Source organism: Micromonospora sp. NBC_00860, from assembly GCF_045207375.1.
GTDB lineage: Bacteria > Actinomycetota > Actinomycetes > Mycobacteriales > Micromonosporaceae > Micromonospora > Micromonospora vinacea.
Genome location: NZ_CP108825.1, coordinates 3,999,851 through 4,229,548 on the forward strand (window position 1 = coordinate 3,999,851; position 229,698 = coordinate 4,229,548).

Sequence of the window (229,698 nt, forward strand, 5' to 3'; positions counted from 1 at the left end):
CTCGCGGCCGGGCCCGGGCTGCTCCTGGTCGACGAGCCGACCAGCCAACTCGACGCGTCCGGTCGGGACGAGGTGCTCGCGGCTCTCGCCGCCGTGAACGGGGAGCGGGGCACCACTGTGGTCGTGGTGACCCACGACGGTGAGGTGGGCGCCCGACTGGGCCGAGCGGTCACCATCCGGGACGGCCGGGTCGGCGCCGAGGGGCGCGACGGCCGTGACTTCGCCGTGGTGGCCGGCGACGGCACGATCCAGTTACCACCCGAGACGGTGGCGAGCTTCCCGGCCGGGACGTTGTTGGAGGTCGACCACACCGACGAGTCGATCACTCTGCGCGCCGTGGCCGCCCCGTCGTCCCTCGGCGGGGACGACGGGGTGGCGCGCGCCGGCGGCGAGCCGCGCCCTAGTGGGTCGTGACGCCCGCCCGCGCCTTCAGCCGGCGCAGCTCGTCCGCGGACGTCAGCCAGGTGGAGTTCGTCGTCCCCAGGCCGAGGAGCACCTGGTCGAAGGAGTTGCCGTCGTTGTCGTCGGTGTAGCAGACGCTCACCTCACCCCAGGGCGACGCGGCGACCGCGAAGTGCTCCTGGCGACCTGTCGTGGTCTGGCTCAGCGCCTGGGCCGCCAGCCGTCCGCTGGACGTGCCGTCCGGGTTGAGGCCCCGCGCCCAGACGTCCGGGTTGGCGCCGGACACCGTCCAGCCCACCACGACGTTGTCCTGGTCGTCGATGCCGACGCCGGGAGCGATGGCACCGATGGCGGTGGAGACCGGGACCTCGTCGTGCCGGGCCACGGCCGTCGCGGTGAACGATCGAGCCCAGACACCCCGGGTGCCGGTGTGGTCGGACTCCCACCCGACGGTGAAGTCACCGGCGAAGTTCGCCGCCACCGAGGCACGCTGCTGCTGCCCACCGCTCTGGGCGTTGGCCGTCCGCCGCGACAGCGTCACGGCGCCGTTGGACCGGGCCAGCCGGGTCAGCCCGATGTTGTACGAGCCGTTCGCGTCGGCGTCCTCGTCCCAGACCACCAGCGCCTCGCCGGAGGCGGACACCGCCACGTCGGGACGGTGGTGGGTGCCAGTCGTCTGTGAGGCCGTCACCTCGTACGCCTTGGTGGTGGCCGCGGTGAACCCGGCGGCCTTGACGGTGGCGGGAGCGGTGCCCTGCACGTCCTCCCAGACCACAGTGAAGCCGACGGCGGCGGCGTTGGTGGGCGCGCCGTCCGGGTCGACCGAGACCTTCGGCCAGATCTGCTGCCCGGCGTCGCTGGCGTTGGCCTGCCCGGAGCCGAGCACCGCGCCGGCGGGCGACACCACCCGGTACTGGATGTTGTAGACGCCGTTGCCGTCGCCGTCGGCGGCCCAGACCACCACGGCGTTGCCCCGGTCGTCGAGCCCCACGTCGGGGCTGACGTGCCGCCAGGCGGCCCCGCTGGTCCCCCCGGTGGAGAGCTTCAGCTCGTACGCGGACGTGCCGTCGCGGAACAGCCGCAGGTAGATCTCGCTGTGGGTGTCGTCCTGCGGGGCGGTGCTGTCCCGGTCGTCCTCCCACGCCACAGCGACGTGACCGTTGCGGTTCATGGCGATGGAGGGCAGGTCCTGGTCGCCGGTGGCGACGCTGTTCGCGGTGGTCCAGGTGACCGCCTCGGCGGTCATCGCGGTCGGGCCGAGAAGCACGTTCGGGACCAGCAGGGACGCGGTGAGCAGTGCGGTTGTCACGGTCATGGTGGCTCTCTCTCCCTTACCCGGCCTGCAGGCCGGGCTGGCCGTCGAGGATGACGAACGACCGCACGGTGGACGCCGCCGCGCCGTGCTCGGTCACCGTGTTCACCGCGCGGAAGTCGGCCCGGACCTGGGTACGGCTGATGGTGGTACGGACGTAGCCGCGCCGGTCCGAGTAGAACCTCAGGTGCGGGTTGGCCGCCGCGTTCGGGACCGTGGTGCTGCCGCTGCCGTTGCCGGTCGAGCTGATCGAGGTGCAGACCAGTTCGGTGCCGATGGTGGCCGAGGAGGGGTTGGCGTAGTCGGCCTTGAGGTCGTTTGCCCACGACCGGTGCACGTCGCCGGTGAGCACCAGTGGGTTGCGTACGCCGCGCTGCTGCCAGCCGGTCTGGATGCGGCTGCGGGAGGCCCGGTAGCCGTCCCACGCGTCCATGCTCGCCGCCCCGTTCGCGTCGAGCTGCTGGGCGAAGAAGACCTGCTGGCCGAGGATGTCCCAGGTGCCGTAGCGCTGGGCCAGCCCGTCGAGCAGCCACGCCTCCTGGGCGGCGCCGGTCAGCGACCGGGAGGCCAGGTCGGCGTCGGCGCAGACCTTCCAGCCGTCCCCGCAGGCCTGGTCGTCGCGGAACTGGCGGGTGTCGAGCATGTGGAAGGTGGCGAGTTGCCCCCACCGGATGCGCCGGTACAGCGGGATGCTGTTGCCGTTGGCGGCGGACGCCGGTCGCAGCGGCATGTTCTCGTAGTAGGCCCGGTACGCGGCGGTCCGCCGGGCGGTCCACTGGGCGGCGGTCAGCGTCGGGCTGCTGTCGTTGCGGACCATGTTGGCGTAGTTGTTCTCCACCTCGTGGTCGTCCGGCACCACCAGCCAGGGTGCCGCCGCGTGGGCCGCCTGTAGGTCCGGGTCGGACTTGTACAGCGCGTACCGGCGGCGGTAGTCGGCCAGCGACACGATCTCGGCGCCGACGTGCTGCCGCACCGCGGAGGTGCCGACGCCACCCTCGTAGATGTAGTCGCCGAGGTGCAGGATCAGGCCGGGGTTGTCCTCGGCCATCCGCCGGTAGGCGGTGTAGTAGCCGGCCTCGTAGTGGGCGCAGGAGGCGAAGGCCATCACGAGGTCGCGGCCGAAGGCGCTGGGTGCCGGGGTGGTCCGGGTCCGCCCGACCGGCGAGATCTGGCCCTGGGCCCGGAACCGGTAGTAGTAGTCGGAGTCGGCGGCGAGCCCGCCCGCGATGGCGTGCACGGAGTGCGCGTCGGCGTAGCGGGCGACCACCGAGCCGGAGGCGACCAGCGAGGTGAACCGGTCGGTGGTGGACACCTGCCACTCCACTGTCACGTCGGCGTTGGGCATGCCGCCCTGCCCGTCGGCGTTGAGCGGGGATGGTGCCAGCCGGGTCCAGAGGACCACGCTGTCGGGCGCCGGATCACCGGACGCCACACCGAGTTTGAAGGGGTACGGAACCGCGGCGCGGGCACCCTGGCGGGGTGTCACAGCAACTCCGGCGGTCACCAGTCCACTGAGGACGAAGATGCGACGGCTCAGCCTTGTCATGGTCAACAGCCTCGGGAACGTCGATGAACGGCGATGGGTACGGGGCGGAATCCGACATGGCGGAATGCTGTCCGCGCCAAGGCGTTCAGGTGTCCGAGCCGCCGGGGCCGGACCGTCAGGTGAGCGGGGATGGCGACTCGGCACCGGGGATCGCCAGCGTCGCCGCGCCGGACCCGTCCGCCGGGACTCTCCAGACGTCGGGCTGGCCGTCGTCCCGACGCAGCGTGTAGGCGAGTTTCCCGCTGTCCAGCCACGCGGCCTGGTCATCGACACTGCGGGTCTCGGCGGTCGCGGTGACCCGCATGGTCGCCAGGTCGAGGACGGACAGCCGCCAGCCCTTCGCCGGGTCGGCGTCGATCGCCTCCTTGAACGCGAGCCGGGTGCCGTCCGGTGACAGCGACGGGCACTCGACGTTGTCCTTCAGCGTCTCGACGGTACGGGCGGCGAGATCACCGCGGACGAGGTACCTCCTGCCCCCGGTCGCCATCGTCGCGTAGAAGCGGTTGTCGTCGGCGGTGAAGGTGACACCCCAGTAGTTGACGTCCGCGTTGCGGTAGCCCCGGCCGTCCCGGGTGATCGCGAACTCTTCCAGCGAGGCCACCGTGGTGCCGGTGCGGGTGTCGAGGATACCGCTGCGGGTGGAAAAGCCACTGGAGGTGTACGAGTCACCACCGACGAACGTGGTCCAGGAGACCATCCGGCCCGACGCCGAGACCCGGGCCCGGTTCGGCAGTCCCGGCACGCTGATCGCCCGGGTCTGGCGCAGCGCCGCGTCGAGCACGACCATCTGGTACGACCACGCGGTCTCCGGCTTCAGACAGACACCGGTGCCGGCGGCGGCGTACACCCGGAGGCATTCCAGGCCGGAGACCGTACGCGACCCGGCGGGATCGGCTGTCGCGACTGTGGACAGGTGCCGATCGGTGATCGCCAACAGGCGCGGGCCGGGTGCCAGGGTGAGCGCCTGGTCGCCGGTGGCGGGCGGCGGCGCCGGGGCGGGTTCCGCCGCCACGGCCACGTAGCCGGCGGCCACGCTGCCCAGCAGTACGGCCGAGGCGACCACCACGCCGAGCTTCGCTCGGTTCGACATCGCGGTCATCGGGGCACCTTCCGGGTGGTCAGACGGGACGGGGAGGCCAGCAGGAGGAGCGTGCCGACCAGGACGCCGGCGACGGCGACGGCCGCCGCGCGGATCGCGTTCTCCGGCCCCCACGCCTGCCAGGCAAGCCCGAACAGCACGGAGGAGACGAGGTACGCGAGGGCCTGCCCGGTCTGCACCAGCGCGATCCCGGTGGTCCGCAGCCGCGCCGGCAGCACCGGGCCGGCGAGCGCGATGAGCACGCCGTCGGTGGCCGCGTAGAACGCGCCGTACAGCGCCAGCGTCAGCGCGATCAGGGGCCAGCCGTCGACCGGGCCGGCCAGCAGCAGGTACGTCGCGCCGAGGGCGCTGTAGCCGCCGATCACCACGGGCAGGCGGCCGATCCGGTCGGCGAGTACGCCGAGCGGGGCGGCGAGCAGCAGGTAGGCCAGGCTGGTCCCCACGGCGAGCAGCGGGAACCAGCGCAGGCCGAGGTCCTCGCGGCGTTGCAGCAACAGGTAGACGAAGCCGTCGCCGATGGTAGCCAGCCCGAGCATGGCGGCTGCCAGCACCAGCCGGCGGGCGGGTCCGCCGCGCAGCAGACCGAACGCCTCGCGCACGGAGACAGTCGGGTCGCCCGGCCCGTCCGCCGGCCCGCCGTCCGCCGTTCCGCCGTTCGCCGCCTCGCCGGGTGGCCGCTCGCGGACGAAGAGCACGAGCACGACCACGGCGAGAGCCGCGATGCAGAAGCTGGTGACGAAGACCGCGTCGTAGGACTGCCCGACGACCAGCAGGACCGCGAACGCGGCGAGCGGCCCGAGGAACGCCCCGACGCTGTCCATCGCCCGGTGCACCCCGAACGCCCGACCCAGCGCCTCGGGTGGCGTGGAGAGCGTGATCAGCGCATCGCGCGGCGCGCTGCGTACGCCCTTGCCGATTCGGTCGACGGCGATGACGGCGCCGATCGCCGGTATCGACCGGCCGGCGAGCAGCAGGCCGAGCTTCGCGACCGCCGAGAGCGTGTAGCCGATGCCGGCGATCAACTTGCGCCGCCGGAACCGGTCGGCGGCGAAACCACCGACGACCCGCAGCAGCGCTGTGGCGCCGGTGTGGACGCCGTCGAGGACGCCGAAGGCCACCGGGCTGAGGTGCAGGCCCAGCACCAGATAGAGGGGCAGCACGGCAGCCACCATCTCGGCCGAGACGTCGGTGATCAGGCTGACCGTGCCGAGTGCGACGACGTTGCCGCTGACCAACGCGAACCGTCGGCGCCGTGGCCCGGGGTCGGGATCCTCGGCGGCCGGCCGGGAGACGGTCGACAGGTACACGCGCATCTCCTCGGATCGACGGTCGACGGGCAGCCATCGTCCGTACTCAGTGGAGGAGGCACAACGGACCGGGAGTGGCATCCGGGCGAGGGTCGGGTGAACGAGCTCCCAACACGGAGGTGTTCGCCTGGCGGGACGCACTGTTCACCCGCCCGTCGCCCGCCGGCTCATCGACCTTCCTACATTCCTTGCGCTCTTCCCACGAGGTAAGGAGTCCTGGATGGACATTCGATTCCCCCGTCCGTCGGTGACGCTGGGGGTGGTCACGGTGATCGTCGCCGCGACCGCCGCCGTCGTCGTGACCGGCGCTGGCGCGGCGTCGGCGGCGAGCGTGACGTTCACGCCGGTCGCCGACACCTACGTCCAGAGCGACACGGCCGCCACCAACTACGGCACGTCAACGCAGGTCGTGGTCGACAACTCGCCGGTGCGGCGCTCGTTCCTCCGCTTCACGGTGAGCGGTGTCAGCGGCACGGTGACCGGTGCCAAGCTGCGACTGCGCACGATCAGCGGCAACAGCGGCAGCGACGCCGGTGGCACGTTCCGCCGGATGTCCAACACGACCTGGTCGGAGACCGGCACCACCTGGAACAACCAGCCGGCCATCGACGGGGCCACCCTCGGCACGATCGGCGCGGTCAGCGGCAACACCTGGTACGAGGTCGACGTCACGGCCGCGGTCACCGGCAACGGCACGTACAGCTTCGGCGCCACCTCGGCCAGCGGTGACGGCGCCTACTACGACACGCGCGAGAGCGGCGCGGACGCTCCGCAACTGGTGGTCACCACCGGGACCACCCCGCCCCCGTCGGGCGACCCGGTGTTCGTGGGTGCCGGCGACATCGCCAACTCGGGCTCCGGCGACAGCGCCACCGCGGCGCTGCTCGACAGCATCCCGGGCACGGTCTTCACCACCGGCGACAACGTCTATGACAACGGGACGGCGTCGCAGTTCACCAGCTACTACGAGCCCACCTGGGGTCGGCACAAGTCCCGCACCCGCCCGTCGCCGGGCAACCACGACTACAACACGTCGGGCGCGACCGGCTACTACAACTACTTCGGCTCGTCCGCCGGTCCGAGCGGTCGCGGCTACTACTCGTTCGACCTCGGCAACTGGCACGTCGTGTCGCTGAACTCGAACATCAGCATGTCGGCCGGTTCGACACAGGAGCAGTGGCTGCGCGCGGACCTGGCCGCCAGCAGCAAGCCGTGCACGATCGCGTACTGGCACCACCCGCTGTTCACGTCCAGCTCCAACCACGCGCCGTCGACGTCGACGCGTCCGCTGTACCAGGCCCTCTACGACTACAACGCCGACGTCGTGGTGTGGGGGCACAACCACGTGTACGAGCGGTTCGCTCCGATGAACCCGGCCGGTGGCGCCGACTCCAGCCGGGGTCTGCGCAGCTTCGTGGCCGGGATGGGCGGCGCCAGTCACTACGGCTTCGGCACCATCCAGCCCAACAGCGAGGCGCGCAACAGCTCGGCGTACGGGGTCCTGAAGTTCACCCTGCACTCCAACAGCTACGACTGGCAGTTCCTACCGGTGGCCGGCCAGACCTACACCGACACCGGCACCACCACCTGCCACTGATCCGTCGGTCGCCTCCCCCAGGCCGGCGCCCGGGGGAGGCGACTCTCGCTCAGAGCTGCTGCACCCAGTACGGGGTGACGTCCATCCAGCCGTTGGCGGCCGCACCGTTGAGCCGGCCGGAGCTGCCGGTGCTGAGGGTGTACCAGGAGTCGACGTAATCCGGGTCGTCGGTCCACCAACTGGCCGGCATCGCGTTGATGATCGCGGTGACCAGCGGGGTGTAGGTGCCGTAGTCGACGATGGTCAGCAAGGCGGTGATCAGTGCCGTGGCCAGGTCGCGGTAGTTGGTGTCGCCGTCGTCCTCCCACATCACCACGTCGGCCAGGTTGTACTTGTAGGGGTTGAAGTGGACCAGCAGTTGGTTGGGGTAGTAGACCGTGCCGTCGTTGTCCAGGTAGGGCATCTCCACGACGTTGACCGTCGGCTGGCCGTCGAGCCCGAACCCGGCCACGACGTTGAAGATCTCCGCACTGCCCTTGATCCAGGTCTCCTGGTCGTTGCTGAGCCGGATGGCGTTGACCTTGGTGGCCCAGTAGCCGGCCTGCGTCGTCCGGGCAGCCCGCGCGCCGGTCAGCCCTCGGTCGGCCAACTCCTGCCGTACCTGCGCGAGACCCTGCTCCATCGCCCTGGCCACGTTGACCTCGACCACCAGCACCGCGCGGCCGGGCACCCGGACCGGGTCCAGCAGGATCCGTGCGCCCGCCGGGTCGTACGCGGCCACGCTGGTCATCGCATCATCGGTCGAGGCCGCCGCCACGAGCGGAAGGGCCGCAGACGCAGCCTTGGTGGCGGAGCTCGCGAGCCGGAGTTGCAGCACGGAACCGGTTGCTGCCGGGAGGCCCTTCGCCGCCAGCACCGCCTCGTTGGCGGCCTGGGCGGCACGGTCCGCCCGGGAGCCCAACCGGGCACGCAGCAGATCCACCGGACCGGCGGTCGTGCCGGCGAGCACTCGGCCCCGGGTGGCGGAATCGGCGAGCGCACCGGCCACCTCGCGGGCAAGTCGGTCGGTCGCCGAGTAGACCGGGCCGGTGTCGGACGGGGTGACGTCGGCGGCCGGGATGGTGCCGGCAGGACGGGCCTGGGCGGGGGTCGCGGCGATCAGGGTGGCTGCCGCCAGTGCCAGCGACAACGCGGCGAGCCGGATCGAACGGGGATGCATACGGGCTCCTCTCCAGTCGCGACGCCGGCTCGTGACCGGCGACGCGGGCGTGGCGAGATGATCGCATCCGCGTATCGGGGTTGGTCAATGACAAGTATTACGGTCGCGATCCATGCTCAAACGGATTGTCCCGGCGGCCTGATCCACGTCAGGCTCACCGGGACGGTCCGTACCTCCGGGTCAGCGGGCCGTGCCGGCGCGCCGCTTGTTGTAGACGTCGAAGGCGACCGCGACGAGCAGGACGAGACCCTTCACCACCGACTGGGTCGACTGGTCGATGCCCATCAGCTGCATGCCGTTGCTCATCACCGCCATGATCAGACCACCGACCATCGCGCCCACCACGGTGCCCACGCCACCGGTGACAGCCGCGCCGCCGATGAAGGCCGCAGCGATCGCGTCCAGCTCGAACATGTTGCCGGCGGCGGGCTGGGCGCCGTTCGACCGCGACGAGTAGATGACGCCAGCCACCGCCGCCAGGAAGCCCATGTTGACGAACATCCAGAAGTTGACGGTGCGGACCTTCACCCCGGACAGCGCCGCCGCCGACAGGTTGCCGCCGATCGCGTAGACCTGGCGACCGAAGACGGTACGCCGGGTGAGCAGGCCGTAGACCAGCACCAGGACCGCCAGGATGATCAGCACGATCGGCAGCCCTCGGGCGTGCGCCAACTGCCAGGCGAAGTACATGAGGACCGCGCCGACCAGCACGACCCGGGCGACGAAGAGCGGGAACGACTCGACGGGCTGCTGGTAGCGGATACGCGCCACGCGGGTGCGGAAGCCGCTCACCGCGTAGCCGGCCACGGCGATGGCGCCGATCAGCAACGTGAAGGCGTCGAAGCCCTGCCCGCCGAGCAGGCCGTTGAGGAAGCCCGCCGCGACCTGCTGGTACTCGGACGGGAACGGCGACAGCGAGATGTTGTCGAGCACCCGCAGGGTGAGACCCCGGAACAGCAGCATGCCGGCCAGGGTCACGATGAAGGCCGGAATGCCGGCGTACGCCACCCAGAACCCGTGCCAGGCGCCGACCGCGAGGCCGACGGCCAGCGCGGCCACGATGCCGATCCACCAGGGATGGCCCTGCTGGATCACCAGGACGGCGGAGACCGCCCCGGTGAGCGCGACGATCGATCCGACCGACAGGTCGATGTGCCCGCCGATGATCAGGATGACCATCCCGATCGCGAGGACCAGAATGTACGAGTACTGGAGGACGATGTTGGTGATGTTGCCGGGGCTCAGCAACACCCCGTCGGTCAGGACCGCGAAGAGCGCGACGATGACGACCAGGGCGACGTAGATCCCGCTCTGCCGCAGGTTGTTCAACACCAGCGCCCGCAGGTCGCTCGTCCCGCTGTGCAGGGCGGCGGTGGGCGTGCTGTCCGGTGGCGTGGGGCGCTCCGTCGAAGGGGTCTTGATGCTTGTCATCCGACGAGCTCCTTGTCCTTGGTCATCAGCTCCATGAGGCTCTCCTGAGTCGCCTCGGCCACCGGCATCTCGCCGGTGATCCGGCCGGCAGCGAGGGTGTAGATGCGGTCGCACATTCCGAGCAGCTCCGGCAGCTCGGAGGAGATGACGATCACCGCCTTACCGGCGGCCACCAGCCGGTTGATGATCGTGTAGATCTCGTACTTGGCGCCGACGTCGATCCCGCGGGTGGGTTCGTCGAGGATCAGCACGTCCGGGTCGGTGAACAGCCACTTCGACAGGACGACCTTCTGCTGGTTGCCGCCGGAGAGCTTGCCGACCACCGCCATGACGCTCGGCGTCCGGATGTTCATCTCCTTGCGGCTCGTCTCGGCAACCTTGATCTCCTCGTTGCCGTTCACCCAGCCCAGGCGGGACAGCCGGTCCAACGCGGCGGCGGACACGTTGCGCCGCACGTCGTCGATGAGGTTGAGGCCGTAGCGCTTGCGGTCCTCGGTGACGTAGGCGATGCCGTTGTCGATCGCCTCGGCGACGGTGCGCGCCTGCACCTCCCGCCCGTGGACGAAGAGCCGGCCCCGGATGTCACGCCCGTAGGACCGACCGAACACGCTCATGGCCAGCTCGGTCCGCCCGGCCCCCATGAGGCCGGCGATGCCGACGACCTCACCCGCGCGTACGGACAGGCCGACGCCCTCGACGACCATCCGGTCCTGGACCGGGTGCCGCACCGTCCAGTCCTCGATGCGGAGGACCTCGTCGCCGGGGGACGACTCGCGGTCGGGGTAGAAGCTGTCCAGGTCGCGCCCGACCATGCCCCGGATGATCCGCTGCTGGTTCACGTCGTCGGACTTCATGTCGAGGGTCTCCACCGCGCGCCCGTCACGGATGACAGTGGTCGAGTCGGCGATGGCGGTGATCTCGTTGAGCTTGTGCGAGATCATGATGCAGGTGATGCCCTGCTCCTTGAGTGCCCGCAACAGGTCGAGCAGGTGCGCCGAGTCGATGTCGTTGAGCGCGGCGGTCGGCTCGTCCAGGATGAGCAGGCGCACCTTCTTCGACAGCGCCTTGGCGATCTCCACCAGCTGCTGCTTGCCGACACCCAGCTGGATGACCGGGGTGACCGGGTTCTCGTGCAGCCCGACGGACGCCAGCAGCTTCGCCGCTTCGGCGTTGGCGAAGTTCCAGTCGATGAGCCCGCTGCGACCGCGCCGCTCGTTGCCGAGGAAGATGTTCTCCGCGATCGACAGGTACGGCACCAGGGCGAGCTCCTGGTGGATGATGACGATGCCGTTGGCCTCGCTGTCGCGGATGCCACGGAACTGCATCGGCTTGCCGTCGAAGAGGATCTCGCCGTCGTACGAGCCGGACGGGTAGACGCCGGACAGCACCTTCATCAGGGTGGACTTGCCGGCGCCGTTCTCACCACAGATGGCGTGGATCTCCCCGCGGCGCACTGCGAGGGTGACGTCCTCCAGCGCGGTCACGCCGGGGAAGGTCTTGGTGATGCGACGCATCTCGAGGATGGTGTCGTCCATTGTCACTGTCCTCCGTCAGGTCTGGACGCGGTACGCACCCAGGCGTCGGGCCCGGCGGGTGACCGCCGGGCCCGACGAGTGGCTTACTTCTTGGCCTGACCGGCGGCGACCTCTTCCGCCGTCCAGTAGCCGGAGTCGATCAGCGTCGCCTTGATGTCGTCCTTGTAGACGGTCGCGATCGGCAGCAGGTACGCCGGGACGACCTTGACGCCGTTGTTGTACGTCTTGGTGTCGTTGGCCTGCGGCTGCTTCTTCTGCAGGAACGCCTCGGCGGCGTTCACGGCCTGCTCGGCCAGCAGTCGGGTGTCCTTGAAGACCGTGGAGCTCTGCACGCCGTCGTTGATCAGCTTGATGGAGGCGATCTCCGCGTCCTGGCCGGTCACCACCGGGAGCTTCTTCGCGCCCTTGCCGTAGCCGGCGTTCTGCAGGGCGGTGATGATGCCGCGGGAGATGCCGTCGTACGGCGAAAGCACCCCGTCGACCTTCGAGCCGTCGTTGTAGCTGGAGGTGAGCAGGTTCTCCATCCGCTTCTGCGCGGTCTCCTGCTGCCACCGCAGGATGGCTACCTGCTCGGGGGTGGTCTGCTTGGACTTGACGACCAGCGTGCCGTCCTCGATGAACGGCTTCAGCGTGTCCATCGCGCCACCGAAGAAGTACTGGGTGTTGTTGTCGTCCAGCGACCCGGCGAAGAGCTCGACGTTCAGCGGCCCCTTGGCCGTGCCCTTCGAGCCGTCCTTGTTCAGCAGGCCGAGACCGACGAGCAGCGCGGTGCCCTGGGCGACGCCAACCTTGTAGTTGTCGAAGCTGACGTAGAAGTCGACGTCCTTGCTGCCACGGATCAGACGGTCGTAGGAGATGACCGGGATCTTCGCGGCCGCGGCGGCCTGCAGCTGGCTGCTGAGCGCGGTGCCGTCGATCGCCGCGAGGATCAGGACGTCCGCACCCTGGGTGATCATCTGGTCGACCTGCTGCGACTGCGTGGGGATGTCGTCGCCGGCGTACTGGAGGTCGACCTTGTAGCCCTTGGCCTCGAGCTTCGACTTCACCGCGTTGCCGTCGGCGATCCACCGCTCCGAGGTCTGCGTCGGCATCGAGACACCGATGGTCAGATCGCTGGGCTTCTCGTCGCCGGACTTCTCACCGCTGCCCGCACCCCCGCCGCTGCACGCCGCCAAACTCAGCGCCAGTGCGGCGCCGCCGAGAGCAACCAGGAATTTCCTGCCCACGGGCTTCTCCTCTCTGGACTCCCCCGCCGACTGCCGGGGCCAACTGTCATCTTTCGGGTAGTGTTAGCGCTCACATAGATTGCGTCAACACCAGATCCGAAATACCGGTGTCACGGTCTCGTAACGGAGCATCCAGGCGAGCGTAGCCATGCCGCCGGTCCGCCGGAAGGGCAGGACGCGGCAACTCAGCGTGGTCGTCCGCAGCACTCTACAGACCGATGCCCGCGGATGACGTCTGTCGTCCGCGGGCATCGGCACTACCGCCGGATCAGGTGGGTCGCCGCGACCTCGGCGGTCGGCGGACCCGGTCGGCTATCGCTGCGACCACCGCTGGTTCGCCGCTCCGGTGCAGGTCCAGAGGATCACCGTGGTGCCGTTGGCAGTGGCGTTGGCGTTGACGTCCAGGCAGAGCCCCGACTGCGTGTTGCTGATCGTGCCGTTGGCGTTGACCGTCCACTGCTGGTTGGTCCCGCCGTTGCAGTCCCAGATCTGCACCTTGGCGCCGGCCGCGGCGTTCAGCGGCGCGTCCAGGCACTTGCCGAGGGCCTGCAGGGTCTGACCGCTGCTGGTCCAGCGCTGGTTGGCGGCGCCGTTGCAGTCCCAGATGACCGGCTGCGTGCCGTTGGCCGTGTTGCTGTTCGGCACGTCGAGGCAGCGGCCGGAGGCGGCGCTGGCGTACGCGCTCGACGTGGTCGGCGGCGGCGTCGTCGGAGGAGTCGTTCCGCCACCGCTGACCCGGTACACCACAGTCCCGTGCGCGGGGACGCTGGCGCTGATGGTCCCGCTGCTGGAGCTGGTGCCACCGGTCCAGGCGTCCACCAGCGTGAACGACGAGCCGGACTTGCCGATGGCCGCGGCCGTGGTCGAGATCGTCGTCGTCGAGCCGCCCTGGTTGAACAGGGCCACGGCGACGTCACCGTTGGCGAGCCGCTTGGCCAGCACCCGACGCGTGCCGTCGAACGACACCTGCGTCCCCTGCAACCCGAGCGAGTCCTGGTTGATCGCGATCAGGTTGGCGTTCTTGAGGATGGTCTGCGTCGCGGCGTTCATGTTCCGCACGTCATTGCCGGCGATCAGCGGAGACGCCATGATCGCCCACATCGCGAAGTGGCTGCGCATCTCCGTGTCGTTCATACCGCCGCGACCGACCTCCATCATGTCCGGGTCGTTGAACCCACCCGGCCTCGCGTAGGACGCCAGCGGAACGGTCACGTTGATGATGTTCTGGATGCCCATCGGGTAGCCGTTGCTCTGACCGGTGTCCCACGCGTTGGTGATGTCCTCGGTGGTTCGCCACATGTTCGCCACGTCGCCCCAGTTGCGCTGCGGGCCGGTCTTGGCGTGGATGCTGTTGGAGTTGATGCTGTAGACGATCGGTCGACCGGTGGCGGCCAGCGCGTCCCGCATCTTGGCGAAGGTGGTCACCTGGTCGTTGATGCTGCCCTCCGGCGAGCACCAGTCGTACTTGAGGAAGTCGACGCCCCAGGCGGCAAACTGGCGCGCGTCCTGCACCTCGTGGCCGCGGCTGCCGGTCGCGCCGGGGTAGGCGCCGAAGTACTGGGCGCAGGTCTTGTCGACAGGCACCTGGTACAGGCCGAACTTCAGGTTCCGGGCGTGCAGGTAGTCACCGAGCGCCTTCATCCCGCTGGGGAACCGGCCGGGGTCGCCCTGGATGTTGCCGGAGCTGTCCCGGTTGGGGTTGAACCAGCAGTCGTCGACCACGACGTAGTTGTAGCCCAGGTCCCGCATACCGCTGCTGACGATCGCATCCGCCGTCTGCCGGATCAGCGCCTCGTTGATGTTGCAGCCGAACGAGTTCCATGAATTCCAACCCATGGGGGGAGTACGCGCCACGCCGTTGTCCAGTGCCTGCGCCGTGGGGGCGCGAAGGCCGACCAGGGCGCCGGCGAGCAGTATTCCGGCCGCCAGTGCGCTCCCCCAGCGACGACCTCGGGTAATGCGGTTCATCGAGCCTCCTTGTCGGTGACGCACGCCCGTAACGACGATCGCTGGTCGGTGCGCCGATAGTTGGACGCCAATTTTTGTTAGCGTTAACAGAGACGCCCATCATGTTACGGCGACATTTCACGAGGTTCAATACCTGCACGGCTTCGCATCGCCCGACATCGATTGATCACACTCCGCAACCCATCGAGTCACGTCTTATCGGCGGCGGCGGCGGGAATTGGCACACTCCGGCGGGGACCGCACGGGCGTGCACCACTCAGCGGAGAACGGCGGCGGGACAGATTCCCTGCACCGGGCGGGGCGACCGCTGGTTGGCCCGGCCGTCAGCGACGAGGTGGGGCCACGCTCTCGCGGGCGACCAGAGCCGGGGCGATGGTCTGCCGCAGCGCCCCACCGGTGCCCGACTCGATCTGGGACAGCAGCATCTGCAGGCTCGCCCGCGCCACCGCGTCGAAGTCCGGTCGGACGGTGGTCAGCGGCGGGATGAAGTACGCCGCCTCCGGCACGTCGTCGAAGCCGACCACGCTGATCTCGTGCGGCACCCGTCGACCGAACTCGTGCAGCGCCCGCAGCACGCCCAGCGCGAGATGGTCGTTGGCGGTGAAGACGGCGGTGACCTCCGGCATCCGCGCCAACATCTGCCCGCACCGGTAACCCGACGCCGCGGACCAGTCCCCCGGCATCGGCGGCGGCGGATCCAGCCCGGCGGCCAGCAACGCCTGCCGCCAACCGTCGATCCGGCCGACGCTGTCGAACCAGTCGGTCGGCCCGGAGACGTGCCAGACGGTGCGGTGCCCGGCGTCGAGCAGATGTTGCGTCGCCGCCCGGGCGCCCGCCACCTGGTCGACAGTCACCAGCGGCACCGGCCGGCTCGGATCACCATCGACAGTGACCAGCGGAACATCCTTGGGCAGGCGCTCCAGCGCCTCACCGGCGGACTCGACCGGGGCGATGACCACGATGCCGGCCACCCGGTGCGACAGGTGCCGCTCGACGGCCGCCGAGATGGAACGGTGGTCCAGGTTGCGCACGCTGCCGACGCTGACCGCGAAACCCTCTTCGGCGGCGGTCTGCTCCAAGGCGGCCAACAGCGACGCCGGACCGTAGAGCGTCGTGTTCTGCGCGACCACACCGATGACCTGTGATCGACCGGTCACCAGGGCGCGTGCCGCGCCATTGGGGCGGTAGCCGAGTTCGGCAATCGCCGCGCGTACCCGAAGTCGGGTCTGCTCACGGACGTTGGGATGCCCGTTGAGCACCCGCGACACCGTCTGATGGGAGACACCGGCGAGACGAGCAACGTCCGTCATCGCGGGACCGTGGACGGCCATTTCGCTCCCCCCGCTACATCTCCGGCCCGCGGCCCGTCGACGTCGACTGGAGCGGACCGGCCCGATCCCCCTCGCTCAGTCACCACGCCGGTGCTGAATCCCAGGTGACCAGCGCTGGATCGCCGACAGTCTACGCCAGCAACGGCCCCGAACATGGCGCAGCTGTGCGGGGACTGCGCGACGCGCCGAAGCCGTACAACGCGGTGCCCACCCGGAGTCCCCCGCCACCCGGTACGGGCACGGTCCTGATGTGGTGCGCCGGCCTGCCCTCGCTCCTGGGCAGAGCGTGGAGCAGGCCGGCGAGGACCTGACGCGGTGGCGCGGACCTCACAGGCCGTCAGGCCCGCGTCGCCAACGCCACCGGTCAGAGCGATCATCGTGTGACTGGCGTCACGGGGTGGTCAGGTCGAAACGCCGCACGGTAACCGCGCCACCGAGCGCCTGCGTCGCGTGGTTGAAGATGGCGAACCGGTAGCCCATGAAGAACTGCCAGTTGTTCGCCAGCGTCAGGGCGTTGCCGAACGAGGTGAAGTTGACCCCGTCGGTGCTGTACGAGAAGCGGGCCTGTCGGCCGGAGCCGGGTCTGATGTCGGCGTTGGCGCGCAACCAGATCCGGCCACCGGAGACGGCGGTGCTCGCCACCTCGCTGCCGGTGCTGGTGGTGTTCCAGCTGCCGTCCATCGTCAGGCCGTTCTGCATGACCAGCCGGGTGGACCCGTTGTCCCGTCGGACTCCGATCCAGGCCGACGAGTTGCGCAGCACCGCCAGGCCGGTGCGATCACCGTCGCGCATGGTGGAGTAGTCCAGCTCGATGGTCGCGGTCGAGGTGGGCCCCTGGATGCGGTGGGTCAGCGTGTTACGCGCCTTGTACAGGTCGTTGGTGACGGTGGCGGTCTGCAGGTTCAGCCCGTTGTTGACCGACCACTTGCTGTTGTCCGGGTTGTGGTTCCACTCCCACTGCGGGCCGAGCGTGGTGCCGGCGAACGTGTCGGTGCCGGTGAGCGGCTTGACCGCCCGGGGCGGCGCGGGCAGGTTGGGCTTCGGGTACGAGCTGCCCCAGGTGCCGTTCACCGTCTGCAGCACCGGCCAGCCGTCGCCGGTCCAGGTGATCGGGGCCATGGCCGGCATCCGACCACCGGGGTACGCGTCGACGAAGGACATGTAGTACCAGTCGCCGTTCTGGGTCTGCACCAGCCCACCCTGGTGCGGCACACCGCCGCCGGAGATCGGACCGGGCAGGTTGAGCAGCACCTGACGCTGCTCGTACGGGCCGAACGGGCCGTTCGTCGACTTCAGCACGTACTGACCGTTGGCCGGGCGGGTGAGCCAGATGTAGTAGGCGCCGTTGCGCTTGTAGAAGCGGGCACCCTCCAGCGTCCCGATGCTCGACGGGGTCTGGTACACCTGCTGGGCGCGGACCTGGGACTTCCCGTCCGCGGACAGCTGCGCCACGCTGATGGTGCCGTTGCCGTACGCCACGTACATGGTGTCGTTGTCGTCGATCAGCATCCCCGCGTCGTAGTAGCAGTTGGGGATGGTGGTGTGCTTGCTCCAGGCGCCGTCGACGGCGGACGCGGTGTAGATGTGGGTCTGCGCGAAGTCGATGCACCCGGCCCAGTAGTACGTCCGGTTGCTCGGCCGGTAGTTCAGCGTCGACGCCCAGATCCCGTCGACGTACGCGTTGCCGCCACTCATGTCGTACTTCGACCCGAAGTCGAGGCGGGGTACGGAGTGACCGGCGAACTCCCAGTTGACCAGGTCGTACGAGCGCAGGACCGGCGCGCCGGGCGAGTAGTGCATGGTGGACGCCGACATGTAGTAGGCGTTGTCCACCCGGATGATGTCGACGTCGGCGAAGTCCTGCCAAACCACGGGGTTCGGGTACGTGCCGTTCGACGGGGGTGGCGTCGTGGGGTCGGTCCCGCCGTCGACGCGGACGAGCTGCCACTGCTGGTTGGTGCCGTTCCAGTCGTCGTACTGCACGATGTTGCCACCGTCGGCGGTCGAGGCGCCCTGCACCTCCATCACCTTGTTGCTGTTGCGGTTGATCAACCGGACGTAGCCGCCGTCCGAGTCTGCCAGCCGGAACTGCTGGTTGGTGCCGTTGTTGTCGGTCCACTGCACGACGCTGGCGCCGTTGGCGGTCGAGCGGCCGGAGACGTCCAGTACCTTGCCCGACAACCTCGACTTGAGTCGGTAGTAGCCGCCTCCGGAGTCCACGAACTGCCACTGCTGCTGGTTGCCGTTGTTGCGCGTCCACTGGGTGATCCGCGCACCGTCGTTCGTGGCCAGGTTGTACACGTCCACGGCCTTGCCGCTGTTGCGGTTCACCAACACGTACCAGGCGCTGGTGTCGACGGTGGCCGCTGACGCGGGTGACGAGGCGACGGCCGCAGCCGCGCCACCGACCACCAGCACCATCGCGGCGACGGCGAGTCTCGACAGCCACCCGCGCCGTCGTGGCGCACCCCGGGGAACCCGACCGATGGAAAGCATGATCCTCCTCTGCTGACGCGAACCGTGCGGTCTGGGTCGGCGTCCGCGGCACCGGGCGGGGCACCGAGCTGACCATGCCCGGCCATGTGATCGCTAACACCGATCGCCCGACCGTCGCGGTGACGAGGTGCCGAAACCGCTGGGTCAGGACGCGCGCGCGGCCGGACCAGCCAACGACATCGACCATCTTGGTTATAGACTGTGAGCGATAACATGCTGTTAGTCAAGGCGTAACACAACCGCCTCGTGGCCCGGCTGGCGCACACGCGAACGGGTGGCCCACCCCCGCCCGCAGGCAGGGGTGGACCACCCGTTTCCGTACGATCCGACAGCGCGAATCAGAACCCGCGAGCCAGCCGGTGGTAGGCCTGGTTCCAGCGCAGCTCGTCGGCGAAGCGGCGGGGCTCCGTGTTCGCGTCGATGACGACCAGCTCGGTGCGGCTCATCTCCGCCAGGTCGTGCAGCTCCTCCACGCCCACCGCCTGCGACAGCACGGTGTGGTGCGGGGCGCCCGCGGTGATCCACGCCTCGGCCGAGACCGGCAGGTCGGGACGCGGACGCCAGACGGCACGGGCGACCGGCAGCCGACGCAGCGGTTGCGGCGGGGCCACCACGTCGATCTCGTTGGCCACCAGCCGGAAGCGCTCACCCATGTCGGACAGCCCGAGCACCACGGCCGGGCCGGGTGCGGCGTCGAACACCAACCGGACCGGGTCCTCCCGGCCACCGATGCTCAGCGGGTGGATCTCCACGTTGGGCACGTCGGAGGCGATGGTCGGGCAGACCTCCAGCATGTGGGCCCCGAGCACCAACTCGTTGCCCGGGGTGAGGTCGTAGGTGTAGTCCTCCATGAACGACGTACCGCCGCTCACGCCCACCGACATCGCCTTGAGGGTGCGGACCAGGACCGAGGTCTTCCAGTCGCCCTCGCCGCCGAAGCCGTAGCCGTCGGCCATCAACCGCTGCACGGCGATGCCCGGCAGCTGACGCAGCCCCCCGAGGTCCTCGAAGTTCGTCGTGAAGGCCCGGAACCCGCCCGCGTCCAGGAAGGCCCGCATGCCCAGCTCCACGCGCGCGGCGTACCGCAGCGAGTCGTGCTGCTCGCCACCGGGCAGCAACTCGCCGACGATGCGGTAGGTGTCCTCGTACTCCTTGACCAGGTCGTCCACCTGCGCGTCGGTGACCTCGCCGACCACCTCGACCAGGTCGTTGACGCCGTAGGTGTTGACCGAGACGCCGAACCGCAGCTCGGCCTCGACCTTGTCGCCCTCGGTCACCGCGACGTCGCGCATGTTGTCACCGAAGCGGGCCAGGCGCAGCGACCGCATCGCCGACCAGCCCAGCGCGGCGCGGGCCCACGCCCCGACCCGAGTGGTCACCCGCGGGTCGCTGACGTGCCCGGCCACCGTCTTGCGGGCCACACCGAGACGCGTCTGGATGTACCCGAACTCGCGGTCGCCGTGGGCGGCCTGGTTCAGGTTCATGAAGTCCATGTCGATGTCGTTCCACGGGAGCAGAACGTTGGCCTGGGTGTGCAGGTGCAGCAGTGGCGTCTGCAACGCGTCCAGACCGGAGATCCACATCTTGGCCGGCGAGAACGTGTGCATCCAGGCGATGACCCCGACGGCACCCTGAGCGGCGGCCTCCCGACAGACCTGCAGGATCTCACCGCTGTTGGTCAGGACGGGCTTCCAGACCACGCGGGCGGGAATCTGCGGCGAGTCGTCGAGCGCGGCCGCGATCTGGCGGGACTGCTCGGCCACCTGGCGGAGCGTCTCCTCGCCGTACATGCCTTGGCTGCCGGTGAGGAACCAGATCTCGGGTTCGGTGTGTGGTGCCATGGAGTTGCCTTCCGCGAGAGGGGCGGTCACTTGTAACGGATTCCGATGAGGCGCTGGAGGAGGATGAACGCGAAGAGCAGACCACCAATCACGATCTTGGTCCACCAGGAGTTGAGGCTCCCATCGAAGGTGATGAGGGTCTGGATCACGCCGAGGACCAGCACGCCGAGCACCGTGCCGAAGACGTAGCCCGCGCCGCCGGTGAGCACCGTGCCACCGATGACGACGGCGGCGATGACGTCCAGTTCCATCCCCACGGCGATCAGCGGCGCACCGGAGAGGGTGTAGAAGGACAGCAGGATCCCACCGATGGCCGAGCAGAGACCACTGATCGTGTAGACGGCGATCCGGGTCCGCCCGACGGGCAAGCCCATCAGCAGCGCCGACTGCGGGTTGCCGCCGATGGCGTACACGTTGCGTCCCAGCCGGGTGTAGGCCAGCGTGTACGCGGCGATGCAGACCACCACGAAGGCGATCAGCACGCTGATCGACACGAAGTTGCCCTGGGGGTTGCCGATCCGCTCCTGCGACATCGAGGTCCAGAACCCGTCGGTGATCGGGATCGACGCGCCGGAGATGAAGGTGCACATGCCCCGGGCGAAGAACATCCCGGCGAGCGTGACGATGAACGGCTGGATCTCGAAGAAGTGGATGACGCAGCCCATCAACAGGCCGAGCGTCGGGCCGATGAGCAGGGCGATGACCAGCACCAGCGCCGCCGGCATGCCGTCCTGGAGCAGCGCGGCCGACACCATCGCCGTCATGGCGACCACCGACCCGACCGACAGGTCGATGCCACCGGTGAGGATCACGAAGGTCATGCCCACCGCGACGACGAGCAGGAAGCCGTTGTCGATGAAGACGTTGAAGATGACCTGGACGTTGGAGAACGCCGTGTACTGCGAGACGCCGATGCCGTACATCACCAGCAGCAGGGCGAGCGTCGCCAGGACCGGTATCTGCTTCCTCGGCAGCCGGAACCGGGTACGACCGGCGGTAAGCGTTCCAGTGGTCATGCCGGCACCTGCTCCTTCGGCTTGTCGGCGATGGTGGCGGGCGGCGGGACGTTGCGCCTACGTCGGCTGAACCGGGCCCGGAAGGCCGGTGCCTGGATGAGGCAGACGGCGATGACGACGACCGCCTTGAACAGCAGCGAGGTCTGCGGCGAGATGTCCATGGCGTACACAGTGGTGGTCAGGGTCTGGATGATCAGCGCGCCGATGATCGTGCCACTCAGGAAGAACCGGCCGCCCGCGAGGGACGTACCACCGATGACGACAGCGAGGATCGCGTCCAGCTCGACCCAGAGGCCGGCGGCGTTGCCGTCGGCGCTGGAGACGTTGGCCGTCATCATGAAACCGGCGACCGCGGCACACGCGGCGCTGATGACGTACGCGAGGAAGATGACCCGGCCGGACCGGATGCCGGCGAGCCGGCTGGCCGTGGCGTTGCCGCCCACCGACTCGATGATCATGCCGAGTGCGGTGCGACGGGTGAACGCCGCCACCAGCAGCGCCGCGGCGAGCGCGATGAAGATGGCAAGCGGCAGGGTCAACGCGTGGCCCAGGCCGATCGCCCGGTACGGCTCGGAGTTGATGGTGATGATCTGACCCTCGGTGATCAGCTGGGCGAGACCCCGGCCGGCGACCATCAGGATCAGGGTGGCGATGATCGGTTGGATCCCGATCACGGCAACCAGCACCCCGTTCCAGGCGCCGAGCACGAGCGCGACCCCCATCGCCATCGCGAGGGCGGTCACCACCACGCCAAGGCTGTTCTGGTCGGGCTGCTTGCTGATGTACATGCAGGCGATCGCGCCGCTGATCGCGCAGAGCGAGCCCACCGACAGGTCGATGCCGCCGGTCGAGATGACCAGGGTCATGCCCAGCGCGACGAGGATCAGCGGCGCGCTCAGCCGCAGGATGTCGATCGGCGTGCCGTACAGGTGCCCGTCCTTGAGCTCGACGGACAGGAACCCGGGCCGGTAGATCGTGTTCGCGGCGAGCATGACGAACAGCACGGCGGCGGGCCAGAACAGCCGGTGACCGATCATCGTCCGATAGCGGCTCATGGTGTCGTTCATCGGTCTGCCTCCTCCCGGTGGGATCCGCTGGCGATGGTCTGCATGATGCGGTCGGCGTCCAGGCTCTCGTCGTTGGCGAGCTGCGCGACCATCTGCCGGTCCCGCATCACCGCCACCTTGTGGCTGAGGCGCAGCACCTCCTCCAGCTCGGCGGAGATGAACAGCACCGCCATGCCACCGTCGGACAGCTGCGTCACCAGCTTCTGGATCTCGGTCTTCGCCCCGATGTCGATGCCCCGGGTCGGCTCGTCGAGGATCAACAGTCGTGGCTCGGTGATGAGCCACCGGGCCAGCAGCACCTTCTGCTGGTTGCCGCCGGAGAGGTTGCGGACCGGCACCTCCGGGTCGGCGGGCCGGATGTTGAGCGCCTTGACGTACTTGTCGACCAGCTCGTCCTGGCGGCGACGCGGAATGGGCCGCAGCCAGCCGCGGGCCGCCTGCATGGCGAGGATCATGTTCTCGCGGACCGACAGGTCGGCGACGATCCCCTCGGCGCGGCGGTTCTCCGAGCAGAAGCCCACGCCGTGGTCGATGGCCTGCGCGGGGGTGCGCAGGCTGCTCGCCGTGCCGTCGATCGCGACCTGACCGCCGTCGGTCCGGTCGGCCCCGAACAACAACCGCGCGACCTCGGTACGCCCCGAGCCCAGCAGGCCGGCCAGGCCCACCACCTCGCCGGCGTGGATGGTGAGGCTGAACGGCTCCACCGCGCCCGACCGACCGAAGTTCGACACCGCCACCAGGGGTGTGCCCTCCTCCAGCACGGCCAGGTCTCGTCGGGAGTGCTCCTCGATGCCCTCCAGGACGTCGAGCTCCTTGCCGATCATCTTCTCCACCAGGGAGAGCTGAGGCAGCTCGGCGGTCTGGTACTCGCCGACGAGCCCGCCGTTGCGCAGCACCGTGATCCGGTCGGCGATCTCGTAGACCTGGTCGAGGAAGTGGGTCACGAACAGGATGGCGATGCCCTCGTCGCGCAGTTGCCGCATGATGCGGAACAGCTGCGCGACCTCGCTGGCGTCGAGGCTCGACGTCGGCTCGTCCAGGATCAGCACCCGGGCCTTGATGTCGATGGCGCGGGCGATGGCGACCATCTGCTGGATCGCCAGGGAGTACGAGCCGAGCGGCGCGCTGACGTCGAGGTCGAGGTCGAGGCGGGCCAGCAGGGCGCGGGCGCGGCGGCGAACCTCACCCCAGCGGACGGCGCCGAGGAGCCGTGGCTCCCGACCGATGAAGATGTTCTCCGCCACCGAGAGGTTCGTGCAGAGGTTGACTTCCTGGTAGACGGTGCTCACACCGGCGGCGTTCGCCTGCATCGGCCCGGTGAACGACACGGGTTCGCCGTCGAGGGTGATCGTGCCCTCGTCGGTGTCGTAGACACCGGTCAGCACCTTGATGAGGGTCGACTTGCCGGCGCCGTTCTCGCCCATCAGGGCGTGCACCTCGCCGGGAAAGAGCCGGAAGTTGACGTCGTGGAGTGCGCGCACCCCGGGGAAGGACTTGCTGATCCCGGTCATCGTCAGGACCGGACGGCTATCCGTCATCCCATCAGACCTCTTCTGGGTTGTCGACACGGAAGGGCCGCTGCGCTCCCGCCGCGCCCGCCCGGTCGTCCCTGGGGGTCGCTCGGGCGGGCGTGGTACGGGGTCGTCGCGGGCCAAGCCCGGTCCGTTTCGGGTAAGGAAAGCGACGCGGCGGGGCCGCCACGCGAACGCGGCGGCCCCGTCGTCGATCAGTACTTACGGTTCGGCAGAGCTTCCTTGGCCTGCTCGGTCGTGAAGGTGGTCTCCTCGGTCTCGATCCGAGCAGGCACCTCCTCGCCGGCCTTGACCTTCTTGGCCAGGTCCATCAGCTGCGGGCCGAGCAGCGGGCTGCACTCCGCGATGAAGTTGAACTTCCCGTCGGCGAGAGCCTGCATGCCGTCCTTGACAGCGTCGATCGTGATGATGGTGATGTCCTTGCCCGGCACCTTGCCGGCGGCGTTGATCGCCTCGAGCGCGCCCAGACCCATGTCGTCGTTGTGCGCGAACAGCACGTCGATCTTCGGGTTGGCCTTGAGGAACTGCTCCATGACCTGCTTACCGCCGGCCCGGGTGAAGTCGCCCGTCTGGGAGGCGATGACCTTCAGGTTCGGGTTGGCGGCGATCGCCTCGGCGAAGCCCTTCTTGCGGTCGTTCGCCGGTGCCGCGCCGGTGCTGCCCTGCAGCTCGACGATGTTCACCGGACCCGAGGCGGTCTTCTTCTGCTCGACCAGCCACTCACCCGCGAGCCGGCCCTCCTTCACGAAGTCCGAGCCGAGGAAGGTCTTGTACAGCGACTTGTCGGCCGAGTCGACCGAGCGGTCGGTCAGGATGACCGGGATGCCGGCGTCCTTGGCCTCCTTGAGCACGGTGTCCCAACCGGACTCCACCACCGGCGAGAAGGCGATCACGTCGACCTTCTGCTGGATGTAGTTGCGGATCGCCTTGATCTGGTTTTCCTGCTTCTGCTGAGCGTCGTCGAACTTCAGCTCGATCCCGGCGGCCGTGGCGGCCTCCTTGATCGAGATGGTGTTCGCGGTACGCCAGCCGCTCTCCGCACCGACCTGGGAGAAGCCCATCGTGATCTTGCCGTCGTCCTTGGTGCCGCCGCCGCCGGTGTCGCTGTTGCCGCAGGCCGCCACGCCGCCGACCAGCAACACACTGGCGAGGACCGCGACAGCGCGCCACGGAGCGGACTGCGTTCGCATCTTTCCCATCGAATCTCCTTGGCTGGATGTGGTGGGTAACCGCGCCAACCGCCGAGGTGCGAAAGAGCGGCGTACGCGGGTGGTGCGTGCTGGTACGTCGTGGTGCAGACCGACGGGCCCCGGGTTATCGGTGCAGGGTCAGGAGCCCGCCGGTGCGACTGGTTGTTGGCCGTAGACGTTCTGGTAGCGGTCGTAAAGCGAGTCGATGTCGGCCTGTGCCATCGGGACCGGCTGCCCGAGGGTGTGGGCCAGGTGCGCGGTACGGGCCACGTCCTCGCACATGACCGCCGCCTTGACCGCCGCGCGGGCATCGCGGCCGATGGTGAACACGCCGTGGTTGCGCATCAGCACCGCCGGCGAGCGGTGCCCGGAGAGCGTGGCGACGATGCCCTTGCCGATGTCGTCACCACCGATCAGCGCGAACGGCCCGATCGGGATCTCCCCACCGAACTCGTCGGCCTGCGCGGTGAGGTGGCAGGGAATCGACTCCCCACACGCGGCCCAGGCTGTCGCGTACGAGCTGTGCGTGTGCACGACCCCGCCGACCTCGGGCATGGCCCGGTAGACGTAGGCATGGGCGGCGGTGTCGCTGGACGGGGCGAAGTCGCCCTCGACGAGCACGCCGTCGAGGTCGCACACCACCATCGTGGCCGCGGTGAGGTCGTCGTAGCTCACCCCACTCGGCTTGATCACCATCAGATCCTGGCCGGGGACCCGCGCGGAGACGTTGCCGGACGTCCAGGCGACCAGGTTGTACCGGGTCAGCTCGGCGTGCAGGCGGGCGACGGTCTCGCGCAGCTCGCCGATCTGTCGGGTCACCTCGGCGTTCACGCCACCACCTCCAGCGGGGCCTCGTGCGGGGTCGCGGCGGTCTCGACCGCCGCGTTGCGGATCGCCCGCAGGCGGAGCATGACGTCGTTGCCGCCACGTCCGAAGTGGTCGTGCAGCGCCCGGTACTCGGCGTAGAGGGCGTCGTAGGCGCGCGCCCGCTCGGGGTCCGGACGGTAGACGGCCTCGTGCACCCGACCCATCGCCTGCGACGCCTCGTGGATCGAGGGGAACTCACCGGCGGCGACGGCGGCGTGGATCGCCGAGCCGAGCGCCGGCCCCTGCGCCGAGGCGATGATGTTCAGCGGTCGCCTGGTCACGTCGGCGTAGATCTGCATCAGCAGCGCGTTGTTGGTCAGACCACCGGCGATCACCAGGTCGTTCACCGGAACTCCGGCGTCGACGAACGCCTCGATGATCATCCGGGTGCCGTACGCGGTGGACTCCAGCAGGGCCCGGTAGATGTCCGCCGGCCGGGTGGCCAGGGTCATGCCGACGATCAGCCCGCTGAGGTCGTGGTTGACCAGCAGGGAACGGTTGCCGTTCCACCAGTCCAGGGCGATCAGGCCGTGCGCGCCGACGGGCTGGCTCGCGGCCAGCGCGGTGAGGCGCTCGTGCGAGTCGACGCCCGCCGGGGCGGCGTGCTCGACGAACCAGCCGAAGATGTCGCCGACGCCGCTCTGGCCGGCCTCGTAACCCCACGCGCCGGGGCTGATGCCGCCGTCCACGACACCGCACATGCCGGCCACCTCGGCGACCTCCGCGCCGTTGACGACGTGGCAGGTGGAGGTGCCCATGATGGCGACCAGCCGACCGGGCTCCACCGCCTGCGCCGACGCCGCGGTGACGTGCGCGTCGACGTTGCCGACGGCGACCGCGATGCCCTCCGGCAGGCCGGTCCAGGCGGCGGCCTGGGCGGTGAGCGCGCCGGCCCGGGCACCGAGGGGCAGCAACGGGCCGTCCAGCTTGGCCACGAAGTCGCCGAAGTTGGGGTTGAGTGCGGTCAGGAAGCCCTCGGAGGGGTAGTGACCGTCCTGCAGGATGCCCTTGTATCCGGCCGTGCAGACGTTGCGGGTCTCGGTGCCGCAGAGCTGCCAGACGATCCAGTCGGCCGCCTCGATGAAGCGCTCGGCCCGGTCGTAGACCTCCGGGTCCTCCTCCAGGATCTGCAGGCCCTTGGCGTACTGCCACTCGGCGGAGATCTTGCCGCCGTACCGGCCGATCCACGGCTCGGCCCGCTCATGGGCCAGCGCGTTGATCCGGTCGGCGTGCGGCTGCGCGGCGTGGTGCTTCCACAGCTTGACCCAGGCGTGCGGTCGGTCGCGCAGCTCGGGGGTTTCGCACAGCGGCGTGCCGTCGGCGAGCGTCGGCAGCACGGTGCAGGCGGTGAAGTCGATGCCGATGCCGACCACCGCCGCCGGGTCCACCCCCGCGGCGGACACCGCCGCCGGGACGGCGTACCGAAGCACGTCGCGGTAGTCCTGCGGGTTCTGCAGGGCCCAGTCCGGGGGTAGCGATCGACCTCCCGGAAGCGCCGTGCTGATCACGCCATCGCCGTACTCGTGCACCGCGGTCCCCAACTCGGCACCATCGCCGACACGGACCACCAGAGCTCGCCCGGACAGGGTGCCGTAGTCGACACCGACGACGTAGCGGTCGTCAGCTCCGTCCACACGGTTCATGTTCACCTCCACCGTTAACGGGGATAGTGTTAACGCTCACATCCAGGCTCGTCAAGACATCTACCCGCAACAGCTCCGTAACGGAACGCGGAAGGCGGACCGACTCGGGAGGGTAGATAGCGGACCGGTGCAAACTGTGAGGTTCCGGGCCTCAACTGCGGTAGCCATCTGACGAATGGGGCCGACGTCCGGAACGAGCGCCGCCCGGAGAGCCGTCGACAGGCCGCGCGACAGGTCCAGTGCGTCGCACACCCCGGCGGCGCCGTCCGATAGCGACCACTTCTTTCTTGCGGATGATGGCAGCGATAACATCCCCGGGGTGTCGCGGTCGCGTGCTCGGATCGGCGCGACAGCCATTGATGACCATGCAGGCTCATGGCGGAGCGCTCCGGAGGGCGGCCCGCCCAGCGCGCGGCCGGGCGGCGTGCCCGTGTTATCGATAACATTCAACGTCCTGGTGTGCACGGGTCGCGCGGTCGGCCCGCGTCGAACGGCGCGTCGGGCGCCGCCGAAGGCAAGATCCACTCGTGTTTCTTGGAGTCGCGCGGTCCGCCGCCACGTGATCGGCTGATGTCACGAAATCCGAGTCGATCACGCACTAAACGTCGGCGGTCCGCCGCCCGGTCACGCGCCGTGGCGCCGACCCGCCGGTCGATCACGCGCCCGCGTTGGCGGTCCGCCGGTCGTACGACGCCATGAGCCGGCGGCCCGGCCCCTGTGGGCCGAGCCGCCGGCTCATGTTGCGATGGCGCCACCGCGCCGGTCGGGTCAGGCCGTCCGGTTGCGGTTGTACAGGGCCTTGGCCCAGAGGAAGCAGCCCACGCTGATGACGGTGCACCAGATGACGGCGATGACCCCGTTGGCGCCGATCCCGGTGCCGAGGAGCAGGCCGCGAAGGGTCTCCATGACGGGCGTGAAGGGCTGGTAGTCAGCGAACAGCCGCACGGCGGTCGGCATGGAGTCGGTGGGGACGAACCCGCTGCCGAGGAATGGCAGGAGGATCAGCGGCATGGGCAGGTTGCTGGCCGTCTCGACGCTGTCACTGACCAGACCGAGGGCGACTGACAGCCAGGTGAGCGCAAAGGTGATCATGGCGAGGACGCCGACCGCCGCCAGCCATTCGACCGGGTTGGCCGTGGGCCGGAACCCGACAAGCAGCGCCACGACGGTGACGGCCACGAGGCTGAGCATGGTCTGCACCAGGCTGCCCAGTACGTGACCCGTCAGGACCGACGGTCGGAAGATCGACATTGTGCGGAATCGGGCGATGATCCCCTCGGTCATGTCCATCGCGACCGAGATGGCGGTGCCCTGCGCGGCGCTGACCACAGTGATGAGCAGGATGCCGGGGGTGACGTAGTTGGCGTACTGGGAACGGTCGCCGGACGGGCCGAGGCCGGCGCCCAGCGTGCCGCCGAAGACGTAGACGAAGAGCAGCAGGATGATGATCGGGATGCCGATGAGCAGGAACGTCATCGACGGGTACCGCCGCATGTGCAGCAGGTTGCGCCGCAGCATGGTGCTCGAGTCGCGGACGGCGAGGGAGAGGGTGCTCATCGCGCGGGAGCCCTTTCGTGGTCGGGTCGGCTGGCCCGCGTGTCGGGCTGACCGGTGAGGGTGAGGAAGACGTCGTCGAGGTCGGGGGTGTGTACGGAAAGCCCCGCCACGCTGATCGAGGCGCTGTCGAGCTGGTCGAGCAGGGATCGCAGCGACCCGACTCCGCCGTCACTCGGCACCTGGAGGGTGAGCGCCGCGTCGTCCCGGGTGCCGGTCTCGAACGTCCGGGCCGCCGAGTCGAGCCCCTCCTGGTCGGCGAACTGCAACACCACGTGGCCGCCCGGGATGAGCCGCTTGAGTTCGCGCGGGGTGCCTTCGGCGATCAGTCGGCCGTGGTCGAGGAACGCCACCCGGTCGGCGAGTTGGTCGGCCTCCTCCAGGTACTGCGTGGTGAGCAGGATGGTGACGCCCTCGGCAGCGAGCGCGCGGATGATGTGCCACATGGCCCGGCGGCTGCGCGGGTCGAGGCCGGTGGTCGGCTCGTCGAGGAAGATGACGCGGGGCTCGCCGACCAGTGTCATCGCGAGGTCGAGCCGCCGGCGCATGCCACCGGAGTACGTCGACACCGGCTTGCCCGCCGCCTCGGTCAGGTCGAACTGGTCGAGCAGGTCGGCGATCCGCCGCCGACCCGCGGCCCTGTCTAGGTGGCACAGGTCGGCCATCAGGGTCAGGTTCTCCCGACCGGTGAGCAGGTTGTCGACGGCGGAGAACTGGCCGGTGACACCGATCAGCGCGCGTACCGCGTCGGGCTCCCGGGTCAGGTCGTGGCCGAAGACGCGGGCGTTACCGCCGTCGGGGTTGATCAGGGTGGAGAGGATCTGCACGGTGGTGGTCTTGCCGGCGCCGTTGGGACCGAGCAACGCGAAGATCGTGCCTTCGCTGATCATCAGGTCGATGCCGTCCAGCACCACCTTGTCGCCGTAGGACTTTCGCAGGTCGGTGGCGACGATCGCGGGGTTCATGGAGCTGGTCATGGTCTCCTCATTTGTGGTCGGCGCGGTGATCGGTCAGACGCGGGGGTGGATCAGGCGCGGCGGATCATGACGTCGCCGTAGGAGGTGTTCGCCCGGACCTCGACCGTCTCGTCGGTCTGCGCCGGGCTGTCGGTCGACTCCAGCGCGTTGTGCACGCGGCCGTGCTTGGAACTGACGTCGAGCCAGGCGGCGGTCCCGCGACGGATGCCGACCTCGATCGCGCCGTAGGAGGTCTGCACGTCGATCGCGCCGCGGGTGACCTCACCGAGCCGCAGGTTGCCGTAGGCGGTGCGCGCGGTCACCGAGGCCAGCGACGCGTCCACGGTGATGTCGCCGTAGGCCGTGTTGATCCGGACGTCGCCACCGCTGCGGCCGATCCAGCAGTCGCCGGACGAATTCTTGATCTCGGCGGTGCCGTCGACAGCGCCGATGCGCACCTTGCCGGACGAGGCCTTCACCCGGGCGGAGCCCAGGACGTGCTCGACCGCCACCTCGCCGTGACTGCTGTCGATCTCCAACGGCCCGGTCTCGTCGAGTCGGATACCGCTCCCGGTCTTGATCCGGCACTCGCCGAGCCGACCCTCGCAGCGGAACGCCGCCCACGACGCCTCGGCGTGCACCCGTGACCCGGTCGGCACCTCGATCAGAACGTCGACCGACGGGCCGGGGCCGAACCCGTAGCGGCGCCAACTCTTCGGCACCCGGATCACCAGCTGCCCGGCGGCGAACTCGACTGTGGTCTGTTCCGCGGCGCTCACGTCGGCCTTGCTCGACGGGTCGCGGGGTCGCACCGTCACCGCCGTGTCGGTGCGGTCGCTCGCGGCGATCCAGGCATCGCCGATCGGCATCTCGATCTGGACGGAAATCGGTTCTGGCGTCTCGAAAACAGGCATGGTGGTCTCCCGAAATGTGGTCGGCGAAGGTCGCCGCTGGTCAGCGGCGTGGTGGAAGGGGTGCGGGAAGTTAGCGGGCCCAGCCGGTGAAGTGCTGGCCGGAGCGCGGCTCCGGCCGGCGGGGTGGACGACGCTCCGTGTCGCCGGCCCCGACGGCACCAGCGACGGCGCGCACCAGCCAGGCGTTCACCGAGAGCCCGGCGCGGCCGGCGGCGTCCTCGACGCTGGCCTTCAGGTGGTCGGGGAGCCGCAGGTTGATCCGCGAGGTGCCGCCCTCGTCCCCGTCGGGCGCGGACACCGGCACCGACAGTGGTGGCGGGCCGCTGGGCTCGCTCGCCGCCTCGACCGGCGGGCTGGCCGGTGTCACCACGAAGTCGGGCTCGCGCCCGCGCAACCGAACGTGCACCGACCCGGGTGCGAGGTCACGGGTGATCTCGTCGGCCGCGTCGGACAACGCTTCGAGCAGCGTGAGACGGGTGGCCGCCTCCAACTGCGCGAAGAGTCGTTCGGCCAGCGCCCGGGCCTCCGGGTCGACGCCCTCCGCGGCCACGGCGAACTCGTTACGCAGGTTCTCGACGTATGACCTCAGCTCCATGGCACCATCATGGCACCACTTTGGCTCAGAGCGCAACAGGCATGGCTCAGGAAGGCGTCTTGCCTGGCTCAGCTGACGGCCTTCCTGGTCTCAGAGGTCGCCGAAAACCCTCCGGACCAGGTGATTCGCGTCCTGCTGGCTCAGCCCGGAGGCGACCAGAAGGTCGCTGACGGTCGTCCGGACCTGTGCCACCACGACCGCACCGGAGAAGCCGACGCCGTCCCGGTAGGCGTGCCCGGCCGTCCGAACCGCCCGCAGCGCCTGTTCCCGCGCCCGGTTCGGCTCGGCGCCGACGGCGAACTGCCGCTTGAGCAGGCGGACGGCCTCGGCGAGATCGGCCACCGCCGTCGGCAACGGCTCCGGCACCGGCTCGCCGTCCTCGATGAGCGTCACCGACCGTCGGATCAGGGTGCCGCTGTTGCGCATCGCCCGGTCGATCGGCTCCGCCGCCTGCGCGTAGCGGCCCACCGGCCCGTGCCGTTGGTGCCAGTACACCGGTGACAGGGTGCTCGCCTCCCGGGCGCCCTGGGTCGCCTCGACGAACGCCTTCAACCGCCCCGCGCTCCGCCGCAGCTCACCCCGGGCGGCACGGGCCCGAGCGGCGTCCCGCTCGGTCAGCGCCTCGGCGGTGGCGTCGAGCTGGGTCGCGAGGAGATCAAACGCCGGCCGCGCGGCCCGGTTGAGCACCCGCAGCGGATTCAGCGGCAGCAACACGGCGGTGACCAGCAGCGCCACCCCTCCCCCGACGAGCGCGTCCACGAATCGGGGAATCTCCAGATCCCGGACGGCCGGGCTGAGCGTGGCGATCAGCACCGCCGTCGCCCCGGCCTGGATCACCACCGCCGCGCTGCCAGCGAGGAAGAGCGCGACGACGATCGCCAGCACCACGATCAGTGCGAGCTGCCACCACCCGGTGCCGATCACCACGAGCAGCAGGTCGCCGATCAACACTCCGACGGTGACGCCGATGATCAGCTCGACGGTGCGACGCAACCGCTGGCCGACGGACGCGGCGAGCGTCGAGACGGCGGAGATCGGCGCGAAGACCGGCTGCGACACCTGTAGCAGCGAGTGCGCCACCAGCCAGGACAGCGCCGCGGCCAGGCCGGCCTGTAGGGCGAGGCCGCCGATGCTCCGTACCCGACGGGCCCGGTCGCGCAACGCGGCCACCACCCGGTCCCACCACCGGGCGACGGTCGACGGGCCCGCGTCCGCTCCGCGCCGACCGGCAGCGACCATGGCGGCACCTACCCCGTTACGGCCGGATCAATCCTCGCCGGCACGGCCCGGCCGCCGTCAGCGCGAGGCGAGCGCCTTCTCGGCGTACGCCCAGAGCCGGTCGGACGCGGCCGGGTCCAGCGCGTGGGCGGCGACTCCGCCGGTAGCGTCGGGGCCACCGGGAATGACCTCTGCCTCCTGGTTGTCGTCGAAGTACCGGCCGCCAACGCCGTGGAGTAGGGGCGAGCCGGCGAGCAGCACGGTGGTCGACGCGCCCTGGGAGGGCTTCTTGTAGTACTCCGCCTCGATGAGGTTGCCCGCTTCGTCCATGGCGCCCATCGCCCGCATCGTGTCGTCGTCGATGTGACGCTGGAGGTTGGTGAAGATGTACCCGGGGTTGAGGGCGTTCGCGGTGATCCCGTCCCTCGCCCAGCGGCGAGTGATGCCGACCGCGAGCAGGACCTCCGCGGTCTTCGACTGGCCGTAGGCCGACCACGGGTCGTACGGGCGGCGCTCGAACTGCGGGTCGTCGAAGTCGAACGGCGCGGCCAGGTGCGCCCCGGAACTGACCATCACTACCCGGGCCGCATCGGCCGCCCGCAGGTTGTCGTGCAGCCCTCGGGCCAGCGCGAAGTGGCCGAGGTGGTTCGTCGCGAGCTGGAGTTCCCAGCCCACGGCGGTCAGCTGGCGGGTCGGGATCGCCATGATTCCGGCGTTGGCGATCAGCACGTCGAGCGGGCCCTGCCAGGCCGCGACGAAGGCGTCGACCGACGCCAGGTCGGCGAGATCGAGGGCGGACGACCGAACCGTGCCCCGGGTGGCATCGGTGGCGAACTCCTCGGCGAGCCGGTCGGCCGCCCGCTGATTCCGGGTCGCGACGGTGACCTCGGCGCCGGCCCCGGCCAACGCGCGCACCGTCTCCACACCGATGCCGGAGGCCCCTCCGGTGACGATCATCCGGCGTCCGGTGAGGTCGACACCGTCGAGGACCTCGGCGGCGGTGGTGCGGGCGTTGAACGGGGTGGTGAGGCGTGGGTTCGCTGTCATGAAACCCAGGCTACGAACGCCCCGATCGGACTGCCTATAGTCTGGAGTCCTTCATACTTTCGTGAGCGTCCAGAAAAGGTGGGGATGGATCCGCTGGAGGATGTGCTGGCCCTGCTTGGCGCGACGAGCCACGTCTCCGCCGGCCTGGTCGGGGGCGGGCGCTGGGCAGTCGGTTTCGACCCACCGTCCGGGGCCAAGTTCAACGCCGTCCGGCGGGGCCGGTGCTGGCTGCGGGTCGACGGCCATGCCGAGCCGATCAACCTCGGTGCGGGGGACTGCTTCCTGCTGACCCGACCGGCGGCCTACACCCTCTTCAGCGACCCCGAGGTGCCGGTCGAGCCCGCGTACCCGATCTTCGCCGCCGCCACCGACGGTGTGGCGCACGTCGGCGACGGTGACGACGTGTTCCTCATCGGCGGCGCCTTCACGCTGGGCGGACGGGCGCGCAGCCTGCTGCTGGACAACCTCCCGCCGGTCATCCACGTGCCCGCCGACACCCCGGAGGCCGGTACCGTCCAGTGGGCCCTCGCCGAGATCGACGCGGAACTGCGATCGACGCGACTCGGCTCCCACCTCGTCGCCGAACACCTGGCGCTGATCCTGCTGATCCGGGTCCTGCGACTGCACCTGACCCGCGACGAACAGCCCACCACCGGGTGGCTGGCCGGTCTCACCGACCCGGTGGTCGCTCCCGCGCTACGTGCGATGCACGCGCGACCCGCGCACCCGTGGACGGTGGACGAACTCGCCCGGGCGGCCACCGTCTCCCGGTCGACGTTGGCGGCCCGCTTCAAGAAGGTCGTCGGGGTGGGCCCGCTGGAGTACCTGACCGGGTGGCGGATCGAACTCGCGGCGGACCGCATCCGACGCAGCTCCGACACGGTCGCCACCATCGCCCAGGCCATCGGATACGGCTCGGAGAGCGCCTTCAGCGTGGCCTTCAAGCGCACCACCGGCCTCTCGCCGCGGGCCTACCGCAACGAACTGGCGAAGGCGGGCCGAGACGACGTACCCGAAGCGACAAAGACCTCCGGTCGGGCCCTGCCTGGGCGGTAGCGCCCCGGCCCGCCGCGATTGAGGTCGTCTGGTTCGGGTAGACCCGGCTCTGCCGTCGGCGGCTCCGGCGTGGGAACGGGGCCGGGTCGCGCGGACAAGGGCTGTGAGACGCCTCGGGAGGACGTCGGATGGATCAGCGCGGTTGAGCGGGCCGGACGACTCCGGTGACGTCGTGGAGCTACGGGTGCACGGAGTCTCCGGCGCGAGCGCCGCGCAGGTGCTGGACCTGCAACAGACCGGGCAGGTCGCCGGTGACCGCAGTGGCGGGTTCTACCGGCCGCGCCCCCGGTGCTCGGACACCACCGGTGTGCGCGGTGTGACGTTGGAGGCGTACCGCTGGGGTGACCTGCCCTCCGGGACCGTGGCCCGCACCCTGGCGGTGGTCTTCCTGCTCCCCTTCATGCTGGTCAACGTCGCGATCTGGATGCGCCCGGCGAACCCCGGATCCGGGGCGGCGGTCAAGTCCCTGTGCCGGGTGCTGGCGCTCACGCTCACCGTGCTGTACGTGCTCGCCATCGCCGGCGTGGCAGTGGATCTCGTCGGTTGGGGGTGCCTGGCCTCACCGGACTGCCTGGCGGGACGTAGTTGGTTGTCCTGGTTGGGTGGGCGGCCGACCGGTCAGCGACTGGCGGTGCTCGCGCTGGTCCCAGCCGCCGCGATCGGCCTGATCTGGCGGGTCAGTTGCCGTCCGGGGAGGACCTTCGAGGCGTTTCGGGCACCCGATGATGACGGCTCCGCGTCTCGGCTCGGGACGATCGGTCAGTGGGACGCCGAGCCGCTGGTGGGCCGGTTGCGGGCCATCCACGTCGCGGCGGCCTTCGCGACGCTGGACCTCGTCCTGCTCCTGGCCCGAGGCGCGAGTGACGCCTCGGCGGGCACGATCGCCCTGACGGCGATCACGGGCGTGATCCTGGCGGGCTGCGTGGGGGTGCTCTGCACACCGCCGCTGATCGACCGGGACCCCGGCGACCAACGGCTCGACCGGGTCACCCGCACCCTCCGGACCACTTCCGTCATCCTGACCGTGGCCGTCGTGGCGTACGTGTCCACCAGTTCCCAGCCGTGGACGCAGGAGCACGGGCTCCCCGGTTATGACGCGACTCTGGCCGGCCTCTTCGTGGCGCAGACGGCGCTGTTGGCCGCCCTGGGCGTGGTGCTGCTCTGGCACCGGCGCCGAGAGCGCGACGCCACCCCGCTGTTCGGGTTGGGCGCTCTCGTTGTCGCCGCCACCGGGATCAGCATGGCGGTGGCGTACTCCGCCGAACTGGTCTACCGGGTGGCGGACTTCCTGGACCGCGACGTGCCGACCGGCGACGGCATCGCCTCCGGCCCGCCCCGGGCCTACACCTGGGCGATCTACGGCTTCTTTCGGGCCCTGCTGATCACGGTGGTCGTCTCCGGCCTCGTCGTCCTGATCTCCCGCCGGAGTCGACGCCGGGCCGCGGCGGCGATAGTCGCGCGCGACTTTCCGGACCCGCCGGCCGAGGCGGGGCCCCGACTTCGGCAGGTCCGAGACGCGATAGCCCGGGCTCGCTTCACCGAGAAACTGGTGCCGCTGGCCGTGCTCTACGGCTGCCTCACCGGACTCGGGACGGCCACCACCACCATCGGTCTGCTGGGGCAGGTCCCGAGCGACGTCATCGAGCGGAACGTGAGGTTGCCGGCGGACGCGGTCACGTTCGGCATCGCGTTCGGTAGCTGGGTGATCGCGGCGATCATCCTCGGCCTGATCATCGGCGGCATCTTCGCGTACCGGACCGAGCCGTACCGCCGGCACATCGGTGTCCTCTGGGACCTCGGCACCTTCTGGCCCCGGGCCGCCCACCCGTTCGCGCCGCCCTGCTACTCGGAGCGGGCCGTGCCGGAACTGACCCGCCGGATCACCTACCTCGTCGAGCGCGGCGACGCGGTGCTGCTCACCGGGCACAGCCACGGCTCGGTCCTGCTCGCCGCCACGGTGCTCCAACTGCCGCAGCAGGTCGGCGACCGGGTCGCCCTGCTCACCCACGGGTCACCGCTGCGCCGCCTCTACGCACGGCTTTTCCCCGCCTACGTCAACGACGCGGCACTGCGCGAGATCGGTCGGCGGGTGGATTGGCGCTGGGTGAACCTGTGGCGCGACACCGACCCCATCGGTGGCTGGGTCTTCTCCCCGCGTCCCGCGCCGGCCACCAGCGGTGACCCGGCCGCCGCTGTGGATCGTCGACAGCGTGATCCCCGCGACGTGGTGACACCCCCCGGCGACAGCGTCGCCCCACCCATTCACGGGCACTGGACGGGCGAGTCCGACGAACCGTTCACCGAGGCGGTACGGGAGTTGGTGCAGCGCCTCGGCAGGCGGGGCGGCCCGACCGGGACGACGGGGTAACGGGCCGGCTCACTGTCCCCGGGTACGCCAGTCGTCCAGGCTGGTGCCGGCGACGCGGGCGCCATCGGCAGGGACGAGCGAGCGTTCGCCCAGCTTGGCACCGAAGTACCGGGCGTCGGGGTCGGCCACCACCGAACGACGGTCCTGCTGGCCGGCGAGGAGGGATCGGCCCAGCTCGTCGAGGCGGAACTGCTCCGGGCCAGCGACCTCGACCACGGAGTTCGTCGGCGCGCTGAGCACGACCTCGGCCACCGCTGCCGCGACGTCGTCCGCGGCCATCGGCTGAATGAGCACCGGCGCGAGGTGCACTGTGTCACCGTCCGTGCCGGCGTCGATGATGCCCCGGAGGAACTCGAAGAACTGGGTGGCGTGCACCACCGAGTACGGCATTCCGGAAGCGACGATGAGCTTCTCCTGGGCGACCTTCGCGCGCATGTACCCGCTGTCCGGGATCCTGTCGCACCCCACGATGGAGAGCGCCACGTAGTGGTTCACCCCGGCGTCCGACGCGGCGGCGAGGAGCGTCCGGGTGGACGTCTCGAAGAACTCCAGCACGGCGGCGTCCTCGAACGACGGCGAGTTCGACACGTCGACGACGACCTCGGCGCCGGTGAGCGCGTCGGCCACTCCCTCGCCGGTCAGGGTGTTCACGCCGGTCTTCGGCGATGCCGGCACCGCCTCGTGGTCCTGGGCGCCGAGGCGGTCCACCAGCTTGGAACCGATGAGGCCGCTGCCCCCGATGACGACGATCTTCATGGTCGAACCACTCCTGTCTGCACTGGATTGAGTCGTGCTGCCAATCAGTAAGACGGAAAGCGTGCGCGGATGCAGGACAATCGGCGCAGAGCAGTTCAACGAAAGATCAGGAGGTCGACGTGGCCACGGTGTCCCACCCCGTGTTCGCCCGGGTGTACGAGCGCCTCAGCGTTGCCATGGACCGCGCCGGCACGGCGGCGTTCCGGCGGGACCTGGTCGCCGGCCTGTCCGGCCGTGTGATCGAGATCGGTGCGGGCAACGGACGGATGTTCTCCCACTACCCACCGGGGGTGACCCAGGTCGTCGCTGTCGAACCGGAGCGGCGTCTCCGTGCCGCTGCCGAGCGCGCCGCGGCGGACGCGCCGGTTCCGGTCACTGTCGTCGACGGTCTGGCCGATGCGCTGCCCGCCGGTGACGGCGAGTTCGACGCGGCGGTGGTCGCGTTGGTGTTGTGTACCGTGCCCGATCAGCCGAGCGCGCTGGCCGAGATCAGCCGGGTGCTGCGCCCCGGAGGCGAGGTGCGGTTCTTCGAGCACGTGGCCGCGGAGGAGACCACAGGTCTGCACCGCGCCCAGCGAATCGTCGACGCCACGCTGTGGCCGAGGCTGTTCGCCGGCTGCCACACCGGCCGTGACACCGTCGCCGCCATCACGGCGGCCGGCTTCGAGGTGGAGGAGCAGCGCCGCTTCCGTTTCCCGGCCACCAGCAACAGCCCATCCTCCCCCTGCGTGCTCGGCCGTGCGATCAGGCCACTCCCCACGGGCCGCTAGGCCGAGATCCGCTCGGTGGCCCGGTCGCACGCCCGCCCGATACCCACGGGACCGGCGAACGCGAACGCGAACATCAGTCCAATTCAGATAGACAGGCGTGGGTTATTGTCCTGATTTACCCCCATTGGAACACCTGACGTGATGTGGTGGTCAGCGCGCTTATCGGCGCCGTACAGGCCGTATCACGCAGGACGCCACTCGCTGGCCGTCTCCTGCGAGTAGTACCCACGGAGGGTGTTCTGTGACAGCTAAACCCACACATTGGCTACGGCGGCGAGTTGTCCTGCCGTCGCTCGCGGCTGGCGCAGCCGCCACGGTGGCAGCCAGCCTGCTGCTCTTCAGCTCGACCGCCGCCAACGCGCAGGAAGCACCGGTCAACCTGGGGACGGCAGCCGACTTCTCCGTCCTGGCCGGGGCGGAGCCGACCAACACCGGCCCCAGCTTCCTGGCCCAGAGTCTCGGGCGGTTCCCCGGAGTCACCTCGTCCGGATTCGAAACGGCAACCATCGGCGGCGAGGTGCACCTCGGTGACGCTGTCGCGCTCCAAGCTCAGAGCGACCTGACCATCGCCTTCAACGACGCCGCCGGCCGAACCCCGTTCACCAACCTGCCGGCGGAGTTGGGTGGCAACACGCTCAACGAGGGGGTCTACCGGATCGGGGCCGCCCAACTGACCGGACCGTTGACGCTCAACGGTCAGGGCGACCCGTCGGCCGTATTCATCTTCCAGGTCGACTCCTCGTTGACGACGGCGTCGAACAGCAGCGTCGTGCTGATCAACGGAGCGTCGGCCTGCAACGTCTTCTGGAAGATCGGCAGCTCGGCGACGATCGGCACCGGCACCACCTTCGTGGGCACCATCATGGCTCAGGCCGCGATCACGATGGCCACGGGCGCGACCCTCCAGGGCCGCGCGCTGGCGCGCACCGAGGCCGTCACCCTCGACACCAACGTCATCACCGCACCGATCTGCGCCGGGCCGACAGGCCCGCCCGGACCGACAGGCCCGCCTGGGCCCACCGGCCCACCCGGCCCGTCCGGCAGCCCCGGCGCACCCGGCAGCCCTGGCGCACCGGGCAGCCCCGGAGCACCCGGAGCCCCCGGCGCACCCGGCAGCCCGGGAGCACCCGGAGCCCCCGGCGCACCCGGTAGCCCGGGAGCACCCGGAGCCCCCGGCGCACCCGGTAGCCCGGGAGCACCGGGTAGCCCCGGCGCACCTGGTCCGTCCGGACCCCCCGGAGCGCCCGGAGCGCCCGGAGCCCCCGGCAGCCCCGGTGCGCCTGGCAGCCCTGGCGCACCCGGCAAACCTGGTGGTGGCGGCAAGCAACCCATCCTGCCGGTCACCGGAGGCGGTGTGGTCCCGGCCATGACCGGCGTCGGAGGTGTGATGGTCGTCCTGGGTGCTGTCGCGTTCCTCCTCGCCCGGCGTCGACGCCTGGAGTCCTGATCGGTGGCCCGGCCGGTGTGATCCCGGCCGGGCCACGTCACGTCGTCGGCCCGCTCCCCACCGGAGCGGGCCGACGACGCATTCACCATGGACGGTCAGCCGATGCGCACCACGTAGGTCTCGCGCGCTGCCGGCCTTGCCCTGCGGCGGCGCGAAGTCCGACGTCCACTCGCCTCACCGGCGGGGCAGCCCGCTCAGCCAGACGTCCAACTCCGCCGGGGAACGCAGCAACACCACGGGCGGCGCGGACCGGTCGGCCTGCCAGGCCCGCATCCGCCGTCGGGCCCGGCCGAACGCGGTGACGTGCCACACCAGGATCGAATCCGGGGACAGCACGCTGCTCAGCGACTCGCGGTTGCCGTTGCAGATGACCTCGCCCGTGACCACACGGCGGACGGTGCGGCGGAGCAACCGTCCGAACGAGCGCCATCGTGGATAGTCTAGGCCGACGACCAGGTCGGCGCGGGCCATCGGGACGTCCCGCCAGCCGTGGTACGCCCCATCGATGATCCAGCGGTCCCGTCGGCAGATCTCCTCGATCCGGCTGCGCTGCTGGGCGACCGGCACCTCGACCCAGCCCGGCTGCCAGAGCAGGTCGTCCACCGGATACCAGGGCAGGCCGAGGTGTTCGGCCAACCGCGCGGCGAGGGTGGACTTGCCGGAGCCGTACACCCCGTAGACCAGGATGCGACGCGGTGCGCTCATCGCGGCAGCGTACGTCGTGAAGGAAAATCAGTTGTCGTGCCCGGCGCGCCTCGGCCAGAGTGACGTCCATGACGTACTGACGGACACCACACCTGCTCCGCGCCACCGGTGATGCCTCCCGGGGGCCGTGACGCCGTCCGTTTTCACGTTCGCAGCCAGAGATGAGCCTCCTTGTCCCAGCACCACCTCCCTCGGGAGCCCCTGCCCCCGTCCGCCCCGGCCACCGTCACGGTGTTCGCCTCTCCCGCGAGCTGGATCGAGTCCGATGCGCTCGCGCAGTGCCAACAGGTCGCCGCCCTGGACGGCATGCGGCACGTCGCCGCGATGCCGGACCTGCATCCCGGCAAGGGCGCGCCCATCGGCGCGGCCATGGCGTCGACAGTGCTGTACCCGTTCCTGGTGGGCTCCGACATCGGCTGCGGCATCGCCGTGTTTCCGATCAAGCTCAAGCGGGCCGTACCGGAACGGCTCGCCGCCCGGTTCCCCGACCTCGACCAGGCGCTCGACCCGGTACGGGACGCCGACGACCCCGCCTGGGCCGCCGTCGACGGTGACGTTCCGGCCGGCCACCTCGACGGTCTCGGGACGGTGGGCCGGGGCAACCACTTCGTGGAGCTGGCCCGCGTCGACACCATCCTCGACGTACGGCACGCGGGCCGGCTCGGCCTCGACGCGGGCGATCTGGTGCTCATCGTGCACAGCGGTTCGCGCGGTCTGGGCGAGCGGATCCTGCGGGCGCACACCGAGGTCCACGGCGCCGGGGCGGCTCCCGATCCCGCCGCCTACCTGGGCATGCACGACGAGGCGGTGCGGTGGGGTTCGCTCAACCGCCGGGTGCTGGCCGCCCGGGTGGCGCACGCGTTGGGGGCCGAGCCCACCGCGCCGATCGTCGACCAGTGCCACAACCTGGTCGAGGTCCGGGACGGGGTCTACCTGCACCGCAAGGGCGCGGCGCCGGGTGACGGGCGCGACGTGCTGATCGCCGGTACCCGGGGAACGCCCTCCTACCTGGTGGCCGCACACGCCGGGCCGGACGCCAACCACTCGGTGGCCCACGGAGCTGGCCGCAAGATGTCGCGCGCCGACGCCCTGCGGCGGGGCCGGGCCAAGCACACGGTCGAGGAGCTACGCCGTACCCCGGTGGGGTCGCTGGTGGTCTGCGGTGACCGGCAGCTGCTCTTCGAGGAGGCGCCCACGGCGTACAAGCGCATCGAGCAGGTGATCACCGACCTGGTCGCGCACCAGCTGGCCACGCCGGTGGTCAGCACGACGCCAGTGGTCACCTACAAGACGCCCGACCTCGGGTCCGCCGCACGACCGGACCGGCGGGGCCACCGCGGCCGGCGAGGCCGGTCGTGAACGCGTTCCTGCTGCTGTCCGCCGGGCGCGGGCCGCAGGAGTGCGCCTGGGCGGTGAGTCACCTGCTACGCCGCCTGCGGGACGAGGGCACCCGCCGAGGTCTGACGGTCCAGCAGGTCGAGGCGGTGCCCGGTGACCGCACCGGCACCTACCGGTCGGTGCTGATCCGTATCTCCGGCGCTGACGCCGAGGCGTTCGCGGCCACGTGGACCGGGACGCTGTGCTGGCAGGCCCCCAGCCCGTACCGGTCGGGCGTCGGCCGGAAGAACTGGTACGTCACCGCCCAGCCGCCCGAACGCGACGCCCGGCCCACGACGTTCCGCGAGGCGGACGTCGACATCGTCGGCTGCCGTACCGGCGGGCCGGGTGGTCAGCACCGGAACAAGGCCAGCACTGCGGTACGCGCAACCCACCGTCCGTCTGGTCTGGTGGTCGTGGTGGACGAGGAGCGGCAGTTCAGTCTCAACCGCCGGATCGCCCTGGACCTGCTGCGCCACCGCATCGAGCACGGCGACGAGGAGGCGCGGCGTGCCGTCACCGCCGCCCGGTGGCGCATCCACGACGGGCTGGTTCGCGGCGATCCGGTGCGGGTGGAACGGCCGACGCCCTGACGACTCAGACCTCCAGCACGGCGTCCGCGAAAGCCTGCGGCGCCTCCTGCGGCAGGTTGTGCCCGACACCGCCCCCGACGGTCCGGTGCTCGTACGGGCCGGCGAACTGCTTGCCGTAGACGGTGGGCTCCAGGTGCGGCGCTCCGTTGGCGTCCCCCTCCAGAGAGATGCTGGGCACCGTGATCTTCGGCTTCGCGGCCAGACGCTTCTCGATCTCGTCGTACTGCGGCTCGCCGTCGGCGAGGGCCAGCCGCCAGCGGTAGTTGTGGATGACGATGTCGACGTGGTCGGGGTTGTCGAACGCCGCCGCGCTGCGGTCGAACGTCGCGTCGTCGAACGTCCACTGGGGCGAGGCGGTGTGCCAGATCAGCTTGGCGAAGTCGCGCCGGTTCTTGTCGTACCCTTCGCGACCGCGCTTGGTGGCGAAGTAGTACTGGTACCACCACGCGAACTCCGCCTTCGGCGGCAACGGCACCGTGCCCGACTTCTGCCCGTCGATCAGGTAGCCGCTCACCGAGACCAGCCCCCGGCAGCGTTCGGGCCACAGCGCGGCGACGACATCGGCGGTGCGCGCGCCCCAGTCGAACCCGGCGAGTTTCGCGGTGTCGATCTTCAGGGCGTCCATCAGGGCGATGAGGTCGAGCCCCATGGCCGCCGGTTCGCCGTTTCGCATGGTGTCGTCGGAGAGGAACCGGGTCGTGCCGTAGCCCCGCAGGTACGGAACGACGACCCGGTGACCGGCGGCGGTGAGCAGCGGTACGACGTCGGCGAAGCTGTGGATGTCGTAGGGCCACCCGTGCAGGAGGATCACCGCGTCCCCGTCGGGTGGCCCGGCGTCCACGTATCCGACGTTCAGGACTCCGGCCTCGACCTGTCGCAGGTCGGTGAACCCGCCAGCGGCCTTTGCCATCGACTTCTCCCCGCGTCCGAACCTGCTCGGAGGTGCTGATCACGGCCGAATCTAGCGACCGGCCCGGAGCCTGAGCACCGTTCACACAAGGACCCCTCGGGGGATGCCGAACTGGGTAGGATGCCAGCTCCGACGAGCCCAGTGGCGGCGGAAGGTGATCCGGTGACACAGACCGAGGAGCGCCCCGGGGTCCCGCTCGCCCCCTTCTCGCGCTACGGCATGGCGAACTTCGCCCGGTCCAACAGTCAGGCGGGGCAACAGCTCTACCTCGCCGCGAGCATCGGAAACGATCCGACCAGCTGGACCGCTGTCAACGACGGGCAGGCGGTGCTCCGGTCCACCAGGGGCATGCACGCAGTTCGCGACCCGTCCGTCGTCCGCTCCCCGGCGGGGGACCGGTTCTACCTCGTCGCCACCGATCTGAACGTCGATGGCTGTGCGTACGGGTGGCAGGGCTGGGACTGGGCGCAGAGCGGCGCGAGCCGGCACATCGAGGTGTGGGAGTCCACCGACCTGCGGACCTGGTCCGAGCAGCGACACGTGCTGGTGGCCCCGGAAGAGGCAGGCATGGCGTTCGCCCCGGAGGCCATCTGGGACGAGTCGATCGACGCCTACGTCGTCTACTGGACCTCGTCGATGTATCCCCCCGGGACGTACTACACACCTGATCGCACCGATCCGCGTGGCCGCTTCCCGGTCACCCGGAACCAGACCCTCTACTGCACCACCCGGGACTTCGTGACCTTCACTCCGGCACGGGTCATGAGTGACCGCCCCCACCACGGGACGCTGGACGCGGTGATCATCCGGGACGACACCGACGGGTCGTACCACCGTTTTGTCAGCGACCGCACGTCCACCGGTGTCGGGGTCACACCGTACGTCCCGTCGTGCGGCTCGGAGGACATCTACCAGGAGCGGTCGTCCTCCATCCTCGCTCCTGCGGAGGAGTGGGAACTGGTGGCGAGCTGCATCACCCACCGGGCGATGAACACCACCTACGCCGAAGCGCCGATGGTGGTCAAGGCCAACCCCGGTGACGTACGCGGGCCGGGCTACTACCTCTGGGCCGACCAGATCTGGGCCGGGTCGCCCTCCGGCAACCACCTGGAGGAGCAGCTGCACCCGTACTGGAGCGCAGATCTCGCGTCGGGCGACTGGACGCCCGTCGACTGGAGCCGGAAACCCGAATACGACCTGGCGGACGGCGTGCTGCGGCACGGGAGCGTCTTCGCCCTCACCCAGGCGGAGCACGCCGCGATGCGGGGTGCGGACCCGACGAGCGTCGCGGTACGGACGCCACCGACCAGGACGACGTACGCCGTCGGCGAGCCCCTCGACCTCACGGGTCTCGTGGTGACGGCCGACTACACCGACGGGGTGCGGGACGAGGTTCTGGCGCACGGCCACGGCGGGTACACGGTCTCGGGGTACGACCTCACCACCGCGGGGGCGCAGACCGTCATCGTGTCGTACTCGGTGGTCGGGGTGACGAGGACGGCCTCGTTCCCGGTGCAGGTCGTGGGGCCGTAACCGGATGACCGTAGGGTGATGGCATGGCTGAGCGACCTCTGACCCTGATGGCGGTGCACGCCCACCCCGACGACGAGGCGACGAGCACCGGCGGCGTCCTTGCCCGCTATGCCGCCGAGGGGGTCACCACAGTGCTGGTGACCTGCACCGACGGGCGATGTGGGGACGGCCCGGGTGGGGTCAAGCCGGGCGAGGAGGGGCACGACCCGGCGGCCGTGGTGGCGATGCGCCAGGCCGAGCTGGAGGCCAGCTGTGCGACGCTGAACGTCACCCACCTGGAGACCCTCGGCTACGCCGACTCCGGAATGATGGGCTGGCCGACCAACGACCTGCCCGGCGCGTTCTGGACGACGCCGGTGGCGGACGCCGCGGCCCGGCTCGCGGAGCTGATCCGGCGGTACCAGCCGGACGTGATCGTCACGTACGACGAGAACGGTTTCTACGGCCACCCGGACCACATCCAGGCTCATCGGATCACCATGGCCGCCGTCGAGCAGACGGACGTCCCGGCGAAGGTCTACTGGACCACGGTGCCGCGTACGGCGTTCGCGGAGTTCGGCCGGATCATGAAGGAGCTCGGCGTCGAGTGGGCCGAGCCGGACGCGGCGGAGCCGCAGCTCGGCCTGCCGGACGACGAGATCACCACCTGGGTCGACACCAGCAAGTACGGCGCGCAGAAGTTCGGCGCGCTGGCCACCCACGCCAGTCAGACCGAGAACATCTTCTTTCTGCAACTGGGCCAGGAGCGGTTCACCGAGCTAATGGGCATGGAGACCTTCCTGCGGGTCCGGGACCGGACCGGCTCGCCGACCCCCGAGGACGACCTCTTCGCCGGCCTGCGCTGACCATTCTTCCGTAGCGCCACCGGGCATCGTCGACCACCGGGTCGGCGATGCCCGTTGGCGTGCGCCACGACGACCTCACCGCCCGAACCTCGCCGGTCGCCGGTCGCCCGTCGCTGGTCGTCGAAAGTTTCGGCCGCGAGCGGCGCAGCACCCCGCAGGTCATGTGATGAATTTCCGGAAGTTTTCGGCGTTGACGCCCAGACATAGATCGGCTTAACGTTTCGAACAAGTTTCCGGTTTCCGGCCGGAACTACCGGCAGCACCCGACCCCGCCCACACCCCCGTCCGTCAACACCGGACCCTCACCTCCTAGATCGACATTTGTCTATTGATCGTCTGGAAGGGAAGGCACATGAAGTTGAGACAGTGGTCGACAGTCGGCCTGGTCGCCGTCGCGACCGTCGCAACGCTGAACACGGTGCCGGCCACCGCGAGTCGGCCGTACGACCCCACGACGCAGAGCCTCGGCACCCTCGGCCTGCGCCACGGCCTGCACGTCGGCACCGCGGTGAGCATGGATGCCCTCAACGACGCCAGCGACCCGCAGTACCGCAAGCTGGCCTCCACCGAGTTCGCGTCGGTCACCGCCGAGAACGTGATGAAGTGGGAGAGCCTGGAGCCGACCCGCGGCACCTACAACTGGGCACCGGCCGACCAGTTCGTCGAGTTCGCCAAGCGCAACCGGCAGAGCGTGCGCGGCCACGTGCTGGTCTGGCACAACCAGTTGCCCGCCTGGTTGACCAGCGGCGTCGCCGACGGTTCCATCAGCAAGCAGGAGTTGCGCGAGCTGCTGCGCAAGCACATCACCACTGTCGTCAACCGCTACAAGGGCAAGATCTGGCAGTGGGACGTGGTCAACGAGGCGGTCAGTGACCCGTGGGACACCCCGTCGACCCTGCACTACAAGGGCTTCTGGGCGCAGAACCTCGGGCCCGGCTACATCGCCGACGCCTTCCGCTGGGCGCGGGCCGCCGACCCCAAGGCCCTGCTGTTCTACAACGACTACAACATCGAGGCGTTCGGCTCGGGTAACCCGGCGGACGACAAGACCCAGTTCGTGTACGACATGACCAAGAGCCTGCGCGCCCAGGGTGTGCCGATCGACGGCGTCGGCTCCCAGGGCCATCTGGGCACCCAGTACGGCAACTTCGACACCCTCCAGGTGACCGCCGCGCTGAAGAAGTTCGCCGGGCTCGGCGTCGCTACCGCGTTCACCGAGGTCGACGTCCGCAGCCAGCTGACAGAGGGCGTGCAGGCGGGCAACTCGGAGGAGATCAACCCCCGGCTACAGGCGTCGGCCGCCAACTTCAGCGTGCTGATGAAGGCGTGCCTCGCCGTGCGGAGCTGCCTGTCGTACACAGTCTGGGGTTTCAGTGACAACCATTCGTGGGTGCCGGGCTGGTTCGACGACCCGCCGGAGGGCCTGGCCACCATCTACGACGAGAACTACCAGCCCAAGCGGGCGTACCAGGAGTTGAAGTCCGATCTGATCTTCGCCGGGCCGCCGTACGTCCTGCCCCGCATCGCACCCAAACCGCGCCGCTGACGCACAGGGCCGTGTGGAGCTTCCCGAAGCTCCACACGGCCCCTGTGGCCACCACGGACGTCGACGTTCGACTCACGTTCGGCGGTTCCGTCGCGCCATCCGGACGCCATCGGAGGACTGGTGCCGGATCTGCCGGTTTATTGATGGTGTTGGTGTCACTATGGCAGGCGTGGGAACTGCGAAAACTGCCATGCCTGCGATCTCGCCGCTCACCGGCGATCCCATCAAGCGGGCCGATGCCGAACGGCTAGCGGGGGTGCTGAAGGCCTTCGCCGATCCGGCGCGACTCCGGTTGCTCAGCCTGATCCAGTCGGCGCCGGAAGGTGAGGCGTCCGTGAGTGACCTCACCTCGGCGCTCAACCTCTCCCAGCCGACGGTGAGTCATCACCTTCGGATCCTCACCGAGGCCGGCCTACTCGAACGCGACAAGCGTGGGGTCTGGGCGTACTACCGCCTGGTGCCCGCCGCCATCGCGCAGATTGCCGACCTGTTGACGCCGCCCCGGAAGCGGGCCACGAAGAGGGCCCGCTGACCGGGCCGGCAGGCGGGCTCGTCACATCCGCTCCAGCGTGCGGATGCCGAGCAGGTGCAGCCCCTGCCGCAGGGTCCGGGCGGTCAGCTCGGCCAGCAGCAGCCGGCTCTCCCGCAGCTCGTCCGGAGCACGCAACACCGGGCAGCGCTCGTAGAAGGCGTTGAATGCGGTCGCGAGCCGGTGCAGGTACCCGGCGAGCTGATGAAACTCGAGACTCCGCTCCACCTCGCCGACCACCGCGGCGAAGCCGAGCAGCTCGACCGCGAGCGCCCGCTCCGCCGGCTGCGCGACAACGATGGGCGCGTCCGGCCGCGCGGCCGTCCCGGCCCGCCGCAGCACCGACCGGATCCGGGCGTACGCGTACTGGAGGTAGGGCGCGGTGTTGCCGTCCAGCGCCAACATCCGCTCCCAGTCCAGGACGTAGTCAGTGGTCCGGTCGACGGACAGGTCGGCGTACTTGATGGCACCGATGCCCACCGCGCGGCCGATCTCGTCGGCGGTCCCGGCGTCCAGATCCGGGTTCCTGCTCCGGGCCAGGTCGGTGGCACGGGCGACCGCCTCCTCCAACAGCCCCACCAGCTTCACCGACTCACCGGCCCGGCTGCGCAGCATCCGCCCGTCGGCACCGAGGATGGAGCCGAAGCCCAGATGCTCGGCCCGGGCCGGCGGGTTGAGCCAGCCGGCCTCCTCGGCGACGGCGAACACCATCGCGAAGTGCTGCCGCTGCGGTAGGCCGACGACGTACAGCAGCCGGGTAGCGCCCAGCTCGTCGACGCGCTGCCGCAGCGCGGCGAGGTCGGTGGCCGGGTAGCCGTACCCACCGTCGCTCTTGCGCACGATCAGCGGCAACGGCTCGCCGTCCCGGCCGGTGAACCCGGGCGGGAAGACACAGTCTGCCCCACCGCTGGGCAGCAGCAGCCCCAGCCGGTCCAGGTCGTCGACGACGCCCGCGAGCCTGTCGTTGTAGGCGCTCTCGCCCCGGAAGTCGCCCTCGGACAAGGTCACGTCGAGCAGGTCGTAGACGGTCAGGAAGTACCGCTCCGACTGCGTCACCAGCAGCCGCCACAACCGCCGGGTCCGCTCGTCGCCGCCCTGCAACGCGACCACCCGCAGCCGCGACCGTTCCCGGAACGCCTCGTCAGCGTCGAACTTCGCCCGGGCCGCCCGGTAGAAGGTGTCCAGGTCGCCCATCGACAACTCGTGCGCCGCTCCGGCTTCGCCGACGTCGGCCAGGTGCTCGATCAACATGCCGAAAGGTGTCCCCCAGTCACCCAGGTGGTTGACCCGCACCACCCGGTGCCCGAGCCATTCCAGCAGCCGCACCGCCGCGTCACCGATCACGGTGCCGCGAAGATGCCCAACATGCATCTCCTTCGCCACGTTCGGTGCCGAATAGTCGACCACCACGGTCTGCGGTGCGGCAGCCGACGGCACGCCGAGCCGGGCGTCGCCAGCCAGCCCGGAGACCATGTCGGCCAGTGCCCGGTCGGCAACTGTCAGGTTGAGGAAACCCGGCCCGGAGACCTCCGCCGACACGCAGATGTCGTCGAGCACCGCGTGCTCCAGCACCGCGGCGGCGATGTCCCGCGGCGGGCGGCCGAGCCGCCGGGCCAGCGCCAGCGCCGCGTCGGACTGGAAGTCCGCACGTGGAGACCGCCGCACGAGCGGGTCGACCGGGCCGCCGGCCACCGCCGCGAACGCCGGCGCCAGCCGGTCGGACAACAACTTTTCAAGATCCATGGGTACGCCGATCTCGCTCGGACCCGCGCTGTCACGCGAGCCGTTGACGGGGAGATACGGGCGGACCGAGGACGACCAGCGAACGACCGGCGGCTCGATCCGCCGGTCGCAGGAAACAGGTCAGCGCGGGCGGGCGACGGATCGCCGGCGTCGCCCCGCACCGACCTGGACGTCAGACGCCAGTCCGGTGCACAGAGCGATCACGCTGGTCATGCGGGACAGCGTAGCGGCCCGGCCGACGCGATGACACAGCGATTCCCGGTGGTCCGGTCGATGCCCGAGGCGTGGTCGTTTCGTTGGACACCGGGCAGGGAACTGCCCAGGGACAGACGAGGGGTGACGATGAGCCGATACACACCACTGCCGGTGACCCGTACGCGACGCGCGCTCGCGCTGCTCCCCCTGCTCGGCGCCATCACGCTCGCCGCTGCCTGCACCACCAGCGAGGATCCGCCCGGCTCGGCCCCGGCGACCACCGCGCCGGCCGCCCCGTCGGCGTCAGCGCCCCCGACAGACCCACCATCTACGAGCGCGAGCACCCCGGTGACCATCCCGACCTCGGCCTTCGTCGAGTTGCCCGCCGAGCTGCGGAAGTCTCCCCGGCGGACGACGCCCGTCGAGGAGGCCCTGCCGAAGCTGTGTGGCAACGAGTTCGGCACCGGCGGCCGGCAGGTCACCGCGAGCGCCGCGATGACCGTCACCTACCAGAAGGCCGGCGAGCCATCCAGCAACGTGCCGCAGGGGATGATCCACCAGACCATCTTCACCTTCGACGGCGACGGCGCTTCGGGTTACCTGGGCCGTCTCCGCACCGCAGTGCAGACGTGCCCCTCGTACGACCAGTCCGGATACCGCGTCATCGTCAAGAGTCAGGCGCTGCCCGGGGTCGGCGACGAGGCGCTGCTGCTGACCCGGACCTGGCCCGAGACGAGCCTGAACGGCGATCGCACCGGCGGCACCGCGTCCAGCCAGATCGCCGTGGCCCGGGTCGACAGCACCGTGACGGTCTTCGACGACCAGGGGTGGGAGGGCGCCAGCGGCAACCCCGCCATCCTGGACCGGGTCGTGCGCGACGGCGTCCGCGCCATCGACGCCTGGCAGCGGTAGCCCGCCCGCCACCGAAGCTGGGCTTCCACCGATCGGTTCGATCCTCGGTCGAATCATGGACACCCGGACGCGAGTCGCGCTCCCACCGGAAGACTTGAGGATCACGGTCCACAGTGGGTGCGGGGAACTGCGGCGGCAGCCCGCCGGGCCGTCAGCCTTGGTCGGTGGAGGAGGTCGTCATGTCGGACGCTCAGGGAACGAAGGCACCGTGGCTCCCGCCGCGGTGGTTCATCCGGCTGGCCTGGTCGGTGCACCGGGGCCTGTACCGGGTCTCCGGCGGCCGAACCGGGCTGTGGCGACCCCGCGAGACCCGCTGGGGCACCCTGCGGCTGACCACGACCGGACGCCGCACCGGCCAGCAGCGCAGCGTCATCATCGCCTACTTCGAGGATGGCCCGAACCTGGTCGGCGTGGCGATGAACGGCTGGGGTGAGGGCGCCCCCGCCTGGTGGCTCAACCTCCAGGCACGACCGGACGCGTCAGTCGATCTGGTCGACGGACGGCGGCTGGTGCGCGGCCGCGTCGCCACCGACGGCGAGCGGTCACGGCTGTGGCCCCGCTGGCGCGAGGCCGACAAGAACTTCGACGCCCACGCCGCACGGCGATCGTCGGAAACCACAGTGGTGGTGCTGGAGCCCAGATCGGATGGCGACTACTCCCCAACGCCAGATCAACTGCCGAACGCGAGGTAGAGACCCAGGCCGAAGTTCACGACCAGGATGATCGCGCCGACGACGGCGAACCAGCGCTGCCACGCCGTCCACCGGACCGTCCGCTGGGACTCGACGATGCCCGCCTCCTCCAGCCGCACCGCCGCGATCCTGTCCCGCTCGCTGGCGTCACGGCGGCCCGCGGTCACGTTGGCGCTGAGCAGGGTGACGTTGCCGCGGAGTTCCTCGGCGAGAGCCCGGAGCGCCTGCGTCATCGAGTCGATCGAGCCGTTGATCCTGCGCAGGTGCTCATCATGCCCCTGTAGACGTTGCTCGATCCGCCCCGCGTCGAGCCCGCGGGCGTAGGCGGCTGCCATCTCCTCCGCGTTTTCCGGGCTTGTCATCGCGGGTCCGTCGGCCACGATGACGCTGCCCCTGTCCCGCACTCGGGCGAGACCTCCGTAGCCGTCCGGTGGTAGGGCCGCCGCCGGGGCGTGGTGCTCGTGAGACGCATCCGCCACCTCCAACTGACCCCGCACCACCCGGTCCGAGGTATCAGTCGTACCACTCCCCGGCCCCGAACACCACTGCTCGGATCCGACAAAACCGCAGGTCAAGACGTATTCGTGACCGGCCCGGGCGATAGGTGACAGGTGCCGGGCGACGGCCTGGGGAGCCCGGGGAGACAACTGCGGCGGTACGACGTGCCGAGCGCGTACATCCCGGGTGGTAGGCCCACTGGCAACTCCGGCATGACGACCCACGAGCAGTCCGGTACATACGCTGCCGCCTGTACCCGTCCTGCGACCGAGGAGATCCACAATGTCCGTCCGTCACCTGCTCGCCACCGCCGTAGCCGCCCCGTTCGCAGGGATCGAGCTGGCCGCACCGGCGGCCGCGCACGTCTCGGCCCAGCCGACCGCCGCCGCTGCTCTCTCCATGAGTTCCGGGCGTTTCGGCGCCAGCGCTGCGGTCCTGCTGGGGCTGGTCGGCATCATCATCGGCGGGCTGGCTCTGGCCCGCCCCGCCAGTCGGCTCGGTACCGGCTCGGGAAGTCTCGGAGCCGTCCTGGCCCTGGCGACGGGGCTGATCAGCATGGCGCTCGGCGGGCTGGTGGTGGTCACCTCCGACAGTGGCATCGGCACGGGCAACGGGCGAGGCGGGGCCTATGTGGCGCTGGCGGTCGGACTGGCCGGCGTGGTGCTCGGCGGGCTGGCCCTGGTTCGCGCGCGCCGCACCGGCCGCCTGGCGGGCTGACCCGACCAGTTCCGGCGAGGGATCGGCCTGGTTGGTCTCGTTCCATCCGGAGGCCGCCCCACCGGTGGTCGTCTCGGCCGACCAGCCGACGGTGGTGGTCAGGACCGAGCGAGCCAACCGGGCACGGTCAGACCGGACTCGTAGGCGAGGATCACCAACTGGGCCCGGTCCCGGGCCTGGGCCTTGGTCATGATCCGGCTGACATGTGTCTTGGCGGTCGCCGGGCTCAGCACCAACCGCGCCGCGATCTCGTCGTTGGAGAGGCCGGCGGCGACAAGCGTCAGCACCTCACGCTCCCGCTCGGTGAGCACGCTCAGTCGCGGCCCAGGGTCGGGATGCGTGGCCCGGGCCGCGAACTCGGCGATCAACCGTCGGGTGATCGACGGCGCGATCAGCGCGTCACCCCGGGCCACCACCCGCACTCCGTGGATCAGCTCGGCCGGCTCGGTGTCCTTGACCAGGAACCCGCTGGCACCGGCGCGCAGCGCGCCGTAGACGTAGTCGTCCAGGTCGAACGTGGTCAGAATGATGACGCGAGCATCGGAGTTCGCGACGATCTCACCGGTGGCGGCCAGGCCGTCGAGCCCGGGCATCCGGATGTCCATGAGCACGACGTCCGGTCGCAGTTGCCGGGCCAGCCGCACCGCCTCGAATCCGTCGGCGGCCTCGCCGACCACCTCGAGGCCGTCCTCACCGTCGAGGATGGACCGGAAACCGGCGCGTACCAGGGTCTGGTCGTCGACGATGAGCAGCCGGATCACAGCTGCTCCCCCACCGGCGCCGGGTCGGGTCGCATCGGCAGACGGGCACGGACCCGGAAGCCCCCGGCCGGCTGCGCGCCAGTGGTCAACGAACCGCCGAGTGCCCGCGCCCGCTCCCGCATACCGAGGATCCCGCTGCCCGGTGAACCCGGCTGGCCGGTGCCGTCGTCCTCGATCTCCACGAGCACGTCGTCGTGATCGGGCCGGACCCGGACCACAGCGGTGGTGGCACGCGCGTGACGCGCCACGTTGGTGAGCGCCTCCTGGACGATCCGATACACCGCCAGGTCGACCTCCGGCGGCAGCGACCGCGTCTCGGCCAGCTCGGTGCGGATCTCCAACTCCGGTCGAGCGGCCGTCCTGATCAGATCACCGAGGCGGTTCAGACCGGGTACGGGCACGACCGCCGGGGTCTGCCGCAGCGCGCCCAGCGTCGCGCGCAACTCACTCAACGTCTCCTTGCTGGTCTGTTTGATAGCGGTGAGGGCCTGCTCGGACCGGACCGGGTCGGGTCGGTGCAACGCGGCGCTGGCCTGCACGTTGATCAACGACAGGTGGTGGCCGAGCACGTCGTGCAACTCCCGGGCGATGCGCAGCCGCTCCTCGGTGGCCCGTCGCCGGGCCTCCTCCTCCATCCGCTGCTCGGCGATGACCGCTCGGGCCTGCGCCTCGGCGAGGTAGGCGCGGCGATTGCGGGTCACACCCACGATGACCGCGACGAGCCAACCGGCGTGCAGCAGCGTCGCCCCGTTCATGGTGTTCGGGGACCGGTTGTAGCTGTCCGCCACGGCGAAGGCGATCACCGAGGCGAGACCGAGCCCGATGGCGACCGCGAGATATCCCTCGTCGACGACTGTGTAGAGCGCCACGACGAACACCAACATGATCGGACCGGGCCGGTGCAGCAGCGCCCCGTACGCGCCGATGGCAGCCAGCGCCACGACGCCCACCGGCACCGGGTGACGCCGGCGGACGTACAGCGCGCCGGTGGAGAGCAGCACCGCCAGCAGCGCCGCCCATTCGGCGACGGTGTCGATGCCGCGCGACTGCACCACCAGGCCCACGACGGCGACCAGACCCACGGCGGGCACCAGGGCCACGTCCGCCGTCCGGCTCCGCCACCCTGACATGGGCCGAAGCCTAGCCTCCCGCGATCCAGCGGGAGAAGGTCCGACTGGACGGTTCAGGTGTGCCGGTGACCCTCGGCCAGGTTCGCGTCGTAGCCGGCAGCCTGGAGGGCGAACAGTTCGGCGTACCGACCGCCGGTGGCGACCAGGTCGGCGTGTGTGCCCGCCTCGACCAGCCGGCCGTGGTGCAGGACGAAGATCCGGTCGGCATGCCGGACGTTGGCGAGCCGGTGCGTGATGAGGATCGTGGTGGCACGACCTCTGCGGTCCCGAATGGTCTGGAACAGGGCGTCCTCGGCCCGGGGGTCGAGCGCCGAGGACGGCTCATCCATGATCAGCAGTTCGGCGTCGCGCAGGAACCCACGGGCCGCAGTGATGCGCTGCCACTGCCCGCCGGAGAGGTCCTGGCCGCGCGCGAAGGTCCGGTCGAGCAGCGTCTCGTACCCGTGGGGAAGCTCGTTGATCATGTCGTGGGCGACCGCGCGGCCGGCGGCGGCCTCGATGCGATCCTGCCGGGCCTCGCTGTCGACGTCGCCGATGGCGATGTTGGTGGCCGCGGTGAACGGCCACTTGTGGTACTCCTGCGTCACCACCGCGATGCGGGCCCGCAGCCCGTCGACGTCCCAGTCCGACAACGGGCGGCCGTTCCACTCGATGTTGCCCTCCGTGGGGGCGCGGAGGCCGGCGATCATCGCGGCGAGGGTCGTCTTGCCCGAGCCGTTCTCCCCGACGAACGCGACAGTCTGCCCGGCGGTGATCGTCAACGTGACGCCGTCGACGGCGGGGACCTCCCGGTCGGGGTAACTCAGGCTCACCGCGTCGACTGTCAACTCGCGCAGCCGATCGGGGTCGCCTGCGGCTACCGATCCGGTGCGGTCGGGCAGGTACGCGTCGGCGCGGGTCATGAAGCCGGTGTAGTCGCCGAAGTGCTGCCCCTCGGTGTAGACGTGATCGACCTGGAAGGTGGCGATGGCCAGCGACCGTTGCGCGGACTGCACCGCGATGACACAGGTCGCCGCCGCGGCGAGCGGGATCTGCCCGTCCAGGAGCAGCAGCCCGAGCAGGGCGTAGACGGTGCCGGTGGCGAGGCCACCGACGATCGCGCCGACAGTGGTGGTGGTGGTGACCCGCCGGGCGAGGGCGAGCTGGATGTCGGTCTCCACCTGCATCACCCGGTCGTACTGGTCGAGCAGGAAACGGCGCAGCCCGTAGGAACGCAACTCCGGGGCCGAGGCGCGTTCGGCCATCAACTTGTGCAGCAGCCACAGTCGACGTCGGCGCACCGAGCCGGTGGTGTACGTCTGGTAGCGCAGATGCCCGGCCCGCAACGACGCCCACGCGTTGGGCACCGTGGCGACCAGCAGCGCCAGCAGCAGCAGCGGATGGATGACGATGACGGCAGCCGCCACGGCGAGCAGCCCGGCCAGCCCGGCGAGCAGGTTCATCGACGCCTGCACCAGCCCGATCGTCGACTCGGTGCCTCGCGAGGCGCGTTCCATGTCATCGGCGAACGCGTCGGCGTCGAACGCCTCCAACCGGACCGCTGTGGACACCTCGAACAGGCCCCGCTCCACCTCACGGCTCACCCGGGGCGTCAACCCGTTCTGCGCGTACCCGGTGGCGATGCCCATCCCCGCGCGGAGCGCGACCGTCGCCGCCAGCACGGCCAGCGCGGGCAGCGCCGCCCGTACCTTGTCGGCGGTGGGTCCGCCGGCGAACAGTTCCACCAACACCCGCTGCGTGGCCAACAGGCCGAAGGCGGCCATCACCCCCGCGCCGACAGTCGCCGCGGCCACCACACCGGTACGGAGCCGGTCCGCGCGCCAACTGATACCGAGGGCCGTCCAGACGAGCCTGGGCAACTCCGCGAAGACGGCGAAGACGCCGGCCTCCGCGCGCGCCCGCACCCCTGTCTCCCACCACATCTCCCGCAGTTCCGGCAGCACCGACTCCGTACGCCGAGGGCCGGGGTGGCCCTGTCGAACGCGGCGGGCCTCTGCTGCGGCGGTCTCGATCATGGTCGTACCTCCCGGGGCGGCAGCCGTCGCCGTCTCAGCCAGGGCAGGCGGATTGGCGGGTTCCTGGAGGATTGGACCACCCGGGCATAGCCCTTAGCAATTGACCGATCACTATCCGTCAGGGGTCAGTCCTTGCCCAGGACGTCGAGCCGCGCTCGTAGCGCCGCGGCGATCTCGCCCGCAGCGGCGATCTGGTCCGGGGTGAGGGCGTCGACGAAGAGTTCACGGATGGCGCGCAGGTGCGGAAAGGTGGCCCCCTTGAATGCCTCGGCGCCGGCCGTCGTGAGCAGCACCTCCGCCCCACGGGGCACCGTCGCGCACTCCTGGCGGCGGATCAGGCCGCGCCGCTCCATCCGCCCGAGGTGGTGGGAGAGCCGGCTCCGCTCCCACCCGATGTGCGCGGCGAGTTCGGACGACCGCATCGCCTGACCCTCCGCCTCGGTGAGGGCGAGGAGCACGGCGTAGTCCCCCGTCGAGAGCGACGAATCGCTCTGCAGGCGGGACTCGAGTCGGGAGCCGAGCGCTGCCGTCGTCTCGATGAAGTCCCGCCAGATCCGCAGTTCGTCGGCGGTGGGGAGTTGGCGCCCGCCCCGCCGGCCGGGTGTGGCCTCCGTCATCTCACCCTCCCGGGAATTGACGTGTCAATCGCCAAGTTAGCATCATTGACACGTCAACCGGTAGGTCCTCGTCCGTGGGCCGCCGCCGGATTGCACCGAGGAGGAGACGATGGCAGCTGCAGACTTCGAGCTGGGGCTCAACTCGTTCGGGGAGGTGGCCACCGACGGCGACCGCGTCCTCAGCGACGCCGAGACCGTACGGCTGCTGGTGGACGAGGCACGGCTCGCCGAGTCGGCCGGAATCGACGTGTTCAGCGTCGGTGAGCACTACCGCGAGGGTCACAACGACTCGGCGACACCCGTGTTGCTGGCGGCGGTCGCGACGGCGACCGAGCGGATTCGCCTCGGCACCTCGGTCACAGTGCTCAGCACCAACGACCCGGTACGGCTCTACCACGAGTTCTCCACCCTCGACGCCGTCTCCGACGGCCGCGCCCAGATCGTCCTCGGGCGCGCGTCGGCGACCGAGTCGTTTCCGCTGTTCGGTTACGACCTGGCCGACTACGAGCGGTTGTTCGAGGAGAAGCTGGACCTCTTCCTGCGGCTGCAGCAGGACGAACCGGTCACCTGGTCCGGCACGGTACGAAGCCCGCTGACCGCGCAGCGCCTGCACCCACGGATGCGGCCCGGCGGCATCCCGACCTGGATCGGTGTCGGGGGAAGCCCGAACTCGGTGATCCGGGCCGCCCGGCACGGACGTCCGCTCATGCTCGCGATCATCGGCGGGCGTCCCCAGCGCTTCGCCGGCCACGTCGACCTCTACACCAGGGCGCTCGAACAATTCGGGCATACCCTGCAGCCAATCGGGCAGCACTCACTCGGCCTTGTCGCAGACACCGACGAGGAGGCGGTGGAGACGTGGTGGCGATACTGGCAGCCGGTCGTGGCGGCTCTGGCCGCCGAACGCGGCTTCTACAAACCGGACCGCGCGCGCTACGAGGCCGAAATCGACCACGGGGCGCTCTTCGTCGGTTCACCCGAGACGGTGGCGCAGAAGATCGCCACTGTCGCTCGCGACCTGCGGCTGAGCCGCTTCGACCTGAAGTACGACATCATGCACCTGCCCCGCGAGGCACGCGCGCGCACCATCCAACTGCTGGGCAGTGAGGTCGCGCCGCGGGTCCGGGAGCTGCTGGCTAAGGAGCCCAACCATGTCTGATCTGCTGTTCGGCCTGGACACGTTCGGCGACGTACCGGAGGACGACGCCGGCAAGCTCGTCTCCCACGCGGCGGCGATCCGACAGGTCGTCGACGAGGCCGTGCTCGCCGACCAACTCGGGGTCGACGTCATCGCCCTGGGCGAGCACCACCGGCCGGAGTACTCCGTCTCCACGCCGGAGACGGTGCTGGCCGGAATCGCCACCCGCACCTCGCGGATCCGGTTGGCCTCCGGCGTGACAGTGCTGAGCTCGGACGACCCGGTACGGGTGTTCCAGCGCTTCGCCACAGTGGACGCTCTGTCGAACGGCCGAGCCGAGGTCATCCTCGGTCGCGGCTCGTTCACCGAGTCGTTCCCGCTCTTCGGCTACGACCTGCGCGACTACGACACGCTGTTCGAGGAGAAGATCGAACTGTTCGTCAAGTTGCTGGACGAGAAGCCAGTCACCTGGAGCGGCACCCTGCGCGCCCCGCTGGAGAACGCCGACGTGTTCCCGAAGACCGAGTCGGGTCACCTGGACACCTGGGTCGGTGTGGGTGGCTCCCCGCAGTCGGTCGTCCGCACCGCCCAGTACGGGCTGCCACTCATGCTCGCCATCATCGGCGGCGCCCCCGAGCGCTTCGCGCCGTACATCGACCTCTACCGCCGGGCCGCCGACCAGCTCGGTACGACCGCGCACCCGGTCGGCATGCACTCGCCGGGCTTCATCGCCGACACCGACGAGCAGGCCAAGGAGATCTACTGGCCGCACTACCGGATCATGCGAGATCGGATCGGCAAACTGCGGGGCTGGCCACCGATCCGCCGTCAGGAGTTCGACTCGGAGGTGGAGAACGGCTCCCTCTACATCGGTTCACCGGAGACGGTGGCCCGCCGGATGGCCGGCGCGATCCGCAGCCTCGGCGTCGGCCGGTTCGACCTCATCTACTCGGCCGGAGCGCAACCGGCCAGCGCCCGCATGCGGGCCGTGGAACTCTACGGCTCGAAGGTGATCCCCATGGTCCGCGACCTGCTGGCCTGATCAGCACATTCCCAGCGAGAGGACGACATGAACGACAACGACCGGAGCCGGCCTGCGACCCTCGGCATCCTCGGTGCCGGCAAGGTGGGCACGGTGCTCGCCCGGCTCGCCGTCGCCGCCGGCTACCGGGTGCGGGTGGCCGGCTCCGGCAACCCGGCGAAGATCGCCCTCACCGTCGAGGTCCTCGCCCCGGGGGCCGAGGCCACCACGGCGGTCGACGCGGCGACGGACGCCGACATCGTCATCCTCGCCCTCCCCCTCGGCAAGTACCGCAGCGTTCCCGCCGAGGCGTTGCGCGGCAAGCTCGTGGTCGATGCCATGAACTACTGGTGGGAGATCGACGGCATCCGCGACGACCTCACCAACCCGCGTACCTCGTCGAGCGAGACCGTCCAGGCGTTCCTGTCCGGCTCACGCGTCGTGAAGGCGTTCAACCACATGGGCTACCACGACCTGGAGGACGAGGCCCGGCCGGCGGGGGCGACCGGCCGCAAGGCCATCGCTATCGCCGGCGACGACAGCGCCGACCTCGCCGCGGTCGCGGCCCTGGTGGACGCGCTCGGCTTCGATCCGGTCGTCGCCGGCCGCCTGGCCGAGGGGGTACGACTCGAACCGGGCAGCGAGTTGTTCGGCGCCAACGTGAGCGCCGACGAGGTACGCGCCATGCTCGACCGCTTCGGAGAGTCGGAGCGGGGGCGGACCATCACCGCCGCCCGAGCCTCGACCTCACCCGAGGCCGCTTAGCTAGGCCGAGCGTCTGCGCCGGGCCATGAGTGGGCAAGCTCAGGCTCAGTCCTCGATGACCAAGGCGCGAGCTTGCGTAAAGGTCTGGCGGAACGCGCGCAGTGGTGCGTACTCCGGCGAGTCGAAGTACGCCTGGACGGCCTGCTTGTCCGGGAACTTGATGACGACACCGATCGCGGGGCGATCGTCGCGCTCGATCGGGAGCGTGTCGGTGTCGCGGGCCAGCGGCTCGCCGCCGTACTTGATCACCAGCGGGAGGCTCTGTCGCTCGTACTCGCTGAACCGCTCGGCGTCCGACGGGGTTGCTTCGATCACCAGGTACGCGCTCATGACTTCTCCTTGGTCAATTTCGTCCTGCCAGTGCGATTGTACGTAATCTATCGTACAGTCGAAGGGTGCGAACACTCACCCATCCGGACCGCGACCAGCTACGACTGGAAGGAGTCCTGGACGCCCTGGCCAACCCGGTGCGATTGCAGATCATCCAGCGCCTCGCCGAAGGTGAGGAACTGACGTGCGGCACGGTGCTGCCGGACGTCCCCGCGTCCTCAGCTACCCATCATTGGCGCGTCCTGCGCGAGAGCGGAGTGCTGTTCGCCCGCAGACAGGGCCGAGTGATCGTGCACTCGCTGCGGCGCGACGACCTGGACGCCAGGTTTCCCGGCCTACTCGACGCCGTCCTCGCCGCCATGGCGAGCGAAGGCCACTCACCTACCGTGCACGGCGCTCGGTAGCCGCACGCTGCGCCTGCGCCGACACCCGGCATCCAGACGAGCTGCGAGCACAGTTGAGGAAGGTTGCTTGACGCATTTAGTTAACTCCATTAACTTACAGGAATCGTTGTTAACCAACTATGTGAGGGTCGTCATGACCGAGTCCTTGAGCATCGCCGGTAACAACCTGGCCTACGAGGTGTCCGGGCGGGGCCCTCTCGTCGTCCTGGCGCACGGTATCGGCGACAGTCGGCACTCCTACCGCTTCCTCGCTCCGGCCCTGGCCGGCGCCGGCTACCGGGTCGCCAACGTCGACATCCGCGGCTGCGGCGACTCCAGCCTGGGCTGGGACGGCTACAGTCGCACCGACATCGCGGGCGACCTCGTCGCCCTCGTGCGCCACCTCGGCGGTCCGGCCGTGATCATCGGCCAATCGATCAGCGGCGGCGCGGCGACCATCGCGGCAGCCACCGCGCCCGATCTGATCAACGGCGTCATCGAGCTGGCACCGTTCACCCGCGTGCAACCCTTCGATTTCGGCGGGCTGATGCGGGTGAAGCGCTTCCGGACCGGTTACAGCCAGATGGCGCAGGTCATGGTCCGAGGAAGTCTGGCGAGCTGGAAGAAGTACCTCGACGCGGCGTACCCGGTCAAGCCGGCCGACTGGGACGCCGAACTAAGGCGCATCGAGGCGAAGCTGAGCGAGCCCGGCCGGATGAAGGTCCTTCAGGCCATGTGTAAGACCAGCCCGACCGACGCCGGCGCGCAACTGGCCAATGTCACCTGCCCCGTCCTGGTCATCGAGGGCAGCCTCGACCCCGACTGGGCCGACCCCCGCGCCGAGGGCGAGAAAATCATCGCTGATCTGCCCCGCGGCATCGGTGAGCTCGTCGTCATCGAGGGTGCCGGTCACTACCCACATGTCCAGACGCCGGATCAGATCCTCGCGCTGGCTCGGCCCTTCCTCGGCAAGACGCTGGCGAATGCCTAGGGCCCGGCTCACCCCGCAGTCGGTCACCGAGGCCGGCGCCGACCTGGTCGACGAGATCGGCTTCGAGAACCTCAGCATGGGTCTGGTAGCCGAACGGCTCGGCGTCAAGACCCCCGCGCTCTACAAACATGTCACCAGCCAAGCCGATCTGGCCCACCGCATCGGCGTCCTGGCCATGAACGAGCTCGCTGATGCCATTCGCGACGCAACCCAGGGCCGGGCCGGCAGCGACGCCCTCGCCGCCGGCGCGCAAGCAATGCGGACATACGTGCAGGAACACCCGGGCCGGTACGTGGCTGGCAATGCCGCCCGCCCTATCGGACCCGACGACCCGCTCGTTCCTGGCATCGAACGGGTCCTCGCCTCCTGGGCGGCCATGCTGCGCGGCTACCACCTGGACTCCAGCCAGGAGATCCACGCCATGCGGATGCTCCGCAGCGTCCTGCACGGGTTCTCGACCCTGGAAGCAGCCGGCGGGTTCCAGATCGACGCATCCGTCGACGACAGCTTCACCTGGATGATCAGCTTTCTCGACCGCGGCCTGCACGCCACCAGCAGCAGCACACTCGCCGGCTGACGGATCGTCGACGTACCGACCCGACCACATCGTCCCGGAGGTCCGACATCAGCATCACCCAGGCACCCGTGATCACCGCGACGTCACCACTCGGCGGCCGCCGGTGGTGAAGATCGACGAAGAGTCCAAGGACACCAGGGTCGAGCGGCACGCGAGCTGGGCCGAGCTCTTCTTCGATCTGGTGGCGGTGGCCGGTGTGGCCGCCCTGGCACACGTGCTCGGGTCTGAACTGGACGCCGCGGCGCTCGCTCTCTACGCACTGCTGTTCCTGGCTCTGTGGCTGTCCTGGACGACGTTCATGCTGTACGGCAACGTCGCCGCCGGCAAGACCCGCGTACTGCGGCTGATGGTCGGCATGTTCGGCCTCGGGACCATGGCCGCGTCCGTGCCAGGCGTGGCGCACACAGTGCTGGGGCACAGCAGCGACATCCGCCCGCTCAACGTCTTCGCCATCGCATACATCGCCACGCGCGTCTACGGGTCCAAGTCGTGGCAACGCGGCGCAGTATTGCTGGACTTCCCGGTGGTGCAGTACTCCGCAGGACTGCTGCCCTGGTTCGCGTCGCTCTGGGCCGACGAACAGTGGAAACTCGTGCTCTGGGCAGCCGGAGTCGGCCTCGACCTGCTGCTGATCCTGATCCTCTCCGGCAGCAGGATCCTCCAGCGCGTCCAGTCGTACCTCACCGCACCAGAACGCACTCGGCGTCGGCCACGATCCGGAGGCCGCTACGACGGCGCGCGACCGGTCATCCACGGGGTATCGGTCGATCCGGCCCACCTCTCCGAGCGGCTGGGACTCTTCGTCATCATCGTGCTGGGCGAATCGGTGGTGCAGATCGTCGCCGCCTCAAGCGAGGCGCGGTACGACCTCGGCCTGCTGGCCACCGCGATCGCGGCCTTCGTTCTGCTGGCCGGCATGTTCGGCCTGTCCGTCGTCTTCGGATACGCCGGCCTGCCGCACCTGCGCGCCGGCCGGATCCCCACCCGCGCCGCCCTCGGCCTGCACTGCCTGGTCACCGGCGTCGTCGCCACCATCGCCGTACCGCTCTCACTGGTGGTCAGGCACGGCTCCAACCCACTGCCCGAGCAAGGTCGCTGGCTGCTGTGCGGCGCGGTTGCGGCCTACTTCACCCTCGGCGTGGTCACCGGCGTCGCCAGCCACAGTTCCGACCTGCCGAGAACGATCTCACGGGTCACCACAGGCATCGCGGCCCCACTGCTGCTTGGCCTGCTCGCCACCGCCGTCAGTGGCCGAACGCTCGTGGTCTACCTGGCCCTGATAGTCCTGGCCCACCTCTGGTTCGAACGAAGACTGGGACCACGATGACTCGCCCTCCGAACACACTGCCCCTTCGGATCTGACCGACCATTCAGCTGTTTAGACGGAATGGAACACATCATGAACAAGCTCCGCCCCCTCGCCGCTGCCACCTTCCTGCTAGGCCCGGCGATCTATATCGCCGCCGAGGCGATCACGGCCGCGGCGTGGAAATCGCCTAGCTACAGCTACGCCGACAACTGGATCAGTGACCTCGGATCCGCAACGGCCGGGGTGTTCCAAGGCCGCGAACTCGACTCGCCGCTGCACGTTGTCATGAACTCCGGATTCATCGTTCAGGGCATCCTGTTCGGGATCGCCACAGTGCTGCTATCGCGGACGATCAGCGGGCGGCGTACCTTCACCGCCGTGACGGGGGTCGTGACTATGGTTGGCTACATCCTTGTCGGAACCTTCCACGGTTCCCTGCAGGCGCAGCAGAACGGCACGCTTCCCCTGCACTTCACCGGAGCAACGCTGGCGATCGTCGGCGGGAACGTGCTTGCCCTCGTCCTGGGCATCCACTGGCGAAAGACTCCCGAGACGCGGCTGATCGGCCTCATCAGCATCGTCGTCGGAGCATTCGGCCTGGTCTCCGTAGTCGCTCTCTTCCTCACCTTCGGTGCCGGCCTGCCCTCGGGCGCGATCGAACGCGGCTCCGTCTACACCATCGTCATCTGGCAACTCGCCGTCGCCGTCGCACTCCTCCGCAGCCGGGCCAGCTCTCGCGCACCCCGCGTCGTCGCGACCAGCGCACACACAAGCACGGCATCCACCGGCAGCTGACCCGCCACATCTCGTTCTCCGGCAGGGCCATCCGTGAATAGACACCTTCAAAGCTCAGGAGACGGTCAATGACAACACTGACGCCGCCCACCTCGGCCCTCGTCCGCCCGTTCACCGTCTCGATCTCGGATTCGGAGATCGACGATCTGAAGCAGCGGCTGGCCAGGACTCGATGGCCAGATCCGGAAACGGTGGGCGACTGGTCGCAAGGGGTTCGCGTAGAGAACGCGAGATCTCTGGTCAGCTACTGGGAGCGCAGCTACGACTGGCGGCGCTTCGAGTCCGAGCTCAATCGCTTGCCACAATTCCTGACCCAGATTGATGGGCTGGACATTCACTTCATCCACGTCAGGTCCAAGAATCCCAACGCGTTGCCGCTGATACTCACACACGGATGGCCGAGCTCGATCGTCGACTTCCTGAAGCTGATCGGCCCGCTGACCGATCCGGTTTCGTTCGGAGGAGACGCCGCCGATTCATTCGACGTCGTCGTTCCGTCGCTTCCCGGGTTCGGGTTCTCCCAGAAGCCCACGGAGACCGGGTGGACCGTTCCGCGCATAGCACGCGCGTGGGTGGAGCTGATGAAGCGGCTCGGCTATACGAGATGGGCCGCGCAAGGTGGCGACTGGGGTGCTGTCGTCACCACCGCCCTCGGGGCCATGCAACCTGAGGGGCTGCTCGGAATTCATCTGAACACCCAGTTCGCCTTTCCCGCACAGATACCCGACACCTTGTCGCCCGAACAGCGCCACGCCGTGGATACCCTCGCCCTCTACGCTGGCGATCTCGGTGGATCGAACCACCTGCAGGGCACGAAGCCGGAGACTGTCGGATTCGCTCTGGCAGACTCTCCCGCTGGTCAGGCAGCCTGGATCTACGAAAAGTTCCAGTCCAAGACCGACAACCAAGGGCTTGCCGAGGACGCCCTCAGCATCGACGACATACTCGACGCGATATCTCTCTACTGGTTCACCAACAGCGCAGCGTCGTCGGGGCGCATCTACTGGGAAAACAAGTCGGGCACGTTCGCCGGCCCGAAACTGACGCTTCCGGTCGCGGTGACCGTCTTCCCAAGAGACATCCCGCTCCTGCCACGGAGCTGGATCGAAGACACTTACAGCAATCTGGTCCACTACGGCGAGGCCGCCAGGGGCGGGCACTTCGCCGCCTTGGAACAGCCCGAGATCCTGGTCAGCGAAATCCGCACCGGCCTGCGTACCCTTCGTTCCTGACGTCCATGCACGAGCTCAGGAGCGCACGCGTATCACTCGGGCTTCAACTGACTCGACCAAAGGCGCTTGGGGTCCACCCGGTCCAAATCCTGGGCATCCCAGCTGGCCGCTCGGCCTCACCGAGGCGGAGTCCAAGCGGCGATCCGGCATGGCCCTAGATGCCGAACGCCGAACGCGGTTCGAGGTGCTGGCCCACTGCGTACCTCTGGTCGAAGTCGGTCGGGCCGAGCGCCTCGACCGCGGCGGCGCGCATCCGGGCGAGGTCCGCCGCGTCGTCCGGGTCCGGTACCTGGCCGAGCGCCGCGAACGCGGCATCCGCGACGCCGATCATCCGCGCCGCGCGCGAGTGGTCTCCCTCGGCGGACGCGAGCGCGGCGCCGGCCACGCAGACGTACGGGACGAAGTCGGCCCACCCGTTGTCGAACACCCGCTCGCGGTTCTCGGCGAACAGCGTCCGCGCCACGTCGAGGTTGCCCAGCCCCAGCTCGCAGAACGCGAGGTTGTGATATTCGGAGTTGACCGTCTTGGGTTGGCCGAGCGCCTCGTTGAGCGCGATGCTCTCCCGGTAGAGGTCCCGGGCGCGGCGCAGGTCGCCGGACATTCGCGCCACGCCGGCGAGCACGTGCCTCGGTCGTTCCTCCAGGGCCCGGTCGCCGGAGCGCAGCGCCACCGCGAGAGCCTCCCGGGCCCGGGCCTCTCCGCCCGGCAGGTCGCCGCCGCGAATCGCGACCCGGGCGAGGCTGTACCGCGCCTCGACCTCGCCCGCCGGGTCGCCGGCCGCCTGGGCCCGCGCGATCTCGGCCTCGCTCATCCGCACCACGGCCTCGGTCTCGCCTCGGCGAAAAGCCGAGCGCACGTTCTCACTGAAGGTCATCGCCCACTCCCCCATCACTGGCACCGCCCGGTCGAAAATCGTCCCTCACCGCGCGTGGAACATGGTCCAGGTCTCCACGAGCGCGAAGCCCATCGACTCGTAGAGCGGCCTACCCATCGCGCTGCTCTGCAGGTACGCGGCGTCCGCGCCGGCCGCGATGCCGTCCCGCAGAACCGTCTCGGTGATCAGCCGGCCCAGGCCACGGCCCCGGGCGGATGGGAGGACGGCGATGTTGAACACGCCGACCATGCCGGAGTTTCGCATCCCGAGCCCGGTGCCGACGGGCCGGCCGGACTCCTCGGCGAGGTAGCCGGTGATGGAGTCGGCGTCGAGCACCGCACCGCCCATCAGCGACCCGAAGAGGCCGTCGGGGGCCTCGAAGCTCCGCGTGAGGATCTCGGTGTAGAGGTCGCTCTCGGCGGCGCCGACCTGGCGCACCGACGGGTGCTGCGTCGAGCCGCCACTCAACACGATGTCCTCCGTGGCGCAGGCCAGAAAGGGCAGATCACTACGTGCGAGCAGCCCGTGCCGGGCAGCGAGGTCAGCGACCTCGTCACCCGCCTCGCCCCGAACCATGATCGACCAGTGCGCGGCCTGCCTGCCGACCTCGGTCGCCATCTCGTCGAGCGACCCGAGATCCGGCTCGGTCGTCGTGTCGTAGGCCGCGTTGAGCGACGCGACGGCGGCCTGGGTCACCGCCGCGCGCGCGGTAGCCCGCTCGGCGTACCAGCCCTTCGGGTTCGTCCTGCACAGGGTCTCAATGGCGTCGGAGTATGCCGCTGCCATCCGATCGGCGGTGATGTTCATGGCGGGACTCCCTAGACCGGTCGTTCTGCTTCGGTCGACAACCTAGCCACCGATCACGCTGACCAGCAAATCATGGGCACGAGGACCGCCACCTGCGGTCCGGCTTCGGACCGGTCAGGAATCGAGAAGCCCGACAGCGTCGAGCGGCCTAGCCTTTCCCCAGGTGAACGGCAGCACGCCGACCTGGACGACGAGAGGGAGCCCGAGAATGTCCGCGAAGACCACGACGGTGTCCGACGGTTTCAGCCCCGAGGAGCGGGCCGCGATGAAGGAGCGCGCCGACGAGTTGCGCGCGGAGGGCAAGAAGGGTGCCAAGAAGGCAGACGGGCTGCAGGCGGTCCTCGACCGGATCGCGCAGATGGAGCCGGAGGACCGCGCGCTCGCCGAGCGGGTGCACGTGACGGTGACCGCCGCCGCCCCGGACCTGACGCCGAAGACCTGGTACGGGATGCCCGCCTACGCGAACGAGGACGGCAAGATCGTGGTCTTCTTCCAGGACTCCGGCAAGTTCAACTACCGGTACTCGACGGTGGGCTTCCAGGACCCGGCCAACCTCGACGACGGAGACCTCTGGCCGGTGGCGTACGCGTTGCAGCAGTGGAGCCCGGCCGTGGAGAAGACGATCACCGAGTTGGTGCAGAAGGCGGTCTCCTGACCGACGCCCGCCCCCTCGTCGGCTGGCCCTCGGTGCGATGATCGAGGGCCGGTGAGCCGACGGAGACGGGTGGTGCGGACGATGCGGTACGGGCCGCCAGCGGTACGAGGAGTCCCCCGGTGACCGGCCGGGCCGGTGAGGTGTTCGACGCCGGTCGGACGGTGTCCGACATCGAGTCGCTGCTCGTCGCGGACCTGCCCACGGGCGGCGTACCGGTCGGCGAGGGGGACCCGGCCACCGGTGAGTGGACCGGCACCCGGGGCGAGGGCTTCCGGATCGCCCCGCTCTGGGAGAGCGAGGCCCTGACGGGTGTGTACGGGGCCGAATGGAACCAGGCCGAGGAGGCCGCCGAGGCGAACCTGGCCCTCGTCGTACGGGAGTTGGACCGGAGGTGGGGCGCGCATCGCACGGTCTCCATGCGGGTGCCGCTGTTTCGGCATCAGGCTGGTGAACCCATGCCGGCGCTGTTCCAGTCGCTCTGCGGCCTTGACTGCTACGGCGATCTGACCGTCTGGGGGCCGATGGTGACCGAGGGCCGGTGGGTAGCGGTCTCGGTCAACCAGTGTGACGGTGACGCCCCCATGATCATGACGGCGGTCGTCAGTCAACTACCGATCATCGAACTGTCGGACTGACCTCTTGCCGGCGGCTCCTATGGTTCGGGCATGTCGATCACAGACCAGGCGCTGGCCGTCGAGGCGGCGGAAGTTGGAGCGGCAGTCGTCCGCTCCCGGTACGGCTCAGCCCTGACGCGCGTCATGAAGACCGCCGGCGACTTCGCGACCGCCGCCGACGTCGAGGCCGAGCGGGCCATCCTCGACGTCCTGCGCGCGGCGCGTCCGGACGACGCAGTGGTGGCCGAGGAGAGCGGGCGCACGGGCGCTGGCGACAACGGGCGAACGTGGCTGGTCGATCCGCTGTGCGGCACGTTGAACTTCGCCGCGCGGACCATGCTGGCCTCGGTCAACGTCGCCCTGCGCGTCGGGGCGGACGTCACAGTGGCGGCCTCGGTGGACCCGTTCGCCGACGAGGTGTTCTGGACCGACGGCACCGCCGCGTACGTCCGGGGCACGGGGACCGACGAGCGTCTGGTCCCGTCGGCCGAGTCGACGCTCGTGGACCTGAATCTCGATCCGCCCTTTCCCAACCGGGACGTCTTCCTGGCCGCTCGCATGCTCACCGACGAGGGCTTCCTCGAACAGTTCCGCCCCCGGGTGGTCTCCACCAGCCTGGCCGTGGCCTGGGTCGCCGCCGGCCGCCGCGCCGCCTATGTGACGGACCGCCACGACCTGCGGAACAGCGTCCACTTCGCGGCCGGGATCGCACTATGCGAGGCGGCCGGCTGCGTGGTCACCGGGCTCGACGGTCAGCCGCTGCGCACCGGTGGGGACGGTCTCGTCGTGGCCGCGGACGAGCGGACGCACGCCGCCCTGCTGACGCTCATCCGGAGTCAAGGCTCGTGATCGACCCCGTCTTGACATGAAGTGCGGTTGAGGTTCTAGCGTCCCTAGATGATCACGTCCGGGCCGCCGCGCCCAGACGTCCGTCAGCTGAGCACCACCGTCGAAGGGATTCCGATGTTCCTGTCCCGCCTTCTCCGCCCGCGCACCGTCGCGAGCGCGCACTGCGACCTCCCCTGCGGCGTCTACGACCCGGCGCAGGCCCGCATCGAGGCCGAGTCGATCAAGGCGATCTCCGAGAAGTACCAGGCCAGCGACGACCCGGAGTTTCGCACCCGCGCGCTGCTCATCAAGGAGCAGCGCGCCGAGCTGGTCAAGCACCACCTCTGGGTGCTGTGGACCGACTACTTCAAGCAGCCGCACTTCGAGAAGTACCCCCAGCTGCACGGCCTCTTCAACGAGGCGACGAAGCTGGCGGGTGCCGGCGGCGCGAAGGGCGCCGCGGACCCGGCGGTCGCCGAGCAGCTCCTCGGAAAGATCGAGGAGATCTCGAAGATCTTCTGGGAGACCAAGCAAGGCTGATCAGCCGGTGACCGGGTGGCACCTGCCACCCGGTTCGGCGTACCGCGTTCGGGAGGAACCGCATGGCGTCGCGCACCGACCTCATCGAAGACTTGATGAGCCGTTTCCCACACGTGCCACGGGAGGCGGTCCTCAAGGAGGACCTGCTGCGGGGCGGGCTCGCCTTCGACGACGCGGCACTGACCGACAACGAGCACGGCGACGTCAAGCCGAAGTCGTACTTCATCTTCTCCTTCGATCACCGGACGCTGCCCGAGTTGGGGACGGCGGCGCTGCGCCGGCCGCCGGAGGAGATCGTGCTCACCGGAGGTCCGTACGAGCTGCGTCGTACGGTCGTCTCGGTCCGCACCAATCCCAGCTCGCCGTACCGCGTCGGCACCGACAACGACGGTCGACTGCGGCTGTTCCTGGACGGACGGCCGATCGCCGATGTCGGGCTGCCTCCCATGCCGGCGTACTACCGCCACACGCTGGCCAACGGCAAGTCGGTGATGGAGGTCGCCCCGACGATCCAGTGGGGCTACCTCATCTACCTCACCGCGTTTCGGGTCTGCCAGTACTTCGGCGCCAAGGAGGAGTGCCAGTACTGCGACATCAACCACAACTGGCGGCAGCACAAGCAGGCCGGCCGGCCCTACACCGGTGTCAAGCCGGTCGACGAGGTCCTCGAGGCCCTGGAGATCATCAACCGGCACGACGTCGATCGCGCGTCGCAGGCGTACACCCTGACCGGTGGCAGCATCACCTCGCAGGTCAACGGGCTGGCCGAGGCCGACTTCTACGGCCAGTACGCGCAGGCGATCGAGGAGCGGTTTCCGGGACGGTGGATCGGCAAGGTCGTGGCCCAGGCGCTGCCCCGAGCCGATGTGCAGCGGTTCCACGACTACGGGATCCGCATCTACCACCCCAACTACGAGGTGTGGGACAAGCGGTTGTTCGAGTTGTACTGCCCGGGCAAGGAGCGGTACGTCGGTCGGGAGGAGTGGCACCGGCGCATCCTCGACTCCGCCGAGGTGTTCGGCCCGCGCAACGTGATCCCGAACTTCGTGGCGGGCGTGGAGATGGCCGCCCCGCACGGCTTCACGAGCGTCGACGAGGCGATCGACTCCACCACCGAAGGGCTCGACTACTTCATGTCCCGGGGGATCACGCCCCGGTTCACCACCTGGTGCCCGGAGCCCACCACACCGTTGGGCCGGACGAACCCGCAGGGCGCGCCGCTCGAATACCACGTCCGCCTGCTGGAGGCCTACCGGGCGACCATGGACGCCCACGGCCTGTCCAGCCCGCCCGGGTACGGCCCCGCCGGGCCCGGGCGAGCGGTCTTCTCGGTCAGCTCCTTCATGGACACCCTGCCGTCAACGGATTCGTGACGGACACGATCGGCTGGCCAGCCCATGTCGATCCGCCGAGAAGCGGTATGCCTCAGAGGCATGTTCATACCTCTGAGGCATACCGCTCAGCGACACTCGTTCAACTGGCGTACGTCTCGAACTCACCGACCCGTGGCGTACCGCCGGAGCTGTTGATCTTGAAGTTGAGCTTGCTCGTCGCGGTCGGCGAGAAGGTGATCGAACCGGCCCCGCTGCCGGCGGCCAGGACGGCCCCGTTGTCGTTGTTGATGAGCTGCCAGGACCCGATCGAGCCCTGGGTGCCGGACGGTTCCCGAATCACCACCCGGGACACCTGGGTCGCGGAGCCCCACTTGATCGAGATCGTGCCGGTCGCTCCGGCCGGCGACCAGTAGGTGCTCAGGTTTCCGTCGCGGACGTTGCCGTAGCTGGTCCCGCTGGCCTTGCTGGAGCCGTCGGCGCCGGCGCCGAGGCTGAGGTTGGTCCCGCCGGTGGGCGGAGGCGTGGTGGGTGGCGGGGTGGTCGGCGGTGGGGTGGTGGGCGGCGGGGTCTGCGGCGAGCAACTGCCGTTGGACACCCTCAGACCCGTGTTGGCACCGACCGTCTGACGGACGATGTCCGGCACACAGCTCGCCCCGTCGAGGCTGTACGAGTACGGGATGCCGACAGTGGTGTTGGAGGTCGGATTGGGGCCGGCAGGGTAGTTCTCGCTGCCGGCGCTGGACCAGGTCACGTTGTCGAAGACGTTGCCGGCGACCTGCCAGTAGCCGCGCTCATTGGTGTAGAAGGTCCCCAGGACGTCCTTGGAGTTCCGGAAGTAGTTGTTCTCCACCTTGGCCCTGGCTCCCGCCCGGGAGTTGATCCCGGACTCGTGCAGGCTCACGTAGTGGTTGTTGTAGATGTGGGCGACCCCGCCGCGCAGCAGCGGCGTGCGGGAGTCGATGTTCTCGTAGAGGTTGTGGTGGTACGTGATGAAGCCGTTCGACAGGTCGCTCTCACTGGACCCGACGAGGCCGCCGCGACCGGAGTTGCGCAGGATGCTGTAGGACAGCGTCACGTACTGCGTGTTGTCCTTCATGTCGAAGAGGCCGTCGTACCCCTCGGACTCCCCGCCCGACGCCTCCAGGGTGACGTGATCGACCCAGACGTTGCGGACCGTGCTCTCCATGCCAATGGCGTCCCCACCGTTGGAGGTGGGTGAGCCCGACTTCTTGACGTTCCGCACTGTCACGTTCTGGATGATGATGTTGCTGGAGTCGCGGATGTGGATGCCGAGCTGGTCGAAGACGGCACTACCGACCCCAATGATGGTGACGTTGCTGATCTGCTTGAGCTCGATCACGCCCGCGGCGGTGTTGCAGCTCGACCCCGACACCTTGCTGGTGTTGCCGTGGTTGATGGTTCCGCTGACCTCGATGGTGATCGGGGTGCTGCTGCTGGTCCGACCACACAGCGCCGCGTGGATCGCCGTGCCCGTGGTGGCCCGTACCGTCTGCCCGCCCGCGCCGCCGGTGGTCCCGCCGTTCTGGGTGGCGTAGCCGGTAGCGCTGCCGACCGCCGCCGCTGAGGCCTGCGGGGCCGGTAGGGCCACCCCGACCCCGATCACCACGGCCGCCGCAGCCGCCGCAGCCGCCGCGGCCAACACCGCCTGACGTCGCAGCACGACTGGTCGTCTCATGTCGCCTCACCTTCGCATTCGTCTCGTTCCAGGATTCGACTCGACGCACATCGCGACCACACCTGCCGACGAACATCATTCAGGAATTGGCGACAGTCAATCGCGATGATGTCATCGAGGTGTCTCACGCCCTGGTAGAAGCAGGGATGTGCCGCGCAAGCAAGGTGCGCCCGGTGACATCGCTCGCCCGACAGTCAAATGAAACATCGATGCAACGCAATCGTAGGAAAGCGGTTTCCCTGAAGGCAATAGCTGGCGCTTGCAGGTTTGTTGCAGCGCTCGGTATTGACACCGCCGGGCCCGCCGTCGATGCTCTGCTAAATCAGTTTAGCGACCAGCTCGCGCCGACCCGTCCCACTCCCCGTCCCGAGCGGAATCGCTGGCTGAGGGCACCACCACCGAGAAAGGACCCGCATGAGACTGCGAAAAGGACTGATCCCGCTCGCCGCCACCCTCGTCCTGGCCGGAGCCTCCGGCACGGCGTACGGCAGCGCGAGCGGCAGCCGGGGCACCACTGACGGAATCCGCAGCATCACCCCGATCACCACCGTCCACACGTACGGCCAGAAGGTCTCGGCCGTGGCGATCGAGTACGCGGCCACCGTCAACCCGCGCACCCTCGACACCGCCACGTTCTCGGTGACCGACACCATCTACAACTTCCGCTTCAACCCCATCGAGGACCTGCCGAAGCTCGCCGACCGGACCGTCACCCACACCTACACCAACGGGACACCGGGCACCCGTGCCGACCACCGATCGGCGCCAGGCCGGTACGTCATCGTCGAACTCGACCCCGCCGACACCGGCGGCTCGACGGTCATCGTCTCCAAGTGCCCGACCTTCCTCTGCACTGTGAAGGTCAATCCCGAACTGCCGACCCGGGTCGTGCAACGCAAGGACGTGCACGCCCAGCCCGGTCGCGGGGCCGGCAAGGGACCGGTGCTCGCCCGGGCCACACCGCGCGAATCTCGACCGGTCACCGAGAAGCCGGTCAACCAACTGGTCGACGAGTTCACCTACGGCTCGTTCCTGAGCGGCGGAATGGTGCTGCCGTACCACTACCACCTGCCGAAGAACTACCAGCCGGGCCGCAGATACCCACTGATGGTCGTCCTGCCCGGTCACGGGATGGGCTGGGACGGTGACAATCTCGGCGTCCAACTCGCCGCCGACATCCCGGCGACCGCGTGGCTCCAACCGCGGTGGACCGGCACCGCCGAGGACGTCATCGTCCTGGCGCCCCAGCACCAGCGGGTCGGTGGGGTCGCCGAGGCGGACCTGCTGGTCAAGCTGCTCGACCAATTCGTCGGCCAGTTCGCGGTGGACACCCGTCGGGTGTACGCGACCACCGTGTCGTACGGCTCCCAACTGCTCTGGGAGGCGTTCGCCAAGCGTCCGGACCTGTTCGCCGGCGGGCTGGTGACCGGTGGCTTCCCGGTCAACGCCACCCAGGCGACCGCCATCGCGGCGGCAGAGGTGCCGGTGTGGATCACGCACGGCGAGTACGACCACCTGCTCAACGTCTCGGGCGCGCGTAACTCCACGGCCGTGCTGCGGCAGGCGTACGCCACCCGGGGCAAGACGCCGGAGCAGGCCGCCGACCTGGTGCGCTACACCGAGTACGCCGACGCCGCCTTCTCGGTGCCGGACTACCACGCGGCGTTCGGACCGACCTACGAGGACGCCAGCATCCTGCGCTGGCTGCTCGACCAGTCCAAGCCCTGAGGCTGCGGCCGGGCGACGCCTCGCCGCGATCCGGCAGCGCGATTCCCTCGCGCCGACGGGTTACCGGCGGGCGTCGCCCGCGTCGGGCTCGCCGGGCGCGGACGCGCCGCCGACGAGCACTGACTCCTGACCCTCCTGCCGGCCCTCCTGCCTCGCGCGGGCGAGCAGCCCGGCCAACCGACGCCGTCGCTGCCGGGCCACCGCCCGTAGACCCAGGAGCAGGCCGGCGAGCAGACCCAGCAGCGCGAGCTGCGCCCACGGCACGACCCAGGTGGTGACGGTGGCGGAGGCCGGTCGGAGGTCGGCCCCGGCCTGGCCGTCGCCGAGCAGCGTCGGCGACGTGCTGACGGTCGTACGGAGGCGCCCCAGGGCCCAGACGCCGTCGGCCCGGGTCTCCACCGTCCGAGCGCCGCCGGGCAGCAACTCCTCGACGGCGCTGGTGGCGTCGTGGCTGGTCCGGCCGAGCAGGTCGGACATCTCCACCCGACTCGTTCCGCTGACCCAGACGTTGCCGTCGTTCCCGACGGTGTAGCGGACCCGCACCGTGCCACCGGCGAAGGGATTCCACGACGGGGAGTACGACGCGTCGAGACCCCGGACGGCCAGGGCCGCCCGCGCGGAGCCGTTCACCCGCAGCATGACCCGGAATCCGACGCGGCTCTCGACGTTGACAGTGCCTCCGGTGCTGGTGACCGTCGCGGCGATGCCAGCCGGGTGGTCGCCCGGTGAGGCCTCCTTGGGCACCGTGATCGTGAACGGCACCACCCGCGTCTCGTTCGGGCCGACGGTGACCTTCTCCTGCACGTCGATCCAGGTGCCGCCGTCGACCGAGGGTCGGTCGGAGGACAGCATGTTGAAGCGGCCCTTGTCGGTGAGGTAGCCGTCGGCGGCCTTCAGCGAGAAGGCGACGGCGGTGCGGCTGAGGTTTCGTACCGCCAGGTGCTCGGTCACGGTCTGCCCCGGGTCGAGGCTGGCGTTGATCCACCGGCGTTGGTCCGGCCCACTCGCGGTGGCCGGCTGGACCGTCCAGGTCAGGGCCTTCGGGTCTGGTTCCGCCGCCGCCGCGGTCGGCGCGGCCGCAACCGCGAGGAACGCGACGGCGAGGACGACGAGCGCCCGGCGCAGCGGGGTGACGGTCATGAGGCGGCCCTTCGGCACGGGGCTGGGCGGGGGCCCGATACGGGCCCCCGCCCAGGCCACTACTCGAACAGTGAGAGCGTGAGCGTGGAGCTGTACTCGCCGGCGGCGACCTCAGCGGGGGTCCGCAGGTACAGGTCGGCGTTGACCGAGTACGAGTCGCTGACGACGGCCTTGGAGTCGAAGGCCGAGACCAACAGTTCCTGGTCGACGAGGCCGACGTTGTTGCCCGGCTGGGTCGGCTCGTCCAGGCTGGTCACCACCTCCTCGCCCTCGGTGACCAGACCGGTCTCGCCGCCGTCCAGCAGGCGCGGCTTCCAGCCGAAGTGGTCGGCGGTGATCGGCGCCTGGCCGGCGGTGCCCGCGAAGTCGGTCGCGCTGCCGAGCACCGCCCAGTTGGCGCCGTCGGGCACCTCGTCGGCGACGCGGGTGTCGGTGACCGTCACCGTAGGCAGCGTGCCGACGAACTGGCGAACCAGCACTGTCGAGCCGTCCTCGGACAGCGCGACGGCGTCACCGGCGATCGACAGGGCGAGCACGCCCGGTTCCCTGATCTCGTCGATGTCGACAGTGACCCGCACGCTGGCGTCGTCGCCGGGCTCGGCCAGTGCGGGCGACGGCAGCACCGCCGCCCCGGCCAGCACGGCGCCGACGGCACCGGCCGCGAGCAGCTGCCGCCGTTTGTATGTGCTCATGTGATCTCCGTTCTCCGCCATCAGGGGTTATCCGCCGCAGGTGCCGGCGGGATGTTGCACGGTGCGGACGGTCGTCACGTCCTGTCCGCCGATCGCCCCGGTCACCCGGACCGTCGCCGAACCCGCCGGCACCGACCCGGCACGGGTGTTGAACGACTGGTAGGCGTTCGCGCCCGGCGCGACGGCCTCGAACGACCGCTCGCCGTACGGCGTCTCCAGCGTGATGCCCACCGGCGCGTCGTGGTCGTTGCGCGCCTGCACCGCCACGTACGCCTTGCCACCCACGCACCGCGTCGACGCGCTGAGCGTGACGGGCAGGTCGGGGCTGGCCGCCGCGAAGGTCCAGTTGTCGATCTCGAAGAGGTCGGTGCCGGCCGGGCCGGTGTAGGTGAAGTAGACGTCGTGCACGCCGCTGATGCCGTCAAGCTCGGCGGTCACCTCGGCCCACTGTCCGACCGGGGTGTCCACTGCGACAGTGCCCACGACCGGCCCGTTGACGTCGTCCAGCCGGACCTGGACCTGCCCGCCGGCGGCGAGCGCACGCACCCGCGCCGTCAGGCTCTGCGCGCCGCTGGCCCCGAAGTTCACCGAGGACAAGGCCGTCCAGTCCCCGTTGTCGATGTCGCGGACCACGAGGTTGGGCGCCGCGCCACCGAACTGGGCGGAGCTGCCCTCGACCTTCGCGGTCGCGACACCCTTGCTCCAACCGAAGGTCTCCGCCTCGAAGACCCGGTACGGGTCGAAGTCCCGGACCTGGTCCACGCCCGCGTAGGTGCCGACGACCTGCTGGATCGTGCCGTCCGCGTTGAAGGTCAACTCCTGGATGTGCGGGCTGCGGTACCCCTGGGTGGTGTTGCCGTTGATGCGCTTGTTCAGGGTCGGGGCGTGGTAGGTGAAGTAGTACTTCCCCCCGAACTCGAACACCGACTGGTGGTTGTTACCGCCGGTGCCGGCCCCGAAGAACTGCGACTGGTTCGGGAAGAGCACACCGGCGTAGGTCTCCTTCGGCCACGACATCGGGCCGTCGGAGATCATGTAGCCGATCTGGCCACCCCCGGGGTAACCCGGAAGCGGCTGCTGGTTGCCACCGAAGTCGTTCCCGCCGAAGTGCGAGGAGTACGAGAAGTAGTACCTGCCCTGGCGCTTGAAGACGTGACCCGCCTCGAAGGCGACCGGGGCGTCGACCACCGCGGCCGTTCCCTCGGTCGAGACCATGTCGTCGCCGAGTTCGATCGACCGGATGTTCTTCGGGTTGTTGAAGCGCTCGGCCGGCGGCATGCTCGTCGACGCGGGACCACCACCGAAGTAGAGGTACGGCTGGCCGTCGTCGTCGACGAACGGGGCCGGGTCGAACTTCCATGCGACGGCCTCGGCACCGGGGGTACGGCCGTCGATCAGCGTGCTGGTGCGCTCACTGGTCCATGGACCGAGCGGCGACGCACCCGTGATCACGTTGCTGGAGCCGCCGCCGTTGGCGTAGTAGAGGAAGAACTTCTCCACCCCGTTCACCACCTTCTTGGTGATGCCCGGAGCCCACGAGTTGGCGGTGAACGGGGCCACCCCGTTCGGGCCGGCGACCTGGATCTCACCGTGGTCCGTCCAGTTCACGAGGTCCTCCGAGGAGATCACCGTGATCTGGTTGATGTCGCCGTAGTTGATCCCCGGCGAGACGCCGGTGGTCGGGTTCGGGGCGTAGCCCTGGGTGTCGTTGGTCATGTACATGTACACCCGGCCGTCGTGCACGAGGCCGAAGCCATCAGCGCCGAACTTGTGCCCGATCAACGGGTTGTGCTCCCCGGGCAGCTTGCCGACGACCTCGATGGTCTTCGACGCGGGCGCGGGCGGCGCCGCGCCGACCACCGACACGTCGTCGAGCTTGAAGTCCATCAGGTGCAGAGCCGGGTCGGTGGACGGCGTGCTCGTCCAGGGGGTCTCGAAGAAGAGGCGCGCCGTCGACACGCTCTGCGTCGTCGGGATCGTGAACGTGCCGTTGAACTGCGCCCACTGACCCTTCGTGGCGGTCACGCTGACGAGGTTGGTGTAGGTGCCACCGCCGTAGTGCATGGTGGCGAAGAACTGCTTCGTGGCCGGCCCGCTCTCGTTCTCGTACTTGATGCGGGCCGTGAGGGTGTAGGCCTGGCCAGCCTGCACCTTGCCGCTGAGGTCCTGCATCGGGCCGGACCCGGTGGTCGTCCGGCTGGTGACGAGCGCGGCGTTCGCGCCGGCGTAGGCGTCCGACGTGGCCGACAACTGGGCGCCGTCGGAGGCGTTTCCGTTGTTGACGAACCAGTTGGCCAGGCCGTCCTCGAACCCGCCGTTGACGACGAGGTTCGTGTCGGCGGCCTGGACCGGCGCCGCCGGGACGACGAACCCGGTGGCCAGCATCAGGCCCACTGTCGCGAGCGCTGCGACCCGTCCTCGGGTCGCCCGTCGCATTCGTTGTTCCACGAGACATCCTCCTTCATCTCTGACGTGCGGTCATCGGTGTACGGGGGATCGGTGGTGTGCTTCCGTGGCTGGTCCGGACATCAGCTGTCGACTGCCACCACCGGTTGGCCGGTGGTGGCGGCGCCGGTCAACCGGTGGAGCTGGTCGGTGAGCCGAGGGCTCGTGGTGGGTTATCCGCCGCAGGTGCTGGCGGGGTGCTGCGCGGAGTGGACGCTGGTCACGGCCCGGCCGGCGACCGTGCCGGTGACCCGGACCGTCGCCGAGCCGGCCGCCACCGACGACGCGCGGGTGTTGAACGACTGGTAGACATTCGCCCCCGGCGCGACGGCCGCGAACGACCGGTTCCCGTACGGGGTCTCCACGGTGATCTCGACCGGCCCGTCCGAGTCGTTGCGCGCCTGCACCGCCAGGTACGCCCTGCCGCTCAGGCAGCGCACCTGAGCGGTGGCCGTCACGGGCAGTGCCGCCAGCACTCCGAGTCGGGCCAGTTGGTAGCTGAGCGCCCGCTCCGGTGCGTCGATCTGGTTCTGGGTGCCGAACTGGCCGGCCCGTGCCGACGTCGCCGCGGCCAGCGCGGACTGCGTGGCGGCCCAGGCGTCGGCCGGGTAGTGGCGCGGGTCGAGGGTCTGCGCGTGGGCGATTGCCGCGTCGAGGGCTGTGGTGTCCAGCGGCCGGGCCTGCGCGGTCAGCACGTCGCTGAGCAGGTAGTTGTCGAAGTCGACGTGACCACCGGTTTCCTGGGTCGCGTAGGTGAACAGGCCCACCCGGTGCCCCATGAAGTGCGCGAGGCTGCCGTCGAGCGCCTGCGGGCCAACCCGGTTGCCGAGCCGGGTCCACTGGATCCCGTCCAGGCTGTAGTAGAACGTCGTCCACAGCTGGCCGACCGGCGAGGAGAAGTCGAGGTCCGCCTTCACGTGCACCTCGGTCGCGGTGCCCAGCGACACCGTCGTGCCGGCGATGAAGTTCTCCAGTGTCGACTGGTCGAGGTCGACAGCGAACGGCTGCGACCGGTTCACGACGCCGAGGGTGTTGACGTCACCGACGCGCTTGACCGCCACGTACGAGAATCCGCGGTTGTAGGCTGCCAGGCCCGCGACGTCGCCGTTCTTCATCCCGGAGATGTCCATCCGGGTCTGGACCGACTGCCGTGGCCCGAACGTCCGCTGCGAGAGCGTGTTGCGTGCCTCCTCGAACCAGGCCAGCTCGGCCCGGTTGGACAGCTTCGTGTAGACGTACTGGCCGGTGACCACAGTGCCGGCCGTCAACCGCAGCCAGCCGTCGCGGTCGGTGAGTGACCAGTACCGGTTGTCCGGGGCGTGGTTCCACTCCCAGGCCAGGTCCAGCCGTGAGCCGTTCGGGGCGATCTCCGCCGGGTCGAGCGGCGCGGGGACCGTCCACTGCTCGTCCTGGTACGCCCTGTGCGGCGCGTCGTTGGCGAAGTCGTCCGAGGCGACGATGCTCTTCTGCCGCTCGAACAGCTCCTCGGCCGGGCTGAGCCGGATCGGCTTGTCGAACAGTCCGTTGACCGGCACGACCCCGTTGGTGCCGAAGGTCGGCCACCCGTTCTGCCAGGTGGCGGGGATGAGCGCCGGGATCCGGCCGATCGGGAACGTGTCCCGGAAGAACATGCCGTGCCAGTCGGTCCCGCCGCCCGCGCGGCTGATCGGCACCAGACTGCCCTGGGCGAAGCCGTTGGAGTTGAGCACTCCGCGCGCCTCGTAGGTGTTGACCCCACCGGCGGAGGTGTAGCGCCCGAGCAGGTCCTTGGACCGGAACATGACCACCTGGCGCCCCTGCCCGGACGGCCAGGTGATGATGACGGCGTAGTACCAGCCGTCGATGTGGTAGACCTGCGCGCCCTCGAACAGGCCGCCGATGAACGGCTGCCCGGCGTAGTTGTTGGCGGTGAAGATGTTCGGGTAGTCCTGCGCGATGCCCGTCAGGTCGCCGTTGAGGCGTACGGCGCTGGTGCCGCCGGAGCCGTAGAAGATGTACGGCGTGCCGTCGACGTCGAAGAAGAGCGACGGGTCGTGCAGGCCACGGCCGAGGGCGGTGCGCTGCCACGGCCCGTTTTCGATGTCGTCGGTGCGGTAGAGGTATGCCCCGCTGAGGTTGTTGGTGTTGAAGACGGCGTAGAAGGTGCCGTCGTGGTGGCGCAGCGACGATGCCCACTGGCCCTGGCCGTAGGAGTTCTGGCCGTTGCGCAGCGAGAAGGAGTCGCCGATGCTCGCCCGGTCGAAGACGTAGTTGACGATCTCCCAGTTGACGAGGTCGTAGGACTTCATGATCGGTGCGCCCGGGCTCAGGTGCATCGTCGTGCTGATCATGTAGTAGAGGTCCCGGCCCTCGTCGTTCTCAGCGGCCGGCACCCGCTCGACGCTGATGTCCGGCACGTCGGCGTTGAGCAGCGGCACCGAGTAGGTGCCGGCGCCGGTGTCGGTCGAGGTGTACGACGAGCGGGGCGACCATCCGTCGGCGCCGTGCGCGGCGGCGGGGGTGACCACCAGGCTCGCACCGACGAGGAGGGCGGCCGATGCGAGCGCACACAGTGGACGGAGCCGGCCCGGGCACACGGTGGACGCCAGCCGGGTCAGTGTGTTCGCGGCGTGCCAAGCGACGACGTCCAGGCTGTTCACAGCGGATGCGCGGGAGAAGTTCAGGACACGCGAGCGGATCGACACGACCAAGGCGAGCTCCAAACGCGAGAGCGGCGTGAAGGCCATGGTGTTATCGCTAACAACGCCTGTCAAGACTATCGATGAAACGAGCCCGAACTATCCCCGCAACATGGCTTACCCACCACAGTGGACAGTCACATTGCGGCTCGAGCCCCGGTGATCATGAAGTTGTTGCGCCGACACGCTGTCATCGATGGCGATAACGTCATGATCACCGGGGCTGCCGGCGGGCCCGGGCGCCTCAGTCGTCGAGGCAGGCGCGGACTGCGGCGGTCAGACGGTTGGCGCGCTCGTCGCCCATTCCGCGCATCTGGTTGACGACGTAGCCGAAGCCCACCTGATGCTCGGCGTCGGCGAAGGCCAGATTTCCGCCCGCGCCGTCGTGGCCGAAGCTGCGCTCACCCAGCAGGGGCCGGGCCGGTGGCGAGTGCAGCAGGAAGCCGGTGCCCCAGCGCTGCCCGGTGTCCGGCGGGCCGTGCCGCTGCTGACCACGCGAACGGACCACTACCGCGTCGTCCACGGACGCCGCCGTGAGCAGTGGTCCACCCTGGAGGTCCGACACACAGGCCGCGTAGAGGCGCGCGAGGCCCTCGGCGGTGCTCACCGCGCCCGCGCCCGGAACACCGGCGGCCCGGATGGCGTCGTCGTTGAAGCTCACCAGGCCGTCGGCGTCGGCGGGGAACGCGAAAGCGCCCCCCATGGTGATGCCCCGTTCGGCGACCGGGTCCACGAACGGGTCGGGGTCCGGGGGTGGTGCCAGGTCCCAGGCGACGGTGTCGCTCTCGGCGGCCGGGAGCCCCAGCCAGGTGTGCAGGCCGAGCGGGCCCGCGACGGTGTCGGCGAAGAACGCGCCGGGTAGTTGACCGGTGATGCGGTGGATCACCTCTCCGACCAGCCAGCCGTAGGTCATCGAGTGGTAGCCGTGCGCGGTGCCCGGCTCCCACAACGGTGCCTGCGCCTCGATCGCCTTGATGACCGGATCCCACGCCAGGACCTCGTCGAGCGTCAGGGACCGGTCCACAGCGGGCAGACCGGCCTGGTGCGTGAGCAGCCAGCGCACCGGGATGTCCGCCTTGCCGTGCTGACCGAACTCCGGCCAGTAACGCGTCACCGGGGCGTCCAGGTCCAGCCGGCCCTGTTGGGCCAGCAGGTAGGCGCAGATCGCCAGGACTCCCTTGGTGCAGGAGAAGACGACTGCCGGCGTGTGCGCGTCCCAGGGCCGACCGGTACGGGTGTCGGCCACCCCGCCGTACAGGTCGACGACCTTGCGGCCGCGCACGTAGACGGTGACCGCGGCGCCGACCTCCCCGCGGGAGGTGAAGTTGTCGCGGAAGACGTCGGCGACGCGCCCGAAGCGATCGTCGACGTCGCCGTGGATCTGCGGCTGTGTGACCACTGCCTACCCCTTCACTGACCCCTGGATCAGGGCCTTGATGAACTGTCGCTGGAAGATCAGGAACACGATGAGGGTCGGGGTGAGGATCAGCAGCGACCCGGCGCACAGCAGCACCAGATCGGTGCCCCACTGGCCCTGGAAGGCGCCGAGCGCCCCGGCCATCGTGCGTTTGGTGGCGTCGTCGACGAGGACGATGGCGAGTAGGAACTGGTTCCAGGTCCAGAGGAACATCAGGATCGTCAGCGAGGCGATCGCCGGCCGGGCGAGCGGCACCTGGACCCGCCAGAACAACTGCCACGTGCTGCTGCCGTCCACCCGGGCCGCCTCGGACAACTCGACCGGCACGTTGGTGAAGTGCGCCCGCATCCAGAACACCGCGAACGGCATGTACAGGCCGATCAGCGGCAGGATGATGGCCCAGCGCGTGTTGAGCAGACCGAGATCCTGCATCTGGTAGTAGAGCGGCGTGACCACTGCCTCGAACGGCAGGGTCAGACCCAGCAGGAAGAGGCCGAAGACCAGTCGGCCGCCGGGCACCCGCAACTGACCGAGCCCGAAGCCGGCCATGGTCGCGATGAGCACCGACACCGGCACGACACCGGCCACGATGAGCAGGCTGGAGCGGAGCAGGGCGCCCATGTTCGCGGCGGTGAAGGCATCCGCGAAGTTGCCCCACTGCGGGTCGGACGGCCACTCGAGCCCACTGGGCACCGTGCCCCGGGGCTGCAACGCCGCCGACAGCATGCTCACGAACGGCAGCAGGGTGACGACGATCAGGGCGATCAGGAAGACGCGGCCGGTCAGCTGTTCGCGTCGGCTCAGGTTCACGGCTTCTCCCCTCGGCTCAGGCGCTGGATCGGCAGCACGCAGGCCAGCACCAGCAGCATGAGGACGACGGCCAGCGCCGAGGCGAGCCCCACCTGCCGCTGCGAGAAGGCCAACCGGTAGATCTCCAGGCCCGGCACTGTGGTCTGCAGGCCGGGGCCGCCGCTGGTGGAGATATAGACGATGTCGAAGCTGGCCAGCGCCGCGATGATCGTCACGGTGAGGCAGACGCCGATCTCCTGGCGGAGGCTGGGCAGGGTCACGGCGAGGAACTCGCGGACCGGCCCGGCGCCGTCCAGGCGGGCGGCCTCGTACAACGCCGGATCGATCTTGCTCATGCCGGTGACCAGCAGGATCGTGCAGAGGCCGAGCAGGACCCAGGCGCCGATGACGCCGACGGCAGGCAGCGCCGTGTCGAAGTCACCGAGCCAGGCGCGGGCCACGCCACCCAGCCCGACCGCGCGCAGCGCCTGGTTGACCAGGCCGTTCGACGAGAGCAGCCAGCTCCACGCGATGCCCGCCGCCACCAGGGGGATGACCTGCGGCAGGAACAGGATGGTCCGCACGACGGTGCCGAACGCGCCGGTGGTGATCCGGCGAACCATGCTCGCCACCAACAGTCCGAGGGCGACCGGGATGAAGCTGAAGAAGACGATCAGGACTATCGCGTTGCCGATGATTTTCAGCAGGTCGCTGTCGGTGAAGACGGTGAGGTAGTTGTCCAGGCCCACCCAACGGGCCACGCCGATCCCGTTCCAGTCGTAGAGCGAGTACTGGAGCGTCAGGACGAGCGGGCGCAGGACGAACACCGCGTACATCACCAGGGCGGGCAGGACGTACAACCACCCGGTCCCGGCCGCGCGGGCCCACCGGAATCGGTGGGCCCGCGTGGGGGTGGGACGGGCGCGACTGTCGTCCCGCCCGGTTGGTGCGCTGCCGAGGGCAGACGTCATCGGGACAGTTCCTTCTGGTACTCGGCCTGGACCGCCTTCACGTACCCCTCGGGCGTCTGCTGGCCGGCGATCAGCTTCTGCATCTCCGGCGTGATCGCGGCGGCGAAGATGCCGCCGGTCGCGTTGGCGGTGAAGTCCACAGCGCCGTTCTCCGCGCCGAGCTGCTGCGACGCCTTCAGGGTCTCGGCCAGCACCGTGTTCGGGGCGGCGCTCGGCACCGGCAGGTCACTCGGGCCGCCGGGGCTGGAACCACCGACCGTCACCGAGATCTCGCGGGCCTTGGCGTTGGTGTGGACCCAGTTCAGGAAGTACGCGGCGGCGTCCGGGTTCTTGGCCTTGGCGGAGACGCCGAAGGTGTTGGGGGCGGACATCGCCACGTGCTTTCCACCGGGAGACTCGGTGGGGAAGAGGAAGAAGCCCACGTTGCCGGGCATCGACTTGTCGAGGTTGGCCGACTCCCAGTCACCGTTGAACATGAACAGGCCGTTGCCCTTCTGGAACTCCCCCACCATGCCCGCGTAGTCCAGGGCGTTGGCGTCCTTGGTGAAGTAGCCGGCCTGCGCCCACTTCTGGATGGTCTGGGTGGCCTTCAGTGCGGCCGGGGTGTCGAACGTGGCCCCCGGCTTCTGGAAGATCCAGTCGGCGACCTGGGTCGGGTCACCGAACTGGTTCTGCAGCGCCTGGTGCGGGAAGTTGATACCCGCGGTGTTCTTGTTGAACTGCATGATCGGCTGGACCCCGCCGGCCTTCGCCTTCGCCAACAGCTCCTCGAACTCGGCGACAGTGGCCGGCGGCTGGGTCATGCCGATCTGGCTGGCCAGCTTCTTGTTGTAGAAGACGCCGGTGACGCTGTAGCCGAGCCCCATCCCGTACAGCGAGCCGGTGCCCCGGGTGTTCTCGCCAACCCGCAGCTGCATGAGCTGGGAGGCGGGGAACTTGTCCCAGCCGTACGCGGTGAAGTAGGGGTCGAGGTTCTTGAGCAGGTCGTCCTTGACCAGGTCGACCATGGTCGGGAGCCGGATGATGTCGGGCGAGTTGTCCGAGGCCATCACCCGGGGCGCGTTCTCCACGATCACCGTGAACTGGTCCTCGCGGATGTTGAACGTGACGTTCGAGTGCTGCTTGGAGAACTCGTCGGCCAACGCCTTGGCCAGCGGGAAGCCGGTCTCGGCGTACATCTCCAGGGTGATCGGGTCGGTCCCCAGCTCCGTCTTGACGGCGGCATCGGACTTCTGGGTCGACGACCGGTCCTCGCCCGGCGCGCTGCAGGCCGTCGCGGTCATCCCGACCGCCAGCAGCGACGCGAGGAGCACCGTTCTCCGTCGCGGAAACTTTGTCAGCATATCTGCCATTTCATGACTCCTCGACATCTCCACGCGTCCCGCGGCCACGGCCGCGGGACGGCTCCACCGGGACCACCGCGACCGGGTGGCGGCCACGACACGTACGCCGTGACCTGTCGCCCGGGCGCAGCACCCGTACCGTCAGCAGAAAAGAACCCGGCACGGCCACCGAAGGCGCCTCTGGATGCACCAGAAGTGGTCGCTAAACTGATTTAGCAGAGCATGCGCGTGGCACGGGAAGCTGTCAAGGACAACTTGGCAACGGTGCGGAAACGTCTGGTTCACACCACGCCGACGTGACCGGCGCTCGATCCCGGACGGCGACGCATCATGATGAGCAGGAGCGGCGCCTGTGGCACCGCGCCTGATTCGGAGGACTGATGGGCCGCAACAGAGCAACACTCGCCGACGTCGCGCGGAAGGCCGGGCTGTCCAAGACCGCCGCGTCGATGGTGCTCAACGGCAGAGAGGGCACCCGGCTCTCGGCCGAGGCGCACCAGCGGGTGTTCGCGGCCGCCGAGGAACTCGGCTACCGACCCAATCTCGCCGCGCGCAGCCTGCGCACCCGCAAGACGGCCACCATCGCGTTCGTCTCCGACATCGTGGCCACCACCCGGTTCGCCGGTGACCTCATCCGCGGCGCCCTCGACGCGGCCCGGGAACGGGACCACGTCCTGCTCATCACCGAGACGCAGGGCGACGCCACCTTTGAGCAGTACGCCATCGAGGCCGTCCTGGACCGGCAGGTCGACGGGGTGATCTACGCGGCGATGGCGACCCGACGGCTGACGGTGCCCGCGGCCATCCTCGGCGGGCCGGTGGTGCTGCTCAACGCCACCAGCCCCGACGGGCTGCCCAGCGTGGTCCCGGACGACGAGGGCGCCGGTCGCTCGGTCGCCACCGCCCTGTTGGAGCTTGGCCACCGCGACGCGATCGCGCTCATCGGCCGTAACCGACTCAAGGAGGACGACCCGGAGGTCTCGCTCGCCGCCCGCGCCCGCCTGCACGGCATCCGGCAGACCCTGGACGAGGCGGAGGTCAGCCTCCTGGCCGAGTGTTTCTGCACGGAGTGGTTGCCCGAGCACGGTTACGCCGCCATGCGTGGCCTGCTGAGCAAGCCGAAGCGACCCAGCGCGATCATCTGCATGAACGACCGGCTGGCCTTCGGCGCCTATCAGGCGCTCGGCGAGGCGGGGCTGACCGTCCCGGAGGACATCTCGGTCATCTCGTTCGACGACGACCCCATCGCCGCCTGGTTGCGTCCCAGCCTGGCCACCACGGCGCTGCCGCACGAACAGATGGGGCGGCGAGCTGTCGAACTGCTTCTGGACGGGGGCGCCGCCGAGCCCTCGCTCGTTCCGATGCCCCTGCGCCGACGCCGGTCCCTCGCGCCCCCGGCCGGCTGAGCACCACCCCTCCGACCCGTACCGCCGGGTTGGCTCTGGCCGACGCTAAAACGGTTTAGTGCTAGGTTTCCGGCCATGCTTCGTCTACCCGACCACTGGGTGTGGGACAGCTGGTACGCGCGGGACGACAACGGCCTCTGGCACGTGTTCTTCCTGCGCGCGTCCCGCGCCCTGCACGACCCGCACCGCCGGCACCGCCGGGCCACCATCGGCCACGCCGTCTCGGTGGACCTGCGCTCGTGGCGCCTGGTCGCCGACGCCGTGGTCCCCGCCGACGCGCCCAGCTGGGACGACCTGGCGACCTGGACGGGCTGCACGGTCCGCGGGCCGGACGGGCGGTGGTACCTGTTCTACACCGGCGTCGGTCGCGCCGAGGACGGGCTCGTCCAACGCATCGGACTGGCCGTCTCCGACGACCTCATGACCTGGCACCGGCACGGCACCGAGCCGATCGTCCAGGCCGACCCCACCTGGTACGAGCTGCTCGACAAGGACCTCTGGTACGAGCAGGCGTGGCGCGACCCGTGGGTGTTCCCCGACCCCGACGGCGAGGGTTGGCACATGCTCATCACCGCCCGCGCCAACACCGGTCCGGCGAACACCAGAGGCGTCGTCGGCCACGCCACCTCCACCGACCTCGTCACCTGGACGGTCGCGCCGCCGCTGTCGACACCGGCCGGCTTCGGCCACCTGGAGGTGCCCCAGGTCGCGGTCCTCGACGGGCAGCCGCTGCTGCTCTTCTCCACCGAGGCCACCGGCAGCGCCCGGCGCGACGACCACCGGATCTGGGTGGCGACCGGCGAGAGCACCCTCGGGCCGTGGGACATCGCGTCCGCCCAGCCGTTCACCCACCCGCACCTGTACGCGCCCCGGCTGGTCCCCGGACCCAACGACGACTGGTCCCTCATCGGTTTCCTCGACCACGTCGACGAGACGTTCGTCGGGGAACTCACCGACCCCATCCCGGTCCGCTACAGCCTCTCGACCGGGCTGACGGTGGTCGAAGGGCAGTAACCGGACAGGTCCGGGCCGAGGCGTGTCGCCCCGACCCGGACCCGTCGGTGCCCAGCTGATGGATCAGCTGCGCAGCTGCCACTGCTGGTTGGTGCCGCCGGTGCAGGACCAGAGGATCAGCTTCGTGCCGTTCGCCGTCGCGGCGCCGTTGGCGTCCAGGCAGAGACCCGACTGCACCCCGGTGATCGTGCCGTTGGCGTTGACGTTCCACTGCTGGTTGGTACCGCCGTTGCAGTCCCAGATCACCACTGTGGTGCCGTTGGTGGTGCCCTGTCCGGAGGCGTCCAGGCACTTGGTGCCGTAGACCATGAGCTGCCGGCTGGCGGTGTGGGTCCACCGCTGGTTGGCGGCGCCACTGATGCAGTCCCAGATCTGGGCCTGCGTGCCGTTGGTGGTGCTGGAGTTGCCGATCTCGGCACAGCGGCCCGACTGGGCGCCCACGATCTGCACGTTCGTCGGGTTGGTGCTGCCGCCGCTCTGCACGCCAGCCGCGTTGATCACGTTCTGCGCGCCCGACGGCCAGCTGCCGTTGCTGACCACGACGTTGCCGTTGACCACGTTGCCGCGGTCGCCGTTGGTCACGTTCGTGGAGTTGTTCGTCGACCAGTTGTTGGTGACGGTGAAGTTGCCCATGTTCTCCGCGTACCAGTAGTTGGCGGTGGCCCAGGTGCCGGTGGAGGAGAACACGTTGTTGCGGGCGGTGTAGTAACGGGAGCCCTCGTCGAAGTAGAGCCCGAACCAGCCGTTGGTCCGCAGGCAGTAGTTCTGGTTGATCGTGCCGCCCGGGTTCGCCGACAACGTGTAGATGCAACCGCCGTCGGTCATCTGCTGCATGACGTCGTGCACGTAGTTGCCGATGACCTGGTTGTTGGCAGCGGTGGTCGCCGTGGTGTAGCGCGGCTGGTAGTTGTACAGGCCCCGGTTGGCGTAGTGCTGGCTGCCGCCGGCGTCGTTGGCGCCCCAGCCGTAGCCGACCGACAGCCCGGTGTACGGCATGTTGTAGACCTCGTTGTACGAGACCGTCGCCGTGTTCACGTAGGTGGTCAGGATCGAGACCACGCCCCGGTACTCCAGGCCGAGATCGTGCACCCGGTTGTTGCTGATGGTGATGTTGCGGTTGACCATCCGCTGGTCACTGGGGTGGTGGGCGTCGGCCCGCACGCCACCGACGACGACGCCACCGGCGGAGTTGCGGGCGATCTCGGAGCGGGTGACGGTGATGTTGCTGGCGCCCAGGCCGACACCGCTGGCGTGGGCGTTGGCGTCGTTGCCGATGCCGATCGCGGTCTGCCCGAGGTTGACGAACTGGGAGTCGCTGAAGGTGATGGTGTTGGCCGCAGAGACCTGCACGGCGGCGGGCATCTGGTTCCAGTTCGGCCGGGTGGCCTCGAACTGGGGGCAACCGGCCTGGCAGGAGGTCAGCGCGTCGGACGGCCGGGACCAGGTGCCGGTGATGTGGGCGCCGGTCTGCTGGTCGGCGAAGCCGTTGCTGCTGCTCGGGCCGAGCCAGCTGGTGCCGGTGAAGGTGATGCCGCTGAACGAGATGTGGTGCGCGGGCGTGTCCAGGGTGCCGCCGACGTTGACCAGGGACTGCAGCTGCGGCAACTCGACGCTGACGGAGCTCATGTTCTGCCCGGCGAGCGGGATGTAGTTGAGCTGGCCGTTGCCCGGGTTGAGATACCACTCCCCCGCCGAGTCCAGGAACTCGTACGCGTTGGTCAGGTAGAACGGGCCGGCGCGGTGCGGGCTGGAGAGGGTGTCGAACCCGAAGGTGTTGTTGTTCCAGGCGGGCTGCTGCATCGTCAGGAAGTTGCCGCTGATGCTCTGCACCGGCGAGTACCGGTCGGTGAACGAGCCGACGCTCTCCACCTCGATCCGGTTCTGGTTGCCGAGGTTGTTGAGGTAGTTGAGCGCGCTGTTGGTGAACCGCATGCCCGACGTGGTGAAGGTGAAGTTGGAGCGGGTCATGGCGGTGCGCGCCCGCGTGGCGACGGCCCCGTTGACGTAGAGCTGACGGGAGTCGAGCCCGGCGGGAACGTTGGCCCGCCAGATGTTCTTGCCGGAGTCGACGAGCGACCAACCGGTGACCGCCCGGGCGCCGGTGATCGTCGGACGCGCGCCGGTGGCCGCGCGCCAGATCACCTGATAGCCGTTGTTGCCCGAGTCGGCCGCGGTGAACCGCAGCGGCGACGAGAGCCGGTACGCGCCGTTGGCAAGCTCCACGACGATGTCACCGGACATCGTGCTGTTGATCGCCCGCACCGCGGTCTGGGCGGCGGTGAGCGAACACGGTTGGCTGGCGGAACAGGTGGTGCCGGTGCCGGAGGGCGACGCGTAGAGGGTGGTGGTGGCCGCGAGGGCCGGGGACGCCGAGGCGGTTACCGCGACCAGGGCGGTCACCGCTGCCGCGGCGGCGCCGGCCAGCAGTCGGCGCAGCGGCGAGAGGGACGAGGACACGGGACGGTGCTCCTGACGTGAGAACGGGGTGGGGGTGGCGGAACGGCCTCGACCGGCGCGGGGGTGGCCGGTCGGGGCGGTCATCCGAGGATCTCCCGGAGATAGCGCAGGCCGTCCGTGGCGAGACGGTCCTGCGAGGGGGCCAGCGGACGCCAGATCGCGGCGGCGGTGGCGATGGCCTCGTTCTCCGCGGTGAACGACTCGATGCAGATCGCACCCTGGTAGCCGGTGTCCCGCAGGACTGTGAAGAAGCGGGGCCAGTCGAAGTGGTCAGCGCCGGGAGCGCCCCGGTTGGTGCCGCTGACCTGGACGTGCTTGATGTGCCGGCCGGCGACGGCGAGGGCCGCGTAGGGGTCGGCCTCCTCGATGTTCATGTGGTAGGTATCGATCATGATGCCGACGTTCGGCGGTAGCCCGTCGATCAGCTCGACCGTCTGCTCGATCGTGTTGACGACGCTGGTCTCGTAGCGGTTCAACGCCTCGACACCGATACTCACGCCCACCTCGCCGGCCTGCTCGGCCACCGGCGCCAGGGCTCGCCGGAAATCCGCGTAGCAGGCCGCGCGTGCCGTCGGCGACATCCGCCAGGTGCGGCCCACCGAGGCGTACGCGGGGCCGCCGACGCACGGAGCGCCGACGGCCGCCGCGCTCGCCACGCAGCCCTTGAGGTACGCCACCGTCGACTCGACGACCGCCGGCGCGGCGTCGACCAGTTCCCGCCCCGGCGGGGTGACCGCGCAGACGCCGGCGGCGACGAGGCCGTGCGCCGCCAACAGGTCCCGGGTACGGATCGGGTCCCAGTCGCCGGGCTGCTCGATCGGCAACTCGACCGCGTCGAAGCCGAACGCGGCGATCCGCGGGATCAGCTCGGCCAGGGCCTTGTCGTCGACCGGTGAGGCCCAGACCCAGGGGTTGACGCCGATGGCGTACATCGGACCCTACTTCCAGCGCTGCGGGTAACCGGGCAGGTCGGTGCAGCCGCACATGGCGTAGTGCAGCGGCGGCATACCCGGGTCGAGGTACTGGTCGAGGTTGTCCTGGGTGACGGTCGGCTGCGGCAGCTTCCACGGGTTGGACACCTGCTGGCCGTCGAGGATCCGCAGCGCCGCGATGATCGGCGTACGCCACTGGTAGGTCGGGTAGGTCGGCGCGATCGCGGTGAGCTTCTTGTCCTTCCAGATCTTCAGGAAGTCGAGCTGGTCCTCACCGTTCATCGGCGGAACGGGCTTGCCCGCGTCCTGGAACGCCTCGACCGCCGCGACGGCCACCGCTCCGGCGTCCATCCAGACCCCGTCGATCGTGCCGTACCGCTGGATGTAGTCGTCGACGATCTTCTTGGTCTTGGCCGGATCGCCGTCGGTGAACTCGACGCCGACGACGTCGACCTTCGCCTTGTCGAACGCCACCTTCGCCGCCGACCAGCGGGTCTCCAGGACGTCGACGCCGGGCAGGATCCGCAGGGCGAGGACCTTGCCACCGGGCTTCATCTTCTGGCTGACGAACTCGGCCCCGACGTGACCGAACCCGTAACCGCCGATGGGGTTGATGAACGTCACCGGGCACTTCGTGTTGACACCACGGTCGAAGACGACGACCGGCAGCCCTGCCTTGCAGGCCGCCTCGACGGCCGGGGTGAGCGTGGCGGTGGTGTTCGGCGAGACGATGAGCGCGTCGCAGCCCTTGCCGAGCAGATCGTTGATGTCCGCGATCTGCTTCTGGTCCTTGCCCTCGGCGTCGACGTGCACGAACTCCTTGATGCGGCTCTTCTGCGCCTCGACCTCGGCCTGCATGGTCTTGAAGCCGACCTGCCGCCAGGGGTTGTTCAGGGCCGCGTTCGAGAAGCAGATCTTGTGCGGGCCGTTCTTCTTGAACTTGGCGGTGTCGACCATCGTCGGGTTGAGCACCTGCTCCCACGGCTTGTCGGCCGGGCCTGTCGGTGCCGCGTCGAGCAGCCCGAGCTCGGCGTCGTAGTCGGCCTGCACGAAGAACTTCGACTGGTCCCCGGTGCCGGACCCGGCGGCGGTGGAGGCACTCCCCGACGGGCCCGCGGCCGGCTCGTCGGTCGCACAGGCGGCGAGGGACAGCAGGGTGACAGCGGCAATGGCCGCCATGGAACGTCGCACTATGGATTCCCCTTTATCTCGAAGAAGAACGCGTTGCCGAGACCGCCACCGCGAGCAGGATGATCCCGCCCTGGACGGTCGACCTGAGGGCGCCGGAGACGCCGTAGAAATTCATGAGGGCGAAGAGCAGTTCGAGGGTCAGCGCGCCGAGCATCGCCCCGACGACCGCGCCGCGGCCCCCGCCGAGCGCCACCCCGCCGAGGACGACAGCGGTGATGGCGCCGAACTCCAGGCCCGCGCCGGCCTGGAACGACACGCCGCTGTAGCCGCCCAGAAGGATCGCCGCCACCGCCGCCGCGAGCCCGCTGAGGATGAAGGCGAAGGTCCGGGTACGCCACACACGTACGCCGCTCAGCTCGGCGGTGCGCGGGTTGTCGCCGACGGCGACCAGCGTCCGGCCGAAGTCGGACCGCATCAGCAGCACGGCCGCCACCGCCAGGACCACGAGGACCATCAGCGCGTACGGCACGCGGCCCAGCAACGGCACGTCCTCGAAGGCCCGCCGGCCGAACCGCCGGAACTCCTCGGAGAGCCCACCCTTCGGGGCGCCGTCGGACCACAGGTAGACCGCGCCGACGAGGATCAGGAACATGCCGAGGGTGGTGATGAACGACGGCACCCGCAGCCGCGTGGTGATCAGGCCGTTGACCAGCCCGACCAGCGCTCCGAAGGCGAGCAGGAGCAACACCACCGGCCAGGTACGCGCCGGGTCGCTGTCGATCAGTCGGGCGGCGACCACCACCTGCGCGGTGACCAGGGACCCGACCGAGAGATCGAACTCGCCGGACACGATCACGAAGTACTGGCCGGCGGCGAGCAGGATGATCGGCGCCGAACGACCGAGGAAGGACATCAGCGACGGCGGGGCCAGGAAGTCGGGCTGCCGGATGCCGACGAGCACCAACAGCACCGCGAGGATCGCGAGGATCGGCAGGACACCACCGGGACGCACCCGCGGCAGACGCAGCGGCAGGGAACGGGGCTGGACGGTCTGCATGGCTAGGCCGCCTTTCGCATGGCCCGGCGGGCGTAGACGGCGACCGCGGCGATGATGATGACGCCCCGGATCACCTGCTTGAAGAAGGCGTCGACCTCGAGCTGGTTGAAGATGGCGTCGATGCTGGCGAGCAGCAGCACCCCGCCGACAGTGCCGATGACGCCGCCGCGCCCACCGGCGAGGGCGGTCCCGCCGATCACCACAGCGGCGATCGACTCCAGGTCGTAGAGGCCCTCGGTGCCGACGCGCGGGGCGCCCGAGCCGAGCCGACTGGCGAGGTAGATGCCGGCGAGTCCCGCGCACATCGAGCACAGGACGTGGGCGGTGACGAGGACCCGGTCGTTGCGGACACCGGAGAGCCGGGCCACCTCCGGATCCCCGCCGACGGCGACCAGATGGTGGCCGAAGCGGGTCCGCGAGAGCGCGAACCAGGCCGCCGCGGTCACCACCAGCAAGAGCAGGAACGACACCGGCACCGGCCCGACCCGCTGGTAGCCGAGCGACTGCACCAGCGAGGGCGCGGTGGCGCCGGCCGGACCGTCGTAGCCGTTGTCCAGGTAACCCTTGAGCAGCAACCCGACGCCCAGGGTCGCGATGAACGCGTTGACCCGGAACCTGGTGACCAGGAGCCCGTTGAGCAGCCCGACGCCGGCGCTGACGACCAGCACCAGGCCGATCGCCGGCAGCACCGCGCCGTCGCTGCCGTTCATCGTCTCGGCCGCGACCAGGGTGCTGAGGCTGATCACGTACGCCACCGAGAGGTCGAGCGAGCCGCCCAGGATGACCAGGGTCTGGCCCACCGCTACCAACCCGAGGCCGGCGGCGACGTGCAGCAGACTCACGGTGGTGGACTGGTTGAAGAGCTGGCCGCCGTCGAGCAGGACGACCAGCCAGCCGATGGTGAGGGTCAGGGTCAGGGCCACGAAGACGCCCGGTACGGGGCGCCGGGCCGGCAGCAGCGACAGGGCGCTCATGGGGTGGTCTCCCGCACGGTGCCGACCGCCAACGCGACGACCTCCTCCTCGGTCGCGCCGGCGGGCAGCTCGCCCGCGACGTGGCCGTCCCGCATGACGACGATCCGGTCACTCATCCCCAGCAGCTCCGGTAGATCGGACGAGATCATCAGCACGGCCGCGCCATCCCGGGCGAGACGGCGGACGAGGTCGTGGATGGCGGACTTCGCGCCCACGTCGATGCCGCGGGTCGGCTCGTCGAAGAGCAGGATCCGCGGACTGAGCGCGAGCCACCGGGCCAGCACGACCTTCTGCTGGTTGCCCCCGGACAGAAAGCGGATCTCCTGGTCGTCGCCGGCGCCGCGGATCTCCACGGCGGCCAGCAGCTCGCGCACCCGGGCGGTCCTCGCGGCCCGGCCGGACCGCGCGGCGAAGACGGCCCGGCTGGCGAGCAGCGCGTTGTCGAGCACCGACTGCCGGGGGACGATCCCCTCGCCCTTGCGGTCCTCGGTGACGTAGGCGATGCCGGCCCGCATGGCGGTGCGGGGTGAGCGCAGTCGGACCGGCCGGTCGTCGAGCGTGACGTCGCCGGTCGTGAACGGCGACACCCCGAAGATCGCACGGGCCAGCGCTGAGCGCCCGGAGCCCTGTAGGCCGCCGATGCCGAGCACCTCGCCGGCGCGCAACTGGAGGTTGACGTCCCGCAGCTTCCGGTTTCCCGCGTCGCGGAGGTTGAGCCGCACCGGGCCCCGGTCCTCGGGGGCGGCCCGGTCCGGGTAGTAGCTGGACAACTCCCGGCCGACCATGTGGCGCACCAACTCGTCGGCGGTGGTGGCCGCCGTGTCCACTGTGGTGACGCGACGGCCGTCCTTGAGCACTGTGATCCGACCGGACAGGTCGAAGACCTCGGCGAGCCGGTGCGAGACGTACAGCAGGCCGATGCCCCGCTCCTGGAGGCGGCGCACCAGCCCGTAGAGCAGCTCGACCTCGTGGTCGGCCAGCGCGGCGGTCGGCTCGTCCATGATGAGCAACCGCGCGTCCAGGGCGAGCGCCTTGGCGATCTCGACGACCTGCTGCTGCGCGACACCCAACTGCCCCACCCGGGCGTCGGCCGGCAACGTGGTCTCACCGATCGAGGCGAGCAGCCGCGTGGTGCGGTCGACCATCCCCCGACGGTCGACGAGCCCGCGACGCACCGGCTCGTGCCCCAGGTAGACGTTCTCCGCGACGGTGCGCTCCGGGAGCAGGTTGAACTCCTGGTGGATGATGCCGATTCCGGCCCGCTGCGCGTCGCGCGGACCACGGAACGTGCGCGACTCACCGGCGAACTCGACAGTGCCCCCGTCCGGGGCGTACCCGCCCGAGACGATCTTCATGAGGGTCGACTTCCCGGCACCGTTCTCACCGACCACGGCGTGCACCTCGCCCGGCGCGACGTCGAGGTCGACACCATCGAGAACGCGTACTCCGAGGAACGACTTGCCGATGCCCCGAAGGGTGAGGAGCGGCGTCGGCGGCGGATCTGACATCCCGAAAGTCCTCACAGACAGTAGTCATTGACATGATTGAATGCCACACTACGGCGGCTTTGAGGCGCCGAACATCAAGCTTTCGTGCCAACAGCGAGGACTTACGTTCTTGCGGTGCAAACATTTCCTTGACACCGGCGAAACATCACACGTATGAAGATAGATGTTTGGATGCGGGTCCGCAATCCTCGATCAAGCCCGACTGGCAGGTCGGGCCGGGATCGACAGGCGGCACCGCAGCGAGGGAGCCAGGCACGGACGCCGTCCACCGGGCAGGACGTCGGACGTTACTTCGCGGATTGACAGTCATCGATCTCTAGCTCATCCTGACCTCGTGGACCACGGGACGAGAACCACAGCAACGATCACGCTGTGTGACGTCCCGCAGGTCTGACTGCCGTTGCGGCGAACGGCACGAGGACAGACCAGCGCGCCCGTGTCCCCTCACGTGTCCAGGGTCAACCTGACGCGTCGTAGGGCCCGTGGGTCGCAATCCCTACGCCCGCCCAACTAGGAGACGGCATGCGTCGTAACACATTGCTCATCTCAGTGATCGCCGGCCTGTTGCTGGCGCTCGGACTCGCTCCACCCGCGTCGGCCGCCCCGGCCTTCCGCGCCCTGGTGTTCAGCAAGACCACCGGCTACCGGCACGACTCGATCCCCGCCGCGATCGCCATGGTCCAGCAGCAGGCCACCGCGAACAACTTCGAGGTGGTGGCGACCGAGGACTCGAGCGTCTTCACCGCCAGCAACCTGGCGACCTTCGACGTGATCGTCATGCTCCAGACCTCCGGCATGGTCTGGACCTCGACCGCCCAACGCCAGGCGGTGGAGGGCTACCTCGCCAGCGGCAAGGGCATCGTGGCCGTCCACAACGCCACCGACATGGGCATCGAGTCCGAGTACCCGTGGTGGGACCAGACCATCAACGGTGGCGCCCACATGCCCGAGCACTCCCCTGGAGTGCTGCCCGGCACCGCGATCGTCGCCGACAAGAAGCACCCGTCGACGGCCTCCCTGCCGGACCGGTGGAACCGCAGCGAGGAGTGGTACAACTTCGACACCAACCCGCGCGGCAAGGTGCACGTCCTGGTGACCGCCGACGAGCGCACCTACAACCCGGGATCCCGGGCGATGGGCCCGGACCACCCGATCTCCTGGTGCCGCGACACCGGCGGCGGGCGGGTGTGGGCCACCGCGATGGGCCACGCGATCGCCTCCTACAGCGAGACGAACTTCCAAAACCACGTCCTCGGTGGCATCAAGTGGGCCGCCGGGAACGCTGCCGGCGACTGCGGCGGCACCGTCTGGGGCAACTTCGAGAAGCGCACCCTGGACGACAACACCGTCGACCCGATGGCGATGGCCGTGGCCCCGGACGGGCGCGTGTTCTACGCCCAGCGCGGCGGGCAGCTGAAGATCTTCAAGCCCTCCACCAACAGCACGGTGACCGCCGGCACGCTGAGCGTCTACACCGGCGGTGAGGACGGCCTCACCGGCATGGCGCTGGACCCCAACTTCGCCACCAACGGGTACGTGTACCTGTACCACTCGCCGGCGAGCAGCTCGACCGACGTCAACCGGGTCTCCCGCTTCACGATGAGCGGCGACACGCTGAACACGTCCAGCGGCGTGACGATCATCGACATCCCGGCGTACCGGGACCGGACGTTCCCGGAGCCCGGCCACACCGGCGGTTACATCGAGTTCGGCCCGGACGGCAACCTCTACATCGGCACCGGCGATGACACGCCCCCGAACCTCGACCCGAACTGGCAGGGTTACGCCCCGCTGGACTGGCGCTCGGGCAAGTCCAACCTGGACGCCGCCCGGACCGCGGGCAACACCAACGACCTGCGCGGCAAGCTGCTGCGTATCCGCCCCGGAGCCAGCGGCAGCTACACCATCCCGAGCGGCAACCTCTACCCGCAGGGCACGGCGCAGACCAAGCCGGAAATCTACGCGATGGGCTTCCGCAACCCGTTCCGCTTCTCGATCGATGCGGCCACCGGCTGGGTCTACCTGGCCGACTACGGACCGGACCGCAACCCGCCGACCACCAACCGGGGCCCGGAGGGCCTGGTCGAGCTGAACGTGATCAAGACGCCCGGCAACTACGGCTGGCCGTTCTGTCACGGCAACAACCAGCCCTACGCGCCGTTCAACCCCGACACCGGCGTGGTCGGCGCGAAGTTCAACTGCTCCGCGCCGGTCAACAACTCGCCCAACAACACCGGCCTGACCAGCCTGAAGCCGGTCGTCATGCCGAACATCTGGTACGGCTACCCCGCCTCGACGACCTTCCCGGAGCTCGGCTCCGGCGGCTCCGCTCCGATGGGCGGCCCGGTCTACCGGTACGACGCGTCGAACCCGTCCCAGACGAAGTTCCCGCCCTACTACGACGGCGTGCACTTCTTCTACGAGTGGTCGCGCAACTACATCAAGGAGGTGCACTTCGACTCCTCCACGGCGGTGACCCGCACCAACCCGTTCCTGCCCGGCGGTGGGTTCAACAAGCCGATGGACATGGAGTTCGGCAAGGACGGCTCGCTCTACCTGCTGGAGTGGGGCACCAACTTCGGCGGCGGCAACAGCGACTCCGGGCTCTACCGGGTCGACTACATCCAGGGCGGCCGGTCACCGATCGTCAAGGCCACCGGCACACCCACCAGCGGCACCGCACCGCTCACCGTCCAGTTCAGCAGCGCGGGCACGTCCGACCCGGACGGCAACACGCTGAGCTACCTGTGGACGTTCGGCGACGGCACCACCTCGACGGCGGCCAACCCGTCGAAGACGTACACCTCCAACGGCAACTACACGGCCCAGTTGAAGGTCACCGACAGCACCGGTAAGACCGGCTTCGCCAACGTCCCGATCACCGTCGGCAACAGCGCCCCGGTGGTCACCATCACGACACCGGGCAACGGAGGCATGCTGACCTTCGGCGACAAGGTGTCGTACCAGATCACCGTGACCGATCCGGACGGCGGCACTGTCGACTGTTCGAAGGTCATCCTCAACCCGGCACTGGGTCACGACGACCACGCGCACGAGACCACGGAGTACCCGGGCTGCTCGGGCACCATCTCCACCGACCTGCTCGGTGGGCACCCCGATGGCGCCAACCTGTTCTACGTGCTGAACGCGCGGTACACCGACAACGGCGGCTCGGGAGGCGGGTCCCCGCTCACCGGCACCGCGCAGGCGATCCTGCAACCGAAGCACAAGCAGTCCGAGTACTTCAGCAGCCAGTCCGGCATCCGGGTCGTCGACCAGGCTGCGGCGGAGAGCACCAAGCGCGTCGGTGACATCTCCACCAACGACTGGATCGCGTTCAGCCCGATGAACCTTTCGGGCATCTCGACGGTCAGCTACCGCGTGTCGTCGCCCTCCGGTGGCGGTTCGATCGAGCTGCGCGCGGGCTCGCCGACCGGCACCCTGCTGGCCACCACCACGGTGCCCAGTACGGGCGGCTGGGACAACTACCAGTCCACGACTCCGGTGAGCGTCGCCGCCTCCAGCGGGACGCAGACGCTCTACATGGTGTTCAAGAACAGCAGCAACTCGTTCGATCTGGACTCGCACACCTTCGGCGGAAACGGCGTCGGAACGCCCGGCAGTGGTAACGGCGGTGGTCTGGCGGGCAAGACCTACACGGTCACCGCGCAGCACAGCAACAAGCTGATGGACGTCAGCGGTGTCTCCACCGCCGACGGCGCCCAGATCACCCAGTGGGCGAACACCGGTGGCAACAACCAGAAGTGGCAGGCGGTCGACGCCGGCAACGGCGCGCTCTACCTCAAGGCGGTGCACAGCGGCAAGTGCGTCGAGGTGGTCGGTAGTTCGACCGCGGCGGGTGCCTTCCTCCAGCAGGCCACCTGCAACAACGGCAACCAGCAGAAGTTCACCGCCACCGCGACGGGAACCTCCGGCGTGTACACGGTGAAGAGTGTGCTGAGCGGTCTCTGCGTGGACGTCAACGGTGCTGCCACCACCGACGGCGCCCGGCTGTTGCAGTGGACCTGCCACAGCGCCGCCAACCAGCAGTGGCGGTTCACCGCGGTGTGACCCCGCGGCTGTCGCGGTAACAACTGACGTCCCGGTCGGGACCGGTGTCCGAGGAACGGAGCCGGTCCCGGCCGGGACGTCGTCGTTGGTCAGGCAGGCCGACCGGGCGGCGTGGCGAGCAGCCCGGACGTCGCCAGGTCGTCCCACAACTCCTCCGGTACGACGATCCCGGACCGTCGTACCGTCTCGACCGCCTGCGCCTCGTTGCGGATCCCGACCACCGTCGACACCACGGCCGGGTGCCGGCGGACGAAGGCGAGGGCCGCCTGCGGCAGCGTCACCCCGTACGTCTCGCAGACAGTGGCGATCCGCCGCGCCCGCTCGATCAGCTCCGCCGGCGCCTGCTGGTAGTTGTAGACGGCGTCGGCCGGCGGCCGGTCCCGCGACAGCAGCCCCGAGTTGTAGACGCCCGCGATGACCACGCCCACCCCCCGGTTCTCGGCGGCTGGCAGCAGGTCGGCGACCGCACCCTGTTCGAGCAGGGTGTACCGCCCGGCGCACATCATCACGTCGACGTCGGTCTCCCGCACGAACCGCGCCAGCATCGCCGACTGGTTCATGCCGGCGCCGATGGCGCCGACGACGCCCTGGTCCCGCAGGTCGATCAGGGCGGGTACGGCCTCGTCCGCGGCCTGCTGCCAGTGGTCGTCCGGGTCGTGCAGGTAGACGATGTCGAGCCGGTCCAGCCCGGTCCGGTCCAGGCTCGCCTCGATGGAGCGGAGCACGCCGTCGCGGCTGAAGTCCCACACCCGCCGGTGGGTCGCTGGCACGTCGAACCCGTCGGAGTCCCGCAGGTGCGCGTCCTGGGGAGACGGCACCAGGAGTCGCCCGACCTTCGTCGACACCACGTACTCGTCGCGCGGCCGTTGGCGCAACGCGGCGCCGAGGCGGCGCTCGGACAGCCCGAGACCGTAGTGCGGCGCGGTGTCGAAGTACCGGACGCCCGCCTCCCACGCGGCGTCGACCGCCGAGGCGAACTCCTCGTCCGTCGTCGTCCGGTACAGGTTGCCACCCTGGGCCGCACCGAACCCCAGCTCGGTGAGCCGTACCTCCGGGCGGCGCGGCAGTGCGCGCGCCATCATGACGCCGCCAGCCCGTAGACGCGGCGTGCCGTCTCGCCCCAGACCGACTCGGCCCCGTCCTTGCCCTCCAGCAGTTCCGCCAGGGTGTCGACCCAGCGCTGGTACGAACTGGCGAGCAGGCAGACCGGCCAGTCCGAGCCGAACATCAGTCGGTCCGGCCCGAACGCGTCGAGGGCTTCGTCGACGGCGGGTCGAAGGTCCTGCGGCGTCCAGTGCGGGAGCGGCACCTCCGTCACCAGCCCGGAGAGCTTCGCCGTGGTGTTCGGCGAGGCGGCCAACGACCGCAGGTCCCGGCTCCACTCCGCCATCTCCGGACGACCGACCGCGGGCTTGGCCAGGTGGTCGAGGACGAAGCTCACCTCGGGCAGGTCGCGCGTGAGACGCGCGGCCATGGGGAGTTGGTGCTGGCGTACCAGCAGGTCGAAGACGAGGCCGGCGGCGCCCACCGCCGCGATCCCCCGACGGACGTCCGGGCGGTCCAGGTACGCCGGGTCGGTCTCGGACTGCACGAGGTGGCGGATGCCGACGAGGCGTTCCCCGCCCCGAGCGGCCCGCAGACGGTCGAGGCGGTCCGGAACGTCGTCGGCGGTCAGGTCCACCCAGCCGACGACCCCACGGACCAGTGTGTCCTCGGCCGCCACGCCCAACAGGTCCACCGTCTCGCTGTCGGAGGCGATGGACTGCACCACAACTGTCGCGGTGACCCCGGCCGCCCGGGCCGGCGGTGCGAGATCGGCGGGTTCGAAGTCGGCGTCGATGGCCGCCATCGTCACCGGGTCGATCCACGGCTGTGGGTGCCGGGCACGGACCCAGAGGTGGTGGTGTGCGTCGACGATCCCGGCGCGCCCGGGCACCTGTGCGCCCGTCATCGGCCCAACCAGCCGCCGTCGACGGGCAGCACGATGCCGTTGACGTAGTCCGACGCGGTCGACGCCAGGAACACGGTGGCACCGCCGAGATCGTCGGCCCGGCCCCACCGCCCGGCCGGGATCCGGCCGAGGATCGCCTGGTTGCGGTCGGGGTCGTCGCGCAGCGCCTGGGTGTTGTCGGTGGCGATGTAGCCCGGCGCGATGGCGTTCACGTTCACCCCGTGTGCCGCCCACTCGTTCGCCAGCGCCTTGGTCAGGCCGGCCACCCCCGACTTCGACGCGGCGTATCCGGGGACGGTGATGCCGCCCTGGAAACTCAACAGCGACGCGGTGAAGATGATCTTCCCTCGGCCACGCTCGACCATCGTCCGGCCGATCTCCCGGCTCAGGATGAACTGGCTGCTGAGGTTCACCTCGATCACGTGGTCCCACATCTCGTCCGGGTGCTCCGCGGCCGGAGTGCGGGCGATCGTGCCGCCGTTGTTCACCAGGATGTCGACCGGCCCGAGAGCGGTGATGTCGCGGGCCAACCGATGCACGGCCGCCCGGTCACCGAGGTCCGCCCGCAGCGCGGTGAACCGCCGGCCGGTGGCCCGCACCCGACGTTCGACCTCGCTGCCCTCGGCTTCGAGTTGGGCGGAGACGCCCACGATGTCGGCGCCGGCCAGGGCCAGGGCCTCGGCCATGGCGAGGCCGATACCGCGCCGCGCCCCGGTCACGACGGCGGTCCGTCCGGACAGGTCGAACAGGGCCGTCACTGGTTACCCTCCCGCACATCGAGCAGCACCTTCATCACGCCGCCACCCTCCAAGGCCGCGAAGGCAGCGCCGGCCGCCTCGACCGGCTCGACCCGGGAGATCAGCCGCTGCGCCGGGATCGCACCGGAGGCGACCAGCCGGATAGCCTCCACCATGTCGTCACGCTGATACAGCCGGGCGCCGAGAAGTTCCAGTTCGCGCCAGAAGAACCGGTGCAGGTTGACCTCCCGGGGCTGGGGATGGATCGCCACCATGACCAGCCGCCCGCGAGTGGTGAGGACGTCGACCGCCGTGGTCACACCGGCCGGGGAGCCGGAGACCTCGAAGGCGATGTCCGCGCCCGCGCCATCGGTACGGTCGTTGACCAGCGCCACGACATCGGTCGCTCGCGGGTCGACGGCCTCGATCCCGATCCCCTCCGCCACCTCGCGCCGGAACGGGTCCGGCTCGACCAGGAGCACCCGCGCGCCGCGACCCCGCGCGACGGTGGCGATGAGGACGCCGACCGGCCCGCCACCGACCACGACCACCTCGTCGTCGGCGGTCACGTTCCCCCGGCGTACGTCGTGCACGGCGACCGCCACCGGCTCGACGAGCGCCGCGTGGTCGAGGGGCAACTCCTCCGGGAGCGGCAGGACCAGCTCCACCGGCACCGTCCAGGAGGACTGCATGGCACCCGGTGAGTCGATGCCGAGGAAGTTCATCGCGTGGCAGACGTGGGAGTTGCCCCGCTGGCAGGCCGCGCACCGTCCGCAGGGTCGGGTCGGCATCACGGTGACGGGCTGACCGACGTTCCAGCCGGTCACGCCCTCGCCGACGGCCGCGATCCGCCCGGACATCTCGTGCCCGATGATCGCCGAGTCACCGACCCGGGCGTCCATGTCCCCGTGGTAGATGTGCAGATCCGTACCGCAGATCCCGGTGTACGCGACCTCGATCCGTACCTGGCCGCGGCCCGGTGGCTCCGGATCGCGGTTCTCGATTCCGAGGTCTCGCGCTCCCCGGTAGACGACTGCCTTCATCGTTCCTCCGTCTCGACGGTCGGTACGTCGGTCGTGCCGACCGGGCATGGCCGTGGGTGCATCGCGTCGCGATGCACCCACGCCTTCCCTGTTCTGGTGGTCAGCTCAGTGCCGTACGGTCGGCGACACCTCGTTGCGGGAGTTCAGCGGCACGACCGGCACCTGGCGGGTGGGGATCACCCCGTCGACCCCGGCCAGCAACCGTCGTCCGGCCCGCTCCGGCCGAACGTTGGGGCTGTCGGCCGTCTGCGCCTGCGGGCGGCGGTTGGCCGCCCGGATCCGCTCCTCGTCCACCCGGACCCCCAGCCCCGGTGAGTCGCCGAGGATGAAGGCGCCATCCTCGACGTGCAGGTCGATGGAGACACCAACCGGAGAGTGCAGGTCCTGCAACTCGCTGGTCAGGTGGTTCGGCACCGAGGTCGCGGCGTGCAGCAGCCCGACCGGGCTGTTGCCGATCGGGCTGACCGGCAGGTCATGGGCGTGGGCCAGGGCGGACGCGCGCAGGAAGTGGGTGACCCCCCAGACGGCCGCCATCTGGACGATGTCGACAGCGCCGGCGGCGATCAGCGGGCGGAACTGTTCGAGCCCGGTGAGGTTCTCACCGGTGGCGACCGACGCGGACACGCCTCGGCTGACCGCGGCGAGGCCCTCGGCGTCCCAGCGCCGGACCGGCTCCTCGATCCAGATGAGATCCAGGGTGCGTTCCAGCTCGCAGACGTGCCGGACGGCCTGCTTGCGGGTCCACGCCTCGTTGACGTCGAGCATCAGGCCCGGCCGTCGACCGTGCCCGGCCTCGGTCAGGACCTCCTTGACCAGGCTCAGACGGTGCCGATCGCTCTCGATGTCGAGGCCGCCCTTGAGCTTGGCCGCTCGCAGGCCGTGGCTCGCGTAGACCTCGTACTCCGCGACGAGTTCGTCGTCGGTGAGCCCGATGTCCAGCCCGGACGCGTAGGCGGTGACCCGCCGGTCCCGTCCGCCCAGCAGCCGCCACAGGGGTTCGCCGGCGGCCTGCGCCTTGATGTCCCAGAGTGCGGTGTCCAGAGCGCCGATGGTGCCGAACACCGGCCCCGCGTGACCCGCCTTGAAGGTGTGCCGCAACATGCGGTCGTACAGGGACGTCACGGCCCGGGGGTCTTCGCCCTCGATGGCTGGGAAGATCCGCTCGATCTCGACGTGCGGCCCGAGGCCGACTCCCGAGATGCCCTCGTCGGTGTCGACGATGACGATCGAGACCGGGACCACCCCGTCGGCGAACACACCGTTGGCGTCGCCGACTGGTCGGCCCCATTCCTGGACCGTGGAGAGCGTCCGATATCCCGTGATCCGCATGTCAACCCTTCGTGGAACCGGCGGCCACGCCGTCGGCAATTTGGCGCTGGAGGAACAGGTAGACCAACAGGACGGGTATCGCGGCGATCAGCACTCCGGAGGCGAAGGTGGGGATGTTGTCGGAGTACTGACCGCGCAACGAGGTCACACCGATCATGAGCGTCCGGTGATCGGCCGACGGCATCATCACCAGCGCCATGAGGACGTCGTTCCAGCAGAACAGGGCGTTGAGGATGCCGACCGACAGCAGCGCCGGGGTGCCCAGGGGCAGCATGATCCGGCGGTACACGCCGTACACCGTGTTGCCGTCGATGCGCGCGGCGTCGACGATCTCCGGCGGAATGCCCTTGTAGTAGCTGGTCATGAGAAAGACCGTGAAGGGCAGGAACTGGGCCACGTAGACGAGGATCAGCCCGGGGTACGTGTCGATGAGCGCGGTGTCGGCCATGATCCGGGCGAGCGGCACCATGATCACCTGGAACGGGATGAAGAGCCCCGCGAGGCAACCCAGGAACAACGCCGACGAGCCGCGGAACCGCAGTTGGCTCAGGGCGAAGCCGGCCATCGACCCGAACAGCAGCAGCAGGAGCACCGACACCGTCACCACGAACAGCGAGTTGACGAAGTAACGGCCCATGCCGACGCTGTTCCACGCCGTGCTGATGTTCTCCCAGCGCAGGGCGTCGGTCAGGCCGAACCGGTCGAGGATGTAGTCACGCCGGGTCTTCATCGCGACATTGGCGGTGAACAGCAGGGGGTAGATCGTCGCCAGGGCGAGCAGCGACATGGGGATGGCGACCAACCACCGTCCCAGGTGGAGGCGAGACATCAATCCTCCTTTCCCGATCGTTCGAGCAGCTTGATCTGCAACAGCCCCACCACGAGCATGATCATGAAGAGGATCGTCGACGCGGCCGAGGCGAGAGCCGGACGGTTCATCTGGCCCTGCTGCTTCCAGATGTAGAACTCCGGCAGGTACGTCGACCCCTCCGGCCCGCCGCTCGTCATCACGTATAGCAGCCCGAACATCGAGGTCAACATGCCGATCATCGTGGTCACGAAGACGAACTGGATAGTGCGTGAGAGGCTCGGGACGATCACGTGCCAGACCACCTGGCGCAGCGACGCCCCGTCCACCCGGGCGGCGTCCAGCAGCGCGGGGTCCAACGTGGCGAACCCGGCGAGGAACACCACAAGAGCCATGCCGAAGGTGGCCCAGATGTGCACGCCGACCACCATGAACATCGCGATGCCCGGGTCACCGAGCCAGTCGATCGGCTCGACACCGACCGACCCGAGGACGGCGTTGAGCGGGCCGTCGAAGGCGAGCAGCAGGTTGAAGATCGCACCGACGATGACAGGTGAGAGCACCGCGGGGAAGAAGTAGACGCTGCGGTAGAAGCGGTGACCGGGCACCCGCAGGTAGATGAACGTCGCGAGCAGACCGGGGATCGCCACCGCCACCGGCAGCAGAAGAACCAGCAGCCCGACGTTCTTCAGCGCGGTCTGGAACAGCGGGTCGGCGAAGAGCTCGCGATAGTTGCCGAACCCGACCGCCGTCCCGTTCTGCGCACCGTCACCGGTGAAGGAGAAGTTGACCCCGAGGAGCAGCGGGTAGAGCCGCAGCAACACGATGATCAGGACGGCCGGAAGGACAAGGATGTAGGGGGCGAAGCGCTCGGCCCGCGGGCCGCCACGGGTGCGACGGGGTCGTGCTCCATGCCGCTGCGCGGCGGGGGTGACCGCCGCCCCGCCGGTCCGTCCGGCCGAAGCCGGACGGACCGTCGGTTGCGTGTTTCCGATCGGCACGAGGTCAGCCCGCCTGGTCGGAAGCGGCCAACTGCTTCACCACCTCGTCGACGGTGACCGAACCGCTGAGCAGCTGCTGGGAGAGGCGCCCCATCAGGTCCAGCGTCTTCGAGGAGAGCGCCACGTGCAGAGCGGGCTTGCCACTCTTCAACTCGCTGACGATCGTGGAGACCGCGGGCCCGCCCGCCGACACGTCGATGGTGGTGTCGGCGGCGATCGCGCCGGCGTCGGCGTAGAAGGCCTTCAACGCGTCGGCCGAGCTCAGGGAGCGCGCCAGGTCGGCGGCCACCTTCGGGTCCTTCGTCCACTTGGCGACCGCGTAGCCGATGCCACCGTCGTACGGGAGACTCGGGGTGGTGCCGGCGGTGACGACCGGGGCCTTCATGACGCCGAGCTTCTCCGCGGTCAGGAACTCGTTGAAGTCCTGCCAGTGCCCCACGTCCGACATCAGACCCATGACGTGGGCGGCCTTACCGGACTGGAAGAGCGCGAAGGAGTCGTTGAACATGGCGGTCGAGTTGGCCCCGTCGCTGTTCATCTTCTTGTCGCCGGCCTCCTTCCAGGTCTGGAAGATCCGCTTGACGTTGGGCGAGTTCCAGTCGCGCTTGCCGGCGATCCAGCCGTCGTACTCCGCGGCGGTGAGGGTGGTAGAGCCCAGGCTGGAGAGCCAGAACTGGATGCCGACGCCCTCCTTGTTGCCGAGGGCGAAGCACTTGGCGCCGGCCTTGGCGATGGCGGCGCAGTCGGCGACGAACTTGTCCCACGTGGTGGCCGGGCTCGCCGGGTCGAGGCCGGCCTTCTGGTAGATCTCCTTGTTGTAGTAGATGGGGTAACCCTGGAGCGTCACCGGGGCGGCGTAGGTCTTGCCGTCCTTGGCGAAGGCCTCCCAGCCGGCCAACCGCTGCTTGTCCTCGGCCACGTACTCGTCGAGGGGCACCAGCGCGTCCACCCGGTCGCGGATCTGACCGCCACCGTTGAACAGCATGACGTCCGGGCCCTTGCCGGACTGGATCGCCGCACCGAGCAGGGTGTAGTACTGGTCGAAGGGCTGTGCGACGAACTCGACCTCGACGTCGGCGTGCTTCTTCTTGAAGTCGGCCTTGGCCTTGTCCAGATAGGATTTGGCGAATGGCTCACCGGACTTCCAGTCCCACACCACCAACTTGCCGTCCGAGCTGGTTGACTTGCCCGAATCGCTAGCACTTCCACAACCGGCCAGGGCCAGGCCCACAACGAGGACGGCCGACCATATTGCGCGCTGTCTCATCGATTGTCACCTCTGTATGGGGGGTGGCCGGCGGGTGCCCCGCGAGCCAAATGTTGACCGGAAGGTAACTCGTATGACGTGTGACGTCAACAGTCGGCCGTACACTGGCCCAGACGTCGTGCCACGGCGAGCCATTCGGAGGGGGACATGACGCCACCGCAGGAGACAGCCCTGAACAGCCCGGGGACCCCGGCGTGGGTGCGTCGGCCGACCAACCTCGCCAGGGCGGTCACCGCCGAACTGGTGGAACGCATCGTCCGCGGCGTACACCCGTCCGGAACGTCCCTGCCCCCCGAGCCGATCCTCTGCGAGACCTTCGGCGTGAGCCGGACCGTCGTCCGAGAAGCAGTGAAGATCCTTCAGGAGAAGGGGCTGGTCCAGGTCCGCCAGGGCGCCGGCACCATGGTCACCCCACCGTCGCACTGGGACATGCTCGACGAACTGGTCCTCGCGGCGACCATCGCCGTGGACGACAGCCTCGCCATCCTCGACGACCTGGTCGTCACCCGCCGGGTGCTGGAGTCCGACATGGCGAACGTCGCCGCCCGCCTCGCCGACGCCGAGACCGTCGATCGACTACGGGCCATGGTGGACCGGATGGACGAACTCGTCGACGACCACGTCACCTACCACGACCACGACCGGGCCTTCCACGACACGATCATGCAGGCATCCGGGAACCGCATCGCCCGTGGTGTCGTACGCGCGCTGGAGAGCCAGGTCATCAACACCGCCCGGTACATGGGCCGCACCGAACGCGCGTTGTGCGTGGCGTCCAACCAGGGTCACCGACGCATCTACGAGCGCATCGCCGCCCACGACCCCAACGGTGCCGCCGACGCGATGTTCACCCACATCACCGAGGCCTGGCTGGTCCGCCGCAGTGGCTCGGGGAGCCCCGTCCGCCTCGAACGCTGACCGTCCCCGGCAACCGACGGCGCCCACCCCCGAGGTACGGGAGTGGGCGCCGCCGGTTGAGGCCGACAGGTGTCACGAGAACTGGGCGAAGAACCTCCAGATCTCACCCTTGGTCCAGGTCGTGATGCCGCTCTCGGCGTAGGTGCCGTCCACCGGGCCAGGCATGTGGCCGTTGTCGTACGCGGCCCACTGCACCGGGTAACCGGCCCGGCAGCCTGAGTACGTGGTCGTGACGTGCGTGCGGCTGCCGGCCGCCGGCTCGCGCGGGCTCTGTGCTGTGCAGCCGTTGTTCCGGACGAACGTGTCGCGCAACGCCCGGCCACCCGAGATGCCCAGCACGTTGTCCGAGATGCCGTGCAGCCCGAAGTACGCGATCGGCTGCGTACCGCCACTGCAACCGCTGATCTGCCCACCGGAGATGACCGCCACGGCGCGGAAGACGTTGGCCCGCGCACAGGCGACGGCGTAGCTCATGCCGCCACCCCAGCTGAAGCCGAGCGCGAACCGCTGCCTCGGGTTGACACAGAGGCTGCTCTCGATCCGGCTGATCATGTCGTCGACGAAGACGATGTCCTCACCGCCGGAGTTGCCCCAGCCGTTGCCGAATCCCTGGGGCGCGACCAGGATCGCGCTGTTGTTCGACTGCTCCTGCTGCCCGTAGTAGGACCACGCGGTCCCGCTGGTGCCGCCGGAGGAGATCTCCTGCATGGTGCCGCCCCGCCAGTGGAAGGCGAAGATCAGCCGGTAGGGGTTGCTGTTGTTGTAGTTGGCGGGCACCCGCAGGATGAAGGTTCGGCTCTTGCCGTTGCTCTGGATCGTGTGCGTGCCGCTGGCCAGCGCCGGCGCCTTGCCGCACCCGCTGCCACCCGTCGGGGGTGGCGTCGTGGGGTCGGTCCCGCCGTCGACGCGGACGAGTTGCCACTGCTGGTTGGTGCCGCCCCAGTCGGCGTACTGAACGACGTTTCCGCCGTCGGCGGTGGAGGCGCCCTGCACCTCGACGGCCTTGTTGCTGTTGCGGTTGATCAGCCGAACGTAGCCACCGTCCGAGTCGGCCAGCCGGAACTGCTGGTTCGTCCCGTTGAGGTCGGACCACTGCACGATCGCCCCGCCGTCGGCGGTGGAGAAGCCGCTGACGTCGAGCACCTTGCCCGAGTGCCGAGACTTGACCCGGTAGTAGCCACCCCCGGAGTCGACGAACTGCCACTGCTGGTTGGCGCCGTTGTTACGCGTCCACTGGCTGATCCGGGCGCCGTCGTTGGTGGCCGAGGCGTACAGGTCCAACGCCTTGCCGCTGTTCCGGTTCACCAGGGCGTACCAGGCGTTGGTGTCCACTGTCGCTGCCGCCGCGGGTGCCGCGTTGACCGCGACGAGTGTGCTGGCTGCCATGACCGCGGCCGCCGCCACGGCCAACCCTGACTGCCAGCGACGTCTCTGTCGAGAGGCGGGACGAGCCTCACCGAGGGCTTTCATGGTCCACTCCTTCGATCGGGGTCACCCACGAGCGGAACGCCCGCGCGTGCCCTGGCGTGCGTGCCGGCGTCGTGGTGGTGGCGTCAGCACGTCTGGGGTGTTGGGTGCGGGCATCCGCGGCCGACGGCGTACGTCGATGGCGATGCCACGATCCGGGCTTCGTGGCAGGCCCGCGCCCAAGCCGCGCGGTGCGACGTCGTGGCTCCCGGCGGCCGGGTGGCCCGCGGGGTGAAAATTAGCGGGTAATACGTCATACGTCAAACGATCGGTATCGATCCGCGCGGTCACTGACAGCGGCAACCTGACGGCCACGGCGGCCCGCCCCCGAGAGGGCGGGCCGCCACTCGTCACACCTCGCCTGGGCGGGCGCCGGCCGGATCCCGAACGGCCGGCAGCTCCCGCTTCCCCAGTCGGTGACGGCGGTCGTCAGCCGATCCGGACCAGTTGCCACTGCTGGTTGTTGCCACCCCAGTCGGCGTACTGAACGACGTTCCCACCGTCGGCGGTGGAGGCGCCCTGCACCTCGACGGCCTTGTTGCTGTTGCGGTTGATCAGGCGTACGTAGCCGTCGGCCGAGTTCGCGAGACGGAACTGCTGGTTCGTGCCGTTGAGGTCGGACCACTGCACGATCGCGCCACCGTCGGCGGTGGAGAAGCCGCTGACGTCGAGCACCTTGCTGGAGTTGCGGGACTTGACCCGGTAGTAGCCGCCCCCCGAGTCGACGAACTGCCACTGCTGGTTGACGCCGTTGTTACGCGACCACTGGCTGATCCGCGCCCCGTCGTTGGTGGCCGAGGCGTACACGTCCAGCGCCTTGCCGCTGTTCCGGTTCAGCAACACGTACCAGGCGCTGGTGTCCACCCCGGAGCCCGGCGGGGGCGTGGTGGGCGGCGTCGAACCGCCGTTGAGGGCGTCCAGAACGGCGGTGTACGCGGCCTTCTTGTTGCCGTTGCAGTCGAACAACAGAGCGTTGTCCGAACCACGCCACGAGTCGCAGTCCCGCACGCCCCAGGTGGTGATGCCTGTGCAGCGCGAGACGGCCAGGCAGGCGCGGGTGACGGCGCCGTAGATGTTTGCCTGGTTGCCGCCGGTCATCACGTCCAGCTCGGTGATCTGCACATCCACACCGAGATCAGCGAAACGCTGCAGGTTGGCCTGGTAGTCACCGGCCAGCGAGGTGCCCAGGTGCGACTGGAAACCCACGCAGTCGATCGGCACGCCACGGGACTTGAAGTCCCGCACCATGTTGTAGATCCCCGTCGACTTCGCGTTGATCCCGTCGGTGTTGTAGTCGTTGTAACACAACTTCGCACCCGGATCCGCCGCCCGCGCCGCCCGGAACGCCGCCTCGATCCAGTCGTTGCCCGTGCGCTGAAGGTTCGAGTCCCGACGTCCACCACCGCCGCCATCGGCGAACGCCTCGTTCACCACGTCCCACGAGTGGATCTTGCCCCGGTAGTGCGTCGCGACCTGCGTCACGTGGTTGATCGCCGCGTTCCGCAACGCGGTGCCGGACATGCCCTGCGCCCAACCCGGCTGCTGTGCGTGCCACAGCAGGGTATGACCCCGCACGCTCATCCCGTTGGCCTGCGCATGGCTGACCAGACGATCACCACCGGAGTGGTTGAACTGGCCCTGCGACGGCTCGTTGGATGCCCACTTCATCTCGTTCTCGGCCACGACACTGTTGAACTCACGGTTCAGAATCGTCGTGTACGCGCCGGTGGAGAGCTTGCCGGTCGCGACGGCAGCGCCGAAGTAGCGACCCTTCTCGGCGGCGGCCGCCTTCAGGGTCGTGCCGGCGCCGGATGCGGGAGTCAGCGCCACCGTCATACCGGTGGTGAGGGCGACGGCGATGGTCGCCGCCGCCAGCATCGTTCTCATGGGTTTCATGGCGTTCCTTTTCAGTGGTTGCATCGGTGGTGGTGATGTGCCACTTCACTCGGGGCGACTGATCGGGCCGGTCATCCTGGCCGCCCGGCATCAGCACGCACAGTCCGAGAGGGCTGTCGCCGGCAACTGCCGGGTCCCGAGTGACGTCCGCATGCCCTTGCGGACGTTGTGATCGGAGGTTCGACCCGTGCGGCTCGCCCGGTGAGCCACGGGAACGATCGTCCTCTATATCGAGAGTGAGCGATAACATGCCGTTCGTCAAGACGTAACGGGCCGTTCACGCCGATCTCCCGGAACGCCACGTTTCGGCCGGGTACCAAACGCCCAGGGCAACCACGCTCAGCCGCCCCGCGATCAGCGGACGAGTCGTACCACCGCGCCGCTCGGGGCACGCCGGACGGCAACCCTGTTATCGCTCACAGTCGCCGGCCGCTACTCGTCGCGGTTCACGAGCCCCCGGTAGCCGAGCTACTCGGAGACGGCCTGCGCCGGGTCGGCGTCGGCGCGTATTCCGGCGACCAGGTCGGCGGTGGTGTGCGCCTGGATGCCGGGCTGCGTGGCGTCGGCGAACCGCTCGACGACCGCCCGGACGTGTCGCTCGGCGGGTGCGGCGAGGCCGTCGTAGACGGCCTCGAACAGCTCCCGCGCCGGCTGCCTGAGCCATTCGGAGGGGAGGAGTTCCACCGGCAACTGCGGATCGAGGACGGGGAAACGCCGGAAGGTGTCCATGACCTCGGTACGGGCCCGCACCGCGGCGGCGCCGTCGACCTGCCCGGACACCACCCCGGGCAACAGGGGCGTCCAACGCCGGAGGAACGTGTCGTAGCTCCGGCTGATCGCCTCGATGTCCCAGGCCTCGATCGGCGCACGGTGAGTGGTCGAGGCGAGCGCGGTCTGCCGCCCACGAAACACCGTCACGGCACCGAGGGTGAGCCGGTCGAGTTCAGCCCGAGCCGCGGGAGTCAGCTCCTGCGGCGAGATCCACAGACCGTCGTACAGCGGCGCGTAACCGAGCCACCGCAGTTGCGCTCGCAGGGCCCGACGCTGCGTACTGCGATCCTGCGGCAGCGAGAAGGCGACGATCGTCCAGCACCCGTCCCAGCGCGCCGTGGAGGTGGTGGAGGAGAGGATCCAGTGCCCTCCGGCGGAGAGGTTGGCGGCGGCGGCGCGGCTGAGCCGGTAGGAGCTTCGCCGCCCCAGTCGACTGCCCTCCAACACGCCGCGGCGGGCCAACCGGCTGATCGCGGTACGCGCTCCGGCCGTCGTCACGCCGGTCTCCCCGAGCAACGCGACGATGGCGGCGGACGGGAGGGCGACCCGGGTCCGCAGCGTGTAGTCCGCCAACAGGGTCACCGCGACGCCCTGGGGTGAGTTGCCGACCTGCCTGCGGGGCAGCCGGAGCGGGTGGTCTCCATCGTCCGGATAGATCTCGTCGATGTCGAAGAGGCTTGCCACAGGCGCTCCGTGCTCCTCGGGGACGGTATGACGACTGTAGACGGACCTCCACGACCCGTCACAAATAGAGATTCCTCGATTGACACTTGTTGGACCGAGGGGAACACTAATTGCCACGCGACGCCATCCGAAGCCGGGCTGGGCGAGCCACAGGTAGCGGGCAGCGTGCGACCACCGCGGGAGTCGGGCAGACCCGCGACCGGATCGCACGGCCAATCCAGCCTGCACAGGCAATCGAAGGAGTCGTCAGTTGAGAATCAGAAGGAAACTGCTAATCGCCCTGGCCGCGTCACTGGTGGCGGCCGGCATGGTGGTCCCCACGGTCGGGCCCGCGTACGCGGCGTCACTGACCGAGGTGACCAGCTTCGGTGACAACCCGGGCCGAATGCGCATGCACGTCTACGTGCCGGACAACCGTCCGGCCCGGCCGGCGGTCGTGGTGGCCATGCACGGCTGCGGCGGTTCCGGCCCGGGCTTCTACTCCGGGAGCGAGTTCGCCAGCCAGGCCGACCGGTACGGATACATCGTGATCTACCCGTCCGCGACCCAGCAGGCCGGCTTCGGCAACTGCTTCGACACCTGGTCGGACGCCGCCAAGCGGCGTGGCGGAGGCAGCGACCCGGTGTCGATCATCTCGATGATCCGGTACGTGCAACAGCAGTACGCTGCCGATCCGGACCGGGTCTACGCCACCGGCAGCTCGTCCGGCGGGATGATGACCAACCACATGCTGGCGCTCTACCCCGACGTGTTCAAGGCCGGCGCCGCGTTCATGGGCGTGCCGTTCAACTGCTTCGCCAACGCGGCGGACTACCCGCCCGGGAGCAGCCAGTGCACCGGCGGGAACATGAACCGGACCCCGCAGCAGTGGGGCGACGCGGTCCGCCAGGCGTACCCCGGCTACTCCGGGCCGCGCCCGCGGGTACAGCTGTGGCACGGCACCAACGACACGCTCGTGCCGTACTCGCTGTTGCAGGAGGCGATCGAGCAGTGGACCAACGTGTTCGGGCTGAGCCAGACACCCACCTCCACCGACACGCCCCAGGCCAACTGGAACCGGCGCCGGTACGCCGACAGCGGCGGCACCGTCCAGGTCGAGGCGTACAGCATCCAGGGGGCCGGGCACAGCCTGCCCTCCGGCGGCATGGCCGCGTCCGCCATCGCGTTCTTCGGACTGACCAACCCCACGACGCCGCCGCCGACCACCCCGCCCCCCACCACGCCACCCCCGACCACCCCGCCCCCCACCACGCCGCCGCCGACCACCCCGCCGCCGACTTCCGGCGCCTGTCGGGTGACCGTCGACGTCAACGCCTGGAACACCGGGCTGACCGAGAACATCACCGTCACGAACACCGGCACCAGCGCCGTCAACGGCTGGTCCGTGGTCTTCACCCTGCCGGGTGGGCAGACCATCACCTCGGGTTGGAACGCCACCTACTCGCCCAGCTCGGGCCAGGTGACGGCCCGCAACGTCGCCTACAACGGCGGCATCCCCGCCAACGGCTCGGTGAGCTTCGGCTTCCAGGCCACCCACACCGGTAACAACGCCCGACCGTCCTCGTTCACCCTCAACGGCGCGTCCTGCACTGTCGCCTGAGACGGTATCGACGTCCACCCGCGCGTGCGCCGGTCACCACCTGGTGGTGACCGGCGCACGACTCGTTCGGGCGTCGCCAGGATCAGCGGTATCCGGCGGTCACCACGCTGGCCTGCACGGCGTTCTCGGTCGCGTCGGACGGATAGCCGGAGACCATGGCCCCCTCGTAGAAGGTGCCGGCGCTCAGGTTCGCGCCGCCGTCGGGCTTGCAGCAGTCACCGCCACTGCCCAGGATGATCGCGCCCTGCTTCTTCATCGGGCTGTATCCCGGCGGGAGCGAGCCGTCGTACAGCGTGTAGAGGCTGCCGGCCTGCGCGTCACTGCCCTTGATGGCGAACCGGGTCGTGCCGTTGTTCTTGAGCGTCGCGGTGACGAACTTGCTGGTGAACGCCCGTTGGTTCGGGTTCCAGGAGCTGCTGCCGCCTGGGAAGAGACCCCACTCGAGGTCGGCCTGCACCCAGGGGCCGCTGCCGGAGCAGCCGCCGAACCAGCACTGCTTACTGAAGTTGATGGCGTCCATCGCCCCGGCGGCGTCGGCCTTCCTGGTGGTCTCGCTGTTGCCGTAGTCGAAGCAGCAGCCACTGTTGACGTGGGTCCCGCTGGTCACCATGTACATGCCCTCGGGTGCCGCGCCGGTCGGCACGCCGGTGAGGTGCCCGTCGCGCCAGTAGCTGTTGCCGGGGTTGATGTAGAGCGAGTACGCCTTCGCGCCGCCCACGGTCAGCGACTCCGAGGTCGCGATCGCCGGCCTGCTCTGCGGGGAGCCCGGAACGACGCTCGACCCCTGGTACCAGAGGTCGTTGCCGCGCCCGGACTGGTCGAAGACGACAGTGATCACGCAGGTCGTGCCGGAGCAGAACGAGTCCTGCGTCGCCGCGTTGGCGGTGCCACCGGTCCCCGTGAGCCCGATGTTGCGGGTCGTGTTGTCCGACGAGCGTCGGACCTGGTAGAGGTTGCCGGCGTACGCCTCGTAGAGCGCCCGCGTGGTGCTGTGCGCCGCGATGCACGGGGTGCCGCCGGAGGCGTAGATGTCACAGGGCCGCGCGCCGGTCGGCGGGTTGGTCGGCGGCGGTGTGGTGGTCGGCGAGGCCCACTGCTGGTTGGCGCCGCCGTTGCAGGCCCAGAGGATGACCTTGGTGCCGTTGGCGGTGGCGGCGCCGTTGGCGTCGAGGCAGAGCCCGGACTGCACGCCGGTGATGGTGCCGTTGCTGTTGACGTTCCACTGCTGGTTGTTCTGGCCGTTGCAGTCCCAGATGATCACCTGGGTGCCGTTGGCGGTGCCGCGGCCGGAGGCGTCCAGGCACTTGTTGCCGTACACCTGGAGTTGTTTGGTCGACGTCCACGTCCAGGTCTGGCCGGCACTGCCGTTGCAGTCCCAGAGTTGCGTCTGGGTGCCGTTGGTGGTGCTGGAGTTGGGCACTTCGAGGCAGCGGCCGGACGGCGTACCGACGATCGGGGTGCTCTGCCCCGGCGCGATGGCGGCCGCCATCGGGGCGGCGGCTGCCTCGGCGATCGGCGACGGGGCACCGGGGGCGGCGCCGATGCCGACGAGCACGCCGACCAGCGCGGCCGCCAGGGCGGTCAGACGTCGGGCGCGACGACGTCTCGGGACGAGATCACGGGCTGTTCCTGGCCCGAGGGGGGACGGGGTTCGCACGAGGTGGCTCCTCGGAGTCGTGGAAGCGCGGTGGGGGTGTCGACGCGCCACGGGGGGCGGTGGCGGTGGCGAATCGATTCGGAGCGAATCGTATGACCTTTAATTAATTCATGTCAATGAATACGGTGGCGAGGTGGTGCGCTGGACGTTGGGCGGACGACCAGCGCACCACCTCTCCCCGGGACGCCTACCGACCCAGGAGCCGCCACGTCTGGTTCAACGGGCTGCCCTGGTTGGCCGCCCTGCAGGTCCACTGGTGGACAAGCGCGCCGGCCGCCGTGGAGACCGCGTTGACATCGACACACTTGCCGCTGTGCCGGGCGACGAGTTGGTAGTCGTGCGAGTCGTTGCCCGAGTAGGTCACCTTGCGCAGCGTGAACTGCTGGTTGAGGCTGTTCAGGCAGGTCCACTGGTGCACCGCCGCGCCGTCGGCGGTGGACACGCCGCTGACGTCGAGGCACTTGCCGCTCTGCTGGTTGACCACGGTGTAGGTGTTGGCCACACCGGCGACCGGGCGGAAGTTCCAGAGCTGCTGGTCACCGCCGTCGCAGTAGTTCTGCTGTTGGACGTTGCCGTCGGCGGTGCTCAGGCCGGCGTTGTTCAGGCACTGCTGCGAGTGTTGGGCCACCGCCACCGACTGGAAGCCACCGTCGGAGGGGGGCAGCAGCGTGACGGTGTAGGTGTCGGTCTGGTTGGTGTACGGCACTGTCACTGTGACGTTGTTGTTGGACACCCCGACCACGCTGTTCGAGACCGTGACCGGCCCCGCCACGGCGCCGCCACCGTTGTGCGGGATGCGTTGGGTGAGCACCCGGACCTGGCTGTTCTGCACGATGCCGCTGGTGGTGTCCAGGCGTTGCAGGTTGACGGTCAGGTTCCCGGTGGTACGACCACCGCCGATGAGCACCTTCGCCACCCCGGCCGTCTTCGTGGCGTACGCGTCGTACGACTGGCTGGGGGTCACCGCGACGTTCTCCCCGACCTGGGAGGCGTAGTAGCGGTAGTTCCACCACTCCCCCTTGGGCTGGTGCTGGCCGGCCGAGTTACGGATCAGCAGGTTGCCGAGGTCGTTGTGCAGGCTGCCGCCGCTGGCCCAGTTGGCCCGCAGACCGTCCGCCCGCGCCCGCTCCAGACGTGCGATGTACCAGGCGCCGTCGGCCGGGTTCTGCTCGTCGGGCGCGCCGTACTCGTTGATCTGGTACGGACGCGGGTGGGCGATGCCGCGCGGGTCGAGGGTGGCGTTGGCGGCGGCGACGTTCGCGACCGGGTCACCGGGCAGCGAGTGCCAGCTGATGATGTCTGGCACCGTGTTCGTCGAGCGGACGAAGTCCAGGTACTGGTTCCAGAAGGCGTGGTTGGTCGACGGTACGCAGGCACAGCTCGGCCCGACGATGAGCTGGCTGGGGAACTCCGCCCGGATGCGCTGGTAGGTCCGACGCCACAGTTCGAGGTACTGGGAGATCGGCCGGTTCCAGAAGATGGTGATGTTGGGCTCGTTCCAGATGTCCCACTGCACCGACAGCCCGGACGCGCGGACGTCGTTGATCAGGCGGGTCAGGAAGTTGTCGTAGTCGGTCCAGTTGCCGTTGTCACCGGGGAAGCGGGAGATTCCGGCGCCGTCGGCACCCCAGAGGTCGTGCGGCAGGATGATGAACTTCCCACCGAGGGCTGTGGTCCGACGTGCCTGGGCGAGTGTGGAGTTCCAGCGCCGGTCGTAGGTTCCGCCGACCCAGCCGCTCCCCGGCAGCTGCGCGCCGCCGGCGCGCATGTACTGGAACTTGACGTCCCGGTAGAAGTGGTCGGCGGGCCCGCTGGCGTTCTCGGTCATGCCGTAGATCCAGCCGGAGGCGCGGTAGGTCGGCGCGCCGTTGGTGGTGGCGAAGTTGACGCTTATCGACTCGTCGGCGGCCTGGGCGGGGGACGAGGCGACGGTGACGGCGGCAGCGGCGGCGAGCAGGCCGACGACGAGTCGGGCCACGAACACACGGGCTCGTCCTGACCTGCTGCGGGACGGGGTTTTCACGGGCGGCTCCTTGGTGGGGCGCGGGGGACGCTCTCCGGAGGGCAGCGCTTGCGAATCGATTCGCACGGATCGTAGGACCGGAGACTGAACCGTGTCAATGCAGTGACGGTGCGGTAACGCCCATGTTGCCCAGCGATCCCCCCAGCACGGTCAACTGACTCTTGACCCCTGGGCATGGCCAGACCTATCTTCGGGCGAACCGATTCGTCGAATCGATTCGCCGCATGGTTGGACTGGTCCAACCCGCGACGATCACCCCACACACGCCCCACCTGACGATCGATTTGAAGTGAGGCAACACATGACCGGACTCAGTCGTCGGCGGCGCCTGGCCGCCGTCGCCGTGATAGCTCTCGCCGCAGTGACAGGCAGTGCCTGCTCGTCGTCCGCCGACGGCCCCGCCGACGGCGGCGCCTACCTCGTCTGGGACCCGTATCCACAGTTCGCCGACGACTCCGAGTGGGTCGCGCTGCTCAAGAGGTGCGGCACCTCCGCGGGTGTCTCGGTCGAGCGAACCGGCTACGACACCACCGACCTGACAAACAAGGCGCTGCTCGCCGCCCAGCAGGGAAACTCACCGGACGTGCTGATCGTGGACAACCCGGTCATCTCGACTCTGGCCGAGGCCGGTGCGCTCACCACCACCGACGACAACAAGCTGGACGTCTCGGCCATGGAGAAGAACCTGCTCGGCGCCGGCCAGAGCGACGGCAAGACCTACGGGGTGCCGATCGGGGCGAACACCCTCGCCCTCTACTACAACAAGGATCTCCTCACCGCCGCCGGCGTCGATCCCGCCGCCGTCAAGGACTGGACGTCACTGACCGCGGCACTGACCAAGGTCAAGGCCAAGGGGAAGAAGGGCATCACCTTCTCCGCGATCGGCACCGAGGAGGGCAGTTTCCAGTTCCTGCCCTGGTTCTGGGGCTCCGGTGCCCAGCTGACCAGCCTCGACTCACCGCAGGCGGTGTCCGCGCTGACGCTCTGGACCGACTGGCTCAAGCAGGGTCACGCCCCGAACTCCGTCATCAACAACACCCAGACCACGAGTTGGCAGGAGTTCGCCACCGGCAACTACGCGTTCGCCGAGAACGGCACCTGGCAACTGGCCAACGCGGAGAAGCTCGGCTTCTCGTACGGCACGATCGCGATCCCGGCCAGCGCGGGCGGGCCCGCCCCGGCGCCCACCGGTGGTGAGTTCGTCTCCATTCCGGTGCAGAAGAACACCGGCCGGTACGAGACCTCGCAGAAGCTCGTCGCCTGCCTGACCAACGCCGACAACCTCCTCACCACTGACACCACGCTCTCCTACGTCGCACCCGTCGCCGCCGTTCAGGAGCGACAGGCCACCGCGGACCCCAAGCTCAAGGTCTGGGTGGAGGCGGTCCGGGCCGCCAAGGGCCGCACCGGCGACGACCTCGGCACGAAGTACCCGAAGATCTCCGAGGCGCTGTGGACCGCCGTGCAGTCGGCCCTCAGCGGGGGCAAGTCGCCACAGGAGGCGTTGACCGCCGCGCAGACCGCCGCCACGACCAGGTAAGCGAACCGAACCGACACCATGCCCCCCACGACAGAGACCTCCACCGCCGTACGAGACCAGGGTGGGGCGGCGACCGCCGCCCCACCCGGGCCTCCCCCGTCCCGTGCCCGCCGGCCCAGCCGATGGTGGGCGTGGGGCTTCCTGGCACCCGTGACCCTCTACCTGGCGGCCTTCTACGCCTACCCGCTCTACCGCAACGTCGAGTTGAGCCTGCGGGAGTACACAGTCCGCTCGTTCGTGCAGGGCGGTGCCCCCTTCGCTGGCCTCGACAACTACCGGGCCGTGCTGACCGACCCGGCCTTCGGGCCGACGCTGACGCACACAGTGGTCTTCACCGCGGCCTCGCTCGCCTTCCAGTTCACCATCGGCATGGCCCTGGCCCTCTTCTTCTACAAGCACTTCCCGCTGTCGCGCACGTTGCGGGCGCTGATCCTCGTACCGTGGCTGCTGCCGCTGATCGTCTCGGCGTCGACCTGGTCGTGGATGCTCAACAGCGACTCGGGGCTGGTCAACACGGCGCTCGGCGTCGTCGGGATCGGCCCGGTCAACTGGCTCACGTCGCCGGGCTGGTCGCTGACCTCGGTGATCATCGCGAACATCTGGATCGGCATCCCGTTCAACCTGGTGGTGCTCTACAGCGGCCTCCAGGCGATCCCGACGGAGATGTACGAGGCGTCCGCGCTCGACGGGGCGACGGGGTGGCAACGGTTCTGGGGGATCACCTTCCCGTTGCTGCGTCCCGTCTCCCTGATCACCCTGCTGCTGGGGCTGATCTACACGCTGAAGGTCTTCGACATCATCTGGATCATGACGAAGGGCGGTCCGACCGGTTCCTCGGCGACACTCGCCACCTGGTCGTACCGGCTCGGCTTCGGCAACCTGCTGCCCGAGTTCGGCCCCGGCGCGGCCATCGGGAACCTGCTCATCGTGCTGGCCCTGATCGCCGGCCTCCTCTACATCCGGATCGAGCGGAGGCAGCAGCTGCGATGACCACCTCGACGCCTCGGGCCTGGTGGAAGACCGGCGTCGGCCTGGTACTGACCGGGCTGATGCTCTTCCCCGTCTACTGGATGATCAACGTGTCCTTCACCCGGGACCAGGACATGCGGGCCACTCCCCCGCACCTGTTCCCCACCAACGGCACCCTCGACGGCTACCGGGCGGTGCTCGACCAGCAACTGCCGTACCTCGGCACCAGCTTCCTGGTCGGTCTCGGCACCGTGGCGCTGACAGTGGCGCTGGCCGCCCCCGCCGGCTACGCGTTGGCGAAGCTCCGGCCGCCCGGCGGCCCGGCGCTGAGTTTCGTGCTGCTGATCGCGCAGATGATCCCGGGGATCATCATGGCGATGGGCTTCTACGCCATCTACCTCACCCTCGGCGTCCTCAACACACTGCCCGGCCTGATCCTGGCCGACACCACGCTCGCGGTGCCGTTCGCTGTCCTGATCTTCACGGCCTTCATGTCCGGCATCCCCGACGAACTGCTCCAGGCCGCCGTGGTCGACGGCGCAGGTCGACTGCGGACCTTCTGGTCGGTAGTGCTGCCGGTCAGCCGCAACTCGATCGTCACGGTGTCGCTCTTCGCGTTCCTGTGGTCCTGGTCGGACTTCATCTTCGCGTCGACCCTGGCCGGCGGCGGCGACCACCAGCCGATCACCCTCGGCATCTACCACTACATCGGCAACAACAACCAGCAGTGGAACGCCATCATGGCCACCGCCGTCGTCGCCTCGATCCCCGCCGCCGTCCTACTGATCCTGGCCCAACGGTACGTCTCGATGGGCGTGACCGCTGGCGCCGTGAAGGACTGACCATCCGCGGCGGTCCAGGACCGACCACCCGCACCACAGAAAGGCACCCGCCACCCATGACCGTCGCCCCGTCCGGTCCGGAGTTCGGAATCCAGGACATCCCGTTCAGCTACCGCGGATCCTGGTTCAACATCTCCCCGGTGGTAGCCGAGAAGACGTACGCCGACGATCTGCACCTGGTCTCCCACCAGACCGGGCTGCACCCCGTCCTGCGGCTCGCCCCCACTGTCGCCGGCACCACTGTCGTCGCCACACCCGCGCTGCTGACCTGGCGCAACGGGGCCGACCGGATCGAGGCCGTCTACGACGGGGCGGACACCCTGCGGATCCGGGGCCACCGGCTCGGCCTGCGGGTGGCCGCCGCCGCGCACACCCTCACCCCGTTCAGCGGGACCTACCTGTACGCCGACCCGGTCGACGGATCACACGTGTTCACCTCGTACGAGACCGGTCGCCGCTACCGGATCACAGTGCTCTCCGGCGCTCTGTCGCGAACCGACGGAGCGCAGGCTCTCGGCACCGCCGACCGGTCCCTCGACCTTTCCGGCGACCAGCCCTGGGAGATCGCGATCGAGGAGTACGCAACGGCACGCCGCCCGTACACCCGATCCGTCAGCTTCGAGCAGTTGTGCCGCGACCGGATCGCGGAGTTCACCGCGTTCGTCGACGCGATCGCGCCCTGGCGCGGTCCGGAGACGCCGGCCGCCGAACTGGCCGCGTACGTCCTGTGGTCGGCAACCGTCGCCCCGGCGGGCTTCGTCACCCGGCCGGCCGTCCTGATGTCCAAGCACTGGATGGACAAGGTGTGGAGCTGGGACCACTGCTTCAACGCGATCGCCCTGGCGGCCGGCGAGCCGGAGCTGGCCTGGCACCAGTTCCAGTTGCCCTTCGACCACCAGGACGAGGCCGGCGCCCTCCCCGACTCGGTCACCCACTCCGAGGTCCTGCACAACTACGTCAAGCCCCCCATCCACGGCTGGGCCCTGCGTCACCTGCGCCGACGCCTTCCCCAGCCACCGGACCGGGCGGCGCTGGCGCAGACGTACGACCGGCTTGCCCGCTGGTCGGAGTTCTGGCTCGACGCGCGGCGCGCCCCCGGCCACGACCTGCCGCACTACCAGCACGGCAACGACAGCGGATGGGACAACGCCACCACCTTCGACGACAACCGGGTCCTCGAGACGGCCGACCTCGCCGCGTTCCTGGTCTCGCAGCTCCGCTGCCTCGCCGACCTCGCGACCGAGCTGGGCGAGCCCGCCGCCCGCTGGTCCGAAGAGGCCGACCGGATCCACGGGGCCATGCTGCGCGACCTGTGGGACGGCGAGCGCTTCTGCGCCCGTGACCCCCGCACCGGGCGCTCGCGCAGGAGCCGCAGCCTGCTCGACCTGATGCCCGTCGCGCTCGGGGCCGACCTGCCGGCCCCGGTCGCCGCCGCACTGGCGCGCGGCGTCGAATCCCACCTCACCACGCACGGGCTGGCCACCGAGCCGACGGACTCGGCCCACTACCTCGCCGACGGCTACTGGCGGGGCCCGATCTGGGCGCCCTCCACGGTGCTGGTCGAGGACGGCCTGCGCCGGGCCGGGCAGACCAGGATCGCCGACGACATCAGTCGGCGTTTCCTCGCGCTGTGCGAGAAGTCCGGCTTCGCGGAGAACTTCGACGCCGAGACCGGCACCGGACTCCGGGACCGCGCCTACACCTGGACCGCCAGCAGCTATCTCATCCTCGCCGCCGCTCAGGAGGAACGGCGGGTCCGGGGCGGGTAGCCGGGTCGGATCAGCGGGCCCGGACCGGGCCGGTGCTGGAACGCAACGAGATGGGTGGGCTGTAGAGGCGGTGTCGGGGGACGGCGCCGGGAGCCGCGATGATCTCCAGCAACAGCGACACCGCCTCGGCGCCCATCTCGACCATCGGCACGTCGGCGGCGGTCAGCGGCGGGCGGAAGTCCTCCGCCCAGTGCTGCGCGGCGACTCCGGTGACGGAGAAGTCGCGTGGCACCGACAGCCCGGCGCCGGTCAACGCGCGCTGCATTCCGGGCAGTGCGGCCTCGTTGATGGTGGCCACCGCCGTGACCTCCGGGTGCGTCGCGAGCAGCTGCTCCATACATGCCTCGCCGGAGGCGGTGTCGTCGCCGCTGCAGACCTCCACGCCGGTCAGCCCCCGCTCCGCCGCCGCCGCACGAAACCCGGTCAGCGCGCGATGACTGGGGCCGTAGCCGGCGGCCACCAGCTCGGCGGACCGGTTCACCAGTGCCACGTGCCGGTGCCCCAGGTCGGCCAGGTGCTGCACGCAACGGGCGATCAGCCCGGCGTAGTCGATGTCGATCCAGCTCATCCCGTGCGGCTCGGCGGTCCGGCCGATCGTGACGAACGGCAACCCGGCCTTGGTCAGGCGGGTCACCCGGTCGTCCGTCAACCGGATCTCCATGAGGACCACGCCGTCCACCCGGCGCCCGGTGACGATCCGCTCGAACGACCGGTCATGGTCGCCACCGGATGGGGACAGCAGCACGTCGAGGTCATGGCGGGCGGCGGCCTCGACGACGCTGGCGACGAAGCCCAGCTGCATGTCGGTCAACCGCTGGCTCGCCGGTGGGATGACCAGCCCGAGGGTGCGGGTGCGCCCCTCCTTGAGAGCACGGGCGCTGGCGTTCGGCCGGTAGTCCAACTCGTCGATGACCGACTGGATCCGTTGCCGGGTCGCCTCCGACACGCTGCGTTTTCCGCTGAGCACGTAGGAGACGGTGCTGCGGGACACCCCCGCCCGGCGAGCGATCTCCCCGATGTTCATCAATCGCCCTCGAATCGATTTCTGCCCCGACACGGGGACGCACCTTGCTCCGCTGACCAGCATATCCGTCCCCAGGCTCATCGATCGATGACCAACACGTGCCAACTAGCGCCAATAGATGGACGACCATTAATGTCACAGGTATGACGTGTGACGTCAATTCCTCCGCCACACCCCACCCCCACACAGCACGGGAAAGGATCCGATGAATGCGAGGAGAAAGCTGGGCCGCCTGATGGCCGCCGCCGGGACCCTGGTGGTCCTCGTCGCCGGCGCCGGCGTCTACGTGGTCTCGGACGCGCCGGGCATCGCCCACGCCGCCGGCACCGGTCCGTGTGACATCTACGCCTCCGGCGGCACGCCGTGCGTGGCCGCGCACAGCACCACCCGCGCGCTGTACGGCGCGTACAACGGCCCGCTCTACCAGGTCCGACGATCGTCGGACAACACCACCCGCGACGTCGGTGTGCTCAGCGAGGGCGGCTACGCCAACGCCGCCACCCAGGACACGTTCTGCGCCAACACCAACTGCGTCATCACGATCATCTACGACCAGTCCGGCCGCAACAACCGCCTCACCCAGGCACCCCCCGGCTACTTCGTCGGCCCCGCTCCCGGCGGATTCGACAACCTCGCCGACGCGAAGGCCGCGCCGGTCACCGTCGGCGGGCAGAAGGCGTACGGCGTCTACATCGCCCCCGGCACCGGCTACCGCAACAACAACACCAACGGCGTCGCGACCGGCGACCAGCCCGAGGGCATCTACGCGGTCGTCGACGGCACGCACTACAACCAGTGGTGCTGCTTCGACTACGGCAACGCGCAGACAAACAACCTCGCAGACGAACGCGCCATCATGGAGACGGTCTACTTCGGCGCCAACAAGCAGTGGGGCTACGGGGCGGGAGCCGGCCCCTGGATCATGGCCGACCTGGAGTGGGGGCTGTTCTCCGGAGTCAACGCGGGCTACAACAACATCGCGTCGATCAACCACCGCTTCGTCACCGCGATGGTCAAGGGCGAGCCGAACCACTGGGCGATCCGGGGCGGCAACGCCCAGTCGGGCAGCCTGACGACCTACTTCGACGGGCCACGCCCCAACGGCTACCACCCGATGAAGAAGGAGGGCGCGATCCTGCTCGGCATCGGCGGCGACAACAGCATCACCGGCCGCGGCACCTTCTTCGAAGGCGTGTTGACGTCGGGCTACCCGACGGCGGCCACCGAGAACGCCGTCCAGGCCAACATCAACGCCGCCGCCTACGCGCCGGCCGGCGGTGGCAACCCACAACAGAACGTCCAGGTCGTCGGCGCCCAGTCCAACCGCTGCATCGACGTACCCAACGGCAGCACCACAAACGGCACCCAGGTCCAACTCTGGGACTGCGTCGGCAACACCGCACAGCGCTGGACCTACACCGCCGGCAAACAACTCCAGGTGTACGGCAACAAGTGCCTCGACGCCAACGGCCAGGGCACCATCAACGGCACCCAGGCCATCATCTGGGACTGCCACGGCGGCACCAACCAACAGTGGAACCTCAACTCCAACGGCACCATCACCGGCGTCCAGTCCGGGCTCTGCCTCGACGCCAACGGCGCCGCCACCGCCAACGGCACCAAGCTCATCCTCTGGGCCTGCAACGGGGGCACCAACCAGCGGTGGTCCACCCGCAGCTGACCCACCGCCGGATCGGTCGTCGTGCCGCCCCCGCAGCGCCGCCGGGGGCGGCACGACCATGAGTTACCTGGCGGCCTGCACCGTGCGCTCGGCTGGCCCGCCCTGTCGATCTGCCGGCAACGTCGGATATCAGAACCACCGGAATAGGGTGACCTCGTCGCAGATCGGCTTGAGGGCGTCGCGAAGAGTGGCGCGCCGGGGCAGCGCCGGTCAACCAGGCTCGCCGGTCCTGTCAGCCGTCGGCCCGATGGCCTTTACTTGACGGTGGCGGTCATCTGTTCGATTTCCTTGAGCACCAGGGCGGGCTTGTCCTGGGGAACGTCGTGCGAGCTTCCGTCGGCGATGACGAGTGTGCGGTCGGGCCCCGCCTTGGTGAACGCCGCTGCCGCGTCGCGCCAGGCCTGAGCGTCCTGCGGAGATCCATCGAAGGGCGTCTTGTCCGACACGATATAGATGACGGGGACGCCGTCGGGCCAGGAGACCTTGTGGTACGCCTGGTGCGTGGGACCGAAGTTGTCGGCCGTGGCGATGAGCTGGCGGTTCGCCTTCGTCGACGGCGCCTTCTTGAGCTCTTCGATCTGCGGCGCGGTTAGCGCGACGAGGCGTTGGGTCTGGGTGTCGGTGAAGAATTGCGGCACGTTGGCATCGATGAGCACCGCCCCGGAGACAACGCCGGGGTTCGCGAGGACGAAGTAGTGGGCCACCTCTCCTGCCTGCGAGTGGCCCGCGAGGACCACGTTCTGGGTGGCGCCGAGTTCACGCAGACCGGCCTGCAGGTCGGAGGCGGCGGCCTTGGGGTCCCATGGGCCCTTCACCTCCTCGCTGGCGCCCAGACCGGCCCGGTCGTAGGTGATGATCTGCGATCCGGTGGCCTGCGACAGCTGCGGCACCAGGGCATCCCAGTACGAGGAGTCCTCGCCACCGCCGGCGTCCAGCACGATGGTGGGAGAATTTCCGGGCGTGACGTGGAAGGCAAGCTGATGCCCGTTGTTGGCGATCATATGCAAGCCCGCTGCGGGGGCCGCACCTGCCGGGCCGGCCGCGCTTGTCGAGGTCGAGGGAACCGCGGCTACCGAACTGGCCGCGGGCGCGGCCTTCGGCGCCGCCGAGTCATCACACCCGGCGACTGCCGCTATCACGGCGACGGGAAGGACGAGGGCCAGGGCAGCCCGATGGAACCGGGAGATCTTCTGCGTGGTCATGGAAATGAGCTTCCACGGTTTCTGGATCTTGCTCGATCCTGCTACCCCCCAGTCGGGTTGGTAGTTACCCCTACCCTCGCCAGGGGCACGGTCACCGGCCCAGCCGCCAGCACCGATGAACGGGGCGGCGATCAGCGCGATCGCCCCGAGCGCCCGCTCCGGTGGCCGCTCGGCGAGCGTGTGGGTGCGGTGCCACGAACGGGCGATCGCCCGCCGCCCGGGCCGGGTAGGTTTCGGGGCTGGGCGAAAAGCGGGGGTCGCATGGTCAAGGGTTGGCACGGCTGGCTCGGCACGTTCAACGGCGTCGTCCTCATCACGGCGATCGTCCTGCCGTTGGCCGCCCTTGCGATGTGGGCCCTGGCGCGCCGCCGACGTGCCGCCGGCGCCAGGTCGGCGTGGCGGACGTCGCTGGCCGACGTCGGCATCGTCTACGGCACGGTCCCCTGGGTCTGGATTATCATGTTGCCGGGTGAGCAGGCCGGCACCGTCTCCGGCCGCGTGACACTGGTGCCGCTGCGCGACCTGCTCACGATCTTCTCCGACGGGGGTCCGGTGACGGCGACGTTCCAGGTCGTCGGCAACCTGCTGGTCTTCGCGGCCCTGGGGTTCTTTGCCCCGCTGCGGTTCACGGCGCTGGCATCGGTGCCTCGGATCCTGGCGCTCGCGGCTGGCTGCTCGGTCCTGGTCGAGACCGCCCAGTACGTCCTGCGGCTGGACCGGGTGTCGTCGGTGGACGACGTCCTGCTCAACGCCGCGGGCGCCGGGCTGGCGGCACTGGCGTCCCGTCGCTGGTGGCGCGACACAGCCGACACGTCCACTGATCGTCGACCTCAGCCGGCCGGGGCAGCGGGACGCTGAGCGTCGGAGGGAAGAGCTAGCATCCGCTCGTGATCGAGGAGTTGATCAGGAGAGCGGCGGACGAGGACGACGACGCGATCGAGGAGTTGAGCGAGATCGCCGCCGCCGATCCACAGAGGCTGTCGCCGTACCACGGGGCGCTGCTCGACCTCGACCTGCTGTGGCCGGCGACGTTGTACCGAGCGGCGGGCGCCGAGGTGGTCGGCCGGGTCATCGAACAGGTCGACGACGGGCGGACGCCGGACCGACTCAACCATCTACTCCTCATCCTGGCCCACAGCGCTCACCCACTCGCCGAGGACGCCCTGCGTCGCTGGTCGACGCGCCCACCAGCCGGCGCGGACGACCTGCACGTGGGGGTGCTGACCTACGCGGCCGAGGGCGGTTGGACGATCGGCCCGGACGGCAACCGACGGGACCTGTGCGCTGACGTCGCGTACCGGTGGGTCATGCGGGACGCGCCCGCACCGGCGGACCGCACCGCCTGCCCCTGGTGCGCGTCCCCGCTCTGGGTCGCCGCCGACCTCGACACCACCGACCCCGCCGTCGGCGCCGCGCTGGCCCACGCCGGCTGGTCCGGCCGCCTGGTCATCGAGACCTGCCACTTCTGCGCCTGCTACACGACCTTGTACAGCCGGGTCACACCGTCCGGTGCCACCACCTGGTGGGCCGACAACACCCGGCCGAGCTACCTGGGCGGCGACGCCGGACCGGAGGACCCGCCGACGCTGCTCCCGGTTGCGGGGCCGGCGCTGGCGAGCCCGTACCAGGCCAGCGCCTGGAACCGGGGCGGCTCCACCCTGGGCGGCCGACCGGACTGGATCCAGGACGCCGAGCACGCCGACTGCCCCGGGTGCGGGGAGCCGATGGACTACCTGGGTCTGATCGGCGGCGCGGACCTGGACGAGGTCGGCGAGGGTGCCTACTACCTGCACCTGCACCAGCCGTGCGGGTTCGCCGCTGTGAACTACCAACAGAGCTGACAGTCGATCAGGTGGGCGACTCTGCCAGCCGCTCCAGCCGGGCCAGACCATCCCAGCCGCGCTCGCGCATCAAATCCAGCAGTCGCTCCACCCGCGGGTCCGCCTCGACGGCCAGCGCGTCCAGCAGGTCGAACGGTAGATCGTCCTTTGCCACCTCGCCGAGGTCGACCTCACCAGAGCGGTACGCCTGCTCGGCGAGGCTGGCCAGAATGTCGGCGGCCTCCACCAGACGCGCGTCGTCGCCGGTGTCGCTTTCGAAGATCTCCGACAGGATCCGATAGAGCCGGATGAGTTGCGGGTCGTCGAGCTGCGCGGTCTTACTGGGCATCCATTCGCGGACGCGACCGGGCCAGCGAGCCGACATCAGGATCCAGCCGTCCCGCTCACCCGCCACCACCCGCTCGGAGACGCCAATGTCCCGGAGCCGGTCGAGGTAGGTGATCACCTCTGGTGCGAGCGCCAGACGATCCCCGGCGGCGAGTTGCGCGATCTGCTTCCGGCTGGTCTCCAGTCGTGCGATCTCGTCGCCCAGTTGCCTGTCGATCTCCTCGACCGCGGCCGCGAAGTTCGACGCGTCGGCCTCCAGCATCTGACCGATCTGGGACAGCGGCACGCCGGCGTTGGCGAGAATCCGGATCCTGATGAGGGACACCACCGCCCCCGCGTTGTACCGCCGGTAGCCCGAGGCGTCCCGTTCGGGCTCCGGCAGCAGGCCGATCTGGTGGTAGTGCCGTACCGCCCGCACCGTGACGCCGGCGTACGCCGCGAGTTGACTGATCGTCAGCATGGTCTGATCCTGCCCTCACAGTGCGCGGCCCCGGTCGACAGCGGGTCAGGAGATCTTGCGGCGGTAGGTCAGGTTGGCGAACAGGTAGGCCACCACGAGGATGCCGACGCACCAGGCCAGGGCGGTCCAGATGCCCGACCCGATCGGTTTCTGCGCGAAGAGGTCTCGGATCGCGTTGACGATGGCGGTCACCGGCTGGTGCTCGGCGAAGGCGCGCACCGGGCCGGGCATCGACGCGGTGGGCACGAAGGCAGAGCTGACGAACGGCAGGAAGACCAACGGGTACGAGAACGCGCTCGCACCATCCACGGACTGGGCGGTGAGGCCGGGGATGATGGCGATCCAGGTGAGCGCCAGGGTGAACAGCACCAGGATGCCGGCGACGGCGAGCCAGCCCAGCACGCTCGTGCCGGTGCGGAAGCCCATGAGCAGGGCGACGAGGACGACGACGACGAGCGAGATCAGGTTGGCGACCAGCGAGGTCAGCACGTGCGCCCAGAGCATCGAGGACCGTGCGATCGGCATGGACTGGAACCGTTCGAAGATGCCGCCCTGCATGTCGAGGAAGAGCCGGAAGGCGGTGTACGAGATTCCCGAGGCGATCGTGATGAGCAGGATGCCGGGCAGCAGATAGTTCACGTACGAGTCGGCACCGGTCTCGATGGCGCCGCCGAAGACGTAGACGAACAGCAGCATGAAGGCGATCGGCATGACCGCCGTCGTGATGATCGTGTCCGGGCTGCGGGCGATGTGGCGCAGCGAGCGTCCCAGGAGGACGGTGGTGTCGCCGAGGAAGTTCCTGTTCATCGTTGTTCCTTCTCCGTCTTGGCGCCGACGAGGGTGAGGAAGACGTCCTCGAGGGTGGGCTGCTTCTCGACGTACTCGACCTCGGCGGGCGGCAGGAGCTGCTTGAGCTCACCGAGGGTGCCGTTCACGATGATGCGTCCCTCGTGGAGGATCGCGATCCGGTCGGCGAGTTGTTCGGCCTCGTCGAGGTACTGGGTGGTGAGCAGCACCGTGGTGCCACCCCGGGCGAGTTCCTTGATCGCCTGCCACACCTCGATGCGCGCCTCTGGGTCCAGCCCGGTCGTCGGCTCGTCGAGGAAGATGACCGGCGGGTTCCCGATCAGGCTCATCGCGATGTCGAGGCGGCGGCGCATTCCGCCGGAGTACGTCCGCACCCTCCGGGTGCCCGCCTCGGTCAGCGAGAAGCGCCTCAGCAGGTCGTCCGCGATCGAACCGGGCTCCCTGAGGTGCCGCAGCCGGGCGACCAGGACCAGGTTCTCCCGCCCGGTGAGGATCTCGTCGACCGCCGCGAACTGCCCGGTGAGACTGATCGACTGCCGTACGTCGGCGGCCTGGGTCGCCACGTCGAAGCCGGCGACCCGGGCCGTGCCGCCGTCGGCTTTGAGGAGCGTGGCCAGGATCCTCACCACCGTGGTCTTGCCGGCACCGTTCGAGCCGAGCAGGGCGAAGATGCTGCCCCGCGCCACGTCGATGTCGACGCCGCGCAGCACCTTCAGTTGCTTGAACGACTTCTCCAGGCCGTGCACGTGGATCGCGGGTTGCTCGGCCTGAGCCGTCGGGTGCGAATTGCTCATGCCGGCAGCATGGAGGGTTGACGCAGCGTCAAGGTCAAGCCCGCGGGCCGCCTGTCTCAGTCGGGCTTCGGTTGGGACCGCAGGCGACGCATCTGGGTGTGGCTGAGGTCGTGCGCTCGGTTCATGTGGCGGGTGATCACCTCCAGCTCCTCGTCGGTGTGCTCGTCGAGGAGTTCCTGCCAGGACTGGCCGAGGTCGTCCCAGACCGCTGTGACCCGGTCGAGGCGGTCTGGCACCGGGGTGACCAGCACCCGGCGCCGGTCCTTCTGATCGGGCGTCCGTTTGACGTAGCCGCCGCGTTCGAGCCGGTCGACCAAGCGGGTGGCCGACCCCGTGGTCAGGCCGGTCATCTCGGCGATCTCTCGGACCGTGGGCGGCGCGGAGGCCGCCGAGAGCAGGCTCAGGAACTGCACGTCGGTCGGGTGGAGCCCCAGGTGGTCGGCGATGGCCTGGTTGAACAGGACGTACGCGGCCAGATAGCGCCGGGACGCCATCGACAACTCCTCGAACAACCGGGTCCGGCGCTTCGCCGTCATCCGCATCACATCCCAACTAGTTGCGTGACGCAGCGGTTCGCCATAATCTGCTGCGTGACGCAGTTAATGCGTTACGCAGCTATATTACCTCTCGGAGGACCCATGCTCACCATCGCCGTCACCGGCGCCACCGGGGCCCAGGGCGGTGCCACGGCCCGCGCCCTGCTGACCGCCGACCACCGGGTACGCGCCATCACCCGCCATCCCACCTCGCCGGCCGCCGAAGCCCTGCGTGACCTCGGCGCCGAGGTGCGCCAGGCCGACTTCGACGACCGAACGTCCGTCGACGCCGCGCTCGCCGGAGCCGACTCGCTCTTCGCTGTCACCACACCGTTCGGCACCGACCTCGCCACCGAGGTCCGGCAGGGCAGGACCCTCGTCGACGCCGCGGCGGCCGCCGGCCTCGGCCACCTCGTGTTGACCACCGTCGCACACGCCGACCGCGACACCGGCGTCCCGCACTACGAGAGCAAACACCTGGTCGAGCAGCACCTGCGCACCTCGACGGTGCCCTGGACGGTCATCGCGCCGGCCGCCTTCATGGACAACTACGCCAGTGGCTGGACGCTCGACGGCCTGGGCAGGGGTAGCTTCGCCTGGCCGATGCCCGCGGACCGGCCGCTCGCCCTCATCCCGGCGGTCGACATCGGCGCCTTCGCCGCGCTGGTCCTCCAGCGCTCGGGCGAATTCGTCGGCCGCCGCATCGACATCGCCTCCGACGAACGCACACCCGCCCAGCTGGCCGAGATCCTCACCGATGCCATCGGCCGCCCAATCACCCACGTGCAGGTGCCGCTGGCCCAGGTTCGACGGCGGTCCACCGACCTGGCGGCCATGTTCGACTACTTCAGCACCGTGGGCCTGACCGTCGACGTCGCCGCGCTGCGCCGCGACCACCCAAAGGTCGGCTGGCACAGCTTCGCCGACTGGGCCGCCGCCCAGGACTGGCCCGCACTGCTGCCCGCGACGCCCGCGCGACCCTGACTCTTCACTCCGATGTCACCGCCCGATCCCACCGGTGACGTGTCGCTGTCCGCCCGAAGGAGTTGGCTGCCAGTCGTCGCACTACGTCTTGACCAGGAGTTGATCCGCGTGCCTTCCTCTCGCCGTACCTTCCTCGCTGGCGGCGCCGCCGCTGGCGTCGGCCTTGCCGTCGCTGGCGGCCTGCCGTCCCTGGCCCAGGCCAGCCCGGCCCGGCCGCACCCGCCGGTGAAGCCCGGCAACGTGCCCTTCCCGCCGCTCGTGGACGACCCCAAGGGAATCCTGGCCCTGCCCAAGGGCTTCAGCTACACAGTGGTCACCCGGACCGGCGTCACCCGACTCGACCGCGGCCAGGGCACCACCCCGTCCGACCACGACGGCATGGCCGTCTACGACGCCGGCCACGGCCGGTACACCCTGATCCAGAACCACGAGATCGACCCGGGCGCCGAGTTCGGCGTGCCGCACGTCAAGGGAACGGTCTACGACGCGGGCGCCGTCGACGCCGGCGGTTGCACCGTGATCAAGACCGACCTCGCGGGCCGCAACCTGGGTGAGTTCGTGGCGCTCTCCGGCACCATCTCCAACTGCGCCGGCGGGCCGACCCCCTGGGGCACCTGGCTGACCTGCGAGGAGACCGAGGACCGGGCCGGCGACACGTGGGAAGAGGGGGGCCGGTCCGGCGTCTACCAGAAGGACCACGGCTACGTCTTCGAGGTGTGGGCCGACGGCAGCGCCGACCCGAAGCCGATCAAGTGCCTGGGACGCTACTCCCACGAGGCGCTGGCCGTCGACAAGGACCGCACCCGGATCTACCTCTCCGAGGACGCCGACGAGCCCAACGGCCTCTTCTACCGCTGGACGGCGCCACACGGCGTCAAGCTGGGCCCGGGCGTGCTCACCCGCCTCGCACCGAACGCCGGTGTCCTCGCCGCGATGCAGATCATCATGGATGACGGTTCGGTGCTGCCGGACGTCGCGTACCTGACCTCCGCCCAGCTGGGCCGCCCCTTCCCGGTCCGGTGGATCGAGGTGCCGGACCGCGACGCGCGCACCAAGTCGGTACGCGAGCAGTTCGCCGACGGCCAGGTCACCCGCGGACGCAAGTTCGAGGGCGTGTGGGCCACCGACGAGGGCGTGTACGTGGTCAACTCGTACGCCTGGGACGAGGGTGACCTGCCGGCGGACGCGGCGCCGCACGACGGAATGGTCTGGTTCTACAACTACAGGAACCAGACCATCCAGCTGGTGACGTACTTCCCGCACCAGACCGCCTCCGAGGAGGGTACGCCGGTCAAGTACACCGACCTCACCTTCGACGGCCCGGACAACGTGACCGTCACCCCGTGGGGAAGCCTCGTGCTCGCCGAGGACGGCACTGGCGCCTCGCACGTGCTCAGCACGATCCCGGGTGGGCCCACCTACGCGATCGCCCGCAACCAGCTCAACGACTCGGAGTTCTGCGGGCCGACCTTCAGCGCGGACGGCAAGGTGCTCTTCGTCAACATGCAGGACCCGGGCCTCACCCTGGCCATCACCGGTCCGTGGGAGAAGTACCTGGGCTGAGCGAGCCCACACTGGGGGCCAGGCGATTTCGCCTGGCCCCCATCAGGTTCGGCCGCCCGACTGGGTCAGCGGGACGGCGATCGACGCCAGCCACGGGTACGGATAGTTGAGGTCCGGGGCCGACACCCGGTCGAGTTCGCGTAGGCCGTCCTGCGGGATGGTCACCGATTGGATCGCGGCCGATTCGGGGGCACAAACCGTGCCCCCGAATCGGCGCGACAATCGGCAGCTCGTTACCGGCGGCCGAACTTGACACTCACCTCTGCCACTGGTCAGGCGGGTACGAACTGCCATTGCTGGTTGGTCCCGCTGTTGGCGGTCCACTGGACGACCTGCGCGCCGTCGCTGGTGGAGGCGGCGTAGACGTCGGCTGCCAGTCCGCTGCTGCGGCTGACGATGGTGTAGTAGCCGTTACCGGTGGGCCGCAGGTACCACGACTGGTTGGTGCCGCCGTTGGCCGACCACTGCTGCAGTTGTAGGCCCTGCGTGGTGCTGCCGGCGTTGACGTCGAGCATTTTTCCGGAGGCGGTGTAGCGCAGGGTGTAGGCGTCCTGGGTGGTGCTGATCGTCCAGGTGGGGGTGCCGCTCTGCTGGACCGCCTTGGCGCCGTCGGCGGTGGAGTTGCCGGCGATGGCGAGGGGTTTGCCGCTGTTGCGGTTGACGATGCGGTAGGTGCCGGGCGTCGGTCCGGTTCCGCCGCTTCCACTGAGGTTGAGGTACTCGACCGCGTCGGTGAAGACGGTGCTGCCGGACTTCGTGGTCGACAGCTGCAGGTACACGCGGCTGCCGGTGGCGGGGGCGGTGAAGGACACCGGTTGGGTGACCCGTGAGCCGAGCGGGATGGTCAGGTTGCTGCCGCCGGACGCGACGACCGCGCCGGTCGGGCTGTCGAGCCGGGCGGTCCAGGCGAAGTTCACCGAGGTGTTGGTGAAGTCGTCGTTGAACACGGTGATGTTGCGGGTCACCGTGGCGTTGCGGGCGTAGCTGGGCACGGCCTGCGGCAGCGGGAAGCTGCCGTTCGAGTCCGAGTTGCCGGAGGCGGACCAGTACGGGAGGTCGACCGCGGCCACCGGGTTGAACGCCGCCTGCACGCGCTGGATCTGCGGGTTGCTCCACGGGTCGGGCAGATTGTCGACGCCGTAGATCGGGTGACCACCCTCCTCCGGGGTGAAGTCGGTGCTCCGCACGCCGGGCACGACGCTGGCCCAGGCGGACAGCAGCGTGTACGGACGCAGGTCGGTGGCGCCCTTGCCGCGCTTGGCCAGGGTTGCCGTGGCGAACCACTCGAAGCCTTGCTTGTTGTTGCAGGCCGGCCAGATGTACTCGCCCTCACCGTCGGGCCGCCCGTTCACGGTGATCAGGCCCTCCCCGTACCTGCCGAAGCCGTCGACGTAGTGCGGGATCACCGCGAAGTTGGCGTACGTCATCCCGGGATACAGGCTGACATTCCCGCCGACGCCCACCTCGACAATGATCGGCCGGGTGCCGTCGGCGCCGTTCATCGCCGCGTACAGGTCCTTTTCGAACTGTTCGGAATCCTGGCCGCTCTGGTTCGGCTCGTTGTTCTGACTCCAGCGGATGATCGCGGGGTGGTTGCGGTCGCGCAGGACCAGCGCACGGGCGTGGTTGATCATGTTGTCGCGCCCGACGGAGTTCTGCCACTCCTGCGAGGATTGGGAGCCGCGAATCGCGACCTCGTCGATGATCATCAGGCCCATCTCGTCGGCGACATCCAACATGTATGGGCTCCCGGGCTCCTGGTGGATGCGCACCACGTTGTAGTTCAGCCGCTGGTAGTTGTCCACCGCCTGCGGCCAGCCGCCGTTGCCGGACGACGGGGGCAGGAAGCCGGGCAGGGTGTGGTACGCGTCGCCCTTGCCGCCGTTGTTGATCCGGTCGTAGTCGGCACCCTGGAGGTTGTCGCCGCGGAAGTTCGCGCGCACGCCGTTGAGGTAGTAGTTGTCACCGTTCTGGGTGGCCTCCCGGAACCCGAACCGGTAATCGGCGTCGCTCGTCCGGCCGTCGTCGGTGACGGCATGCACCGTCAGCCCGTGCAGCTGCGCCCGGTACCCCGACCGGTACGGCACGTTGGGCCACCAGTACGAGGTGCTGTCGAGGTTCCACGCGACCGGCCCGACGGTCACGGTCACGGTCGAGCGGGCCGCCACGGTGACCGTACGGCTGGGCAGTGCCGGGTAGTTGAAAGCCGTTCCGTTGTTGGACGACAGCGACCCGGTCAACGTCACCGACCGGGAACTGCCCGACGTGTTCCGCACCGTCACGTCGTAGGTCAGCGTCTTGTTCGCCACCGACGTACGCACGAATGTGTCGCTGACATACACCGCCGGGTACACCCGCAGGAACGCGGACCCGAAGATCCCCTGCGGTATCGCCTCGGACCACGTGGCGGCGTCGGGCACCAGGTACCGGCCGTTGGATGCCTTCAACGCGCCGCGGCCCTTCACGTTCACTGTGATCGTGTGGGTGGTGCCGGGCGCCGCGTATGCGCTGATGTCGAAGTTCGACGGGGTGAACGCCGTCGTCTGGGTGGCGACCACGCGGCCGTCGACCGACAGTGTCGCCTGGTGGTTGACGGCGCCGAACTCGATCCAGGTCGACTGCGGCTGCCCCGAGTCCGGCACGGTGATGCTGCGCGAGTACACCGCCTCGTTCACGTCGGTGAAGCCCTGCTTGTACCAGCCGCCACCGGGTACCGCGATCGTAGTCGCCGCCCGACCCGCGGGCGTGAAGTTCCACGTCCCGGCCAGGTCGACCGAGGCGATCGCGGCGTTCCCGGCCGCCACACCGTCAACACCAGCGGCCGCGGCACTCTGCGTCGCGACCGGCGCGGCCAGGGCCGACCCGTGGATCGCCAGGGCCACGCTCGCGGCGACCACGGCTACGGCCAGCCCTCCAGCCGCTGCCGGCAACCAGCCGCGCCAGCGGGCGTTCGAACGATGCATGCCAACCTCCTGTGACTCATCCGCCAGCTCCACGACACCGGTTCAGCGCACAGCCTCTAGGCCGAGACTCGAACCGATTCGACGAATCTGCCGGCGTCGCCGACCACCCGGGAAGGGTGACTACGGCCCAATACATAGATATGTATTAATGGGTGCATCGAGCGTTAAGTCAAGGTTTCAGGACGGTTACTTCCTGCTCCTGACGCCTCGCAGGCTCCGAGCGGCCACTGATGAGTACGACCCTTCCGGAGTGCTGGGGCATCGCGCTCAGGCATTCCGTGTCGCCGGCCCACCGACACCGCGCCGATCGATAGCGAATCGATTCGCCTCTGCAGCAGCCGGCCGCGTGACTCGTCGAAGGCGTGGACAGCACTGCGGTCCTCGGCGAAGTCGGCGGGCGGCCCCGCCTGACCTGTTTCGAAGCTGCGGTTAGGGTGTTGGCGAGGAGCGCGCTTCGCCGGCGTCAGGGGCGGGTTACGGGATCTTGATGGCGAGTTTCTGACTGCGTAGACATGACTGCGCAATCATACAGGACTATGGCCGGCGATGGGAGGTGCCGTGACGCGACTGGCGAGGCCGGGTGGAAGCCCTCCGACGCCGCGCAGCGTGGACGTCGCGCGGCTGGCCGGCGTCTCCCAGAAGACGGTGTCCAGGGTCCTCAACGACGAGCCGTATGTCTCGGCCGACGTGCGCCGGCGGGTCCTGGACGCCGCCGCGGAGCTCGGCTACCGGCGCAACCAGGCGGCCCGGGCGCTGGCCTCCGGGCGGACCCGGTCGATCGGCGTGGTAACGCTCGGCAGCGCCTTGTACGGGCCGGCGTCGTGGCTCTTGGGCATCGAGCGGGCGGTCCGGAAGGTGGGCTACACGCTGCAGGTGGCCACCACGATCGAGGGCGACCCGGGCGGCATCGCGAGCGCCCTGGCGTCGCTGCTGGACCAGGGCGTGGACGGCGTCGTCATCTCCGAGCCGATCGACGAGGGCGTCGGCCTCATCAGCGTCGACGTGCCGGTCCTGGTCCTCGGCGCGCCGCCCACCTTCACCGCGCCGCAGGTGGTGACCGCCAGGGTCGGCGCGGGCCGGCTCGCGCGGGCCGCGACCGAGCACCTGCTGGAGTTGGGGCACGCGACCGTCCATCACCTGGCCGGCCCGCAGCGGTGGTATTCGGCACGGGACCGTCTCGCCGGCTGGCGCGAGGCGCTGCGAGCCCACGGCGCGGACGAGCCGCCGGTCGTCGAGGGCGACTGGTCGGCCGCGTCCGGCTACGCGGCGGGCCGGGAACTGGCCGGCGACGGCACCGTGACCGCGGTGTTCGCCGCAAACGACGACATGGCGATCGGTCTCATCCGCGCGCAGCTCGAGGCCGGGCGCCGGGTGCCCGAGGACATCAGCGTCGTCGGGTTCGACGACATCCCGGTCGCCGCCTACGTCACTCCCCCGCTCACCACCGTGCGGCAGCCGTTCGACGAGGTCGCGCGGCAGGGCCTCGCGCTGCTGGTACAGGTCATCGAGAAGCCGGACGCCGAGCTTCCACCGGCGCCCGACCAACCGGTCGAGCTCGTCGTCCGCAGCTCGACGGCGCCACCACCGCCCCGGCCGATCCCGGGACATGGCCGCCACTAGTCGAGACAGAACTCGTTGCCCTCGACGTCCTGCATGTTGAGGCACGACTCGTTCTCGCCGTCGGCGAGCAACAACTGCCCGCGTACCGCGCCGAGCGGGATCAGCCGCGCGCATTCGGCCTCAAGGACGGCCAGGCGCTCCTCGCCAACCAGCCCGGCGCCGACCCGCACGTCGAGGTGCACCCGGTTCTTGACGACCTTGCCCTCGGGCACCCGCTGGAAGTACAGGCGCGGGCCCACCCCCGACGGGTCACTGCACGCGAACCACGAACCCTGCTCGGAACTGACATCGTCCCAGGTGGCGACCCCCTCCGGGGGCGGCGGCGGGACGTACCCCAACACCTCACACCAAAAACGGCCGACGCGCACAGGCTCGGCGCAGTCGAAAGTCACTTGTACCTGCTTGACCGACATCCGCTCACCTTACGAGTCGCGCTACCGCCGCTGTCCTCGTACCCCGGGGCTAGGAGGTGACACGCTGGCCACGGCCGGCCGTGGAGATCTCACTCCACCTTGGTGAGGAGTGGTTTCCCCTTCTCGACGACGTACGTGGCCAGTTCGACAGCGATACCGTCGCCAACGTTGCGGGCCTGGTGGTGCACACCGTATGGGACCGTGAGCGCATCGCCGGGGTTGCACACCATGGGTGGCTGCCCCTCAAGCCGATATTCGAGCGTTCCCTGCAGAACGCAGATGATTTCCTCGCCCGGGTGGAAGTGCTTGAACGGCGGCGAATCCGGCGTGAACTCCACCCGAGTCTGGATGACCTCCCGCCCCGGAATGCTGAGGTCGTGCCGTTGCAGATCAATCCGCCACAACCCTGGAGCCGACTCCACCGCTGTGGGGCTGATCCCCTCGGGTCGATTCGTGCTACTCATGACGGCCTCCTGTGAGCCGTCGGGCCGACGGCCACTACTCGGATTGGTGCATCCCCGTCGAGGATAGGTAGCCGCAGACGATCAGGGGCGGGGATGCCGACACGGAGGTTCGATTCCGCGAAGCCGGCCTGTGCCGGGCGCGTAATTCGGCTTGTGCTGTTTCCTGAGGGCTGCTTCGCTGTTGCCCGTGACCGAGCTTCGTACGCCTCGACTGCGTCTGTACCCCATCGACACCGCAGAGGGTGAACGCATCGTCGGGCGACGCCCCGGGGCCGGGGATGACTGGGCCGAGGACTTCCCTTTCGACGGCGACGTCCTCGGCGTGCGGGGCTTTCTCGCCGCCACCGCCGCCTACGGCGACCGACGTCCGTTCGGGCACTACCGGATCACCCGCGCCGCCGACGGCAAGGCCATCGGAGGAATCGGCTTCAAGGGTCAGCCGGAGGACGGACGCATCGAGGTCGGTTACGGTCTCGCCCCGTCAGCCCGGGGAAACGGCTACGCGGCGGAGGCGCTCGCCTCCCTGCTCGACCTCGCGACCGTACACGGACTGTCCCGCGTCGTCGCCGAGACCACCGGCGACAACGTCGCCTCCCGGCGGACCCTCGAACGTGCCGGCTTCCGGCACACCGGCACCGACGATGAGCTCTACCAGTACGAGGTACTCCTCGGTGCCCCTTCGCGACCGACTCGGACGCGGTAGTCCGATCCCCCGGCGGCCTGCGGCAGCCGGGTTCACCGATGGGGCAGCAGCCCTCGTTCGGTCATGTGGGCGCGCAACGTCTCGGCATCCTCGGCGGACATCAGCCAGCGCGGGATCACGGTCGCGGGCATCCGGCCGACGTACACGACCCAGAAGTCTCCGGCGTCCCGCACCTGGGCAACCCCGTCCCAGGCGATGCCGCCGGACTCCGAGCCGCTGCGCATCATGATGTTGTCGTCGGTGATGTCGTAGGCGCCCTCGACGGCGTAGCTACCGGAACGGCGCCGGGCGCGAGCCAGCACCCACGGCCGGTACAGCATCGACAGCACGCCGGCCACGAGCAGCGCGGTCCACAGCGGCGAACTCCGCTCGCCCCACCCGAATCCCTGCGAGACGACGAGGCCGATGACCCCGACCGCCGTCAGGACCGCCCCGATGTAGCCGAATCTGCGGAGCCGAGCGTTGCCGAGCGCAGCGGCCACCCGGCCCGGGTAGGCGGGATCGGCGGGGACGTCAAAACGGATGTGCACGCCAGAACGATAGTGCCTCCGGTGCGGCAGTCTGATGAGGTGAACGCCGACGACGTCCGAGTGCCCCGGGCCCAGGCCGGGTCCAGCCCGCAGCACCTGCTGACGACAGTGCTCGGCGAGTACCTCGACTCCTCGGATGCCGACCTGCCGTCGGCGGCGGTCATCGCGATCCTGCGGGAGTTCGGGATCAGCGAGTCCAGTGCCCGTGCCGCGCTGTCTCGGCTGGTCAAGCGTGGTCTCATCGCGACGCGGAGAAAGGGGCGGTCGCCGGTCTACCACCTCACGCCGCAGGCGATCGCCAGGCACCGCTCCCGGATGCGACATTTCCTGAACTTCGGCTCCCGACCGACGCCGTGGACCGGCGAATGGGTGCAGGCGTCCTTCTCCGTTCCGAGCGCCGGCCAGGCGTCCCGTCATGCGCTCCGCAGGTCGTTGACCGCGCTGGGCTTCGTGGGCCTGTACGACAGTGTGTGGATCCGGCCGGGATCCGAAGCGACACCGGTGAAGGAGGCGCTGCGCGAGCTGCTGCACCACGTCGAGGGTGCTCGGTGGTCCGTCATGCGGGTCCGGTTCGACGAGGAGGCAGGGCCACACGGGCCGGCCTCCGCGTACGACCTGTCCAGTCTCGCCTCCGCGTACTCGAGCTTCATCGAGCAGTACGCGGAGCTGCGGGCAGCCGCGCGCAACGGGGAGGTGGACCCGGCCCGGGCGCTGGTGGCTCGGACCTCCGCGATGGATTCCTGGCGGAAGTTCGCGGACGTCGACCCGGACCTCCCCCCGCACCTACTGCCGGAGACCTGGCCTCGCCAGGAGGCCAGGGAGACTTTCCTGGACATCCACACCGCGCTCGGCTCGCTCGCTCAGGCGCGTCTGGTCGAGGTGGCAACTCCGCACTGGTCGGATGCCGCCTCGTGGATCACCCACTTCCAGGCTTCGCGGAACCCCGCGCGCCCGGAGCCGACCAGACATTGACACTTTTCGTTGCGGCGGTGATAGTAACTGCACACAGCTCCCATCGGAGCGCCTGTTGGGACCGCGGCCGGGCGGTCGCCGGCGCTGAATGAGCGGGCAGTGGCGACCGAGGGCACGGCCGCCACCCAGGCCGCGACGCGCCCACGTCGACCAGACCCGTGGCCAGCGCTGACCACTCTCGTCGGGGCGCGAGTGACACCACCGCCACCGCGGGGAGCGCCACCGTGACTGTTCCTGGAGGGTGCAATGAGAAGGCGAGCAAAGATCTACGCGGGGCTGACGGCCGCCATCGTCCCGGTCACCTCCGTGATCATGGCGCTCGGCGGGACACCGGCGTCCGCCGCCATCGGCGGTTCCGGCCCCTACCCCGCCGACTACGAAACCTCGGCCACCCTGGCCAATCACACGATCTTCCGCCCCCAGACCCTCCCGTCGGAACGCCTGCCCATCGTCGTGTGGGGCAACGGCGGCTGCTCGGCCAACGGCCTCTCCCAGGGCAACTTCCTCCGCGAGATCGCCTCCCACGGCTTTCTCGCCATCGCCAACGGCGCCCCGAACGGGTCCGGCTCCACCACCTCCCAGATGCTCACACAGTCCATCGACTGGGCGGTCGCGGAGAACTCCCGGCAGGGCAGCAAGTACTACAACAAGATCGACACGAGCAAGGTCGCCGTCGCCGGCTTCTCCTGCGGAGGCCTGGAGGCGTACGCCGTCTCGAACGACCCGCGCGTCACGACGACCGGCATCTTCAGCAGCGGGCTGCTCAACGACGCCGACGACTACCAGCTCAGGAGACTGACCAAGCCGATCGCCTACTTCGTCGGCGGGCCGAGCGACATCGCCTACCCGAACGCCATGGACGACTGGGGCAAGCTGCCCGCCGGCCTGCCCGCCTTCATGGGCAACCTGAACGTCGGGCACGGCGGCACCTACGACCAGGCCAACGGCGGCGAGTTCGGCCGGGTGGCGACGCTCTACCTCAAGTGGCGCCTGAAGGGCGACGCCACCGCCGGCCGCAATTTCGTCGGCGCCGACTGCGGTCTGTGCCGCAGCCAGTGGAGCGTCCAGCAGAAGAACCTGACGCTCGACGACGGCACGCCGCCGCCCACCACCCCGCCTCCCACCACACCGCCCCCGACCGGTACCCCCGGCTGTACCGCTGTCTACTCCGTCCAGGACCAGTGGAACGGCGGATTCGTCGCCAACGTCAGCGTCACCGCGGGAACCACAGCGCTGACCGGCTGGCGGGTCACCCTCACCCTGCCGAGCGGCGCGTCGGTCAGCTCGCTCTGGAACGGGGTCGGCAGCGGCACCAGCGGGACCATCACGGTCGCCAACCAGAGCTACAACGGGCGACTGGCCGCAGGTCAGGCCACCAGCTTCGGCTTCCAGGGCACCGGCAGCGGCAGCGGAACCACAGCGAGTTGCACCGGTAGCTGACGTCCCGGGGCAGATCGAGTCGTTCGGCGGGCCGGTGCCCTGGCACCGGTCCGCCGAGGCTCGGCGGATAGGGGAGACTGGCGCGCATGGCTGATCTGAGCGATGCGAAGACCGCGCTGCATGAATACCTCCGGGAGAACCGCGAAGACCTCATCTGGAAGCTCGACGGTCTCAGCGAACGCGAGGTCAGGCTGCCCCGTACGGCGACCGGCAACAACCTGCTGGGCGCACTCAAGCACTGCCTCAATGTCGAAGCCGGCTACTTCGGGCCCACCTTCGGCCGAGAGTTCCCGACACCCGACGAACTGGTCCCCATGGCCGCGTTCGACGAGGACCCGCAGGCAGACTGGTACGCCCGCGAGGACGAGACGAAGGACGGGCTGATCGACCTGTATCGCCGGGTCGGCGCGTTCGCCGACCAGACGATCGACCAGCTACCGCTGGATGCGCCGGGGCAGGTGCCGTGGTGGCGGCCGGGTCGGCAGGACGTGACCCTACAACGGATCATCATCCACGTGACCTGCGATATCGCCCGGCACGCCGGGCACGCCGACATCATGCGTGAACAGCACGACGCGGCGATCGGCCTCCGGCAGAACAACACCAACATCCCCGACGAGTACGACTGGCCGGCGTACGTCAGCAAGCTGACGAAGCTCGCCGACCAGTTCGGATGATCGGAAAAGCTGCCAGCGCGAGCGGCGACCTCGACCAGATCGAAGCGGCTTTCCTGGGTACGCCACTGGCCGGCCTGCCGATCGGGTACGGCCCGTCGGGCACCGTCCTCGTCACCGACGTCGACCCCGACCGTCTCCACGAGGTCTGGCAGGCCGCCGAGGCACTGGTTCCGGTCACCGGGCACCGGCCCGTCATGGTCAGCGACGACTTCGACGACGCGCTGACGATCCGGTCCGAGCCCGAGCAGGGTCCGTCGGAGTCGGAGCTGCGTGCGTTCGCCGAGGCGGCGGCATCGTCCGAACCCTGGTTGACCTTCCGCCACTACGGCGAGGACCAACAGGTCGACGAGGATGAGATCGAGTTCTGGGCGCGTGGCACGACCGGCGTCGACCTGACCGATCTGGCGTCGGATGTGGCACTACCGACGCCGCGGCCGGTGCTGGCGCGGGTGCTGTACGACCGGCTGCTCACCGACGCCGACCTGCACGCCCAGGTGCTTGGCAACGTGCGGCTCGTGACGCAGACCGACTACTGGTATACGCCGGACAGCGTCCTGCTCATGTTGCTGCCCACCAGCGACGTCCGCAGCTCGGCGTACTGGCTGGACTTTTTCGGTGCGCTCACCGAGGAGGATCGGCAGGGGCTCGCCGAAGTGCTGGCGCAGTGGCGTCACCGGTGGGACGCCCGCCTTGTCGCATCGTGGGGCACCATGCTGCAGTTTCAGGTGGGTCGTCGCCCGACGCCGGGTGACGAGGCGTGGGCTGCCGCCGGTCAGCTCAAGGCCCTCGCTCCGAACCTCGAACTGAGCCGGTGGGAGGTCGCCGTCGCCCTACCGGCCGGCGACGCGTGGTTCGTCCACAACCGGCCCTGACCACCCGACGACGCGGCCCTACCCGACTATTCCGCTTGCTCGACGACGGTATGAGAAACCTCGCGGATCAGGTCGAGCGGTTCCTCGGTCCAGTGGGAGACGAGGACGAGCTCCCGGGCCGGATCGACCCACAGCAGGTGTCGTCCGCCGTTGCCCCGGGCGCTGCGGCCGGTCGCCGGTGCCCCGGGCCACGGCACCTGCTCATCGTTGAGCCACCACAGATAGCCGTACTCCCGCTTGACCGGGCACGGAGCCCAGGACTGGTCAACCCACTCGGCGCTCAGCAGTCGGGTCCCGGCACGGGTCCCCCGGTCCAGGAAGAGCTGCCCGATCAGGGCCAGGTCCCGGGCGGGGACGATCAGTCCCCCGCCCCAGTGCGCGCCGCCGGAGACCACCTCGACCCGGCGGCCGTCGAGGTCGACGACGCTCGTCCGGTACCCGTGCCACGACCACCGGTCCGAGGCACCCAGCGGGTCCATGATCCGCTCCCGCAGCACCTCCGGCAGCGACCGGCGAAACAGCAGCGTCAGCGCGTACGCGAGCAGGTTCATCCGTACGTCGTTGTACGCCCACCCCTGGCCCGGGGGTGTGCCGTGCACCTCGGTCCGCTCGCGGAAGCTCTGCGCGTCGACGCTCGTCGGCTTGCCCCACAGCTCGCCGTCCCACTGACTCGACTGCTGCAGCAGATGGCGCCAGGTGATCTGCTCGTTGTGCGGCCCCCGGAACTCGGGAACGTCGACGACCTGGTGCACCGGTTGGTCCGGCACCAACAGCCCGTCGTCGAAGGCCAGGCCGGCCACCACCGACACGACCGACTTGGTGACGCTGAACGCCATCTCCGGGACGTCCGGGTCGCCCCAGGCCGCGACCTCCCGACCCCCGACCCGGACCACACCACTGGCTCCACTGGCGGCAAGCAGCGGGCCGACCACCTCGCGGTGACTCACGTCGGAGACCTGTGCCGCCCGGTAGGTCTCGATGTCGGCCGCGTCTGTCGTCCACCGGGCGCCGAACTCCCGGACGACCCGCTCCAGCCGCTGCTGATCCACCGACACGTGACCCATGCCCAGCAGTCTCCAACACCCCCGCCACCGGCAGGCCGAGCCGTGACCAGCCACATAGGATCGGGCGACCTCGTACGCCGGACCTGAGGAGCGTCAGGGATGACCCTGCTGGAGCGTCTACACCTGGCCGGTATGCGTGAGGTCGTCGCGGTGCAGCCGGTGACCGGTGGGCTCGCGGCGCTCGCGGGCATCGCCACCCGCCGGGACGCTCCGCCGGTGTTCGTCAAGGCCTTCGCCGACCCTCCGGCCGATGACGTCTTCGTCGCCGAGGCCGAAGGGCTGGCCGCCCTGCGTGAGCTCGGCGGTGTGGCGACGCCCGAGGTGATCCTGGCGGACCGGGACTTACTGGTCTTGTCGGTGTTGCGCCCGAGGCCGCGGAGCGAGGCCTTCTGGGAGCGGTTCGCGCACCTGCTCGCCCACCTGCACCTGAGTACTACCCATCCCCGCTTCGGCTGGCACCACGACAACTGGCTGGGCCGTCGCCGCCAGGTCAACACGTGGAACGACGACGGCTTCGCCTTCTTCGCAGAGCACCGGCTGTTGCGGTGGCTCGACGAGCCCCGCGTCGAGGCGGCGCTCGACGCGGAGGACCGGGCGGCGCTGGAGCGGCTCTGTGACCGGCTGCCCGACCTGCTGCCGGAGCGTCCGGCGTGTCTGACGCACGGCGACCTGTGGGCGCAGAACGTCCTGGCCACCGCCGACGGCGAGCCGGCTCTGATCGACCCGGCCGTGTCGTACCTGTGGGCCGAGGTCGACCTCGCTCACGTGTGGTCCACCTCGCCCCCGCCCGAGGCGCGACGGATGTTCGAGGTCTATGCGGAGCTGACCTCGCTCGACAGCGACTGGGAGGCCCGGATGCCGGTCATCCAGCTGCGACAACACCTCGCCGTGCTGGCCCAGTTCGACGACGACTGGGGCGCGGCCGATCAGATCCGCGCCGTCCTGGCCCCGTTCCGGACGCGATCCTGACCACAGGGCCGGTCGCCGAGCGCGGCGATCGGCCTGGCCAGTCGATCCGGTCGACGGCAGCCGAGGCCCGCGCGCGGAGCGGGGGTCGGGCCCCTCCACTACGGTGACCCCTGAATGGGGGTGGGCCATGGCACCGGAGGTGTCGCCGCGAAGGGCCAGGGCCGTGCTCGTCACGCTCTCCCTCGCCGCGTTCGCGTTCATCACGACCGAGCTGTTGCCCGTCGGCCTGCTGACCCGCATCGCACCCGATCTCGACCGGTCCCGCTCACAGGTGGGTCTGCTGGTCACCGGGTACGCAGTGGTGGTGGTGCTGGCATCGGTGCCGCTGACCCGACTGACCCAACGGATCCCCCGGCGGCAGCTGCTCGGCGTCACGATGCTCCTGTTCGCCGCCGCGAACGCCGCCGCCGCGCTCGCGCCGACGTACGCCGTGCTGGCCGGCACCCGCCTGGTGACCGCCCTCGCCCAGGCGCTGTTCTGGTCCGTGGCCACGGCGACAGTGATCGGGCCGTTCCCGGTCGCGGTGCGCGGTCGGGCGGTGGCGCTGTTCGCGACCGGGGCGACGCTGGCCCCGGTGCTCGGCGTACCCCTCGGCACCTGGCTCGGGCAGCAAGCCGGCTGGCGCGCGGCGTTCGCCGTGCTGGCCGGGATCGGTGTGGCGATCGCCGCCGCGGTGCTGCTCCTTCTCCCCTCCTATCCTCCGGCCGCCGGCGGTGCCGCCCGGGGCAGCGCGCCGGACGGCCGGCGCTTCGCCATCCTGCTGATCGCCACCGCCCTCGGCATCGGCGGCCTCATGACCCTGCAGACCTACGTGGCTCCGTTCCTGCTCGACGTCAGCGGCTTCACCGACGCGGTGCTGGCGCCGCTGCTGTTCGTCTCCGGCGCGGCCGGCGTCGTCGGCACCCTGGTCGCGGCCCGGACTCTGGACACCCGGCCGATCGCATCGCTGCTGACGCCGTTGGCCATCGGCACGGCCTCGCTGCTCGGGCTCTACGCGCTCGGCGAGCTCAAGCCGGGCGTGGTCGCGCTCCTCGCCGGGATCGGCCTCGCGTACGCGGCGTTCGGCTCCGCCGTGCAGAACCGGATGCTGCAACTGGCCCCCGGCAGCACCGACATCGCGTCGGCCGGTGTCGGCACCGCCTTCAACGCCGGCATCGCCGGCGGATCACTGCTCGGTGGCGCTCTCCTGCCCACAGCGGGGGCACGCCCGCTGGCACTCGCCGGCGGGCTGCTGACGCTGGCCGCGCTCACGCTGCTCGTCGTGGACACGCGTCGTGGCCGCGCCGTCGTGTCGGGGCCGACCGTCGCCAGTCCCCCAGCTACGCGCCGGTCCGGCTCGCCTGCCGTCGGAAAACCCTCCGGTACGCGCCGGGCGTGACGCCGGGGAGTTTTGTGAACTGAGATCGGACGTTGCTCGACTCGTTCCCGCCGTCCGCGTGGGTGAGCGGCGGGACAGCAGGTATCCGGTGCCCGCGGCGGCGAGCCCGGCGAGGCCGGCCGTCGCGAACCCACCCGCCGGCACGGAGAGGTCGATCGCCACGCCGACGAGCGGGGATCCGAGCGCGAAACCAGCGCTCTGCGCCGACGATTGCAGACCGATGACCTCGCCTCGCACACCGGGCGGCGCCAGCCGGCTCACCGCGTCGGCCACCGTGCCAAGGGTCGGCGCGGTGAGGAGCCCGCTCCCGACGACTGCCACGCACAGCCAGGGCCAGTCGCGGGCCAGCCCGGCCGGAATCGTCACGAGCCCGAGCAGGCCGAGCAGCAGCCACGTGGGCCGCGGCCGGGTCAACGCGCCGTAGATCAGTCCACCGACGACGGACGACACGCCGAACACCACGACGACCACGGCGGCCCAGGACACCTGACCGGCCGCCCGCAGCGTGGCGACGATGGCGAGGTCGACGCCGCTGAGCAGCGTCGTCGTCCCGAACGCCATCGTCAGCGCGGCGATCATCCTGGCGCCGAGCCATTGCCGGCGTGGAGGTCGTTCCGTGGCGGCGGCGTCCGCCTCGTCCCGGGCGCGCATCGGCGGGTTGAGCACGGCGATACCGACGCCGCCGGCCAGGATCGCGGCGCCGACCCCCCACGCCACCACGTCGGGGGACACCGTCGCCGCGCCCAGGATCACCACCGCCGGCCCCACGATGTACGACAGCTCGCCCTGCACCGATTCCAGCGCGAACGCGGCCCGGCGCTGCTCGGCCGTCGTCATCGCGGCGATCGCCTGTCTGCCCACCGCCTGGGCCGGCACCATCAGCAGACCCGCCACGAAGCTGGCGACCAGCAGGAACCCGTACGGCAGGACCGGCACGCCCAGCCAGAACACGACCTGCGCGGTGACGGTCACCAGCAGGACGCGCCGCGGGCCCCGCGAGTCGATCATGCGGCCGAGCAGCGGCCCGCCCAGCGCCACTCCGGCGGTCAGGGCCGCCGCGACGCCACCGGCTGCCGCGTAGCTCAGCTCCAGGTCGAGGACGACGAAGAGGGTCAGCGCCATGACATCGGCCGTTATCGCGGTGCGGGCGAGCAACGAGACGCCCAGCAGCGGTGCCATCCCTGGCACGGCGAGCACCTGCCGGTAGCTGGTCACCCGGTCGACGCTAGTTCCGCCCGCACGCCATAAGAAGACGTCATTTCGTTGAGGTCGGCATAATGATTGCTTATGGCCATGGACCTGGAGACCGCCCTGCTGCGGTCGTTCGTCGCCGCCGTGCGGGAGGGCAGCATCAGCCGTGCCGCCACAGCGCTCGGGCAGACCCAGCCCGGTCTCAGCCAGCAGTTGCGCAAGCTGGAGAGCGTCGTCGGCCGTCCACTGCTGCACCGGTCGTCGTCCGGTGTCTCGCCGACCCGGGCGGGCGAAGAACTCCTGCCGTACGCCGAACGCATCCTCTCGCTCTCCGCACAGGCACTCGCCGAAACCGGACGCGCGCTCACCGGACACTGTGGCGTCGGCCTGCTCGAAGACCTCGCCGCGTCCCACCTTCAGCAGGCCCTCGCCGATCTTGCCCGGCTGCATCCCGGCGCGACGCTGGAGGTGCTCAGCTGTTCCAACGCCGCAATGCGGGAGGCCTACGACGCGGGCCGTGTCCAACTCGTGCTCGACGCGGTGCCGGACATTCCGGGGCCGCCGCGCTGGACGGTGCGTGCCCCACTGGTCTGGGCGACCGGGCAGGGTGTGGACGTGTCCGCCGATCCGCTGCCGGTGGTGCTCTTCTCCAACCCCTGCTCCTGGCGGACGTCTGTGCTGGACGCGCTGGAGCGTGCCGACCGGCGCTGGCGGGTGGCCTTCGAGAGCAACAGCCTGGCCGGGGTGCTCGCCGCGGTACGGGCCGGGCTCGGCGTCGCGGCGCTCATGCCCGCGAACCTCGAACCGGCCATGATCTGCCGCGACACGGATGCCCTGCCCGCCCTGCCGGACGTCGAGTTCGGTCTCGCCCGGCATCCACGGACCGAGGGTGATCCGCTGATCGACGCCGTGGAGGCGGCGCTGCGTCGCATCGTCTGAGCAGGCGTCCTCGTCGTCGGGCCGGCGGTCACCCACTCCCCGCGCTGACGACCGCCATCATGATCAGGGTGCGTCGCCGCCGCTGACTCATCAGCGCGAAACAGGCGGTGAGCACCACCAGCTCCAGCTCGGCCCACTCGCCGGTGACGTCGACACGGATCGGTCCACCGCGTCGGCCGGGGAGGCGCACCGCGAGACGGTGCCCGTCGCGTACCAGCTCACCGCCGCAGCGATCGGGCGACCAGCGCGCCACCCCGCCGGGCCCCGGCACGTGCGACCGGCCCGGGTCGAGCCGCACCGGCACGCCGTGCTCGCCCCGGGCGGTGAACCCGATGCGTCGGCGGCCGGTCGGTTCGACAGTCCAGCGGCCGCTGCCGGTGCGGATCTCGCCGCACCGCCAGGTCCAGCCGGTACGCAGCGAGGCGCGCGCCCCGGATTCGAGGACGAAGACCCCGTCCTGCTTGCGGACGATCAGCGCGGTCATCGGTTCGCCCTGTCCGGGCGAGGCCGGGGCAGGCCGAGGATGAGGATGACGCCGACGCTCAGGTGCAGCAGCGCGAGGGTCGCCTTCGCTCCCCCGCCGACGCCACTCGGTGGGCCGACCACGAGCGACAGCAGCAGGACGGCGACCGCTATCGACGTCCACCAGACGCGGGGGCGGCTCGTGAGGCGTTCCAGCGCCGCGAGCAGCGCCCAGCCGGCCAGTGCCGCGACCACCGTGGCCACGATGACCGCGGCCACCGTGATCTGCCGGGTCGAGCTTCCGGACCTGACCGCCAGGTCGACGCCGGCCGCCGAGTGCAGGAGCGCGAACTCGACCACTGCCACCACGATCGCGCCGGCCGCCACCGCAGCCCGTCCGAGGAGAAGGTTGTTCGTCATGGTCTGAGTCTGTGGACCGGGCCGGGCCGAGCGCGTCGGCCCGGACGCCGCGGCGGGTACGTCCGCCGGCGGCTCTGCGTACTACCAAAGGAGGTGGTCCGGCCCGCCGCCAGCCCAGTAGCGTGCGCGATGTGGATGCGGCGACGTGCGAGGTCAAGCCGCCGCGGACGTGGCGTTCCGTCCCGGTGGCCGCGACGACAGTGGCGGTCGGCGTTCTCGTCGCGACCATGCTGTGGTCCGCCACCCGGTCCAGCTCCGCCGGCCTGGTCGGCGTCGACGTCGCGCTGGCGCTGGCCGCCCTGGCCCTCGTTCCGGTTGTCCTCCGCCGACCGCGGATCGGTGGCGTGCTGGCCGGCGTGCTCGTCGCGCTGTCTCCGGTGGCCACGCCGGTGGCCAGCTTCGCGGTGCTGTTCACCGCCCGCAACCGACCGTTTCGGCAGGCGGCGGCGGTGGCGGCGGCCGGGGTGGCGGGCGAGGCGGCGCAGGCGCTCTGGCGGCCGGTGCCCAGCCTGCCGTACGGGTGGAGGCTGGTGCTGATGACGATCGCGTACGCGGCCCTGCTTGGTTGGGGCACCTGGGCGCGGGCCCGCAACGCCCTGCTGGCTGCGCTGCGGGACCGGGCCCGGCGGGCCGAGCAGGAGCAGGAACGGCGGGTCGGCGAGGCGCGGGCGGCGGAGCGTAACCGGATCGCGCGGGAGATGCACGATGTGCTGGCCCACCGGCTGTCCCTGCTGGCGGCGGCGGCCGGCGCGATGGAGTACCGGCCGGACGCGCCGCCGGAGCGGCTCAGCGCCGCCGCCGGTGTGATCCGGGCCAGCGCACACCACGCCCTCGACGAGCTGCGCGAGGTCATCACCCTGCTGCGCAGCGACGACGCCGAGTCGCCGACCGACGCGCCACCCGGGCAGACCCTCGCCGACCTGCCGCGCCTGGTCGACGAGGCACGGGCCGCCGGGCAACAGGTCGAGGTCGACGACCCGCTCGGCCCGCCGGTCGAGATTCCCCCGCAGGTTGGCCGCACCGCGTACCGGATCGCGCAGGAGGCACTGACCAACGCCCGTAAGCACGCCGCCGGCCAGCCGGTCCGGCTGGTGCTCGGCGGGGCGCCCGGCTCCGGTCTGAGCATCGCGGTGAGCAACCCGACCACGCCCGACAGCGGCGCCAACGGCAGCGCCGGCACCGGCCTGATCGGCCTCGCCGAACGGGCTGCGCTCACCGGTGGAAGCGTCACCCACCACGTCGACGCCGCCGGTCGATTCCACCTCACCGCGTGGCTGCCGTGGCCGACGTGACGGGCCCGATCCGGGTCGTCATCGTCGACGACGACCCTCTCGTACGGGGAATGCTCACGCTGATGCTCGACGGCGCCGACGGGATCGTCGTGGTGGGCGAGGCCGCCGACGGCGCCACGGCGATCACGGCGGTGGACCGGCACCTGCCCGACGTGGTGCTGATGGACATCAGGATGCCCGGCGTCAACGGCATCACCGCCACCGAGCGCCTACGCCGCCGCCACCGGCCACCCGAGATCATCGTGCTCACCACGTTCGACACCGACGAGCACGTGGTGCGAGCCCTCCGAGCCGGCGCGAGCGGCTTCCTGCTCAAGGACACCCCGCCGGAGCAGATCAGCCAGGCGGTCCGCGCGGTGGCGGCCGGCAACCCGATGCTGTCTCCGGGCGTGACGCGCCGCCTCATGCGGCGGGTCGCGTCGGGGGCCGAGTCCTACGAGCAGGCGCACGAGCGGTTGGCGCTGCTCACGCCCCGGGAACGCGAGGTCGTGCTGGCCATCGCGCAGGGGCACTCCAACGCCGAGATCGCCGGCGAACTGCTGATGAGCGTGACGACGGTGAAGGCCCACGTCTCGCACATCCTGACCAAGCTGGATCTCGACAACCGTACCCAGATCGCCCTGCTGGCCCACGACGGTCGGCTCCTTTGAGGGGAGCCGGCGGTCAGGCCAGCACCGCCGGCAGAAGGAGGAGGGCGAAACGGATCACCCGCCCGGAAAGGCACGCGCCGGCGAACTCCCAGCGTCGAATGCCCGCAGTGCCGGCGGCGAGGCTGACGACGGCCAGCGGTGGAACCCCGACCGCGGCGGAGACCAGCACTGTCGGTACTGCGGTGCGGCGGCGGGAGAGCCAGCGCCGGATCGGCTCGGTCCACCGTGCGGCCCGGGCCGCCGGGCGACCCGACTTTCCCCGTTTCGCGACTCTCCGGGCCAGTCGCCCCGACCCGCGGCGCGCCGACTCGAACAGCAGCAGCTTGCCGGCGGTCTGCCCGAGCGCCAACGCGATCACGGCGACGAGAGCGTGGCCGGCACGCTGACCGGCGACCACTGCGTACGCCTCGGCGTTGACGACCGGGACGAGCGCCGAAGCGACACCGTAGCCGAGCGCCACCACGGCCTCGGCGAGGCTGCTCACGCCCGGCCGTCCCGTTCGAGCAGCCGGACCACCGCTGCGACCGACCAGAGCTTGACCGCGACGACGGCGACGGCGACGCCCAGCGCGAGCAGGTACTGCCCGAACGCGATGGCGCCGATGACCCCGGCGGTGTTGGCGACCTTGGCCACTGGCGACCAGTTCAACGCCCACACCCGCCGGTCGACAAGGTGGAAGTAGTTGGGGCTGAGCACCGGCCAACACAGGAACGCCAGCGACAGCATGGTGTCCAGCACCAGGAACGAGAGCAGGAAGACCACTGCCACGACCGCGACGTCCGGCACGAGGGAGACCAGGCCCACGCAGAGTACGGCGGTGCACGCGCGGTCGCTCACGATGTCGAAGACGGCCCCGGCCCGGGTCTCCTGTCCGAGCCGGCGGGCGGCCCAGCCGTCGAGCACGTCGCCAAGCCAGTAGATACCGTACGATACCGCCATCAATGCCACCGACCCGGAGACGAGGGCCGCGATACCGACGGCGACCGCGGCGACAGTGCGAATGGCGGTGATGTAGTTGGGAACCGTACGAAGCGGGCCGACGGTGATGGCGGCGCGGGAGTCGACGAGAGTCACCAGTGCAGAGTCGTCCGGTGAGCGTTCTCGCGGAACGTGCCGCGGTGCCGACCTGACCCGGAGGGCGGTACCGGGGTGCCGACCGATCCGGTACCTGGGTACTGGCCGGTCTTCCGGCTGGTCACGGAGACTGTGCGGGTGCTGACTGGAATCCGCGAACGGTTGAGCGACCCCGAGCGAGTGCGCCGGCTCGCGTACGCCGCTGTGGTTTTGATCATCGCCGCGGTGGTCACCACAGTCGAGGACGGCGTGTCCGTGCCGTCGGGCTGGGCGTGGCTGGTGCTGCCGGTCGGCCTCGGAGCCACGGCGCTGCGCCCCCGCTACCGAACCCTCATCTTCGCGGTCTGCGCGGGGTTCGTGGCGATCGTGAGCACCGGCGAGTCGGTGCAGTTGGGCCTCGCAGCCGCCGGCCTGGTGTTCGTCTCGGTCTGCGAGGACCCGGCCCGACACCCGTGGCTGGGGTGGGTGGGTGGCTTGGTCGGCGCGGCCGGCGCCCTCACCATCGCGCTGCTCAACGGGCGCGGGCTGTACGAACAACCGTTCTTCTTCGTGACCGCCGGCTACCTACTGGCGATCCTGTTGCGATCGTGGTCACGCGGCTACGCCCTCACCCAGGAGACCGACGACCTGCGCGACCAGGCCGCCTGGCTCGCACAGCGCACCAACCTGGCCCGCGAGCTGCATGACGTGGTCGGCCACCACGTCACCGCGATGGTGGTACAGGCCGAGGCGGGCCAGCTCAGTGACGACCCGGGCGCGGCGCTGCGGGCGATCGCGGACAGTGGCCGCACCGCACTGAGCGAACTCGACACGCTCGTCGTGCACCTGCGCGATCCGAACGCGTCGATCGCGGTGAGCGCCCCGCCCCGCCTGTCCGACATCGACGAGCTGCTCGCCCAGCCGCTGCGCCAGCAGGGCGTGACAGTGCGCGTCCAACTGGACCCCGAGCCGGGCCTGGACGAGATCGGCGTGTTGACCGCCTACCGCATCGCCCAGGAGGCCCTCACCAACATCGCCCGCCACGCGAAAGCCACGTCGGCCTGGGTCGAGTTGGCCCGCGTCGGCGACCACGTCCACCTGCGGGTCAGCGACGACGGCATCGGGCCGCCCCGCGCACCCACGAGCGGCTCGGGCCTGCTCGGCATCGGGGAGCGCGTCTCCGCGCGTGGCGGGAACTGGGAGCTGAGCCAGCGCCCCGGCGGCGGCACAGTGGTCCAGGTCAACCTGCCGGTGGTGAACCCGTGATCCGCGTCGCGATCGCCGACGACCAGGAGCTGGTGCGCGACGGCTTCAGCCTGATCCTGCGGTCCCAACCCGACATCCAGGTCGCGGCCGAGGCGGCCGACGGCCGGCAGTTCCTCGACGCCGTGCGTCGCGACTCCCGCATCGACGTCGCCCTCGTCGACATCCGCATGCCGGTCCTCGACGGTCTGCAAGCCACCCGCGAGCTGGCCACGATCCCGCACGCCCCGGCCGTTCTCGTCGTCACCACCTTCGACGACGACGCGTACGTCCTGGACGCCATCGCCGCCGGCGCACGGGGGTTCCTGCTCAAGCGGTCCAGCGCCCGGGACCTGATCGCCGCGGTGCGCACCGTCGCGGCCGGCGAGGCGGTCCTCTCCGCCGAGGTCACCGGTGCCGTACTCGACCGGGTCCGCACGACCGGGCCGGCCACCCGCGTGGAGTTGGCGGCCTACCAGCTGACCGCTCGGGAGACCGACGTGCTCGCCCTGATCGGCGCCGGACTCAACAACAACGAGATCGCCGAACGCCTCTACCTGTCGATGAGCACCGTCAAGACCCATGTCACCAACGTGCTGGCCAAGACCGGCAGCCGTGATCGCGTACGAGCCGCCATCCTGGCGATCCAGGCCGGCCTCGCGCCCTGACCGCAACCAGTCGGTGGCCCGGCATGGGCGTCTTCGTCACCGAACAGACTCCTCGGCTATCTTGCCGACGTGGATCAAGGGGATATCGACGACGTGATCGACCGCTGCGTCGTGCCGTTCTACCTCGACATGATGGGAACCAATGCCGTCAGGCACGGGCAACCGTTGATAACGGCACTCGCCGAAGCGGGCCGAGGAATCACCCCAGCCCAGGTGACGGCGCTCCTGCGGGACGGCTGGCGTCCACAGGTCATGGGTGCCTGGTACTCGGTGACGCTTGCCGGACCCGAGGTGGCCGCCGCCGTCCTCCACGCCCTCGCCACGTCGTGGGGCGCCCTCGACGCACCGCCGCTCGCGACAGCCGCCGTTGTTCTGGCCGGCCCCGAGTCCATCGAAGCCCTGGAGCGGTACTTCGCCGCGGACCAGGCCGCGGGTTGGGGGGCGAGTGGGATCATCGCCGCCGCAGCGGACCACGTCCGTCGTCATCACCATGCCGCCACCTCGCTCCCAGCGGCGACCAAGACGGACCAGGAGACCTTCGCGGCTCTGCTCGACGTCGCACGTCGGCTCCAGGCCGCCAGCCGTGGTGACGCTGTTGACAGTCGACCAGCCTGATCTGAGGGCTCGGGCCGATCCACGGCTCGGTGGTGCACGTCGCCTCTGGCAACCGCGTCGGGGGCGGGTGATGCGTCGTAGGGTGGCGGTATGGCACAACGACTCGTCAGCGTGTGGCAACCGTTCTTCCTTGCTAGCGAGAGTCAGGGCGCGGCCGTCGACGCCGCGACCGAGTTGGAAGACCTCGGCTATTCACGGATCTGGTTCTCCGGTGGTTTCGGCGAGAACGTCGCCCCCCGCTTCCGGGAGATCCTGGACGGGACCACGCGCATCGGGGTCGCGACCGGGATCGTCAGCATCTGGCACTCGTCGCCACCCGAGGCGGCGGCGTTCGCCCAGGACGCGGAGCAGGCGCATCCCGGCCGGTTCCTGCTCGGTCTCGGTGCCAGCCACGCGGTGGTGGTGGAAAGTGGCGGCACCGACTATCGCAAGCCGTACTCGCGGATGGTGCAGTACCTGGACGGCCTCGACGCGGCCGGGCTTTCGCCAGAGCGGCGCATCCTGGCGGCACTGGGCCCGCGGATGCTCGAACTCTCCCGCGACCGCTCCGCCGGGGCGCACCCGTACTTCGTCCCTGCCGAGCACACCGCCGAAGCCCGAGCGGCAATCGGGCCCGACCGACTGCTCGCCCCCGAGGTCGCGGTGGTCCTCGACGCGGACGCCACCACCGCACGCGCCACCGCCCGTCAGTACACGAGCGGATACCTCGCACTGCCGAACTACACCAACAACCTGCGGCGATTCGGCTGGACCGACGAGGACTTCGCCGACGGGGGCAGCGACCGCCTCATCGACGCCCTGATCCCGTGGGGCAGCGTCGAGACGGTGGTGGCCGGGCTGGAGAAGCACTACCAGGCCGGCGCGGACGAGGTGGCGATCCAGGTGCTCAACGGCGGCGACGACACGGCGTTCCCCGCCGACGCGTTCCGCGCCCTCGCCGCAGCCCTGATCTGACTTCCGAGACCCGCGGCCCCCGTAGGCTCCCGTCGCGGTGTGCCGGGACGACGGGTGCGGCTGACCGGCTGGTGGCATCATCGAGCCATGCCTGTGGTCGAAGTTGTTCGTGGCGACATCACGAGCGAGGACGTCGACGCCGTCGTGACCGCGGCGAACGAGTCGCTGTTGGGTGGCGGCGGCGTCGACGGGGCGATCCATCGTGCGGCGGGACCGCGCCTGGCACAGGCGGGGGCAGCGCTGGCGCCGTGTGAGCCCGGCGACGCGCTCGCCACGCCAGCTTTCGACCTGGACCCGCCGATACGTCACGTCATTCACACCGTTGGCCCGGTCTGGGAAGGCGGCGGCTACGGCGAGGCTGACGTCCTGGCGTCCTGCTATCGGCGCAGCCTTGAGGTCGCCGATCAGATTGGCGCTCGCAGTGTCGCCTTCCCCGCCATCGCCACCGGCGTCTACGGATTCCCCGCCGACCAGGCAGCACAGATCGCCATCTCGACCATCAGAGCGACGCCGACAACTGTTGAGCGTGTTCGGCTGGTCGCCTTCGACGACGCCACGTGCGAACTGCTGACTGCGGCGCTTCAGGGTTGAGCGTGGTGACCGCGAGACCACTCAGGATCGCCCGACGAGATCGAGGCCGGTCAGGTCCGCCGACAGCGCCCAGAGGCGGGCTGCCTCGCTGCTGTCCGTGGGGCTGCCGTCGGTGATGCGGCAGTCCGCGCAGTAGTCGCCGCCGTTCGCGTCGAGGTGGGGTGATGTGGCGGCCCAGACCTGGGTCGCCGCGCCTTGCTCGACGGTCTTGAACAGGCCCGGCGCGGGAGTGCCGTCGGCGTCGATCCAGCCGGCGGCGACCATCTCCTCGACTGCGAGGTGCCGTTGCAGGGGGGTGAGGATCCAGCCGGGGTTGACGGAGAAGGCGCGGACGCGGTGCGGCCCGCCGAGCAGGTCGAGGTGGCGGGCGAACAGGATGTTCGCGAGCTTGGACTGGGTGTACGCCTCCCACTTGTCGTACCCGCGCTCGAACTGCACGTCGTCCCACCGGATACGCCACGCCGGGTTGCGCCCGGAGGCCACCGAGACGACGCGAGCCGTGTCGGGGGCGGTGAGCGCGGGCCACAACAGGTTCGTCAGCGCGTAGTGGCCGAGGTGGTTGATCGCGAAGTGCCCTTCCCAGCCGGGTCCAACCCGTGTTTCCGGGCAGGCCATGATGCCGGCGCTCGCGATCAAAATGTCGAGGGCGGGATGGCTGCGGAGGAACCGTGCGGCGAATGCCTGGACGGAGGCGAGGTCGGCGAGATCGAGGTGGTCGACCTCGACCCCGGGTACGTCGGCGAGTGCCTGCTGCGCTGCGTCCGGCCGGAGAGCTGGGACGACGACCCGAGCCCCGGATCTGGTGAGCGCGCGGGTCGTGGCGAGACCGAGGCCGGAGTAGCCGCCCGTGACGAGGGCCGTCTTTCCGGTGAGGTCGATCCCGGCGAGGACGTCTCCGGCCGTACTGTGGGCACCGAACCTGGTGTGGGTCGTGTCGCTGGTCATGCCGCGGACGCTAGGTGCTAGACCGAGGTCTAGGTCAATGGCTACGGTCGACGCCATGGCGGACAGCGGCCTGAGCATCGGGCAGGTGGCGCAACGCACCGGGTTGAGCGTGCACACCCTGCGGCTCTACGAGCGTGAGGGCTTGTTGGCCAGCGAGGTGCGGCGCGACGGGTCAGGCAGGCGCGTCTACAGCGCCTGGGACGTCGAGTGGCTGGCGAACTGCGTGAAGTTCCGCGCCTCCGGCATGCCGCTCACCACGATCAGCCGCCTGGCCCAGCTCGTCCGCGAGGGCAGCGGCAACGAGAGCGAGCGGCTCACGTTGCTCCGCGAACACCAGCGCCACATCACCGATCAGCTGACGCAGCTGCACGACACACTCGAACTCATCAACGGCAAAGTGGCCAGCTACGAACAACACCTCGCCGCCGGTGCCTCCGGTGATCCCTGGCAACAGCATCCCCAGCCCGCCCCGACGGAGCACACACCTCAGCTGCGTTGACGAACACCGCCAGCCGGACGGGGTTCGCTGGCTCCCGTGGCCGTTCGAACGACGGGTTGCGGTGCCTGGTTGGTGGGTAGGACCTGAATGTCGGGCACGTGGGTACGCTGCACCGGCGGTGGCCTCAGCCAAGCACCTCCGCACCACTGCCACCCTCAGCGCCCGGGTGGCACCACCGGCGTTCCCGTATCCGCAGACGAGAGGCGAGACCACACCATGACCGCGGTACCCGGCCAACGGTCTACTGCTGCTGCGGGTCCGGCGGCTGCCGAGCAAGCAGCGGAGGAGGACCTGCGGGCGTTGTTCGGGCAGTCCATCGCGGTCTTCGCGTCGCTGGCGGGGCCATCACATCTGGTGGAGACGGCGAACCCGGCGTTCTTCGCCACCATCGGCGAAGAGCGGGCCCGTGTCGGGGTCGCGCTCGCCGAGTTGATGCCCGAACTGGACGGACAGGGATTCATCGCTCTCCTGGACCAGGTCTTCCGCACGGGTGAGCCGTACACCGGCCGTGACGTCCGGGTCATGCTGGGCAGCGGCCCGCAGGCGCGGGAGTCGTTCTTCGACTTCACCTACGAGCCGCGCCGGGACGCCGACGGCAACGTGACCGGGATCCGGGTGCTCGGCGTGGAGACCACGCAGGTCAAGCAGGCCCAACGGCTGATGGCCGAACACCGTGCCCTGCTGGAGCAGATCGCCCGTCAGGCACCCCTGACCGAGGTGCTCGACGGAATGGCCCGCTGTATCGAGAACCTCGCACCGCAGGAGGTGCTCGTCTCCGTCCTGCTCGCCGACCCCGACGCCCGTCACCTGCGCCACGGCGCCGCGCCGAGCCTGCCCGACTTCTACAACCAGGCCATCGACGGCATCGCGACCGGCGAAGGTGTCGGCTCGTGCGGCACCGCAGCCCACCGGCGGGAACCGGTCATCGTCACCGACATCGCCACCGACCCGTTCTGGGACGACTTCCGGGACCTGGCCGGCCGGGCCGGGTTGGCGGCCTGCTGGTCCACACCGATCCTGGCGCGTGACGGTGGCCTGTTGGGCACCTTTGCGATGTATCACCGCACCCCGCGCGTCCCGCAGGACACCGACCTCGCCCTCACCCGGCTCTTCGCCGGCACCGCGGCCCTGGCCATCGAACGCCACACCATCGAGCAGGCGAAACTCGCCGCCGAGGCACGCGCCAAGTCGGCCAATGACGAGCTGGCCAAGGTGCTACGCGTGGAGCGGGAACTGCGCGCCGAGGCCGAGCAGCGCGCCGCCGTCGCCGCGGAACTCGCCGCCCAGATGCGCGCCGCCGCGGCCGCGCAAGCCGCCACGCCGCACCCCGAGCACTGCCAGCTCGGCGGCGCCGACGGGTGCACCGCGCGAGCCGAGATCAAGATCGCCGATTCGTGGGGCGACGCGGCGTGGGGCTGCCCGGCCCACGTCGAAGAGGCCATCCTCAACGTACGGTCGGTGTTCATCGCCAGCGAAGAGCTCGGTGGCCTGACCGCTTACCTCAACCGCTGACCACTCGCGAACGCCTGCGGAGCAGTTGGGGACGCCACTCCTTGCGGTAGTTGCCGCTGCCGCCCGGCTTCAGCCGTTCCTGGGGAACGCGTACTTCTTGCCGCCGACGACAGTGGTGGCCGCGACGATCAGGAGGACGAGTGCCGCCCAGGTGATCGAGGATGTACCCAGGCTGGCGAGCAGGAGACCGCCGATGAAACCGCCGGTTGCGATAGAAGCCGAGAAGACCGTGATGGTGATCGACTGAGCGACGTTGGCGGCTTCTCCGGTGGCGTTGATCGTGGCGCCCACGAACAGGCTCGGGGAACTGCCGAACGCCAAGCCCCATGCGGCGACGGCGACGTAGACCAGCACCGGTGCGTCCGCGACGACGCCCAGGACGAGCACGCTGGCCCCGAAGAGCAGGGTGCTGCCCACGGCTAGCTTGCGCAGGTGTCGGTCGATGTGGGTTCCGACCACGAGAACGCTGAGCACGGAGGTGACTCCGAAGACGAAGAGCACCCAGCCGGTCTGGTCGGCCATCCCCAGGTGAAGCAGGAGGTCGGTGATGTAGGTGTAGAGAAGGTTGTGAGCGATCATGTACGTGGCCAACGCGAACAGAATGGGCCGCAGTCCGGGCACCACCAGGACCTGCGAGATCCTGAAACGGGCGTCGACCGGTTGGCCGGGCAGGTTCGGAACCGCCACCAGGACCCAGGCCATGGTCATGACGGTCACGGCAGCAGAGGCGTGGAAGGCGAGTTGCCAGCCCCCGAGGGTGCTCAGCCAGGTCCCCAGTGGGATGCCCAGGGCCAGCCCGATCGGGGTCCCGGCAAGGGCGATGGCGATGGCACGGCCTTGTCGTCCCTGGGGCGCGAGCCGGGCGGCGTAGCCGCCGAGAAGAGGCCAGATGAGTCCGGTTCCCAGACCTGCGACGAAGCGCAGCACCATCGTCAGCCTGTAGTCATCGGACAGCGCGGTGAGCGCGTTGGTGACGGCGACCACGGTCAGGGCAAGTTGCAGGACGTGCTTGCGCGGCCAGCTGGCCGTCGCCCACGCGAGAGGGATGGCGCCGAGCGCTGTGGCGAGCGCGTAGATCGTCACCGTCTGGCCCGTGAGCGAGACGCTCGTGTGCAGAGTGCGGCTCATTTCCGGCAGCAGGCCCGCCGGCAGGCATTCGGTGAGGATGCTGATGAAGCCGGCCAAGAAAAGGCCGAACAATGCTTTTCCCGGAAGGCGGCCCGGCCGTGCGGTCGTCGGACTCGGGCCTGTGAATGCGGTGGTGGTCATGGTGCTCTTTCAGAAATAGGGCGGTGAGCCCATCCGGGCGGACCGATGACGGAAATCCTGCGTGGCCCGGATGGGCTTGAAAACTGTTTCCTCAGGACACGTCGAGCCTGCTTCAGGCACCCGGTGCTAACCAGCCACCTGCTTGGTCTACGTCTCGTGTGACTATCACTGGCAGGGACAGGCTGGGCTGCGCACAGCGTGGAACAATTGAGATATGGCAACTGGCCACGCCGCCCACAGCGATTCCTCAGCCACGGAGCTGAGTGAGTTTCTGCGCACCCGCAGGGCCCGCCGGAAACCGGCAGATGTTGGGCTGACCGACTACAGCCGACGCCGCCGCGTCCCGGGCCTGCGCCGGGAAGAACTCGCGCAACTCGCGGGGGTCTCCGCGGCGTACTACACGCGATTCGAGCAGGGCAACGCCCGCAACGTCTCGCGTGAGGTGCTGGACGCGATCTCCCGCGTACTCGAACTCTCCGAAGTCGAGCACGCCCATCTGGTGCGACTGGCCCAGCCCAAGCGGCCTCAGCGCCGGCCCGGGCCACCGCGCCACCAGGTGCGGCCCGAGATCCGAGACCTGCTCGCCGTCCTGGAAGGTGTGCCAGCGTACGTATGGGGCCCTCGCACCGATGTGCTGGCCTGGAACCAGACCGCCTCCGCCCTCTTCGGTGACTGGGCGGCTCGCACCTCAGCGGACCGGAACTGGGCCAGGATCACTTTCCTCGACCCGGCGTCCCGGACGTTGTTCCCCGACTGGGAAGCCAAGGCGTACGACGTGGTGGGACAGCTACGGCTGGGTGCCGGCCTGCACACGGACGACCCGTCGCTGGCGTCCCTGGTCGGCGAACTGTCCTTGAAGAGCGAGGACTTCCGCAGGCTGTGGGCCACCCACGACGTCAAGAAGAAGACGCACGGCATCATGCGCCTCTCACATCCACTCGTGGGTGAGTTGACCCTTCGCTACGAGACACTCGCGCTCCCCGGTGATCCGGAGCAGTTGCTGAGCACCTACCACGCCGAGCCCGGGTCGCTCTCGGAAGAGGCGCTTCGGCTGCTGGCCAGTTGGGGAGCAGACGCCGCACAGGAGCGGGCCGCCGCAGCACAGTGACGGAATCCGCCTAGCGATTCAGGAGCGATCGAAGGATTGTTCGCCGAGGACGCGCAGGAAGTCGAAACTGTCGGCGGTGGCCGTGCCGGGTTGCGGCCGGAAGATGACCAAGCGCTGACCCGTGGTGGTGCTGAGAACGAAGTCGCACTGTACGTCGAGCCGCCCGGCTTGCGGATGGACGAGGATTTTGCGGGTGGTCTGTAGCGGGGCGACCTGCATGTCGGACCAGTACTGGGCGAATTCCGGGCTGACGGTGGTGAGATCGGCGATCAGTTGCTCGGATACGGGGTCGTGGCCGCCGCGCGCGGCGGCTGCTCGTAGGTCGGCCGCGTATCCGCGGCCGATCGCCTCGTGTTCCTCCGGCACGTTGAGCGCGCGGGATTCGGGGTGGGTGAACCAGCGCCAGGTCACGTTCGAGTGCCGGTCGTCGCCGTCGGTCCAGGAACCCAGCAGCGCGCGACTGAGGGCGTTCTGGGCGAGGATGGTGGTGCGGTCGTCGATGACGTGCGCGGGCACCGTGGTGAGTGCGTCGAGGAGGAACATCATCGCGGGATCGACGTACCCGCTGATGGTGGAGGCCGTCGGCGCCGGATGTCCGGCGAGGCGGTAGAGGTAGTCCCGTTCGTCGACGGAGAGTCGCAGCGCCCGGGCCAGGCTGCCGAGTAGAGCCTCCGAGGGGCTGGTGTTGCGCGACTGCTCGAGTCGTTCGTAGTAGTCGACGGACACATTTGCCAGGAGTGCGACTTCCTCACGGCGGAGGCCGGGGGTGCGGCGCCGCCCGCGTGAAGGGAGCCCGACGTCAGCCGGGCGAAGCGCTTGTCGGCGAGCTCGCAGGAAGTCGCCGAGTTCGGTTCGTGCCACGAACTGCCCTTTCCGGATCGCGGCGCCACCAGCACCGCTGGTGGCGCCGCGAATCCCGTCGATGTCGGAAGCTACTCCTGGATCGCGGCCATCGCCGGTCCGGTGTAGCGCTCGCCGACGGCGGCACCGACCGGAGCGGCGGCGCTCAGTTCATCGAGCAAGCCGGCGTCAATCTTGAGCTGCGCGGCGGCGACGTTCTCCTCCAGATACGTGCGGCGCTTGGTGCCCGGAATTGCGGTGACGTGGTCACCTTGCGCCAACACCCAGGCCAACGCGAGTTGGCCGGGCGTGACACCCGCCTGTTCCGCGATGGCGCGGATCCGGTCCACCAGGAGCAGGTTCTGCCGCAGGTTCTCCTCGGCGAACCGGGGCCAGGTACGACGCCAGTCGTTCTCGGGCAGGTCTTCGAGACTACGAACTGAGCCGGTGAGGAAACCACGGCCCAACGGTGCGTACGCCACGAACCCGATGCCCAGTTCACGCACCGTGTCGAGCACGCCGTTGGTCTCCACGTTGCGGGTGAACAACGAGTATTCGGTCTGCACCGCCGACAGCGGCGCGGTGGCGTGCGCGGCACGGATGTTCTCCGGCGACGCCTCGCTGATCCCGAGGTAGCGGATCTTGCCTTCGGCGACGAGTTCGCCGAGCGCGCCGAAGGTCTCCTCGACCGGCACGTTCGGGTCGACCCGATGCTGGAAGTACAGGTCGACGTAGTCGGTGCCGAGCCGGCGCAACGATCCGTCGAGCGACTTGCGGACGTAGTCAGGCTGCCCGTTGGCGCCGCCGATGATGCGCCCGGCATCGTCGAGCGTCACGCCGCCGAACTTTGTCGCGATGACGGCCTGGTGGCGACGCCCTCTCAGTGCCCGGCCGAGCAGTTCCTCCCCGGTGAGGGGGCCGTACATGTCGGCGGTGTCGAACAGGGTCACGCCCAGTTCGAGTGCGCGGTGAACGGTGGCGGCGGACTCGGCGTCGTCCGGGGTGCCGTACATCGCGGTCATGCCCATGGTGCCGAGTCCCTCGACCGAGGCCACCAGCCCTTGACCACCGATCGCGTGCTTCTGCAAGATCATGTTGATTTCTCTTCCTGGATGCCACGAGCGACTTCCGATCGCTCGTCACCAGCCTGCGACAGATCGTCGCCGTTATCGGCGTTCTGCCTATCCCCGGCCCGACAGGGCGACGATCCGACGGGGCCTGGGTCTGATCGGTCCGGGATACTTTGATCAGCGTCGTACGATGGCTGGGTTGCGATGCGCCCGTTCCAAGGAGTTGCCGTGCCCCGCCCTCGTAGTGCCGCCCGGACCGTGGAGCACCCCGACCTGTCCGAGGTCTCCCTCCAGCAGGTCATGGAGGCGTTGGCGGATCCGGTACGACGGGCGGTGGTGTCCCAGTTGGCCAGCAACGGCACGGACATGAGCTGCGGCACGTTCGAGACGCCCGTGTCGGTCTCGACGCTGACGCACCATTTCAACACGCTGCGCGAGGCCGGCGTGATCCGCCAGTACTACGTGGGAACAACCAAGATGAACGCCCTGCGCGCGGACGAGATCGAACGCCGGTTTCCCGGCCTGCTCTCGGCGGTGGTGGCTGCCGCCGGCACCGAGACGCGGGCAGGCGCGGCCTGAGCTCGTGTCATTACTACGACGGTCGTCGTAGTTTGATCGCAATCGAGATTAGCGGTAGCGTGCGGGACGGCGGCACGTTGGTTCGGCGCCGTCCCGTGACTCCTATCGCTAGGACTGATGCACCGTGGCAAAGCTCGTACAGTTCAATCGGATCGGTGGCCCCGAGGTCCTCACCCTCAACGACGTCGAGGTGGTCGCACCCGGCGCGGGCGAGGTCCGGATCCGCGTCGACGCCATCGGCCTGAACCGGGCCGAAATCATGTACCGCGACGGCGCCTACTTCGACCAGCCGGTGTTTCCCTCCACCCTCGGCTACGAGGCGGCCGGCGTGATCGAGGCGGTCGGCCAGGGTGTGGATGGCCTCACCGAGGGTGCCACGGTCAGCGTCGTGCCGGCGTTCCTGCAGAGCAGGTACGGCACGTACGGCACCCATATCATCGTTCCGGCCTCGGCTGTCGTGCCTCGCCCCGTCCACGTCGAGCCCACCCAGGCGGCGGCCGTCTGGATGGCCTACATCACCGCCTACGGACCCCTCATCGAGTCCGGAAAGGTGCGCCCTGGCGACCACGTGCTGATCGCGGCAGCCTCCAGCAGCGTCGGCCTCGCCGCCATCCAGCTCGCCAACCACATCGGCGCGATCCCGATCGCCACCACGCGCGGCTCCGGCAAGAAGCAGCGCCTGCTGGACGCCGGCGCGGCCCACGTGATCGTCACCAACGACGAGGACCTTCCTGCCCGCATCAAGGAAATCACCGGCGGCGAAGGCGTCCGCCTGGCGTTCGACCCGATCGCCGGGCCCGGCGTGGAGACCCTCGCGCTGGGCATCGCCCCGGACGGGTTCCTGGTGGTCTACGGAGCGCTCGACCCGCGCCCCACCCCGCTACCCAACGCGCAGTCCTACCCGGCGCTGAACAGCAGCACCTACACCCTCTTCGAGATCACGATGAACCCGGAACGCCTGCGCCGCGCCGTCGCCTTCGTCAACGCGGGACTCGCCTCAGGCGCCATCGCCCCGGTCGTCGATCGCATCTTCGACCTCACGGAGATCGCCGAGGCCCACCGCTACATGGCCGCCAACGGCCAGGTCGGCAAGATCGTCATCACTGTCACCCACGACGACGTCACGGCCTGAGCCGGTGCCGATGGAGTGATCGGACGATTGCGCAGGCCGTCGCACCCTGTTGCTTGACCCTTCAAATTTCCACCGGTAGCCTTTTGGCATTCATCCATGAATGTCTATTCAATGAGGTGAACCGTGCTGTTGAAATCCATCGCCCTCGCCGCGTCCGTCGCCGGCGTGCTGGCCACCGCCCCCGCCGCTTCGGCGGCAAGCTCCCAAGCATCAAACGAAGCCTGGCCACCCGGGAACTGTCCGCAGGGCACGTTCTGCATCTGGCCCAACTGGGATCACCCGGCAGAGGGTCCGACCGCGACTCCGTCTCTGGTGACCACTACCGAATGGTCCGGTAACGTCCCGGCCTTCAACTTCTACAACCGCACCTCCCGCAACGCCGAGATCACCTGGTCGTACAACTACCTCGGGACGCAGCTTTCCGGCGCGATCTGTGCTCGCCCCGGCGGCGGGGACCTGTACGTGCCAATGTTCGCGACGAAGGTGAGTTGGCAGCCGCGCACCTGCTGATCCTCGCCCGCCGCCTGATCGTGGCGCCGATCGCCCTCCACGACGCCCGTTGAGCCTGCGAAACGCTTCTCGCCGACCTCGACGTCCACCCGAGTGCCAGTGAACAAATGCCCTCCCAGACCGTGGTTCAACTCCCGCGATTCGGGTCGGAAAGAGCGTTCCAGTCCTCGGCGCTCATCGGAAACGGGCCCCAGTGCGGCAGGTAGAAGGGCCGCCGCGGTGGGTCGGCCACAGTGAACGGCTTGAACGCCGGATCCGCGATCACCCGGTAGACGAACTCGGCCGTCGACATGTCGAATTGGTGCCACGACTCGATGCCGTCCCGCCGCGCGACCACAGGCCACCGATCGGGCTCCACTGAGCGGTCCGCCAGCCAGTAGTACTCCCCTTCGGTCTGGTCACTGCCCCACTGGATCAGCCCAGGCCCCTTGTCAGGCTCGTACAGCTCGTAGGGGCCCCACAGCTGCGCCGACTCATGGCCAGCTGCCCACTGCCGACAGGAGGCCCAGGTCCGCAGCAACGGCTGCGCGTGGTCGTCGGTCGGCCGCAGAAGGTCGAGGTACGCGTAGAACGCCCCCGGCACGAACCGCCGGCACAGCTCTTTGAAGTCCGACGGCAGCACGACCCCCAGTTCGGCTTCCGCCTGCTCCCAGCCGGCATCACCCTCAGGATCGTGGCACCATCCGGTCGCTTCGACGATCCGGTCGATCCACGTCTGCTGATCATCCACGGCCGGCAAGGTAACAGCACACGCGGACATCTCCTCGCCTGGACGGCACCCGCCGGCTGCCCGATGCCGGCTCAGCTGCTGCAGTCAGGGCGTCCAGCGCACGCCCGGGTTCACCCGCCCGGACCAGTCGAAGACAGCCATGTTGTCCCACTGGTTTCCGGTGCCGGTGATGTTGGCCGGGTCCCAGCCGTTGCCGCGCACCGCGTACCAGGTCGGTTCCCAGTAGAAGACACCGATGGCACCCGCGTTGCGGGCGGTGTTCTGGACCCAGTCGAACTCCTGGGCCTGCCCGGACCAGGTCGCGCTGATGCCGTCACAGGTAGCGTCGCCGATGGCGTTCGGCTCGCTGTCCGCGTTGTTCCGGGTGAACGGGTACGCGGTCTCCACGATCACCACCGGCTTGCCGTAGCGACCGCGCAGGTCGACGATGTTGTTGTAGAGGTTCGCCAGGCTGCCGTGCCACATGCAGTAGTACGACTGCGCGGTGATGTCCCACTGCACACCCTGGGCGCGGATGCCGTCGTAGAACCATCGGGCGTTGGCGTTGCTGTCGGCGTTGGCGGTATGGATCATCACCGGGATGCCGCCGCCGCACGCCTTGGTCGCGTTGTAGCCCTGCTTCAGCAGCCCTGCCAGCGGGGCGAAGTCGTTGTTGACGACCTTGCCCTCGTTCCACAGCATCCCAACGTTGATCTCGTTGCCGATCTGCACACTGTCCGGTGGGGTGCCCTGCCCCTTGAGGCTGGCGCAGACGTCGTAGGTGAAGGTGTAGACGTCGGTACGCAGTTGGCTCAGGCTGTGGCCGGCCCAGGCGGCCGGCTTGTACTGCTTACCGGGGTCGGCCCAGGTGTCGGAGTAGTGGAAGTCGATGAGCACCTTGAGGCCCTTCGCCCTGGCCGCCCTCGCCTGGCCCAACACCGCGTTCTTGTTGTTGTAGCCGCTGATCGGGTTGTTCCAGACGCGCAGCCGGACGTAGTTGACGCCAACGGACTTCAGGATGTCCAGCGGGTCGCGGGCTATCCCGCCGGCGTCGTAGTACTTGGCGCCGAGATCCAGGCTGCGCTGCAACGAGGAGACGTCGGCGCCCCGCATGGTGAGCGTGTTAGCGGCCGAGACAGGCGCGGGCGCGCCGCCGAGCGTGGTGGCGACGGCGAGGATGCCGACCGTGGCAGCCCCGATCAGGGCCCTGGCGCGGCGGCGGTGGGAGGTGACCGAATGTGTGCTCAAGAGACTCCTTCAGCCCACAGTGCAGGGGGCGCCGTTCAGCGAGAAGCCGGTCGGTGGCGCGTCGCTGACGTCCCACCGCCCCTGGACGCCGAACGTCGCGGAGCTGTTCGGCGCGAGGACGCGGTTCCAGTCGACGTTACGAGCGGTCACTGTGGTCCCGGTCTGGCCGATCGCGGCGTTCCACCCCGAGGTGACCTGCTGGTCTCCCGGGAAGTTGAAGGTGACGGCCCAGCCGTCGATCGGTGCCGCCCCGGCGTTGTGGACCGTCGCCGTGGCCACGAAACCGCCCTGCCACTCGGACTGGTTGCGGTAGGTCACCCGGCAGGTCGAGGGCGGCGGGGGCGTCGGAGTGGTCGTCGTCGTGGGCAGAGTGACAGTGTTCGACGCGATCGACACGTTGCCCACCGCGTCCCGTGCCCGCACGTAGTACAGGTTGCGCAGCGGCGTCGACGCAGGTAGCGGCGTCGTGTACGTCGTACCCGGCACGGTGGCGACCAGTTGCGAGGTGAACCAGCCGTCGAACCGGTAGACGTTGTACCCGAGCACGCCGACGTTGTCCGTCGACGGCGACCAGGACAACGTGCCGGTCGAGGCGGTCACCTCGCCGACGGTCAGGTTCTGCGGCGCGCTCGGCGGGGTGGTGTCCGGGCCGGTGTCCGTCACCGGTGTGACCACTGTCAGGGCGTTTGACCAGTTCGATCGTTGTCCAAGGCTGTCCCGGGCGATCAATCGGAACGTGTACTGCTGGCCCGCCCCAAGGTGGCCGGTGATCGTGGTGCTGGTGACCGCCCCGGCGCTGGCGCTGAAGACGATGTCGCCGAACTCCTGGTAGTACGTGATGTCGTACCCGGTGATGGCGCAGCAGCCGGACGTGGCGGCCGTCCAGGTGAGGGTGACCGACGCGCTCCGGACCTCGCTGGCGGTCAGGTTCGTGGGCGCACTCGGGGGGACAGGCGACGTACTCGGCGTACTGGACGGCGTAGTCGGCGCTGCGACGGACACCACGGCCCCAGCGGGCGCCGGGGCGACCCCCGGATGCGCGGCGGGCGCAGCCGTGCCGGCGTCGGCCGCCGGTGCGGCGCTCAGAGCGGTGCCGAGCACCGCCGCGGAGAGGACGACGGCGGCCAGCAGGACCGACCGCAGACGGCGGAACAGCGAGGACGAGCGAACGCCTGTCATACGTCGACGATGGCGCAATAGATCGATGATCGCCAACGTGTCTCACGCCTCGGCCGGTGACCGGCCCGGCTCATTCCCGACTTCTTACCGAACCATGACGTGCCCGGTAACCGTTGACCGTTGGCCGTGCGCCGGCCCGTACCGAGGGGAGACAGCCCATCACCGGAGCCGCTTTCCGGCTTTGAGGAGATTCCGATGAACCGCAGAAAGAACGGGACCGCACTGGTCCAGACCCGGCCGGCCAGGCTCGCCATGGCCGCGCTCGTGCTGGCGGCCACCGGTGCGCTCACCGCCACCTTCGTCTCCAGCGGCGGCAAGGGCACCGCGGATGCCGCCACCAGCCTGGACCAGTTCGTGTCGATCGAGAACGTGCCGCCGAACGTGCGGGACCGGCGCCCGGCCGCCGGTGCGTCGACCGGCCGGTTCACCGTCGACTGTGGCACGAACGGCAACGGCAAGTTCAGCCCGGACAATCCGGTGGCCCAGCCCGGCATCCGCAACGGCGCAGAACACGTCCACGACTTCGTCGGCAACCTGGCCATCACCGCGAACTCCTCCAACGCCGATCTGGACGCCTCCGGCACCACCTGCCGCAACGGTGACAAGTCGTCCTACTTCTGGCCGGTCGTGCGCATCGACAAGACCGTCCGCAGCGGTAAGCACGTCCAACAGGCCCTCGCCCAGACCCAGCCGATGGTCGTCTGCCCCTCGGTCGGCAAACGGCTGCGGGCAGTCCCCACCGGGGCCCGCAGCACCGTCGACCGCCTGCTGGCCGAGCTGGATCGCCAGCAGGCCGCCGCGAACCAGCGGATGACCGCCAGCCGGGGCCGCATCGACCCCTCCTTCAACCGGGAGGTCATCGACTCGCTGCGGGCCCGCCGTGCCGCGATGATCAAGCAGATCAGCACCACGATCACCGCCGCCGGCGGCAACCAGCCCGGCCTGGTCTCGCTTGTCGACTGTGACGTCAGCTACGACGACATGCATGCCCGGATGCCCGGCAGCGCCCACCGGTCGAGCGTCGAGGCGGCCCAGGCCGCGAATCCGCGAATCCAGTGCCCGGCCGTGCGGGACAGGCTGCCGGGCGTACCCGATCGGGCGCTCGCCGAGGTGAACCGCAACCTCGACGACCTCGACCGGCAGATTTCCGAGGCCAACGAACGCCTGGTCACCAGCCGTGGCCAGGGCGGCCCGGCCTTCGTCGACAACGCCATCCTCGGACCGCTGCGCGCCAAGCGGGTCGCCGTGCTCGACCGGATCGCCACCGCGATCGGGCGGCAGGCCGCCCGCCCGCAGGGTCTCGAAGCGCTCGCCGGCTGCACGCTGGACCAGGCCCCCAGCACCCCGGCGGCACCGAGCAGCGCACCCACCAGCGCCGCCGCGCTCCCCGACCCGCAGGGACCCAACTTCGAACTGCCCGGCAACACCGGCGGCATCGTCCGCCCGGCGCAGGTGCTGATCGAGTACCGCGGCAACCCCGTCAGCAAGGTCGTACCGATGCCGAAGTTCCTGCGGGCCCTCACCGGCGACGCCAAGCCCACCAGCCGTGGTCCGGCCAACGCCCGCGCCACCTGGACCTGCTCGGGCTTCACCGACCGGCTTTCCGACAAGTACCCGATCTGCCCCGCCGGCAGCCGGGTACAGCGCGTACACGACTTCCCCGGCTGCTGGGACGGCAGGAACATCGACAGCGACAACCACCGCAACCACGTCGCGTTCGCCGACAAGGCCACCGGCGCCTGCCCGCAGGGCTTCCGGGCGATCCCGCAACTGCGGATCACCGTGGCCTACGACATCGCCCGCGACGTGCAGGTCAGAGGCCAGTACGCCCTCGACTCCTTCCCTGAGGAGAACCACAACCCCTTCTCCGACCACAACGACTTCGTCAACGTCAACTCCGCCCAGACGATGCAACGCATCGCCACCTGCATCAACAAGGGCAAGAACTGTTCCTGACGCCCGGGCCGCGTCGCTGGGAGCGATACCAGTGGGGCAAAATTCGATGCCCCCGATCGTTACACTCGCCGAAACGCCGGCACCGCCGCAGACCTCAGCCTGCGCCATCCCCCTTCGATAGGAGACGCCTGTGACCCGCGACAAGGCGGCACCCCCCGGCATCGACCCCAACATTCCCAGCGTGGCCCGGGTCTATGACTTCTTCCTGGGCGGCAAGGACAACTTCGAGGTCGACCGGAAGGTCGCCGAGCACGCCCTGCGGATCACACCGGACGGGCCGGCAGCCGGCCAGGCGAACCGGGCCTTCCTGCGTCGAGTGATTCGCTTCCTCGTCAGCGAGGCGGGCATCGACCAGTTCCTCGACATCGGGTCGGGGCTGCCCACCCAGGGCAACGTGCACGAGGTCGCCACCGAGCAGAACCCGAAGGCTCAGGTGGTCTATGTGGACAACGACCCCATCGTCCTGACACACGGGCGGGCCCTGCTCGCCGCTGAGGGCACCGCGACGGTGATCCAAGCGGACATCAGGGAGCCGGAGGCGATCCTCAACCACGCGGACGTACGTCGGTTCCTCGACTTCGACCGGCCGATCGGGTTGCTGCTCTTCGCGATCCTGCACCACCTCGGCGACGACGAGGACCCGCGAGCGGTGGCGGCTGCGTTGATCGACGCACTGCCCTCCGGCAGCTACGTGGCGATCTCGCACTTCCGTGACCCGGGCGAGCGAGACCCCGAGGGCTCCCGCAAGGCCCGCGAGGTCGAGCGGATCTTCAACGAATCGTTGGGCACCGGCCGTTGGCGTACCGACGAGGAGATCCTCTCGTTCGCCGACGGGCTGACGGTGCTGGAGCCGGGACTGGTGCCGCTGGCCGAGTGGCGTCCAGAGCCGGACGCACCGGCCGGGGTGCAGACCGACACCTATCACACTTTTGTCGGGCTCCTCGCCCGCAAACCGTAGGCGCCGTCTTCTGGTGAGGTCCGTCGGCGGGGGCGCCCCCGCCGACGGGCTCGCGCGTCAGATCTGAACTCGGTTGTACCGTCCCTGCCTAGGGCGCGGGTTCCAACACGACGACCGGGATCTGGCGGCTGGTCTTCCGCTCGTAGTCGGCGAAGCCTGGATACGCGGCCTTCTGCGCGCTCCAGATCCGTTCCCGTTCGTCCCCGGCGGCAACTCTGGCGACCAACTCGACCTTGTCCGTACCGATCTCCGCTTGGGCTTTCGGGTGGGCGAGCAGGTTGTAATACCAGTCAGGATTGCTGGGCGCACCGCCCTTGGAGGCGAACACGGCATATCCGCCGTCGACCTTCTGGTACATCATCGGGCTCACGCGAGGCTGGCCGCTCTTGGCACCGACCGTGTGCAACAGCAACAGCGGGGCGCCAGCGAACTGACCGCCGACCTGCCCACCGTTGGCGCGAAACTCCGCGATGATCTTGTCGTTAAAGTCGCTCATGCTTCTCCCCGCGTCCGCACACCGGCTCCATCGACACATTCTGACAGTCCCATCGATGCACGGCACCGCGACCACGCGCCAACAAGCCCGGCGGCGACGACGCGTACCGCCCTGCCGCGCGGCTGCGGCCGGCGCCCGCTGCTGCTCACGGAGGCTGCAGTCGCCACGTGCGCCCACGTAGAGTCTCAGCCGTGAGTGCGGGCCGCTTCGAGCGTTATGACCGCTACGAACGCGCCCTTCGTGACGTACTCAAAATTCTCAACCTCGCGGCGCCGCCGGCACCTTCCGGCGACGCGCGCAACGACCCGCGGGCCCGGCGGCACTGGCACCCAAGCCACACCCAGTGGCACATCAGACCAGCGCTCGCCGCCTTCGGCCGCCGACGCGTCCAGACCAGGCTGCTCGAACATCTCCGAACGGGGACGGACTACGAGATCATCGGCGCGGCCGACGCCTGGTACTGCACGTACCTGCGCGTCGCGGGCAGTGATCCCGAGGACGATCCGTGCACCGACCTGCGGCATGCCTTCCAAGAAACCGGCCTGCACATTTTCCTGGCAAACGACAACCCGAGAGTCCGCCGCCGCCTCCTCACCCTGCTGAACCTTCGCGCCAACGAAAGCCCACCGGAGCTGCGCCCACTGGTCTCCGAGGTGCTTCGCATCGTTCGCGCTCACGCCGGATAGCCTTCCACCGTGCGGTACCTCAGCCGGTCGCTTCTCCTTGGCGCGTTGCGTCGCAGGAAGGAGGTCGAGCAGTTCCTCGGACCCGTGACGCGGGAGGGCGCTGGCGGCATCCGCTGGGTTGCCATCTGGCCCTGGCAAGACGGCTACAACGTGTCCGTCCATGATGTCGAGGACCTGAACGACGAGAGCTGCCGGGACCTTTCGGTGTTTCCGTCGCTCGATCGGGACCGCGAGGACGACCCTGGGCCTGGTCGCGTGATCGGTCACGTTCAGGACCCGGCCGAAGCGCTGGATCTGGCAGAGCGGACGACCGGGGCGTTGCCGCATCGCTGGGTCAACCATGGCGTCGCCGGGGAGGACTATGCGGACTTCGTCCGCGCCAAGAACTCCTGACGCCACTCCCGCACCGACACTCCGAAACCCGAGCCCATCGATCCAGATCACGCCGCCATGCCGACTGGCACCAACCTTTCACCCTCTGCCGGCCGGGCCGGCTGGGGGCACCGCCAGCGACCGACTCGCCTAGACTTCGCCGGGTGATCGTGCGGAGGGCCATCGCGGCAGACGTGGCGGCGCTGGCGGAACTACGTGGCATCGGCAGGGACAATTTCAGCGCGTACGCCGACTGGGTGGCCTCCCACACGGACACGCATCTGCCGTTCGTCGCCGAAGTCGACGGGCACGTCGTCGGCGCCGCCTGGCTCCTCGTCGCAGAACGAGTGCCCAGTAACGATTCGCTAGACCGCCGGTACGGCGATATCCAGTCGGTCGAAGTCCGCGAGGAGTACCGCAACCGCGGCATCGGTGGCGCCCTCGTGGCCGCGATCCTGACCGAGGCCCGTGCGCGAAGGCTGCTGCACGTAACCGTCCACTCCGGCCGCCGCGCTGTCGACTTCTACCTGCGTAACGGCTTCAGCCACCACCGCGAGATCCTGCTCTGGAAGCCGGACGTTTCCTGACCAGACCCGTCGACCGGTACCGCCACGACCGCCGGACCAGAGGGCCATTCGGCCCGCAGCAGCCCAACTGCTATGCACAGCAGCGCAAATCAATCCGACCTCACCGCTGTACCACCAAGCGCCCGAAACTAACGATAGGAAGATGGCCCTGGCGCTAAGCGCCAGGGCCGTCCCAATCCATCGTCGCGGAGGCTGGTCATCAGCTCCCGGAGTCGGGGTACAGGTACAGGTCGAAGTGCCACTTCTGGTGGTCAAGCTCGAACTGCTGGCTGCTGCCGTAGAGGCTGGGCGGGCCAGCGTAGGTGCCGACGAGGTTGTACAGGCCCGGGTCGACAGCGAACCGGAAGGCACCATCGGGACCGGTCACGAACTCGATCCCAGCTGGCTCCAGTCGAATTGTCGCCCCCTCCAGCGGCAGCCAGGTGGTCATGTCCAGCGCTTGGCCCTCGAGGTTCCAGATAGCGGACACAGTGAAGCTTCCCTGCGTCATGGGGCTCAGCCGGCCGCGGCGGTCGACCGCCACCGCGTAGACCGGCCGCTGACCCGTCACGCTGCCTACGTCGATCGTCACATTGGCCGTACCGTCCGAAGCCGCGTGGACCTCGCTGCCGAGGTTCGCGTCGCCGACGCTGTACCGGAACCTGGTCACCCGGGTGTCGCCGTTCGCGTCGAACCTGATGGCGATCTGGCCACCTTCGGCGGCACTGTCCCCGTCCGGGAAGCTGATTGCCGGCTGAAGAGGCGCCTTCGTCCCGGACGGTCCTCGGACGGCCGCCGACGCAGGCGATGCCACCAGCATCGAACCGGTGGCCAGGGCCAGTGACGCGGCCAAAGCGGCAACACCACGGCGAGTGAGACGGGTGCGCGCACCCAAGGTTGATCCGACGAACATTCCAGCCCCCGCATCATCAGAACGTCATGGCGCGCTCACCCTAGACAGCAAGATGATCTCCGTCAACGTCTTTCAATGCGTTGCCAAAGGACTGTCGTGCGGCGTGCCGCTGCTAGCCTCGCGGGCTGATGAAACGTTGCTTCGGTGACCGGGCCACCTTCGCTGTGGAGGTGGGCGAGGTCCAACCGCCCTCACTCCGCGTTGTCGACCTCTGGATGGCTGGCAAGCGGCTGACCACCGACGACAATTCGGTCTTTGTCCCGTCCTTCGCTCACGCGATGCGGGCGAGCGCTGCCCGGGTGCACCGACGTGACGTCAAGCCCTGTCCATCCCCCGGCCGTGCCCCGGAGGAAATCTTCCGAATGCTTGACGCCGACGAGACAGGGTTCCGGGAGCAGTTCTGGTTCATACAGTGGGGCGAGACCGTCGACAACGTGTCCACGTACGCCTACCTCGAAGACGACCTGGTGATCGTCTTCGCGTTCTGGCGGGCAAGCCATCCCTTCCCGGAGGATCTGGGGAAGGTCTTCGTCGCCAGGATCCCGCCGGACGAGTTTGCGGTCACCGTCGAGGAAGCAGCCGATCTCCTGGACACTGAGTTCGTTGACGTCGATCCGCGTCGGTGAAGGGTCACGTTATGCCTGGTTCGCCGCGCTCGTCTCCGGACTCGCTCGCTCGTCGGAGTAGGCGTTGCCCCGCGACGACGCCGATCTCGATTTCCAGGCTCGACGGCCAACGGCTGATACGGGCATCATCCGTTGCCACCAGGGCTGGTACGACACCCGCCGCGTCATCATCCCGGCCGTCCTCGTCTCGGTCGCCGCTGTCACTGTTGCTACCGGCCGGCGGTAATGGGAGGGCGAGGCTCGCCCTTTGGAGCCTAGAGTGCGATCCATGTCGGGCCGGCGGGAACGCATACGTCGAGAGCTGGGTGGCTTCCTCAAGCAGTACGCCCGCAGTTCTCGATCTCGCAACGGAATGAATCCCAACGATCGCCAGTACAGCCGCAAACTGGAAACCCAGATCAAGCGGTTGCGCCCTGAGGACCTCGACTGTCTGATGCGAGACGACGAAGGCGACGACCAGTAGCAGGCACCAGGGCTTGGGAACAGCGCAGAGTCCGAGCTATGACGGGAAGATCGCGCCGTTCGCCGTCAGACGGGGCGGTGGTTCCAGGCTCACACCACCAGCCGACCATTGACCGGTCGATCGACCACAGCTCGCGGCCCATACGAATCCCGCAACCAGGCAAAAGCATCCGGCGAGACGTCTACCTCGTCACGGTCAGCCGCCTCAACCACGACAGACACGTCCGCCGCGTGCCCAATCCCGGTAATCACCTGCCGAAGGCGAAACTCTCCCTGCACCGCCAGAGGATACCGGCACCGGCTTTCTGTCCCGAATGGATATCAGCCGATGATCAACTGGGTGAGTGGTCGGTAATCCACTCACAAGCCGCTCAGACGGCTTTGCTTCCTCACCTCTGCCGCGCAACTGAGCAAGGCCCTGGCCACCGCCTCGGCCCGGTCTGCCGACAACCACAACGAGCCGTGTGGCACATCGTCATCAGGACCGGTGAACCCGTCCGTCAGAGTCTCTGCTGGCACCTCGACGTCGAGCCGAACGAAATGGCGGCCTCTGCTGTAGTCGACGAAGGCATCCAGATACCGGTCATCATCGAACGTCACCGCTGCATGCTGCCACGGCACCGGCCCGCCTCACCCCTCCTCCGCGACTCCTTCGTCCCGACAGGTCAATGAGGAGACCCCACCCAGGCGGGATACTCAGCTCTGCCTGCGCGAACAGGCGCCCACTATCCGTGGTCGTCCGCCACCGCACGCTCCGGTCGTCACGCAGTTCGTCACTCACCACGTAGAGCGGGCCTCACTGCGGGGGTGGTCGGGCTGATCGAGTTCTGCCATTCTGGCCCGGTGAAGCCCAACCTCGAGAGGATCCCGGGGAAGCAGGACCGGCTGGCAGAGGCGATTCTGGCCCGCGCGCCGCAACGCATGGATCAAGGATTCGTCATTTCCCTCGACCCCTCTGCTTCACTCGCCCTGGGCCGGTACGGCGTCCGTCTCACCACACTGGCGCTGAGGCAAGACTCTCCCGGCCTGCTACGCCGTTCATTGCTTGCAACAGGGCTCGCCGGATGTTTGGAACCCGACGATGTCCGGGACCTCATGACGGGTTTGGCATTGCCGTGGGTCGTGGCACAGCAGCTTGGCGCGTCCCCGGCCACGGTGTTCGCCGCCGTCGCCGACAGCCTTCCGGACGGCCCGGTCGCCAAACTGTTCAAGTCCTTCGGTGCCCGGACAGACATCACGTTGGAAGCCTTTGGCTGGGAACTGGTCGCAACCGCCAGCGGCCCAGACTTCCGCCCGCTGTACTGACCACAAGTGGCACCCGAGGGCTTCAAACCCGGCTCTGCCACTCGTCATTCTTGCCCGTCGGCTGGCTTGGCTGTACGGCCACGCTCTCTACGATCAAGGTGTGTGGATAGACCGGATCGTCGAAGTGACCGGATGGCGCCAGGGTACTGAGGGTCCCGGCTGGGAGCAGGTGGAAGCCGAGCTCGGCGTTGCGCTGCCGGCCGATTTCAAGGAGTTGAGTCGACGGTTCGTGCCGGGGGCGTTCTCGGGCTACCTCAGCCTGCTGCGGCCGACGGACGACCACTTCGAAACGCCGTTGCTGTCGATGTGGCACGGTGGTCGTCAGGTGGCGGGTCAGGATGAGTCGGGCGCCCAGATCTTCGAGCCGTACGGGATTTACGGGCCGGACGCGGAGCCAGGGCTGCTTCAGTGGGCTACCGACATCAGCGAGGGCGACCACTTCTGGCTGGTGGACCGCTCGGCGGAGCCGGATCGGTGGCCCGTGGTCTCCCGCAGGGAGGCCGGCGAGTCGTGGCACCAGTTCGACATGTCGACGGCGGAGTTCGTCTACCGGATGATCGCGGATCCCGAGTTCAAGCCGTTTACGGTGGCCAACCCTCCGCGGCTGCCGTTCTACCTGCCGCACTGGGCGCCATACCCGCCCAGCGTTGAGGAGTGGGAGGCTCTCAGCAACCCGAACCGCGAGGGCCGAACACGTTGGTAGCTGGCATGGCAGCCGGAGAACCCACCTGCTGACGCGCTTCCTGGCTCGGTTCGGCCGGCACCCTTGCTCCACCTCGCTGCTGTACCGCTGACGACAACTCTGCCTCCCTGGTCCATCCGAGGAGCCGGCGGTGTAGCACGCCGGCCGGGGTCCACGGCATGTCCTCGGTCGCCTGAACGAGGTAGGACCCGAGGTAGAGAGCCAGCGACACGGGAGCATCCGCATACTCCGCCCGCAGCTCGCGCTTCCAGTCAGGCAGGGCCAGGGCAGGCCGCAGCCACCGCAGCTCCAGATCGGCATGACCGGACCGTGGACGGTCGCCGCACACCCGCCAGGGAGCGGGCGGTGATCGCCCGCGCCTGCCGGCTGGTTGCCCATTCCACCTGCCAGCACGGGTACGGCGTGAGCCGTGCCCACCACGCTCGGCAACCGCGGCACATGCCGTCCGACCCTCGGACGTGCACACCAGTCGGGAGGCAGGGCTCCGGCAAAGTCCGGCCACTAGACTCCGCGCATGCAGCATTGCCGACCTTCCTCTGCCAAACGCACAGCGATCGGGGCATTACTGCTGGTCTTGGCCGTATCCGGCTGCAACTCCAAGGCGGAATCGTCCGCCGATGCCACGTGGTCGAGCCCTGACACCGCCGCTACCGCGACCGTCTCCCGCGCTACTTCCCCCTCAAGTCCCCGTGACGCCGAACCTTCCGCATCTTCCTCCCCCACCGCGGACGAGTCACGGGAGGCCGAAGCGGCACAGGAGCCCAAAGCGGCACAGAGGACGGAGGCGCCGAGCGGGGGCGGCACCAAGTACACGGCGTGTGCCGACGGCGACTGCAAAGTGTCCTTCTCCGGTTCGGTCGAATTCCCACTCGGCAAATGGACGGTGTCGTCCTCCGTGGAGAATGGCGGTGTCAGGGTGCGACTGACCGACGCCAATGGCAGGGGCGGCGGTGGCGGCTTCATGGCAGGCCCCGGGTGCACTGTGGCGATACGCGCCGACGGCGGCGGGCGAGTCGGATGCGACCAACCCGGAGCCAAGCCCAAACCGGGAGGGTGGGTCGTACACCTGCTGGAACTGGACGGGGACACCGCGGTCATCCGAGCGATCCTGGGCTGACTGTGAGGATCGCTGTCGCAGCCTGATTGTGCTGGGCTGTGGTCTGGTGGCCGTGCGACTACCCGATTTGCGCCGCTGCTCCTCGACCAGCCGAAACGCTTCGCCACCGAGACCGTCTACGCCATCACCGATCTCCGCGTCCACCAGGCAAAACCGGCACAACCGGCCAGCTGGATCCGCGGGCATTGGTCAATCGAGAACAAAATCCACTGGGTACGCGACGTCACCTACGACGAAGACCGCAGCCAGATCCGCACCGGCACCGGACCCGAGGTCATGGCCGCGTTACGCAACGCCGCGATCGGTGCCCTGCGCCTGACCGGAGCCACCAACATCGCCGCCGCCAACCGACATCACGCCCGCGACAGCACCCGCCCGCTGGCACTGCTCGGCATCACCTGACGACTTTGCCGGGGGCCCTGAGTCGGGAGGGCCCGCGAATTCACTGGGTCGTGTTCGCCTCAAAAAGTCCGCCCGCTCCGCGAAGAGGTCGATCGCCTGCTGGAGGCTGCACGCGTCAGTCTCACGTATAGCCTTGATCGCCACGATGTTTCGCCGTTGCACAATGAGTTCGTCAATCGGCTGCCAAGCATCCACCTGGTCATCCTGCCTGAGGATTGCCAGCTTGGTCGACTCGCCCGGAAGCGGGCATGCACCGCGCTCCGACCCAACCGGGGTATCGGCCGGCCCGGGTTTCAGGAGCCTCCGGGGCGGCGGAACGATCAAGGCTGTGGGAGCCTGTCGCGGTGTCCCGTGCGCGCATGCTGACGGTCCTCGGGGTCATTCTTATGTTGGCCTCCTGTCTGCTTCCCTGCCTTACGTTCTGGAACGGAATCACCCTGCCTGATCAGGACCCGACACCCGAGGCCATCCAGCAGGAGAACGCGGACGCCCTGGCCTTCGAGCAGAGGTTTCAGTTCGCAGCATGGATCGCCGGCGCTCTGGCGACCCTTGGTCTGGCTGCCTTCATCTATGCACGGAAACTCCAGCGGAGGGCTGGCAGAGCCTGACGCCTTCGCCCCGAAGAACCACCTACGTTCATTGACCTGTCGTCACCTAGTTCGTCACTCGTCCCACAAGTTGTCGCAGCAGCAAACCAGGCCGCTCAGGCTGGCAAGGACTTGATCGCCCGGGCTAGCTCGTTGAGATTTTCGATCACGACGTCTGCGGTCATCAGCGATTCAGGGGCGTGGGTACCGGCAAGAGCTACGACAGCGGCCCCTGCGGCTTTGCCTGCGGCGACTCCGGCAGGGGAATCCTCGACGACAACACACGACATTGCGTCAACGCCCAATTGACTCGCCGCTAGCAGGTATCCCTCCGGGTGTGGCTTCCCTTGGCTCACGTCATCGGCGGCCACGAAGACGGTCGGGATTTTTAGTCCAGCACCACGCATCCGTGCGGTCATGAGCGCTCGGGATCCGGAGGTGACGACGGCCCATCGGCCCTCGGTAACGCTGTTCAGGACAGAAGCGGCCCCGCGGATAGGCTCCACAAGGTCGGCCTGGAGAAGCTCAAGGTCAGCTATTTCCCTCACGACCGACGCTACAAGATCGGGCGAAAAGAATTCTGGGACGACATCTTCGTCACGCCGGCCGTGGCAGACCTTCAAGATGGGGTCGGCATCGACCCCGAAGCGGGTTGCAACTTCCCGCCAGATGGTGGTGACCACCTGAGTCGAGTCCACCAACGTCCCGTCGATATCGAAGAGGACAGGCCGATCCATACTGATTCACCCAGCTCTCGGCTTTCTGCGGTACCTCCCGATTCACGACCCTACCGGCCTTGTTTGGCCAGGAGTGGCCAAGTTTTGCCGCCGTCGCACCGCCTTGCGTGACGGCGGCCGCGAGCGGCGGCGCACCACGGGCAGACCGCCGCCTCCGGCAACGCCGGCCCGAGGGGTCGCGGAGGCTCCGAGATCAAGGGCGGCCCCGCAGGGCCGTCGCGTAGCGAACCGAAGCACCCTTGAGGTCGGAGGGGCGGCCGCGCATCCTCACCACGGCCGGGCGGTGACTCGCCCCACTGCAGGGCGGTGCGACGGCCGCCGCGCCCCGGCCGACTGCCGGCCCACGGGCATCAACCACACTCGGCGCTACTGTGCGCGGCGGCCCCCTTGGGCTTCCGCTCTCCGCGCCAGCCGCCGGGCGTGTTGCGTGGCCGGGAGTCGGAGCACCAGCGGAGCGGCGGACGCGTGCCCAGGCGGCTACGCTTGCGGCCCGTCTCGGCCCGCCTTGAAGAGGTACAGAAAGTCCTCCCACACCGCGGGCAGCGGCAGTGTCGGGCTCCACTTGATGCGTGACACATCGGCTTCACTTGACGCGTGACGGGGTTGCCGTGCGATGGAATGCCGCTGTTACACGGAGTTACTACTCAGCCGGACGCCGGGGCGGACTGACAGTCCCTCAGGGGCGCGCGGTCAGCGGCAGATCCGCGCACCTGACCTTGGTCGGGTGCAGCAGGCTCAGACGTACATCGCTTGTCAGAGGACGCTCGTAATTCTTTGAGTGGTCCTGTCGTCGCCTGATGGTGTGGGGTGCGGGCGGAATCCAACGATGTCCGCCTATTCCGAGGACGGAGTATTGTTCGACAACGTCGTGGTCCAGAACAGCCCGGATTGGCGGCCGACATGCTGAGGGTCGAAGAGCTGGAGGCCGTGCTTCCGTCGATGACACGGTGGCGTGTGCCTGAGGGGCGCAGCGTGGACTGGGCCGCCCTCGAGGCGGAACTCGGGACGGCGCTGCCCTCGGACTTCCGCGCTCTGGCGGAGGCGTACCCGGTGCTGGTCATCGATGACTTCCTCATGGTGTCCGTTCCGACGCCCGGCGCCGAGGCGTTGTGGGCGTCCGCGTCCAGGGAGGACGAGATCCTTCAGGATCTGCACGAGATGGGCGACACTGAGGACTACGTGCCGTTCCCGCAGCCGGGAGGCCTGATCAGCTGGGCGGCGTCCTATTCGGGGGACACCTTCTACTGGAGGACGAGCCCCCGGGACCCGGACGCATGGCAGGTGGTCGTCCGCGGAGACAACGGCGACTGGTCGGAATTTCCCGTCGGCGCTGTCGAGTTCCTGGCCGGAGTGTACCGGCGCACCATCGACGTCGGGGGCATGCCCGGGGACTTCCCGAGTGACGACCCGAAGGTGCTGGGCCTGAGCGACCGCATCGACTGATCGGCCCTCTCCGGCCGCCCCGCGTTCACAGCGGGTAGTCAACGAGCCAGGGCCTCGTGTCACACATCAAGTGAAGCCAGGACGTAACCCATCAAGCGGAGTACGACACGCGGGCAGCGGCAGTGCCCGGTCGCATGACCTGCCTGACAAACCGCTATCAGGATCTGCGTTACACGCGGCGAGAGGGTGGAAGCGGCCGGCTAAGCGGTCCAAGCACGTCAACCTGTTTCGGGCGCCGATCGGTGGTGTCTGCGCTTCCAACGGGCTTGTCGCTCGGCATAGGCACTCCGCGCATCCGCCAGACTGACCGGCCGTTCGGCATAGGCACGACGTGCCTCCGTCAAACTGAGCGAACCGTTGGGACCGCCTCGCACGGTGTCAGCGTCTTCGTCATCCTGCCCGTCGTCTTCCCAGCCACAGGCGAAGCAGATCTGGAACTGACCTCGCCCCTCAAGCGTCGGATGCCGGCAGCATGGACACGCGTACGTTCCGCTACCCGCTTCAACCACCACAGATCGCAGGGTCAACGCCTCGACGTACTGATCAAGCCACCTAGCGCGGCTCGCGAGTTCCTCTGCAGACGGTCCCTCCTGCTTACCGGCCTGCTCGTCCATCCCCTGCGCCTCTCGTGGTCGATCCACTTCAAGTATCGGACTCAACACCGGAAGGCCCTACCTCAGGGAGGTGGTGCCACCGCCTTCGCTGACGATGACCGTCCGCAGCTCTGCCGACACGAACCGCTTGAGGCACACCAAGATCGTCCAGCCACGTCCCGAGACGATCTGTTAGGACGTGCTGAGACCCAAAGCGCCGGGCAGCCGGCCACCCCGCCTTCATCCGGCTTGGCTCCAGGGAGCGGCGTCGTAGCCCACACCACACGACGTTCGTGCATCATGGTTTCCCATGTTCGTGAACCAGCGGCAGTTCCCCTTCCTGGCCGACCTTCGGTCACGGTGGGCTGCCATTCGGGATGAATGCCTTGCTCTCCCGCTTGAGACCTACCAGCCGTGGGTCCAGCGCGAGATGTACGGCCAGGGCTGGAGTGTCTATGGACTTGTCGCCTTCGGGGAGCGGATCGAGGAGGCGCTTGAGGCATGCCCGAACACTGCCTCCGCGTTGACGAAGGTCCCTCACCTGACGACCGCTGGGTTTTCTCGGATGGCTCCTGGCACCCACATCAAGCCACATCAGGGATGGGTTACCACCGTTTACCGCGCGCATCTAGGACTCGTCGTGCCACAGGACTGCGCGCTGCGAGTGGGCAACGAGACTCGACAGTGGCGCGAGGGTGAAACCTTCGTCTTCGACGACACCGTCACGCATGAGGCGTGGAACTACGGCACCAGTGACCGCGTTGTGCTCCTGTTCGACTTCGTCCGTCCCGGCTCCGAGCACATGCCGCAGGATGAACTGCCGGCCTCAGTGGCCGGCTTCGTACGGCGCAGCGGATGAGCCAGACCACACCATCACTGGCCGCCCTCACGGACGCCACGCCTCATCAGCGGCAGATCCACACGCGTCAGATCGTTACGAGGCAGTGCGGGCACCGGTAGGTTTGCCCGCATGTCACCGATCCCGACGCCGCTGCTACCCGAAACCCGACGTGCGCTGGTCCACCGGCTGGCCACTGGTCAGGTAGCGGGTCGGGCGCCTTCGGTCGTCGCTGCCGTGGTGCGTGATGGCCGTCCTGTGTGGATGGACGGGTGGGGAACGGTGGACGGCAGGGTGCCGGATGGCAACCTCCAATACCGGATCGGCTCGATCACCAAGACTTTCCTCGCGGTGCTGGTACTGCGCCTGCGCGACGAGGGGCGACTCGCGCTTACCGACCCGCTGGCAGACCATCTCCCCGGCACGGCGGCGGGCCAGGCCACGGTCGGTGCGCTGCTGGCGCACACCGCTGGGCTGATCGCTGAGGCGCCCGGCCCGTGGTGGGAACGAACCCCAGGCACGCTACGACCCGACCTGGCCGACGTGCTGGGCAGCGATCCGCAGATCCATCCGCCTGGACAGCGCCACCACTACTCCAACCCCGGCTATGCACTGCTCGGCGCCCTGGTGCAACGGGTTCGGGGCCAGGCGTGGGGCGAGGTGCTACGACGCGAGGTGCTGGAGCCGCTCGCGATGACCCGCACCACCCTGCTGCCGGTCGCGCCGCATGCCACGGGCTGGGCAGTGCATCCCTGGGCCGACGTGCTTCTAGCGGAGCCCGCCGTGGACACCGCTCTGATGGCGCCCGCCGGACAGCTGTGGTCGACCGCAACGGACCTGGCCAGGTTCGCCGCGTTCCTCATCGACGGCGACGACCGGGTGCTCCATCCGGACACCGTCGCGCAGATGCGCAACCCGGCGAGCCCACCGGAGGCGACGGACTCAGACAGCGGCTACGGGCTCGGCATGCAGCTGCTGCACCGCGACGGCCGACTATTGTCCGGGCACACCGGCTCGATGCCGGGCTTCGTCGCAACCGTGTGGGTCAGCCCCGATGACGCTCTGGGCGCGGTCGTGATGGGAAACGTGACCGCCGGCCTGTCCGCCGGTACGCTCGCCGCCGATCTCCTGCAGACGGTCGCCGAGCGGGAGCCGCGGATCCCGGCGCCGTGGCGACCACTGCCCTCAATTGACTCACAGCTACTGGATCTCGCCGGCCCGTGGTACTGGGGGCCGGCCCCTTATGTGCTGCGCCCGCAAGCTGGTGGCGTCCTGGAGTTGACCCCGCTGTCCGGCGGGCGCGGCACCCGGCTACGCCCCACCGACGACGGCGGCTGGGAGGGAATCAACGGCTACTTCGCCGGCGAACGGCTGCAGGTGCGACGCGACGCCGCTGGCGCCGTCAGCCACCTCGATCTTGGCACCTTCATCTTCACCCGGCAGCCCTACGACCGCGCGGCGCCAGTGCCCGGCGGTATCGACCCGGCCGGTTGGCGAGCCGGCTGATCTCACGAACGCACCGATCTCGCCATGTGCGTACATGAGGTCCTCGCCAAACGCGTACGGAGAGTGACGGAGGTTTGTGCCTCTCAGCGAGCAACGGTCGGCTGCAGATCCGGCTGTGACCGCTGTGAAACAGGACGCAATACCGACTCTGACCCGCCTCGGCCATCACCGGCCCTCTTCTCGAATGGCGCGCCTTATCACGGCATGACAGGCTGTTCGACATGGGCGCTGCCGACGATCGTCCCCACCTGACGTTAAAGGTCAGCAACGGCCTGCTCCTCGTGCGGGATGGTGCCGGGACCTGGCTGATCCAGGGCGCTGCCGACGGGTTGGTCTACCCGGCCGTGGACCGGCTGGTGTGGCTGTTGCCACTGCTGGAGCGCACCCCGAGCGAGGTCAGGGCGGCATTTTCTGACGTGCCTGTTGCCGACACGCCGCTTCCCGCTCTCGTGCGGTTCGCGCTCACCGCTTGGGGGGAGCACTGGCCGAACCTGGCACTCGATTGGTTGGACGCCGGATGGCCCACCCGGGATCTGCTGGACGTACTGGCCGACATGAAGGACTCGCGCGAACTCTCCCAGCCCCTTCGCTACCGAGCACTTCGCCTCTGGCGCGCCTCGGCACATGCCTGACGGCCTGACAAGCCCGCATCTCGGAGCCGCCCCGACCGACGCCGACCCTGTGTCGAACTGAACGCCGAGTACTCACGGTGGGGCCGGCAGCCATGGAGGCGGCAGCGGCGGTGAGTACTCCGCGGCCGATGAGGATTCTGATCGCCGACGGCTCACCCTGGCGAACCCGCTACTACCACCAGTGGACTATGTCGATGCCGCACGCTTCGTGCGGGGGCGTTGATGTCGGACAGTTCGTCTGGGGTGAGGGCGCGGCGGGGTGCCGGGTAGCCGTCGGCGTATGCGGATCCGGCGGGCGGCGCCCGACGTGTCGAGCGCCGTCGGCGGCGGCGTCGGCGGTCGGGCTTGTGTCGCGCTCGTTCGCGGAGGGATCTATGCCGGCTCGCGTACGCCGCCGGCGTTGCCACCATCGTCCGGCATCGGTTCAGCTGGGGCTTCGGGCAGTTCGTCCGCCGCGCCCGGCAGAAGGAGGCCCGCGTCGTCGGGCACCGGTTCGCGCGGGTCGATGGGCGGATATTGTTCGGGGTCGAGTTCCGGTCCAGTCATCAGGCGAGTATCCGTCGTCTCCCGGACCGCCGCTCGTCGGGCCCGCGAGCTGGGCGGCCTACCCCTCGTCTTAGGGGACTGGCGGCACTGGTTCGTTGGCTGCCTGCCACCTCGGACACTGCCCGTCGGCGCCGGCCAGAGCCCACTCGCCCCGATGACCACGGCGGCGCGGGTCGCGCCATGAGGCCGACCGCCGGTTCGGTCGCCGCTCCGGCTGTCGCGAAAAGGACCGGAAGAAACCGTCGTCGGTCGGGAGGGACAGGGCCTGCCGTTCGACCAGAAGACTGGCGCTTGACCAGTGTGATCCCGGCCGCGCCGACGCGCAGCGAGCCGCCCGTGTTTGACACCCTCGGATTCGCCGAAGAGGTCAGCACCGAGAATGCGCTGTTCACGGCGTCGCGAGTGGGATCGCTGTCTCAGTTAACGGGACCAGCTACTGGTCCGGCACAGCGGGAGTGCCCGACCGGACATCGATGTATAGAGGACCTGTCAGTGTGACGACCAGCGACCCGCGACCGCGGACCACAAGCAATGCAAGGAGCACCGAGCCCTGACCACTTCGGTGTGAACTCTCGGCAGCGTGATCGGATCGGGCTTGATGCGAGGTCAGACGGGCTGTTGGCGTGCCTCTCGGCTCGGTCCGGCTGGCACAGTTGCTGTACTTCGCTGCTGTACTGCTGGCGTCACACGAGGCGCTGGATGCGGACCTTCGGGCGCTCGTTCCTGAGGTGGCCGTGCTTGTGCTGGCGGACCTGCTCGTCCCAGACCTCCTGGTCGTAGTCCGGGTCCGGTGGGATCCACTTGTGCGAGCCGTCGCTGTAGTGGAACTTTTCGTCGCCCGGCCGCAGGATGCTCATCGGGTCCAGCCGAGGAATCGGTGATGCAGGTGGCCGGCGGGAACGTGGGCCAGATCCTGGGTGGCGTCGACGAGATGGGCGGCCAGGTACAGGGCGAGTGACACCGGGGCTCGATCGTACTCGGCTCGCAGCTCTCGGCGCCGGCTCTGGCAAGGCCACTCCCCCGCACAGCCGCCGCACGTCCAGGCTGGCTTGACCGGGTGGTGAGTGGTCACTGCGGGCCGTCCTGGCTGGGCCAGTGACCGCGGTTGATCGGGATGCGGTGGAGGCTTCGGCATGGCAGCTCACCTCCGCAGCGGCAGATGCGCCGCCAGTACCGCCAGGACCAGACGGGCCGGTGACGGCGAGCGAGAGTCAGTGCCACCGCCAGCACGTACTCGTCGTACGAAACTCGCTTCACCGGCTCGCCTCGCCCGCCCGCGCCCGGGTCTGCCCTGCCGTCGTCGAAGGGAGCACGACCGTCTCCTTGTGCCAGAGCAATCTGGAGGCGTGGATGCCCGAACGCGGGGGACGCGCCGAACATCCACGCCGGCGAGGACGGCCCACAGCGCCAACCGAGGGAATCGACCTCCTCGGCAACCTCCCACAGGTACCGTTGGGTAGTCAAGGGCTGACGTAGGTGGTCTACTCGTGTTGCCAACCGAGGAGAACCACGTGCCGCCGCGTTACCGCTACGAGCAGATTGCCGACGACCTCGCCGAACGCATCGCGTCAGGCGAGTTCCAGCCGGGCTCCAAGCTGCCCAGTCGGCGCGAGTTGATCGAGCACTACGGGGTCACCGAGCCGGTGATCGACCGGGCCATGCAGGTACTACGGATCAAAGGGATGACTGAAACGCTTCCCGGCGTTGGCGTCTTCGTGACGGAGTAGGCGCAGGGCCAACCTTGCTTTCGACCCATACCCTGCCCCCGTGCACCAGGTGACAGACCCGCCTAACATCACCGACTGGCTACAGGGATGGGGAACGGTTGCAGGGGCAGCGGTCTCGGCTCTCGCCGCAGCAGCCGCTCTCGGCCTCCTCTGGCATGAGATCCGAGCCAGACGCAGCGAGTCGAGAGACCGAGAGGCTGCCCAGGCTCGATTGATTACAGTCCGGGCAATGCCGGCTCGAATCGTGAACAACTTGATCCGAGAAATAGTAGTCACGATCAAAAACCACAGCACCGCACCGGTTTTCGAGATTGAGTTCGGGGCAACCAGAGCCGGCGAGGAAGATGCTTGCGGTGTACTCCGCGATGAGCTAGCTGCGGGGGAAGAAGCTACGCTGCGCTGGAAGCTGGCCAACGTCCTGCCACATGACGGTGAAACCTATCCTGCGGCCTACTTCGACACCTATGCAACCTTTACTGATGCTACCGGGCTTCGATGGAACAGGCACGGACGCGAACAGCCGCAACGCCTCATCACCGACCCTCCAATTCCTTGGTGGCGAAAAAGTCGAACAATGAGGAAATTCAGCCACAAGCGCTAGTCCGGTTCACTTGGCGTTGTATTGATCAACGGTGAGGGCATAGTCGATCAACCCGGACAAGATGCCGTCTGAGCTGTGCATTCATCGGTCATCGCTGGTCAACGTTCGTTGCTCTTGGTTCACCTCTGACGGCCTGGATACGGCCTGATCTTGGGAATCGCCCGCGACATCGGGATGGACTACGACGGCGCGTTGCCCATCGTCTAGACACGAGGATGTCGTGACCTGGTGGGGGCGCTGCGGTGCCTTGCTGCGGCTCGCATGGACTCGATGAGCGTAGAGCCCGGGTAATAACGGCGGTCGGAGTACAGATGCCGGTAGTAGCAGGCCCAGTAGCTCGCCACTCGCTGACGCGTGACGGCGAGGAAGGACGGGTTGGCGGCGAGAACCTGTCCATAGACAGTGTGCTGCGGGGTCGTGGGGTCGTCGAGCTCGACGAGTTCACGGCGGATGTCGAGCAGGATCTCTAGGACGTACTCCCCGACGAGCCGGACCACGAATGGGACCACCCATGGCTCGTTCAGCGTCAGAACGTGCTTAAGCCGTCGCTGCCGTACTCGACCGTCGTGGTGACGCGTGTAGAGGCAGTTGAGAATCGCGAGCTGGGTCGGCGGCAGGCTGGTCTCCGCACCGGCTGGAGGTTCGGCCTGGTAGATGCGGTACGGGATGACCAGTGGCTGCTCATCGACGGTTACACCGAACGGCAGGGCCGGCTTCAAGGGTGCCGACGGCAGGAGCTTCAAGACGGTCTGCACGTCCCGCTGAAGATGGGCCGGGAAGGCAGCCGCCAGTGACGGCCCGGTAGGGGTCCTCGGCGCTGGGCTTTGCACGGTCGGACGGTACAGCCTTCCAGCCCTCGGGACTGTCCCACAGCGGGATGGACCCTCCCCGAAGGCAAAGCGGCGACCGGCCGATGTCAGCCGGCCTACCGGGCGCTCAGCGGACGCGATGGCGTTCGACTCCTTGACCCCCAGGCAACCGACACGATCTCGTGAGCTGGCATGGGACGAGCGCTGAGCAGTGAATACCGTCCGACATCATCCCCGCACGTCCGTGTGTGTCCGTCGCGGTCGTCACCCAGTTAGTCACTCAGTCCGCGCTCCCCCATGCACAAAGCCAGGTCCCAATGCAGCACCATGGACGTCATGGATCAGGAAACTGCGCGCCAGCGGTGGCACCAGGAGCACGTGGCATCCTGGCTCCAGCTCATCGCCACCCTCCGGAGTGAGGGCTGGGAGGCGCATCTGACGTGCGCGGCAGCTCCAGTGCAGGTGGAAGGCTCTCTGCCGTACGGTGAGCGCTTCTACTTCCGCGCCCGCCACAGCGAAGTGTCGCTGGGCATCGGAGGCCACGACCCCGCCGACATCCCCGAGTGGGATGAGACCGAATCGCACACGGAAGCCAGCTGGCTACCAGCAGCCGAGGGCGAGACCACGATCAGACGGCTTGCTTTCCGCTACGCAAAGCAGCGCAATCCGACTCAGTGAGCACCGTCAGTTTGGAAGGTGTGTCGGCCCGTTCCGTGAGCAGGCCACGACGCTGGTGGCTGCGGCTTGCATCTAGCAGTCAGGCCCCTTGCTGACCCCTGTTGACTGGGCGGTCGGGCACGCAGCGGGCACGAGGGCAGGTTCGTCCCGAAAGAACGATCAGCGGTCAAGGAGCTGGCCGGACATGCTGGTTGACCTGTCGGAGCAGTCCGCCAGCGTCCACCGACGTCCATCCTTGCTCGCATCCGTCGTCACCCAGTTGGTCACCCGGTTGCATGTGGCTCAGGCGTCCCCGTCTGCGGCTGCCCTCAGCACCAATTGCATATCCTTGATGGCCTTGCCCAGCTCCACCGCAGCGGGGTTGTCCGGATCAAGCCACCTGTGGTGTTCGTTCTCGTTGACGTCGCCTTCGAACCACTCCCAGCGGATGCGCTCCATGGCCCGAACTAGAGCGGCCCAGCTCTCGCCCACTTGAGGCGAGGCGTACAACTTCACTCGCGCTGTCAAGCGATCGGGATGCTGAAGGTCTGGCACCTCGACTGGGCTGTCGCTGTACTCGTCAGTCGTGGCCTCCAAGGTGGATTGCTCACCCTGCGTGTACTCGGCCAGGTCCACGTAAAGGGCAGCCCGACGTTCGCGCTGTCGCGCCAGGCGCTCACGATCGTGGCGCTCCTGGTCCAGCTCGCGCTCTCGTTCCCAGCGGCGATCCTCGCGCATCCTGGTGGCCCGTTGAGTGATCCCCGTGCCGGCTAGGGCTCCCAGGATGCCGAGAGCGCCGGAGGCGAGAGGTACCCAGAGAGCTACTTCGGTCGCGGCCACCCGGCAATACTTCCGTAGCTCGGGGCCGCTGTCATGCCCGCGTGCGTCGTGTGGCGTCTGGCAGACGCTTGCGCCACCTGGTTAGCGTCGACGCCGTGCTGTTGACTGTGCGACCCCTCGCAGCGGATTGGCAGGCTTTTGCCGACCAAGCGACCGTTCTCGGTGTCGTGGTGGCTCTAGCGGTTGGCATCGCCACCACGATCGTGATGATCCGCCAAGAGAAGGTCACCAGGGACGGGCAGAAGCTTCAGCGAGAGCAGGCTGAGGCGACCGCGGCTCGTACAGAGGCGGCAGCGGCCTTGGCGGAGGAGTACACCAGCCGGGTCGTGGAAGCTCTGGAAACGATGGCAGCGAACAGCAAGGGGGCTGTCACGAACAGCCAGGCGGCGGCTGTCCGATGGACCCTCGTGCATCAGCATCGCTCCCGATATCTGCTGACCAACGTTGGCAACGCAGGGGCCAGGAACGTCCGCATCTCGGCGCACGAGTCCTTGCCTCTGCTTGGCCTAAATGAAGCTCCGAAGGAGGTAGGGCCACATGAGGCGATTCCATTTCTTGCGGCGCGCACCTTCGGGACCAAGGACAGCACGATTACGGTGACCTGGACCGATCCCAAGGCGGGCGAGGATCGAACTTGGAAGTATCCCCTACCTCCTGAATCCTAACCATCTGTCCGGAGGGGCAATGAACCCAGAAGTCGTAAGCCTGCTTACCGCAGCAATTGGCGGCCTAATGGGTGGTGCCTTTGTTCTTGCCGGCCAGGTGGTCCAGAGCCGAACCGCTAGGCGGGCCGAGATGCGAACAAGGTCCGAAGATGCGGCAATGTCGGCACTCACTGCAAGCGTTGAAATCTCTGATGTATACAGCCGCGAAGGGGCCGAGTCGACTGATGGGTATTTGACTCGTTCCGCAGCGATAGAGATTGACAACAAGAAGTCGATTCTTGGTGCGCAAGCGCTCCTAATTCGAAGTCCGGAACTACGGGACCGAATCAAGCTCGGCTTGGCTGTGATGTCCTGGCCCGATGCAATCCATCAAAAACTGGGAGGGAACCTCCACCCACTCTTCACGGGGTCAAGGACGAGCAGTTACGTTATCGAACAAATCGCTGCTTACCTCCGTAGCGAACCACTCCCGGCGGTGCCAAGCTACATTCGCGAGTGGGAAGAAGCTCAAGACAAAAGGTCACGCGAGGGACGCGGCACCTGGATTCGCTATGACCATGCGCGCGAGGATCGCGCGCAAGCGTAGATCGCGAGATAACACGCGCACCTGACGCCACACGATGGCCCTATCCCCGCGACCCCCTTGACCCCCAGGAAACCAGCAATGTCACGTGAGCTGCTGCCCTTGGCCTGGGAAACCCGGTCCGCCATCGTCCGTGCTCGTCCGCTAGCGTCCGCACCCGATCGCCACTTAGTTAGTCAATCAGTTGCCTCTAACTTTCTTTCGGATTAGGTCCAATTTTTCCACCTAGCGGCATCGACATCAAGCCGCGATCCGAACGCATTAGTTCAACGGCCTTCCTGGCAAACAATTTGTACGCGTCATGCAGTTCGTATGCGAGGGTAGAATTATTCTCACCTTCGGCCACCTTAGTGCAAAAGCTGTACATCGAATTGCAACAGTTACGCGCGGCGTCACGAACAGGATCAGAAGCGGCAAGCTCCAGTTCGGCCATGATCTCCACAGCCTCGTCATGCGCCTTGACCAGAGCGCTACTGTCAGGCCGCTCCTGTTTAGCCTCGATCGCCTTCCTATACAGCACAGCCTGCCGCCCCCAATTCCAGAGCGCTCGCATGAATCGGGTGTACATCTCCTCGCGCGACTCACGATGACGAAGTTCGTCCTCGCGTTGCCATTGCGCTGCCCGGTCCTCCCGCTCACGCAGCCATCGCTCTTGCTCGCGCTCGCGTTCTAGAACCCATCGGCGCTCGTCCCGGCGGGTTGTCAGGATCTGAGTCGAAAGTGCAGCACCGAGGGTACTGATCACGCCAAGTGCTGCGACTACAAGAACCGGCCAGACGGAAGTCATGGAGGGAGTATCGAGGATCGTTCCCACAAAGAGGAGCACCCAACCGCCATCCCGTCTGCCGCCGACCCGCCCTCATGGGGAGCGGGCTGCCGCCCGGTCCGCCACGCCAAGACGGCCTTGACGCACGGTCGGACGCTGGCGGGCCGGGTGGTGGTCTGCTCGGCTCGCCCGGGTCGCCGGCCGGCGGGGTGGCCCTGCGCAACCACCCACGGATCGCAACGCGCCGACGGACCCCCGATCATCTCGGAGTCGTTGCGCCCCCGCCGGAGGCGCGGTAACCCCGACCCGCCCCGCCGCCGCGATCCGCCGCGCGGACCCGGCGTGCCCTTCCCTGCGCCGCGCCGATCGGACGCGGCCCGGCCGGCTGCCGGCCCACCAACCCCAACCACCCTCGCCGCCACCGTCTACGGCGGCCCCCGGGCTTTCCGCCCTCCGCGCCAGCAGCCGGGCGTTCTGCGTGGCCGGAGTCGGAGCGCCAGCGGAGCGACGGACATGCGCCCAGGCGGCGGCGCGTGCGGCCCGTCTCGGGCCGCCTTGATCGATGTAAGGAAAGTTCTCCCACTCGACCAGCGGCCAGTCAGGCCCCGCCCTGAAAGGATGACGCCATGGACCGCTTCGAGGGCCGGTGCTGGCTGGACTGGTGGGCGAACTCATCCACCCTGCTTGGCAGCGTCGAGGTGGCCGTCGTGATTGCCGCCGCCATCGCCGGCTGGGAGGCCGACGGCCGCTTGCTCAGTGACAGCGAAGAGGACCGCGAAGCGTTTGCGTTCCTGTGCGACCTCGATCCCGTCTTCACGCTGCGATTCGAAGACGGGAGCACTGTCACCGTCACCGTGCATCCCACCGATGGGCATCGCCGCTTCAGTCTCACCGAGTACAACGGTCCGGCACAGCGATTGGTCGACAATCGCATTGCCCTGTAGGCAGCGCCCAACCGAGCCTGCAACCGCGTTGGTTCGACAGCAGTTTCACGGCGGGTTGACGTGTCGGTAGCCGGTGCTACTCTGACGCTCGTCGAGCACGCCAGTGCAGCCTTCCTGCCGGATCGCTGGCCTCGACTTCGGAGATGCCGAGCGGCCTTCCTGCCGCTGATGCGGGTCCCGTCCCGCCGGCTCCCGATCGCACCGGCCACCGCGCCGGTCCTCCGAATCCACTTATTGGCCCAGCACGGCTTCACTGCCGTCCACGATGGCCCGGATTCGCACACCTACACGGGTGGGGGCAGCCTGCGGCAACCGCCTGATGCCGACATCCCAGGCTCCCACCCGTGCCGGCCTTCGTCACCAGCTCGACGAGCGTGAGAGGACACGACAATCGGCGGGACGTGGCACCACCACGAACCCGCCCTCCGGCGTCAGCCGCCCTCCCGGCGGTGCCAGGAGACACGACGAACACCACCAGCGGACCAACGTCCACGGCTGGTGGTGCTTCGTCTCCCGTCCCTGCCACCCCCCTGAGGAGAAGACCGTGTCCACCCCGCTCACCCTTTACAAGCCCGGCCCCGCCGTTGGCCGGAACGCCCAAGCCCTGCACCGCGCCGCCACCCCGGAGTTCTCCGGCTGGCTTGAGCACACCGCCGCTGCCGGCGGCTGTGCCCGGCCAATCCGCCTCACCGGCACCATCGCGGCCGTCGAGACGACCACGGGCCGCATCACCGGCCAACTCCGGACCGATGAGTTGCCCGACCAGGCGCTCTACAAGGCGTGCGGCAACCGACGCGAATCGCAATGCCGAGACTGCGCCTGGGTCTACGCTGGCGACGCTTACCAGGTCGTCCGCTGCGGCCTGACCGGCGGCAAGGGTGTACCTGACTCGGTCGGCCGGCACCCGGTCGTCTTCGCCACCTTCACCGCCCCGTCCTTCGGCGCGGTCCACCACCGGCACGTCGCCCGCCACACCTGCGCCACCCGGCAGCGCTGCGACTGCCGGCCCACTCCCTGCCGCGCCCGAAGTGCCGCCGGCACCTGCCAGCACGGGCAGCCCGCGGCGTGCTTCGCCCGCCACGATGCCGACGATCCGCGGCTCGGGCAGCCGTTGTGCCTGGACTGCTACGACCACGACCACCAGGCCGTCTGGAACTACTTCTCCGGCGAACTATGGCGGCGCACCAAACAGGCCATCGAACGTCACCTCGCCGCACTGTGCCGACGTCGCGGCATTCCCTTCGTCCAGGTCGTCACCGATTCCGGCAAGGTGCGCCGGGTGCCGCCGGTGCGGGTGTCGCACGGCAAGGTCGCCGAGATGCAGAGAAGGGCGGCCGTGCACTTCCACGTCCTGCTGCGCCTCGACGGTGTCGACCCTGACTCGCATGCTCTCGTTCCGCCGCCGGCCCGCCTCACCCTGGACGACCTGGACGCGGCAGTTCATGCCGCTGCCCGGCAGATCGTCGTCACCACACCTCCGCACCCCGACCGGCCGCAGGGCTGGGTGGTGGCCTGGGGCGAGCAGCTCGACGTGCGACGGATCAACATTGCCGACGGCGAGTTGACCGACGGCAAGGTGGCCGCCTACCTGGCCAAGTACGCCACCAAGGCCACCGAATCCACCGGGCGCTCCTTCACCCGGCTCACCCCGGCCACCATTGACGACTACGCCGATCCGGAAGGCGACCACCTCGCCCGCCTCATCGACGCGTGCTGGCACCTCGGCAGGCCCACCGACACCGACACGGCCAGCGGCGCCACAACGGCCGACGGCCGTCAAGACAGCCTTGACACGGAACCGAACGCCTACGCCGGACTTCGCCGCTGGGCGCACATGCTCGGCTTCGGCGTGTGCTGTCCCGAGTCATGTGTCAAGGGGAAGTCCCGATAGATGTGTCAGGTGTTGTTGATCAGGCTGCTCGGGTGAGGCTGATGTAGGTCCGGTCGGGGGTGAGGTGGAAGTGGCCGAGGGGTTGGCCGTCTTGGTGGTAGATGGTGATCCGGCTCTGGTCGCGGATGGCGGTGATGGTGGCGCCGGCGTGGGTGGTGCCGACGCTGGTGCGGTGTCCGGCGACGGTGATGGCGCCGGTGCTGCCCACGAGGCAGCGGTGCAGGGTGGCGTCGGTTTGCATCGGTAGGCTGGCCGGCCCGCCGAGGCTGGGCGCGTGTGTCCATGCCTGGGCGGGGGTGGCGCGTCGCGGCAGGGCGCTGTGGCGTCGTTGGGTGTTGTAGTAGCGGCGGTAGACGTCGAGGAGGTTCTGCAGTTCCGCGCGGGTTGCGGGGGCGGGGTGGGTGCTCAACCATTTTTTGAGGGTTTGGTGGTGGCGTTCGACCTTGCCGCAGGTCTGCGGATGGTAGGGGCTGGAGTTGATCGGCCGGACATTGTGGTCCAGGAGGCACTGGACGAACGTGGAGATCGATCCGGGCCGGGTCAATCGGCTGGTGAACGCGGTCCCGTTGTCGGACAACACGATCGCCGGGGTGCCGTACTCGTCGAATGCCTGCCTGATCGCGGTGACCGCGCCTTCGGCGGTCTCCGCGCTCGTTGCGTGACAGCCGACGAGGGTTCGGGTGCAGTCGTCCAGGACGTCGAAGACCGCGGCGAGGCTGCCGTCGGCGAGCCGGACGTTCGTGGCGTCAATTTGGTAGCAGTCGCGGGGCCGGGCGTAGACGAACCGCCGAAACGAGCTGCGCGGCCGTTTCGCCGGGTTCCGTTCGAGCAGGTCATGCCGGGCCAGGACCCGGTTGATCGTCGATCGCGACGGCACCCGCCACGGCGCACCGGTAGCGGCGTGCACCTCGATCAGCGCGTCGCGAATGAAGTCAGCCCCGTTATCCACGCCGAGTTCGACGCGCAGCTTGCAGATCCAGGCGTCCAACTCCGGTGGCGTCGTCCGCGGACTGCTACGCGGCCGCCGGGACCGCTCATGCCACTCGCCCTCATCCCTGATCCGTGCCTGATGCCGGTAAACGGTACGGACCGAAACCCCATGCTCACGCGCGAACTCGGCGGCGTTGATCCGCACCCCAGCAGCCAACTGGGCATCGAGCAGATTCATGACACGCCGCCGAGAAGCCATACCCGGCACCATGGACCAGCACACCCAAGGCCCCTGCCAAGTGACACATGTATCGAGACTTCAACACTGACAGATGTCATGGGACTGAATACTCGGCTTCGGCGGCCACTTCCTCACCAAGGCCCGCCGCTACTCCGTCACCTTCGGCGTGCTCCGCGACACCCGCGCCACCTACCGCCGCGAAGAGAACGACGACACCCCCGGCACCGTCATCATCGGCACCCTCACCTACGCCGGCTCCGGATGGCTCACCGAAGGCGACGCACTCCTGGCCAACACCGCCGCCGCGCAGCGCCGCGAGGCCAGACGCATCGGCCGGGAAGAACTCGCCCACGAAGCCTGGCTCACCGGGGCCGCCGCATGAACCACGACCTCCGCCCCCGCTGGTACTCCCCTGCCGAGGTCGCTGTCCTGCTCGGCTTCGGCATCTCCAAAGTCAAGATGAAGATCGCTACCGGCGAGCTGCGCTCCATCAAGGACGGCAAGTACCGCCGCATCCTCCCCGAATGGGTCGACGACTACATCCGCGAGCAGGTCGAGCGCCAGGAGGCCGCCTGATGCCCGCCCGCACACGCGCCAACGGCGAAGGCTCCATCTTCCCCTACCGCAACGGCTTCGCCGCCTACGTCTGGGTCACCAAACCGGACGGCAGACGCACCCGGAAGTACGTCTACGGCAAGACCCGCGAAGCAGTGCACGACAAGTGGATCAAGTTGCACCAGCAGGCCAAGGCCGGGCCGGTGGCGACCACCGTCCCGACGGTCGACAGCTTCCTCACCTACTGGCTCAACGAAATCATCCAACCGAACCGCGCGCCCCTGACCTACGCCACCTACGAGACATTCGTTCGCCGCTACATCTCCCCCGGCCTCGGCGGCAAGCGACTGGACCGGCTCCAGCCGCGGGACGTGCAGACCTGGATCAACCAGGTGGCCCGCACATGCCAGTGCTGCGCCCAGGGCAAGGACGCCGCCCGCCTCAAGCAGAAGCGGCGCTGCTGCGCCGTCGGTCGCTGCTGCCACGCGGTTCCCTCGACGCGCACGGTCAGCGATATTCGGGCCGCACTGCGGGCTGCCCTCACTTACGCCCAGGCCGAAGACCTCATCACCAAGAACCCGGCCGTGGCGGTCACCCTGGCCACCGTCCGCCGTCGACGAGGCAAGTCGTGGTCGAGCGACGAGGCGCGCACGTTCCTCGAATCGGCCCGCGCCGATGATGACCCGCTCTACGCCGCCTACGCCCTGGTCCTCGTGACCGGCCTGCGCAAGGGCGAGGCGCTGGGACTGACGTGGGAGGACGTCGACCTCGACGCTGGGGAGCTGACCATCGGTCGCCAGCTGCAACGCGTGCGTGGGCAGCTCCTGCACCGCGACACCAAGACTCAGGCATCCGACGCCATGCTGCCTCTGCCTGACATCTGCCTAACCGCTCTCAAGCTCAGACAACAGCAACGCGATGAGGCTGAAGCAGCTGCCGGCAAGGCGTGGCACGAGACCGGGCTCGTATTCACCACCCGCTACGGCACACCCATCGAGCCGCGCAACTTCCAACGGTCGTGGCAGGCGAGGTGCGAGAAGACCAACGTCAGGCCAATCACCGTCCACGACGCCCGTCGCACCTGCGCCACGCTGCTCGCTGACCTCGACGTCCACCCCAGAGTCGCCATGCAGGTGCTGAGGCACGCCCGCTTCTCCGTGACGATGGAGATCTACACGCAGGTATCAAACAAGGCGACCAGAGACGCCCTCAAACGCCTTGGCGATTCACTCGACCACTGACGCCGTTGCTGTACTTAGCTGCTGTACGACAGCAGAAAGGCCACCTCCCGTTTCCGGGAAGTGGCCTTTGACCTGCGTGGGCGATGCTGGTATCGAACCAGCGACCTCTTCGGTGTGAACGAAGCGCTCTCCCACTGAGCTAATCGCCCTCAGCGCCACTGACTCTACCCGATCGTGGAACCGGACCGGAAATCCGGGGTCAGTGCGTCGCGAGGTACCGCATCGCCTCGGCCACCACGTCGATGCCGAGGCTGTACTTGAGGGACAGCCAGACCACCGTGGCCACGAAGACCAGGCCGACGGACCCGAGCACGATTCGCACCAGCAGCGACTGTCTCGTCACCCAGCGTGTCCATCCGTGGACGTGGCGGCGGGTGAAGCCGAGCAGCCGTCGCGCCCAGTGGTATTCGACGGCCCAGATGCCCAGGCCGGCGATCACCAGCAGCCAGCCCGGCCCGGGAAGCGGAATGAGGGCGATGCCGATGGTCACCACCAGCGCACCGGCGATCGCGATGAAGATCTTGAGTGCGATCCGGCCGGTGGGGTTGGCGCGGATGAGGTCGAGGGTCAGCGAGATCCGCTCACGCCAGCGGGGCCGACGCGGCCGGTCCTGCACGGCGATCCCGCCACCACGGCCAGCGTCGGCGTCGGCGTCGGCGCCGCCACCGCCACCAACACCGGTGCCGCCACCACGACCAACGGCGGCGTCGCCACCACGACCGGCGCCATCACCACCGGGACGACCGGCGTCGGACGCCGGCCGACCGGCCCGTTCGGGCTGCTCCATCGGCACTCCGTACCCCCGCTTTTCGGCTGCTCGGACCGCGACTTTCGGCGTGCCGGGCGCCGCCGCCGGATCCACTGAGGATTGCTTCGTCACCATTTCACCCCCCAGTGTCGCTCGGGCCCGTCACTGCAACGGCCGACTGGACGTTACCGGAGTAAGTCGACGACTGAGCCACCCGATACCGGGCGGGATCACGCACTGGGCAGAACCGGAAATCCTACATGAATGCTCACATTCACGCGGCCTTTCCGTCCCCCTTCCCACCACTGGGTGAAGTCAGCGTATGGCGGAGCGTAGCCAGGAGTAGCACCTGAGTATGGGAAAAGCGGGACACGCGCGTTCCGCAGCGGTGCCGGGGGGAGAACGTCCATGAGTGTCATCCGACCGACGACCGTAGAGGTCGAGACGTCGCTAAGGCTCGTCGCACCTGACGCCACCGCCTTGCCGGTGCGTGCCAGTCTGCGTTACGACCCTGCTGACCCGTATGCGGTCCATGTCCTGTTCCATGCCGAATCGGCAGGGGGCGAGGCGGTGAGTTGGTCGTTCGCTCGCGAACTTCTGGTCACCGGCCTGGACGAGCCGGCCGGCATCGGGGACGTTCGGGTCTGGCCCTGGGCCACACCGCGCGGCGACTTCGTCGCGCTGGCCCTCTCGTCACCGGACGGCAACGCCCTCTTCGAGGTGCCGCGCAGCGTCCTGGTGCGTTTCCTTCGACGGACCTACGTCGTCGTCCCGCGCGGCCGTGAGGCCGAGCACCTGGACGTCGACACGGCGGTGAACCGGCTGCTCGCCGGTCGCTGACCGCCCGAACGGGTAACACCGGCCACACCGGGGCCGCGCGGATCTGCCGAGTCCGCGCGGCCCCGGCACACACCCAGGGGATACGCGGACAGCGCGCCCCGGGTCGGCCGGTGCTCAGCCGTGCGTGGTGATGCCGCCGTCGACGGGAATGACAGCGCCGGTGAGGTATGCGCCGGCGCGCGACGAGAGGTAGATGGCAGTGCCGGCCATGTCCTCGGGGCGTCCGATGCGGCCCAGCGGCACCTGCTGCTCGATGGCGGCCCGGCTCGCCGGGTCGTCGAGCGCGAACGCCATCATCTTGCTCTCGAACGGGCCGGGCGCGATCGCGTTGACGGTGACCTGCTCACCGGCGAGTTGGTGGGCGAGGCTGCGGGTGAGCATGTGCACGGCCGCCTTGGTGGCCGAGTACGCGTACACCTCCATCATCGGCACCCGGATGCCGTCGATCGACCCGATGTTGATCACGCGGGCCGGGTCGTCGGCGCTGGCGGCGGCGCGCAGCGCCGGCAGCAGCGCGGTGGTGAGCCGGAAGACGGCCTTGACGTTGACCGCCCAGAGCTTGTCGAACGCGGCCTCGGGGTAGTCCTCCAGCGGTGCGCCCCAGGTCGCGCCGGCGTTGTTGACCAGCACGTCGAGGCGGCCGAAGCGTTCGCGTACGGCGGCGGCCAGCGTCTCGGCGCCGGCGTTGTCGCCGAGGTCGGCGGGGATGGCCTCGCAGCGGCCCTCGGCGGAGAGGGTCGTGGCGACCGCCTCGCAGACGTCCGCCTTGCGCGACGAGATGATCACGTGTGCGCCGGCCCGGACGAAGCCCTGGGCGATCATCAGCCCGATCCCCCGCGACCCGCCGGTGACCAGGACCGTCTTACCTTCGACCGAGAACAGCTGCGTCATGCCCATCCCATCGCGAGTCGGCGGGGGCCGTCGGTCGGTCGGGTGGCCGGCGGATGCCGGTTGGACCGCGGACCGACGGCGCTACCGCCGGGTAACGTAGCCCGGCTGCCGGGACCGGGACAAGCCCGTGGCGTGCCGCGGATTCCGCTACGAACGTCGATCGGGATGCGGTGACCTGCGGTTCGGGCTACCGTCGCAGGCGATGGTCTCCACCGATCCCTCCCCCGTGCCATCGATCGGAACGGCGTCTCCCGTCACCGACGAGATAGCCACGTTCGCGCTGGCCGATCTTGCCGGTGCCCCGGGCTGGCGTCGGCCGGTGATCGTCGAGCGGGAGCTGTTGATTCTCACCACGCGTGGGCACGGCGACGCGGAACTCGACTTTCATCTGCTGCCGTGTCGCCCCGGCACACTGCTGCGGGTCCGCCCCGGCCAGGTGCTGCGCTGCGCCGGCCCCCAGTTCGACGCCACCGTGGTCGCCTGGGATCCCGAGGCACTGCGCGACTTCGACGTCGACCTGGCCACTACCGCGACCTGGCGGCAGTTGGCCGGGGAGGACGAGGACGCGGTGATCAGCGAGGTGAGCCAGTTGGCGGTGGACTGCCGGCGGCACCCCGACGGCCCCACCGCCCGCGCGCTGCTCCGGCATCAACTGGCCGTGCTGCTGCTGCGGCTTGCCGTGGCCCACGACGACCGGTCGCCGTCCCGGCCCGAGGACGAGACGTTCCACCGGTTCCGCCGCGAGGTGGAGCACGGCTACCCGCACACCCGGCGGGTGGAGGACTACGCTGCCGAGCTCGGCTGCTCGGTGCGGACCCTGACCCGGGCCTGCCTGGCCGTCACCGGTCGCAGCGCCAAACAGGTCATCGACGAGCGGGTCGCGTTGCAGGCCAGCCGGTTCCTCGCCGCGACGGATCAGCCGATCGCCCAGATCGGCCGGCGGCTCGGCTTCTCCGAACCCACGAACTTCGGCCGCTTCTTCACCCGAGAGGTCGGGCTCAGCCCCGGCGCGTTCCGGGCCGCACGGGACCAGCCTGCGGCCGGCCGGGTGGTCCGACCTCGACCGCCGTCCGAGCCGACGGGCGTCAACGGCGGCCGGTTCCGCCCCGGCACCCCCGGCGAATCCGCGAACGGCGGGTACGCCACGAGGTCCGGGCCGCCCACCGGCGGGCCGGGCGGCGCCGGCCGGGCATGATGGCACTGTGCAGATCTCCGCGCGCGGCGACTACGCGGTACGGGCGGCGTTGAGCCTCGCCACCGCGTACCCCTCGTTGCTGTCCACCCAGGCCATCGCCGCGGAGCAGGACATGCCCCGCAAGTTCCTGGAGGCGGTCCTGGCGGATCTGCGCCGGGCCGGCATCGTCCGCGCCCAACGCGGCGCCGAGGGCGGCTACACGCTGGCCCGCCCGCCACGCGAGGTGACAGTCGGCGCGGTGCTGCGCGCCGTCGAGGGCCCACTGGCCGGGGTACGCGGGCTGCGCCCCGAGGAGACCCGGTACGAGGGCTCGGCGGAGAACCTGCCCGGCCTGTGGGTGGCGGTGCGCGCCGCCGTGCGGCGGGTCGTCGACGAGGTGAGCCTCGCCGAGATCGTCAGCGGTCGACTGCCCGCGCACGTTCGCAAGCTCACCGCGCTGCCCGACGCGTGGGAACCCCGCTGACCCAGTCTCTGATCTGTCCACAATGGCAGCCGCAAGACCTATCTGGTTAGTAGAGGTTGGGCGTCCGGTGGTCACCGTCCAGGACGGACAGCGAGAGGGTTTCAAAAGTTGTCGGTTCGGGCATGTTCGATCTCGACACGGCAGGGAACGGTGACGAGGGGAGACCTCCGATGGGCCTCATGTTTCGCAAGCGCAAGAAGTACGGTCCGATCATCCTGAACTTCACCGAGAACGGCTTCTCCTCGTGGAGCATCAAGATCGGTCGCTGGTCCTGGAACTCCAAGGCCCGGGCGCACCGGGTCGACCTGCCGGGTCCGCTGTCCTGGAAGCAGGACAAGTCCCGGTCGTAATCATCCCGGGAGTCGAGCGGGGTGCCGGTGATCCACCGGCACCCCGCTCGGCGTCTGTGGGGTGAGGCGCTCAGCGCGCCAGGGAGATGATCTCGTCGCCGGCCAGCCTCCCGGACTCGCGTTCCCGCCGCACGTCACCCGCGTCGAGCAGGTCTACGAGGGCCTGGTTGGCGTCGGCGGCCCGGTAGACGGTCGCGGTGAGGGTGTGCCGGCGCAGCTCGGTGACCGGCCGTGAACCGCCCGCACCCAACTCGGCCAACAGCTCGCGGGCCAGCGGTTCGAGATCGGGATCGCCGACCACGTCGACAGTCGTGCCGGTCGGGTCCAGCGGGTCGCGGTAGCGCAGGTCGAGGTCCGCGCCGACCGCCCAGAGCGCGTCGCGGACCGCCTCGAGACTCCGGTCGGAGCGGCTGCCGAACGCGACAACACCGGCGGCCTCGCCGCCGGGCAGCACCGGCGCCACCTCGGCGACCAGGGGGAAGCCTGCGGAGACGAGCACGTCTCGGGCACTGTCGGCGGTGTGCAGCAGCAGCTCACCGGTCCGGCCGTTGGTCGCGGCGGTGAGCAGCTTCGGTGTCACCGCGCCGGGCAGGTCCACGAAGGAGAACAGCGGCGCGCCGGCCGCCCCGGCGGCCTTCACCGCGACCGGCAGCCGGTACGCGTCGCCGGGCAGCAGGTGCACTGTGACCTCGGCGGGCAGCTCCGCCTCGATCGGGCCGAGTCGGGCCGGCAGGTCGGCGGCGGCGTCGGCCAGCACCAGCACCGTCACCTGCCGGCCGCGCACCTGGTCGCCGTGCGTGGCGACCAGGCGTAGCGCGGCCTCCGCGCTGCCCGCGTCGGCGCCCGCGAGGGCGACTGTGGCCCGGCGGGAGCGGTGCAGGGCTGCGGGCAGCCAGGTCGTCAACTGGCGGACCAGCAGCTCGCGGAGGAATTCGGTGGTCCGGTCGGTCGGCATCGGTCCGTTCTACCGTACGGGCGGTCAGGCCGGGACGGAGATCCCCACCCCGCCCCGGGTCTGACCGCCGTAGCGCTGCCGCTCGGCGTCCAGGTCGAGCCGACCGATCTGCTTGCGGGCGGCCAGGGCGGTGTCGTCGAGCAGGTCGGCCGGGATCAGCCAGACCACCTCGAACTCCAGACCGTCCGGGTCCTTGCCGTAGAGGCTCTTGGTCGTGCCGTGGTCGGAGGTGCCGACCAGAGCGCCGGCCGCGACGAGCCGCTCGGCGGTGGCGGCCAGCTCGTCGAGCGTGTCCACCTCCCAGGCGAGGTGGTAGAGGCCGACGGTGGACCGGCCGGCGGTGGACCGCCCGGCGCCCGCGCCGACCTCGAAGAGGCCGAGGTCGTGGTCGTTGGTGGAGTCGGGGGCCTGGAGGAAGGTGGCGCCCCGGAAGCCGTCCGGGGTCATCGCCACCGGGCGGAAGCCCAGCACGTCGCTGTAGAACGCGACGCTGCGGGCGAGGTCACTGACGTAGAGGACCGCGTGGTTGAGCCGGTGGATACCCATGACCCGAGACTAACGCGGTTTAGTTGAACATTCAACCATCGGTTGTATGATGGCGGTCATGACCCGCTGGTTGGACCCCGACGAGCAGCGCACGTGGCGCGCGTACCTGACCGCCTCCCGGGTGCTGATGGACACTCTCGACCGCGAGCTGCAACGCGACGCGGGCATGCCGCACGCGTACTACGAGATCCTGGTCCAGCTCTCCGAGGCCCCCGACCGCCAACTGCGCATGAGCCAGCTGGCCCAGGCGGCGGGGTCGTCCCGCAGCCGGCTCTCGCACGCAGTGGCCCGACTGGAGGCCGCCGGCTGGGTGCGCCGCGAGGACTGCCCCACCGACCGGCGCGGGCAGATCGCGCTGCTCACCGACGAGGGTTTCGCCACCCTCGCGGCCGCCGCACCCGGCCACGTCGAGGGGGTACGCCGACACCTGTTCGACGCGTTGAGCCCCGCCCAGGTCGACCAGCTGCGCCGAATCAGCGAGACCCTGGCCGAGCACCTGACCGGATCCTGACCAATCGACACCGGCGCGGGTCTTGTACTTACCGTCGTCGGATGAGCACGATGGGGCGTGTCTTCCGGCTTCGGTGAACTGACTGATCAGGCGCACCACCTCGTGTCCTCCGGCGATCTGGCCGGCGCACAGCAACTGCTGTCCGACGCGCTCACCGACGCCGACCCCAGCCCGGCCAACGCCACCCCCGAACTGGCCGAGGCGGCCAGCCTCCAGGCGCGGGTGCTGATCGCCCTCGGTGAGCCGCACTCGGCCCGAGGGTGGGCCGCCTTCGCGTACGCGGCCACCACCCGCCTGCACGGCCGCGCCGACCCGCGCACGGTGGCCGCCGCGGCGACCCTGGCCGCGGTGCTGCACCGGGTCGGCAGCCACTCGCGGGCGGCGCGGCTCTACCAGGAAGTCATCATCGAGCTGACCGCACAGGACGGCCCGGAGTCGCTGCGGGTGCTCGCCGCGCACGCCGACCTGGCCACCGTCGAGTACGCGCGCGGCCAGTGCACGGTGGCCCGCGACCGCCTCCAGGACGCCTGGGAGCTGCACCGCGAGGTGTACGGCGACGGGCACCCCAGCGGCATCAAGATGCTGGCGCGGCTCGGGGCGATGCAGCGCGACTGCGGTCAGTTCGCCGAGGCACACGACAATCTGGCGCTCGCCCGTGAGCTGTGCCGGCAACACCTGCCCGCCGACGACCCGCTGGCCACCCAGGTGGCGGCCCTCGCCCGGGCGGCGGCGAATCCCGACCACGCCTGCGACGACAACCCGCCTACGGCCCGGGACACGCCTGTCGTGCCGGCCGCCCGCGTCCCACCGCACGGCGACGGGCCGGCCGAATCCGGCTACCACCCGCCGGCTGCCACGGCCCACCACGCCGGGGCGGTTCCGAACCCCCGGCTGCCCTCCGACGAAGCGGTCGGATCGACGGGCGGCAGATGGTCGACCGAACCGGTGGACGAGCCCTCGCCCCGCCCCACCGACCCTCCGGTGCCCCCGTCGGTGGCCGGGCTGGCCGGCGGCACGGAGGAGCAACCCGGGGTGTACCGGCTGCACCGACCCGCCGCCCCCACCGACCCGTACCCGTCGCCCGACCCGTACGCGCCGTCCGACCCGTACCCGCGGGCGGACCCCTACGGGCAGGTCGAGCCGTACACGCCGTCGCGACTGCTGCCGGTGCCCGTGCACCGCGCGCCGCCGGAGGAGCGCAACCGGCTGGTGCCGGTGCTGGTGGCCGGCGTGGTCGTGGTGCTCCTCGGCGCGGCGGCGGTGATCGCCGGGGTGGCCCGGGTCGACGGCGACGACGAGCCGACCCCGCCGCCAGCCAGCGCCTCCCCCACCGCCGGCGCGTCGGCCAGCACTGCCCCCGGCCCGGGCGGCACGGCACCCACGTCCGCTGCCGCCGCGGCACCGCCCGGCACCCCACCCAGCGCGGTGACCCTGCGCGACAACCGGGACAGCATCGCGCTGAACTGGACCTACCCGGCCGGCAGCGAGGGCCCGGTGGTCATCGCGGGCGGCCGCACCGGCCAGACCCACAACATCTTCGCGACGCTGCCCGCCGGCACCACCAGCTTCGTCATCTACGCGCTCAACCGCACCAACGACTTCTGCTTCACCGTCGCTGTCGCCTGGTCCACCGACACCGTGGCCCGTTCCAAGCAGGTCTGCACCCGCCGCCGCTGACCTGCCAGCCACTGCCCCGCCGGCTGCGCCCCGCAGACCTCACTCAGCGTGGGCTCGCTCGGTGGCGAACCCGCCGTGACCCACCGTGGCATCCGACGCACCCAACAGCACTGTCGCGCAGCCTTTGCTCTGCTTACCTATATGCACCACCTCGGGTGAGCAGCTGAAACGTCGGGGGCCGCCGCTTCGACACGCGTCGGCGAGCATCACGTTACGTAGCTGTCGCCTCCGCGGGTGCAGAGCAAAGGGTCAGTGGTGGGCGGGTGGGGGCAGGTCGTCGTCACGCGCCGTCGACCTTTGGCCGTCGTCGGCCGGCAACGCCGGCAGCAGCAGGCACACCCGTAGCCCCTGCTGCCCCGGCGCGTCGGTCAGGGTGATGCTGCCGCCCGCGCGTCGGACCAACTCCCGGACGATGGCCAGCCCCAGGCCGGCGCCCCCGTCGTCGCGGGCCCGTCCGTCATCCAGCCGGGTGAACCGGTCGAAGACCCGCTGCCGGTCCGCCACCGGGACGCCCGGGCCGTCGTCGGTCACCGTCACCAGGTGGTACGCCCCGACGCCAGACCCGGTCGTCGTCCCCGCCACCCCCGTCGTCGACGTCGTCGCCTCGGCCGCGAGCACGACGTCACCCTGCGCGTGCCGTACCGCGTTGTCGACCAGGTTGGTCAGCACGCGCCGCAACTCCTCGACGGTGCCGATCGTCCAGAGCGGGCCCGCTGGCAGCGTCACCCGCACCGGCGGCGACGGGTAGCGGGCGGCCACCTCGGTGAGCAACACGCCCAGCTCCACCGGGCCGGTCCCCCGGGCTGGCGGGGTCTCGTCCAGCCGGGCCAGCAGCAGGAGATCGTCGACCAGGCGGCTCAGCCGCTCGGTGTCGGCGAGCAGGTTGGCGGTCACCGCCGTCCAGTCCGTCCGGTCGGCGAGGCGCTGGGCCACCTCCAGCTCCGTCCGGATGTTGGCCAACGGGCTGCGCAGCTCGTGTGCGGCGTCGGAGACGAAGGCCCGCTGCCGGACACGGGCGGACTCCAGCCGGCCCAGCATGCCGTTGAGGGTGACCGCCAGGCGATGGATCTCGTCGGCCGACGCCGGCACCGGCAGCCGGCCGGTGCCGGCCCTCCCGGTGATCTCCTCGGCGCCTCGACGCAACGCCTCCACCGGCCGCAGGGTCGCGCCCACCACCCGCCAAGCCACCGCGGCCAACACCGCCACCAGCAGCGGGAACGCCACCAGCAGGATGGTCCGGACCACATGCGTGCTGTGCCGCACGTCGGCCATCGAGCGGGCGACCAGCACGGTGAGCGGGTCGGCCGCGGTGCCGGCGGGTACGGCGACCACCCGGACCGGGCCGTTGAGCCCGACCCGCTCGGCCGGCACCTCCAGCCGCTGCCGACCGTCGCGGTTCAGCCGCTCCGGACGGACCATCGGCACCAGACGGTCGGCGTCGATCGAGGCCGCGCGGATCCGCCCCTGCGCGTCGACCACCTGCACGCGGACCTGCCCGCCGGCCACCGGCAGCGGATCGGGCAGCGCGTCCTCGGCGGCGAGCAGGGCGACTGCGTCGGCGGTACGGAACGCCTCGGTGTCGACAGTGCGCTGAAGCACGAAGCCGAGCGCGCCGAGCAGCACCACCCCGCCCAGGGCCAGCCCGACGGTGAGGCCGACCACACCGATCGCCAGGAGCCGCCCGCGCAGCCCGAGCACCGGCATCCGACCCGGCCTGGGCCGACGGGTGGGTGCCGAGCCGTCGACTGTCACGTCGCCAGCCGGTAGCCGGCGCCCCGGACCGTCTCCAGCCGGTCCCGGCCGAGCTTGCGGCGCAGGTAGCCGACGTACACCTCGACGGCGTTCGGCGCTGTCTCCAGGCTCGCGTCCCAGACGTGGTCCAACAACTCGATCTTGGAGATCACCTGGCCCGGCCGGCGCATCAGGTAGTCCAGCAGCGCGAACTCCCGCGCGGTCAGCACCACCTCGGCGTCCGCCCGGGTCACCCGTCGGCGGGCCGGGTCCAGCCGCAGGTCACCGACCGCCAGCACGGTCGGGCGCTCCGGTGCGCCCCGACGTAGCAGCGCCCGCAGCCGGGCCAGCAGCACCACGTACGAGAAGGGTTTGGTCAGGTAGTCGTCGGCGCCGCAGTCGAGGCCGTCGGCCTGGTCGTACTCGCCGTCCTTCGCCGAGAGCATCAGCACCGGCAACCAGTGCTGCTCCGCGCGCAGGCGCCGGACCAGCTCGTACCCGGAGAGGCCGGGCAGCATCACGTCGAGGATCATGGCGTCGTACCCGCCGTGCCGGGCAGCGTCCAGGCCGGCAGGGCCGGTCGCCGCCACGTCCACCGCGAACCCCTCCGCCTGCAGACCGCGTTGCAGGGCGGCCGCCAGCCGGGCCTCGTCCTCCACCACCAGCACGCGCACAGGTCAAGGGTGCCACCCGGGTCAAAGGGCGCGGTTCGGTGTCCTCAGCGCGTTCACAGCACGGAGGGGGCAGGATGGCCCCAGGAGGTGCCACCATGTCCGTCCTGAGAAGCCGTCCCGTCCTTCGTTGGCTGGTCCCGGCCACCGCGGCCGTCGCCGTCATCGGCGGAGGCGCGGCGATCGGCACGTTCGCCGCCGAGGCCGAGCCGAGCCTGCCGCCCCGAACCGCCGCTCAGCTCCTGGTCGACCTGCAGACATCCCGACTGGAGGGGCTGTCCGGGACCGTTGTGCAACGCGCCGATCTCGGTCTGCCGCCCCTCGTCGGGCTGATTCCCGGCAACGAGCTGACCACCCTGCTGACCGGCACCCACACCCTGCGGGTCTGGTATTCCGGGCCGGACAAGCAGCGGGTCGCGCTGATGGACACCCTGGGTGAGCAGGACATCATCCGCAACGGCCGGGACCTGTGGACCTGGCAGAGCCGCGGCAACACCGCCACCCACCGCACGCTGGGCGACGACGCCGGGGCCTGGAATCCGGCCCCCGAACCGGCAGCGAGCCTGCCGGCCACCCCGCAGCAGGCCGCCGACCTGGCGTTGGGCGCGATCGACCCGAGCACCGAGGTCAGCGTCGGCCGGTCCGCGACAGTCGCCGGCCAGGACGCATACGAGTTGGTGCTCCAGCCGCGCGACGGTGACTCTCTGGTACATCAGCTGCGGATCGCCATCGACGCCAAGCAGCACGTGCCGCTGCGCTTCGAGGTGCTCGCGAAGGGCAGCGACCGGCCGGCGTTCGAGGTGGCCTTCACCCAGGTCGACTACCGCCGCCCGGACGCCGACCAGTTCACCTTCAACCCGCCGCCCGGTGTGACGGTCGACGAGGAGAAGGCCGAGCGGCCGGCCGCCGGTAAGCCCGGCCACGCCGAACCGAAGGGTGACCCGCAGGTGCGCGCCGTAGGCACCGGCTGGACGACAGTGCTGGTCGGCCGCCTCGACGGCGCCAACGCCGACCGGAAGGCCCCCGCGAAGCCGGCTGCGGCACCGGGCGGCTCCGCGCCGGACGTCGACATGTCGAAGCTGCTCGGCGGGCTGCCGGCGGTCAGTGGCGACTGGGGCAGCGGTCGGCTCCTCACCAGCAAGCTGTTCAGCGTGCTGCTCACCGATGACGGCCGGGTGCTCGCCGGAGCCGTCACTCCGGAGCGGCTCTACCAGGCTGCCCGCGGCTGAGATCTCCGCGCTGATCGCGCCGGGTCGACCTGACGGTCGGCCCGGCGCTTCCCTGTGGTCAGGCCAAGCTCAGGAGACACCGAGGGCGGTGAGGTACGCGTCGGCGAGGACCGCGTGGCCGGGCAGGTGCGGGTGGACCCGGTCGTCGGCCCAGCGCGTCGCCGGACTCACCGCCAGCACCCGGTCGAACGCCGCCTGGTTGGCCACGTGCACCGCGTCGAACTCGGTGGCCAGCCCCGCCACGACCGCCGCGTACCGGTCGGTGTCGGCGCGTTGCGGGACGCTCCGGTCCGGCTCGATGAAGAACGGGTCACCAAGGATCAGTCGGCAGCCGGTCGCGGCGACCGCCCGACGGAGCAGGTCACGCAGGGTGCGCTCGTACTCCTCGATACCGACTGCCTCATCCGGCCGGTCGCCGTAGTGCCGCCAGATGTCGTTGATGCCGATCATCACCGCGAGCCAGTCGGGGCGCTCGGCGATGGCATCGTCGTCCCAGCGGGCGGCCAGGTCCCGCACCGTGTCGCCGCCCACACCCCGGTTGACCCACTCCAGCTCCAACTCGGGGTGCCGCGCGTCGACCAGGGCGCGCACGAGGCTCACATATCCGCTGCCGTAGGGCGCGGCGACGTCGCGTCGACCACAATCGGTGATGCTGTCCCCGATGAAGACCACCCGTTGCCCGGTTCGCAGGATCATCCGCCGCCACCTCGCGATCACCGGCGCGCCGGACCGCCCGGCTTGGTGAGAACCGGCGGAACGCGCTATCTTCAACAGTTCGAAGGCACAAAAAAGAACGGCTAAAAGCCGTTCCTGCAAAGGATTCTAATCTTTAGGGAGACGGCTTGTCAAGGCACTCCGGCGGTTCCGGCGAATTGCCGCTCGTCGACGAGATCGGTCGCGAGCAGGAGTACGTCTCGATGCTCTACAACCGGCTGGACGAGCTGCGTGAGCAGGCCGCCCACCGGCTCACCGCCGAGCTGCACAACACCGGCGGCACCCTCCAGGACCGCTCACAGCGCGACAGCTCGGTAGCGATGTACGCCGATCAGGTCGAACAGTTCTCCGCCGTGGAGAACGGGCTCTGCTTCGGCCGTCTCGACGGCGACGACGACTCCCGCCGCTACATCGGCCGGATCGGCATCTTCGACACCAGTGGGGACTACGACCCGTTGCTGATGGACTGGCGGGCCCCCGCCGCCCGCCCGTTCTACCTCGCCACCGCCGCGAATCCCCAGGGCGTACGCCGTCGTCGGCACCTCCGCACCCGGCAGCGCAAGGTCACCGGGCTCAACGACGAGGTGCTCGACATCGACACCGCCTCCCCCGGCGGCCACGAGGAGCTGACCGGTGAGGCGTCGCTGCTCGCCGCGCTCAACGCGGGCCGTACCGGCCGGATGCGCGACATCGTCGAGACCATCCAGGCCGAACAGGATGAGGTCATCCGGGCGGAACTCCCGGGCGTCATGGTGGTCCAGGGCGGCCCCGGCACCGGCAAGACCGCTGTCGCGCTGCACCGGGCGGCGTACCTGCTCTACACGCACCGCCGGGAACTCTCCAGCCGCGGCGTGCTGCTGGTCGGCCCGAACGCGACCTTCCTGCGCTACATCTCCCAGGTGCTGCCGACGCTGGCCGAGACCGGCGTGCTGCTGCGTACCCAGGGTGATCTCTTTCCCGGGGTGAGCGCCCAACGGACCGAGCCGGCCGAGACCGCGGCGCTCAAGGGCCGGGGGGTGCTGGCCGAGGTGTTGGCGCTGGCCGTACAGGACCGGCAGTGGGTGCCGGACGAGCCGCTGGAGATCGAGGTCGAGCGGGAGACGCTGACCCTCGACCCGGAGATCGTGCGCGCCGCCCGGGACCGGGTCCGCCGCGCCGACCGGCCGCACAACCTGGCCCGCGCGCTGTTCGACGTGGAGATCGTGCACGCGCTCGCCGAGCAGGTGGCCGAACGCATCGGCGCCGACCCGCTCGGCGGGGACAACCTCCTCGACGAGGCCGACCGGGCCGAGATTCGCCGTGAGCTGCGCGAGGAGACGGAGATCCAGGCCGCCCTCGACCAGCTGTGGCCGGTGCTCACCCCGCAGCGACTGCTCGCCGACCTGTACGCCGACCCGGACCGGATCGCCGCCGCCGCACCGATGCTCAGCGAGGACGAGCGGGCGCTGCTGCGCCGCGAGCGCGGCGGCTGGACGCCGGCCGACGTCCCGCTGCTGGACGAGGCCGCCGAACTGCTCGGCGAGGACGAACGCGCCGCCGCCGCCCGGCGGGACCGGATCCGGATGATGGAACGGGAGTACGCCGAGGGCGTGCTGGAGATCGCCCGGGGTTCCCGCTCGATCGACGTCGAGGACGAGGCCGAGGGCGGTGAGATCCTGGGCGTGACCGACCTGATCGACGCGGATCGGCTGCTGGAACGGCAGGAGGAGGCCGACCGGCTGACCACGGCGCAGCGGGCCGCCGCCGACCGCACCTGGGCGTTCGGTCACGTCATCGTGGACGAGGCACAGGAGCTGTCGCCGATGGCCTGGCGGCTGCTGATGCGCCGCTGCCCGAGTCGGTCCATGACGATCGTCGGGGATGTGGCACAGACCGGTGCGCTCAGCGGCACGCCGTCCTGGGCGGAGGCCCTCGCCCCGTACGTGGAGCAGCGGTGGCGGCTCACCGAGTTGACGGTCAGCTACCGCACCCCTGCCGAGATCATGGCGGTCGCCGCCGACGTACTGGCCGAGATCGACCCGGCGCTGCGGCCGCCGCGCTCGGTGCGGGAGAGCGGCGTACCGCCGTGGGACCGGACGGTGCCCGACGGGCGGTTGGCGGCGGAGTTGGTCGCCGAGGCCAGCCGGGAGGTGGCCGGGTTGACCGAGGGTCGACTCGGGGTGCTCGTGCCGGCCGGCCGGGTGGGCGAGTTGGGCGAGGCGGTGACCGCCGCCCTGCCCGAAGCCGCCGTCGGTGAGCATCCGGAGCTGGAGAGCCGGGTGGTGGTGCTGACCGTCGCGCAGGCCAAGGGGTTGGAGTTCGACTCGGTGCTGGTGGTCGACCCGGACCGGATGGTGGCCGAGTCCCCCCGCGGACGCAGCGACCTGTACGTAGCCCTGACCCGCGCAACCCAACGCCTGGGCATCCTCCGCCCCACCCGCTAAGTCGATCATGAGGTTGACGTGGACTGTGATCTTCCACAGCCACGTCAACCTCATGATCACGCTGCCAAGGGGGCAGGTGGGTGGGTTAGTCGGTGGATTTGTCCCTTGTGGACTTTGCTGGGCCGGTTGCGGAGGTGGACTGGTCGCTGGTGCCACCGCCCATCGGGGTGCTGAGGCCACCGGTGGTGGCATCGCCGGTCGTGGTCGGTGCGACAGTGCCGGGGTGTCGCTCCGGCTGCCGGGCCACCCGACGTACGCTCGCCGGCCCGGCGGTGCCACCGGTGGTGGTCACCGCACCCTGCCCGCCGACGGGGCCACCGTCGCGCAACACCTGTGGGTCGATCCGTTCCTTCGCCGGATCGAACGGGTCATCGCGCTGGATCTGGCTCTCCACATCGGTGCGGGGCAGCGTCACCTCGTCGAGGGCGCCCTTGCCGTACACGCCGCCGGCGATCCGATCCTCGGCCTCGCGGGCGGCGTCCTGCCGCATGTCGTCCTCACGCACGTCCATCACCTCGCAGAAGCTGTCGAACTGACTGCGTGCCCGGCCACCGGCCGGCCAAACCCGGCGTGACCGGGAGGTCGTACCCGGCGGTTCACCGTGACGCCGCCCGCTGGCCGCCTGCCCGCAGTCCGAGATGTCCATGCTGTCCCGCGACCGGTGGGAGATGCCCGCCGGCAGGAGGGGATGACAGCGTGCGCACAGTACGCCGTACCGCCGTCGCGGCCCTGGTGGCCGCGACGGTGACGACCGGGCTCGCGGTGCCCGCCCAGGCGAAGCCGCGACCGGACCGGACATTCGACGTGCAGGCCCACCGGGGTGGCCTCGGGCTGCGGGTGGAGAACACCCTCGCCTCCTTCGGCAACGCCCTCCAACTCGGGGTGACCACCCTCGAACTGGACGTGCAGGTCACCGAGGACGGCCAGGCCGTCGTCACCCACGACCGCAAGATCAGTGGTGCCAAGTGCGTCGACACCAGCCCGGTGACGCCCGGCGACCCGGAGTTCCCGTACGTCGGGAAGTACATCAACACGCTCACCGTGGCCCAGGTGCGCTCGCTCGACTGCGGCTCGAAGACGCTGTCGGACAAGCCCGGCCAGCTCGCCGTCCCGGGTGCCCGGATGCCGTTGCTGCGTGAGGTCTTCGCCCTGGTCAACCGGTATCGGGCGAAGGACGTGAAGCTCAACGTCGAGACCAAGGTGGAGGCGGGCGCGCCGACCGAGACCGCCCCCCGCGAGCAGTTCGTCCGGGTCACCGCGGCCGAGATCCGCGCCGCCGGGCTGCTCAAGCAGGTCACCATCCAGAGCTTCGACTGGGGCGCGCTGATGCGCATGCGTCAGGTCGAGCCGAAGCTGCCGCTTGTCGCCCTGACCAACTACGACTTCCTCCAGACCGGTCAGCCGGGTGCCTCGCCGTGGCTGGGCGGGCTGGACATCGACGACTTCGGCGGCGACCCGATCAAGGCGATCCGCAGCTTCGGCGCCAGCGCCTTCTCGCCGGTGCACGGCATGCCGCAGAACGGCACGGTCACCGACCCGGGCTACAAGCCGTACGTCACGAAGGAAATGGTCGCCCAGGCGCACCGCTACGGGATCAAGGTGATCCCGTGGACTGTCGACGACGTGCCGACCATGACCAAGCTGATCGACGACGGCGTGGACGGCATCATCACCGACTACCCGGACCGGTTGCGTGGCCTGCTGGCGCAGCGCGGTTACCGGCTGCCGAAGGCGTACACCGCGCCGTTCGACATCCAGGCGCACCGGGGTGGTCGGGCCACCCGGCCGGAGAACACCCTGCCGGCGTTCGCGAACGCGCTCGCCAACCGGGCCATCTCCACCCTGGAGCTGGACACCAACGTGACAGCCGACGGCAAGCTCGTGGTGCTGCACGATCGCACGGTCAACGGCTCGCACTGCATCGACACCGCCCCGGTGCGCCCCGGAGACCGGAAGTTCCCGTACGTGGGCAAGCCGGTGCACGAGCTGACCCTGGCGCAGCTCAAGACCGTCGACTGCGGCACGAAGACGCTGCCCGAACTGCCCGCCCAGGTGCCCGCACCCGGTGCCCGGATCCCGACCCTGGACGAGGTCTTCGCCCTGGTGAAGGCGAGTGGCCGCACCGACATCGGAATGAACATCGAGACGAAGATCAGCCCGGTGGTGAACGACACCGAGCCGTACCGCAGCTTCACCCGCAAGCTCGTCGACGCGATCCAGCGGGCCGGCTTCACCAGTCGGGCCACCATCCAGTCGTTCGACTGGCGCACCATCACGTACGCCCGGCAGCTCGACCGGCGGATCGGCACTGTCGGCCTGGTCTGGCAGTACGGTCCGGCCGAGTGCACGACCCTCGCCGACGAGTGCTCGCTGGAGGCGGTCTACGGCAACCCGTCGGTGAAGAGCCCGTGGACCGGTGGGCTGGACTGGTGGAAGTACCAGGACCTCGGCAAGCTGACCCGGGCCGCGGGCGCCGGCACGGTGTCCGCCAACTGGCAGGTGCACGACCCGAACCAGGGCACTGTCACCTCGACCGACTGGTACCTGCGGGAGAACCCGGCATACTTCCACGGACCGGACGTTCGGACCCTCCAGACGCGGTACGACCTGAAGGTGATCCCGTACACCGTCGACGACGCGACGGTGATGCAGCGGGTCATCGACCTCGGCGTCGACGGCATCATCACCGACGACCCGGACCTTCTGGTGAGCGTGGCGACCCGCAACGGCCTGCGCTGACCCGTCTCCCACCCGATCGCCGGCCGGATTTTTCCGGCCGGCGATCGGTGTTACCTGCTCGGGGGCCTCGGGTAGTCGGGGGTTGTCCCCGCCACGAAAGCGAACCGTGCCGTGGCCGACACGCGGTAGCGGGGCGAGGGAATGCAGGTACGACTCATCGCATCCTGAGGAGGACCAGATGAGCACGCAGGCTGCTTCCACCCGGCCGATGAACCGGCCCATGAACGATCCGCAGAATCCCGCGTCGATGCGGGACATGCCGACCCAGCAGATGCCGTCCATGCGGGACGGGCATCGAGACCCGATGCCGTCGCCGGGTACGGAGACCAAGCAGGCGTTCCTGACGACGGAATTCTGGGTCTATGCCGCCGCGGTCGCGCTCGTGGTGATCGCCGCGTTCTGGAAGGGCACCACCGCCAACGGGCTGAACATCAACAACCCGAACCAGGCGTGGCTGTTCCTGACCATTCTGACCGGTGGTTACCTGGTCAGCCGTGGTCTGTCGAAGGCTGGCTCCGCGCGCCGGTCCGGCCGGGAACGCAACAAGCACTGACGCGTCACGCGTAGAACAGTGGCCTCCGGGAGCATCCCGGAGGCCACTGTCGTCGTTTGTGGACCGGTTACTCGTCGCCGCCGAAGTCGCCGAAGTCGCCCTCGAACGCGTCCTCGATCATCTCGCCGGCGACCATGCCGCCCGCGACGCCGAGCGCCGCCCCGGCCACCATGCCGCCCATGCCGTGCCCGCGACCATGACCGTGGCTCGGGCCGTACTGCGAGCGGAGGCTGCCGTAGCGGGACGTCGTCTCGCGCAGCCAACCGTCGACGACCTGCGCCCAGTCCACCCGGTCGGCGTCGGTGTGCGCCACCTGGTAGCGACCGAACGCGTCGTGCCCGGCGCTGAGGAACCCGCCGCGCTTGTCACACTCCAGGATGACCTCGACACCGCGCTGGCTGGTCACGAAGGTCAGCTCCACCTCGTTGATCGAGTTCGCGTACTGCGGCGACGCGAAGAACTCGATCTCCTGGTAGAACGGCAGCGTCTGCTGCACGCCCCGGATGTGACCACGCTCCAGGTCGGCGTGCTTGAACCGGAAACCGAGCCGCTGGAACGCCTCCAGGATCCGCTCGTGCACCGGCAGCGGGTGCACCGCCACCTGGTCCAGGTCGCTCTTGTCGACCGCGCGGGCGATCGCCAGCTCGGTGCGCAGACCCATCGTCATGCCGTGCAGGCGCTGGCCGTACACGTCGGTGATCGGGGTCTCCCACGGCACCGGCAGTTGGAACGGGATCGAGAGCTGCTGCTTCGGGGCGAGCTGGAGCGGACCACTGACCGCCATGCGGTGGAACTCCATCGTGCCCGCGTACTCGGTGTCGTGTCCCTCGACCTCGACCCGGGTGACCAGGCCGATCACCACCTGCTCGATGGCTGCCTCAGCGTCGCCACCGACGAGGTTGACCTGCCCGTCGAGGGTCAGGCCGGGCCGGGTGTTGGGGTTGGTCAGCACGGTGTCCACGCTGGGACCGCCCACACCGAACGCGCTCAACATCTTCTTGAAGACCATCGGAACTCCTGTGCGACGCCGACCGCTCCAGGCTGGAGTCGGACGTTGACTCGAACGGCACCCTATCCAGCACCCCTGTGAGGTGGCTGTGAAGCGCCCGTGCCCGCGGCGTCGGCGTCGGCGTCGGTGCGCGGCGCGCCGGCGTCGCGCTTGATCGACACGGGTTCCTGAAAACCCGGGTGTCCCGGTGACTTGGACACCCCGACTTCCGTGAACCCGAGTCGATCACGCATCAGGGCGCGAAATCAACGACCACTAGGGCCCAGGTCCGGCAGCCCGTACGGCATGCGTGCTGTCAGGCGGGCGTGGCGCTCGAGCCGGCCGGCACGCCATGCGCCGACCTCGACGCCTTGACCGTCGCGGTGATCAACCAGGCGAGAGCGGCCAGCAGCGCCACGAGGCTGGCGGGGACCAGACCCCAGGGCAGGGCACGCGGCGACAACGTCCATGCCTGCCGGGTGTCGGCGAGTACGCGTGGCTGTCGAGCCGAGGCCGGGACGACCACCTCCCACTCGTACGCACTGTTGGGCTCGTCGTTGATGACCTTCCAGGACTCCTGGACGTCGACGCCGTGGATCGGCCCCTGCTGCCCGCGTCCGCTGCGGGTCCAGTTGCCGACGCACCGGCTGTGCATGGCCTCCAGCCGATCGTGGGTCACATAGCAGTGATCGACTGTCGCCCGGGTCTGGTCGGCGGGCCACACGCCGGCCACCCAACTCAGCATCCCGACGAGGGCCAGCGCCACGACGGTGATCGCAGCGAGTAGCACCTTGACCGCAATCATGGCCGTGCTCCCTTGTTCGAGTCCTGACCGCCGGAGGGGTGGGCGTGCGGGTCGTCCGACGAGGACGCATGGTCAGTCGGGTTCCACGATCACCAGTTCGCCGACCTGTTCGCCGATCGTGGTGCGTGCCTCGCTCGGCAGCCCCCGGTCGGTGATGAGCACGTCGGCGGCCTCCAGCGGGGCGATGGTGGCGATGCCGATCGTCTCCCACTTGGTGTGGTCGGCGAGCACCACGAGCCGGCGGGCCGCGCCGATGAGGCAGCGGTTGACTCCGGCTTCCAGCAGGTTGGGTGTGGTGAAACCGGTCCGTGGGCTGAGGCCGTGCACACCGAGGAACAGCAGGTCGACGTTGAGCGCACTGATCGCCGCCTCGGCCACCGGCCCGGTCAACGCGTCCGAGGGGGTGCGGATGCCGCCGGTCAACACGACTGTCTGGTCGGCGCGCGGGTTCTGGTAGAGCGCGTCGGCCACCGGGATCGAGTTTGTCACCACGGTCAGGCCGCGTACGTCGGAGAGCAGCGTGGCAAGCGCGGCGGTGGTGGTGCCGGCGGACAGCGCGATGGCCATCCCCGGCTCCACCATCGTCGCCGCCCGCTCGGCGATGGCCCGTTTCTCCGCCTGCTGGCGGATCGACTTCGCGGCGAAGCCGGGTTCCTCGGCTGAGCCCGGCCCGGCGAGGGTCGCGCCACCGTGCACCTTGTCGACCAGGCCGCGCTCGGCCAACACCTCCAGGTCACGCCGGATCGTCATGTCGGACACGCCGAACCGACTGACCAGGTGACTCACCCGCACCCCGCCGCGTTGGCGGATCAGATCGAGGATGGCGGTCTGCCGCTGCTGGGCGAGCATGGGGGGAACCTCCTTCGCGCCGTGACTGTCCTCAGAATCAGGTCCGATCCTCACGGACCACCGCCACCTCACCGGCCGGCACTGCCAGCTCACCGGTGCAGTGTCCTCCGGTCAACAGCTCCACGCCGTGCGCCGGCAGGCGTACCTCGGTGTCGGTGTGGTTGATCGCGAAAAGCCAGGTCCGGTCGCCGTCGCGGCGGCGGACCACCTCCACCCCGGTCGGCGCCGACGCCGCCGGGCGGACGCCGGCCTCGGCGAGCAGCCGGGCCACCAGCCGATCGGTGGCCGGCTCGTCCAGCCGGGTGCCGACGTACCAGGCGGCGCCGTCGCCCACCGGGTGCCGGGTCAGCGCCGGCACGCCCGGCAAGGGCCCATCGGTGTACGAGGCGAGCACCTCGGCGCCGTCGGGGTGCACCCACTCGGTCCACACGTCGGCGGTGCTGCCGTCGTCGAGGTGGACCTGTTCGCCCTCGCGCAGCGGGAAGAACTCCTCGGTCCGGACGCCGAGCAACTCCCGGAACGCGCCCGGGTAGCCGCCGAGCCGGATGTGGTCGTCGGCGTCGACCATGCCGCTGAAGTAGGTGACCGCCGCCGTGCCGCCGGCCTCGACGTAGCGGTGCAGCGCGGCGACGTCGGCGTCCCGGACCAGGTAGAGGGTCGGCACGAGGACCAGCCGGTAGCCGCTGAGGTCGGTCGACGGGTGGACGATGTCGGCCGTCACGCCGGCCCGCCAGAGCGAGTCGTACAGGGCCTTGAGCCGGTCGGTGTAGGTGACGTCGACGCTGGGGTGCGAATCCAACTCGACACCCCACCACGCCTCCCAGTCGAACAGGATCGCCACGTCGGCGTCCACCCGACTGCCGCGTACCTCAGCGAGGGCCTTGAGGTCCGCGCCGAGCTGGCAGACCTCGCGGAACACCTTGGTGTCCGGCCCGGCGTGCGGGACCAGCGCGGAGTGGAACTTTTCCGCGCCGGCCCGGGAGGCACGCCACTGGAAGAAGAGCACCCCGTCGGCGCCGCGGGCGACGTGCGCGAGGCTGTTACGGCGCAGTTGCCCGGGCAGCTTGGCCACGTTGCGCGGCTGCCATTGGACGGCGCTGGTGGAGTGCTCCATCAGCAGCCACGGGTCGCGGCCGGCGACGCCCCGGGTGTGGTCGGCGGCGAGCGACAGACCGAGGTGCGCCTGCGGGTCGGCGGCGGTCAGGTAGTGGTCGTTGGATACCAGGTCCACATCGTCGGCCCAGGACTGGTAGTCCATGTGCTTGACGCCCATGCCGATCATGAAGTTGGTGGTGATCGGCTGGCGGACCAGCGTCTTCAGGACCTCACGTTCGGCGCGCAGTTGGGCGCGCAGTTCGTCGGAGGAGAAGCGCAGGAAGTCGAGCTGCTGCGTGGGGTTGGCGAAGGCCGTCACCGTGCGGGGTGGGTTGATCTCGGCCCAGTCGCCGTAGCGCTGACTCCAGAACGCGGTGCCCCAGGCGTCGTTGAGCCGGTCCAGGTCGCCGTAGCGCTCCCGCAGCCAACGGCGGAACGCCTCGGCGCTGACGTCGCAGTAGCAGTGCGCGTTGTGGCAGCCGAGTTCGTTGGAGACGTGCCACATCACCACGGCGGGGTGCTCGGCGTACCGGCCGGCGACAGCGCGTACCAGCTCCAGCGACCGTTCGCGGAACACCGGTGAGCTGGGGCAGTACGCCTGTCGTCCACCGGGCCAGAGGATCGCGCCGTCGGCCCGGCGGGGCAGCGTCTCCGGGTGCGCGCGGGCCAACCACGGCGGCGGGCTGGCCGTGGCGGTGGCCAGGTCGACCTGGATGCCGCCGTCGTGCAGCAGGTCCAGTACCCGGTCCAGCCAGCCGAACTCGAACCGCCCCGGGGTGGGCTCCAGCAGCGCCCAGGAGAAGATGCCGACGGAGACCAGGTTGACCCCGGCCTGGCGCATCAGGTCGATGTCCTCGGACCAGGTTTCCTCGGGCCACTGCTCCGGGTTGTAGTCGCCGCCGAAATAGATGCTGTCACCCTGCCATCGCCGCATGACAGCTGAGGGTGCACCCGCTGGCGTACCGAAGTCAACAGGTTCCAACATCGAGGATCTTTCCAACGTTTACCTGGTAACGGCCGTGTCACGACTGGGTTATCAGAGGCGTTCTGCCCTCTTGACAGCGCCTGACCGCAGGGTAGCTTGAGGCCCCAATGGCCGTTCGTGTTCGCCAATGTGGATTCTCGGTGGATCTCAATGTGTGATCACGACGCTGGACCTGCCTTCACCACCCTGAGGCCCTTGGGCGTAGCTCCTTCTCATCCGCAGGAGGCACAGATGTCCCGTCCCCAATCCCAAGCCGAGTACCTGGCTCGGCTCGTACCGCCCTCAGTCGCCGGCATCAACCGTCGATCGTTGCTGGCCGGCGCGGCCGGCACGGGCGCGCTGCTCGGCACCGGACTGCTCGCCGGCTGCGGCGACGACTCCGGCTCCGGCGGGTCCAGCAAGGACGTTTCGCTCGGCTCGAACCAGTCCGACCCGAAGCCGAAGGACGTCCTGGTCAAGGTCACCGACGGCTTCAAGACCTCGTCCGGCGTGCAGGTCGCGATCAATACGGTCGACCACAACACGTTCCAGGAGAACATCAACAATTACCTACAGGGCAAGCCGGACGACGTGTTCACCTGGTTCGCCGGCTACCGGATGCGCTTCTTCGCGCAGAAGGGCCTGGCCAGCGACATCAGTGACGTGTGGGGCAAGCTCTCCGGCTACTCCGACGCCTTCAAGAAGGCATCCACCGGCGACGACGGCAAGCAGTACTTCGTGCCGGCGACGTATTACCCGTGGGCGGTCTTCTACCGCAAGTCGGTGTGGCAGCAGCACGGCTACCAGGTGCCCACCACCCTGGACCAGTTCACCGCGCTCGGCGAGCAGATGAAGAAGGACGGCCTCACCCCCATCGCCTTCGCCGACAAGGACGGCTGGCCGGCGATGGGCACCTTCGACATCCTCAACCTGCGCATCAACGGCTACCAGTTCCACGTCGACCTGATGGCCGGCAAGGAGGCCTGGACCTCCGACAAGGTCAAGAAGGTCTTCGACACCTGGGCCGGCCTGCTCCCCCTGCACCAGCCGGACAGCCTCGGCCGCACCTGGCAGGAGGCCGCGCAGTCGTTGCAGCAGAAGAAGAGCGGCATGTACCTGCTGGGCCTCTTCGTCGGTCAGCAGTTCAGCAACGACGAGCAGGACGACCTCGACTTCTTCACCTTCCCCGAGATCGACCCGGCCATCGGCGCGAAGGCGCTGGACGCCCCGATCGACGGCTACATGATGGCCCGCAAGCCCAAGAACGAGGACAGCGCGCGCAAGCTGCTGGAGTACTTCGGTGGCAAGGCCGCCGCGGACATCAACCTCAAGAACGACCCGGCCGTCCTGGTCGCCAACAGTGGCGCGGACGTCGGCGGCTACACCGCGCTGCAGAAGAAGGCCGCCGAACTGGTCGGGTCGGCCACCGAGATCGCCCAGTTCCTCGACCGGGACACCCGGCCGGACTTCGCCTCCACGGTGATGATCCCGGCGCTCCAGCAGTTCATCAAGAACCCCAAGGACATCGACGGTCTCACCTCGTCCATCGAGAACCAGAAGAAGTCGATCTTCACTGACTGACGGCGGAAGGGGGAGGACATCGTGTCCGACCTGCCCCTGATCCAAGCGGATCGCGCCGTGCCACCGCCGGCCGCGACCACCTCCACGGGTGGTCGTCGCCGGCGGCTACGGCTCCTGTCCCGCACCGACCGCGTGGTCATCACGCTGATGGTGCTCGTCCCGCTGCTGCTCGTCACCGGGTTCGTCTGGTTGCCGGCGGCGGCCACAGTGCTGCTCTCCGGCACCAACTGGGACGGCATCGGCCCGCTCAACGAGATCGAGTTCGTCGGCACACGCAACTACAGCGACGTGGTGAACATCTACCCGCCGTTCGTGCCGGCGATCCAGCACAACCTGCTCTGGCTGGCGGCGCTCTTCGTGGTCGCCACCCCGTTCGGCATGTTCCTGGCCGTGCTGTTGGACAAGGAGCTGCGCGGCAGCCGCTTCTACCAGACCGCGCTCTACCTGCCGGTGGTGCTCTCGCTGGCGCTCATCGGCTTCGTCTGGCAGCTGCTCTACTCCCGGGACCAGGGCCTGATCAACGCCGTCTTCGGCAGCAGCATCGACTGGTACGGCGACTCGAACGTCAACATCTGGGCGGTGATGGTCGCCTCCGGGTGGCGGCACGTCGGGTACATCATGCTGCTCTACCTGGCCGGCCTGAAGGGTGTCGATCCGTCGTTGCGCGAGGCGGCGGCGGTCGACGGCGCCTCGGAGAGCCGGACGTTCTTCCGGGTCGTGTTCCCGGTCATGCGGCCCATCAACATCATCGTGCTGGTGGTGACCGTGATCGAGTCGCTGCGCGCGTTCGACCTGGTCTGGGTGGTCAACAAGGGCCGCAACGGGCTGGAGCTGATCTCCGCGCTGGTCACCCAGAACGTGGTGGGTGAGGCGAGCCGGATCGGCTTCGGCTCGGCACTGGCAACGATCATGCTGGTCGTCTCGCTGGTCTTCATCACCATCTACCTGGCGACCGTGATGAGGGAGAACCGGGAATGAGCGTGGACACTCCGGTTCGTCGGCGCAGGCTGACCCCGTTGCGGATGCTGCTGCACGGCTTCCTCATCGTCGTCTCGCTGGCCTGGCTCTTCCCGATCGCCTGGGCGGTGCTGACCTCGCTGCGCTCGTACGACTACACCGCCGCGAACGGCTACGTGTCGTTCGGCGGCTGGACATTCGACAACTACGTCACCGCCTGGCGGACGGCGGAGTTCGGCCAGCACTTCCTCAACTCGGTGTACATCACCGTGCCGGCGGTGCTGCTGACCCTCTTTCTCGCGTCCTGCGTGGCGTTCGTCATCGCCCGGTTCAGTTGGAAGCTCAACCTCGTCCTGCTCGGGGTCTTCACCGCGGCCAACCTGCTGCCCCAGCAGGCGCTGCTCATCCCGCTGTTCCGGCTCTTCACCGAGGTGCCGCTGCCGGAGTTCATGAGCGACTCGGAGCTGCTGTACGACAGCTACTGGGGCCTGATCCTGATCAACGTGGCCTTCCAGTGCGGCTTCTGCGTCTTCGTGCTCAGCAACTACATGAAGGCGCTGCCCCGTGACCTGTACGAGGCGGCGATGGTCGACGGGGCGAGCATCTGGCGGCAGTACTGGCAGGTCACCATGCCGCTGTGCCGGCCGGCCCTGGCCGCGCTGGCGACGCTGGAGGTGACCTGGATCTACAACGAGTTCTTCTGGGCCACCGTCCTCATGCGCACCGGTGACAAGTTCCCGGTGACCAGCTCACTCAACAACCTGCGTGGTGAGTTCTTCACCGACAACAACCTGGTCTCGGCGGGCAGCGTGCTCGTCGCGATCCCCACCCTGGTGATCTTCTTTATGCTCCAGCGGCACTTCGTTCGGGGCCTGACCTTGGGAGCCTCA

General features: G+C 69.3%; 211 protein-coding genes, 1 tRNA gene and 3 pseudogenes (2 of these 215 only partly in view). 103 read left to right on the plus strand and 112 right to left on the minus strand.

From position 1 onward, the window contains the following. Positions 1-414, plus strand: partial view of an ABC transporter ATP-binding protein gene (locus tag OH804_RS18280; RefSeq protein ID WP_406058330.1) — the 3' end only. Its footprint begins 501 nt before the window's first position; the window shows 414 of its 915 coding nt (coding positions 502-915); the start codon falls outside the window, past its left edge; it ends in the stop codon at positions 412-414. On the opposite strand, the gene OH804_RS18285 is transcribed toward OH804_RS18280, so the two are convergent. From OH804_RS18285 to OH804_RS18300, 4 genes are all read right to left on the minus strand, one after another. Then, positions 401-1,717 (minus strand): hypothetical protein, encoded by a 1,317-nt coding sequence (locus OH804_RS18285; RefSeq protein WP_406058332.1) that lies wholly within the window; start codon positions 1,715-1,717, stop codon positions 401-403. The genes OH804_RS18280 and OH804_RS18285 overlap by 14 nt on opposite strands. 16 nt (positions 1,718-1,733) lie before the next feature. Beyond that, positions 1,734-3,260: an alkaline phosphatase D family protein gene (locus tag OH804_RS18290; protein ID WP_406058334.1), complete on the minus strand. Its 1,527-nt coding sequence runs from the start codon at positions 3,258-3,260 to the stop codon at positions 1,734-1,736. 115 nt (positions 3,261-3,375) lie between these two features. Continuing rightward, positions 3,376-4,359: a TolB family protein gene (locus OH804_RS18295; RefSeq protein WP_406058336.1), complete on the minus strand. Its 984-nt coding sequence runs from the start codon at positions 4,357-4,359 to the stop codon at positions 3,376-3,378. After that, positions 4,356-5,666, minus strand: coding sequence for an MFS transporter (locus OH804_RS18300; RefSeq protein WP_406058338.1), 1,311 nt, complete (start codon positions 5,664-5,666; stop codon positions 4,356-4,358). Before OH804_RS18300 ends, OH804_RS18295 begins: the two co-directional genes overlap by 4 nt. 220 nt (positions 5,667-5,886) lie before the next feature. Here OH804_RS18300 and OH804_RS18305 point away from each other — a divergent pair, with 220 nt between their 5' ends. Then, positions 5,887-7,263: a DNRLRE domain-containing protein gene (locus OH804_RS18305; protein WP_406058340.1), complete on the plus strand. Its 1,377-nt coding sequence runs from the start codon at positions 5,887-5,889 to the stop codon at positions 7,261-7,263. 49 nt (positions 7,264-7,312) lie between these two features. Here the strand turns inward: OH804_RS18305 and OH804_RS18310 are convergent, their stop codons facing one another. The 20 genes from OH804_RS18310 to OH804_RS18405 form a co-directional block, all read right to left on the minus strand. Then, positions 7,313-8,422: a DUF3103 family protein gene (locus OH804_RS18310; protein WP_406058342.1), complete on the minus strand. Its 1,110-nt coding sequence runs from the start codon at positions 8,420-8,422 to the stop codon at positions 7,313-7,315. 180 nt (positions 8,423-8,602) lie between these two features. Then, positions 8,603-9,853 (minus strand): multiple monosaccharide ABC transporter permease, encoded by a 1,251-nt coding sequence (gene mmsB, locus OH804_RS18315; RefSeq protein ID WP_196921978.1) that lies wholly within the window; start codon positions 9,851-9,853, stop codon positions 8,603-8,605. After that, the gene (gene mmsA, locus OH804_RS18320) at positions 9,850-11,388 is read right to left on the minus strand and encodes a multiple monosaccharide ABC transporter ATP-binding protein (protein WP_406058344.1); all 1,539 of its coding nucleotides are present in this window, start codon (positions 11,386-11,388) and stop codon (positions 9,850-9,852) included. Before mmsA ends, mmsB begins: the two co-directional genes overlap by 4 nt. 83 nt (positions 11,389-11,471) lie before the next feature. Beyond that, a complete protein-coding gene (gene chvE, locus OH804_RS18325) occupies positions 11,472-12,614 on the minus strand; it encodes a multiple monosaccharide ABC transporter substrate-binding protein (protein ID WP_196921976.1) in 1,143 nt (380 codons plus the stop codon). 312 nt (positions 12,615-12,926) lie between these two features. Then, positions 12,927-14,582 (minus strand): glycoside hydrolase family 27 protein, encoded by a 1,656-nt coding sequence (locus tag OH804_RS18330; protein ID WP_406058346.1) that lies wholly within the window; start codon positions 14,580-14,582, stop codon positions 12,927-12,929. 323 nt (positions 14,583-14,905) lie between these two features. Continuing rightward, the gene (locus tag OH804_RS18335; protein ID WP_181539476.1) at positions 14,906-15,892 is read right to left on the minus strand and encodes a LacI family DNA-binding transcriptional regulator; all 987 of its coding nucleotides are present in this window, start codon (positions 15,890-15,892) and stop codon (positions 14,906-14,908) included. Between the two features lie 411 nt (positions 15,893-16,303). Beyond that, entirely contained in the window at positions 16,304-18,409 is a 2,106-nt protein-coding gene (locus OH804_RS18340) for a family 43 glycosylhydrolase (protein WP_196921974.1), read from the minus strand. Positions 18,410-18,747: 338 nt separating this feature from the next. Further along, positions 18,748-20,250 (minus strand): L-arabinose isomerase, encoded by a 1,503-nt coding sequence (gene araA, locus OH804_RS18345; RefSeq protein ID WP_406058349.1) that lies wholly within the window; start codon positions 20,248-20,250, stop codon positions 18,748-18,750. A gap of 26 nt (positions 20,251-20,276) precedes the next feature. Then, entirely contained in the window at positions 20,277-21,266 is a 990-nt protein-coding gene (gene yjfF, locus OH804_RS18350; protein ID WP_196921972.1) for a galactofuranose ABC transporter, permease protein YjfF, read from the minus strand. After that, positions 21,263-22,333 (minus strand): ABC transporter permease, encoded by a 1,071-nt coding sequence (locus OH804_RS18355; protein ID WP_196921971.1) that lies wholly within the window; start codon positions 22,331-22,333, stop codon positions 21,263-21,265. Before OH804_RS18355 ends, yjfF begins: the two co-directional genes overlap by 4 nt. Beyond that, positions 22,330-23,871: a sugar ABC transporter ATP-binding protein gene (locus OH804_RS18360; protein ID WP_406058352.1), complete on the minus strand. Its 1,542-nt coding sequence runs from the start codon at positions 23,869-23,871 to the stop codon at positions 22,330-22,332. Before OH804_RS18360 ends, OH804_RS18355 begins: the two co-directional genes overlap by 4 nt. 188 nt (positions 23,872-24,059) lie before the next feature. Further along, the gene (locus OH804_RS18365) at positions 24,060-25,064 is read right to left on the minus strand and encodes an ABC transporter substrate-binding protein (RefSeq protein WP_406058354.1); all 1,005 of its coding nucleotides are present in this window, start codon (positions 25,062-25,064) and stop codon (positions 24,060-24,062) included. A gap of 129 nt (positions 25,065-25,193) precedes the next feature. Beyond that, positions 25,194-25,886 (minus strand): L-ribulose-5-phosphate 4-epimerase, encoded by a 693-nt coding sequence (locus tag OH804_RS18370; RefSeq protein WP_196921969.1) that lies wholly within the window; start codon positions 25,884-25,886, stop codon positions 25,194-25,196. Then, positions 25,883-27,565 (minus strand): ribulokinase, encoded by a 1,683-nt coding sequence (araB, locus tag OH804_RS18375; RefSeq protein WP_406058356.1) that lies wholly within the window; start codon positions 27,563-27,565, stop codon positions 25,883-25,885. The genes OH804_RS18370 and araB overlap by 4 nt, the downstream gene beginning before the upstream one ends. A gap of 768 nt (positions 27,566-28,333) precedes the next feature. Further along, the gene (locus OH804_RS18380; protein ID WP_196921967.1) at positions 28,334-29,122 is read right to left on the minus strand and encodes an ABC transporter permease; all 789 of its coding nucleotides are present in this window, start codon (positions 29,120-29,122) and stop codon (positions 28,334-28,336) included. Then, positions 29,119-30,096, minus strand: a complete 978-nt coding sequence (locus OH804_RS18385) for an ATP-binding cassette domain-containing protein (protein ID WP_406058359.1) — start codon at positions 30,094-30,096, stop codon at positions 29,119-29,121. Before OH804_RS18385 ends, OH804_RS18380 begins: the two co-directional genes overlap by 4 nt. A gap of 50 nt (positions 30,097-30,146) precedes the next feature. After that, positions 30,147-30,989 (minus strand): DUF4097 family beta strand repeat-containing protein, encoded by an 843-nt coding sequence (locus tag OH804_RS18390; protein ID WP_196921965.1) that lies wholly within the window; start codon positions 30,987-30,989, stop codon positions 30,147-30,149. A gap of 70 nt (positions 30,990-31,059) precedes the next feature. Continuing rightward, entirely contained in the window at positions 31,060-31,584 is a 525-nt protein-coding gene (locus OH804_RS18395) for a hypothetical protein (protein ID WP_196921964.1), read from the minus strand. Positions 31,585-31,674: 90 nt separating this feature from the next. Next, positions 31,675-32,823, minus strand: a complete 1,149-nt coding sequence (locus OH804_RS18400) for an FUSC family protein (RefSeq protein WP_196921963.1) — start codon at positions 32,821-32,823, stop codon at positions 31,675-31,677. A gap of 57 nt (positions 32,824-32,880) precedes the next feature. Next, complete coding sequence (locus tag OH804_RS18405; protein ID WP_406058361.1) at positions 32,881-33,849, minus strand: SDR family NAD(P)-dependent oxidoreductase; 969 nt, start codon at positions 33,847-33,849, stop codon at positions 32,881-32,883. Between the two features lie 84 nt (positions 33,850-33,933). Here OH804_RS18405 and OH804_RS18410 point away from each other — a divergent pair, with 84 nt between their 5' ends. Beyond that, positions 33,934-34,905 carry an AraC family transcriptional regulator gene (locus OH804_RS18410; protein ID WP_406058363.1) on the plus strand — a complete coding sequence of 324 codons (972 nt, stop codon included), beginning with the start codon at positions 33,934-33,936 and terminating at the stop codon, positions 34,903-34,905. A gap of 142 nt (positions 34,906-35,047) precedes the next feature. Then, positions 35,048-37,273: a hypothetical protein gene (locus OH804_RS18415; RefSeq protein WP_406058365.1), complete on the plus strand. Its 2,226-nt coding sequence runs from the start codon at positions 35,048-35,050 to the stop codon at positions 37,271-37,273. A gap of 9 nt (positions 37,274-37,282) precedes the next feature. Here OH804_RS18415 and OH804_RS18420 read toward each other — a convergent pair whose 3' ends face one another. Next, entirely contained in the window at positions 37,283-38,029 is a 747-nt protein-coding gene (locus OH804_RS18420; protein ID WP_406058367.1) for an SDR family oxidoreductase, read from the minus strand. Between the two features lie 119 nt (positions 38,030-38,148). Between OH804_RS18420 and OH804_RS18425 the strand changes: the two genes are divergently transcribed. Then, positions 38,149-38,799, plus strand: a complete 651-nt coding sequence (locus OH804_RS18425; protein ID WP_196921958.1) for a class I SAM-dependent methyltransferase — start codon at positions 38,149-38,151, stop codon at positions 38,797-38,799. Positions 38,800-39,115: 316 nt separating this feature from the next. Beyond that, positions 39,116-40,246: an ice-binding family protein gene (locus OH804_RS18430; protein WP_406058369.1), complete on the plus strand. Its 1,131-nt coding sequence runs from the start codon at positions 39,116-39,118 to the stop codon at positions 40,244-40,246. Between the two features lie 174 nt (positions 40,247-40,420). Here OH804_RS18430 and OH804_RS18435 read toward each other — a convergent pair whose 3' ends face one another. Continuing rightward, on the minus strand, positions 40,421-40,951 hold the full coding sequence (locus tag OH804_RS18435; RefSeq protein WP_196921956.1) for an AAA family ATPase: 531 nt from the start codon (positions 40,949-40,951) through the stop codon (positions 40,421-40,423). Between the two features lie 171 nt (positions 40,952-41,122). Between OH804_RS18435 and OH804_RS18440 the strand changes: the two genes are divergently transcribed. Both OH804_RS18440 and prfH read left to right on the plus strand, forming a co-directional pair. Beyond that, on the plus strand, positions 41,123-42,310 hold the full coding sequence (locus OH804_RS18440; protein ID WP_196921955.1) for an RNA ligase RtcB family protein: 1,188 nt from the start codon (positions 41,123-41,125) through the stop codon (positions 42,308-42,310). Then, the gene (gene prfH, locus OH804_RS18445; RefSeq protein ID WP_196921954.1) at positions 42,307-42,921 is read left to right on the plus strand and encodes a peptide chain release factor H; all 615 of its coding nucleotides are present in this window, start codon (positions 42,307-42,309) and stop codon (positions 42,919-42,921) included. Before OH804_RS18440 ends, prfH begins: the two co-directional genes overlap by 4 nt. Before the next feature lie 4 nt (positions 42,922-42,925). On the opposite strand, the gene OH804_RS18450 is transcribed toward prfH, so the two are convergent. Continuing rightward, a complete protein-coding gene (locus tag OH804_RS18450) occupies positions 42,926-43,831 on the minus strand; it encodes an alpha/beta fold hydrolase (protein WP_406058372.1) in 906 nt (301 codons plus the stop codon). A gap of 162 nt (positions 43,832-43,993) precedes the next feature. Between OH804_RS18450 and OH804_RS18455 the strand changes: the two genes are divergently transcribed. The 4 genes from OH804_RS18455 to OH804_RS18470 all read left to right on the plus strand — a co-directional run bounded on the left by OH804_RS18455 (position 43,994) and on the right by OH804_RS18470 (position 48,287). Then, positions 43,994-45,364, plus strand: a complete 1,371-nt coding sequence (locus OH804_RS18455; protein WP_406058374.1) for a bacterial Ig-like domain-containing protein — start codon at positions 43,994-43,996, stop codon at positions 45,362-45,364. A gap of 23 nt (positions 45,365-45,387) precedes the next feature. Then, on the plus strand, positions 45,388-46,209 hold the full coding sequence (locus tag OH804_RS18460; RefSeq protein ID WP_196921951.1) for a PIG-L family deacetylase: 822 nt from the start codon (positions 45,388-45,390) through the stop codon (positions 46,207-46,209). A gap of 352 nt (positions 46,210-46,561) precedes the next feature. Then, on the plus strand, positions 46,562-47,755 hold the full coding sequence (locus OH804_RS18465; protein WP_196921950.1) for an endo-1,4-beta-xylanase: 1,194 nt from the start codon (positions 46,562-46,564) through the stop codon (positions 47,753-47,755). A gap of 190 nt (positions 47,756-47,945) precedes the next feature. Next, the gene (locus OH804_RS18470; protein ID WP_030333934.1) at positions 47,946-48,287 is read left to right on the plus strand and encodes a helix-turn-helix transcriptional regulator; all 342 of its coding nucleotides are present in this window, start codon (positions 47,946-47,948) and stop codon (positions 48,285-48,287) included. A 21-nt stretch (positions 48,288-48,308) separates the two neighbouring features. Here OH804_RS18470 and argS read toward each other — a convergent pair whose 3' ends face one another. Continuing rightward, positions 48,309-50,027, minus strand: a complete 1,719-nt coding sequence (gene argS / locus OH804_RS18475; protein ID WP_406058377.1) for an arginine--tRNA ligase — start codon at positions 50,025-50,027, stop codon at positions 48,309-48,311. Positions 50,028-50,369: 342 nt separating this feature from the next. Between argS and OH804_RS18480 the strand changes: the two genes are divergently transcribed. Then, the gene (locus tag OH804_RS18480; protein ID WP_406058379.1) at positions 50,370-51,134 is read left to right on the plus strand and encodes a hypothetical protein; all 765 of its coding nucleotides are present in this window, start codon (positions 50,370-50,372) and stop codon (positions 51,132-51,134) included. 179 nt (positions 51,135-51,313) lie between these two features. Then, positions 51,314-51,826: a nitroreductase/quinone reductase family protein gene (locus OH804_RS18485; protein ID WP_406058381.1), complete on the plus strand. Its 513-nt coding sequence runs from the start codon at positions 51,314-51,316 to the stop codon at positions 51,824-51,826. Here the strand turns inward: OH804_RS18485 and OH804_RS18490 are convergent. Continuing rightward, positions 51,805-52,188: a hypothetical protein gene (locus OH804_RS18490; protein WP_406058383.1), complete on the minus strand. Its 384-nt coding sequence runs from the start codon at positions 52,186-52,188 to the stop codon at positions 51,805-51,807. The two genes, OH804_RS18485 and OH804_RS18490, sit on opposite strands and share 22 nt — an antisense overlap. Before the next feature lie 418 nt (positions 52,189-52,606). Between OH804_RS18490 and OH804_RS18495 the strand changes: the two genes are divergently transcribed. After that, positions 52,607-53,041, plus strand: coding sequence for a DUF6223 family protein (locus tag OH804_RS18495; RefSeq protein WP_406058385.1), 435 nt, complete (start codon positions 52,607-52,609; stop codon positions 53,039-53,041). Between the two features lie 98 nt (positions 53,042-53,139). Here the strand turns inward: OH804_RS18495 and OH804_RS18500 are convergent, their stop codons facing one another. From OH804_RS18500 to OH804_RS18515, 4 genes are all read right to left on the minus strand, one after another. After that, the gene (locus OH804_RS18500; protein ID WP_196921944.1) at positions 53,140-53,802 is read right to left on the minus strand and encodes a response regulator transcription factor; all 663 of its coding nucleotides are present in this window, start codon (positions 53,800-53,802) and stop codon (positions 53,140-53,142) included. Continuing rightward, positions 53,799-54,932: a sensor histidine kinase gene (locus tag OH804_RS18505; RefSeq protein WP_406058387.1), complete on the minus strand. Its 1,134-nt coding sequence runs from the start codon at positions 54,930-54,932 to the stop codon at positions 53,799-53,801. The genes OH804_RS18500 and OH804_RS18505 overlap by 4 nt, the downstream gene beginning before the upstream one ends. A 53-nt stretch (positions 54,933-54,985) precedes the next feature. Continuing rightward, positions 54,986-56,854, minus strand: coding sequence for an ABC transporter ATP-binding protein (locus OH804_RS18510; protein ID WP_406066580.1), 1,869 nt, complete (start codon positions 56,852-56,854; stop codon positions 54,986-54,988). A 218-nt stretch (positions 56,855-57,072) separates the two neighbouring features. Continuing rightward, on the minus strand, positions 57,073-57,564 hold the full coding sequence (locus tag OH804_RS18515) for a MarR family winged helix-turn-helix transcriptional regulator (RefSeq protein ID WP_196921942.1): 492 nt from the start codon (positions 57,562-57,564) through the stop codon (positions 57,073-57,075). Positions 57,565-57,673: 109 nt separating this feature from the next. On the opposite strand from OH804_RS18515, the gene OH804_RS18520 reads away from it, so the two are divergent. The 3 genes from OH804_RS18520 to OH804_RS18530 are packed head-to-tail and all read left to right on the plus strand — an operon-like array spanning position 57,674 to position 60,488. Next, entirely contained in the window at positions 57,674-58,723 is a 1,050-nt protein-coding gene (locus OH804_RS18520; RefSeq protein ID WP_196921941.1) for an LLM class flavin-dependent oxidoreductase, read from the plus strand. After that, on the plus strand, positions 58,716-59,744 hold the full coding sequence (locus tag OH804_RS18525) for an LLM class flavin-dependent oxidoreductase (RefSeq protein ID WP_196921940.1): 1,029 nt from the start codon (positions 58,716-58,718) through the stop codon (positions 59,742-59,744). The genes OH804_RS18520 and OH804_RS18525 overlap by 8 nt, the downstream gene beginning before the upstream one ends. 27 nt (positions 59,745-59,771) lie before the next feature. After that, entirely contained in the window at positions 59,772-60,488 is a 717-nt protein-coding gene (locus tag OH804_RS18530; RefSeq protein ID WP_406058390.1) for an NADPH-dependent F420 reductase, read from the plus strand. Positions 60,489-60,533: 45 nt separating this feature from the next. Here OH804_RS18530 and OH804_RS18535 read toward each other — a convergent pair whose 3' ends face one another. Beyond that, entirely contained in the window at positions 60,534-60,818 is a 285-nt protein-coding gene (locus OH804_RS18535) for a DUF1330 domain-containing protein (RefSeq protein ID WP_406058392.1), read from the minus strand. 65 nt (positions 60,819-60,883) lie between these two features. On the opposite strand from OH804_RS18535, the gene OH804_RS18540 reads away from it, so the two are divergent. The 6 genes from OH804_RS18540 to OH804_RS18565 all read left to right on the plus strand — a co-directional run bounded on the left by OH804_RS18540 (position 60,884) and on the right by OH804_RS18565 (position 66,105). Beyond that, positions 60,884-61,222: an ArsR/SmtB family transcription factor gene (locus tag OH804_RS18540; RefSeq protein WP_406058394.1), complete on the plus strand. Its 339-nt coding sequence runs from the start codon at positions 60,884-60,886 to the stop codon at positions 61,220-61,222. 133 nt (positions 61,223-61,355) lie between these two features. Beyond that, complete coding sequence (locus tag OH804_RS18545) at positions 61,356-62,192, plus strand: alpha/beta fold hydrolase (RefSeq protein ID WP_406066582.1); 837 nt, start codon at positions 61,356-61,358, stop codon at positions 62,190-62,192. Next, on the plus strand, positions 62,185-62,769 hold the full coding sequence (locus OH804_RS18550; RefSeq protein ID WP_406058396.1) for a TetR/AcrR family transcriptional regulator: 585 nt from the start codon (positions 62,185-62,187) through the stop codon (positions 62,767-62,769). The genes OH804_RS18545 and OH804_RS18550 overlap by 8 nt, the downstream gene beginning before the upstream one ends. A gap of 106 nt (positions 62,770-62,875) precedes the next feature. Then, positions 62,876-64,096 (plus strand): low temperature requirement protein A, encoded by a 1,221-nt coding sequence (locus tag OH804_RS18555; protein ID WP_406058398.1) that lies wholly within the window; start codon positions 62,876-62,878, stop codon positions 64,094-64,096. Positions 64,097-64,168: 72 nt separating this feature from the next. Further along, the gene (locus tag OH804_RS18560; protein WP_406058400.1) at positions 64,169-64,873 is read left to right on the plus strand and encodes a DUF998 domain-containing protein; all 705 of its coding nucleotides are present in this window, start codon (positions 64,169-64,171) and stop codon (positions 64,871-64,873) included. A gap of 68 nt (positions 64,874-64,941) precedes the next feature. After that, positions 64,942-66,105 carry an epoxide hydrolase family protein gene (locus tag OH804_RS18565; RefSeq protein WP_406058402.1) on the plus strand — a complete coding sequence of 388 codons (1,164 nt, stop codon included), beginning with the start codon at positions 64,942-64,944 and terminating at the stop codon, positions 66,103-66,105. A gap of 154 nt (positions 66,106-66,259) precedes the next feature. Here OH804_RS18565 and OH804_RS18570 read toward each other — a convergent pair whose 3' ends face one another. Both OH804_RS18570 and OH804_RS18575 read right to left on the minus strand, forming a co-directional pair. Further along, positions 66,260-66,979, minus strand: coding sequence for a tetratricopeptide repeat protein (locus OH804_RS18570; RefSeq protein WP_406058404.1), 720 nt, complete (start codon positions 66,977-66,979; stop codon positions 66,260-66,262). Positions 66,980-67,024: 45 nt separating this feature from the next. Next, positions 67,025-67,786, minus strand: a complete 762-nt coding sequence (locus OH804_RS18575) for a GNAT family N-acetyltransferase (RefSeq protein ID WP_406058406.1) — start codon at positions 67,784-67,786, stop codon at positions 67,025-67,027. Positions 67,787-67,994: 208 nt separating this feature from the next. Between OH804_RS18575 and OH804_RS18580 the strand changes: the two genes are divergently transcribed. The 5 genes from OH804_RS18580 to OH804_RS18600 all read left to right on the plus strand — a co-directional run bounded on the left by OH804_RS18580 (position 67,995) and on the right by OH804_RS18600 (position 71,796). Continuing rightward, on the plus strand, positions 67,995-68,441 hold the full coding sequence (locus tag OH804_RS18580) for an iron chaperone (protein WP_406058408.1): 447 nt from the start codon (positions 67,995-67,997) through the stop codon (positions 68,439-68,441). Positions 68,442-68,560: 119 nt separating this feature from the next. After that, entirely contained in the window at positions 68,561-69,076 is a 516-nt protein-coding gene (locus tag OH804_RS18585) for a hypothetical protein (protein WP_406058410.1), read from the plus strand. Positions 69,077-69,106: 30 nt separating this feature from the next. After that, positions 69,107-69,904 carry an inositol monophosphatase family protein gene (locus OH804_RS18590; RefSeq protein ID WP_406058412.1) on the plus strand — a complete coding sequence of 266 codons (798 nt, stop codon included), beginning with the start codon at positions 69,107-69,109 and terminating at the stop codon, positions 69,902-69,904. Positions 69,905-70,018: 114 nt separating this feature from the next. After that, positions 70,019-70,423 (plus strand): superoxide dismutase, Ni, encoded by a 405-nt coding sequence (gene sodN / locus OH804_RS18595; protein WP_091401080.1) that lies wholly within the window; start codon positions 70,019-70,021, stop codon positions 70,421-70,423. Between the two features lie 62 nt (positions 70,424-70,485). Continuing rightward, positions 70,486-71,796 carry a radical SAM protein gene (locus tag OH804_RS18600; RefSeq protein WP_406058414.1) on the plus strand — a complete coding sequence of 437 codons (1,311 nt, stop codon included), beginning with the start codon at positions 70,486-70,488 and terminating at the stop codon, positions 71,794-71,796. 100 nt (positions 71,797-71,896) lie between these two features. On the opposite strand, the gene OH804_RS18605 is transcribed toward OH804_RS18600, so the two are convergent. Then, positions 71,897-73,453, minus strand: a complete 1,557-nt coding sequence (locus OH804_RS18605) for a polysaccharide lyase family 1 protein (protein WP_406058416.1) — start codon at positions 73,451-73,453, stop codon at positions 71,897-71,899. A gap of 414 nt (positions 73,454-73,867) precedes the next feature. Here OH804_RS18605 and OH804_RS18610 point away from each other — a divergent pair, with 414 nt between their 5' ends. Beyond that, positions 73,868-75,181, plus strand: coding sequence for a hypothetical protein (locus OH804_RS18610; RefSeq protein ID WP_406058418.1), 1,314 nt, complete (start codon positions 73,868-73,870; stop codon positions 75,179-75,181). Between the two features lie 60 nt (positions 75,182-75,241). Here the strand turns inward: OH804_RS18610 and OH804_RS18615 are convergent, their stop codons facing one another. From OH804_RS18615 to OH804_RS18650, 8 genes are all read right to left on the minus strand, one after another. Continuing rightward, positions 75,242-76,321, minus strand: a complete 1,080-nt coding sequence (locus OH804_RS18615) for a WxL protein peptidoglycan domain-containing protein (RefSeq protein WP_406058420.1) — start codon at positions 76,319-76,321, stop codon at positions 75,242-75,244. A gap of 59 nt (positions 76,322-76,380) precedes the next feature. Then, on the minus strand, positions 76,381-77,013 hold the full coding sequence (locus OH804_RS18620; protein WP_406058422.1) for a hypothetical protein: 633 nt from the start codon (positions 77,011-77,013) through the stop codon (positions 76,381-76,383). Positions 77,014-77,040: 27 nt separating this feature from the next. Then, positions 77,041-79,461, minus strand: coding sequence for a family 43 glycosylhydrolase (locus OH804_RS18625; protein WP_406058424.1), 2,421 nt, complete (start codon positions 79,459-79,461; stop codon positions 77,041-77,043). A gap of 170 nt (positions 79,462-79,631) precedes the next feature. Next, positions 79,632-82,097, minus strand: a complete 2,466-nt coding sequence (locus tag OH804_RS18630; RefSeq protein WP_406058426.1) for a glycoside hydrolase 43 family protein — start codon at positions 82,095-82,097, stop codon at positions 79,632-79,634. 283 nt (positions 82,098-82,380) lie between these two features. After that, positions 82,381-83,535, minus strand: coding sequence for a serine hydrolase domain-containing protein (locus OH804_RS18635; protein WP_406058428.1), 1,155 nt, complete (start codon positions 83,533-83,535; stop codon positions 82,381-82,383). 3 nt (positions 83,536-83,538) lie between these two features. Further along, positions 83,539-84,363 carry a carbohydrate ABC transporter permease gene (locus OH804_RS18640; RefSeq protein WP_124860646.1) on the minus strand — a complete coding sequence of 275 codons (825 nt, stop codon included), beginning with the start codon at positions 84,361-84,363 and terminating at the stop codon, positions 83,539-83,541. Next, the gene (locus tag OH804_RS18645; protein WP_196921925.1) at positions 84,360-85,313 is read right to left on the minus strand and encodes a carbohydrate ABC transporter permease; all 954 of its coding nucleotides are present in this window, start codon (positions 85,311-85,313) and stop codon (positions 84,360-84,362) included. The genes OH804_RS18640 and OH804_RS18645 overlap by 4 nt, the downstream gene beginning before the upstream one ends. Then, the gene (locus tag OH804_RS18650) at positions 85,310-86,665 is read right to left on the minus strand and encodes an ABC transporter substrate-binding protein (protein ID WP_196921924.1); all 1,356 of its coding nucleotides are present in this window, start codon (positions 86,663-86,665) and stop codon (positions 85,310-85,312) included. The genes OH804_RS18645 and OH804_RS18650 overlap by 4 nt, the downstream gene beginning before the upstream one ends. Before the next feature lie 371 nt (positions 86,666-87,036). On the opposite strand from OH804_RS18650, the gene OH804_RS18655 reads away from it, so the two are divergent. Continuing rightward, positions 87,037-88,062 (plus strand): LacI family DNA-binding transcriptional regulator, encoded by a 1,026-nt coding sequence (locus OH804_RS18655; protein WP_196921923.1) that lies wholly within the window; start codon positions 87,037-87,039, stop codon positions 88,060-88,062. A 54-nt stretch (positions 88,063-88,116) separates the two neighbouring features. Next, positions 88,117-89,076: pseudogene (locus tag OH804_RS18660) on the plus strand (family 43 glycosylhydrolase); the annotation flags it as partial. 63 nt (positions 89,077-89,139) lie between these two features. Here the strand turns inward: OH804_RS18660 and OH804_RS18665 are convergent. From OH804_RS18665 to OH804_RS18690, 6 genes are all read right to left on the minus strand, one after another. Then, the gene (locus tag OH804_RS18665; protein ID WP_406058432.1) at positions 89,140-91,533 is read right to left on the minus strand and encodes an RICIN domain-containing protein; all 2,394 of its coding nucleotides are present in this window, start codon (positions 91,531-91,533) and stop codon (positions 89,140-89,142) included. 80 nt (positions 91,534-91,613) lie between these two features. Next, entirely contained in the window at positions 91,614-92,465 is an 852-nt protein-coding gene (locus OH804_RS18670; protein ID WP_406058434.1) for a sugar phosphate isomerase/epimerase family protein, read from the minus strand. Positions 92,466-92,471: 6 nt separating this feature from the next. Then, positions 92,472-93,656, minus strand: coding sequence for a substrate-binding domain-containing protein (locus tag OH804_RS18675; RefSeq protein WP_307788630.1), 1,185 nt, complete (start codon positions 93,654-93,656; stop codon positions 92,472-92,474). A 13-nt stretch (positions 93,657-93,669) separates the two neighbouring features. Continuing rightward, on the minus strand, positions 93,670-94,653 hold the full coding sequence (locus tag OH804_RS18680; protein WP_196921919.1) for an ABC transporter permease: 984 nt from the start codon (positions 94,651-94,653) through the stop codon (positions 93,670-93,672). A gap of 2 nt (positions 94,654-94,655) precedes the next feature. Next, positions 94,656-95,627: an ABC transporter permease gene (locus OH804_RS18685; RefSeq protein WP_196921918.1), complete on the minus strand. Its 972-nt coding sequence runs from the start codon at positions 95,625-95,627 to the stop codon at positions 94,656-94,658. Beyond that, positions 95,624-97,135 carry a sugar ABC transporter ATP-binding protein gene (locus OH804_RS18690; protein WP_196921917.1) on the minus strand — a complete coding sequence of 504 codons (1,512 nt, stop codon included), beginning with the start codon at positions 97,133-97,135 and terminating at the stop codon, positions 95,624-95,626. The genes OH804_RS18685 and OH804_RS18690 overlap by 4 nt, the downstream gene beginning before the upstream one ends. Before the next feature lie 522 nt (positions 97,136-97,657). On the opposite strand from OH804_RS18690, the gene OH804_RS18695 reads away from it, so the two are divergent. Next, on the plus strand, positions 97,658-101,206 hold the full coding sequence (locus tag OH804_RS18695) for a ThuA domain-containing protein (protein WP_406058437.1): 3,549 nt from the start codon (positions 97,658-97,660) through the stop codon (positions 101,204-101,206). Positions 101,207-101,295: 89 nt separating this feature from the next. On the opposite strand, the gene OH804_RS18700 is transcribed toward OH804_RS18695, so the two are convergent. The 8 genes from OH804_RS18700 to OH804_RS18735 all read right to left on the minus strand — a co-directional run bounded on the left by OH804_RS18700 (position 101,296) and on the right by OH804_RS18735 (position 109,342). Continuing rightward, positions 101,296-102,285 carry an aldo/keto reductase gene (locus tag OH804_RS18700; protein WP_406058439.1) on the minus strand — a complete coding sequence of 330 codons (990 nt, stop codon included), beginning with the start codon at positions 102,283-102,285 and terminating at the stop codon, positions 101,296-101,298. Next, entirely contained in the window at positions 102,285-103,157 is an 873-nt protein-coding gene (locus tag OH804_RS18705; RefSeq protein ID WP_406058441.1) for an amidohydrolase family protein, read from the minus strand. The genes OH804_RS18700 and OH804_RS18705 overlap by 1 nt, the downstream gene beginning before the upstream one ends. Next, a complete protein-coding gene (gene kduD / locus OH804_RS18710) occupies positions 103,154-103,915 on the minus strand; it encodes a 2-dehydro-3-deoxy-D-gluconate 5-dehydrogenase KduD (protein WP_196921913.1) in 762 nt (253 codons plus the stop codon). The genes OH804_RS18705 and kduD overlap by 4 nt, the downstream gene beginning before the upstream one ends. Continuing rightward, positions 103,912-104,937 (minus strand): zinc-binding dehydrogenase, encoded by a 1,026-nt coding sequence (locus OH804_RS18715; protein ID WP_196921912.1) that lies wholly within the window; start codon positions 104,935-104,937, stop codon positions 103,912-103,914. Before OH804_RS18715 ends, kduD begins: the two co-directional genes overlap by 4 nt. Before the next feature lie 105 nt (positions 104,938-105,042). Beyond that, positions 105,043-106,266 (minus strand): mandelate racemase/muconate lactonizing enzyme family protein, encoded by a 1,224-nt coding sequence (locus OH804_RS18720; protein WP_196921911.1) that lies wholly within the window; start codon positions 106,264-106,266, stop codon positions 105,043-105,045. Between the two features lies 1 nt (position 106,267). Next, positions 106,268-107,095: a carbohydrate ABC transporter permease gene (locus OH804_RS18725; RefSeq protein ID WP_196921910.1), complete on the minus strand. Its 828-nt coding sequence runs from the start codon at positions 107,093-107,095 to the stop codon at positions 106,268-106,270. Then, entirely contained in the window at positions 107,095-108,075 is a 981-nt protein-coding gene (locus OH804_RS18730; protein ID WP_196921909.1) for a carbohydrate ABC transporter permease, read from the minus strand. The genes OH804_RS18725 and OH804_RS18730 overlap by 1 nt, the downstream gene beginning before the upstream one ends. Before the next feature lie 4 nt (positions 108,076-108,079). Continuing rightward, entirely contained in the window at positions 108,080-109,342 is a 1,263-nt protein-coding gene (locus OH804_RS18735; RefSeq protein WP_406058445.1) for an ABC transporter substrate-binding protein, read from the minus strand. A 147-nt stretch (positions 109,343-109,489) separates the two neighbouring features. On the opposite strand from OH804_RS18735, the gene OH804_RS18740 reads away from it, so the two are divergent. Continuing rightward, on the plus strand, positions 109,490-110,260 hold the full coding sequence (locus OH804_RS18740; RefSeq protein WP_406058447.1) for a FadR/GntR family transcriptional regulator: 771 nt from the start codon (positions 109,490-109,492) through the stop codon (positions 110,258-110,260). A 72-nt stretch (positions 110,261-110,332) separates the two neighbouring features. Here OH804_RS18740 and OH804_RS18745 read toward each other — a convergent pair whose 3' ends face one another. The 3 genes from OH804_RS18745 to OH804_RS18755 form a co-directional block, all read right to left on the minus strand. After that, entirely contained in the window at positions 110,333-111,646 is a 1,314-nt protein-coding gene (locus tag OH804_RS18745) for an RICIN domain-containing protein (protein ID WP_406058449.1), read from the minus strand. A gap of 510 nt (positions 111,647-112,156) precedes the next feature. Further along, positions 112,157-113,623: an endo-1,4-beta-xylanase gene (locus OH804_RS18750; protein ID WP_406058451.1), complete on the minus strand. Its 1,467-nt coding sequence runs from the start codon at positions 113,621-113,623 to the stop codon at positions 112,157-112,159. A gap of 468 nt (positions 113,624-114,091) precedes the next feature. Then, positions 114,092-115,078 carry a PaaX family transcriptional regulator C-terminal domain-containing protein gene (locus tag OH804_RS18755; protein WP_406058453.1) on the minus strand — a complete coding sequence of 329 codons (987 nt, stop codon included), beginning with the start codon at positions 115,076-115,078 and terminating at the stop codon, positions 114,092-114,094. Positions 115,079-115,328: 250 nt separating this feature from the next. Here OH804_RS18755 and OH804_RS18760 point away from each other — a divergent pair, with 250 nt between their 5' ends. Beyond that, on the plus strand, positions 115,329-116,678 hold the full coding sequence (locus OH804_RS18760; protein ID WP_196921903.1) for a PHB depolymerase family esterase: 1,350 nt from the start codon (positions 115,329-115,331) through the stop codon (positions 116,676-116,678). Between the two features lie 82 nt (positions 116,679-116,760). Here OH804_RS18760 and OH804_RS18765 read toward each other — a convergent pair whose 3' ends face one another. After that, positions 116,761-118,335 carry an arabinofuranosidase catalytic domain-containing protein gene (locus OH804_RS18765; protein WP_196921902.1) on the minus strand — a complete coding sequence of 525 codons (1,575 nt, stop codon included), beginning with the start codon at positions 118,333-118,335 and terminating at the stop codon, positions 116,761-116,763. A 187-nt stretch (positions 118,336-118,522) separates the two neighbouring features. Continuing rightward, a complete protein-coding gene (locus tag OH804_RS18770; RefSeq protein ID WP_196921901.1) occupies positions 118,523-120,358 on the minus strand; it encodes an RICIN domain-containing protein in 1,836 nt (611 codons plus the stop codon). Between the two features lie 301 nt (positions 120,359-120,659). Between OH804_RS18770 and OH804_RS18775 the strand changes: the two genes are divergently transcribed. From OH804_RS18775 to OH804_RS18790, 4 genes are all read left to right on the plus strand, one after another. Beyond that, positions 120,660-121,898 (plus strand): extracellular solute-binding protein, encoded by a 1,239-nt coding sequence (locus OH804_RS18775; RefSeq protein WP_406058456.1) that lies wholly within the window; start codon positions 120,660-120,662, stop codon positions 121,896-121,898. Between the two features lie 150 nt (positions 121,899-122,048). After that, positions 122,049-122,888 carry a sugar ABC transporter permease gene (locus OH804_RS18780; RefSeq protein WP_307788629.1) on the plus strand — a complete coding sequence of 280 codons (840 nt, stop codon included), beginning with the start codon at positions 122,049-122,051 and terminating at the stop codon, positions 122,886-122,888. After that, complete coding sequence (locus tag OH804_RS18785) at positions 122,885-123,709, plus strand: carbohydrate ABC transporter permease (protein ID WP_196921898.1); 825 nt, start codon at positions 122,885-122,887, stop codon at positions 123,707-123,709. Before OH804_RS18780 ends, OH804_RS18785 begins: the two co-directional genes overlap by 4 nt. 56 nt (positions 123,710-123,765) lie before the next feature. Continuing rightward, entirely contained in the window at positions 123,766-125,478 is a 1,713-nt protein-coding gene (locus tag OH804_RS18790; RefSeq protein ID WP_406058459.1) for an amylo-alpha-1,6-glucosidase, read from the plus strand. 10 nt (positions 125,479-125,488) lie between these two features. Here the strand turns inward: OH804_RS18790 and OH804_RS18795 are convergent, their stop codons facing one another. Continuing rightward, positions 125,489-126,502, minus strand: a complete 1,014-nt coding sequence (locus OH804_RS18795) for a LacI family DNA-binding transcriptional regulator (RefSeq protein ID WP_196921896.1) — start codon at positions 126,500-126,502, stop codon at positions 125,489-125,491. 205 nt (positions 126,503-126,707) lie between these two features. Here OH804_RS18795 and OH804_RS18800 point away from each other — a divergent pair, with 205 nt between their 5' ends. Further along, positions 126,708-128,183 (plus strand): arabinofuranosidase catalytic domain-containing protein, encoded by a 1,476-nt coding sequence (locus OH804_RS18800; RefSeq protein WP_406058461.1) that lies wholly within the window; start codon positions 126,708-126,710, stop codon positions 128,181-128,183. A 254-nt stretch (positions 128,184-128,437) separates the two neighbouring features. On the opposite strand, the gene OH804_RS18805 is transcribed toward OH804_RS18800, so the two are convergent. Continuing rightward, a complete protein-coding gene (locus OH804_RS18805; RefSeq protein ID WP_406058463.1) occupies positions 128,438-129,385 on the minus strand; it encodes an alpha/beta fold hydrolase in 948 nt (315 codons plus the stop codon). 261 nt (positions 129,386-129,646) lie between these two features. Between OH804_RS18805 and OH804_RS18810 the strand changes: the two genes are divergently transcribed. After that, complete coding sequence (locus OH804_RS18810; RefSeq protein WP_406058465.1) at positions 129,647-130,243, plus strand: VanZ family protein; 597 nt, start codon at positions 129,647-129,649, stop codon at positions 130,241-130,243. A 29-nt stretch (positions 130,244-130,272) separates the two neighbouring features. Further along, entirely contained in the window at positions 130,273-131,226 is a 954-nt protein-coding gene (locus tag OH804_RS18815) for a hypothetical protein (protein ID WP_406058467.1), read from the plus strand. 7 nt (positions 131,227-131,233) lie between these two features. On the opposite strand, the gene OH804_RS18820 is transcribed toward OH804_RS18815, so the two are convergent. The 4 genes from OH804_RS18820 to OH804_RS18835 are packed head-to-tail and all read right to left on the minus strand — an operon-like array spanning position 131,234 to position 134,150. Continuing rightward, the gene (locus tag OH804_RS18820) at positions 131,234-132,013 is read right to left on the minus strand and encodes a MerR family transcriptional regulator (protein ID WP_406058469.1); all 780 of its coding nucleotides are present in this window, start codon (positions 132,011-132,013) and stop codon (positions 131,234-131,236) included. 45 nt (positions 132,014-132,058) lie between these two features. After that, a complete protein-coding gene (locus tag OH804_RS18825) occupies positions 132,059-132,820 on the minus strand; it encodes an ABC transporter permease (protein WP_406058471.1) in 762 nt (253 codons plus the stop codon). Continuing rightward, complete coding sequence (locus OH804_RS18830; RefSeq protein WP_406058473.1) at positions 132,817-133,614, minus strand: ABC transporter ATP-binding protein; 798 nt, start codon at positions 133,612-133,614, stop codon at positions 132,817-132,819. The genes OH804_RS18825 and OH804_RS18830 overlap by 4 nt, the downstream gene beginning before the upstream one ends. Before the next feature lie 56 nt (positions 133,615-133,670). Beyond that, positions 133,671-134,150 (minus strand): MarR family winged helix-turn-helix transcriptional regulator, encoded by a 480-nt coding sequence (locus tag OH804_RS18835; RefSeq protein WP_196921888.1) that lies wholly within the window; start codon positions 134,148-134,150, stop codon positions 133,671-133,673. 102 nt (positions 134,151-134,252) lie between these two features. On the opposite strand from OH804_RS18835, the gene OH804_RS18840 reads away from it, so the two are divergent. Next, positions 134,253-135,134 carry an NmrA/HSCARG family protein gene (locus tag OH804_RS18840; protein WP_406058475.1) on the plus strand — a complete coding sequence of 294 codons (882 nt, stop codon included), beginning with the start codon at positions 134,253-134,255 and terminating at the stop codon, positions 135,132-135,134. A 108-nt stretch (positions 135,135-135,242) separates the two neighbouring features. After that, complete coding sequence (locus tag OH804_RS18845; protein ID WP_406058477.1) at positions 135,243-136,697, plus strand: alkaline phosphatase PhoX; 1,455 nt, start codon at positions 135,243-135,245, stop codon at positions 136,695-136,697. Between the two features lie 42 nt (positions 136,698-136,739). Here the strand turns inward: OH804_RS18845 and OH804_RS18850 are convergent, their stop codons facing one another. Next, on the minus strand, positions 136,740-136,862 hold the full coding sequence (locus OH804_RS18850; RefSeq protein WP_269215278.1) for a hypothetical protein: 123 nt from the start codon (positions 136,860-136,862) through the stop codon (positions 136,740-136,742). A gap of 107 nt (positions 136,863-136,969) precedes the next feature. Then, the gene (locus OH804_RS18855) at positions 136,970-139,660 is read right to left on the minus strand and encodes an RICIN domain-containing protein (RefSeq protein WP_406058479.1); all 2,691 of its coding nucleotides are present in this window, start codon (positions 139,658-139,660) and stop codon (positions 136,970-136,972) included. 558 nt (positions 139,661-140,218) lie between these two features. Between OH804_RS18855 and OH804_RS18860 the strand changes: the two genes are divergently transcribed. Beyond that, complete coding sequence (locus tag OH804_RS18860) at positions 140,219-141,280, plus strand: LacI family DNA-binding transcriptional regulator (protein ID WP_406058481.1); 1,062 nt, start codon at positions 140,219-140,221, stop codon at positions 141,278-141,280. Here OH804_RS18860 and OH804_RS18865 read toward each other — a convergent pair. Together OH804_RS18865 and OH804_RS18870 are read right to left on the minus strand one after the other, a co-directional pair. Further along, positions 141,277-141,693: a VOC family protein gene (locus OH804_RS18865; RefSeq protein WP_406058483.1), complete on the minus strand. Its 417-nt coding sequence runs from the start codon at positions 141,691-141,693 to the stop codon at positions 141,277-141,279. The genes OH804_RS18860 and OH804_RS18865 overlap by 4 nt on opposite strands. A gap of 89 nt (positions 141,694-141,782) precedes the next feature. Then, a complete protein-coding gene (locus OH804_RS18870; RefSeq protein ID WP_406058485.1) occupies positions 141,783-142,157 on the minus strand; it encodes a cupin domain-containing protein in 375 nt (124 codons plus the stop codon). A gap of 187 nt (positions 142,158-142,344) precedes the next feature. Here OH804_RS18870 and OH804_RS18875 point away from each other — a divergent pair, with 187 nt between their 5' ends. Further along, complete coding sequence (locus OH804_RS18875) at positions 142,345-142,860, plus strand: GNAT family N-acetyltransferase (RefSeq protein ID WP_406058487.1); 516 nt, start codon at positions 142,345-142,347, stop codon at positions 142,858-142,860. Positions 142,861-142,892: 32 nt separating this feature from the next. Here the strand turns inward: OH804_RS18875 and OH804_RS18880 are convergent, their stop codons facing one another. Further along, a complete protein-coding gene (locus OH804_RS18880) occupies positions 142,893-143,390 on the minus strand; it encodes a YcxB family protein (RefSeq protein WP_406058489.1) in 498 nt (165 codons plus the stop codon). Between the two features lie 21 nt (positions 143,391-143,411). Here OH804_RS18880 and OH804_RS18885 point away from each other — a divergent pair, with 21 nt between their 5' ends. The 4 genes from OH804_RS18885 (at position 143,412) to OH804_RS18900 (ending at position 147,351) form a co-directional block, all read left to right on the plus strand. After that, positions 143,412-144,362: a PaaX family transcriptional regulator C-terminal domain-containing protein gene (locus OH804_RS18885; RefSeq protein ID WP_406058492.1), complete on the plus strand. Its 951-nt coding sequence runs from the start codon at positions 143,412-143,414 to the stop codon at positions 144,360-144,362. Between the two features lie 246 nt (positions 144,363-144,608). Continuing rightward, positions 144,609-145,802: a cellulose binding domain-containing protein gene (locus tag OH804_RS18890; RefSeq protein ID WP_406058494.1), complete on the plus strand. Its 1,194-nt coding sequence runs from the start codon at positions 144,609-144,611 to the stop codon at positions 145,800-145,802. A gap of 86 nt (positions 145,803-145,888) precedes the next feature. Then, the gene (locus tag OH804_RS18895) at positions 145,889-146,479 is read left to right on the plus strand and encodes a DinB family protein (protein WP_196921880.1); all 591 of its coding nucleotides are present in this window, start codon (positions 145,889-145,891) and stop codon (positions 146,477-146,479) included. After that, on the plus strand, positions 146,476-147,351 hold the full coding sequence (locus tag OH804_RS18900; protein ID WP_406058497.1) for a DUF4253 domain-containing protein: 876 nt from the start codon (positions 146,476-146,478) through the stop codon (positions 147,349-147,351). The genes OH804_RS18895 and OH804_RS18900 overlap by 4 nt, the downstream gene beginning before the upstream one ends. A 26-nt stretch (positions 147,352-147,377) precedes the next feature. On the opposite strand, the gene OH804_RS18905 is transcribed toward OH804_RS18900, so the two are convergent. Then, positions 147,378-148,415, minus strand: coding sequence for a serine hydrolase domain-containing protein (locus OH804_RS18905; RefSeq protein ID WP_406058499.1), 1,038 nt, complete (start codon positions 148,413-148,415; stop codon positions 147,378-147,380). A gap of 99 nt (positions 148,416-148,514) precedes the next feature. Between OH804_RS18905 and OH804_RS18910 the strand changes: the two genes are divergently transcribed. Together OH804_RS18910 and OH804_RS18915 are read left to right on the plus strand one after the other, a co-directional pair. Next, complete coding sequence (locus tag OH804_RS18910; protein ID WP_406058501.1) at positions 148,515-149,384, plus strand: fructosamine kinase family protein; 870 nt, start codon at positions 148,515-148,517, stop codon at positions 149,382-149,384. 127 nt (positions 149,385-149,511) lie between these two features. Then, positions 149,512-150,762 carry an MFS transporter gene (locus tag OH804_RS18915; RefSeq protein ID WP_406058503.1) on the plus strand — a complete coding sequence of 417 codons (1,251 nt, stop codon included), beginning with the start codon at positions 149,512-149,514 and terminating at the stop codon, positions 150,760-150,762. A gap of 51 nt (positions 150,763-150,813) precedes the next feature. On the opposite strand, the pseudogene OH804_RS18920 reads toward OH804_RS18915, so the two are convergent. Next, positions 150,814-151,941: pseudogene (locus tag OH804_RS18920) on the minus strand (MFS transporter); the annotation flags it as partial. Between the two features lie 114 nt (positions 151,942-152,055). On the opposite strand from OH804_RS18920, the gene OH804_RS18925 reads away from it, so the two are divergent. Next, positions 152,056-152,892, plus strand: a complete 837-nt coding sequence (locus tag OH804_RS18925; RefSeq protein WP_406058505.1) for a LysR family transcriptional regulator — start codon at positions 152,056-152,058, stop codon at positions 152,890-152,892. A 28-nt stretch (positions 152,893-152,920) separates the two neighbouring features. On the opposite strand, the gene OH804_RS18930 is transcribed toward OH804_RS18925, so the two are convergent. Next, positions 152,921-153,376 (minus strand): hypothetical protein, encoded by a 456-nt coding sequence (locus tag OH804_RS18930; RefSeq protein WP_406058507.1) that lies wholly within the window; start codon positions 153,374-153,376, stop codon positions 152,921-152,923. Next, on the minus strand, positions 153,373-153,774 hold the full coding sequence (locus OH804_RS18935) for a DUF6069 family protein (RefSeq protein ID WP_406058509.1): 402 nt from the start codon (positions 153,772-153,774) through the stop codon (positions 153,373-153,375). The genes OH804_RS18930 and OH804_RS18935 overlap by 4 nt, the downstream gene beginning before the upstream one ends. A 131-nt stretch (positions 153,775-153,905) precedes the next feature. On the opposite strand from OH804_RS18935, the gene OH804_RS18940 reads away from it, so the two are divergent. Both OH804_RS18940 and OH804_RS18945 read left to right on the plus strand, forming a co-directional pair. Beyond that, positions 153,906-155,066, plus strand: a complete 1,161-nt coding sequence (locus OH804_RS18940) for a sensor histidine kinase (protein ID WP_406058511.1) — start codon at positions 153,906-153,908, stop codon at positions 155,064-155,066. Continuing rightward, positions 155,054-155,716, plus strand: a complete 663-nt coding sequence (locus OH804_RS18945; protein WP_406058513.1) for a response regulator — start codon at positions 155,054-155,056, stop codon at positions 155,714-155,716. The genes OH804_RS18940 and OH804_RS18945 overlap by 13 nt, the downstream gene beginning before the upstream one ends. A gap of 13 nt (positions 155,717-155,729) precedes the next feature. Here the strand turns inward: OH804_RS18945 and OH804_RS18950 are convergent, their stop codons facing one another. Together OH804_RS18950 and OH804_RS18955 are read right to left on the minus strand one after the other, a co-directional pair. Further along, complete coding sequence (locus OH804_RS18950) at positions 155,730-156,200, minus strand: VTT domain-containing protein (RefSeq protein WP_406058515.1); 471 nt, start codon at positions 156,198-156,200, stop codon at positions 155,730-155,732. Then, complete coding sequence (locus tag OH804_RS18955; protein ID WP_406058517.1) at positions 156,197-156,790, minus strand: CDP-alcohol phosphatidyltransferase family protein; 594 nt, start codon at positions 156,788-156,790, stop codon at positions 156,197-156,199. The genes OH804_RS18950 and OH804_RS18955 overlap by 4 nt, the downstream gene beginning before the upstream one ends. A gap of 138 nt (positions 156,791-156,928) precedes the next feature. Between OH804_RS18955 and OH804_RS18960 the strand changes: the two genes are divergently transcribed. The 5 genes from OH804_RS18960 to OH804_RS18980 all read left to right on the plus strand — a co-directional run bounded on the left by OH804_RS18960 (position 156,929) and on the right by OH804_RS18980 (position 160,839). Further along, positions 156,929-158,035: a sensor histidine kinase gene (locus OH804_RS18960; protein WP_406058520.1), complete on the plus strand. Its 1,107-nt coding sequence runs from the start codon at positions 156,929-156,931 to the stop codon at positions 158,033-158,035. After that, positions 158,032-158,679, plus strand: a complete 648-nt coding sequence (locus OH804_RS18965; protein WP_196921869.1) for a response regulator transcription factor — start codon at positions 158,032-158,034, stop codon at positions 158,677-158,679. Before OH804_RS18960 ends, OH804_RS18965 begins: the two co-directional genes overlap by 4 nt. Before the next feature lie 69 nt (positions 158,680-158,748). Then, positions 158,749-159,294, plus strand: coding sequence for a DUF6000 family protein (locus tag OH804_RS18970; protein ID WP_196921868.1), 546 nt, complete (start codon positions 158,749-158,751; stop codon positions 159,292-159,294). A 90-nt stretch (positions 159,295-159,384) separates the two neighbouring features. Next, positions 159,385-160,248 carry a TIGR03620 family F420-dependent LLM class oxidoreductase gene (locus OH804_RS18975; protein ID WP_196921867.1) on the plus strand — a complete coding sequence of 288 codons (864 nt, stop codon included), beginning with the start codon at positions 159,385-159,387 and terminating at the stop codon, positions 160,246-160,248. Between the two features lie 87 nt (positions 160,249-160,335). Further along, entirely contained in the window at positions 160,336-160,839 is a 504-nt protein-coding gene (locus OH804_RS18980; protein ID WP_406058523.1) for an O-acetyl-ADP-ribose deacetylase, read from the plus strand. A gap of 21 nt (positions 160,840-160,860) precedes the next feature. Here the strand turns inward: OH804_RS18980 and OH804_RS18985 are convergent, their stop codons facing one another. Further along, positions 160,861-161,784, minus strand: coding sequence for an oxidoreductase (locus OH804_RS18985; protein ID WP_406058525.1), 924 nt, complete (start codon positions 161,782-161,784; stop codon positions 160,861-160,863). 55 nt (positions 161,785-161,839) lie between these two features. Here OH804_RS18985 and OH804_RS18990 point away from each other — a divergent pair, with 55 nt between their 5' ends. Both OH804_RS18990 and OH804_RS18995 read left to right on the plus strand, forming a co-directional pair. After that, positions 161,840-162,283 carry a MerR family transcriptional regulator gene (locus OH804_RS18990; RefSeq protein WP_406058527.1) on the plus strand — a complete coding sequence of 148 codons (444 nt, stop codon included), beginning with the start codon at positions 161,840-161,842 and terminating at the stop codon, positions 162,281-162,283. 216 nt (positions 162,284-162,499) lie between these two features. After that, a complete protein-coding gene (locus tag OH804_RS18995; protein ID WP_406058529.1) occupies positions 162,500-163,795 on the plus strand; it encodes a GAF domain-containing protein in 1,296 nt (431 codons plus the stop codon). 69 nt (positions 163,796-163,864) lie between these two features. Here the strand turns inward: OH804_RS18995 and OH804_RS19000 are convergent, their stop codons facing one another. After that, positions 163,865-164,995 (minus strand): MFS transporter, encoded by a 1,131-nt coding sequence (locus OH804_RS19000; RefSeq protein WP_406058531.1) that lies wholly within the window; start codon positions 164,993-164,995, stop codon positions 163,865-163,867. 283 nt (positions 164,996-165,278) lie between these two features. Between OH804_RS19000 and OH804_RS19005 the strand changes: the two genes are divergently transcribed. Then, a complete protein-coding gene (locus OH804_RS19005) occupies positions 165,279-166,172 on the plus strand; it encodes a helix-turn-helix transcriptional regulator (protein ID WP_406058533.1) in 894 nt (297 codons plus the stop codon). Between the two features lie 18 nt (positions 166,173-166,190). Here the strand turns inward: OH804_RS19005 and OH804_RS19010 are convergent, their stop codons facing one another. Together OH804_RS19010 and OH804_RS19015 are read right to left on the minus strand one after the other, a co-directional pair. Further along, positions 166,191-167,033, minus strand: a complete 843-nt coding sequence (locus OH804_RS19010) for a helix-turn-helix transcriptional regulator (RefSeq protein ID WP_196921862.1) — start codon at positions 167,031-167,033, stop codon at positions 166,191-166,193. 71 nt (positions 167,034-167,104) lie between these two features. Continuing rightward, on the minus strand, positions 167,105-168,106 hold the full coding sequence (locus tag OH804_RS19015; RefSeq protein ID WP_406058535.1) for an aldo/keto reductase: 1,002 nt from the start codon (positions 168,104-168,106) through the stop codon (positions 167,105-167,107). A 204-nt stretch (positions 168,107-168,310) separates the two neighbouring features. On the opposite strand from OH804_RS19015, the gene OH804_RS19020 reads away from it, so the two are divergent. From OH804_RS19020 to OH804_RS19030, 3 genes are all read left to right on the plus strand, one after another. Then, positions 168,311-168,661 carry a helix-turn-helix domain-containing protein gene (locus OH804_RS19020; RefSeq protein ID WP_307788624.1) on the plus strand — a complete coding sequence of 117 codons (351 nt, stop codon included), beginning with the start codon at positions 168,311-168,313 and terminating at the stop codon, positions 168,659-168,661. 124 nt (positions 168,662-168,785) lie between these two features. Continuing rightward, positions 168,786-169,793 (plus strand): zinc-dependent alcohol dehydrogenase family protein, encoded by a 1,008-nt coding sequence (locus tag OH804_RS19025; protein WP_406058537.1) that lies wholly within the window; start codon positions 168,786-168,788, stop codon positions 169,791-169,793. A gap of 123 nt (positions 169,794-169,916) precedes the next feature. Next, entirely contained in the window at positions 169,917-170,303 is a 387-nt protein-coding gene (locus tag OH804_RS19030) for a hypothetical protein (protein WP_406058539.1), read from the plus strand. 127 nt (positions 170,304-170,430) lie between these two features. On the opposite strand, the gene OH804_RS19035 is transcribed toward OH804_RS19030, so the two are convergent. From OH804_RS19035 to OH804_RS19045, 3 genes are all read right to left on the minus strand, one after another. Then, positions 170,431-171,033, minus strand: a complete 603-nt coding sequence (locus OH804_RS19035) for a hypothetical protein (protein ID WP_406058541.1) — start codon at positions 171,031-171,033, stop codon at positions 170,431-170,433. An 84-nt stretch (positions 171,034-171,117) separates the two neighbouring features. Then, positions 171,118-172,212 carry an arabinogalactan endo-beta-1,4-galactanase gene (locus OH804_RS19040; protein WP_406066584.1) on the minus strand — a complete coding sequence of 365 codons (1,095 nt, stop codon included), beginning with the start codon at positions 172,210-172,212 and terminating at the stop codon, positions 171,118-171,120. 57 nt (positions 172,213-172,269) lie between these two features. After that, on the minus strand, positions 172,270-173,439 hold the full coding sequence (locus tag OH804_RS19045; RefSeq protein WP_406058543.1) for a cellulose binding domain-containing protein: 1,170 nt from the start codon (positions 173,437-173,439) through the stop codon (positions 172,270-172,272). Positions 173,440-173,634: 195 nt separating this feature from the next. Between OH804_RS19045 and OH804_RS19050 the strand changes: the two genes are divergently transcribed. Together OH804_RS19050 and OH804_RS19055 are read left to right on the plus strand one after the other, a co-directional pair. Then, positions 173,635-175,395: a DUF1996 domain-containing protein gene (locus tag OH804_RS19050; RefSeq protein ID WP_406058545.1), complete on the plus strand. Its 1,761-nt coding sequence runs from the start codon at positions 173,635-173,637 to the stop codon at positions 175,393-175,395. Between the two features lie 130 nt (positions 175,396-175,525). Next, entirely contained in the window at positions 175,526-176,353 is an 828-nt protein-coding gene (locus OH804_RS19055) for an SAM-dependent methyltransferase (RefSeq protein WP_406058547.1), read from the plus strand. A gap of 88 nt (positions 176,354-176,441) precedes the next feature. Here the strand turns inward: OH804_RS19055 and OH804_RS19060 are convergent, their stop codons facing one another. Next, the gene (locus OH804_RS19060; protein WP_196921853.1) at positions 176,442-176,849 is read right to left on the minus strand and encodes a nitroreductase family deazaflavin-dependent oxidoreductase; all 408 of its coding nucleotides are present in this window, start codon (positions 176,847-176,849) and stop codon (positions 176,442-176,444) included. Positions 176,850-177,040: 191 nt separating this feature from the next. Here OH804_RS19060 and OH804_RS19065 point away from each other — a divergent pair, with 191 nt between their 5' ends. The 3 genes from OH804_RS19065 (at position 177,041) to OH804_RS19075 (ending at position 178,494) form a co-directional block, all read left to right on the plus strand. After that, positions 177,041-177,535, plus strand: a complete 495-nt coding sequence (locus OH804_RS19065) for a hypothetical protein (RefSeq protein WP_406058549.1) — start codon at positions 177,041-177,043, stop codon at positions 177,533-177,535. A gap of 9 nt (positions 177,536-177,544) precedes the next feature. After that, positions 177,545-177,928: a hypothetical protein gene (locus OH804_RS19070; RefSeq protein WP_406058551.1), complete on the plus strand. Its 384-nt coding sequence runs from the start codon at positions 177,545-177,547 to the stop codon at positions 177,926-177,928. A gap of 143 nt (positions 177,929-178,071) precedes the next feature. Next, positions 178,072-178,494, plus strand: a complete 423-nt coding sequence (locus OH804_RS19075) for a GNAT family N-acetyltransferase (protein ID WP_406058553.1) — start codon at positions 178,072-178,074, stop codon at positions 178,492-178,494. Between the two features lie 199 nt (positions 178,495-178,693). Here OH804_RS19075 and OH804_RS19080 read toward each other — a convergent pair whose 3' ends face one another. Next, positions 178,694-179,386, minus strand: coding sequence for a hypothetical protein (locus OH804_RS19080; RefSeq protein WP_406058555.1), 693 nt, complete (start codon positions 179,384-179,386; stop codon positions 178,694-178,696). 128 nt (positions 179,387-179,514) lie between these two features. On the opposite strand from OH804_RS19080, the gene OH804_RS19085 reads away from it, so the two are divergent. Both OH804_RS19085 and OH804_RS19090 read left to right on the plus strand, forming a co-directional pair. Continuing rightward, positions 179,515-180,012 carry a hypothetical protein gene (locus OH804_RS19085; protein ID WP_406058557.1) on the plus strand — a complete coding sequence of 166 codons (498 nt, stop codon included), beginning with the start codon at positions 179,515-179,517 and terminating at the stop codon, positions 180,010-180,012. Between the two features lie 268 nt (positions 180,013-180,280). Further along, positions 180,281-180,475: a hypothetical protein gene (locus OH804_RS19090; RefSeq protein WP_406058559.1), complete on the plus strand. Its 195-nt coding sequence runs from the start codon at positions 180,281-180,283 to the stop codon at positions 180,473-180,475. 359 nt (positions 180,476-180,834) lie between these two features. Here the strand turns inward: OH804_RS19090 and OH804_RS19095 are convergent, their stop codons facing one another. Then, the gene (locus OH804_RS19095) at positions 180,835-181,074 is read right to left on the minus strand and encodes a hypothetical protein (RefSeq protein WP_196921847.1); all 240 of its coding nucleotides are present in this window, start codon (positions 181,072-181,074) and stop codon (positions 180,835-180,837) included. A 207-nt stretch (positions 181,075-181,281) separates the two neighbouring features. Here OH804_RS19095 and OH804_RS19100 point away from each other — a divergent pair, with 207 nt between their 5' ends. The 4 genes from OH804_RS19100 (at position 181,282) to OH804_RS19115 (ending at position 184,609) form a co-directional block, all read left to right on the plus strand. Beyond that, positions 181,282-181,779, plus strand: a complete 498-nt coding sequence (locus OH804_RS19100) for a hypothetical protein (protein ID WP_406058561.1) — start codon at positions 181,282-181,284, stop codon at positions 181,777-181,779. Between the two features lie 169 nt (positions 181,780-181,948). Beyond that, entirely contained in the window at positions 181,949-182,482 is a 534-nt protein-coding gene (locus tag OH804_RS19105) for a hypothetical protein (RefSeq protein ID WP_406058563.1), read from the plus strand. Positions 182,483-183,875: 1,393 nt separating this feature from the next. Beyond that, positions 183,876-184,001 carry a hypothetical protein gene (locus OH804_RS19110; RefSeq protein ID WP_372432974.1) on the plus strand — a complete coding sequence of 42 codons (126 nt, stop codon included), beginning with the start codon at positions 183,876-183,878 and terminating at the stop codon, positions 183,999-184,001. Between the two features lie 359 nt (positions 184,002-184,360). Further along, on the plus strand, positions 184,361-184,609 hold the full coding sequence (locus OH804_RS19115; protein ID WP_406058565.1) for a hypothetical protein: 249 nt from the start codon (positions 184,361-184,363) through the stop codon (positions 184,607-184,609). A 95-nt stretch (positions 184,610-184,704) separates the two neighbouring features. Here OH804_RS19115 and OH804_RS19120 read toward each other — a convergent pair whose 3' ends face one another. Next, positions 184,705-185,325, minus strand: coding sequence for an HAD-IA family hydrolase (locus OH804_RS19120; RefSeq protein WP_406058567.1), 621 nt, complete (start codon positions 185,323-185,325; stop codon positions 184,705-184,707). A gap of 954 nt (positions 185,326-186,279) precedes the next feature. Here OH804_RS19120 and OH804_RS19125 point away from each other — a divergent pair. Then, positions 186,280-186,768 (plus strand): hypothetical protein, encoded by a 489-nt coding sequence (locus tag OH804_RS19125; protein WP_406058569.1) that lies wholly within the window; start codon positions 186,280-186,282, stop codon positions 186,766-186,768. Between the two features lie 218 nt (positions 186,769-186,986). On the opposite strand, the gene OH804_RS19130 is transcribed toward OH804_RS19125, so the two are convergent. After that, on the minus strand, positions 186,987-187,382 hold the full coding sequence (locus OH804_RS19130) for a CPCC family cysteine-rich protein (protein WP_406058571.1): 396 nt from the start codon (positions 187,380-187,382) through the stop codon (positions 186,987-186,989). A gap of 289 nt (positions 187,383-187,671) precedes the next feature. Between OH804_RS19130 and OH804_RS19135 the strand changes: the two genes are divergently transcribed. From OH804_RS19135 to OH804_RS19145, 3 genes are all read left to right on the plus strand, one after another. Next, the gene (locus OH804_RS19135; RefSeq protein WP_406058573.1) at positions 187,672-188,220 is read left to right on the plus strand and encodes an aspartyl/asparaginyl beta-hydroxylase domain-containing protein; all 549 of its coding nucleotides are present in this window, start codon (positions 187,672-187,674) and stop codon (positions 188,218-188,220) included. A 111-nt stretch (positions 188,221-188,331) separates the two neighbouring features. Continuing rightward, positions 188,332-189,705, plus strand: coding sequence for a serine hydrolase domain-containing protein (locus OH804_RS19140; protein ID WP_406058575.1), 1,374 nt, complete (start codon positions 188,332-188,334; stop codon positions 189,703-189,705). A gap of 221 nt (positions 189,706-189,926) precedes the next feature. After that, complete coding sequence (locus tag OH804_RS19145; RefSeq protein ID WP_196921840.1) at positions 189,927-190,337, plus strand: hypothetical protein; 411 nt, start codon at positions 189,927-189,929, stop codon at positions 190,335-190,337. A gap of 372 nt (positions 190,338-190,709) precedes the next feature. Here OH804_RS19145 and OH804_RS19150 read toward each other — a convergent pair whose 3' ends face one another. Beyond that, complete coding sequence (locus tag OH804_RS19150; protein WP_196921839.1) at positions 190,710-190,883, minus strand: hypothetical protein; 174 nt, start codon at positions 190,881-190,883, stop codon at positions 190,710-190,712. Positions 190,884-191,566: 683 nt separating this feature from the next. Next, complete coding sequence (locus tag OH804_RS19155) at positions 191,567-191,740, minus strand: hypothetical protein (RefSeq protein ID WP_167362340.1); 174 nt, start codon at positions 191,738-191,740, stop codon at positions 191,567-191,569. A 630-nt stretch (positions 191,741-192,370) separates the two neighbouring features. Between OH804_RS19155 and OH804_RS19160 the strand changes: the two genes are divergently transcribed. Next, complete coding sequence (locus OH804_RS19160; protein WP_357833235.1) at positions 192,371-192,610, plus strand: GntR family transcriptional regulator; 240 nt, start codon at positions 192,371-192,373, stop codon at positions 192,608-192,610. A 229-nt stretch (positions 192,611-192,839) separates the two neighbouring features. Next, on the plus strand, positions 192,840-193,211 hold the full coding sequence (locus tag OH804_RS19165) for a hypothetical protein (protein WP_406058578.1): 372 nt from the start codon (positions 192,840-192,842) through the stop codon (positions 193,209-193,211). 203 nt (positions 193,212-193,414) lie between these two features. Here the strand turns inward: OH804_RS19165 and OH804_RS19170 are convergent, their stop codons facing one another. Further along, complete coding sequence (locus OH804_RS19170; RefSeq protein ID WP_406058580.1) at positions 193,415-193,966, minus strand: hypothetical protein; 552 nt, start codon at positions 193,964-193,966, stop codon at positions 193,415-193,417. A gap of 390 nt (positions 193,967-194,356) precedes the next feature. On the opposite strand from OH804_RS19170, the gene OH804_RS19175 reads away from it, so the two are divergent. Next, positions 194,357-194,698, plus strand: a complete 342-nt coding sequence (locus OH804_RS19175) for a hypothetical protein (RefSeq protein WP_406058582.1) — start codon at positions 194,357-194,359, stop codon at positions 194,696-194,698. A 282-nt stretch (positions 194,699-194,980) separates the two neighbouring features. Here OH804_RS19175 and OH804_RS19180 read toward each other — a convergent pair whose 3' ends face one another. After that, positions 194,981-195,415: a hypothetical protein gene (locus OH804_RS19180; RefSeq protein ID WP_406058584.1), complete on the minus strand. Its 435-nt coding sequence runs from the start codon at positions 195,413-195,415 to the stop codon at positions 194,981-194,983. Between the two features lie 197 nt (positions 195,416-195,612). Here OH804_RS19180 and OH804_RS19185 point away from each other — a divergent pair, with 197 nt between their 5' ends. Beyond that, entirely contained in the window at positions 195,613-196,182 is a 570-nt protein-coding gene (locus OH804_RS19185; RefSeq protein ID WP_406058586.1) for a hypothetical protein, read from the plus strand. A 773-nt stretch (positions 196,183-196,955) separates the two neighbouring features. On the opposite strand, the gene OH804_RS19190 is transcribed toward OH804_RS19185, so the two are convergent. Next, positions 196,956-197,552 (minus strand): hypothetical protein, encoded by a 597-nt coding sequence (locus tag OH804_RS19190; protein ID WP_406058588.1) that lies wholly within the window; start codon positions 197,550-197,552, stop codon positions 196,956-196,958. Positions 197,553-198,157: 605 nt separating this feature from the next. Here OH804_RS19190 and OH804_RS19195 point away from each other — a divergent pair. Both OH804_RS19195 and OH804_RS19200 read left to right on the plus strand, forming a co-directional pair. After that, positions 198,158-198,475 (plus strand): hypothetical protein, encoded by a 318-nt coding sequence (locus OH804_RS19195; protein ID WP_406058589.1) that lies wholly within the window; start codon positions 198,158-198,160, stop codon positions 198,473-198,475. A gap of 544 nt (positions 198,476-199,019) precedes the next feature. Beyond that, positions 199,020-200,366 carry a replication initiator gene (locus tag OH804_RS19200; protein ID WP_406058591.1) on the plus strand — a complete coding sequence of 449 codons (1,347 nt, stop codon included), beginning with the start codon at positions 199,020-199,022 and terminating at the stop codon, positions 200,364-200,366. A 19-nt stretch (positions 200,367-200,385) separates the two neighbouring features. Here the strand turns inward: OH804_RS19200 and OH804_RS19205 are convergent, their stop codons facing one another. Further along, positions 200,386-201,534, minus strand: coding sequence for a DDE-type integrase/transposase/recombinase (locus tag OH804_RS19205; protein ID WP_406058593.1), 1,149 nt, complete (start codon positions 201,532-201,534; stop codon positions 200,386-200,388). 109 nt (positions 201,535-201,643) lie between these two features. Here OH804_RS19205 and OH804_RS19210 point away from each other — a divergent pair. The 3 genes and pseudogenes from OH804_RS19210 to OH804_RS19220 form a co-directional block, all read left to right on the plus strand. Continuing rightward, positions 201,644-201,919, plus strand: a pseudogene (locus OH804_RS19210) (replication initiator); the annotation flags it as partial. Beyond that, entirely contained in the window at positions 201,916-202,113 is a 198-nt protein-coding gene (locus OH804_RS19215) for an excisionase family DNA-binding protein (protein ID WP_089001262.1), read from the plus strand. The pseudogene OH804_RS19210 and the gene OH804_RS19215, both read left to right, overlap by 4 nt. Beyond that, positions 202,113-203,333, plus strand: coding sequence for a tyrosine-type recombinase/integrase (locus OH804_RS19220; protein ID WP_406058596.1), 1,221 nt, complete (start codon positions 202,113-202,115; stop codon positions 203,331-203,333). The genes OH804_RS19215 and OH804_RS19220 overlap by 1 nt, the downstream gene beginning before the upstream one ends. Positions 203,334-203,410: 77 nt before the next feature. Here OH804_RS19220 and OH804_RS19225 read toward each other — a convergent pair. Together OH804_RS19225 and OH804_RS19230 are read right to left on the minus strand one after the other, a co-directional pair. Beyond that, positions 203,411-203,482: transfer RNA gene (locus OH804_RS19225), tRNA-Val, on the minus strand. A 50-nt stretch (positions 203,483-203,532) separates the two neighbouring features. After that, entirely contained in the window at positions 203,533-204,195 is a 663-nt protein-coding gene (locus tag OH804_RS19230) for a TIGR02611 family protein (RefSeq protein WP_406066586.1), read from the minus strand. A 294-nt stretch (positions 204,196-204,489) separates the two neighbouring features. Between OH804_RS19230 and OH804_RS19235 the strand changes: the two genes are divergently transcribed. Continuing rightward, a complete protein-coding gene (locus OH804_RS19235; RefSeq protein ID WP_007457244.1) occupies positions 204,490-204,921 on the plus strand; it encodes an SsgA family sporulation/cell division regulator in 432 nt (143 codons plus the stop codon). 114 nt (positions 204,922-205,035) lie between these two features. Here the strand turns inward: OH804_RS19235 and OH804_RS19240 are convergent, their stop codons facing one another. Then, complete coding sequence (locus OH804_RS19240) at positions 205,036-205,812, minus strand: glucose 1-dehydrogenase (protein WP_406058598.1); 777 nt, start codon at positions 205,810-205,812, stop codon at positions 205,036-205,038. Between the two features lie 202 nt (positions 205,813-206,014). Between OH804_RS19240 and OH804_RS19245 the strand changes: the two genes are divergently transcribed. The 3 genes from OH804_RS19245 to OH804_RS19255 all read left to right on the plus strand — a co-directional run bounded on the left by OH804_RS19245 (position 206,015) and on the right by OH804_RS19255 (position 207,820). Then, the gene (locus tag OH804_RS19245) at positions 206,015-207,007 is read left to right on the plus strand and encodes a helix-turn-helix transcriptional regulator (RefSeq protein ID WP_406058600.1); all 993 of its coding nucleotides are present in this window, start codon (positions 206,015-206,017) and stop codon (positions 207,005-207,007) included. A 7-nt stretch (positions 207,008-207,014) separates the two neighbouring features. Then, positions 207,015-207,470: an Rrf2 family transcriptional regulator gene (locus tag OH804_RS19250; RefSeq protein ID WP_030333674.1), complete on the plus strand. Its 456-nt coding sequence runs from the start codon at positions 207,015-207,017 to the stop codon at positions 207,468-207,470. Positions 207,471-207,640: 170 nt separating this feature from the next. Then, complete coding sequence (locus OH804_RS19255) at positions 207,641-207,820, plus strand: DUF4236 domain-containing protein (protein WP_030333600.1); 180 nt, start codon at positions 207,641-207,643, stop codon at positions 207,818-207,820. Between the two features lie 70 nt (positions 207,821-207,890). On the opposite strand, the gene OH804_RS19260 is transcribed toward OH804_RS19255, so the two are convergent. Then, positions 207,891-208,775 (minus strand): hypothetical protein, encoded by an 885-nt coding sequence (locus tag OH804_RS19260; protein ID WP_406058603.1) that lies wholly within the window; start codon positions 208,773-208,775, stop codon positions 207,891-207,893. Between the two features lie 24 nt (positions 208,776-208,799). After that, positions 208,800-209,321 (minus strand): VOC family protein, encoded by a 522-nt coding sequence (locus tag OH804_RS19265; RefSeq protein ID WP_196921829.1) that lies wholly within the window; start codon positions 209,319-209,321, stop codon positions 208,800-208,802. Positions 209,322-209,370: 49 nt separating this feature from the next. On the opposite strand from OH804_RS19265, the gene OH804_RS19270 reads away from it, so the two are divergent. Together OH804_RS19270 and OH804_RS19275 are read left to right on the plus strand one after the other, a co-directional pair. Then, positions 209,371-209,832 (plus strand): MarR family winged helix-turn-helix transcriptional regulator, encoded by a 462-nt coding sequence (locus OH804_RS19270; protein WP_196924842.1) that lies wholly within the window; start codon positions 209,371-209,373, stop codon positions 209,830-209,832. Positions 209,833-209,889: 57 nt separating this feature from the next. Beyond that, complete coding sequence (locus OH804_RS19275) at positions 209,890-211,509, plus strand: tetratricopeptide repeat protein (protein ID WP_406058605.1); 1,620 nt, start codon at positions 209,890-209,892, stop codon at positions 211,507-211,509. A gap of 249 nt (positions 211,510-211,758) precedes the next feature. Here the strand turns inward: OH804_RS19275 and OH804_RS19280 are convergent, their stop codons facing one another. After that, entirely contained in the window at positions 211,759-213,183 is a 1,425-nt protein-coding gene (locus tag OH804_RS19280) for a sensor histidine kinase (RefSeq protein WP_406066588.1), read from the minus strand. 74 nt (positions 213,184-213,257) lie between these two features. Further along, positions 213,258-213,914 (minus strand): response regulator transcription factor, encoded by a 657-nt coding sequence (locus OH804_RS19285; protein ID WP_196921827.1) that lies wholly within the window; start codon positions 213,912-213,914, stop codon positions 213,258-213,260. A 95-nt stretch (positions 213,915-214,009) separates the two neighbouring features. On the opposite strand from OH804_RS19285, the gene OH804_RS19290 reads away from it, so the two are divergent. Next, a complete protein-coding gene (locus tag OH804_RS19290; protein WP_406058607.1) occupies positions 214,010-215,140 on the plus strand; it encodes a LolA family protein in 1,131 nt (376 codons plus the stop codon). A 69-nt stretch (positions 215,141-215,209) separates the two neighbouring features. Here OH804_RS19290 and OH804_RS19295 read toward each other — a convergent pair whose 3' ends face one another. Continuing rightward, on the minus strand, positions 215,210-215,836 hold the full coding sequence (locus OH804_RS19295) for an SGNH/GDSL hydrolase family protein (protein WP_406058609.1): 627 nt from the start codon (positions 215,834-215,836) through the stop codon (positions 215,210-215,212). A gap of 146 nt (positions 215,837-215,982) precedes the next feature. On the opposite strand from OH804_RS19295, the gene OH804_RS19300 reads away from it, so the two are divergent. After that, positions 215,983-218,277, plus strand: coding sequence for a HelD family protein (locus OH804_RS19300; RefSeq protein WP_406058611.1), 2,295 nt, complete (start codon positions 215,983-215,985; stop codon positions 218,275-218,277). A gap of 85 nt (positions 218,278-218,362) precedes the next feature. Here the strand turns inward: OH804_RS19300 and OH804_RS19305 are convergent, their stop codons facing one another. Next, the gene (locus tag OH804_RS19305) at positions 218,363-218,782 is read right to left on the minus strand and encodes a hypothetical protein (protein WP_196921823.1); all 420 of its coding nucleotides are present in this window, start codon (positions 218,780-218,782) and stop codon (positions 218,363-218,365) included. Between the two features lie 191 nt (positions 218,783-218,973). On the opposite strand from OH804_RS19305, the gene OH804_RS19310 reads away from it, so the two are divergent. Further along, on the plus strand, positions 218,974-221,016 hold the full coding sequence (locus tag OH804_RS19310; RefSeq protein WP_406058613.1) for a glycerophosphodiester phosphodiesterase family protein: 2,043 nt from the start codon (positions 218,974-218,976) through the stop codon (positions 221,014-221,016). A 178-nt stretch (positions 221,017-221,194) separates the two neighbouring features. After that, a complete protein-coding gene (locus tag OH804_RS19315) occupies positions 221,195-221,569 on the plus strand; it encodes a hypothetical protein (RefSeq protein ID WP_231392564.1) in 375 nt (124 codons plus the stop codon). 67 nt (positions 221,570-221,636) lie between these two features. On the opposite strand, the gene OH804_RS19320 is transcribed toward OH804_RS19315, so the two are convergent. From OH804_RS19320 to OH804_RS19335, 4 genes are all read right to left on the minus strand, one after another. Next, positions 221,637-222,578: a sporulation protein gene (locus OH804_RS19320; protein WP_406058615.1), complete on the minus strand. Its 942-nt coding sequence runs from the start codon at positions 222,576-222,578 to the stop codon at positions 221,637-221,639. A 295-nt stretch (positions 222,579-222,873) separates the two neighbouring features. Next, positions 222,874-223,362, minus strand: coding sequence for a hypothetical protein (locus OH804_RS19325; RefSeq protein ID WP_406058617.1), 489 nt, complete (start codon positions 223,360-223,362; stop codon positions 222,874-222,876). A gap of 72 nt (positions 223,363-223,434) precedes the next feature. Next, positions 223,435-224,211 carry a DeoR/GlpR family DNA-binding transcription regulator gene (locus OH804_RS19330; RefSeq protein WP_196921820.1) on the minus strand — a complete coding sequence of 259 codons (777 nt, stop codon included), beginning with the start codon at positions 224,209-224,211 and terminating at the stop codon, positions 223,435-223,437. A gap of 37 nt (positions 224,212-224,248) precedes the next feature. Further along, complete coding sequence (locus OH804_RS19335; RefSeq protein ID WP_406058619.1) at positions 224,249-226,240, minus strand: beta-galactosidase; 1,992 nt, start codon at positions 226,238-226,240, stop codon at positions 224,249-224,251. 282 nt (positions 226,241-226,522) lie between these two features. On the opposite strand from OH804_RS19335, the gene OH804_RS19340 reads away from it, so the two are divergent. The 3 genes in view from OH804_RS19340 to OH804_RS19350 are tightly spaced (at most 21 nt apart) and all read left to right on the plus strand, a layout consistent with a single transcriptional unit that may run on beyond the window. Further along, positions 226,523-227,851 carry an ABC transporter substrate-binding protein gene (locus OH804_RS19340; protein WP_406058621.1) on the plus strand — a complete coding sequence of 443 codons (1,329 nt, stop codon included), beginning with the start codon at positions 226,523-226,525 and terminating at the stop codon, positions 227,849-227,851. Between the two features lie 21 nt (positions 227,852-227,872). Further along, positions 227,873-228,829: a carbohydrate ABC transporter permease gene (locus tag OH804_RS19345; protein WP_406058623.1), complete on the plus strand. Its 957-nt coding sequence runs from the start codon at positions 227,873-227,875 to the stop codon at positions 228,827-228,829. Then, a protein-coding gene (locus OH804_RS19350; protein WP_196921816.1) for a carbohydrate ABC transporter permease crosses the window boundary here: on the plus strand, positions 228,826-229,698 show its 5' portion. The gene runs 9 nt beyond the window's last position; 873 of the gene's 882 nt are visible here — the first part of the coding sequence; it begins with the start codon at positions 228,826-228,828; the stop codon falls past the right edge of the window. The genes OH804_RS19345 and OH804_RS19350 overlap by 4 nt, the downstream gene beginning before the upstream one ends.

Bases quoted from the DNA above. Each gene is read 5' to 3' on its own strand.
- OH804_RS18285 (WP_406058332.1), bottom strand. From the start codon at position 1,717: ATGACCGTGACAACCGCACTGCTCACCGCGTCCCTGCTGGTCCCGAAC.
- OH804_RS18290 (WP_406058334.1), bottom strand. From the start codon at position 3,260: ATGACAAGGCTGAGCCGTCGCATCTTCGTCCTCAGTGGACTGGTGACC.
- OH804_RS18295 (WP_406058336.1), bottom strand. From the start codon at position 4,359: ATGACCGCGATGTCGAACCGAGCGAAGCTCGGCGTGGTGGTCGCCTCG.
- OH804_RS18305 (WP_406058340.1), top strand. From the start codon at position 5,887: ATGGACATTCGATTCCCCCGTCCGTCGGTGACGCTGGGGGTGGTCACG.
- OH804_RS18310 (WP_406058342.1), bottom strand. From the start codon at position 8,422: ATGCATCCCCGTTCGATCCGGCTCGCCGCGTTGTCGCTGGCACTGGCG.
- mmsB (WP_196921978.1), bottom strand. From the start codon at position 9,853: ATGACAAGCATCAAGACCCCTTCGACGGAGCGCCCCACGCCACCGGAC.
- mmsA (WP_406058344.1), bottom strand. From the start codon at position 11,388: ATGGACGACACCATCCTCGAGATGCGTCGCATCACCAAGACCTTCCCC.
- OH804_RS18330 (WP_406058346.1), bottom strand. From the start codon at position 14,582: ATGAACCGCATTACCCGAGGTCGTCGCTGGGGGAGCGCACTGGCGGCC.
- OH804_RS18335 (WP_181539476.1), bottom strand. From the start codon at position 15,892: ATGACGGACGTTGCTCGTCTCGCCGGTGTCTCCCATCAGACGGTGTCG.
- OH804_RS18340 (WP_196921974.1), bottom strand. From the start codon at position 18,409: ATGCTTTCCATCGGTCGGGTTCCCCGGGGTGCGCCACGACGGCGCGGG.
- araA (WP_406058349.1), bottom strand. From the start codon at position 20,250: ATGGCACCACACACCGAACCCGAGATCTGGTTCCTCACCGGCAGCCAA.
- yjfF (WP_196921972.1), bottom strand. From the start codon at position 21,266: ATGACCACTGGAACGCTTACCGCCGGTCGTACCCGGTTCCGGCTGCCG.
- OH804_RS18355 (WP_196921971.1), bottom strand. From the start codon at position 22,333: ATGAACGACACCATGAGCCGCTATCGGACGATGATCGGTCACCGGCTG.
- OH804_RS18360 (WP_406058352.1), bottom strand. From the start codon at position 23,871: ATGACGGATAGCCGTCCGGTCCTGACGATGACCGGGATCAGCAAGTCC.
- OH804_RS18365 (WP_406058354.1), bottom strand. From the start codon at position 25,064: ATGGGAAAGATGCGAACGCAGTCCGCTCCGTGGCGCGCTGTCGCGGTC.
- araB (WP_406058356.1), bottom strand. From the start codon at position 27,565: ATGAACCGTGTGGACGGAGCTGACGACCGCTACGTCGTCGGTGTCGAC.
- OH804_RS18380 (WP_196921967.1), bottom strand. From the start codon at position 29,122: ATGAGCACCCTCTCCCTCGCCGTCCGCGACTCGAGCACCATGCTGCGG.
- OH804_RS18385 (WP_406058359.1), bottom strand. From the start codon at position 30,096: ATGACCAGCTCCATGAACCCCGCGATCGTCGCCACCGACCTGCGAAAG.
- OH804_RS18390 (WP_196921965.1), bottom strand. From the start codon at position 30,989: ATGCCTGTTTTCGAGACGCCAGAACCGATTTCCGTCCAGATCGAGATG.
- OH804_RS18395 (WP_196921964.1), bottom strand. From the start codon at position 31,584: ATGGAGCTGAGGTCATACGTCGAGAACCTGCGTAACGAGTTCGCCGTG.
- OH804_RS18400 (WP_196921963.1), bottom strand. From the start codon at position 32,823: ATGGTCGCTGCCGGTCGGCGCGGAGCGGACGCGGGCCCGTCGACCGTC.
- OH804_RS18405 (WP_406058361.1), bottom strand. From the start codon at position 33,849: ATGACAGCGAACCCACGCCTCACCACCCCGTTCAACGCCCGCACCACC.
- OH804_RS18410 (WP_406058363.1), top strand. From the start codon at position 33,934: ATGGATCCGCTGGAGGATGTGCTGGCCCTGCTTGGCGCGACGAGCCAC.
- OH804_RS18420 (WP_406058367.1), bottom strand. From the start codon at position 38,029: ATGAAGATCGTCGTCATCGGGGGCAGCGGCCTCATCGGTTCCAAGCTG.
- OH804_RS18435 (WP_196921956.1), bottom strand. From the start codon at position 40,951: ATGAGCGCACCGCGTCGCATCCTGGTCTACGGGGTGTACGGCTCCGGC.
- OH804_RS18450 (WP_406058372.1), bottom strand. From the start codon at position 43,831: ATGGCAAAGGCCGCTGGCGGGTTCACCGACCTGCGACAGGTCGAGGCC.
- OH804_RS18460 (WP_196921951.1), top strand. From the start codon at position 45,388: ATGGCTGAGCGACCTCTGACCCTGATGGCGGTGCACGCCCACCCCGAC.
- OH804_RS18465 (WP_196921950.1), top strand. From the start codon at position 46,562: ATGAAGTTGAGACAGTGGTCGACAGTCGGCCTGGTCGCCGTCGCGACC.
- OH804_RS18470 (WP_030333934.1), top strand. From the start codon at position 47,946: ATGCCTGCGATCTCGCCGCTCACCGGCGATCCCATCAAGCGGGCCGAT.
- argS (WP_406058377.1), bottom strand. From the start codon at position 50,027: ATGGATCTTGAAAAGTTGTTGTCCGACCGGCTGGCGCCGGCGTTCGCG.
- OH804_RS18480 (WP_406058379.1), top strand. From the start codon at position 50,370: ATGAGCCGATACACACCACTGCCGGTGACCCGTACGCGACGCGCGCTC.
- OH804_RS18485 (WP_406058381.1), top strand. From the start codon at position 51,314: ATGTCGGACGCTCAGGGAACGAAGGCACCGTGGCTCCCGCCGCGGTGG.
- OH804_RS18490 (WP_406058383.1), bottom strand. From the start codon at position 52,188: ATGACAAGCCCGGAAAACGCGGAGGAGATGGCAGCCGCCTACGCCCGC.
- OH804_RS18495 (WP_406058385.1), top strand. From the start codon at position 52,607: ATGTCCGTCCGTCACCTGCTCGCCACCGCCGTAGCCGCCCCGTTCGCA.
- OH804_RS18505 (WP_406058387.1), bottom strand. From the start codon at position 54,932: ATGTCAGGGTGGCGGAGCCGGACGGCGGACGTGGCCCTGGTGCCCGCC.
- OH804_RS18510 (WP_406066580.1), bottom strand. From the start codon at position 56,854: ATGTGGTGGGAGACAGGGGTGCGGGCGCGCGCGGAGGCCGGCGTCTTC.
- OH804_RS18515 (WP_196921942.1), bottom strand. From the start codon at position 57,564: ATGACGGAGGCCACACCCGGCCGGCGGGGCGGGCGCCAACTCCCCACC.
- OH804_RS18520 (WP_196921941.1), top strand. From the start codon at position 57,674: ATGGCAGCTGCAGACTTCGAGCTGGGGCTCAACTCGTTCGGGGAGGTG.
- OH804_RS18525 (WP_196921940.1), top strand. From the start codon at position 58,716: ATGTCTGATCTGCTGTTCGGCCTGGACACGTTCGGCGACGTACCGGAG.
- OH804_RS18530 (WP_406058390.1), top strand. From the start codon at position 59,772: ATGAACGACAACGACCGGAGCCGGCCTGCGACCCTCGGCATCCTCGGT.
- OH804_RS18535 (WP_406058392.1), bottom strand. From the start codon at position 60,818: ATGAGCGCGTACCTGGTGATCGAAGCAACCCCGTCGGACGCCGAGCGG.
- OH804_RS18545 (WP_406066582.1), top strand. From the start codon at position 61,356: ATGACCGAGTCCTTGAGCATCGCCGGTAACAACCTGGCCTACGAGGTG.
- OH804_RS18550 (WP_406058396.1), top strand. From the start codon at position 62,185: ATGCCTAGGGCCCGGCTCACCCCGCAGTCGGTCACCGAGGCCGGCGCC.
- OH804_RS18560 (WP_406058400.1), top strand. From the start codon at position 64,169: ATGAACAAGCTCCGCCCCCTCGCCGCTGCCACCTTCCTGCTAGGCCCG.
- OH804_RS18565 (WP_406058402.1), top strand. From the start codon at position 64,942: ATGACAACACTGACGCCGCCCACCTCGGCCCTCGTCCGCCCGTTCACC.
- OH804_RS18570 (WP_406058404.1), bottom strand. From the start codon at position 66,979: ATGACCTTCAGTGAGAACGTGCGCTCGGCTTTTCGCCGAGGCGAGACC.
- OH804_RS18575 (WP_406058406.1), bottom strand. From the start codon at position 67,786: ATGAACATCACCGCCGATCGGATGGCAGCGGCATACTCCGACGCCATT.
- OH804_RS18580 (WP_406058408.1), top strand. From the start codon at position 67,995: ATGTCCGCGAAGACCACGACGGTGTCCGACGGTTTCAGCCCCGAGGAG.
- OH804_RS18590 (WP_406058412.1), top strand. From the start codon at position 69,107: ATGTCGATCACAGACCAGGCGCTGGCCGTCGAGGCGGCGGAAGTTGGA.
- sodN (WP_091401080.1), top strand. From the start codon at position 70,019: ATGTTCCTGTCCCGCCTTCTCCGCCCGCGCACCGTCGCGAGCGCGCAC.
- OH804_RS18600 (WP_406058414.1), top strand. From the start codon at position 70,486: ATGGCGTCGCGCACCGACCTCATCGAAGACTTGATGAGCCGTTTCCCA.
- OH804_RS18605 (WP_406058416.1), bottom strand. From the start codon at position 73,453: ATGAGACGACCAGTCGTGCTGCGACGTCAGGCGGTGTTGGCCGCGGCG.
- OH804_RS18610 (WP_406058418.1), top strand. From the start codon at position 73,868: ATGAGACTGCGAAAAGGACTGATCCCGCTCGCCGCCACCCTCGTCCTG.
- OH804_RS18615 (WP_406058420.1), bottom strand. From the start codon at position 76,321: ATGACCGTCACCCCGCTGCGCCGGGCGCTCGTCGTCCTCGCCGTCGCG.
- OH804_RS18620 (WP_406058422.1), bottom strand. From the start codon at position 77,013: ATGAGCACATACAAACGGCGGCAGCTGCTCGCGGCCGGTGCCGTCGGC.
- OH804_RS18645 (WP_196921925.1), bottom strand. From the start codon at position 85,313: ATGACGTCTGCCCTCGGCAGCGCACCAACCGGGCGGGACGACAGTCGC.
- OH804_RS18650 (WP_196921924.1), bottom strand. From the start codon at position 86,665: ATGGCAGATATGCTGACAAAGTTTCCGCGACGGAGAACGGTGCTCCTC.
- OH804_RS18655 (WP_196921923.1), top strand. From the start codon at position 87,037: ATGGGCCGCAACAGAGCAACACTCGCCGACGTCGCGCGGAAGGCCGGG.
- OH804_RS18670 (WP_406058434.1), bottom strand. From the start codon at position 92,465: ATGTACGCCATCGGCGTCAACCCCTGGGTCTGGGCCTCACCGGTCGAC.
- OH804_RS18680 (WP_196921919.1), bottom strand. From the start codon at position 94,653: ATGCAGACCGTCCAGCCCCGTTCCCTGCCGCTGCGTCTGCCGCGGGTG.
- OH804_RS18685 (WP_196921918.1), bottom strand. From the start codon at position 95,627: ATGAGCGCCCTGTCGCTGCTGCCGGCCCGGCGCCCCGTACCGGGCGTC.
- OH804_RS18690 (WP_196921917.1), bottom strand. From the start codon at position 97,135: ATGTCAGATCCGCCGCCGACGCCGCTCCTCACCCTTCGGGGCATCGGC.
- OH804_RS18695 (WP_406058437.1), top strand. From the start codon at position 97,658: ATGCGTCGTAACACATTGCTCATCTCAGTGATCGCCGGCCTGTTGCTG.
- OH804_RS18700 (WP_406058439.1), bottom strand. From the start codon at position 102,285: ATGGCGCGCGCACTGCCGCGCCGCCCGGAGGTACGGCTCACCGAGCTG.
- OH804_RS18705 (WP_406058441.1), bottom strand. From the start codon at position 103,157: ATGACGGGCGCACAGGTGCCCGGGCGCGCCGGGATCGTCGACGCACAC.
- OH804_RS18715 (WP_196921912.1), bottom strand. From the start codon at position 104,937: ATGAAGGCAGTCGTCTACCGGGGAGCGCGAGACCTCGGAATCGAGAAC.
- OH804_RS18720 (WP_196921911.1), bottom strand. From the start codon at position 106,266: ATGCGGATCACGGGATATCGGACGCTCTCCACGGTCCAGGAATGGGGC.
- OH804_RS18725 (WP_196921910.1), bottom strand. From the start codon at position 107,095: ATGTCTCGCCTCCACCTGGGACGGTGGTTGGTCGCCATCCCCATGTCG.
- OH804_RS18735 (WP_406058445.1), bottom strand. From the start codon at position 109,342: ATGAGACAGCGCGCAATATGGTCGGCCGTCCTCGTTGTGGGCCTGGCC.
- OH804_RS18740 (WP_406058447.1), top strand. From the start codon at position 109,490: ATGACGCCACCGCAGGAGACAGCCCTGAACAGCCCGGGGACCCCGGCG.
- OH804_RS18745 (WP_406058449.1), bottom strand. From the start codon at position 111,646: ATGGCAGCCAGCACACTCGTCGCGGTCAACGCGGCACCCGCGGCGGCA.
- OH804_RS18750 (WP_406058451.1), bottom strand. From the start codon at position 113,623: ATGAAACCCATGAGAACGATGCTGGCGGCGGCGACCATCGCCGTCGCC.
- OH804_RS18775 (WP_406058456.1), top strand. From the start codon at position 120,660: ATGACCGGACTCAGTCGTCGGCGGCGCCTGGCCGCCGTCGCCGTGATA.
- OH804_RS18785 (WP_196921898.1), top strand. From the start codon at position 122,885: ATGACCACCTCGACGCCTCGGGCCTGGTGGAAGACCGGCGTCGGCCTG.
- OH804_RS18790 (WP_406058459.1), top strand. From the start codon at position 123,766: ATGACCGTCGCCCCGTCCGGTCCGGAGTTCGGAATCCAGGACATCCCG.
- OH804_RS18795 (WP_196921896.1), bottom strand. From the start codon at position 126,502: ATGAACATCGGGGAGATCGCTCGCCGGGCGGGGGTGTCCCGCAGCACC.
- OH804_RS18800 (WP_406058461.1), top strand. From the start codon at position 126,708: ATGAATGCGAGGAGAAAGCTGGGCCGCCTGATGGCCGCCGCCGGGACC.
- OH804_RS18805 (WP_406058463.1), bottom strand. From the start codon at position 129,385: ATGACCACGCAGAAGATCTCCCGGTTCCATCGGGCTGCCCTGGCCCTC.
- OH804_RS18810 (WP_406058465.1), top strand. From the start codon at position 129,647: ATGGTCAAGGGTTGGCACGGCTGGCTCGGCACGTTCAACGGCGTCGTC.
- OH804_RS18820 (WP_406058469.1), bottom strand. From the start codon at position 132,013: ATGCTGACGATCAGTCAACTCGCGGCGTACGCCGGCGTCACGGTGCGG.
- OH804_RS18825 (WP_406058471.1), bottom strand. From the start codon at position 132,820: ATGAACAGGAACTTCCTCGGCGACACCACCGTCCTCCTGGGACGCTCG.
- OH804_RS18830 (WP_406058473.1), bottom strand. From the start codon at position 133,614: ATGAGCAATTCGCACCCGACGGCTCAGGCCGAGCAACCCGCGATCCAC.
- OH804_RS18835 (WP_196921888.1), bottom strand. From the start codon at position 134,150: ATGACGGCGAAGCGCCGGACCCGGTTGTTCGAGGAGTTGTCGATGGCG.
- OH804_RS18840 (WP_406058475.1), top strand. From the start codon at position 134,253: ATGCTCACCATCGCCGTCACCGGCGCCACCGGGGCCCAGGGCGGTGCC.
- OH804_RS18855 (WP_406058479.1), bottom strand. From the start codon at position 139,660: ATGCATCGTTCGAACGCCCGCTGGCGCGGCTGGTTGCCGGCAGCGGCT.
- OH804_RS18865 (WP_406058483.1), bottom strand. From the start codon at position 141,693: ATGTCGGTCAAGCAGGTACAAGTGACTTTCGACTGCGCCGAGCCTGTG.
- OH804_RS18870 (WP_406058485.1), bottom strand. From the start codon at position 142,157: ATGAGTAGCACGAATCGACCCGAGGGGATCAGCCCCACAGCGGTGGAG.
- OH804_RS18890 (WP_406058494.1), top strand. From the start codon at position 144,609: ATGAGAAGGCGAGCAAAGATCTACGCGGGGCTGACGGCCGCCATCGTC.
- OH804_RS18895 (WP_196921880.1), top strand. From the start codon at position 145,889: ATGGCTGATCTGAGCGATGCGAAGACCGCGCTGCATGAATACCTCCGG.
- OH804_RS18900 (WP_406058497.1), top strand. From the start codon at position 146,476: ATGATCGGAAAAGCTGCCAGCGCGAGCGGCGACCTCGACCAGATCGAA.
- OH804_RS18905 (WP_406058499.1), bottom strand. From the start codon at position 148,415: ATGGGTCACGTGTCGGTGGATCAGCAGCGGCTGGAGCGGGTCGTCCGG.
- OH804_RS18910 (WP_406058501.1), top strand. From the start codon at position 148,515: ATGACCCTGCTGGAGCGTCTACACCTGGCCGGTATGCGTGAGGTCGTC.
- OH804_RS18915 (WP_406058503.1), top strand. From the start codon at position 149,512: ATGGCACCGGAGGTGTCGCCGCGAAGGGCCAGGGCCGTGCTCGTCACG.
- OH804_RS18925 (WP_406058505.1), top strand. From the start codon at position 152,056: ATGGACCTGGAGACCGCCCTGCTGCGGTCGTTCGTCGCCGCCGTGCGG.
- OH804_RS18930 (WP_406058507.1), bottom strand. From the start codon at position 153,376: ATGACCGCGCTGATCGTCCGCAAGCAGGACGGGGTCTTCGTCCTCGAA.
- OH804_RS18935 (WP_406058509.1), bottom strand. From the start codon at position 153,774: ATGACGAACAACCTTCTCCTCGGACGGGCTGCGGTGGCGGCCGGCGCG.
- OH804_RS18975 (WP_196921867.1), top strand. From the start codon at position 159,385: ATGGCACAACGACTCGTCAGCGTGTGGCAACCGTTCTTCCTTGCTAGC.
- OH804_RS18980 (WP_406058523.1), top strand. From the start codon at position 160,336: ATGCCTGTGGTCGAAGTTGTTCGTGGCGACATCACGAGCGAGGACGTC.
- OH804_RS18985 (WP_406058525.1), bottom strand. From the start codon at position 161,784: ATGACCAGCGACACGACCCACACCAGGTTCGGTGCCCACAGTACGGCC.
- OH804_RS18990 (WP_406058527.1), top strand. From the start codon at position 161,840: ATGGCGGACAGCGGCCTGAGCATCGGGCAGGTGGCGCAACGCACCGGG.
- OH804_RS18995 (WP_406058529.1), top strand. From the start codon at position 162,500: ATGACCGCGGTACCCGGCCAACGGTCTACTGCTGCTGCGGGTCCGGCG.
- OH804_RS19005 (WP_406058533.1), top strand. From the start codon at position 165,279: ATGGCAACTGGCCACGCCGCCCACAGCGATTCCTCAGCCACGGAGCTG.
- OH804_RS19015 (WP_406058535.1), bottom strand. From the start codon at position 168,106: ATGATCTTGCAGAAGCACGCGATCGGTGGTCAAGGGCTGGTGGCCTCG.
- OH804_RS19045 (WP_406058543.1), bottom strand. From the start codon at position 173,439: ATGACAGGCGTTCGCTCGTCCTCGCTGTTCCGCCGTCTGCGGTCGGTC.
- OH804_RS19050 (WP_406058545.1), top strand. From the start codon at position 173,635: ATGAACCGCAGAAAGAACGGGACCGCACTGGTCCAGACCCGGCCGGCC.
- OH804_RS19060 (WP_196921853.1), bottom strand. From the start codon at position 176,849: ATGAGCGACTTTAACGACAAGATCATCGCGGAGTTTCGCGCCAACGGT.
- OH804_RS19080 (WP_406058555.1), bottom strand. From the start codon at position 179,386: ATGTTCGTCGGATCAACCTTGGGTGCGCGCACCCGTCTCACTCGCCGT.
- OH804_RS19085 (WP_406058557.1), top strand. From the start codon at position 179,515: ATGAAACGTTGCTTCGGTGACCGGGCCACCTTCGCTGTGGAGGTGGGC.
- OH804_RS19090 (WP_406058559.1), top strand. From the start codon at position 180,281: ATGTCGGGCCGGCGGGAACGCATACGTCGAGAGCTGGGTGGCTTCCTC.
- OH804_RS19110 (WP_372432974.1), top strand. From the start codon at position 183,876: ATGGCCGCGTTACGCAACGCCGCGATCGGTGCCCTGCGCCTGACCGGA.
- OH804_RS19115 (WP_406058565.1), top strand. From the start codon at position 184,361: ATGCTGACGGTCCTCGGGGTCATTCTTATGTTGGCCTCCTGTCTGCTT.
- OH804_RS19120 (WP_406058567.1), bottom strand. From the start codon at position 185,325: ATGGATCGGCCTGTCCTCTTCGATATCGACGGGACGTTGGTGGACTCG.
- OH804_RS19130 (WP_406058571.1), bottom strand. From the start codon at position 187,382: ATGGACGAGCAGGCCGGTAAGCAGGAGGGACCGTCTGCAGAGGAACTC.
- OH804_RS19135 (WP_406058573.1), top strand. From the start codon at position 187,672: ATGTTCGTGAACCAGCGGCAGTTCCCCTTCCTGGCCGACCTTCGGTCA.
- OH804_RS19140 (WP_406058575.1), top strand. From the start codon at position 188,332: ATGTCACCGATCCCGACGCCGCTGCTACCCGAAACCCGACGTGCGCTG.
- OH804_RS19145 (WP_196921840.1), top strand. From the start codon at position 189,927: ATGGGCGCTGCCGACGATCGTCCCCACCTGACGTTAAAGGTCAGCAAC.
- OH804_RS19150 (WP_196921839.1), bottom strand. From the start codon at position 190,883: ATGACTGGACCGGAACTCGACCCCGAACAATATCCGCCCATCGACCCG.
- OH804_RS19155 (WP_167362340.1), bottom strand. From the start codon at position 191,740: ATGAGCATCCTGCGGCCGGGCGACGAAAAGTTCCACTACAGCGACGGC.
- OH804_RS19165 (WP_406058578.1), top strand. From the start codon at position 192,840: ATGCCGGCTCGAATCGTGAACAACTTGATCCGAGAAATAGTAGTCACG.
- OH804_RS19175 (WP_406058582.1), top strand. From the start codon at position 194,357: ATGGATCAGGAAACTGCGCGCCAGCGGTGGCACCAGGAGCACGTGGCA.
- OH804_RS19180 (WP_406058584.1), bottom strand. From the start codon at position 195,415: ATGCGCGAGGATCGCCGCTGGGAACGAGAGCGCGAGCTGGACCAGGAG.
- OH804_RS19190 (WP_406058588.1), bottom strand. From the start codon at position 197,552: ATGACTTCCGTCTGGCCGGTTCTTGTAGTCGCAGCACTTGGCGTGATC.
- OH804_RS19195 (WP_406058589.1), top strand. From the start codon at position 198,158: ATGGACCGCTTCGAGGGCCGGTGCTGGCTGGACTGGTGGGCGAACTCA.
- OH804_RS19205 (WP_406058593.1), bottom strand. From the start codon at position 201,534: ATGAATCTGCTCGATGCCCAGTTGGCTGCTGGGGTGCGGATCAACGCC.
- OH804_RS19215 (WP_089001262.1), top strand. From the start codon at position 201,916: ATGAACCACGACCTCCGCCCCCGCTGGTACTCCCCTGCCGAGGTCGCT.
- OH804_RS19220 (WP_406058596.1), top strand. From the start codon at position 202,113: ATGCCCGCCCGCACACGCGCCAACGGCGAAGGCTCCATCTTCCCCTAC.
- OH804_RS19235 (WP_007457244.1), top strand. From the start codon at position 204,490: ATGAGTGTCATCCGACCGACGACCGTAGAGGTCGAGACGTCGCTAAGG.
- OH804_RS19240 (WP_406058598.1), bottom strand. From the start codon at position 205,812: ATGACGCAGCTGTTCTCGGTCGAAGGTAAGACGGTCCTGGTCACCGGC.
- OH804_RS19245 (WP_406058600.1), top strand. From the start codon at position 206,015: ATGGTCTCCACCGATCCCTCCCCCGTGCCATCGATCGGAACGGCGTCT.
- OH804_RS19255 (WP_030333600.1), top strand. From the start codon at position 207,641: ATGGGCCTCATGTTTCGCAAGCGCAAGAAGTACGGTCCGATCATCCTG.
- OH804_RS19260 (WP_406058603.1), bottom strand. From the start codon at position 208,775: ATGCCGACCGACCGGACCACCGAATTCCTCCGCGAGCTGCTGGTCCGC.
- OH804_RS19265 (WP_196921829.1), bottom strand. From the start codon at position 209,321: ATGGGTATCCACCGGCTCAACCACGCGGTCCTCTACGTCAGTGACCTC.
- OH804_RS19270 (WP_196924842.1), top strand. From the start codon at position 209,371: ATGGCGGTCATGACCCGCTGGTTGGACCCCGACGAGCAGCGCACGTGG.
- OH804_RS19290 (WP_406058607.1), top strand. From the start codon at position 214,010: ATGTCCGTCCTGAGAAGCCGTCCCGTCCTTCGTTGGCTGGTCCCGGCC.
- OH804_RS19295 (WP_406058609.1), bottom strand. From the start codon at position 215,836: ATGATCCTGCGAACCGGGCAACGGGTGGTCTTCATCGGGGACAGCATC.
- OH804_RS19315 (WP_231392564.1), top strand. From the start codon at position 221,195: ATGAGCACGCAGGCTGCTTCCACCCGGCCGATGAACCGGCCCATGAAC.
- OH804_RS19320 (WP_406058615.1), bottom strand. From the start codon at position 222,578: ATGGTCTTCAAGAAGATGTTGAGCGCGTTCGGTGTGGGCGGTCCCAGC.
- OH804_RS19325 (WP_406058617.1), bottom strand. From the start codon at position 223,362: ATGATTGCGGTCAAGGTGCTACTCGCTGCGATCACCGTCGTGGCGCTG.
- OH804_RS19330 (WP_196921820.1), bottom strand. From the start codon at position 224,211: ATGCTCGCCCAGCAGCGGCAGACCGCCATCCTCGATCTGATCCGCCAA.
- OH804_RS19335 (WP_406058619.1), bottom strand. From the start codon at position 226,240: ATGCGGCGATGGCAGGGTGACAGCATCTATTTCGGCGGCGACTACAAC.
- OH804_RS19340 (WP_406058621.1), top strand. From the start codon at position 226,523: ATGTCCCGTCCCCAATCCCAAGCCGAGTACCTGGCTCGGCTCGTACCG.